This is a genomic window from Ascidiaceihabitans donghaensis, assembly GCF_900302465.1.
GTDB classification, from domain to species: domain Bacteria; phylum Pseudomonadota; class Alphaproteobacteria; order Rhodobacterales; family Rhodobacteraceae; genus Ascidiaceihabitans; species Ascidiaceihabitans donghaensis.
In genome coordinates this window covers 1-230686 of record NZ_OMOR01000001.1, presented here as the reverse complement: position 1 = coordinate 230686, position 230686 = coordinate 1, and the positions used below count along the sequence as shown (strand labels likewise).

Sequence of the window (230686 nt, the reverse complement as noted above, 5' to 3'; positions counted from 1 at the left end):
GCATTTCCTTGGGACAAACCTGCACGAAATGCGCTTGTTCAAGATCCCAATGTTGCAAGATGTCAGCGGCCTTGCGGCTGCCTGTTTCTTCCAGATGGCGTTCCAAAAGCGTCTCTAATTGCACTTTCCAATGATCAACTGTCACCGGGCACGTCACCAAGGTCTCCATGTTCATCATCTCGGCGACCTTCCCGTCCGGATCATACAGATAGGCCATGCCGCCCGTCATCCCGGCCCCGAAGTTCGCGCCAATCTCGCCCAGAATCACAGCAACGCCACCGGTCATGTATTCGCAACCGTTGCTGCCGCAGCCTTCAATGACGACCTTCGCGCCCGAATTGCGCACCGCAAACCGTTCACCAGCACGGCCCGCCGCAAACAGATACCCGTCCGTGGCCCCGTACAAGACCGTGTTGCCGATGATGGTGTTGTCAGATGCGACCACAGGCGAGGCCATCGGCGGGCGCATCACAATCGTGCCCCCGGACAGACCCTTGCCCACATAGTCATTGGCATCACCAGACACTTCCAGTTTCAACCCGGGTGCCGCAAAAGCCCCCAGCGATTGTCCCGCCGATCCTTGCAGCTTCACCGTCAAATGGTCAGGCTGTAGCGTGTTGCGCATCCCGAAATTCTTGACGATGTGGCTGGATGTACGCGTGCCCACGGTGCGGTGCGTGTTCTGCACCGCGTATGACAGCTGCATTTTTTCACCGTCCTCAAGGAAGCGGGCCGCGTCGCGCACAATCTCTGCATCCAGCGTATCCGGCACCGGATTACGTGGCTTTTTCAGATCGTATTTGATCGCAGCCGCCCCATCGACGGTGATCAAAAGCGGGTTCAAATCCAGATCGTCCAAATGGGCAGAGCCACGCGACACCTGCGCCAGCAAATCGGCACGCCCGATCACATCATCCATGCTGCGCGCGCCCAAAGACGCCAGCAATTCACGCACTTCTTGTGCGTAGAATGTGATCAGATTCACGACCTTGTCGGCGTTGCCTGTGAACTTTTCACGCAGGGATTCATCCTGTGTACAGACGCCCACAGGGCAAGTGTTCGACTGGCACTGGCGCACCATGATGCAGCCCATGGCGATCAGGGCTGCGGTGCCGATGCCGTATTCCTCGGCCCCCAGCATCGCCGCCATCACAATGTCACGCCCTGTGCGCAAACCACCATCGGTGCGCAGCGTCACACGTTCGCGTAGGTTGTTCATGGAAAGCACCTGATGCGCTTCGGTCAGACCCATTTCCCACGGCAGACCCGCATATTTGATCGAGGTCGCGGGGGAGGCACCCGTGCCCCCATTGTGGCCCGAAATCAGGATCACATCGGCCTTCGCCTTGGCCACACCCGCCGCAATCGTGCCAACACCAGAAGATGCCACCAGCTTCACAGTCACCTTGCAGCGCGGATTGATCTGTTTCAGGTCATAGATCAGCTGCGCAAGATCCTCGATGGAATAGATGTCGTGGTGCGGCGGCGGTGAAATCAGCGTCACACCTTTGGTCGAATGGCGTAGCCGCGCGATCAGGTCGGTGACCTTCATCCCCGGCAACTGCCCGCCTTCACCCGGCTTTGCCCCTTGGGCGACCTTGATCTCAAGCTCTTCACATTGGTTCAGGTATTCCGCCGTCACACCAAAGCGGCCCGACGCCACCTGCTTGATCTTCGCAGACGGGTTGTCGCCGTTGGGCTCAGGGTGGAAATGCGCCGGATCTTCGCCGCCCTCGCCACTGTCGGACTTCGCGCCAATGCGGTTCATAGCGACGTTCAAGGTCTTGTGGGCCTCGGGGCTCAGCGCACCCAAGGACATGCCCGGCGTCACGAAACGCTTACGGATCGAGGTGATGCTTTCGACCTCTTCCAAGGGGATCGCATCACCCAAAGGTTTGAAATCCAGCAAGTCGCGCAAATGGATCGGCGGGTTGCTTTGCATCTTCGCGGAATACTGCTGCCACATGGCATATGAGGCTCTATTACAGGCCATTTGCATCATATGCATGCTTGTCGCTTCCCACGCGTGGGTCTCGCCGGACTTGCGGGATTTGTAGAAACCACCGATGGGCAACACGTTGGTGCCTTGCCAGCCCTGCGCGTGAACCTCTTCGGTTTTGCGTTGGATGCCGCTGACACCGATGCCGGAAATCCGGCTGGTCATGCCGGGGAAAAATTCAGCGCACATGGCGCGGGACAGGCCCACCGCCTCAAAATTCAAACCGCCGCGATAGCTGGAAATCACGGAAATCCCCATCTTCGCCATGATCTTCAAAAGCCCTTGGTCAATCGCATCGCGATAGCGCTGCACGGCCACGGTTAGGCTGCAATCAAGCAAGTTGCGATCGATCCGGTCCGCCAGTGAATCCTCTGCCAGATAGGCGTTCACAACTGTCGCACCGCAACCGATCAAGACAGCGAAATAGTGCGGATCGACACATTCAGCAGAGCGCACGTTGAGCGAACAGAATGTGCGCAGGCCCTTACGCGTCAGATGCGAATGCACCGCACTGGTCGCCAGGATCATCGGCATCGCCACACGGCCTTCACTGCTGCCTTGATCGGTCAGCACAATATGTCCGGCTCCAGAACGCACAGCGTCTTCCGCTTCGGCTCTAATACGGGCCAAACCTGCGTTCAGGGTGCCGTTGCCTGCTTCAAATGTGCAGTCGATGGTCGCGAGGTCCGCGTTGAATTCCTCAACCAATTGATCCCACTGCGCGTTGCCAACAAAGGGGCTATCAAGCGTCAAAATCTCGGTTTGCGAACTGTCTTCGTCCAACACGTTCTTGAGGTTCCCAAAACGCGTCTTCAACGACATCACCCGGAATTCGCGCAAGCTGTCGATGGGTGGGTTCGTGACCTGACTGAAATTTTGACGGAAAAAGTGGCTCAGCGGGCGGTACTTTTTCGACAAGACCGCAGACGGGGTATCATCGCCCATCGACGCCAAGGTCTCTTTGCCATCCTCAGCCATCGGGGCCAAAATCTGCTCAAGTTCCTCGATGGTGTAGCCCGCCGCAATCTGACGGCGGCGCAGTTCGGCGCCTTCAAACAGGGGTTTTTCCGTCACCGACGCCAGCGGCGCATCAAGGTCCTTGATCTTGCCAGCCCACTCGCCAAAGGGTTGTGATGCGGCCAGTTCATCCTTGATTTCAGTGTCGTGGTACAGCTTGCCCTCTTTCATATCGACGGCCAGAATTTGCCCCGGCCCAAGCGCGCCTTTTTCCTGCACGCGGGCCTCGTCCAAAGGCACCATGCCTGTTTCAGAACCGGCAATCACAAGACCATCGTTGGTCACAACATAGCGCATGGGGCGCAGGCCGTTCCGGTCCAGACCCGCGCAGACCCAGCGACCATCGGTCATCGCCAAAGCGGCAGGACCATCCCATGGCTCCATCACAGAATTACAGTAGGAATACATGTCGCGCCACGCCTGTGGCAGCTCAACCGCCTGCTTGGACCAGCTTTCTGGCACCAACATGGTTTTCGCCATGGGCGCATTGCGACCAGCGCGCACAAGAACCTCAAAAACAGAGTCTAATGCAGCGGAATCCGACGATCCTGATGCCACAATCGGTTTGATATCTTCGGCCATATCACCAAAGGCACCGGACGCCATGCGGATCTCGTGGGACTTCATCCAGTTCAGGTTGCCTCTTAGCGTGTTGATCTCGCCGTTGTGCGCCAACATGCGGAATGGCTGCGCCAACCACCACTGCGGGAATGTGTTTGTGGAATAGCGCTGGTGATAAATCGCGAAGGCCGATTTGAAACGCTCGTCCATCAAATCAGGGTAAAATTCTGCAACCTGTTCGGCCAGCATCATACCTTTGTAGATGATAGACCGGCAGGACAAAGAAGCGATGTAAAGCGCGCCGACACCCGCCGCTAAAGCCGCCTTTTCGATGCGGCGACGGATCACATACAACTCGCGCTCAAAGGTCTCTTCATCGACACCCTTGGAGTTGGAAATCAAGATCTGTTCGATCTCGGGGCGGGTCGCGTTGGCTTTTTCGCCCAGACAAGCGATCTCAACCGGCACGTGGCGCCAGCCGTAAATATAGTAGCCCATACGCAGCACTTCGGTTTCCACGATGGTCCGGCAGGTTTCTTGGGCGCCAAAGTCGGTGCGTGGCAAGAACACCTGACCCACGGCGATCAATTCGTCCATGTTGGGGGTGTGGCCTGTGCGCTCGATCTGGTCGTAGAAAAATTTGACAGGGATTTGCACATGAATGCCCGCGCCGTCGCCAGTCTTGCCGTCCGCGTCCACAGCGCCGCGATGCCAGATGGCTTTCAACGCCTGAATACCATTCTCCACAACGGAGCGTGTGGGGGTGCCGTCGATGGACACCACAAGACCAACGCCGCAGGAAGAATGTTCTTCTTCCTCGGAATAGAGACCGTTTTCGGCCATAAACGTGCGTTTCGCTTCTTCGGCTTTCACCCAGTTTTCATCGTATTTGGTCATGGCTTTGGCCCTTTCAGTGCAGCGGACAGCGACGCCATTTCTAGCGAACATCCGTAAAGTGGCGTTGAGGCGAAAAACCCGTTTTCGCCTGGATAGATAAATTCAATCGGAGAACTGTCGACGACTGACTGACGGTCGCCCATTTCGCGCGTGCGTGGGCCACCAAAAAAGCGGCGATGTTTGGCCGACACATATTCACGGCCAGACACTTTCAACAGCGCGGTGTTCGATCCCGGGTTCACAAACCGTGCGCTGAATTCAGTGCGGTGCAGTGGTTCGCCGTCAACGGTTACGTTGTATTCCACGATACGATCATATCCCACAACGCGTGTGCGTTGCTGTGTTTTGGCATCGACGATAATGAAATCGTAACTGTCGACGCCCGTCGCCAAAAGCTCGGTCAAATTGGCCGGATCGGTTGCGGGTTGCTGTAGGTTTGTCTGGCGAGACGGTGAAAAATCGTAGCTTTCAAGCCATTGCGCTTCAGCGTCGATCTTGCCCAGATACGTCACGGAGGTTTGACCGATGTCAGCGCGCCATTGAATGCCATCTGGATCTTTTTCGCAGGTCCAATATTGCGCAACTTTGCAGTTGGCCTGCTGTACGGTCAGAAAGCCGGTGCAGCCGGCGGGCGGCGTGAACACAGGATCACCCGCCAAAGCCGGTGACGCGCATACAGCGAATATGACGACGCACCCCTTCACGCGTCGTCCTCCGGCGCAAACAGTGCAAGCGTTTCAACGGTAGTCATTTTGCGATGATCGCCCGCCAATGCGTAGCCCTTGGGGGCGGCATCTGCAAAAAATTCAAGCTTGAGCGGCGCACCCGCGGCGTCGTCAAACAACCCCGCAGACAGGTTCCGTACGCCATCATGTGTCGTGCCATACCAAAGCGTTGACCCACATTGGCTACAAAAACCACGTTCTGCCCATTCAGACGATTGAAAGGTTTGAAACGGACCCTGCACGTCAATTTCACCATCCGTCGCCAGCGACATGAACATCGAACTGGTATGACGGCGACACATATCACAGTGACACGCGCGTACGATAGGGTTGGTTACGGTTGCTTTAACCGTGACCGCACCGCACAGGCAGCGTCCTTCGATGTGTCGTTGAGATGTCACTTTTGCTTGTCCTTCATCGCATCGGGTGATCGTGGCGCATTTTTAGCTGCGCCAAACGTGAACAGCTATTCGGCGGCTATGACCGCATTCGCGTTCATCTTTTCCAAAATGGCTTCTGCACAATCGCGTCCATCTTTGATTGCCCAAACCACCAAAGACGCACCGCGCACAATATCTCCGACGGCATACACGCCGTCCATTTGCGTGGCACCGCTGGTGTATTCCGTCAGAATCGTGCCCCAGCGGCTGACCGGCAATTCCGGTTCGTTCCACAATGTTGGCAACGCTTCAGGTTCAAAGCCCAGCGCCATGATGACAATGTCTGCATCTTCTACATAATCCGCGCCATCGATCACTTCAGGGGCTTGTCGACCGGTTGCATCGGGCGCACCCAGACGCATCTTTTGCACCATCACGCCGCTGACCGCATCGCCTTCGACGACGAAGCCTTTAGGGGCAGACAGCCATTCAAATACGACACCTTCTTCCTCGGCGTTTTGAACTTCGCGTTGCGATCCCGGCATATTCGCACGGTCACGCCGATAAAGACATTTCACCGATGTCGCGCCTTGGCGGATCGACGTTCGCACACAATCCATTGCCGTGTCGCCGCCGCCAATGACCACGACCTTCTTGCCCTCGGCGTTCAAAGCGCCGCTGTCAAATTCAGGCACTGCATCCCCAAAGCTTTTGCGGTTGCTGGCTGTCAGGAAATCAATCGCACGCAAAACGCCGCCCGCTTCCGACCCTTCGGCCTGCAAATCGCGGCTTTTGTAGACACCTGTCGCAATGATGATCGCGTCGTGTTTTGCCCGCAAATCAGCAAAGGAAACATCGGTCCCGACATCTGTGTTCAGCTCAAACTTGACGCCGCCCTGCGCCAGTTGATCGTTGCGGCGCACGACCACGTCTTTTTCCAATTTGAAACCGGGAATTCCGTATGTCAGCAAACCCCCTGCGCGGTCGTAGCGGTCATAAACGGTGACTTGAATGCCTGCGCGACGCAGCACGTCCGCTGCTGCCAAACCGCCGGGACCCGCGCCAATAATGCCGACAGTTTCCGCGCGTTCCACGCTGGGGGAAATGGGCAGGACCCAACCTTGGTCCCACGCGGTGTCTGTGATGTATTTTTCGACCGAACCGATGGTGACTGTGCCGTGACCTGATCCTTCGATCACGCAGTTACCTTCACACAAGCGGTCTTGTGGGCAGATGCGGCCGCAAATCTCGGGGAAAGTATTTGTCGCTTGGGATAATTCGTAAGCTTCTTGCAAACGGCCCTCTGCAGTCAGACGCAACCAGTCGGGGATGTTGTTGTGCAGCGGGCAATGTTGCTGGCAATATGGCACGCCGCATTGGCTGCATCGGCTGGACTGCTCTTTGGCTTTCGCGTCTGCATATTCCGCATAGATTTCATTGAAATCCTCGCGACGCTCGCCCGCCTCACGCTTCTGAGGCATGTCCCGTTCAATATTAACGAACTTCAACATAGGTTGTTTGGCCATGATACCCTCAGATTCTGCGTGTGATACGCGGTCTTTAGGGCAGTATTGTCAGGTTTGGAAGGGAAAATTGCAATATAGGTAACTTTTGCGACCTATTTTTTGATGCTTTCTTACAAAATTACACTTGCAGAGCCGATAATCGCCAATATTAATACCGAATCGGACCTAAATGCCGGTTTTACATTGTTTTGCATTGCGAATAGTCAGTTCGGGCTGCACCGATAGCCTTTAGGACCACAATGTCACTCTTTCACCTTTTCATCCTGGCTGTGATCCAAGGCGTCACCGAATTTCTTCCCATCAGCTCATCTGGACACTTGATTTTACTACCCAGCCTGACCGGCGCCGCTGATCAAGGCCATGTTCTGGATGTGGCGGTACATGTGGGCACATTGTTTGCGGTGATCTTGTATTTCCGTTCAGATGTCGTGACTGCCACCATTGGCTTCGGGCGATTGCTGCGCGGAAAAGTGGATACACAGGGCGCGTTTTTGGCTTTGTGCCTTGTGATCGGAACAATTCCCGTCATTGTTGTTGGCTTTGTTTTGGAAATGACCGGGCTTGCCTATGTCATGCGGTCTGTAGCCATGATTGGCTGGGCCATCTTGGGGTTCGGCATTTTGCTGTATTGGGCCGACATGACCGGCGCCTCTGAAAAAACCGACGGCGATTGGTCTTTGAAAGACGCTTGGATCATGGGATTGGCGCAGGCGTTGGCATTGATCCCCGGCACGTCGCGCTCTGGCATTACCATCACCGCTGCGCGTCGCCTTGGTTACGGGCGCGAAGGTGCTGCGAAACTATCTATGCTGATGTCTATTCCAACAATCATCGCGTCCGGAGTGCTGTTGGGTCTGCACTCCATCGGCAACATCGATCTGCCCCAAGCGCGCGACGCTGCGATCGGGGCTTTCTTTGCCTTTGTTGCGGCTTTGATTGCATTGGCTTTGATGATGCGTTTGTTGCGCAGCGTTAGCTTTACGCCTTACGTCATCTATCGCATCATCTTTGGCACAGGCCTGTTGATCTGGGCCTACAGCTAAGGGTCACGTGCGCAGGTTCTTTGCGCTTTCCTTGATCGCCGCATACTGACCAGATGGACGGAAGCGCCACAGATACTCTGGCAAAACCGCTTCCAAAGCGACGGGTTCAATTCCGAAATCTGCCAGCCCTTTTGCGCCGTCAGACACAACATTGTCGTTGGCCAGGTTTTTGACCTGATCGCTTGTGATCATCGCAGGAATAATACCCAACGACAGTTTGCTGGCCAAACCAAAGCCAAAGGCCATGATGCGGGCCACAAAAAACGGGATATTCACAATCATGCGACGGCGACGGATCACACCCAGCATAGTTTCCATCAAGGACCGGAATGTTGCAACATCAGGGCCGCCCAACTCATAGACGCCCGGCGCGGCGCTGCTTGTCAAAGACAGTTCCGCCGCCTGCGCCACATCATCGACAAAGACAGGCTGGAATTTTGTGTCAGCGCCAACCACAGGCAAAATCGGACCCATGCGCGTCATGCCGGCAAATCGGTTAAAGAAGTCATCTTCGGGACCAAAGACAATGGAAGGACGCAAGATCACAGCGTTTGGCATGTGCTTCAAAACGCCTGCCTCGCCTTCACCTTTGGTGCGCGCATAATCGCTGTCTGCTGTCACATCCGCACCAATGGCCGAGATATGAACCATTTTGCCCACACCTTGCTGCGCCGCAATCCGCGCGACACGTTCCGCACCTTCGGCTTGCACGGCGTCAAAACGGTTCTTGCCCGCTTCCGCCAAAATACCCACGCAGTTCACAACCGCGTCCGCACCTTGCATTACCTGCGCCACTGACGCGTCATCGCGGATGTTGCACAAAACCGGTTCAACCTGACCGACAACACCGTAAGGCTTTACAAAGATCGCTTCGTTCGGCCTGCGCACCGCCACGCGCACACGCCATCCCGCTTTCGCCATGCGGCGGGCGATGTACCGCCCGATAAAACCGGATCCGCCGTAGATTGTAACCAGCTTGGACATTGTGTGCTCCTGACTGTGCGCATTGTTATATAGGGATGTACCCAAGGCAGTGCCCCCAAACAAGGCGCTAAATCGTCGCTTTGCCTGTGTTTCGAACCTGTTTGGCGGTACATGGTATTGTTTGCCATCATCTGATGCGAGAATCCTTAAGATTCCATTTGACACCTAACGCCGGCGCCCTTAATTGCTGCACCACACCTGTGCCCAGGTGGCGGAATGGTAGACGCGCTAGCTTCAGGTGCTAGTGTCTGTATGGACGTGGAGGTTCGAGTCCTCTTCTGGGCACCAGTTTTCTAAAAATAATGAATATTTTTCAATAGCTTAATAGAATAAGCTGTCCGACGGTCCACCTTCTGATCCACCTTTGCAGCTTTTCTTGTACCAATTTCCTAGCGTCCAAATGAATGCGCAGGAAAGCGACCGATATCAGCGGCCCCTTTCCTACTATTCTACAGCTTTGTGTCTACCCTCAAGGAAAACGGCTAGAAATTTCGGCTGCATTACATGCAAATTAAAGGCTACCAACAAAATCACTAGGCAAGATGGCAGCAACTAAGCCTGTTACGCACCTGAGGCAGTCAATCAGTGCTTCAATTCACTCGCTCGCTCAATGTTGGCAGCGGCGGCAGCGCAAGGCCAGACTCTGAAGTATGATGACTGAAAAGCGCCCTAAAGTAGGGGTACGTAGCAAACCTTCCTACCTTGTCAAAATAATGCCTTACATTGGCTTCATCAAAATTTGCCAAATCAGAGTATCCGATAAGGTAGTTCGCGACGAGCCTCAGAGCTTTCTTTCGCCCATACTTAATCTCTGCGGTCCATCGATAGTGGCCCATTGCAAGTCCCTGTTTAGCGTCAAAGGTAAAGTGATCGCTATCACCAGAGAAGCCATGAGTCATCTTTGAAAGATCTTCGATGGCAAAGGAGATTTCTGGTTTGATCAAATACTTGCTGTCAATGAGCTTGATTTCGAAAAGCCGAGCGGCCTTTGAAACTTCGGCATACCCGTCGTAGTCAAAAGCGACTTCTGGAAGCTCAGCGCTAGCTTCATATGTTCCAAGGTTTTTATTGCTTTGAGCCATCATGCGGCCATCTTTTTCCTAGGAGCCGCGTCATTTGCTGGCTGCTCTTTCCAAATAGACGGATTTCCACTCACAATCATTGGCTTAAACTTAGCAACCCTCTCACTAACCCGGGCACTACGAATGTCCTGCTTGGGAACGAACTCAAATTCGTCACCAAGCGCGTGGACAATCTTAGCAATGGTTTTCACCGTCAGATTAGGTCCATTAGACGAAAAAATCTGAGAAACTCTTGCTGGTGTCATACCAAGCCGTTCAGCCAAATCTTTATTGTTAACGCCCCTTTTGTTCATGATTTTCTGCAACGAAACCTGAACCGAAAAAACCAACGATTCGATAGCGAACGCTTCTTTGTCTTCTGGACCTACGGGACCCATCAGTTCCTTATTGATACCCATGTCTATTCTCCCACACTTTTGGCCGCTCTTTTGAGCTGAGCTCTGTCTGCTTTATTGTCTTTTTTAATCGCGGCTTCAGACGCAACAAAACGAAGCCGTGGCCCGCTTTCCCAGCATCCATAAACGCGAAGTTGGTATGATTTTGTGGCATAAACCATGACTTCTGTTCCTTCAGCATTTGGAAAGCGTGCCTCGGATTTGAATTTCTGTTCATTCAAATCATTCGGTCCGTTATCACTCAGATGCCCTAGTATGTCATTTGTTCGACCGCGATCTTTTGGAGGGGCGGATTTGACAATCTTGAATGCCTTTTTTGAGAGCCAGACTTCGCAATAGTCGCCTTCTGCAATCTTTAAAAATCCTGCTTTCAACACACTCTGCCCACTACAAGTTAAGATATAACTAAACATCGCGTGCGCACTGTCAACCGAAATGGAAGATTTTCTCGGCTACGCCCCTCTGCCAATGCAACGGTCATGAGAGGTTCCCGAAAACCGCCTCCCGTCCCTCTACGCTGAGGAGATGCTTAAATTGTTCTACGAATAGGTGGTCCGCTTGGCCCTCGCACCACTCAATCTCAAACCGTTTGCGCTGGTACGTCCGTTGCCACATTCCTTTGGGTTTGGGTGCAATCCAATGCGCAGTACCGGGTTCGCCGCCCAGTTCCATCCGCAGCTTGTTTGCGCGGCGCAACATGCGGTCATAGCGTGGTTCCGATTGGCTGGTGTAAGCTAGCCTGTAGCAGTGGCGGCATAGAAAGTATTTGCCGCCAGCGTACAGCTTTGCAACCCGTCGATTGCAAGCCTGCCCATTCACAACGCCGGGGCAACGGAAATAGGGGCGCTGGCTTCCATAATGACAGGAAGCGTAGGTCAAGGGCACAGGTTGCTCCACGTGCTCCCAGTCGCCGCCATATTCCCTGACACGGTAGTTTAGGACAAGTCGCCCCTCTTGCGCGCGATAGTTTATCCGGCCAAATTCTTCCCCGTCGCGTGACCAGATCCAGCTACCGCTCCAACCGGGTCTCAAAGTGCCTTCGCGGTGCAAACGATTAACGTCCAACCGCTTACAGCTCTCTACCTTGTTCTTTTGGCGTGGTCTGCCTGATCCATATCCGCCCATATTCTGCACCTCTCATTTTTTACGAAATCGTTTGGCAAGTTTAGGGTAGTCGGCTGGTGAAACCCAAAATCCCTGAACTGTGTATACGCATATTTGCCTTCCCGCTCCGGTCCCTTGTCGTATTGGTCTAGACTTTGAACCGCCCCCCGTAGCCCTTCGCGTCATGCCCAGCGCCACGTCTCTCAAGCCTCTGCCTAGCCTTCTGTCGTGTTTGCCCCGAACTGCCAATGTCGCCCGCTACCTATACCGCCCATGTCTCACCTCAGGGTTTTGCCGAAATCATTTGGAAAGTTAGCCTCTCCAAAACCGCCTCTGACGCGCTGCACGCTTGCGGCATCCTTCACAGCAATACCTGGCATCAGCTCTGCGCCATGTTTGCAGATCCTCAAAACACCAATCACAGCGCCATGTATTGCGCTGTAGCCGCCTGAGAATTGTCACTGCACGCTTGAAACGGTTTTGGCTGCTGTTGCTCCACAAATAGCCCTCATGGGTGACTGTAATCCGGCCCTCGCCACGCTCTGAGATGTAAACCCCGTCCAGGTCAGGTGCTGGCATAGAAAGCCCTCCAACTTGATTTAATCGCAACGCAGAGGGGGGTTATCTATCTGATCTTTTGACAACCCACGTTTTTAACCCCTCAGGGGCCATATATGGGTTTCAGGGCGTTCTCCGCGTGCTGAGAGAGGGATCCACGCTATACGGGCCTCTAGCTGCGCCCTAGCGGCCTCTCTAGCCTTCTTTCCTATCGGCTCAGATACACCATATGGCTAGATGTATATATGTCCTGTTTTTTGTGACGCCTGACCACGCGTTATCCCCCTGATCTGTCACATATTTTGTGCACGCTTGGCGTTTTCTGCGTTGCAATGCACAGATTTTGTGACGGGGCTGCACGGTTTTTGTGCGGGGCTTTTGTATTTTTTGAAATCCATGGTCGCGCGTTTACCGTCCATTGTCGCAAGTTCTGTCAAAGCCCAAGATGCAGCGCTACCGACGCCAGAGGGGCCAAGGAATGACCCGCGCGTCATTTTGATAAACCCGCGTTCTTCAAGGATACGAAACCAAGGGCCAACCGTATTGCGATGCACCGCCAGTGCCTTTGCAGCGTCCCTATGGCTCAAAAATATCGCGCCGTTGTTGTGGCTGTTGTACTGGCGCTTTAGTTCAACATAGAGCGCCCGTGGTCCCGGCGGCATGGTTGCCCACGCCTCCGAGTTCAGGAACCAATAGTAAAGCTGGACAAACTTGGCTTTGCTTCGCCCTTTCTTGTTCACGCCACTAGCCATGCAGCCCGGCCTCCCCATAGGCTAGGAACGCATAGGACCATGCGGCGGGTTCTGACAGCCCGTGTTTGCGCATGATACGGCGCACGGCGCTGGGCGGGGTTGTGGTGCGCTTGCGGTTCATTGCGCGCCCTCCACCGCGCCCAGCGCTTTGGCAGATGGTGGATAGCGAAGTGCCTTGCGGTCCACGTCCGCATTGAGACTATAGAACGCCACATTGTCGGGCTTGCGATAGCTGGTCTGGATCGGCCAAGCATATTCCGATTTCAGGCGGTGAATGATTGCACCCAAACGCCAGCCACGTACTTCGCGGATTTCGGTTTGATGGGAAATTGCGCGCCCATCCAAAAGCGCTTTGCAGGTCCAGAAAACTTGGGTTTTGCCCGAGTAGAATTGATCGTCAATCATTAGGGTCGTCCTTATGGTTGATGCCACAAGGCGCTGGGCGTAGAGTGCAGACATTCCTACCACGGAAAACGCTCCACCCGCCGCCCATGCGCACTGCATGGCGGGGGGTGAAGTTATGCGTTTGAACGTTGTTGGAGAGTGGCGTCGATGTCCGCTTCGTTCCAGTACAGACGGGAACCAATTTTTACGGGTTTGGGCAAGCGGCCCAGATCAACGTCACGGTAGATCGTAGTGCGTCCACGGCCTCCAAGTTTGGCTTGTAGGTCGCGGAAAGAAAGATAGCGCATTGTGGTGCTCCATGTTGTTGCATGGAACCTTCATTCACCACCTATTCGTTTGGACGAACTAAATTACGCGACGAATTATTAAATGGATTAGATTGCTTTTCGTGGCCCCGGTTTTGAAAGCTCAGGCCTAATTTTGACAGCCATTTCCCATGTAGCCAGAAATTCCGCTTGCTTCATGTCCGTAGCAAATCGCTTTCTAGCTTCCCGTTTAGTCATCCTATTGTCGTCGTCAAATGCATCAACAATAGCTTGCGCGGTTTGTCGATGGTTTGGTGCGCTAGGGGAACCTTCCCACTTTCCGAGTAAGTTGAAAAAATTGTGAGCGACTTTGTCTGTGTAGATGACGGGCAGGTTCATAAATGGACCAACAAATCTCTCTAAGACATCTGTGTCCACCGCTTCATCCGCCTCCGCAAAGGATTTCCAATCGTAGTGCCCAGACCCAGAACCAAGCGTACCAACTGTGACATCAACAAAGGTTCCGATGGGATCAACGCCCCAATTCCTCAGCAAATGGTGAGAAATTCTCACAACAGTGCCATTCGTCAACATCGTAAAAGGTAGAGCCTCATCTTGATCACAAAACCCCCAAGCCGTTTGGACTCCCTCAGAATAGCTTGCGTGGTCTATCCAATTTACCCATTCTCTGTGGCTTGAGCTGGGAACACTACTATCAAACGGTGCTTGTACTTCATGCATCTTCCTGTTGTCAGCTATGCACTGATCTGCAATTTCAGAAAGCGGGGTATATCCGACAGGGAAAATCACTTTGACGCTCCGAACATTGCAACAGCGGCAATGTCCTGAAGTGTTAAGCAGCGTGCCCACCATTCCATCAAGGCCCGCCGTTGCTCCAGATAGTCCGTGCGACGATAAGCTAACTCCACCGCCCCGCCTGACACATGACCCAGACAGGTTTCTGCAACGTCACGCGGCGTGTTTGTGGCCTCTGCCACCCAATCGCGGAAAGAGGACCGGAACCCATGGGGCCGTTCCGCCATGTCGCGCCGATCCATGTATTTCGACATCGTGGCATCCGAAATGACTCCGCGCCGCACCCCTGCGAACAGGAACCCGTCACGCGCAAAGGGTTTGGCTTGTTCGATCACCGCCAAAGCCTCCGACGACAATGGCACCCTGAAATCACTGGTCGCGTCCTTACGGCCTTTCATGGCCTCCGCAGGGATGGTCCAGACGTCACCTTCGATTTGATCCAAATGCAGAAATCGCAACGGGGCAGACCGCACCGCCGTAACGATAAGCAAGCGCAACGCCAGTTCGGTCACGGTCCCTTCATTCATCGATTGATAGAAGGCAGGAACATCGCGCCAGTTCAGCGCAGGGACGTGAACTGCTTTGTGACGTTGCTTGCCTAGAAGCGCCTTGGCCTTCTCTGTCGCTTGGATATCCACATCAAGGCCCAGCGCCGCCGCGTGTTTGATACATATGCCCAGACGATTCATCGCCTTGCGTGCAGTCTCTGCTTTGTCGTGCCAGATTGGGGCCAGCGTATCGCGGATGTCGCGTTGATCAATCTCGGACACTGGCAGCTTGCCCAGCTTTGGCAAGATGTGCAGTTCCAAAGGGGAAAACCACCGCCCCGCCTTACCATCGCCTTTCAATTCAGCTTTCCGGCTTTCAAAGGCATCATGGGCGATATCGGACAACAGGTGCATGTTGCGCTCTGCATCGCGCTGGGCGGCTTGACGTTGCTTGATCGGGTCTTTGCCCTGTTGGGATACCCTGCGCCACTTTTCCGCCTCCATCCGCGCCTCTCTAAGCGATACGCGGGGATAAGCGCCCAGCCCCATTTCGCGCCGCCGCCCATGCACATGCACCCGCAACACCCACTTGCCGCCGCCGCCATCATTCTTGAATATCCAAAGTCCGCCGCCATCCGAGTGTTTGCCAGCCTCCAAAGACTTCACCCCTTGCGCCGATAGCTTGTTCAATGCCCTAGTCATACAGTCCACCCTCTGGTCCACCCTCAACATATAGTATGGTGTGATGCCCCATGGAACACCCTAGGACAAGAAAACTATATAAAACATGCGATTGACTGATTCAGTGGTGTACCGTGAAACCCCTAAATATAGGACTTCAATGCCTCTTCTGGGCACCAATTTCCCAAAATTCCCCGAAAAGTGATGATCGCTGGCTTGGCATCGCGGAGAAATCCGTCGAGCCGCAAATCCCAGACAGTGCCTGTTCAAAGTTGAAAACCCCGCCACAGTGTATGTGCGGCGGGGTATGTTGTTTTTAGTGGTGGAATTTCTTGATTTCACCGCTGTCCAAACGGGACGCATAAGACGCCAGTTCGGTCTTCACCAGCTTCATCAAGAAGTAGAGGCAGAAGATGTTGACCACAGCCATCGCAAAGATCGCCGCATCCGAGAAGTCGATGACAGGGCCAAGGGATGCTGCTGCACCAATAACGATGAAGACGCAGAAGATAACCTTGAACACCAGTTCTGATGTTTTGCCTTCGCCAAACAAATATGTCCAAGCCTTGAGACCATAGTAGCTCCAGGAAATCATCGTCGAGAACGCAAACAACACAACGGCGACAGCCAGAACATATGGGAACCAGCTGATGCCCGACGCGAATGCCGCTGATGTCAACGATACGCCAGAATTGCCATCGATTGTTGCAATGGCTGTGCCTGCTTCATTCAGCATGTAGTTGCCTGTTGCCGGGTCAATAATCAGCTGCTGCGAGATCACGATAACCAAAGCGGTCATGGTGCAGATCACAACGGTGTCGATCAATGGCTCAAGCAAAGACACAAAGCCTTCGGTGATGGGTTCTTTGGTTTTCACCGCTGAGTGCGCAATCGCCGCTGACCCAACGCCTGCCTCGTTCGAAAACGCAGCCCGCTTAAAGCCTTGGATCAAAGCGCCAACCATACCACCTGCAACACCAAGCCCTGTGAAGGCACCCGCGAAGATCTGCCCAAAGGCCCACCCGATCATGTCGTAGTTCACAATCAGGATAATCGCCGCAGCACCGACATATAGAATACCCATCAACGGCACGACTTTCTCAGTAACATTAGCGATGGATTTGATACCGCCCACGATCACTGCAAACACGACGCCCGCAAAGATAATGCCTGTGATCCATCCTGGATAGTCACCTACAATACCCGAAATCTGCGCATGCGCCTGATTGGCTTGGAACATATTGCCACCGCCAAGAGCGCCAAGGATACAGAACACCGAAAACAGCACGGCAAGGATTTTGCCACCCGGCAGACCCAGCTCTGTGAAGCCCTTGGAGATGTAGTACATTGGCCCCCCCGAAACGGAACCGTCTGCATATTCGTTGCGATATTTAACACCCAACGTACATTCCGTGAACTTCGATGCCATGCCCAATAGGCCCGCAAGGATCATCCAGAATGTGGCACCCGGACCACCGATACCGACCGCTACAGCAACACCTGCGATGTTACCCAAACCAACGGTGCCTGACAGCGCCGTTGCCAGTGCTTGAAAGTGGCTAACTTCGCCTGCGTCATTGGGATCAGAATAATCCCCTTTGACCAATTGGATCGCGTGCTTGAAGAAACGAAACTGAACAAAACCGAAATACAAAGTAAAAATAGATGCGGCGACGACAAGCCACATAACGATCCACGGGAAATTCGTGCCCGGCAACGCCATAAAGATGAAATTCACAAACCAGCCGGTGGATGCAGCAAAGATGTCGTTCACTTTTTGATCAAGCGATACGGCCTCTTGCGCCAATGAAGACGTGGCCAATGCAGAAAAGGTCCCTGTAAGACCCATAAACTTCGCAGAATTTTTCATGATGTCCCCCTATCCGACAACTGTGACAGGCACGTCGGCGTGCATTACAAGGTTCTGGGTTGAGCTGCCGAAGATACGCTTGGCAAAACCGTCAGATGACGCGCGACCCACGATGATTTGCGATCCGCCATGTTCGACGGTCAGCCGGTTCAACGTTTCTGCAACGTCGCCATGACGCACAAGACCCGTCGCGACAAAACCCGCATCCGAAAGAGCCGTAACAGCAGGGTCCACGATACGGGATGTCGCCATTGCGACCTCTTCTTCGCGGCGCTGGTGGCGTTTTTCGTTTTCTTCGGCTGTTTGGAATGTGAATGGGGACCATTCGATGACGTAAACGGCAATCAGTTCACATTTGTCGATCTTTGACGCCAGGTCTTTCGCAAACGCAAGCGCACGTTCTCCGGTGTCTGTCCCGTCAAGTCCAATGACTATTTTGACTGTCATTTTATCCTCCGTGTTGGTTGAATTTACAAAGTGGAAAGCACGTCCTTCCCCCTTGCGGACCCATGAGAATCAACTTGACGTTGTCTCTAAGTCCTGCCTTCAATATTAGTGATTATCACTAGCCATTGGCGCTTTTTTTGGGAATATGGCGGGTGTTATTGTCAAAAGAGACGCTATTTGCAGGGAATTTTGCTATTGAGTAGGGAAATAGATGCGATCGATCATCGGATTCTGAAAGAGCTTGAAAAGGATGGGCGGCTGTCCATTGTCGAGCTTTCCACACGTGTAAACCTGACCAACACACCGTGTTCGGAACGGGTCAAACGGCTGGAACGGTCCGGCTACATCAACGGCTACCGCGCGTCCCTGAACATGGAGAAACTGGGGCTTGGACATCTGACCGTCGTTCAGGTGTCGCTGACCGCCACCGGGGGTGACAATTCGCTTGATGCGTTCAACGCGGCTGTCGGATTGGTTCCGGAGATCGAAAGCTGTCTGATGTTGGCCGGATCTTTTGATTACCTGCTGACTGTACGCACGCGTGACATCGTGCACTTTCGGGAAGTTTTGGGCGACAAAATCAACAAGCTGCCCGGAATTTTACAGACCAATTCCTTTGCGGTGATGGAAGTCGTGCGATGATGGTTTGGGACGATCACACAAAGAATGCTTTAATCTTAAAGTAAATTATGCCTAAGTTTGTGAACAATTATGAATCGCTGCACAAAAAGGCGACACCAACCCGCTGCATGAACACGTCATGACAGCGGGATCCAACAAGGAGAAACACCATGAAACTGAAATCCCTCGTATTGGCTGCGTGCATGGCAGCGACCGCGTCTGTGGGCTTGGCCGATGGTCACGCAAAACTGAAGGTCGGCATGATCACGACCTTGTCAGGCGGCGGCGCCGGTCTGGGCATCGATGTCCGTGACGGCTTTATGCTCGCAATGAAACAAGCAGGTGACACAGGCATCGAAGTTGTCATCGAAGACGACCAACGCAAGCCCGACATTGCTGTCCAACTGGCTGACAAAATGATCCAGTCTGAAAAAGTTGATGTTATGACAGGCATCATCTGGTCAAACCTTGCTATGGCTGTTGTGCCATCAGCCACCGCACAAGGAAAATTCTACCTGTCACCAAATGCCGGCCCATCCGCACTGGCGGGCAAAGGGTGCCATCCGAACTATTTCAACGTCGCATGGCAAAACGACAACCTGCACGAAGCTGCGGGTGCCTATGCCAACACGGCGGGCTACAAGAAATCCTTTATTCTTGCGCCAAACTATCCTGCGGGCAAAGACGCGCTGACCGGCTACAAACGCCAGTATGGTGGGGAACTGGCGGGCGAGTTGTTTACCAAACTGGGTCAAACAGATTACGCCGCTGAAATTGCACAAATCCGTGCCTCCGGGGCTGATTCTGTGTTTTTCTTCCTGCCCGGCGGCATGGGTATTTCTTTCCTGAAGCAATACGCAGACAGCGGCATCGACTTGCCTGTTGTTGGCCCCGCCTTCAGCTTTGACCAAGGAATCTTGCAAGCCGTAGGCGCCGCCGCTTTGGGTGTTGTGAACACATCCCAGTGGAACAAAGACATCGACAACGCTGCCAACAAGGCCTTCGTAGAGACGTTTTCCGCAGAATACGGTCGTCTTCCATCGCTTTATGCCAGCCAAGGGTTTGACACGGCAAACCTGCTGATTTCTGCCGCCGCCAAAGCCGATGTGAGAGACGCCGACGCGTTTCGCGCAGCGCTGAAGGCCGCCGACTTTGCCAGCACACGCGGGGATTTTGCATTTGGGAACAACAACCACCCAATCCAAAACATCTACGTCCGTGAAGTGATCCAGGAAGGTGACGTGTTTACCAACAAGATCATCGGCACCGCACTGGAAAGCCACCAAGACGTTTACGCATCTGACTGCGCAAACTAATGGCATCCCCCGGGCACACTCATAGCGCCCGGGGACCACTTTAGGACCTGTTCCACATGTCTTTTATCCTTTTCGCCGAACAGGTGCTGAACGGCTTGCAGCTGGGTGTGATGCTGTTTGTTATGGCCGCTGGTTTGACGCTGGTTTTTGGTGTCATGGGGCTGATCAATCTGGCACACGGGTCGCTATACATGGTCGGCGCGTTCGCGGCGGCAGCGGTTGCCGGATTGACCGGGTCTTTTGTGCTTGCGCTGGTCGCGGCCCTTGCGGCTGCTGCCGCGGCTGGGGCTTTGGTGGAAATGCTGGTGATCCGCCGCCTGTATGATCGTGACCACCTTGATCAGGTCCTTGCCACCTTCGCGCTGATCCTGATCTTTTCCGAAGGCACACGCTGGATTTTTGGCTCCTTCCCTCTGTTCCTGAACATCCCCGACTACCTTGCAGGCCCCGTCACCCTGCCCGGCGGCATCCAGTATCCGCTATACCGCCTGACATTGATTGCCATTGGCTTGGCTATTGCGGGCGGTCTGTTTTTGTTGATCTCGCGCACACGGCTTGGCATCCAAATTCGTGCCGGCGAAAATGACCGCGAGATGATTGCCGCGCTGGGCGTCGATATCTCAAAGCTTTACACCATCGTTTTTGCCTTAGGCGCAGCCCTTGCCGGACTTGCAGGTGCGCTTGTTGGAGCAATTCAATCGGTTCAAGTTGGCATGGGCGAACCGGTTCTGATTCTTGCTTTTGTGGTTATTGTCATCGGCGGCATCGGGTCGATCAAAGGGGCGCTTGTCGGTGCAATTCTGGTTGGGCTCACCGATACATTGGGTGGCGTCTTGCTGCCTGAACTGTTCAAAACCTTTATGGACAATGCCGCCGCCTCATCCATCGGATCGGCGCTGGCATCAATGCTGATCTACATTCTCATGGCTTGCGTTTTAATCGCAAAACCAACCGGTCTGTTCGGGGCGCGCACATGAAGCGTGAAACCATATTAAACGCAGTCATGGTGCTGGGACTGTTTCTTGTGCCGCTTTGGGCGTGGGTCGCAGACGAACCCTTCATAATCACCCTCACCACCAAAGCTGCCATTCTTGCTTTGGCGGGTGTCGGGCTAAACATCGCGCTAGGCATCGGCGGACTGGTCAGCTTCGGACACGCTGCATTCTTTGGATTAGGCGGTTATGCCATGGGCATCCTCGCCAGCCATGCCCAAAGCTATGCGCCGATCATGGAAAGCCCGTTCCTGATCGAAGGCACCAAATCCATGCCCGTGATCTGGCTGGTTGCCATCATCACGTCCGGTTTGGCGGCTCTTGCCATAGGGGCTTTGAGCCTGCGCACCACAGGCGTTTATTTCATCATGATCACACTGGCCTTCGGACAAATGCTGTATTTCTTTACCATCAGTTGGCCCGCTTATGGCGGCGAAGACGGTTTACCCATCTACGTGCGCAACGGCTTTCCCGGGGTGAACACACTGGATCCCATCCAATTCTACGGTGTGGTGTTCGTCATCCTTATGGCGGCCCTGTTTTTTACCGCGCGCTTGATCAAATCGCCCTTCGGCCTTGCCCTGAACGCCGCCCGTCAATCATCCGAACGCGTCGAAACCGTTGGCATCAATCCCTACAGATTGCGTCTGATGGCCTTTGTCATTTCAGGCATGATCACCGGACTGGCCGGGGCACTGTTTGCCGACCTCAACCGCTTTGTCAGCCCTACGATGTTCAGCTGGCAAATCAGCGGTGAAATTATGGTATTTATCATCATTGGTGGTGTCGGCCGGTTGTTTGGTCCGGTCGTGGGCGCCGTGCTATTTATTTTGCTAGAACACATCTTGGGCGGGTTGTCCGACTACTGGCATATCTACCTTGGGGTGCTTCTGCTTTTGATCGTGCTGTTTGCACGCGGTGGCGTTATTGGCACACTGGCAGGTCGGGAGGCATCCCATGACTGACCCTGTTTTGGAAGTGCGCGGCATCACCAAGTCCTTTGGCGCCGTGCATGCCAGCAAGAACATCACGCTGGACCTGCGACCCGGTGAAATACATGCGCTTATCGGTCCAAACGGCGCGGGAAAATCGACCCTAATCAAGCAAATCTCAGGGAGTTTGCGGCCCGACGCAGGCAGCGTGCGCCTAAACGGCGAAGACGTCACAGCCTTATCCACGCCGCTGCGGGCCCGCAAAGGGTTGGGGCGCACGTTCCAGATCTCGGCCCTGGCGATGGAGGACTCGGTGTTGCAAAACGCCGTGCTTGGGGCTTTGGGCGCACATGCATCACCGTTTCGGTTTTTCACAAAAGCACTGTCGCAAAAAGACCTGCGCGACCGCGCGGAACAAGCGCTGGACCGCGTGGGTCTTAGCGCGCACGCCGACACGCGCACATCCGAATTGTCCCATGGGCAACGTCGCCAATTGGAAGTTGCCGTTGCATTGACGTTGTCACCGACAGCCTTTGTGATGGATGAACCAATGGCGGGGTTGGGTGCCGAAGGGTCACAGACCTTGACCGCTTTCCTTGATACCCTGCGCCATGAGGCCCCGATCCTATTGGTTGAACACGACATGGATGCGGTGTTTGCACTGGCCGACCGCATCAGCGTTCTGGTCTACGGCGAAATCATTGCCACAGGTACAGTCGACGACATCCGGCAAAACCCGAAAGTGCGCGAAGCTTATCTGGGGGAAGAGGCATGACCCTACTGAGCGTCCAAAGCATTGCGACCTTTTATGGCGCATCCCAAGCCTTGTTCGATGTTTCGCTGGATATCGCAGAAGGCGAAGTAATGGCCTTGATGGGGCGCAATGGTATGGGCAAATCAACAACCGTCAAAACGATATGCCGAATGCTGGCCGCACGATCAGGGCGCGTGGTTTTCGACGGGCATGATCTTGGGGCAGTGCCGTCCCATAAGGCGGCGCGATTGGGCATTGGCCTTGTGCCGGAAGGACGCAGATGCTTCACCAACTTAAGCGTTGAAGAAAACCTGATAGCGGCCGCACGCAAAGGGGCTTGGGACACGACAAAAGTCGGGCAATTGTTTCCCCGCCTGACCGAACGGCGCATGCAGTTGGCCGGATCGCTTTCGGGGGGCGAACAACAGATGCTGGCAATCGGGCGCGCCCTGATGACGAACCCGCGCCTTTTGGTTCTGGACGAGGCCACTGAAGGGCTGGCCCCATTGGTCCGCCAGGAAATCTGGGACGCCATTGCGACCTTGAAACGCGACACCGGCATGGCCCTGCTGGTTGTTGATAAATCCATAAAAGAATTGGCCCAGATCGCAGATCACGCCACCATTCTGGAACGCGGCACTTCCGTATGGACCGGACGCATGGATGAGGTCACAAACGCCATCACCCAAAAATTCCTTGGCATTTGAACCCGGCATTTGAAAATACCTGTTCTTGCTTACAATTGAAGCGGTGCCTTTTCCCTTCGGCAAAGCCACGCTATAGCGGGGCATGACAAATTTTCTTCATATCTCCGACTTGCCCGATGATTTGGACTTGGGTCCAATGGTTGCCATCGATTGTGAAACTATGGGCTTGCATCCACACCGTGACCGACTGTGCGTGGTGCAGCTGTCGTCTGGCGACGGGAACGCACATATCGTTCAAATCATGAAAGGCCAGACCGAGGCCCCGAACCTGTGCAAAATGCTGACAGACCCCGACGTGCTGAAGCTGTTTCATTTCGGACGGTTTGACATTGCTGCGATGCAAAACGCCTTTGGTGCGGTCACGGCGCCTGTGTACTGCACAAAAATCGCCAGCCGTCTGATCCGCACCTACACAGACCGTCACGGGTTGAAGAACCTGCTGCATGAACTGTTGGGCGTTGACGTGTCCAAGCAGCAGCAATCCAGCGACTGGGGCGCGGACACTTTGACCACTGCGCAAATGGATTACGCGGCCTCCGATGTATTGTACCTGCACCGCTTGCGCGAGGAACTGAACAAAAGACTGGTACGCGAGGACCGTATGGAGGTGGCACAAGCCTGTTTCGATTTCTTGCCAATGCGGGCCAATCTGGACCTGATCGGCTGGCCAGATACAGACATCTTTGCCCACTCATGAGCGAACAGACCCCTTTCCGTGACACCGCCCGCCGCGTGATCGAAGCCGAAGCTGACGCGCTGCGCGTGATGGCAGATGGCCTGGATGAACGCTTTGCGCAGGCCGTGGTCAAACTGCTGGACACCAAGGGGCGCGTGATCGTCACGGGCATTGGCAAATCGGGGCACATCGCCCGCAAGATTGCAGCAACACTGGCTAGCACTGGCACACCTGCGCAATTCGTACATCCCGCCGAAGCCAGCCACGGCGATTTGGGCATGATCACGCGCAGCGATACGGTGATTGCCATTTCCAATTCCGGCGAAGCACCCGAGCTGGCAAATCTTGTGGCCTTCACGCGCCGCTTTGATATTCCGCTGATCGGGATCACCAGCCGCCCCGACAGCAGCTTGGGCAAACAATCCGACATCGTTCTGCAATTGCCTGCCTTGGGCGAGGCGTGCGGCACCGGCGTTGTGCCCACGACTTCGACCACGTTGACGCTGGCAATGGGCGATGCGGTGGCTGTGGCCATGATGGAACACCGCGCATTCACACCCGAACATTTTCGCGATTTCCACCCCGGCGGTAAGCTTGGCGCACAGTTAAGTCTGGTCAAAGATCTGATGCATTCGGGCGATGCGATTCCTTTTGTGGGAATGGACGCGAATATGTCTCAGGTTCTGGGGCAGATCGGACAAAAGGGTTTTGGGGTGACCTGTGTCACCGACACGTCCGGCGCATTGAAAGGCATCATCACGAACGGCGACATAAGCCGCCACATGGACGGGTTGGCAACGCTGACAGCACAGGACGTGATGACGCACGATCCTGCAACGATTCCACCCGATGCGCTGGCCGAGAAGGCGGTGGGCATTATGCAAGATCGCAAAATCACCTGCCTACTGGTCGTTGATCCCGCCCAGCCAGCGCAACCCGCCGGGCTTTTGCATATCCATGACTGCCTGCGCGTCGGACTGGGATAACGGCACATGGACTGGTATTCGCGCATGGTGGCATGGCTAAAAGTGCTGTTGCCGCTTATGGCGCTGGGGCTTTTGTCGACGCTGTTTCTATTATCGCGCAACATCGACCCAACGGCCTCTATTCCTTTTGCTGAAAAAGATGTGCAGGACCGTTTGCGTGACCAGCAAATCACAGGACCGTTCTTTTCCGGTGCAACCAGCAGCGGTGATCTTATTTCGTTTTCCGCCGACAAAGTCGGGCGAGGCGCAGGCAAAACCACGGCCGAAAATGTCGTGGCAAAACTGGATCTTGCGGGTGGCACCAAGGTGAACATCACCGCAAATCAAGCAGACCTAAGCATGTCGGAACAAACTGTGACATTGACGGGCGACGTCAAGATCACCACATCCACCTTATACAAAGTGACCACGAACCGCCTCACGTCATCACTGGGCCAGTTGGACATCAAATCGCCCGACGAGGTGCAGGGGTCAGGACCGATTGGACAGATCACGGCGGGATCGCTACAAATTTCTGCAGTGAAAGACGGCGGCCCCGCCCAATTGATTTTCACAAACGCGGTAAAACTGATATACGACCCGCAAAAGAAACGAGAATGATTGCTGTGACCTTATTGCGTGCCTTTGCCTTTACAATCGCCCTGACCGCGATTGCCCCCAACGTTCAGCCTGCATTTGCGCAAGGCACCAACGTCGCCTTTGGAACAATCCGGCAAGACACCAGCCAGCCCGTCGAAGTGACCGCTGACAACTTGTCGGTGGATCAGGCCTCTGGAACAGCTGTTTTTGTGGGTAACGTGCTTATTGGACAAGGCGAAATGCGCTTGTCTGCCGCGCGTGTGAAAGTGGTCTACAAAGCCCAGAATGAAGGCATTGCATCGCTGGAAGCCACGGGCGGCGTCACTCTGGTTTCAGGGCAGGATGCAGCCGAAGCAGAACGCGCCGACTACAATATTGATTCGGGTACAATCGTCATGACAGGCAGCGTGTTGATGACCCAGGGCGCAAGTGCACTGACGGCCGAGCGGATGTCTGTTGATTTGAAAGACGGAACTGCAAAAATGTCAGGCCGCGTCAAAACGATCTTGAACACCGGTAACAACTGATGGCGAAACCAAAGCTGACAGTTGCAGGTGGTGCCACGGGCCTGCAAATTGAAAACCTGCGCAAATCCTATCGCAAAAAACTAGTGATCCGCGACTTTTCAATGCAATTGAACCGCGGAGAAGTCGTGGCGCTTTTGGGTCCGAACGGTTCTGGGAAAACAACAACCTTTTATTCGGTGGCCGGGCTGGTCACGCCCGAAGGCGGGTCTGTGAAGGTTGACGGGCACGACGTGACCACTTTGCCGATGTACCGCCGCGCCCAGCTTGGGATCGGATACCTGCCACAGGAAATGAGCATTTTTCGTGGGCTGTCTGTCCAAGACAACATCAGCGCGATTTTGGATATAACCGAAACAGACCGTACAAAACGGCGTGCGCGCCTGGAAGATTTGTTGTCCGAATTTTCAATCGAACACCTGCGTCGTGCACCTGCGTTGGCGTTGTCAGGCGGTGAAAGACGCCGCGTGGAAATAGCACGGTGTTTGGCCGCAAATCCCAAGTATCTGTTGCTGGATGAGCCCTTTGCAGGTGTCGATCCGATTTCGGTAGGCGACATTCGCCAGCTTGTTGCCGATTTGAAAACACGCGGCATTGGCGTGTTGATCACAGACCACAACGTACGGGAAACATTAGAAATTGTAGACCGCGCGTATATTTTGCATGACGGTAAAGTTTTGATGTCAGGCACGCCGGAACAGGTCGTGGACAACGAAAATGTACGCCGCGTTTATCTTGGTGAAAATTTCCGCATTTCCTGATCCATTCAAGAAAATGCGAGATAATTTTACCCGTCAAGCGGGCAGTTTTGATTGACAGAACCACGTTTGATCTGGCTCAATACAGATATGGCAAAACGCATGTTACTGTCTGACTACAAAACTTTCTTGGTCCAACGGCCAACGTTCAGACACATGCGAAGACAGCCTTTCCCGCGAAACTGATCTTTGGCCCGCACCTTTATACGGTGCGATCCCAGACCTGTTTCAACCACTTTGAAGGAGATAGAATGCGGTACCAAATCAGCGGAAAACAAATCGACATTGGAAATGCACTGCAAACGCATGTGAAAACCGAACTGGGCGAAGTGGTCCAGAAGTACGCTGAACGACCGACCGACGCGAACGTCATATTCTCAAAATCTGCCCACGAATATGCCTGTGAAGCGACCGTGCACCTATCGACGGGGCTGACCGCCTCGGCCAAAGCCAAAGAAACAGAAATCTACGCGGCCTTTGACAGTTGCTGCGCCAAAATGGAAAAACAATTGCGGCGCTACAAGCGTCGATTGAAAGATCACCACAAGGATCGTGTGGAACCGGTTGAACTTTTCGGTGCTTCCTCCTATATCCTCGCTTCAGCGGAAGGGGCACAGGACCCTGAACCGGAATCACTACAGCCAATTATCGTGGCCGAGATGGAAACCAACATCCCATCATTGTCCGTTGGCGAAGCTGTGATGCAAATGGAATTGGCCGGTGCCCCTGTCTTGGTGTTCCGGAACGAAGGCAAAGATGGGGTGAACGTCGTGTACCGTCGTGAGGACGGAAACATCGGCTGGATCGACCCGTAAACTAAACACGACGGGCAATGCGTCAATAGGTGCGAGCGACATGGATTTTGCAAAACTTCTAAAGCCGGAGGCCGTCAAAGTATTGACGTCGGCTTCTAGCAAAAAGCGCTTACTGGCGGACGTCGGTGATTTGGCGGCTTTTGCTTATGATCTGAACCCGGGCATTGTTTTGGAATGCCTCTTGGCGCGTGAAGCGTTGGGACCAACCGGTGTCGGTCACGGCGTCGCATTGCCTCATGCCCGTATTGAGGGTCTTGACGAAGTTGTCGGGGTGTTTGTGCTTTTGGACAAGCCAATCGATTTCGGGGCGGTCGATCGCCAACCTGTGGATATCGCATTCGCGTTGTTCGCGCCTGAAAATGCAGGTGTAGAGCACCTGAAAGCCTTGGCTTTGGTGTCGCGAACACTGCGCGAACCTTCGATTTGCGCAAAATTGCGGGCCAATCCCGATGCCTCTACATTGTTCGCAATTTTGTCTGAAAGCCGTCAGCAACAGGCGGCTTAAGCCCAACTTTCAAAACCAAACATCATGTAGTCGCGTTGGTACACGTTCTGAACCAACGCCTCTATTTCTGCATCGTAAATGTCTGCCAAGGCAAAAGGTGTTTCAGCTGGGGCATCTTGTATTTGGGGCGTATGGACCCCGACATGCGCCGCCAACTGCGCTAACTCTTCTTGCATATCAGCTTCACGGATGACCCTGTCGGGTAGTGCAAATTCACCAAAACCTTGCAAAGCCAAAGCTTGGGTACACCAAGACTGGTCTACACGAATCGCTGTTTGTCCTGCCAAGTTGCCTTTCAGAAAACCCAGAAACGCCGCAAAAGCTTTCCGGTGTGCGACTTTGTCATAGGACACGTCCGGCATGTTTTCCGGAATAGGCAAAGCGTAACGCCGGCGCAAAGTCTGACGCAAGGCATCGTAACACTGCGGCCCGGTGTTCAAAATTCTAGTGCAGAACGCATGGTGCGCCCGCGCAACGGGATGACGCAGCACAGTAAAACTGCGGTGTTTGCCATGTTTGCGTTTCCATTGGCGCAGATCTTTTTGACTAAGCTTTGTGTTCAGCTGATCGCCAGACACCCCGTCAACGGCTGCCATCCAGTCCAAAATCTGATCCTCGGGGCCGGACCGCATTGGCAAGTACAAAAGCGGCGCATGCGCGGCAGTAACATATGTTGGGATCGCCGGACCGCGGCGTGGCTCAAAGTTTGGTGTGCGCGTCAGGTTGAATCGGTCGAGCCCCGCTAAAGCTTGTTCCATTTTATCGAAATTTTTAACTTTCTCGGAAATGGGGGACGGGTTTTGTTTTTTCAGGTTTTTGTCCAAACCATCAAGCGCTTCTTGTACGCCTAGAAACTTGGCCAAACCGTTCATAACTTCTACGCTTTGCAGGTCTTCATAAGCGACATAAAATGCAGTCTGACCGCTGGTTTGAAGCCGTCCAAGCAACATAACCTGAAATTCTTGCAACGCGGTCAGGTGGGCATCAAATTCATCAGCGTCAAATTCGGCCTTGCCATCTTTGCGAGACTTGGCATCCGTCAGCTTCCACTGTCCGGTTTCTTGCGCGATTTTCCACGACACGTAGCTGTCCAAAGGATTACGTGTCAGCACAATTTTTGCGCATTTTTCGTCGTTCAAGATCGTATCCAGAACCCTCGGATCGTGATCATGGAAATAGCGAAACCCATTCAGCGCAGACTTGTCTTTGCGCACCTCACGCAACAGCACCTTTGGGTCTGCATCCCGTGTGTCCTGCGTAACCCCCAGAATTTCTTGTGTCTTCGGGTATCCCAAAAAATGCGGGTTGAACGCTTCGCCATGACAGGCAATCCCGTCAAACGCGTTCAGGTTTGCCTCCAGAAAATTAGACCCGGTGCGCATCTCAGCAAAAACAACAAAATAATCGAAATTCTTAGGCATATTTATTGCACCAGATAGGGTTTGCGAGGTGGTTTACTGGCCCCTTCAGGGCCGCGATCCACAGGAAAATCACCCATCAAATACGGATGCATGCCTTGGTTCTTCAAGTTTTGCAGGAATTGACCAAAGCCGCTTAAATCAACCATCTTTGGCACTTCCGAAAGACGTCTGGCCTGCTGCGGTCCAATTTCGTCCAAAATGCCCTGAAGCGGCTCCATCGGGGCTTCGATAAACTCGGCCATGCTCCAAATCCGCACGCGCGCTTTGGAAAATGGCGACCGCAGAACATCCAGGTGTTCGCTTTCGATCTTTTGCAGCAAAGCCGCTTGCTTACGTATATCAATAAAATTCAAATTTGATTTGAACAAAGGCACAGACCAGGCGCCGCTTATCACGGAGATCTGCGCATTATGGTCTTTGGCCATCCGCCAATTGATTATTTGCGTATCCGCCGGTCCAAATTGAAAACACTGCCGTTCTCCGCGTGTGTTCCAAATCAGGTTTGTCAGAAATCCGCTTGGATTGTTATCACGCACCAAAGCGCTATCGCTTAGCGCACCGTGAATGGTTTCCCGACCATCGGCAAAATACACACGATCGGGGGCAAATAGATGGCCGTGAACCCGCGCCCCTGTGGCTTTCGCCAACCACGGTTCAAAATTCTCGAAAAGCTCCGTAAACCCCTGAAACACAGAATACGGGGCTGCCGTCACTCCATTTTCCCAATCTTCATTCGGAAACCGGCTTTGCATATACAGGCCTGGACGGCCGCGCGTCCGTCGCTCGACCGCTTTGGCAAAAATACGGTCAATCTTACCAGGATTAGGTTCTGTCCGCTTCATCGCACCTGCAGTATCAGTCAAAAACGCCTCGTAAAGACGATCTGCATGTGGCCAGATTTTGCGGGCCACAAAGCAGTCGGACCGGCGCAAAAGCTGCAAATGGTCATCATAGAAAATATGCGGTTTGCCTTGGAAATCGAACTTGCTTAGCGTCAGAGACCGGCTTTCGATGTTGGTGGAATACTGCCGCGACAGGGTTTGGAAATAGCTTTCGTCGGGGATCCACACCTGCTTGAAATACGTATCATATTCCGCACGATCAGGGTCTTGCAGGATGGCTGACAAGGTTTGCCGTGTCAGACACCACCATTGACTGCCCATATGGGGCACCAACCCGTTCGGCACACGTCGCTTCAACTTCAACTTGCGTTGAATTTGAACGTAGCGGTCAAACAGCAAACGGTGGCGTTTCCAGGAAAACGGGAACCGTAAAGTGAATCGCTCTTCATCGAGACCGCCAACCGTCCAAGGCACATCCGACGTCGTTGCACTTTCAATAAAATCCGTACGCGGACGGGCCTCAAGGTACTCGACCAGCTCATCCACAGGCCGCAAAGGCAAACATGACCCCGACGCCAGATAGACATGCCGCACGAATGAGAACTTGGATAACATCAGTTCAGATGCGGCTTGGGACGCCGCGACGATGCCCCACGTGCCCCATTCGCATTTGAACCGTGTCGAAAATTCAACATTCGGAACGCCTGACAGGGCATTTGCGAAGGCATCATATGTTTTGCGATCCACCATCTTGTCGACATGGATCACAACAGGGCACCCCCCCGCAGCCCAATGCCGCGCAGCCTGTTCCGCACGGTTCAATGCCGTGTGAACCAGCATGACGATGCCGACGCTCATGCCCAGTTTCCTTTGGACATCAGCCCCAAAATTTCAAGCTGACGCCAATTTATGTACTTTTCTGACCACTTGCACCACAGCTCTGGATCGTCTTTCAGGCTATCTGCATAAGCCTTGTATTCTACCGAAGCCGCATAGTGCTGCTTGCGGGTCAGTTCTTCGGCGGCTTTGGAGGTGAAGGTGTCCAAGAACTTGGCATGCAACAGCACGCCGCTGGCTTTTTCGCCGCCCCATTCGTCATAAACCTGGTTCAATCCCCGCGGCAAAAGCATGTGGGTCGAGCTGACGTAAGTGTAACGGCGGTCCCATTTCACCAACGGAATCTTGTTTAGCGCAGGGGCCTTTTCAGGGGCATCGTGAAAAAATACCCGTGCACGCGGCCCGCCTTGTATCCACAAATTACCAAAGCGCTTGTTGCGTGACATCGTATAGTTGCCGCTGTCAAACCAGCTGGCAATTTCCATCGGATCCTGACCTTCGGAGTAAGGTTGCGCGTCCAGACGCCCTTTTGGATACATATCAAGCAGCATGGCACTGAATGATTTGATGCTGGACGCATCCAGCCAATCCGTCAGCGCCCGCAACGGGCGTGTGTCACAGAAGGGGTACACCAGAAATTCATCAGGATCGACCACCAGCGCCCAATGCCCATGGGCATACTTCAACTGCAACCAATTTAGCCAATCGACACCAAACCGCGCGCGCTTGTAACTGGATGTTGTGTGCCAAACAGAAACATCAGGCTGCTGCGCCAAATAGTCTGTGCTGCCATCATTGCTGTCATTGTCCACGATCAGGAAATGGTTGATGCCCTGTTCACGATAGTAATCAAGGAAATACGGCAATCGCACACGTTCATTCCGCAAGGTCGAGAACAACAGTAAATCGTCAGATTTGATGTGGGTCGTCCGGTCCGCCACACGCGACAACTCACGGCGCTTGCGAAACGCACGGATGCGCCACCGCTTTCGCTGAAGCCTATTGCGATATGACTGCCAAGCGCCCAAACTTTTGCCCTTTACCTGCCAGAATTCTTCCGGCCCCGTTGCGCTATCAGATCAAACTTAACACGGTGTTGAAATGTGCCGTCCAATCTGGGGGAGAAAATCGATCAAATTTTCTACGTTTGGGGTCGTCTCCAGCCATCTGTTTTATTGTCGTTAACCACAGATAACGGTCTGAAACGCTTGCGTAAACTGGAATATCACCAAGGATTTCCCGGATCACACCTAATTCATTGGATAAAATGGGAACGCCCAACATTGCCGCCTCAACTGGCGGTAGGCCGAACCCCTCGGCAAAAGACGGAAACAAAAACCCTGATGCGCCTTGCAAAAGGGCCAACATGTCGGCGTCGCAAAGCCCGTTTCGTTCCCGCACACGGCCGTGTTCATTCAAAGCATCCAAACGGGAAAACACCGCATCGTTGTTCCAACCACGCGATCCGACGATATGCAATTCAGGCGCTGCGGGTCCTAGTTCTTCCCACAAATCCAGCAAAAAAGCGTGATTTTTACGGGGCTCGATTGTCCCGATTGTCACAAAGTAGGGGGTCTTCGGGCAGATAAAATCCGGATTGGGATCGGGTTGTTCTGTCCCCAAATGGGAAACAATGCTGCGTGGCACATCCCCCCAAATTGCCATTTGCGCTTCGGTACGGGTTTGGGTGTCCGCTGAGTTATAAATCACGATATCCGCGAACTGGCGCACACGCATCAGCTTTTCGCGAAATACCTCGACTGTTCCAACCCTTTGATATTGTGGAAAATCTAGCGGGATAACATCATGAACCATTACAGCCGTCACACCGCCTAAACCACGTACGGCTTGCAAAACGCGATCGGTCAAGTTGCTATGACCAACGTTAAAATAGTGTGTCCCCTGCGGCAGATGTTTCGCCAACATCTGATCCAGTTTTTGAGGAAGGGCGCGGGCAAAAGCGTTGCGGCGCACTTCGGTTTGCGCCTTGCGTTCCGTTCGGGTCAAGCCGCGCGATAGCAATGAAAGGACATCCGGAGAGGCCATCTTTGAAGGATGGCTCAACCGCCCACACATCGCCCGCAACCCCATGTCATCCAGCAACACATATCCAAATGGCGTCCGCACCAGGCCAAAGGCGGGCACATCGTCCGCCAGAAACGCTTTCAAATACGCCATCTCGACACGGTCCACGCCGGTCAAAACACGCCCTGCGCGGCGCACCAAACGGGTTATGTCTAAAAGCCGGGCGGGCGGCGGATTATTTGGAATAGTGGCCAGTTTGATGCCATCTCCACGCGTCTGCGATCATCTGTTGCAGGGTAGACCGCGTTGGCGACCACCCCAATTCAGACACAGCGCGCGACGAACCAGACACCAGTTTTGTACAATCCCCCGCGCGACGGTCCCCTTCGTTATAGGGCACTTCGCGGTTTGTGACACTGCGCGAATGATCAATGACCTCACGCACCGAAAATCCGGAGCCCGTGCCAAGGTTGAACACGCGGCTCGCTTTGTCGTCTTGTAGCCATTTCAGACCCAGAACATGGGCATCCACAAGATCACACACATGCACGTAATCGCGGATACAGGTGCCGTCCGGCGTATCGTAGTCGGTGCCAAAAATGGTCAGCGCATCGCGTTTGCCGTCGATGGCATCCAACATAAGCGGAATCAAATGCGTCTCGGGTTGGTGGAATTCGCCCACTTCACCATCGGGGTCAGCACCCGCAACGTTGAAATACCGAAAGATCACATGACGCAGTCCGTTCGACGTTTCGAAGTCGCGCAGAATATCCTCAATTGCGCGTTTGGACGCGCCGTATGCATTGATCGGGTATTGAGCACTGTTTTCATCAAGAACCACGTTGTCCTGATCACCATAGGTGGCGCAGGTGCTTGAAAATACAAAGTTCATGCAGCCCGAATCAACGGCTGCTTCGATCAGGTTCAAAGACCCCGACACATTGTTGCGCCAGTATTTTCCGGGCTCTGACATGCTTTCGCCAACCTGCGAAAGCGCGGCAAAGTGCATAACGGCTATCGGCTGGTATTCGGCGAATACGGCGTCCAGGCGGGCGCGATCCAACAGATCACCTTGGGCGAACGGCCCGAACTTTACGGCCTCTTCCCAGCCCGTAACCAAATTGTCGAAGGTCACTGGAATGACGCCAGCTGCCGCCAGTGCTTTGCAGGCATGCGAACCGATGTAACCCGCGCCGCCTGTAACAAGTACATGATCCGCCAAAGACGTTACTCCGCCGCTTTGTCCATTGCGACGATATCGTGGATGTACCCACGCAGATCATCACGCAGTTCTTCACGCGCCAGACCAAAGGATACAGTCGCCTGCAAGAAGCCGGACTTTGATCCACAATCAAAACGCTGGCCCTTGAAGCGGTAGCCATAGACTGGATTGTCTTGTTCAATCTCGGCCGCAATCGCGTCTGTCAGCTGAATTTCACCACCGGCACCGGATTTGATCTTGTTCAAATTGCCAAGCACGTTGGGCGACAGAATGTAGCGGCCTATTACGGCCAGATTGGATGGCGCTTCATCGGCCGGGGGCTTTTCAACCATACCTTTGACGCGCACCATGGATCCCATGTCTTCCGACACATCCAGCACACCGTATGAGGATGCCTTTTCCGGAGCCACCTCCATGGCCGCAACCATGTTGCCGCCTGTTTCTTCATAAGCTTCTACCATTTGCTGCAAACATGGCTTTTCGGCCGCGATCACATCATCAGGCAAAATTACCGCAAAGGGTTCGTTTGCAATCAAGCGCCGTGCGCACCAAACAGCGTGACCCAAACCAAGCGCCTTGTGCTGGCGGATGTAGGCAATGGCGCCGCTGTCCATGTTGGTATCTTTAAGGGCTTCAAGCGCCTCGGTTTTACCTTTTTTGCGCAGCTCTTGTTCAAGGTTCGGGGCATGGTCGAAGTAATCTTCCAATGCGCCTTTGCCGCGGGACGTCACAAAGATAAATTCCTTGATGCCGGCAGCACGGGCTTCATCAATGGCGTATTGGATCAAAGGGCGATCCACCAAAGTCATGATTTCTTTCGGGACTGATTTTGTCGCTGGCAAAAACCGCGTTCCAAGTCCGGCCACCGGAAAGATAGCCTTGGTCACCTTTTTACGCATTCCTGATCCTCATTTCGTGCGCTCTGTTTTAGAGCATTTTTGGTTATCTAAACGTAATTTTCCGAACAAAATACACGCAAACGTCTCAAAACGTTGGAATTGCCTGCAAATGTTGCATCATCACGCCAATTTTTTACTCACACCTGACGCACGATAGCGACACGTTCCATTTCTTTCTTTTTACGTGCTTTGGCCCTTGCCCACTGAAAAATCCTTTCGTTGCGCAAAGACTTGCCGAACTGCCCACCTTTTTGTTCCCAGAATCCGGCGGGATTGAACTGCACGTGGTGGTACATCGCCGTGCGCGAGAGAATGATCAAGGTGACTATCTGTGCGTTTTTCACCCTGACTTTCGCAGCCTCCCTTGCGGCTGCGGCACCGCGCAGGGTCGATAGCTCAAAATGTGTATGCCGCGCCACCACTGGGAATCGCTTGAACCCATCACTGGCATGTCGGGTCACTTGATTTGCCCCGACAGGACGCACGCCCCCTTCGGCATGCCCAGCCCGAAGGCGTTTCATCAGATAGCGCACCTGCCGCGGTTCAAGCCGACCCGTCACCATATGCGACAAAAGCCGTTTGCGTTCACTGGTTTGCACGTCCTTCCAATGCGCGTCTTGCGCGGTGTCCACGATGAACTTTCGCGCGAACACCGCCCAGCTTGCGCCGATATCGAACAAATCCGATGGCGCCCTGTCCGGGCGGCGCCTCACGCTGGCCGCAAACCCGTGGTGTACCTGCGCACGCGGGCAAATCGCCGTCGCATGCCCTGCCCGCGCCAGCCGCATGTTCAGGTCCGTTTCGTCTAGGTAAAAATGGTAGGCCGGATCAAATCCACCCAGCTCGACCAAAATATCACGGCGTACCGCCATGTTAGTGCCTTCGGTTTTCACAGCATACCCTGTCGGGGCCCGCAACACTGTGGCTTTGTCCTCGGCCACTTCGATCGGCTCGCTATGCCCCAAAGCGTTGATCAGCCGCGCCTTCCATTGAAAGCTGATGCCGTTGCGCCCAATCACAAACCCGCCGGACGCTGCCACATCCGATTGCTCAAACGGTGCAATCAAATAGTGCAGCCACGTAGGCTCTGGCACAGCATCATCATCAATGAAAGCCACCACATCACCAGCTGCCGCAACAACACCGGCGTTGCGCGCCGCTGAGATATTCGCCTGATCAAACGCAACCACCTTCACGTCGTCAGAACACGCCATTTTCTTGACCGCTTCGATCCCGGCCGGATCAGCCACAACCACAATTTCAAACGGATCATACTGGACCTGCGACAGCCCCGTAATGCAACGCGTCAACGCGTCCGGCCGGTCGCGGCTTACCACCACAACGCTGACCGAAGGGCGTGTCATGCCAGCCCCATCTGCGCCATCATCGCTTCGATCTTTGGCACATCTTCGGGGTTGTTCAGCTCCCAGAACTGACGTCCTTTTGCTTCGACCTCGACACACAAAACGGAACGGCCATTTTCCATGAAGCGCAATTGCTCCAGCCCTTCAAGCTGCTCCAACGGACCAACAGGCCACGACGGATACGCCGCCAAAGCATCGGGACGATAAGCGTAGACGCCTACGTGATGGAACACGGGTGTTTCGTCTTCATCCGCATAGGTTTCGGATGTAAATGGCACCACTTCCTTGGAAAAGTACATCGCGTGGCGTTGCGCGTCGAAAACGCTTGTTGTGCCGCCAACACGGCCTGCCTTTCGGTCGCTCAGAAAGCTGTTCAGTGTCGCCCCATCGCACCGCAACACAGGCGTTGCGATTTCCGCATCCGGCGCAGCGCGCAAACCCGTCACAAGATCCTCCACAAACCAATGCGGTGTCAGCGGTGCATCGCCTTGCAGGTTCACCACGATCTCATAGCTACCGCCCAGCGCAGCATGCGCTTCTGCGCAACGCTCTGTGCCATTGGCGCAGCTTTCGGATGTCATGACTACCTCCGCTCCAAAGGCCTCAGCGGCGTCCTGGATGCGGGCGTCATCTGTGGCCACAACAACGCGGTCCGCGCCTTGCACCTCACACGCGGCCCGCCAACTGCGTTCGATCAATGACCGTTGATCGCCTTGCGCACCGGTCAGCATCGCCAAGGGTTTCGCAGGATAGCGCGTGGACGCATAGCGGGCGGGTATGACGATCAAAACAGACATTACGCAGGCTTCAAATCGACCGACGGCGCATAAGCGATGAAAAACGGGTTTGCAAAATCCGCCTTGCCGTATTTCAAAGCTGTTTGGTCATCAAACCGCACCACATCGCCTCCTGCACCCAACAAAACCGCGTGTCCTGCGGCTGTGTCCCATTCCATTGTGCGGCCAAGGCGCGGGTAAACATCCGCTTCGCCCGTCGCGATCAGGCAGAACTTCAACGATGACCCTGCGCTTTTCATATCTTTGACGGCGTATTTATTGATGTAGTCATCCGTCGCCTGATCGCGGTGCGATTTCGATGCAACCACCATAAGAGCGGAATTGTCAGCGTTAGAGACAGAAATAGGTGTAACCGCGCCAATTTTATCCTTGGCGAAATCGCCGGTTTCCTCGACCGTCTGACCATCGGCTTGCGTAAAGAACATGCGCCCTTTGGCTGGGGCATAAACGACACCACGCGTGGGTGTGCCGCCTTCGACAAGCGCGATGTTGACAGTGAAATCGCCGCGACGGTGAATGAATTCTTTAGTGCCATCCAGCGGATCAACGATCAAAAACGTATCGCCTGATGCGGTGTGCGTGGCGGATTGCTCTTCCGTGACAAGCATCACGTCGGGAAACGCGGCACGCAGTCCAGCCGAAATAATAGCATCCGCAGCTTCGTCAGCAGCGGTGACAGGGCTGTCGTCCGACTTCGTTTTCACATCAAAGTCGTCAGCACCGTAGATTTCCATAATCTTGTCGCCAGCTTCCAACGCAAGGGTGCGAATGACCGGCACCAAATCTTCATAATTCACGTCTAGTCTCCTGCCCCGTGGGGTTTTGTTGAATTCAAAACTCGGATCACTTATGGTGCGACAACAACGGAACGGCAAGAATTCCATGCGACTTTCGCAACAACCCTGAGGCAACGACACATGTTTCAACCGACGCGGAAACCGCAAAGCGGGGTAGGCATCGCCCTATCGATGGCCGAACTGGTCTATCATTCGATTGTACGAAGCGTACGCAAAACCCATAACAATGCGTTTTTGGCAATTTTGATGAACATGCTTCAAGTTATTGTTTTTGTTCTTGCTTTTTACGTGATGTTTTCGATTTTGGGGTTGCGCGGTGCGGCCATTCGCGGCGATTTTCTACTGTATATCATGACGGGAATTTTCCTGTATCTGACGCACTCCAAGTCCCTTGGTGCTGTGGTTGGATCAGAAGGGCCCGCAAGCCCGATGATGCAACACGCCCCCATGAACACCATCATCGCCATTCTGTCTGCCGCCCTTGGTGCGCTTTACGTGCAAGTGCTTTCGCTGTTTTGCATTTTGTTTGTGTACCATGTGGCCTTCACACCAGTGGTTATTGAAGACCCGGCTGGCGCCTTCGGGATGCTGTTGCTGGCATGGTTTACAGGGGTGGCTTTGGGGCTGGTCTTGCTTGCTATCAAGCCATGGTTTCCCACGGCCGTTTCCATTTTTTCAACCATTTACCAAAGGGCGAACATGATTGCGTCTGGCAAGATGTTTGTTGCAAACACGCTTCCGGGCTTCATGCTGGCGATGTTTGACTGGAACCCGCTGTTTCATGCCATCGATCAATCGCGCGGCTTTACGTTCATCAACTACAATCCGCGATACAGCACGTGGGAATATGGGTTTTGGGTCGGAGTCGTTCTGGTTATGCTCGGCCTCATGGGCGAATTTTACACACGTCGCCACGCGTCTATCAGTTGGGGATCACGCCGATGAAATTTATATCTGTTTTGCTGCTTGGCTTTTGGGCAACCGTCGCAAGTGCCTATGATTTTCCCGCGCGGTATTCTGTGATCGGGATACCGGATGGTGATTTGCTGCCAATCTTTGCAGCACAAGACGACACTTCGGATGTCTTGGCAGGGTATGTGTTTGATGCGAAATCCATCGAAGTTGTCTCCGTCAGTGCAGATGGCATTTGGGGTCAGGTCAATGTGCGCGACACGACAGGCTGGGTCACCATGAGCAGTATGATTAAAGTAGAAGACGACATGCCCCTAACGCTGGCCTGCTTCGGCGCAGAGCCAAGCTGGAACCTTGATCTAAGCGACGACAAGTCAAGCGCATGGAACACACCCGAAACCCGTGGTGATGTACAATTTACCAAAAGCGACGACAAACTTGGGTATGAGGGCAAGATCACAATGTCGGAAACCTCGGCGCGTCCGGGACTGCAAGTCGACTTCGACGCCAAGCTGACGCCTGCTGCATGTACCTACCCCAATACAGAAAACGCGTTTGGGTTGAAAATCGAAATATTGCTGAAAGGCTATACAGGTTTCGCAAGCCCTGAAGGGGATGAAACTGTTTCAGGCTGTTGTTCATTAAGACCCTAAGCGGCAAAGACCATGAACCACCGTACCGCCACCAAATCGGGCGATACGGGGTTTTTTATAAAACGGCTTAGCGCTTTTTCTCTTTCACGACCCCACGCACCAGCTTGCCGAAGGCTTTATCGCGGGCGCGGCGCTGGATCAGTGTGGCCGAGTTGTAGGCGTCTTCAGCCACAAGCTTTTTCCACCGTCGCATCCGCGCCTCATCGATGTCGCCTGCGTCCATGGCCGCACGCACGGCGCATCCCGGTTCCGTTTCATGTGCACAATCGCGAAACTTGCACTGCGTGGACAGCTCTTGCAGATCAGAAAACAGATCTTCGATCCCTGCCGTAACATCCGTCATCTGCAATTCGCGCATGCCCGGCGTATCAAGAACCGCAAAACCCCCCGGCACCAGATGCAATTGGCGGGACGTTGTTGTGTGGCGTCCTTTATCATCAGCCGCACGGATCCCTTGCGTGGCAATGATATCGCGATCCGCCATCGTATTCGCCAAGGTCGACTTTCCTACCCCGGATGATCCCAAAAAGGCAACGGTCCGCCGCGGTTTACACCACTCCGCAAGCTTTGCTTTTGGTTCATCGGATCGGGCATCAATTGCAATGACAGGTACCAGATCGGAAATGGACCGTGCTTGGGCTTCAAAATCGGTGGTGTCCGCAACCAGATCACGCTTTGTCAGAACAATCACGGGATCAATCTCGGCCTCGAACGCAACCGCGATGTAGCGTTCCAATCGCGCGACATTGAAGTCTTGATTGCAAGACGTCACGATAAAGGCGGTATCGATGTTGGCCGCAATGTATTGCACAGCACGATCTGATCCCGGCGCACGCCGTTTCATCAGGCTTTTGCGATTTAAAACAGTGTCGGAATACGTGCCATCCGCACTTAAAAGCAGCCAATCCCCCACAGTTGCGTCGGCCACGGACGGAATCGTCTTGTCGATCCCCTGCCCGATCACACGCATCACTGTGCGGTGCACCTCGGTTACGCGCACAGGCGGGGTGTTGGTCATATCGTCAATGGACAATTGCTGCGAAAAGAACGGCTGCCACCCAAGGGTGTCCAGTGTGGAAAGTGTTACCTCTGTTTGTTTGGCTTGAGGCATGAATTGGGAATAGTCCCGTGTCATCGGTTTGATCTTTCAGTGGTGTCTGGAATGGTCGAACGCACACAACAAAGGCCGCACCAATCGAGGTACGCAAATCGCTTTGAAGGTGTGCATCGGAAAGCGCAAAGGCTTTCCCACTTTACCGGGACATAAAATCTCCATGTTCTGGAAAAAGAATAAAGGACAACGGTCTCTCAATCAACCACACGCAGTGTCAGATTGATGCGCCCCCCTTTGGGAAGTAACGTGGATGTGCCAAATCTGATCCGGTCCACGCCGTGATAGGTCAATCGCGCAGCGCCGCCCATGACCACCACGTCCCCCGATTGCAACCATACCGATTCCGTCTTGCCACCCCGTGTTGTGTTGCCAATCCGGAACAATCCGTCATCGCCCAACGACACAGACACAACCGGCCAGCTAAAATCGGCTTCGTCCCGGTCCTGGTGCAAACCCATCCGCGCATCTTCGCCGTAGAAATTGACCAAACAACAGTCGGGCAATCGGTCCACACCCGATACTGCGCGCCAAATGTCCAAAATCGGAGACGGAATGTCCGGCCAAGCCGTACCCGAAGGATGTGTTCGAACGTAGCGATACCCGGACGCATCCGAAAACCAGCCGTATTTGCCTGCCGACGTCATGCGCACAGTCATAGGCTTTCCATAAGGGGTCATGGGCGAGAAAACAGGTGCCGTTTCGGCAACAGCCCGCACGGCCTGCAAGACCTCATTTTGCGCCTGTGTGTTAAGGTACTGTTTACGGATGTCAAAGCCGCGCAGCCTAAGAACCGTCATATCCGCCTCAAATTGCAAAATTCCCCAGATTCACCTGTCCGCAACGCTTGCAGGGCTAGTGTACGCTCCTTATATACGCTCCGAACCGCATGAGACGACCTGTTTCATGCTTATCATTCGGGACAAGGGTGCCGTAACGGGCCTGCGTCTCGTGTCATCGCCTTGAACGCTAAATAAGGGATCGAAAAACATGGCCAAAGTTATTGGTATTGACCTCGGAACAACTAACTCCTGTATCGCCATCATGGACGGCAGCCAGCCTCGCGTTGTTGAAAACGCAGAAGGCGCGCGCACAACACCATCCATCGTGGCTTTCACCGACAACGAACGTCTTGTGGGCCAGCCCGCGAAACGCCAAGCGGTGACAAACCCAGACAACACAATCTTCGGCGTCAAACGCCTGATCGGTCGCCGCAACGACGACGCGCATCTGGCAAAAGACAAAAAAAACTTGCCCTTCAATGTGATTGATGGCGGCAACGGCGACGCATGGGTCGAAGCCAAGGGTGAAAAGTATTCGCCGTCGCAAATCTCTGCCTTCATCTTGGGAAAGATGAAAGAGACAGCGGAAAGCTACCTTGGCGAAGACGTGACACAAGCCGTGATCACGGTTCCTGCCTACTTCAACGACGCGCAGCGCCAAGCAACCAAAGACGCCGGCAAGATCGCTGGCCTCGAAGTGCTGCGGATCATCAACGAACCAACAGCAGCGGCGCTGGCTTACGGCCTCGACAAAGAAAACACGCAAACCATCGCGGTCTATGACCTTGGCGGCGGTACATTCGACGTCACGATTCTGGAAATCGACGATGGCCTGTTCGAAGTGAAATCGACCAACGGCGACACGTTCCTGGGCGGTGAAGACTTTGACATGCGCATCGTCAACTACCTCGCGGACGAATTCAAAAAAGAACACTCCGTTGACCTGACACAAGACAAGATGGCGTTGCAGCGTCTGAAAGAAGCGGCTGAAAAGGCGAAGATCGAATTGTCTTCCGCCAACCAGACCGAAATCAACCAGCCGTTTATCTCCATGGGCTCCACGGGCCAACCGCTGCACATGGTCATGAAACTGACCCGTGCGAAGCTGGAAAGCCTCGTGAACGACCTGATCAAGGCCTCCATGAAACCATGCGCCGCGGCTTTGAAAGATGCCGGTCTGTCTGCATCCGACATCGACGAAGTGGTCCTGGTTGGCGGCATGACACGTATGCCTAAAGTGATCGAAGAAGTGACAAAATTCTTCGGCAAAGAGCCCCACAAAGGCGTGAACCCCGACGAAGTTGTGGCCATGGGTGCCGCGATCCAAGCCGGTGTTCTGCAAGGCGACGTAAAAGACGTGGTTCTTCTGGACGTGACGCCTCTGTCCTTGGGCATCGAAACCTTGGGCGGCGTGTTCACACGTTTGATCGACCGCAACACCACGATCCCAACGAAGAAATCGCAAATCTTCTCGACCGCTGAAGACAACCAGAACGCTGTGACGATCCGAGTGTTCCAAGGTGAACGCGAAATGGCGTCCGACAACAAGATCCTCGGTGCCTTCAACCTTGAATCGATCCCACCAGCACCACGCGGCATGCCACAGATCGAAGTGACGTTTGACATCGACGCAAACGGCATCGTGTCCGTGGGCGCGATGGACAAAGGCACGATGAAAGAACAAAAGATCACGATCCAGGCCTCTGGTGGTTTGTCCGACGAGGACATCGAAGCCATGGTCAAAGACGCGGAAGAGAACGCGGATGCGGATAAAGAGCGTAAGGAACTGATCGAGGCGAAAAACCAAGCCGAAAGCCTGATCCACTCCACGGAGAAATCCATGGAAGAGCACAAAGACAAGGTGGACCCAACAACGATCGAAGCGATCGAATTGGCCATCGCCGCGCTTAACGACGATCTGGAAACGGAAAATGCCGACAAGATCAAATCCGGCATCCAGAACGTGACCGAATCGGCCATGAAACTGGGCGAAGCGATCTACAAAGCTTCTGCAGCGGAAGCTGGCGAAGAAGAGCCGGCAGCCGCCGACGAACCACGCGACGGAGACGACGACATCCTCGACGCGGAATTCGAAGATCTGGACGACGACAAACGCGCGTAAGCGCCCCGTCGTGACCCCAATTTCAAGCCGGTCCGTTCACCGGGCCGGCTTGTTCGTTCCAGAGAGGAACCAGATCCATGGCAAAACGTGACTATTATGAAGTGCTTGGCGTCGCCAAAGGCGCCTCAGCCGACGAAATCAAAAAAGGCTATCGCAAGAAAGCCAAAGAACTGCACCCCGACCGCAACGCGGACAATCCCAAAGCGGAAGACCAGTTCAAAGAAGCAAATGAAGCTTACGAAGTTCTGAAAGACGGCGACAAAAAAGCCGCCTACGACCGCTATGGCCACGCCGCCTTTGAAGGTGGAATGGGCGGTGGCGGACGACCCGGCGGCGGCTTTGGCGGCGGTCAGGGGCAAGGCGACTTTGGCAGCGCGTTCTCGGATATTTTCGACGACTTGTTTGGCGATTTCGCAGGCGGACGTGGCGGGCAAGGCGGCGGACGTCGCGCGGCACGCGGCTCTGACTTGCGCTACAACCTGACCATCTCGCTTGAAGACGCCTTTGCGGGCATGCAGAAAACGCTGAACGTGCCCACATCCGTGGCCTGCGAACCCTGCAACGGGTCCGGCGCAGAAGGCGGCGCAGAACCTTCCACCTGCCCCACATGCTCCGGCATGGGCAAAGTCCGTGCGCAACAGGGGTTTTTCACCGTTGAACGCACCTGCCCGACCTGTTCGGGTTTGGGTCAGATCATCAACAACCCCTGCAAAAGCTGTTCTGGCGCAGGACGCGTCGAAAAAGACCGTTCCTTGTCTGTGAACATCCCTGCAGGCGTCGAAACCGGTACACGTATTCGTCTTGCGGGCGAAGGCGAAGCTGGTATGCGCGGCGGACCATCGGGTGATCTTTACATCTTCATCGACGTCAAAACGCACGAGCTGTTTGAACGCGACGGCAACAGTCTGTTCTGTCGTGTGCCCGTCTCCATGAGCACAGCCGCCTTAGGCGGCAGCATCGAAGTGCCCACCATCGACGGTGGCCGTGGACGTGTGCAAATCCCTGCAGGATCGCAATCCGGGCGCCAGATGCGCCTGCGGTCGAAAGGCATGCCCGCCCTACGCGGCGGCGCAGCAGGCGACATGTTCATCGAACTGGCCGTTGAAACGCCTGTGAACCTGACGGCAAAACAGAAAGAACTGCTGAAAGAATTCGATGAGCTATCGTCGGAAAATAACCCCGAAAGCAGCAGCTTCTTTTCGTCGGTCAAAAGCTTCTGGGACAGCATGAAGGGCTGATCTGGAAACCAGCAGCAGTATCAAAAGGCGGGCTTTGTCCCGCCTTTTTTGTTGCCGTTAACAGTCCGGTAAGGGCAATTTGCAACGCTATATCCATGACAGAATCAACTCATGCCTTTCACGAGGCCAGCAATATTTTTGACCTTGATGAAGCCACACCAGTGCAATGGCCCTGTATGCGGCCTGCGGTTTTGGTATCTGAAGAACGCAAAGCACTGCGCGACCGGTTTGCTTCAGCGGGAAATAAAGCAGTGCAAGACCATGAAATGCTGGAACTGGTGCTGTTTCGCGCGATACCGCGCGCCGATGTCAAACCACTGACCAAAGAGCTGATGAAAACCTTTGGCGACTTCAACCGCGTGATCACCGCCCCGCCAGAACGCCTGCTGCGGATCGCAGGCGTCACGGACACCGTGGTCACAGAACTTAAAATCATAGAAGCCGCTGCACAACGTATGGCCCGCGCAAAAATCATGAACCGGCCGGTGTTGTCCTCTTGGGATGCTTTGTTGGACTATTGTCATACGGCTATGGCGCACCGAGAGACGGAACAGTTTCGGGTGCTTTATCTGGACCGCAAAAACACTTTGATCGCCGATGAAGCCCAAGCAAAAGGCACCGTCGATCATGTGCCCGTCTACCCTCGGGAGATTGCCAAACGCGCGTTAGAGGTTAACGCGAGTGCACTCATCCTGGTCCACAATCATCCCTCAGGGGACCCAACGCCGTCAGATTCAGATTTGATTATGACGGAAATGATTCAAACAGCGTGCACCGCCTTAAGCATAACCTTGCACGACCATCTGATCATCGGGAAATCGGCAGAACTCAGCTTCAAATCAGAAGGCTACCTTTAAGCGTCTTTTTCCAAAGTAACCCCGGGGGAGGCGCACAGCGCCCCCTGAAAGTCAGTATCTCGCAGCATCAACTTAACGCACCCAGACCTCAACACGTCTGTTGGCCTGACGGCCCCACGCGCTGTCATCGCACGCCATGGGCAATGCTTCGCCAAATGCATCCACATCCAGTACCACCCGGTCAAAGTTGGCCGTTTCCGCAGCCTGCTTCACAGCTCTGCGCACCGCATCGGCCCGCTTCAACGCAATATCGCGATTGGCGGACGCAGGGCCATCCCCGTCACTGAAACCGACAAATGTCACCTGCCGCGCATCATAGCGCCCAACTTCCAATGCACGGGCCAATTGTTGCACATTGGACCTTGATTGCGCATCCAAACGGATCGACCCGGATTCAAAGCGGAAAGACGTGGTGAGACGCGCCATCCCATCCAAAGTGCGCGTCATGCGTTGAAGTTCTTCCAATGACGTCTCCGGTCCTGCCACAGAAATCGCATTGGCAAAACGGCTACCTTGGTCATTGATCGCAATCTCTTCAGGGGCCTGATCTACAAAACCTGCGCGGCGGATCACAATCTGAGCGGATGGACCACGCGTGAAAGCCAAAAAATCACGACCAATTTTGGGCAACCGACGCGCCGGCAGATACAAAAACATCGGGGCGGTCAAAGGGTAATCTTCCGTCTTTATCGTGCGACGCGCCGCACGCAACGCGAAACCACACGCACCTGTCAAAGTCACTGGTTGCGTATTTCCGACCTCTGCATAGCTGGCAACGCCTATGGCAAATGGACCGTTCTGCACAGCCAACGCCAGATCGACACCACGGTCATGGCGCACGATATTTTCGGCAAATTCAAGCTTTGCTGGCCCCATGATTTCGTCTTCGATGGCCTGCCCCAAACCGGTTTCAAAAGCAGGCAAGTGCAAATCAATCGGCGCGTCCGGACCGCCCAGATCTTTCCAATTGTCGATACGCCCTGCCAATATTCGCGCCAAATCCAGCGGGGAAACACTGCGCACCGGATTGCTGGGCGACACAACAGGCACCATGGCATCCAAAGCCAAGACACGGCTTCGATTGGCCCGTGTCATGTCACCCATACCGGCCTCGCGGGCCAACTTGCGTTCTTCGGGACGGATTTCGCGCAATGCCATGACGATGTCCGCTTCGTTGCCCAACAGGTCAAAGAAACCGTCATCCGTTGTTGTCAGGCGAAAATGAAACTCTGCGACAAGCTTGTCGCTGTCTTCGGATATCAAGCGGTACACGTATTGTTCGGAGTTCAACGTCTCGCGCTGGGTTACATAGCCTCCACGCAAAGCGAACCCTTCCAGCAGCGCAGGCATCAGAACAGATCCCATAGTCGCTGATCCAGAAATCGAAACCTGTGCGACGAAATCTTGCAAGTTCGGGCACGCGGGGCCGTCACATAACACCCCAGATCCGTCGACCGTCAATTCGCCATAGACGGAATCGACGCGATAAAATTCCCCGTCAAAACCAAGCAAAGTACCGCTGATTTCAACGCTTCCATCAGGCGATGTCAGGGTCACATCTTGGGCAAAGGCGATCGTCTGACCCAGCAAAAAGAAAAGCGCGGCGAAGATCGCCGCACGTTTCAAGGCCATTTCGGCTCCTAGAGTTGCACAGCTTTAGTTGCTGGCGACTTTCAGGTCTTGGACCAGATTATTCAACACCAGAAAGTCACCTAAGGCGTCACAATCTGGCACTGCAAGGGTCAAATCCTGAGTTTTGATCCCGGTCGACGAAACTTCCAGCGACTGCGCTTCGATTTCTAATCCGCAATTGGCGCGTGTCACTTCCGCTTCAACGCTAAGGTCAACTGTCCCTTCAGACGTGCTGGACATGCGCGGGAAACTATAAATCTCTGCCATGAAAGGTTCCGCAACCGTGGCATCGCCCAATCGCATCAAATCCCCCTGTGCGGCGGGCGCGCCGACCCAAACATGGCCGTCTTCGCCATAAGCCGCCCCGAATTCGCGGGCATGGATTTGGAAGCCAGCATCGCCGCGCCACTGCAACGCCGTGCGATTGTACATATCCAGATCATCTACCGATGCCGATGTCACGGCACCGTCCCCGTCTGAAAACGCAAAAATAACTGTGGCGTCTTGGGCCAACGCAGGCAGACTAAGGGTCAAACTGCCATCGTTTCTGGTTGTTTGTGTAAACACCAAGCCCTGATGGTGAACGTTCACACGTTCATTTGGCAAACACGGCGCGCTTAAAGAGAGTTCAATCATGGCCCCGGGTGCCGCTTGGGCGGATGCAACAATATCGCAGCTGGGCAAAGGCACCACATCGGGTTGCACAGGGGTTTCCAATGCATCGTTTGCTGCAGCCAGTTGAACACCTGTATCAGCCCCAATGGACGTCACATCGCTGGTTTCTGGCAAGGGCGCCGTTTGGGCAGACGTCAGCGTGATATCTTGCACTTCCAAGACGAGATCCGCATTCACGACGGCAGAAATAACATCTGCTTGAACCGTTTCTGCGTCCAAAACGGGCGTTTGCGCACCGTAGCGTTCTTTCGCGGTGTCACCATTTTGCATGATAAAGCCAATGCCAACAGCGCAGGCCAGTGTACCGGCGGCAGTCGCAATTTCTCTTGCTTTTAACATTGTTCTGTCCCTTCTGGCAGATTGGGTCAGAAGCAACATCACATCAAACTTGGACCGGGTTATGACCGATCCAAGGACTCATTTAGGCAAGATAAAGGCAGGCCGGATTTAGGTCAGACGGCCGTGGCAGTGTTTGAATTTCAGGCCCGACCCACAGGGGCATGGTTCATTACGACCCGGGTTGCCCCAAGTGGTTGGGTCATTCTCATCAAACCCAGCCGCAACAGCTTCGGCTGTCGGTGTTGGCAGCACGTCTGCATTTGGCGTGGCCAAAGCCGCAGAAGCGGCTTGTTGGGCCGCCATTTCTTCCGCCATCGCACGCTGTTCATCTTCCGTCATCAAACGAATTTTCGAAAGCTTCTGTGTCACGTCAGACCGCAACCCATCCAGCATCGTTTCAAACAATTGGAACGATTCGTTTTTGTATTCGTTCAAAGGGTCGCGCTGCGCGTAGCTGCGGAACCCGACAACGGATCGCAAATGTTCCAACGTCAACAAGTGTTCACGCCACTTGCCGTCGATAGATTGGAGCAACAATTGCTTCTCGATGGACCGCATATTGTCTTCGCCGAACTGTGCAACTTTTTCGGCCATCAATGCGTCCGCGGCTTCGATCAGGCGTTCGCGGATTTGTTCGTCGTCTACGCCTTCTTCTTCCATCCATTCGATCAGCGGCACATCAAGACCCAGCTGCTCCAAGGCGTCTGCATAAAAGCCCTGTGCGTTCCATTGGTCAGCGTAAGAACCTGCTGGCATGTGAATGTCGATCAGATCATCGATGACCTGCTCGCGCATATCGCCTGTGATTTCGGACAAATCTTGTGATTCCATGATGTCGCGACGTTGCGCAAAGACGACTTTACGCTGGTCGTTCATCACATCGTCAAACTTCAAAAGTTGTTTACGGATGTCAAAGTTACGGCCTTCAACCTTGGCTTGCGCACGTTCCAGCGACTTGTTGACCCACGGGTGCACAATCGCTTCGCCCTCTTCCAGACCAAGGGTTTTGAGAACCTTGTCCAAACGCTCGGACCCGAAGATGCGCATCAGATCGTCTTCCAAAGACAGATAGAAGGACGTGCGGCCCGGATCACCCTGACGACCGGCACGACCCCGCAGCTGGTTGTCGATGCGGCGGCTTTCGTGACGTTCTGAGGCCAGAACGAACAAACCACCCGCAGCCAGAACGGCCTTCTTTTCATCTTCATGTTCGGCTTCGATTTTGGCACGTAGCGCTTCGGGATCACCTTCAGGATCCGCCGCCAGCGCTTCCATCACTTTCATCTCGACGTTGCCGCCAAGTTGAATGTCTGTGCCGCGGCCCGCCATGTTCGTGGCGATCGTTACGGCACCCAACTTGCCTGCATCACCGATAATTTGCGCTTCTTGTTCGTGTTGGCGCGCGTTCAAGACGTTATGTGCAATGCCTTCGGCCGTCAGCGCCTGGCTGAACATTTCCGACTTTTCGATGGATGTTGTCCCGACCAGAACGGGCTGTTTGTTTTCATGGGCTTTCTTGATCTCTTTGACCATTGCCTCATATTTTTCCGCGCCTGTACGAAAGACTTGATCGTCTTCGTCAACACGTGCGATTTCGCGGTTTGTGGGCACTTCGACAACGCCAAGGCCGTAGATTTCCGCGAATTCAGCGGCTTCGGTCGCCGCCGTACCCGTCATGCCAGACAGGGTATTGTACAGGCGGAAGTAGTTTTGGAATGTCACGGACGCCAGCGTCACGTTTTCGGGCTTGATGGCCAAATCTTCTTTGGCTTCGATCGCCTGATGCAAACCGTCAGACAAACGGCGCCCCGCCATCATACGGCCTGTAAATTCATCAATCAAAACCACGTCGCCATCGCGCACGATGTAATCCTTGTCGCGCGTGAACAAAACATGGGCCCTCAAGCCCTGATTGACGTGGTGCACGATTGTGGTGCTTTCAGGGTCATACAAGGTCGCCCCTTCTTCCAACAAACCGCGCACACGCAATTGTTCTTCAAGGAACTCGTTGCCTTCGTCTGTAAAGGTCACATTGCGGGTTTTTTCATCAAGGGTGTAATGCTCTTCGGTCAACGAAGGGATCACTGCATCAATGGTTTTGTAAAGTTCGGACCGATCGTCCGCAGGACCGGAAATAATCAGCGGCGTTCGCGCTTCATCGATCAAAATGCTGTCAACTTCATCGACGATGGCAAAGTTGTGCTGCTTTTGGAAAATCTGATCCAGCTCGGACTTCATGTTGTCGCGCAGGTAATCAAAGCCCAACTCGTTGTTGGTCGCATAGGTTACATCGCAGGCATAGGCGGCCCGTTTTTCTTCGTCCGGCTGGTCGGAGTACACAAAACCACAGGTCAGACCCAAGGCGTTGTAGACTTTGGCCATCCATTCCGCGTCACGTTTCACCAGATAATCGTTCACGGTAACAACGTGCACGCCCTTGCCGGTCAACGCATTCAAATAGGCCGGGAAGGTTGCCACAAGGGTCTTGCCTTCACCCGTCTTCATTTCGGCGACGTTGCCTTGGTGCAAAAAGATGCCGCCCATCAACTGCACATCAAAGGCCCGCAGACCCAATGCGCGACGCGCGCCCTCACGACAGTTCGCAAATGCTTCGGGCAACAAGTCGTCCAGGCTTTCACCGCCCATGGCGCGTTTTGCCAGGCTTTCGGTTTTATCCTTCAGCCCTTCGTCGCTTAGTTTTTCGTATTCAGGCTCAAGGGCGTTGATCTTTTCGACCAAGGGACGCACAGCTTTGACTTTGCGATCATTGGGCGTGCCAAAGACCTTTTTCGTGAGTGTTCCGAAACCCAGCATGCGTTCTCCAGCGACCAGTTTGTTACGTTTGCCTGCAACGGCTTGCCCGACCCGCACGCAACCCATAGATACTAGTTGAGAGAAACGTCCCGGACAAAGCCCATATGGCGATGTAAGGGCCGTATTATACAGTGTCAATGTTGCGCAACGCCGCGACAAAAGCCCAAGGACTGAAACATGCAGAACCGTCTCAAATTTGTCGCCGCTTTGGGGGTCGCTTGGACCCTAGCTTTGCCTGCTCAGGCCCAGGACGCCGACACCGTTGTTGCAACCGTAAATGGCACCGACATCACCGTTGGGCACATGATCGTTGCCCGTAATTCCCTGCCCGAGCAATACCAGCAATTGCCGGACGCGGTTTTGTTTCAGGGCATTCTGGACCAGCTTGTGCAGCAAACCGTATTGAAGGATTCATTTGACGGCACATTGCCCGCCCGCGTCACCAAATCTATCGAAAACGAAACCCGTTCACTGATCGCAGGTGAGAAGGTTGAGCAGATTTTGGCGGAAGATATTCCTGTCGAAGACATTCAGGCTTTGTACGACAGCACTTACAGCTCTGATGCGCCGGAAACCGAATACAATGCCTCACATATTCTGGTCGAAACCAAAGAAGAAGCAGACACTATCAAGGCTGATCTTGAAGGCGGCGCTGATTTCGCATCAACGGCCCGCGAAAAATCCACAGGCCCGTCAGGACCGAACGGCGGATCTTTGGGCTGGTTTGGAAAAGGCGCTATGGTGCCATCCTTTGAAGCAGCCGTAGTCGAATTGGAATCCGGCGCGATTTCGGATCCCGTCGAAACACAGTTTGGCTGGCACGTCATTCAGCTGAACGAAACCCGAACCAAAGATGCGCCTAAATTCGAGGACGTGCGCGAAGAGCTGCTGGCCGAAGTGCGCCGCACCAAGTTGGAAAACGTCATTGCCGAAATGGAAAAAGCCGCTGACGTTGACCGCTCTGGCGCGGACGGCATTGACCCCACAATCCTGAAAGACCTAGAGCTGCTTAACCCGTAAACATGGCAAACATCACCAAAATCTCCCCGCTGGCACCTGCATCCTTTCCCGACCTGCCCGCCATCAAAGGCGCACGCTTTGCGACTGTTGAAGCAGGCGTGCGATACGCAGGCCGCACAGATGTGATGCTTGCTGTGCTTGATCCCGGCACCACGATTGCCGGGGTCTTCACACGGTCCTCCACCCGCGCAGCACCTGTGCTGGATTGCCAGACCAAGCTGGGCGGCGCACCGGATCAAAGCGCTGCGATTTTGGTGAACTCCGGCAATGCAAATGCGTTCACGGGCAAACACGGGGTCGCGTCGGTAAAAGCAATCACACAGGCCGTTGCACAAGCCACAGGCACCCCCGAAGGCCGCGTGTTCACATCTTCTACAGGCGTGATCGGCGAAGCGTTGCCGCATGACCGCGTTGTCGCCAAGCTGGACGCGCTGAATTCATCGCTGAGTGAAACGGCTATCGAAGCCGCGGCGCAGGCGATCATGACGACCGATACGTTTGCCAAAGGGGCAAAGGCCTCTGTTACGATTGACGGGCAAACAGTGAATATCGCCGGCATCGCCAAAGGCTCTGGTATGATTGCACCCGATATGGCGACGATGCTGGTCTACGTCTTCACCGATGCCGTTTATGATCAGGGAAAGCTGCAAACGCTGGTGGCTGGCCTGTCGGACAAGACCTTCAACTGCATCACTGTAGACAGCGACACCTCGACCTCAGACAGCCTGCTGATGGCCGCGACTGGCGCGTCAAGGGTGGACGCCACGGGGAACGGCGACTTTGCCGACGCCCTGCACGCCGTGATGCAAGACCTTGCGCATCAAGTCGTGAAAGACGGCGAAGGGGCAACCAAGTTTGTCGAGATCGCAGTCACAGGGGCAACTTCTGACAAAGACGCACACACACATGCCATGGCCATCGCCAATTCGCCATTGGTGAAAACTGCAATTGCAGGCGAAGATCCCAATTGGGGCCGTGTTGTAATGGCCGTTGGCAAATCAGGTGCGCCAGCGGATCGCGATACCCTGTCAATCTGGTTCGGCGATGTTTTGGTGGCTGACAAAGGGTGGGTCAGCCCTGACTACGTCGAAGCAGATGCTGCGGCTTTGATGAAAGAACAGGACATCAAGGTAACAGTGGACATCGGCATGGGCGATGGATCGGCAACGGTCTGGACCTGTGACCTGACGCATGGGTACATCGAAATCAACGCGGACTATCGGTCATGAGCATCAAAACAGTTTTGGTATCTGCTGTCGCTTTGATCGACGTCGATGGGCGCGTTTTGCTGGCGCAACGGCCCGAGGGAAAATCAATGGCAGGGCTGTGGGAGTTCCCCGGCGGAAAGGTCGAAGCAGGCGAAACACCCGAAGTTGCTTTGATACGAGAGCTGGAAGAGGAATTGGGCATAAACACTTGGGAAAGTTGTTTGGCGCCATTAACTTTTGCCAGCCACGCTTACGATAATTTTCATCTTTTGATGCCTCTGTTTGCCTGCCGAAAATGGGAAGGCACACCACAAAGCCGCGAAAATCAGGCTCTAAAATGGGTCCGTGCAAAGGATTTGCGGGATTATCCGATGCCAGCAGCCGACATTCCGCTCATTCCAATTTTACGCGATTGGTTATGATAACCGTACGGAAGCTTTAACACTTGTTAACGAATTACCGTCCAAAGTGGTGGCATAAAGACTTAACAAGGGATGATGACATGCTACGGACAATCACAATGGGCAGCTGCGTTTCGGTACAAGGCACTTTCGTGCGCACCTTGGAAAATGGCCGTGTTTTGGTACGGGTTGGTCAGCAGGTTTTCGCAGGGCGGCCTGTTGGATCAGGAACCTGATCGAACCCCTCTTCGCATTGCTGACCGCAGGTGTTGGTTCATCTGACCCATGGGTCACTTAAGCATCCATCGAAGCATTGAATGGACAAAATAGGCTATGATTGCGACCAAAGGTGCCCAAACGATGTAACCACCGGATCCCATCGCGCTTGAAGTGCCGCCTGCCCACAACAAATAGACAGCTGTGACAACAAGCGTTGGCTTCAGAGACGTTTTGTTTCTCGCACTCACACCCAAACTCCCAGTTTTTACTATTCCACAACGAAAAAGTGGAAGGTGCAACACCCTCCCCTTTTTCGATTTCACCTACGTTCTAATCAAATGCTGTCGGGTAGCCTATCTGTTCAAGTTCCGTTGACAGATCATGAAATTGCCCATCGAACTCTAGGCTATCCAAAATTGGAGTAGTCAAGTTGCCAAACTTCAAGACTTGAGAGACAGCGCCTAAAGGTAGTGTTTTGTCAAAATAGTCTTTCGCAAAAATTAGATAGGTTTCAGCGTCGCCATCCACCAAAGAGAGCAATTCACCTAGGTTTGAGTCACTGGTTTCAATACTCTCGCTCATAGACCAACGATCAGATGCTTTGGTTTTCCAATAACAATTGGTAACTCTATCTGGCGAAAACGCTGTCTCGTTAGTAGCTTCTAGAAACTCAACAGGTACGGTTTCATAGGCATTACTCATTATTGACTTAGCGCGACAATATTCCTTGATAAAACACCCGTGTATAGAAAAAAGTGCGAAAACTTCGTCTCCCGAACCATTCCTAATTGAACCCATTTCTTCTCCCTGCGCCCAGTTGGAGTCATAGGAGAAATATCTAAATTCCCAATCTGGGCATACGATCGCATCTAGGCTCGCAAGTGATTGCAGGCGTCGCTTGAAGCTTTCGATTTCAGGAAGCTCTAACAGTGATTTCATTCAGATATACTCTCATACAGTTAATAGCACACACCTTAGCAACGTTCGATTTATCTAAGCTCCTGAAAACGAAAAAGGGGAAGGTGTAACACCTTCCCCTTTCTCAATTCTTTGTGTTGGACTGTTAGTCCAATGTGCGCGTGATCTCTTCGCGTTCGAAGATTTCGATGACATCGTCAGGGCGAATATCTTCGTATTTCTCAAACGCCATACCGCATTCCTGACCCGATGGCACATCGGCCACTTCGTCTTTGAAGCGCTTGAGCGTTTTCAGCGTACCTTCGTGGATAACCACGTTGTCGCGCAGCAAACGCACACCTGCGGAACGGCGGGCCGTACCTTCGGTGACCAAGCAGCCCGCGACCTTGCCAACACCCGTGACCTTGAAGACTTCTTTGATGGTTGCGTAACCAATGAAGTTTTCTTTGATCTCGTTGCTCAGCAAGCCAGATGCGGCCGCTTTGACGTCGTCCACAAGGTCATAAATGACCGAATAGTAACGAATTTCGACGCCTTTTTGGTTCGCCGTGTTGCGCGCAGAGGTGTTCGCACGCACGTTGAAGCCCATGATCGGCGCGCCAGAGGCTTCCGCCAAACCAACGTCGGTTTCGGTGATCGCGCCAACGCCTGAGTGCAAGACGCGCACCCGGACTTCGTCGTTGCCGATTTTTTCCATGGCTTGCACGATCGCTTCTGCAGAACCCTGAACATCCGCTTTCAACAGGATTGGCAATTCACTGACGTTCTCGTCGGCTTTGGCGTTTGCCATAAGCTGTTCAAGGGTCGTTGCCGCACCCGCTGCCGCGCGTTTGTCCTTGGCCGCTTTTTCGCGGTATTCGGCAATTTCACGCGCTTGCGCATCCGTGTCGGTTACGTTCAAAACATCACCCGCTTCGGGTGTACCGTTCAGGCCAAGCACCTCAACAGGCATGGACGGGCCAGCCTCTTTGATGCGTTCGCCTTTGTCGTTGATCAGCGCACGAACCTTACCGTATTGCTCACCCACAACGAAGATGTCGCCCTGACGCAATGTACCGGTCTGGATCAAAACAGTGGCAACAGGGCCACGGCCCACGTCCAGCTTCGCCTCGATCACAGCGCCTTGTGCGGCACGATCAGGGTTGGCCTTCAGTTCCAGCAATTCAGACTGCAGCGCGATGGCTTCCAACAACTCGTCCAAGCCTTGGCCCGTCGCCGCCGAAACTTCGACGTCTTGGACTTCGCCAGACATTTTTTCGACGATCACTTCATGCTGCAACAAATCCGTGCGGACTTTGTTTGGATTAGCTTCGTGTTTGTCGATTTTGTTGATGGCCACGATCATCGGCACGTTGGCCGCTTTGGCGTGGTTAATCGCCTCAATCGTTTGCGGCATCACAGCGTCATCGGCGGCCACAACCAAGATCACGATATCCGTGACCTGAGCACCGCGCGAACGCATGGACGTGAAGGCCGCGTGACCCGGCGTGTCGAGGAACGACAGCACTTGGCCGCCATCGGTTTTGACCTGATAGGCGCCGATGTGCTGCGTGATACCACCTGCTTCGCCGGAAACAACTTTGGCTTTGCGGATAGCATCCAACAGGGACGTCTTGCCGTGGTCAACGTGACCCATGATCGTCACGACCGGAGGACGCGCTTTCAGATCTTCGTCTTTGTCTTCGATGACGTTGATCACATCTTCCACGTCCGCGTCAGAAACGCGGTTCACGGTGTGACCAAATTCTTCAATGATCAGCTCGGCTGTATCGGCATCAATGGTTTCGTTTTGCGTCACCATCATGCCCATTTGCATAAGAGATTTCACAACGTCACCAACACGTTCCGTCATACGGGCGGCCAGTTCGGACACCACGATGGCTTCGGGCAGATCAACTTTGCGCAAGACCTTTTCACGCTCGACCGAACCACCCATCGCTTTTTGACGGGCACGTTCTTGCTTGCGCTTCATCGCCGCCATGGAACGGTGACGGTTGTCGCCGCCGCCTGTCGCTTGGGACAATGTCAGCTTGCCAGAGCGACGGTTGTCGTCGCCGCGGCCTTTGGGGCGCTGCTGTTGTTCGCGTTCGTTTTTGCGCGGGGTGGCCGCAGGAGCAGGACCGCCACGGTTGGGCGCTGCGCGTTGCGGTTGGGCTTCGGAAGGCGCAGGGGCGGCAGCCGCTTGGGCCGCAGCCTCGGCTTCGCGCTTTTTACGCTCTTCTTCTTCGGCTTTCGCCTTCAGGCTTTCTTCGCGTTCTTTTTCTTCACGCTCTTTGGCCTCGATTTCCGCGCGGCGACGTTCACGGTCTTCCGCACGCGCCTTTTCTTCGGCTTCACGGGCCGCGGCTTCTTCGACTTCGCGAGCCTTGGCAGCCTGAACCGCCTTCAGGCGGCGATCCATTTCAGCATCCGAAATGCCTGCAGGGCGGCGGGAGGGATCACCGACAGGACCGGCACCCGGACCCGTTGGCTTTTGACCACCCGGTTTGGGGACGACAACGCGCTTGCGTTTCGTCTCGACAACGACGTTCTTGGTCCGCCCGTGGCTGAAACTTTGTTTCACGTTGCCAGGACGCCCGGCGCCAGCGCCGCGTAGACCCAATGTTTTCTTACCGTCAGTATCGCTCATCTAGCTCGTCTATCCTTCCGAATGGCCCTTGCCATCCTCTTTTGCGCGTACGCCTCGCAATCTCTGGGCTTCCTCTACTACACGTTTCGTGAGTCCACCAGAGGCGAGCGCCCCATGTATCACAGTTTGACGTCCAAACGCCAAACCCAACTCGTCCGCCGTCAGCCATCCGATGTAGCTGCCATAGTGTGGCGTACTTAACTTCGTCTTCCCCCGACCCGATCCGTCAGAGGCTTGGATCAACACTTCGGCCTCTTCCGATTGAAGCCAGGCTTTCACCTTTTCGTATCCCGCAACAGCCGATCCGGCCTTGCGCGACATCGCGATCAAATCAACAACGCGCCGTGCAAGCTGCTTTTCAACTTCGGCCACCAAATCATCCGGCAGCTTCACCTGCTGTTTGGCACCACGGGCGAACAGCTTTTTCTTCACTGCCGCTTCAAGGGCATCACAATCCGCAGCGACATAAATGCCGCGCCCCGGCAATTTACCCGACACATCCGGATAAATCATATCTTCAGGCCCCACGACAAAGCGGACCAGCCCGTACTTGGGCTGCACTTCGCCTGTGGCAATGCACTTGCGATCTGGACCGTCCGACCGATCCTTGGAGGCGCCACCGCGACTCATGTGTGAACCCTGAGGCCTGAAATCAGGCCTCAGTTTCCTCAGAAGTTGCTTCGCCGTCTTCGTCGTCTTCTGCCATTGCTTCCAATTCAGCCGGATCAACCCAACCCAGAGACACACGTGCAATCATAATCATCGCTTGCGCTTCTTCCAGATCAACGCCGAAGGGCTCCAGAACGCCATCGTCTTTGACGCGTTCGCCTTTTTCGGTGGTCCAGCCACCGGCCAATTCCCAGTCCGCGCATGTCGCGAAATCTTCCAGTGTTTTCACGTCATCTTTCGCAAGCGCTTCAATCATCTGGGGTGTCAGGCCATCAAATTCAACCAAGCTGTCTTCGACGCCCAGCGCACGGGCCGCATCAAGTGCCGCTTTGTTTTGCGCTTCGATCACGTCACGCGCACGGGCTTGCAATTCGCCAGCCGTACCCTCGTCGACGCCATCAATGACCAGAAGTTCGTCCACTTCGACGTATGCGACTTCTTCAAGGTTGGTAAACCCTTCCGCCACCAGCAGTTGTGCGAAGAATTCGTCCAGATCCAAGTTATCCATGAACAGCTTGGTGCGCAGTTCGAATTCCTTCTGACGGCGCGCTGATTCTTCGGCTTCTGTCATGATGTCGATATCAAGACCCGTCAACTGAGACGCCAACCGCACGTTCTGACCACGACGACCAATGGCGAGGGACAATTGTTCTTCAGGAACCACAACTTCGATCTTGCCGGCTTCTTCGTCCAGAACAACCTTGGAGACCTCAGCAGGCTGCAGCGCGTTCACAAGGAAAGTCGGCTGATCATCGTTCCAAGGAATGATGTCGATTTTTTCGCCCTGCAATTCGTTCACAACGGCCTGCACGCGGCTGCCGCGCATACCAACGCAAGCGCCCACTGGGTCGATGGACCCGTCATAGGAAATCACAGCGATCTTCGCGCGTGAACCGGGGTCACGGGCAACCGCCTTGATGTCGATAATGCCGTCGTAGATTTCAGGCACTTCCATCTTGAACAGTTCGGCCATGAACTCGGGCGCGGTACGGCTCAGGAAGATTTGCGGCCCGCGCTGTTCGCGGCGCACGTCTTTGATGAACACGCGAATACGGTCGTTCGGGCGGTACGATTCGCGGCCGATTTTCTCGTTGCGACGCAGAATGCCTTCGCCGGGGTTCATATCAACGATGACGTTGCCATATTCTTCGCGTTTGACCACGCAGTTGATGATGGTGCCGATGCGGTCTTTGAATTCTTCGAACTGTTTGTCGCGCTCGGCTTCGCGGACCTTTTGCAAGATCACCTGCTTGGCAGATTGCGCGGCGATGCGGCCCATTTCAACGGGGGGCACTTCTTCGATGAATTCTTGGCCCACTTCAGGATCGGCCATGTATTGCTTGGCTTGCTCAACGGTGAATTCGGACTGGTAGTTTTCCAGTTCCTCGTCTTCCACCACGGTGCGTACGCGCGTGAATGTGGCACGACCCGTTTTGCGGTCGATGGCGACACGAATGTCCATTTCCGCGCCGTAGCGGGATTTCGCAGCACGGGCGAGCGATTCTTCCATCGCCTCGATCACCAACACAGGGTCAATCATCTTTTCGCGGGCGACTGCCTCGGCGGTTTGCAACAGCTCAAGCTGGTTTGCAGAAGTAATGGCCATCAGTTTTCTCCTCCATCGGACGGGTCTTCCGTCTCGATCTCATCAAACTCGTCTTCATTGATAGTTCCAGCAGCTTTGCGCTGGCGTAGCATTTCTTTGATCAACTCGTCGGTCAAAACCAGCTTGGCGTCTGACAACCAGTCAAACTGCAAACCAACAGTGCCTTCTTCGATGTTGATCAGCACTTCGTTGCCCTCAACGCCTGCCAGCTCGCCCTTAAAGCGGCGGCGACCGTCGATCAGCTCGTCTGTTTCGATCTTTGCCTCGTACCCTTCGAAGTTTTCAAAGTCCTTCAGACGCGTCAAAGGGCGGTCGATGCCGGGGCTGGACACTTCCAGCGCATATTCATCCAGGATCGGATCTTCGACGTCCAGCGTCGCGCCAATGGCTTGGGAAATCTTCGCGCAATCATCGACCTCAATGCCGCCTTCGGGCTTGTCGGCCATGACCTGCAATGTGGTTGCTTTGCCAGACATCAAACGAATGCGCACCAATTCGTACCCCATGTCTTCAATGACTGGGGTCACGATTTCAGCCAAACGGCGATCAATGGCAGCTTTGGCAATCAGGGTATTTGGGGGCAGGTCGTTCAAGGTATCTCCAGGTTTTGTTCAGGCACAAAAAAACGGGCGCACGGCCCGTTGATATATCCGGTGGGCGTTGGGTTTGGACCCCGACGCGCCGCTGTTGAAAGCGATATAGCCAGTTGGACCCGAGTCTGCAAGCCTCACTTGTAATTCTCACGCCGGTCAGAGAATTTACGCACCCTTTTGCGCCATGCGCGGTAGCTGCCCGCCCGTAGGTTTTCACGCATCAGGGCTTTTACCTCGGCCTCGGACAGCCCGTATTCCAGTTTGATGTCTGCAAAGCTGACGTGATCGGACAGGGCCATTTCAATGATGGCACTGACGTGTTCATCAGGTAATTCCGTTAAAGACATTTTCATATGAGGCCAGATAAGGCGGCCCAGCCCTGCGTCAACTTACGCTTTCCACCACCGCCGCGCCATCGCAAGGTTGTCCAATGGCCAAGACGTGCCAACAGACGCAGGCACGACAACAGAGCGGTGCGCGATTTGTTGCGTTTGATGCTCTGACGGTAAGAACTGGAATGCTGCCGGGTCGGCGTAGGCATCCAAAGTCGTGACGTCGGCCACATCCACAAGGCCATCCCGCAACGCTTCGCCACGCACGGTATGGGACGGAATCGACACGATTTCGACTTCATCGAGCCAGCCTTCGGTGCCGTCTTTGCGGTGCACGGCGACACGCGATCCGATAAACTGCCGGCCCGCATCGAATTTGCGCACAGCATAAAGCCCCGTGCCAATCCCTGCCGCTTGGCGGTCGGCTTCGGCGGGCAGGATCGCAAATTGCGGGTCCGCCAGTTGGAATGGCAAGTTGGGGTTCGGATCACTGAGGGCTATCTGAAACGCGCCTGCCCCCAGATCAACGACATCCCCCCTTAGGGACGCGGCAATATCAGAGGGACGTAAAGGGACGCCGTCATGAAACATCACATCCTGCGCCAATTCAAAGCGCCACGTCGTGCCACCATCGTCAGACGCCCACGCCTGCGCAATATTGCCACGCAACGTACCGTCTGCTGCAATCTCGGTCAGGGTTTCAAACACAGCGCCACGCGCGGCTTGCATGAAAAGGCCCGATGTCGTTGTCCAATCATCCGCACGGTCAGCACCGGACAACGCAGCCATCATACGACCCCCACGTTTCGGGGATGGCCCCGCAAAAACACCGGTCGCCGCCAGCAAAGCGGCAGCTGCACCTGATGTAAATAATACGCGGCGGTCCAAACGGGTCAATGTCCTGCAATCCTGTCCATGGTGCGCACCAGTTCAGCGCTGATGCCCGGCTCTGACAAGGCGTGACCTGCATTGCGCACCATCACCAGATCACTTGCAGGCCAGACCTGCGAAATGGCGTAGGCGCTGTCGGGTGGACAGATCATATCGTAGCGGCCCTGTACGATGGTGCCGGGAATATGCGCAATCTTGTGCATGTTGGCCAGAATTTGACCGTCCTCTTCAAGGAAAGCCGCATTGGTGAAATAGTGATTCTCGAGACGGGCAAAGGCACGGGCATATTCGCCTGGGGCCTCGCCACCATTGCCGTTGGAATGGATGGACGCCAGCGCGTTTTCCCATGAAGACCACGCACGGGCGTATCGCGTCTCAATCGGCAGATCACCCGAAAACAGGCGCTTGTGATACGCCCCGATCAAGTCATCACGTTCATCTGCGGGGATCAGTTTCACGAACTTTTCCCAGACCTCGGGCCAGAATTTCCCGGCACCGCCACCATAGAACCAATCCAGTTCGGCTTGCGTGGCAAGGAACACACCGCGCAACACGATCTGCAAGGTGCGGTCGGGATGCGTTTGGGCGTAGACCAGCGACAAGGTCGCGCCCCAAGAGCCGCCGAAGACAATCCACGCCTCAATGTCCAAGGCCTCGCGGATGGCTTCAATATCCGCCACCAAATGCCATGTAGTGTTATTTTTCACCGACGCATGGGGGCGCGAACGGCCACACCCACGCTGATCAAAAAGAATCACACGGTACACGGCAGGATCGAAATACCGCCGCATCGCGGGGCTGCATCCGCCACCGGGACCACCATGCAACACCACCACAGGGATGCCCTGAGGGTTGCCGCATTGCTCAACGTAAATGCGGTGGCTGTCGCCCACATCCATCATTCGCTGATCAAACGGATCAATCGGCGGGTACAGATATTGCACTGCGCGTTTTTGGTCGGTGTGCTTGTCCATTAAGGGCCCTATATAGGTCGATAAGTTACATGAGCACATGGAGATCAGAATGCAAGCGCATCAAAGCACCGTGGACCCCTCTGAAATCGCCAAATTTGAAGCGATGGCAGCTGAATGGTGGGATCCGAATGGAAAATTCAAACCGTTGCACATGCTCAACCCGTGCCGGTTGGACTATATCACAGGCCAGATCGCAGGGGAATTCGACCGTGATCTGACACAAGAACGCCCGTTCGCAGGCCTACGCGTTCTGGACATCGGCTGCGGAGGCGGGCTTTTGTCGGAACCCATGGCGCGGTTGGGTGCCGAAATAGTGGGGGTGGATGCCGCAGAACGCAACATTCCCGTGGCGCAAGCCCATGCCGCGCAATCGGGGCTGGACATTGATTACCGCTTTACCACAGCCGAAGATATGGCCGCAGCCGGCGAACAGTTCGACGTGGTGATGAACATGGAAGTGGTCGAACACGTGGCCGATCCGCTGGCCTATCTCACGGCGTGTCAGCAGCTTTTGAAACCGGGCGGGCTACAAATCTGTTCGACGCTGAACCGCAACCCTAAATCCTACGTCTTTGCGATCATCGGGGCAGAGCATGTGATGCGCTGGCTGCCGAAAGGCACACATGAATGGAACAAGTTCATCACACCGGACGAGCTGTTTGATCTGTTGTCACAGTCGGGAATGGAACCCGTGGACCGTCAGGGGTTTGTCTTTAATCCGCTGACATGGGGCTGGCGTTTGTCCGATCGGGATTTAAGCGTGAACTACGTCACGGCCAGTGTGAAATCCAAAGCGGCATGACAAGGGGCGGCCGTCACTGGCAAAGCGCAGTGGCGGCTTCCGCAATAGGCAGGGCATTGCCATCGTGGCTGACGTATCCATAACGACCATTGGCAACACAGCTGTCGTGCGTTTTACGCCATCGCATAATCGTAAATCCTGACATTCGGTCTTGGCCTTGGGCATCTATGGCATTCAAACAGATGTGTACGGGGCGCACAGTGCCCGGAATATCAACCGCGGTGGTGTCTTCGGCATTTATGAAAAGTTGTGTGTCTTGATACAAAACCGTGCCTCGTTCGGTAAAGGCGGTCAGGGTCAATTGCGGGATCACTTGCCTGCCTTCGTTGTTTAACCACAGGGAAAACCCATCAGTAACGCTGTTAGATCCGGGACAGTTCTGGTTCTGAACGAGGCCAGACATTGAAATCCCGCTGGGCAATGCAGCCACCAATGCGGCAGTGTCATCTTTTATTCCGTCTGTCTGACGCAAAAGCGCGTTTGTGTTGTCTTCCACTTGCGCGATGGATTGCTCTACCCCTGAAAACCGCGCCTCATAGCTTTCCAGAACAGACACGGCCTTTCCCGGAAACACCAACGCCCAGATCCAGATCAAGGCCGACAAAAAGCCGAAAATATTCGCGCCTTTTTCGATAACTTTATAGCTGCGCGACCAAAAACTTCTTTCGGACATAAACGGTGCCCCTGTTCATACCATTTCACATTACGTCAGATGCTTACGAATTTCGCGCAAAATGGGAAGGGCTTCGCGCACCCTGTCTTCGCCCAGCGATTCCACGGCCTTGCTAACCATTGGCCCCATATCGCTTAAGGCTTGATCGCGGGCATTGCGTCCTGCAGGGCTGATCGCCACCATCTTGCGGCGCGCATCGTCCCAATCGGGGCGAACGTGGATGTATCCAGCCCATTCAAGTTTTGCCAAAGTGTTGGTCATGGCACCGCGTGTGACATTGAACGTTTGCGCCAATTGCGCAGGCGAGCGTTCACCATCATGCCATGTCAGATGGTTGAGCACCGAGAAATGCGAGATTTCCATGCCCTTGGGCAACACCCGTCCCAAGGCATTGCGAACGGTTTGATCCGCCGCCAGAACTTCGCTGAACAGCGAAATTGCCAGTGCATTTGTGTCTGCGCTCATAGGCCACACTTGGTTAGGGGCCGTTGAAACTCCGCTCATTTTGTAAGGCAGGAACCTTAGCGCGTGCATCGACCACATTGTTCATATCGAACTCAAATACATAAACACCGGGATCGGTGCCAGCATCAAGGATAACCTCACCCCAAGGCGAGACGACCAGTGAATGGCCATATGTGCTGCGTGTCTTGTCGGAGGTGCTTGGGTGCAACCCTGTCTGGGCGGGCGCCATCACATAGCACCCTGTTTCGATCGCACGCGCCCGCAACAGACTGTGCCAATGCGCCGCACCCGTGGCGGGGGTAAAGGCAGAGGGATAGGTCAGGATTTGGGCGCCACCCTGCGCCAAAGCGTTGGCCAATAGCGGAAAGCGCATGTCATAGCAGATGGCCATGCCAATACCGCCAAACGGGGTTTGCACCACCACAGCCTGTGTGCCGGGACGGTATCCTTCGCTTTCGCGCCACGTCTCGGTCGGGGATACATCCACATCGAACATGTGGATCTTGTCGTAATGCGCAACGATCGCGCCGTTTGGCGAAATCAGGAATGACCGGTTGGCAAAGCGACCATCCGGATCATCCGTCTTGATGCCAAGCGATCCAATCAGCACCCAAATGCCATGCGTCTTTGCAGCGTCCCGCACAGTAGCCAACGTTAGATCATCGTCTTGGTGGGACAAAACAGCGCTTTGGCGGGCGCGGGACACAGACAGACAATTGCTGACCTCAGGGGTCAAAACAAAATCAGCACCTTGCTTGGCGGCTGACGCGATGTATCCCTGCAGCACGGCCAGATTGTGCCCCGGATCATCCGAGGCATTCATCTGCACCAAAGCGCCTGTTGTCATGTTGCCAACAACGCGTCGAGTTTGCCTGCCCGCTCTAACGCATAAAGGTCGTCACATCCGCCAACATGCATATCGCCCACAAAAATCTGCGGCACTGTGCGTCCACCGTCGGCACGCTTGATCATCTCGGGCTTGCGATCGGGGTTGGCCAAAACATCAACTTCAGAGAACGCGACACCCTTTTGGGTCAAAAGGCGCTTTGCTGCGTGACAAAAGCCGCACAGCGGCGACGTATAAATTTCTACAGGCTTCATAGGTCGTGTCCTTGATCGTATTGCATTTGACCCAGACTTAGGCATCTTTGACGACCCGCGCCAGTGCGACCACGCAAACGTCACTTGCACCGGCATCGTAACACGCCTGTGTGGACGCGGCCAAAGTCGCCCCCGTCGTCATCACATCGTCCACCAACAAAACCGGACGGCCCGCCATGCGGTGTCTGCGTTTGGGGTGCGGGGCGATGGCGTCTTGCAGGTGGCGGAACCGCGCATCGCGGGTCATGCCGTCAAGGCTGCGGGTCCGCTTGAAGCGTTGCAAAAGGTCGGGACAGCACGGCACATCAAGGCGTTGGGCCATTGCATTGGCCAGCGCCGCAGATTGGTTAAAGCGCCGCTTCAAAAGCCGCGTCCAATGCAAAGGTACCGGCGCGATCAGGGTGCGGGGTTCAAGAATATCGCGCACGGCATTCGCCATCCAAAGACTGGTGGGATGCACGACCTCTTGGCGGTCACCGTGCTTTAGGGCAAGGATCATTTTGCGGCCTGTTTCTTTGTAGATCAACGCCGCACGACCCTTACGCCAAGGTCTTGCAATCGTTAAACAATCGTCACACCTTAGGGCCTCTCCCTGTGCGATATCTTCACCGTCCAGAATGGGTGCGCCGCATCCGTCACAGGCGTTTGATCCGATAAATGCCACATCGCGCCAACACGTTCCGCACAAACCGAAATCGCTGTCCACACGATCGCCGCATGTCAAACAGCGTGGCGGATAGACCAGCGCCAAGGTGGTTTGTAATGCGGGGTGTGCCATTCTATGTGTGCCTTATGTCGGGACCAAAACCACTTACTGATTCTATCGCGCTGACGCGGCGCCGGGCGCGAACCCAAGCGGACGCCATGTTCTTGCACGCAACCGTGGCCGATGACCTGCAGGATCGCGCGGATATGGTTAACAGGACGTTTAATTCCGCGGCAGTGGTCAGCGGTTTCCCCGATCTGTGGCGCAAACTGATGCCAAACGCCCACAGCGTCGCGGACAAAGACGTGTTGGAATTGGGCATGGGCGCACACGACCTTGTGATCCACACACTTGCTTTGCACTGGGCAAATGACCCCGTGGGCCAGATCATTCAATGCAAACGAAGCCTGCAAAAAGACGGCCTGTTTCTGGCGGCCACCTTCGGGGGGCAAACCCTACACGAATTACGCGCCTGTCTGGGGCAGGCAGAGATCGAGACCAGCGGCGGATTGTCACCCCGCATCGCCCCAATGGGGGAACTGCGCGATCTGGGTGGCCTGCTACAAAGGGCTGGCTTTGCCTTACCTGTGGCAGACGTTTTGCCGTTAACGGTGAACTACCGCGATTTGTGGCATCTGATGCAAGATTTGCGCCATATGGGCGAAGCCAACGCCTTGCAAGAACGTCTGCGTTTTCCGACACATCGTCGCGTTTTTGAACGTGCTGCCGAACTTTATGCACAGACCTACCCAACCCCTGAAGGTGGCATTGCCGCGACCTTTGAAATCGTGATGTTGACGGGCTGGGCCCCCGACGAAAGCCAACCCAAACCGCTGCGTCCCGGATCAGCTGAAGCACGGTTAGCAGACGCGTTGGGGACCGACGAAAACAGGCTGCCAGATTGACCTGAGAGCAAAAGCGTTTATTTGAGCCATAACACCCATTGATCGGACCCATAATGCTCGACGCGACCCCTACCGCCACACGCCCAGCGCACGCCGAAACCGACCACCCCAAAGTGGCAGCCCCCCGTGTCGGCATTTTGCTGTCGAATCTTGGAACGCCAGACAACTATGACTATTGGTCAATGCGGCGCTATCTGAACGAATTTTTGTCCGATAAACGGGTCATCGACTATTCGGCCTGGATCTGGCAGCCATTGTTGCAGTTGGTCATTCTGACAAAACGGCCTTTTTCATCGGGTGCGGCCTACAAATCGATCTGGAACGAAGAAGACGGCGAAAGCCCGTTGATGACGATCACAAAAGCACAGACCAAAAAGATCAAAGCTGAAATGCAAGAGCGCTACGGCGATCAGGTTATGGTCGATTTTTGCATGCGCTACGGTAACCCGTCGACCAAATCCAAAGTTCGGGCCATGACAGAGGCCGGATGCCAAAAGATCCTGTTCTTCCCGTTGTACCCACATTACGCGGGCGCCACGTCAGCCACAGCCAACGATGAATTCTTTCGTGCCTTGATGAAAGAAAAATGGCAGCCGACGTCACGCACAGTCGAACCTTATTTTGCTGATGAAACCTACATTGACGCATTGGCACAATCCATCGAACGCGCCTACGCAAACCTTGAAACGCGCCCCGATATTCTGGTGTGTTCCTACCACGGCGTGCCGATCCGCTACCTGATGGAAGGCGATCCGTACCATTGCCAATGCCAGAAAACGACGCGCCTGCTGAAGGAACGTCTGGGTTGGGAAGACACCGAAATCAAAACCACCTTCCAGTCGAAGTTCGGCCCTGAAGAATGGCTGCAACCCTACACCGTCGAAGAAGTCGCCCGTTTGGCCGAAGCTGGTAAAAAGAACATCGCGGTTTGCGCCCCTGCGTTTTCCGCCGATTGCATCGAAACGCTGGAAGAGATCAACGAAGAGATCAAAGAAAGCTTTGAAGAGGCTGGCGGCGAACACTTCACCTATATCCCGTGCCTGAACGATGATGACGCGCATATCAAAGCGCTGTCTGGCGTGATCGATAAAAACCTCAAAGGGTGGCTGTAACGCCAAACGCAAAAGGGCGGCACTCTGCGGTACCGCCCAACGCAAAACTTGCGCAGAATCTGTAAGGGTCGCTTTAGTCGGCCAGTGCCGCTGCAACAACTGCCAGCAAGATCAGCGGCAGAACGATGCCACCGGAAGAAGAACCAGCTTCTTCGATGATGACAGGCGGTTCGATGATTGGATCAGCCGGCGCGCCAGCGAAAGCTGTGGATGCTGCGAATGTGACTGCGGTTGCAAGTGCGATTTTCTTCATTAGTCCCTCCAGATGGCAGAACCGGCAACAGCGCCGGACCGCTTATTTGTGTGTACAACAGTCTAAACGGCAAATGGTTCCTATTACAATTGGATAAAATTCGATCAAACGCGCAACATTGAACACAAAAAAGGCGGCGCATTGCTGCACCGCCTCTTAATAGTCGAAATCGACTGTAGCTTAGTCTGCCAAAGCTGCTGCAACAACGGCAAGCAGGATCAATGGAAGAACGATGCCACCGGAAGAAGAACCAGCTTCTTCGATGATGACAGGTGCTTCGATGATCGGATCAGCAGGCTGACCAGCAAAAGCTGTGGACGCTGCGGCTGTCAGAGCAGCTGCGAGTACGAATTTTTTCATTTTGACCTCCAGAAATAGCACATCAGCAACAGCGCCGATGCACACCCAAGACTTAACTTCGTGTCTGTTTCTAAACAGCAATTTGCGGCGATTGCAAATGCAGTTTAGGCGGCAGACCATCAGTCAAGCCCCAATGTCGTCAAATAAGCAACACTTGTGTGCCCACTTTGGCCATCTCGTACAGCTCTTCCACGTGTTCGTTGTAAAGGCCGATGCACCCGTTTGATGACTTGCGCCCGATCTTGCGCGTGTCATGCGTGCCGTGAATACGGTAGTACGTCCAGCTCAGGTGCATAGACCGTGTGCCAAGCGGATTGTCCGGGCCGGGCCCAATGTAGTCTGGCCATTCAGGGTTGCGCTTTTTCATCGACGGCGTCGGGCGCCAATCGGGTTTCGGGTCTTTCAGAACAACCTGTGTGCGGCCACGGCGCGTAAGATCGTCTGTCAACGGGACACTGGAAGGGTACAGCTTGTAGATCGTTTGATCTTCGTTCCAGTAGTGCACGGCGCGGCTGTCGATATCGACCAGAATGGCCCCTTTGCGCAGGTTTGTGAAATACGGCTGCCAGTCTAGCGTGCGAAAGCTGGAAATGTTGCGACGCACGGACAACGCCGGATCACGCTCTGCTTGACCAGCTGGAACGTTGCTTTGGGCCAGCGCAGGCGCACCGATCAGGGCGGCGGACCCCGCCAAAAAGGCGCGACGGGTCGGTGTTTCGAATAGCTTTTTGGACATTGAAGCCTCTCCATAGCTGATAAATACTGCTTTACCGACGCTTTTATTGCGCCAAAGACGCAGTCGCAAATCAAACAAGCGTCATTTCGCAGGCTCACGCCGATGTGCGTTTGAAATGCAACGCGGGCCACGCTATGCGGATATAACATGTTTTTTCAGTGGAGCCAAAAATGGTCAGATTAACCGCACTTATGACAGCCGCTGTGGTTGCACTTGCCGCTTGCCAGCCCGCAACACCGACGGCCGGTACAGATGGTAAGCCATTGTCAAAAGTATACAAAATTGGCCGCAACGATGCAGGAAAACTGCAATTCCGTATGCTTGATTCGGTCAATGCATTGCGTCAGGCCCAAGGCGTGGCCCCGGTCACGCTTAATCCCAAGCTGAACGCGGCGGCTGCTACACATTCCCGTGATATGGCTGCACAAAACCGTCCGTGGCACTTCGGATCAGACGGTTCATCCCCCATCGACCGTGTTCAACGCGTAGGATATACAGGCCAGCTTGTGGGTGAAAACATCTCTGAAAGCTACGAAACAGAGCTTGAAACACTAGGGGCTTGGATCGAACAGCCCGACACACGTCGCACCATCATGTCTGCAAACGCGCAAGACATGGGGTTTTCATGGCATCAGGAATCAAACGGCAAAATCTGGTGGACCATGATTATGGGCAACCCATCCAGCACACCGCTGATTCCGTCCGCGAACCCATCCGCATCACGTCTGGTGCCAGATCGGGTCGACAATCCCGAAGACACCGCAACGGACGAGCAAGCGGAAACGATAGTCGGCACAACAGGATAAGGATCTAACGCCGGCAATCAGGCGTTGATCTGTATCGGCGTTCCGTTCTTCACCATGGCGTAGATTTTTTCCATCTCTTCGTTTGGAACGGCGATACACCCCCACGTCCAATCGTTTTTGCCAAGTTTCCAAGGCTTGGATTCGCCGTGGATAAAGATGTCGCCGCCCGGCTGCTTGCCCAACGCGCGGGCTTGGGCAATATCATGGGCGTTCGGATACGAGATGCCCAAAGACAGATGGAATTTGCTGTTCGGGTTGCGGCGGTCAATCAGATAGGTGCCTTCAGGCGTTTTGCCGTCACCTTCATAGAATTTGTCGCCAATCGGGGCAAACCCCAAGTCGATCCTGTATTGCTTCAGTATCTTTTGATTGTGCAACAAGAACATCTCGCGGGCGCCCTTGTTGACGATGACATATGTCACCTCAGGCCCGTTGTAGCGCTGGAACTTCGATTTGGTCGCACAACCAGCCAGCGCCAAAGCGGCTGTTCCGGTTGTAAGCAAATGCCTGCGTTTCATGTAAATCGTACTCTGCCCATACTCATTTTCCGCGTGTTTATCATCGAACCGCCATTTTTGGATAGAAAAAACACAGCGCGTCACCAATGTGTGATGGCTTAGGTCTTCACAAATCTGGACGCCAATTCAACATGCGACGACCAACGGAACTGGTCGACGGGTTGCACCCATTCCAAAACGTAGCCCGCGCCTGCCAATTGTGCGGCGTCACGCGCAAAGGTGACAGGGTTGCAAGATACATAGGTCAGAACCGGAACGTCGGCTTTCAATATCTCGGCCACTTGATCCGCGGCACCAGCCCGGGGGGGATCAAGAACCACCGCATCAAAGCGCTTCAATTCATCAGGCAGCAACGGGCGCCGAAACAGATCGCGCACTTCATGCGTGATCGGCTTTAGGCCCGTCGCAAACCGCCATCCGTGATCAAGGGCGGCGATCATGCCTTTGTCACCCTCGACGGCGTGCACCTCGGAGTGTTCTGCCAGCGGCAACGAAAATGTTCCGCACCCTGCAAAAAGATCCGCGACACGTTTCGCAGACCCCACCGCTTCGCGCACCAACGCTTGCAGGGCATGTGCCCCGTGCGCGGTGGCTTGCAAGAACGTGCCTGCAGGTGGTGCAACAAACGCCGAACCGAACGCGTGGCGCGGCGGCGTGCGCATCGCGACCACCTCATCGCCCCAAGTCAGACGCGTCAAACCCGTGGCATCACACAGCTGCGCCAAACCCGCGCGCAGCGGCCCGTCTAACGGTTTACCGCCCTGAACCGACACATCCAAACCATCCAAAGAAACCGTGACCATCGCAGCCAATGGCGCCTTGCGGCTGGCCCCGATAATGGCCAATTCCTTGAGAATACCAAAAGACGTTTTGATCTTTGGGTCGATCAGCTGACATTCTGGCACTTCGACAAGTGTATCGCTGGCACGGCCATGAAAACCCACCATCGCACCACTTTTGGTGCGCTTGACTGCCAAAGTTGCGCGCTGTCGCGACTGGGCAGGCGATGTAATCGTCTCGCGGATATCAGGCGACAAATCATGTGCAGACAACGCATGGCGCACCACGTCTGCTTTCCATTGCGCCACGAAGTCATCATTCGCATGCTGCAACTGGCATCCGCCGCATGCCTTGAAATGGCGACATGGTGCAGCGACACGATCCGAGGATGGCGTGACAATCCGCACATCCTTTAATGCCGTTCCGTCAACGGTGCCACTGACCAGTTCACCGGGCAATGTCATGGGCGCAAAAACGGGGCCTTCGGCAATTCCATCACCGTGATGGCCAAGACGTATAATTTTATGTTCACTCATGAACTGCGATTACAGCGCTATGCCCCAAGAAAAAAGGCCTATTGTGCAGCTTGTGTCCGAATGAAGCCGCCGGACTGACGCTGCCAATAGCTAGCGTACAGCCCGTCTTTGGCCAGCAGTTCATCATGAGACCCCGCTTCGATGATGCGCCCTTGATCCATAACGATGATGCGATCCATTTCCGTAAGCGTCGACAAACGGTGTGCAATGGCCAGAACCGTTTTGCCTTCCATCACCCGTTCAAGCGCAGTTTGAATGGACGCTTCGACTTCGCTGTCCAGCGCACTTGTCGCTTCATCCAGCACCAAAATCGGCGCGTCTTTGACAATGGCACGGGCCAAAGCAATACGCTGGCGCTGGCCCCCCGACAATTTGACACCCCGTTCTCCCAGATGCGCCTGGTATCCCTGCCGCCCCTTGTGGTCTTGCAAATCTTGAATGAATCCATGCGCCTCGGCCTTTTCCGCCGCCTTGATCAGGGCCGCTTCATCCGCGTCGGGACGTCCATAAAGGATGTTTTCACGTGCCGAACGGTTAAACATCGCCGTTTCCTGCGTGACCATGGCAATCGCGCGGCGCAGGCTTTCTTGCGTCACTTGCCGTGTATCGGATCCGTCAATTTCAATATGCCCTTCCTCGGGATCATAAAGCCGCAGCAAAAGCGATACCAACGTGGACTTGCCCGCGCCTGACGCACCCACGATGCCAAGCTTTTCGCCCGGTTTGATTGTCAGATTGATATCGGAAATGCCGCCTTTCTCACGCCCATACGCAAAGCTCAGGTTTTTCAACGCAATTTCACCCCGCGGCACTTGCAGGGGCTGGGCCCCATCAACATCATCAACACGCACGCGGGGGGTCAGGGTGCGCATGCCGTCCTCGATCTCGCCTATGTTGGCGTAGATTTGCATCAGCGTGAAGCTGACCCAACCCGTCATTTGCGCGATGCGAATGGACACGGCACCCGCCGCCACAATATCGCCCGGCGTGGCCTGACCAGCCTGCCAGATCAAAACCGTGCCGCCCAACATGATCACCGGCAACAATCCCGCCAAGGTCATCAAGGCAAAGCGGAACGCCGCCGACAATCGCCCGAAACTAAGCGAGGTTTCACGAAACGTCTGCATCGCGCCCAGCGCTGCGCGGTCTTCATGATCGGCATGGGCAAAAAGCTTGACCGTTTTGATGTTGGTGATCGTATCAACCACCTGCCCCGACACCATCGCCCGCGCCCCTGCCCGTTTTGCAGACCGCACACGCACACGCGGCAGATACCAATTGATCAGGGCGAAATACAGGATCAGCCAAACGCCAAATCCCAAGGCCACCCGCCAATCAATTGCCAGCAGCAAGATCACCGACCCCGCAAGCGACGCCAAGGCAAAAGCGACAACATTGATCACTTCGGACGCGACATCCGTAACGGCGCGCGCGCATTGCATCTGCTTTTGCGCGATGCGTCCTGCAAAGTCGTCATCGAAAAATGTGACGTTCTGGCCCAGCGTCCAACGGTGCAAACGCGACAGCACCAAAGGGTTCACATTGGGTTGCACGATGATAGAATTCGAGGCCGCTGACAGCCCGAAAGCTACGGGGCGGATCAGCAAAAAGAACGCAACCGCGGCAATGACAATCCACAGGTTTGCGCCTTCAAAGAAGCCGCTTGGCCCCAAGGCTGTAGCATCAATGACCTTGCCGAGGATCAACGCGGTAACCGTTTCCATCGACCCCGCCAACGCAGACAAGAACGCGGCCAACCACAGTGCGGGCCACGATCCTGCCAAGCACCAGCGCATGAATGCACCCAGTTCTTGTGGGGGCGGGCCATCGGCGGGCTGGAAGGAATTGATCCAATTGCCAATATCGGGAAAACGCATCACTCGGCAGCCTCTGTTTTCAGGAACCCGCCGGATTGGCGCGCCCAGAATTCAGCATATAGGCCATCTTGCGCCAAAAGCGCGTCATGATCGCCATCTTCGACAATCTGTCCGCCATCCAGCACAAGAATGCGGTCCATCTGGGCGATGGTGGACAAACGGTGGGCAATCGCGATCACGGTTTTTCCCTGCATCATACCATAAAGCGTATCCTGAATGGCGGCCTCAACTTCGCTGTCCAAAGCACTGGTGGCTTCGTCCAGCAGCAGAATTGGCGCATTTTTCAAAACAACACGCGCCAGCGTCACACGCTGCCGTTGACCACCCGACAACTTCACACCGCGTTCGCCGACTTGCGCGTCATAGCCCTGACGCCCTTCGGGGTCTTCCAGCCCAAGGATAAATTCATGCGCTTCGGCCTGTTTGGCCGCGGCAATGATATCTTCCTCAGTCGCGTCGGGTTTGCCGTACAAAAGATTGTCGCGCACCGACCGATGCAACAAAGAGCTTTCCTGCTGCACCATACCGATATTCAAACGCAGACTGTCTTGGGTGACTTTTGAAATGTCCTGCCCGTCGATCAAGATTTGTCCGGCATCGGGATCATAAAAGCGCAGCAACAGCTTCACCAATGTGGATTTGCCTGCGCCGGAACGGCCAATCAACCCTATCTTCTGACCCGACTCAATCACAAGATCCATGCCTTCGATGCCACCCGTTTCGCGGCCGTAGTGGTGGGTCAGGCCGCGCATTTCGATGCGGCCTTTGTCCAGCGTCAGGGGCTTGGCGTCCGGCACATCAACCAAGGTGATCGGCTGCGCGATGGTTTCCATACCTTCCGCAACCACACCCAACTGGCGAAAGAACGAGGTCAACGCCCACATGATCCACCCCGTCATGGCGTTCAAGCGTAAGGTCAGCGCCGTGGCGGCGGCGACAACACCCACGCTGGTCGATCCTTGAACCCAAAGCGCGATGGCCCAGCCGACGACGCCCACGATCAGCAAACCATTCAGCGTCACCAACATCACATCCATCACGGTGAAGATGCGCATTTCCTTTTGAAAGGTCTGTCGCGTTTTCTCAATCGCGTCTTTTGCATAATCGATTTCACGATTGTGGTGGGCAAACATTTTGACGGAGTGGATGTTGGAATAGGCGTCTACCACACGGCCCGTCACGGTAGACCGCGCATCAGACGCCGCCTGCGACGCGGGGCCCACACGTTTGACCGTCCACTTGATCAAAAGCGCGTACAGCACAAACCATCCAAGCAATGGCAGCAACAATCGCGGGTCCGAGGTGCTTAGTAAAATCGCGGCACCAATCATGTAGGCCAGCGAAAAGGAAATTGCGTCAAAAACTTGAAATACGACTTCACCTGCCGCCGGGGGCGTTTGCATAATGCGGTTGGCAATGCGCCCCGCAAAGTCGTTTTCAAACCAACCCACGGATTGCCGCAACACATGTTTATGCGCACGCCACCGGATCAGGGTGCCAAAGTTCGGCAAAATCGCGTTGTTCAAAAGCGCAACGTCCAGCACCTGCAGCACGGGGCGCAGCACCAAAATAAACACCGCTATCACGATGAATTCCGTGCCGTAATCTGCCCAGACCTGATCGGGTTCACCGCCCAAAACATCGACAACGCGGCCCATGTAATAGATCAGGCCAACCTCAACCGCGGCCACAACAATCGACATGATCGCAGTTAGGATGAAAACAGTTTTGAACGGCTTTGAATATTCGCGCAAAAACGGCCACAGCTTTGTGGGCGGAGTGTCCGTTTCAGCATAGGACACGTAAGGGTCGACAAGATTTTCGAAGAATTTAAACATCGGAAGAACGCCAGTATTTTAGGTAGAACATGTGTTGGATGATGATGTGATCAAGCCATCCAAAAGGGTTTGGTGCCGATCAAATACGGTGTAGCCAAATCCCACGATACATGTTGCAAACCTCCGGTGTTGTGCTTTTGTCATACGCCAGCCGTGCGCAAAAGTCACCCTAAAAGGTCATCCTTCGATTTGGTGAAGCCAGACATGATCCAGTCATGCTTTAGGGCTTTCAAACGATCACCCAAAGCTTTGCCTTGAAAATCAGGTGTCAAATCGGCGGAAACGATCGGAAAAACCGCATCCACACCCACCTGAACCTGCGTCGCGGCGTCCAATGCAGGTAGCGTTTCAAACAACGCTGAACGCAAGGCCGCGATGCCCAGCGCGATTTCTGCACCATGTAAATACCCAAGTGCCGCAGGCGACTGGGTGCCGGACATGCCGTCTATCAAGACCGCCAAAGCGTTGGCTTGGGCTTTGGACAATCGCAAACGTCGCGGCATGTCCTCTCCGCCCAGAACCGCCAAGCGGCGAATGGGGTCTGGCGGCACCTCCAGCAGGGTTTCCATGTGAACCAAAGGCGCCAGCCAACGATCATCTGCACCAGGCAATATCTGAAGCAAAACACCCGTTTGACGCATGGCCGCTACGGCCGGTGCTGGGTTTGGGGCGGACAGCAGTTTTAGAATTTCTGCGCCGACCCGTTCTGCTGACAACCGTTCCAACCCGTCAAGATTGGAGGCAATTGCGTCCAAAGCGTCCGTATCAAACCCCGCATCGGCAGCAGCATACCATGCAACAAACCTAAAGTAGCGCAGAGTGCGCAGATAATCTTCACGGATGCGAAGACTGGCATTTTCAATAAAGCGAACCCGACGGTGGGTCGCATCCAAAGCGCCCCCCAACGGATCAACGACGGTTCCATCGGGACGCGCATAAAGCGCATTCATCGTAAAGTCGCGCCGCCTGGCATCATCTTCTATACTGTCAGAAAATGTCACCACAGCACGCCTACCATCGGTTTCAACATCGCGACGAAAGGTCGTTATTTCATAAGGCTCACCGTCTGCCACAACCGTGACGGTGCCATGATCGATACCCGTCGGAATGGCTTTCAGCCCTGCGTCACGGGCCAGCTGCATAACCTTTTCGGGCCGTGCGTTGGTCGAAAGATCAATGTCGCTGATATCCTCCCCCATGACGGCGTTGCGTACACAGCCCCCGACAAAGAAAATGTCGAAGCCTGCGCTCTCGATGGTCTCACAGACGCTCTGTGTGACGGGATCGGCCAACCATTGCGTGTCCGGCGCCAGTTTCATGGCATGCGATCCGCCCAAGCCCGCAACATCCGCGCGGTGGCGCCCCAAATGTAATACGGGCCAAACGGCACTGCGAAATAAGCACGGCGGTGACCACGCCAGCGTCGCGATTGCACCGCGAAATTGTTCACATTCAAAACGTGAGACAGCGGGACAAAAAATACTTCTTCGACTTCGCCGGGTTCGGCAACGATATCAAACTCGGCGGTGACCAATCCGATCACCGGCGTAACCTTGAACCCCGTTACTGTTTCATGGGGCGGCAAAACGCCAAGGATCTCGACCAGATCAGAGGGCAGGCCGATTTCCTCACGCGCCTCACGAAGAGCCGTCGCAATCAGGTCTGCGTCCGTGTCATCCTGTTTGCCGCCCGGAAACGCAATCTGGCCCGGATGATGCTTCAGGGCCGACGACCGCTTGGTCAGGATCAGATAATAGGCGCCACCCCGCACAATGATTGGGGCAAGAACACTTGCAGGACGCAAAACACGGCCATCGGGCTGCGTAAATTCAGGGTTAAGATCAAAATCGGATGATCCATCACCCCCATCCACAAGCGCCGCGCGTATCTGAGCAATCAGATCAGTCACGCGCGTCCTGTTCCGCCTCAAATCCTACGGTCGCGGGATCAAGATCGTAATGCGCCCCACAGAACTGGCAGTCTGCTGTGACGCGACCTTCTTCTGTTGTCATCGTCGCTATGTCACCCGCTGAATAGATGGACAGGCTTTGGCGCACGCGATCCTCGGAACATGTGCATCCAAAACGGATCGGTTGCGTGTCGTAGACGCGTGGCTGTTCTTCGTGGAACAGGCGCACCAACAAATCGTTGGGTGGCACGGTCGGGCCGATCAGCTCCATTTCTTCTACGGTGTCCATCAAGACATTCACGCGGTTCCAGTTTTCTTCCGCATCATGTTCCAGCAGGTCAGACGCTTGCAAGACGTCGCCAGACCCTTCCCCTTTCGCCATCAAAGGCGATGCTTTGGGCATATGTTGAACCATAATGCCGCCGGCGCGCCAATGTTCAGACACACCCGGCTGCGTGGATTTGCCATAGCTTAGCGCGAAACGTGTCGGCAGCTGTTCGGACTGCGCAAAATAGGCCGCAGCACAAGCCGCAAGTGATCCACCATCCAGCGGAGTAATGCCTTGGTACGGTTGCATTCCTTTGCCTTGGTCAATCATGATTGCGAAGTATCCTTCCCCGATCTGGTCGAAGGGGGCAGCATCGGTCAGCAGGTCTTCGTCGTAGGTGGCATAGGCGCGGATGCGCGCAGGTTCGCCCTCTTTTTCGGGGCCGTAATAATCGGTGGCAATCATACGCACCGCACCCTTGGCTTGCACTTGCAACGACAACTTCCAACGCAACTTGACGGTCTGGCCGATCAACGCAGTCAGCAACGCCATTTCCGCCACAAGCGCTTCAATGGCAGGTGGGTAGTTGTGTTGCTTTAATACGCCGTCCAGCACGCCGTCCAAACGGGCAACGCGGCCACGAACGTCGGATGTATCAAGCTGAAATGGCAGGACGGTGTCGTCCCACGCGATCTGGTGTCCAAGGGTCATTGGGGTTTCCTTATGCGCCTCTGATTGGCATATCGGAGCTATATAGCATCGAAGTTCAAAACAAAAAGAGGGGCAACTACAATGATCCGACGTGTGGGTGAACCACCTTTGAAGTCCCAAAGCTACAGGTTGCGACCCGGCGTCTATGCAATTTTGCCTTTGAAGCGACGTGTTTTGCTGACGGCACAAACCAACGGCGCATTAGAGTTTCAACTGCCCGGTGGCGGGGTTGATCCTGGCGAAACCTCTTTGCAGGCGCTGTACCGGGAAGTCCGCGAAGAAATCGGCTGGTCCATTGCGCGCCCAAGACGTCTGGGTGCATTTCGTCGATTTGTGCATATGCCCGAATACGATATGTGGGCCGAAAAATTATGCCACGTGTACGTTGCGACACCTGTCCGCCAAATTTGCGACCCTATCGAACCTGATCATATCACTATGGTTATGCATCCCGATGAAGCCGCCCAAATGCTGGGCAATGTTGGCGATCAGATGTTTGTCAAACAACACTACGGGATTTTATGACCAGAATATTCAAACAGGATGCCCGAAATATCGTCAGGAAATTCATCCAGCCCTGAAAAAGCGCCCAAATTCCACATCATGGCATCAAAGAACTTTTGACCCGACATGTCTTTCATATTGTTCATCATTTTCTCTAAACCGGATTCTTCCAGCATATCACCTTCCTGATTTGGACACTCCGTAACGCCATCGGACAACATCAAAACGCGATCACCGGGCTTTAGCTGTATCTCGAAATCTTCAAAAGTGATGCCAGACATAAGACCCACAGGAAAACCGCCCGTCCCGTTCTGTTCAACGGTGCCGTCCCGGCGCTGAACAGCTGGATGGGGATGCCCAGCCTGACTGACAAGCATATGCCCTGTTTCCAGATTTACGTCTGCAAGCATAAGCGTGAAATAGTGTTCCGTGTCCATTTCATCCAGAACAAGGTTGTTCAGATCCTCGATCACGCAGCTTGGTTTTCGAAACTTAAAGCTTCCATCACTTTGCCGGCGCAGCGCTACGTTTTGGTCAGGTGCGGTCGCGGATAAGTAGCCAGCCAATCGGGCAGTCATCAAGGCAGAGCTGATGCCGTGGCCAGAAACATCGATTGCATAAAGTCCCAAATGCCCCGGTTGCCCAGGAAAAAACCCGACAAGGTCACCGCCCACGTGTCCGCTTGAACGCAACATCAACGACAACTCAGCCGTATCAAAAGTTTTTTGGCGTTCGCGCACCAAAGATTGCTGCAATTTCTTTGCTTCAAGCAAATCGCTATCCAGCGAATCATACACACGTTGTAATTCTGCTAGCGTGTCTGAAATCAGTCTATTCTTCTCTGTCAGCTCATGCTGCATATCCAAAATTCGTTCACCTGCTGAAATGCGCGCACGCAGTTCATGTGCGTTGACAGGTTTTGTCAGAAAATCATCAGCCCCGGCTTGCAAACCCTGTGCCACTTCGCCCTTTTCGCTTTTTGACGTTAGCAGAATAAAATAGCCGTAACTCTCACCTGGCAGCCTGCGAAATGCGTCACAAAATTCCAAGCCGTTCATGCCCGGCATCATCCAGTCGCTTAAAATAATATCCGGCGTAGATTCACGACACAATTCCAAGGCCTTGTCGCCACTATCGGCTTCGGTAACACGAAACCCCCAGCGCTTCACTGAACTGGATAATATCTTTCGCTGCAGACGGCTATCGTCCACAATCAGAACATGGCGACTGGTGCTATGTTCGTTTTGCGGCTTTTCAGGTTCGATTTTCGATGCTGGAACCGGCATCAGACTCACTTTCACAAACTCGGATGTCCACTGGCTAATCGACCGACCTTAACGACCCATGAAAGCTAAAATTGCGTCTATCCAGTTGAGTTGAGCTTACGGTTGATTAAGCAACCCTGTGGCATTGCTTTGCCAAACCCAAAGCGGAGACTGCAAATGATTGACTGGAGCCAGGTGAAATCTCTTCGTGCTGACGTCGGGCCCGAGGATTTTGACGAAGTCGTGGAACTTTTTCTGGAAGAAGTAGAAGAAGTCGTTACGCGCTTAAAGCAGGACGCGGACGTGAATGAACTGGAAAATGACCTGCATTTTTTAAAGGGCAGCGCCATGAACCTCGGTTTTTCAGAATTTTCTGCCCTGTGCCAAGACGGAGAACTGCGTGCAGCTGAAGGACGGGGGGATGAGATAAACTTAAGCAAGGTTGTCGAATGTTATGCGGTGTCCAAGAAAGCCTTTGTCACCGATCTGCCCCAGGTTTTGCATTGATCAAATCACAAATTGCGCTAGCGTTTCGTTGTTTGTGATGTCTGTGTAGGTCAAACCAGCACGATCCAGATTTTCGAAAAACTGCACGAAGTTTTCTGGATCATCCGTTTCGATTCCAATTAGAACAGATCCAAAGTTTCTGGCGGACTTCTTCAGATATTCGAACCGTGTGATGTTGTCGGATGGCCCAAGATAATCAAGGAAATCTTTCAGCGCACCGGGGCGTTGTGGCAATCGCAGAATGAAGTATTTCTTTAGGCTTGCGTAGCGTTGGGCCCGTTCTTTCACCTCTGGCAGGCGTTCAAAATCGAAGTTCCCGCCTGATGCAACACAGACAACGGTCTTGCCCGCAATGTCATCTTCCAAATCGCCCAGCGCCTCGATGGACAAGGCGCCGGCAGGTTCCAAAACGATACCCTCGACATTCAGCATCTCGACGATTGTCATGCAAATGCGATCCTCTGGCAAATGCATCACGCTATCACGCGGTGCGGATTTCAAGCGCTCGAATGTCCGTGCGCCTATCTTCGCAACGGCAGCACCATCTACAAAGCTATCGATCGGCGACACATCTGTTGGCGCACCTGTTTCCAACGCACGCGCCAAACTGGGTGCGCCAGTGGGTTCGACAAACGTATAATCACACGCATCTGCATAGTAACTAAAGCATGCAGAAGATAATCCACCACCACCTACAGGTAAAACCAGATGCTCCGGAACACGCCCCAATTGTCGTTCTATCTCAACCGCCACGGACGCCTGCCCTTCGATCACATCTTCATCGTCAAAGGGCGACAAAAAATGTGCGCTATGGTCCGTGCAGTAGGCCTGCGCTGACGCCAAGGTGTCGTCAAAATAATCGCCGATCAGTTTTATCTCGACAAACGATCCCCCGAATATTGCAGTTTTCTGAACCTTTTGGGCCGGCGTTGTAACAGGCATAAAAACCACACCACGTACGCCGAAATGGCGGCACATAAACGCGACGCCCTGGGCATGATTTCCAGCACTTGCGCAAACAAAAGTATCGTGGCGATCAATCACCTTGCGCATCGCATTAAAGGCACCGCGCAATTTGTAAGATCGCACCGGGCTTAAATCTTCGCGCTTCAACCAGATATCGGCACCATACTTTTTTGACAGATGATCATTGCGCATCAAAGGCGTTTCAGGAAACACATTGCGCATCGCACGTTCAGCAGCCTGCGCGGCAGAAACAAATTGATCATTGGTCATGGAAGCACCCTTCAAGCAGATACAACCGAGGTAGAGGTTGCCCTTCATGCCGTCAACGCGGGGCTGCATCTTGCCCCACATAGAAAAACGCGGTATCGCCCGCCACGAACCACACAGAGGGAAACTGCAGATGTCCGCGCCTAAAAAAGTCGTTCTTGCCTACTCCGGCGGCCTAGATACGTCCATCATTCTGAAATGGCTGCAAACTGAATACGGTTGCGAGGTTGTGACCTTCACCGCAGATTTGGGTCAGGGCGAAGAACTTGAGCCAGCGCGCGCAAAAGCCGAATTGATGGGTGCTTCAGCGATCTACATCGAAGATCTGCGTGAAGAATTCGTACGCGATTTCGTGTTCCCGATGTTCCGCGCCAACGCACTTTACGAAGGGTTGTACCTGTTGGGCACTTCCATCGCGCGACCTTTGATTTCCAAACGGTTGGTCGAAATTGCTGAGGCCGAAGGCGCAGACGCAGTGTCCCACGGCGCGACCGGCAAGGGCAACGATCAGGTCCGCTTCGAATTGGCAGCCTATGCGTTGAACCCCGACATCAAAGTCATCGCACCATGGCGTGAATGGGATTTGTCCAGCCGCACCAAGCTGCTTGATTTCGCAGAGAAAAACCAAATCCCGATCGCCAAAGACAAACGCGGTGAAGCACCCTTCAGCGTGGATGCGAACCTGTTGCACACTTCGTCCGAAGGCAAAGTTCTGGAAGACCCGGCCGTTGACGCGCCCGATTACGTTTACCAGCGTACTGTGAACCCCGAAGACGCGCCAGATCAGCCTGAATTCATCGAAATCGGTTTCGAAAAAGGCGACGCAGTTTCCATCAACGGCGAAGCCATGTCGCCTGCAACCATCCTGACCAAGCTAAACGAATTGGGTGGCAAACACGGTATTGGCCGCCTTGATCTGGTCGAAGGCCGCTTTGTCGGTATGAAATCACGCGGCATCTACGAAACCCCCGGCGGCACAGTGCTTTTGGAAGCGCACCGCGGCATCGAATCCATCACTCTGGATCGGGGCGCGGCCCACCTTAAAGATGAGCTGATGCCAAAATACGCCGAACTGATCTATAATGGTTTCTGGTTCTCACCAGAGCGTGAAATGCTGCAAGCTATGATCGACAAAAGTCAGGAACACGTCACCGGCACCGTCCGCTTGAAGTTGTACAAAGGCTTGGCGCGCACAGTAGGGCGTTGGTCTGATTATTCGCTTTATTCCGAAGCGCATGTCACCTTTGAAGACGACGCAGGCGCGTATGACCAAAAAGATGCAGCCGGGTTTATCCAGCTGAATGCCCTGCGTCTGAAACTTTTGGCCGCACGCAAACGGCGTACATCCTGATCAAATCTTAACGGCAGCAAGCCGGTCGTAATACGGCAAGGCTTGCGCCACGATCTCTTGATACTCTGGGCTGAGATCGGGCAATGGGCCTTCCGCACCCGCAAACCCGGTTGATCCATGCACCGCCCCATACCAGTGAGATGCCCAAACACCGTCTGCGGCATGACCACCCTTAGGCCAGTTCAGCATTTTCGGATCCCAAGGCAGGCCAATCTCCGCGCACAATTGTTTCATCTTTGTCGCGGGATCACGGCGAATATCTGCTGAATCAATCACAATCGGGTTTTGCCCCAAAGACTGCGCGTGGTCGTACAATTCAGCCTGCTGAACAAAACCGATATCGTTCAATACCGGCCCTTCGCGTTTGGCTGCATAACTTGCCACAACACGCGCAGGGTGGCGGATCAAAAATACGTTGACCACATCGCGCATCCATGTGCGTGGCATGTCTGGGATCATATGTTGTGTCATGTGTTTCTGGTACGAAAACGGTACTGATACAGGCTCTAACAAGGACGTTTCGACTGTTTTAGGATCAACGGGTTGCGACTTTAGTATGGCGTCGCGCATTGGATGGCTCAGGCCAGTCGCCGCCAGATAGGCTGCGTAAAAGGGTTCGTCCATAACATGACAATCTGCACGCGCCCCAAAGCTGTACATCATCGCTGTCGATAAATTGCGCGGCCCGGACCACATGGCAATGCGAATGGTTTTTGGCATCATATCCCCCCGTTTTGCGCACCATAAAACGAAGTACGGATTTGTAACAGCTTTCACTGAGCTGTGACCTCGCAATGCTGTGTATTGAGCAACGCAACAGAGTGCGTGATCCTGACGTCAAAAGGAGAACCCTATGACCCTCGTTCAAACTGCTAAACCATTCGCATTGGCTTTGATGATCGCGCTGGGCGTTTTTGCACAATCCAAAACGTCACATGCCGCGGAAACGGAAACCCTGACGGTCGCGGGGGGATGTTTTTGGTGTGTTGAATCAGACTTTGAAAGCGTCAAAGGCGTGAAAGAAGCGATTTCCGGATTTACCGGCGGCAAGACAGCAAATCCCACCTACAAACAGGTCACAGGTGGCAAAACAGGCCACTACGAAGCGGTGCAAATCATCTTTGACCCAAGCGTTGTGTCCCGCGATGTCCTTCTGGCAAAGTTCTTCCGTTCCGTTGACCCAACAGACGCCGGCGGGCAGTTTTGTGATCGAGGCGCCAGCTACCGCACTGCCATTTTCGCAAATGGGCCTGCGCAAAAGTCTGCCGCCGAGAAAGCCAAAGCCGATGCAGCCGCAGCATTAGGTCAAAGCGTCGTGACGCCAGTTGTTGGCGCGTCAAAGTTCTATCCAGCTGACGCGTCCCATCAAGATTACTACAAAGGATCAAAAATTGTGCTGACGCGGTTTGGTCCGAAGAAACAATCCAAAGCGTACAAAGCCTACCGCAACGCATGTGGTCGTGACCAACGCGTCAAACAACTTTGGGGGTCGGCGGCACCTTTTGTCGGCGGTTAACCCAGCTTCATATCCTGAATGTCTTTAAGGTCAGGAATAACATCTGCCGCCCCAAGTCGCGTGACCATCAAGGCCGCCGCTTGGGTCGCCAGCCCGATCGCCTGCGCCATAGGCATACCGCGATCAAGTCCCGCTATGACATATCCGGTAAACGTGTCACCGGCACCCGTGGTGTCCACAGGATCAACATCAATTGCGCCAAAAGCAGTCTCTAACTTGGTAGAATTCTGATACCAACGGCATCCGTTTGCCCCAAGTGTCACAATCACATCATCCACGTTTAGGTCCGGAATTTTAACGCCTAAGGCACCTTCAAGCTGCGCCGCTTCGACTTCGTTCATCACCAGCATATCAACAAAGGGTAGAACGGCCTGCACCGCATCCACGTCAAAAGGTGCTGCGGCATAGACCACACGTACCCCTAAATCCTGTGCCATCCGTGCGGCCAAGACCTGACCGGACGTTTCATTCTGCATCATCAGAATGTCACCGGGGCTTGCCTCGGACAGTGCTGTGCCTATCTGGTTTTCGTCGATAATGCCGTTGGCACCCGGCCACAGAACAATCACGTTTTCAGCCGCATCATCAACGTAGATCACCGCATGGCCCGTCGCCTCAACGCTGGTGGCAATGTGGGTCGTATCAATCCCATATTCCAAAAGCCGATCCGCCGCCCAGCGCCCGTCAGGCCCAACGGCACCGATATGCCGGACATGGGCCGCACCGCGCGCAGCAGCGACGGACATATTCGCCCCCTTGCCACCCAAACCTTGACTGAAACCTTCAGCCGCCAGTGTTTCGCCGGGTTTGGGAAGGTGCGGCACCCGGTAGACCATATCAATATTGATCGAACCCAGATTATAGACTGTCATCAGCCCACCTTGCAGGCCGCCAAAACAGCCATGTTCAGGATGTCATTTGCCGTGGAACTGGTTGAACAGATCTGAATGGATCCATCAACACCCGACAGAATGGGGCCGATCACCGTAGCGCCCCCCATTTCCTGCATCAGTTTCACAGAAATGCTGGCAGAATGTCGCGCCGGAACGACAAGGATGTTCGCGGGGCCTGTCAAACGGGAAAACGGGTACTGCGCCTGGGTCACTTCGTTCAAAGCCACATCAACGGTCATTTCGCCTTCGTATTCGAAATCGACGCCCCGCTGATCCAGAACCTTTGGCGCCAAATGCATTTTTTCGGCGCGCTCGGAAATGGGGTATCCAAACGTCGAGAAGCTTACAAAAGCAACGCGCGGCTCTAGCCCCATGTCTTTTGCAACCACGGCAGCGCGTTCCGCAATGTTCGCCAAATCGTTTTCATCCGGCCATTCATGCACAAGCGTGTCCGCCATAAACACAATGCGACCCTTGTGCAAAAGCGCCGTAATACCTGCGGCCCCGTTTTCTGTGTCAGCGTCAAAAACATGGTTGATACGTTCCAGCACATGGGCGGACTTTCGCGTCACACCCGTGACAAGCGCATCACCATGACCGTGGGCCAACATCAGCGCGGAAAACACATGTCGGTCACGGGCGGCAAGGCGGTGAATGTCGGCCCCGTCAAATCCTTTGCGCTGCAACCGATTGTACAAGAAGGTCTTGTACATCTCGAGGTGCGGGGTGTTCGCCGCGTTCACCACTTCGATTTCGCGCACAGCGTCCCCGAGACCCGCTTCTTCAAGCTTGGCCTTGACGTCTTCTTTACGGCCCACAACCAGCGCTTTGCCCAAACCGGAGCGCTGATACATGACAGCGGCACGTAGCACTTTGGGATCATCGCCTTCTGCGAAAATCATGCGCGCTTGTGCGGCACGGGCCCGGGCGTTCAAGCCCCGTAAAATACTCGCTGTTGGATCCATGCGCGATTTCAGGGACAGTTCATACGCATCCATGTCGATGATAGGACGACGTGCAGCACCTGTGTTCATGCCCGCCCGCGCCACAGCTGGCGGAATGCGATGGATCAGACGTGGATCAAAAGGCGTCGGAATGATGTAGTCACGCCCGAATGCCAGATTTTTACCGTATGCCAACGCCACTTCATCCGGCACATCTTCACGCGCCAATTGCGCCAAAGCGTGGGCGCATGCGATCTTCATTTCATCGTTGATGGCTCGGGCATTGATGTCCAAAGCGCCACGGAAGAGGTAAGGGAAACCCAAAACGTTGTTCACTTGGTTCGGGTAGTCGCTGCGGCCAGTGGCCACAATCGCATCCATGCGAACTTCATGCGCTTCTTCGGGGGTGATTTCCGGATCGGGGTTCGCCATTGCGAAAATGACGGGATTGTCCGCCATGCTGGCCACCATCGCCGGGGTTACGGCGCCTTTGGCCGACACGCCAAGGAACACGTCGCAATCCTTCATGGCATCTTCCAAAGTCCGCGCTTCGGTTTTCACCGCATGCGCTGATTTCCATTGGTTCATGCCTTCGGTGCGGCCTTGATAAATCACACCTTTGGTGTCGCACATGATGCAATTGTCGTAGCGTGCACCCATTGATTTCAACAACTCGAGACACGCGATACCAGCCGCACCCGCGCCATTGAGAACAATTTTGACGTCTTCGATCTTTTTTCCCGACAAATGCAGCGCGTTGATCAAACCCGCTGCGCAAATCACAGCGGTGCCGTGTTGATCGTCATGAAAGACCGGAATGTCCATTTCCTCTTTCAGACGTTGTTCGATGATGAAGCATTCAGGCGCTTTGATGTCTTCCAGGTTAATGCCGCCAAATGTCGGCCCCATCAGCTTGACTGCTTTGCAAAATTCGTCCGGATCTTCGGTGTCCAACTCGATGTCGATGCTGTTCACATCCGCAAAGCGTTTGAACAAAACTGCTTTGCCTTCCATCACAGGTTTTGACCCTAATGCGCCCAAATTCCCCAATCCAAGGACGGCTGTGCCATTGGAAATAACAGCAACCAAATTGCCTTTGTTGGTATAGTCGTAAGCCAGCTCCGGATTTTCCGCGATGGCCACACACGGCACCGCAACGCCGGGTGAGTACGCCAAAGATAAATCGCGTTGCGTCGTCATCGGAACGGTGGCCGAAATTTCGAACTTGCCTGGCGTCGGTTCAAGGTGGAAGGCCAAGGCCTCTTCATCGGTAACTTTGGTCTTGGACATTGCGCAACTTTCCTCCCTGTGCCTCAGCGTCTTATCGCAGCAATGAAACGCGCTCAACCGCTATGCGCTTTTGGGTTTCGTCTGGAGGTATGGCTTTGTAAGGTCTGGCAACATTTGCTGAGGGACAATCCATGACCGTCACGCCTATGATGGCGCAATATCTTGAGATCAAAGCAGCACATCCCGATGCGTTGCTATTCTACAGGATGGGCGACTTTTACGAAATGTTCTTTGAAGACGCCGTAAACGCCGCCGAAGCGCTGGATATCGCCTTGACCAAGCGCGGCAAGCACGACGGCGCAGATATACCGATGTGTGGCGTACCCGTCCACGCAGCCGAAGGGTACTTGCTGACGCTGATCCGCAAGGGCTTTCGAGTCGGGGTTTGTGAACAACTTGAAAGTCCGGCAGAAGCTAAGAAAAGAGGCTCTAAATCGGTCGTAAAGCGTGATGTTGTCCGGCTGGTCACACCGGGAACATTAACGGAAGACAGCCTTCTGGAAGCACGTCGGCACAATTTCCTCGCAGCTTTCGTAGAGGTCCGCGATCAAGCTGCTTTGGCCTGGGTTGATATTTCAACAGGCGCTTTCCACGTCATGCAGACAACGCAAACGCGCTTGGGTCCCGAACTTGCGCGATTGTCCCCGTCCGAACTGATCGTGTCCGAAGGGCAAATAGAGGATTTGCGCGAATTAGTCTCTGATTTCGGCATTCCGATGACGGATTTATCCCGCGCCAGCTTTGACAGCATGTCAGGCGAAAAGCGAATTTGTGATTTGTTTTCTGTAAGCGCACTGGACGCCTACGGTAACTTTGACCGCGCAGAAATTGCGGCCATGGGCGCCGTCATCGAGTACCTAAATATCACGCAAAAGGGAAAATTGCCGCTGCTGCAGACCCCACGGCAGGAAACCCATCGCGGAAGCGTACAAATCGATGCTGCAACACGCCGCAATCTTGAGCTAACCCAAGCTTTGTCTGGCGGACGCGCCGGATCACTGATTTCGGTTATCGATCACACTGTGACCGCGGGCGGCGGGCGCCTTCTTGAGCGTCGGCTTTCGGGCCCATCCCGCCAGTTAGAGACGATTCAGAACAGATTGGACGCTGTGTCCTACGCGTTCGATGCCAAGCAGACCGCAGACACAATTCGGGACCAATTGCGCAAAGTGCCTGATCTTGATCGCGCTTTGTCACGATTGTCTCTGGATCGCGGTGGTCCACGTGATCTGGCCGCAATTCGCAACGGGCTGACAGAAGCAGAACACATTGGCACTGCCGGTTTGAATGATGCACCAAAACTGTTGATTGCCGCACTAAAAGACCTTCAAGGTCACACCGCATTGATGGATTTGCTGGACGAGGCCCTCATCGCCGAGCCCCCACTGTTGACGCGCGACGGAGGTTTCATAGCAAACGGCTATGATGCAGAGCTGGACGAAGCAAGAAAGCTGCGTGATGAGGGGCGCAGCGTCATAGCTACGATGCAACAAGATTTCGTCTCTAAAACGGGCATTTCGACTCTTAAAATCAAGCACAACAATGTCCTTGGGTATTTCATCGAAACCACATCAACCCATGCGGAAAAAATGCTGTCCGCACCGCTGAACGAAACATTCATTCACCGTCAGACCACCGCAAATCAGGTGCGGTTCACCACGGTCGAATTGTCCGAAATGGAAACTAAAATCCTCAATGCCGGCAACCGTGCGCTGGAAATCGAAAAACGGATTTACGAAACTCTTAGGCAAGGGATCCTAGCCCAAGCCCCCCTTATCAACCAAACCGCCCGCGCTTTGGCAGAACTTGATCTGGCAATCGCCATGGCGCATCTGGCGCGGGTGGAAAACTGGTGTAAGCCGATTGTAGACGACAGTCGTGCATTCGCGATCGAAGGCGGCAGGCACCCCGTGGTGGAAAAATCCTTGCGGGACAAAGGGCAAACCTTCATCGCCAACGACTGTGATCTTAGCGCTGAAGACACCGCCAATATCTGGTTGCTGACGGGCCCGAACATGGCGGGTAAATCGACCTTTTTACGGCAAAATGCCTTGATCGCCTTGTTGGCGCAGATGGGCAGTTTTGTACCAGCGACGTCTGCCCACATTGGTATTGTCAGCCAGCTGTTCAGTCGCGTTGGCGCATCAGACGATCTGGCGCGCGGGCGGTCGACCTTTATGGTTGAAATGGTGGAAACGGCAGCGATCCTGAACCAAGCAGATGATCATGCGTTGGTTATTCTTGATGAAATCGGACGAGGCACCGCAACCTATGATGGCCTGTCCATCGCCTGGGCGACGCTGGAACATCTGCACGACGTCAACAAATCACGCGCCCTTTTTGCAACGCACTACCATGAAATGACATCCCTTTCAGGAAAGCTGGACGGCGTCGATAATGCAACGGTCGCCGTGAAGGAATGGGAGGGTGAAGTTGTCTTTTTGCACGAAGTGCACAAGGGTGCGGCGGATCGGTCCTATGGCGTTCAAGTGGCCCAGCTTGCGGGATTGCCCGAAACCGTAATCGCAAGGGCGCGCGTTGTACTTGAAGCGCTTGAACAGGGAGAACGCGAAGGAGGTGCCGCGCAAAAAACGCTGATCGACGATCTGCCGCTTTTCTCGGCAACGCCCCCCCCTGCCCCGATTCAAACCAAAACATCACCCGCCGTGGATCTTTTGGACACCATTCACCCCGACGAACTTAGCCCACGTGAGGCGCTGAACCTCATTTACAAACTAAAAGAGGCGGCCAAAAACTGACCGCCTCCATCCTGCGCTATGCAGTGTCTTTTTCCTAAAAATCCCCGCCGGAGACATCCTAGCTTGCGGGCATGGAAGACACGCCAACTTGGGCAGGGCGCAACAATCGATCGTGTAACATAAACCCTTCCGCAGCAACTTGGATGATGTCGCCTGCTTTCGTGCCGGGCACAGGCGCCTCAAACATCGCTTGGTGATGCTGGGGATCAAACGCGTCTCCGACTTCCGGTGCTATCACTTCGATGCCATGCTTTTTGAACACATTCAAAAGCTCTCGCATTGTCAGCTCAACGCCTTCCAAAAGCGGGCCTGCGACAGCGCGCTGTTCGTCAGACGTTGTTTCAAGCGCACGCTTCATGTTGTCGTAGACAGGCAACATGTCGCGGGCCAGTTTCGATCCGCCATAGTTTTCAGCTTCGCGGCGATCCTTGTCGGACCGTTTGCGGGCGTTTTCCGCATCGGCCAAAGCCCGCATGAACCGGTCGCGAAATTCATCGCGTTCCGCGGTGACCGTTTCTAGGTCAAGCGCCTCGTCATCGATCTCTTCCATTTCATCCGCAAATTCTTCAGCCTCGGCATTTGCGAGGTCATCCAAAAAGTCGTTGTTCTCTGGGTCAGCCATTTTTCTACCTCTAACTCCGGTCGGACAACATTTTGCCCACCAGTTGCGCCGTGTAATCTACAATCGGCACGATCCGTCCATAATTCAGTCGCGTAGGGCCAATGACACCGACGGCGCCAATGATCTTACGGTCTGCGTTCATATATGGGGAAACGACCAAAGAGGAACCCGAAAGTGAGAAAAGTTTGTTCTCAGAACCAATAAAAATGCGCACACCGTCGCCGCCCTCGGTCAATTCCAGAAATTCCGAGATATCGCGCTTGCGTTCAAGGTCATCAAACAAGGTACGGATGCGGTCCAGATCGTCGGGTTGACCGGCGCTTTCCAGCAAATTGGACCGGCCGCGCACAATCAATCGCTCATTCCGGTCCCCTGCGTCTTGCCAAACAGCCAAGCCGCTGTCGACAAGATCGCGTGCCAGCACATCAATCTCTTGGCGGCGCAGTGAAATTTCGGATTGGATCGCACCACGAACATCTGTCAGCGTTTTGCCTTCGATCAGCGCATTCAGAAAATTGGCGGCCTCGCGCATTGAACTTGGCGTTTGCCCCGGGGGCGGCGTGAACAGGCGATTTTCCACGTGGCCATCCGCAAACACCAAAACGACCAAGGCGCGGTCTGCAGCCAGTGACACAAATTCGATGTGTTTGATCGGGGCTTCGTGCTTGGGGGTCAACACCAGCGACGCTCCATGGGTGACACCGGACAAGGCCGACCCCACACGATCCAACAGCCCGCCCACATCACTTTCGTTGCGCCCCATCGTGGCATCGATTTTTTCGCGGTCGCCGTCGTCAGGAACGCTGACTTCCATCAAACCGTCCACAAACATGCGCAACCCCATCTGCGTCGGGATGCGCCCCGCACTGATATGAGGGCTGTCCAAAAGCCCCATATACTCAAGATCCTGCATCACATTGCGGATCGTGGCCGCGCTGACCTTTTCACTAAAATCCCGCGTCAGGGTGCGCGACCCCACGGGATCACCATTTTCAAGATACCCTTCGACCACGCGCCGAAACACTTCGCGCGAGCGGTCGTTCATCTCTTCGATCATCTTTGGCGCGTCAGACATTATGGTTCTCTTACCATTGGGGTTGCATCCCTTATGCCACGGGCGGTATCCCCGCGGACATAGCAAAAAGGATATATCATGCGACCTTCCGGACGTGAACTAGACCAAATGCGCGATGTTTCGATCGAAACCGGCTTCACGAAACATGCGGAAGGGTCTGCATTGATCAAAATGGGTGACACCCATGTGTTGTGCACCGCCACCATCGAGGACCGCGTGCCGCCGTTTATCAAAGGGTCCGGCCTGGGTTGGGTCACTGCGGAATACGGCATGTTGCCCCGTGCCACCAACACACGGATGCGGCGCGAGGCCGCTTCTGGCAAACAAGGCGGGCGCACCGTGGAAATTCAGCGCCTGATCGGGCGTGCTTTGCGTGCTGGTGTGGATCGTTCTGCATTGGGCGAACGTCAGATCACCGTCGATTGTGATGTGCTGCAAGCCGATGGTGGTACACGTTGCGCGTCCATCACGGGCGGTTGGGTCGCTTTGCGTTTGGCTGTGAACAAACTGATGAAAGCAGGCGACGTTGTGTCTGATCCGTTGGTTGATCCTGTCGCTGCCATTTCTTGTGGGATTTACGCAGGCCAGCCTGTGCTGGACCTCGATTATCCAGAGGATTCTGAAGCCGGCGTTGATGGCAATTTCATCATGTTAGGCTCTGGTTCTTTGATCGAAGTCCAGATGAGCGCCGAAGGCTCTGTCTTTTCACGCGATCAGATGAACCAACTGATGGACCTTGCAGAAAAGGGCGTGGGCGAACTGGCTGCCAAACAACTGGCCGCAACAAAATGAGCCGTCCGTTCACAGACAAAAAGCTGCTGTTTGCCACCCATAACGCGGGCAAGCTGGAAGAAATGCAGGAGCTTTTTGCCCCCTACGGCGTCACGGTCGTGGGGGCTGCTGAACTAAAGTTGGCTGAACCGGAGGAAACCGAAGATACCTTTATCGGCAATGCCCGAATAAAAGCTGTCGCAGCCGTAAAAGCGACGGGGCTGCCCGCCCTCTCGGATGATTCAGGTATTGTCGTGGATGGGTTGGACGGCGCCCCGGGCGTCTATACTGCGGATTGGGCGGAAACGCCAAATGGCCGTGACTTCACCATGGCGATGAACAAAACCAACGACCTTTTGGAAGAACGCGACGCGCCCCATCCCAGAACGGCACGGTTTTGCGCCACAATGGTCTTGGCCTGGCCCGATGGGCATGAAGAAATCTTTGAAGGCGTTGCAGAAGGTACACTCGTTTGGCCCATGCGCGGCGCTTTGGGGCATGGATATGATCCCATGTTTCAACCTGTCGGGCATTCTCGGACCTTTGCCGAGATGTCCCATGACGAAAAGAACGAAATCAGCCACCGCGCAGATGCGTTCAACAAACTGATCGCAGGCTGTTTTGGCTGAAGATTGGGAAAACGGGGGCTTCGGCCTTTATATCCATTGGCCCTATTGCGAGGCCAAATGCCCCTACTGCGACTTTAACAGTCACGTTGTCCGGTCCATAGATCATAATGCGTGGCGGATTGCCTACCTATCGGAACTTGAACGCACCGCATCCGAAACAAAAGGGCGGGTTCTGCACAGCGTCTTCTTTGGTGGTGGCACGCCCAGCTTGATGGAACCCGATGTGGTTGGCGACATCATGGAAGCGATCAAACGGTTTTGGCCCACTGCCAATGATCTTGAAGTAACACTTGAAGCCAACCCAAGCTCGGTCGAGGCTGGCAGGTTCAAGGCTTTCCGTGATGCGGGGATAAATCGTGTGTCAATGGGCGTTCAAGCTTTGAACGATGCAGACTTAAAGCGTTTGGGGCGCATACACACTGCGCAAGACGCCATGAACGCCTTTGAAATTGCGCGAACGGTCTTTGAACGTGTTAGCTTTGACTTGATTTATGGCCGACAAGATCAAACCTTGGACCAGTGGGAAACAGAGCTTCATCAGGCTCTAAACCTATCGATAGACCATATATCTTTGTATCAGCTCACCATCGAACAAGGCACGGCCTTTGGGGATCGCTACAACATTGGTAAACTGCGGGGCCTTCCAAGCGAAGACCTTGGCGCCGATATGTATGAACGCACGCAGGCCATTTGTTCGGCTCACGACATGCCGGCCTATGAGGTGTCCAATCATGCCCGCGACGGCGCACAATCTCGGCACAATATGATCTATTGGCGCTACGGGGATTACATCGGGATCGGGCCGGGTGCGCATGGACGCGTCACAGTCAATGGACAACGCTTTGCAACCGAAGCTTACAGCAATCCACAACGATGGCTCGACAGCGTCGCATCCGGCACGTCGGAAAAATCACGCACAGCGCTTAGCACTGCGGACCAAGCCAGCGAATTGCTGTTGATGGGGTTGCGGGTGAAAAACGGTGTGTCCCGCAAACGATACGAGGCGTTGTCAGGGCACCCCGTTAATCGCAAAGCGGAAGAAACCCTGTTGGAACACGGATTATTAACACCCTCTGAGGCGGATATTGTTGTTTCAAATCAAGGTTTTATCGTTCTCAATGGTGTCTTGGAAGCCCTACTTTCCGACTAAGAACCGCTTAACTTGCGGCACAATTCATCCAAGTCATCCAGTGACCCGTATTGAATGGACATTTGGCCTTCCTCGCCGCCATTCTTATGTGTGATCTGGACCTTCATGCCCAAAGCGGCTGATAGATCAGCTTCCAAAGCCCGCGTATCAGCGTCCTTTTCGGTGCCTGCTTTTTTGGAAGTACTATCTTTGAAGATGTTACTGCCTTGATTTGTTTCCGCCTTTACCAACGCCTCGGTTGCCCTGACGCTTAGGCCTCCCTTCACCACAGCTTTGGCCAAACCCGACGGATCTTGCGCCGTGATCAGCGCACGTGCATGTCCAGCTGTTAATTCACCCTGCTGAACCAGTTCCACCACATCGTCGGGCAGCTGCAGCAGGCGGAGTAGGTTTGCAATATGGCTTCGGCTTTTGCCCAAAGCTTCTGCCATCTTTTCCTGAGTGTGCCCGAAACGATCCATCAACTGCCGATAGCCTGCGGCTTCTTCGATTGGATTGAGGTCCGCTCTTTGAATGTTTTCAATAATAGCGATTTCAAGCACTTCAGTGTCTGAAAACGTACGAACTATAACCGGTAGTTGATGTAGTTGCGCCATTTGGGCGGCACGCCAGCGCCGTTCCCCGGCAACGATTTCAAAGTTATTGGCGCCCATCTCCCGGACGATCAAAGGTTGAATGACACCTTTTTCCTTGATTGACGCAGCTAAGTCATCCAGATCACTTTGATTGAAACGCTTCCGCGGCTGATCAGGGTTGGGAGCAATCTGTTCAATGGGCAAAAACCGCTCTGCCGGTGCTGAAGAAAGCGCTGCGTCAGGCTCCGAGACGTCTGCCATCAACGCTGACAATCCACGACCCAATCCGCGTTTGCGGTCTTTTCCATTTGCCATGTTCATTGCCCTCTCAGAGTTGTTTGTTGTTTTGCATCATCTCAGCGGCCAGGGCGCGGTACGCAACAGCCCCTTTTGAAGCCGTATCGTAGCTCAGCACCGGCATCGCAAAAGATGGCGCTTCGCTTACACGAACATTTCGGGGGATAACTGTTTTAAAAACCAGATCACCCAGATTGTCTCGTGCATCTTGCTCAACCTGCAAGGACAAGTTGTTCCGTGCATCGTACATGGTTAACACAATCCCCTCAATTCGAAGCGATTTATTACCCGTTTCGCGCACTTCGCGTATCGTCAACATCAGCTGAGACAACCCTTCCAGCGCAAAGAACTCACTTTGCAGGGGCACCAGTACAGAGTCCGACGCAATCAAAGCGTTTACAGTCAACAGGTTCAGTGACGGCGGACAATCAATCAACACATAGTCAAAACCAAAGCCTTCCATTTGAACCTGTCGCAAAGCATCGCGAAGAAGAAAACTGCGTTTTTCATTTGAAATCAGCTCAATGTCAGCAGAACTCAGGTCAACAGTTGCAGGAACGATGGACAGGTTTTCTACGTTTGTGGATTGTACGACGTCGTTAAGGTCGATATCTTCAAGCAAAAGTTCATATGTGGTGTATTCACGATCTTGCGCCGCAACACCTAGTCCTGTGGACGCATTTCCCTGTGGGTCGAGATCAACAACCAGGACCTTCTGACCAGCCTCAGCCAAAGCCGCTGCTAAATTAATAGATGTCGTGGTTTTCCCGACGCCACCTTTCTGATTAACCACAGAAACAATTTTTGGAAGCGTTTGCGTGATATAATCAGGCACGTCGAATGTCCTTAATTGTCAAGATTGCAGCATCTGGGTTGGTTTCGCTTTTATGCGCCTCGTATGTGAAAGACCAGTTTTCTTGCGCTGATGTAATCTCTTTTACCCAAGTCTGCCCCTTGGGGAAAACACATAGTCCTGTGGGCAATAAATGATACTGGGCAAATTGCAGCAAAGCACTCAGATCTGCCAACGCTCTGGCGGACATAACATTCGATTTCTGCGGCGTTGCAGCCTCAATTCGCTCAGAGATAATGTTAACGTTTAGGCCCAATTCCCTTACAGCGGTGCGTAGGAATGCACATTTTCTCTGATCGCTTTCAATCAACGTGAAAACTGTCTTTGGCGACAGCTGTTTTGCCACGATAGACAGAACGATGCCCGGAAAACCGCCGCCGCTTCCAATGTCTAACCATTTTTCTTCAAACTTTACGATGTCAGCAATCTGCACCGCATCCCATATGTGACGATCCCATATGTCAGCAACACTCATCTTGGAGACCAAGTTTATTCTTGGATTCCATTTTTCTACCAACGAAACGAACGATGTCAAATCGTTCATTGTTTCACGTGAAACATCGAGGTTAAGCCAAGCTGGAGGTACACTCATGCCGACTTCCGCGAACGTTGTTTAAGAATTGCAAGGATCAAAGCGAGCGCCGCAGGCGTCATCCCATCAATTCGCCCAGCCTGTGCCAAAGTGGATGGTCGCGTTTTTTCAAGCTTTGTTTTCAACTCGTTCGATAGGCCCTCAATCGTAGAGTACTCAAATGCAACGGGTATCTTATGGGCCTCATCCTTGGCCAATCGGGCTATGTCTTTTTCTTGCCTTACAATATAATTTGCATACAAGGCCTCCCTAGACAGCTGCTTTTTAGTCTCATCATCCAAAGTACCGATATCACTATCTAGTGCTTCAAGATCATCGAACACTACATCTGGAAACGCCAATAGCTGAAAGGCGTTTCGCTTTGTCCCATCTTGATTTATCCGAATTCCAGCTTCTGCAATTTGCTTAGGCGTAAAGAATTGATCAGACACGACAGATCTGCCTTGTTCCAAGCGTTCCATCTTGTCTTCAAACACACGTACCCTTTTCTGGGAAACGCCGCCCAACCCTATTGCAGTGGGTGTAAGCCGCTGATCCGCATTGTCCGCTCTAAGGGACAATCTGAACTCTGCTCTTGATGTGAACATCCGATACGGTTCACTTACGCCGCGGGTGGTCAAATCGTCGATCATGACCCCGATATAACTTGTCCCGCGACCAAAATGAACGGGTTCTAGACCTTTAGCGGTAAGTCCAGCGTTAAGGCCTGCAACCAAACCTTGCGCAGCCGCTTCTTCATAGCCCGTTGTTCCATTTATCTGACCGGCTAAATACAGGTTTGGAACATCTTGCAGTGCTAGATTACCGTCCAAGGCTCTGGGGTCGATGTAATCGTATTCGATTGCGTATCCAGGTTGCAAAATCTTTGCGTTTTCCAAGCCTGCAATTGAGGAAACATATTCTTCCTGAGTGCTTTCCGGCAGCGATGTTGAAATGCCATTTGGGTAGATTGTATGATCATCCAGCCCTTCAGGTTCCAAGAAAACTTGATGAGAGGTTTTATCGGCAAAGCGAACGACCTTGTCTTCGATCGAAGGACAGTACCTAGGCCCAATTCCGTCTATATGTCCGCCATACATCGCAGACTTTTCGAGATTCTTGGCAATAATTTCGTGTGTTCGTTCATTAGTGTGCGTAATCCCGCAGGAAATCTGTGGAATATCTGTACCATTCGACATGAAAGAGAACATCGAAGGGTCGGAATCTCCTTCCTGCATCTCCAGTCCGTCCCAGTTTATTGAACGACTATCCAATCGCGGCGGTGTACCCGTCTTTAACCGACCCAGAGGCAGATCAAAGCTGTCGATCCGCGTTGCAAGGCGTTCCGACGCTTTATCACCAATTCGGCCGCCCGATCTAGACACATCTCCTATGTGGATCACGCCCCTTAGAAAGGTGCCGGTGGTAAGAATTGTTTTTGCAGCGCGAACTTCAGAACCATCGGCCAAGATAAGACCAACAACTGCGCCGGACTCCATAAGGAAGTCTACAACTTCGCCCTCCAGGACATCAAGATTTGGTCGGTTAAGCGTTTCGTTAAGCATCGCTTTACGATAGAGTTTTCGATCGGCTTGCGTCCGTGGTCCTTGAACCGCAGGGCCCTTGCGCCGGTTCAGAAGGCGAAACTGGATACCAGATGCGTCGGCAACACGCCCCATCACACCATCCATCGCATCAATTTCCCGGACGAGATGGCCCTTGCCCAAGCCACCAATCGCCGGATTGCATGACATCACGCCAATTCCAGCTTGTGACATCGTTACCAAAACAGTTCTAGCGCCAATACGGGCGGACGCATGGGCGGCCTCTGCCCCTGCGTGGCCACCACCAATAACTGCAACATCAAAATGTTTCACGTGAAACACTCCATCATTTTCCAAGACAAAAACTTGCGAATATCTCGTCTAGCAGGTTTTCAACGTCTATGCGACCAATCAATGCTTCCAGCGATCTAACCGCAGTTCGCAACTCTTCCGCGGCAATATCATAGTGTTCAGGTCCACGATCAATAAGAGGCAGAACTGTACGTAGTACAGAGTGGGTTTCAGTCATCGCAACTCTATGACGTTCATGTGTCGCTAAACCAGCAGTGGACGAGCGCTTGGACAATGTTGTCTGAACGCTCTTCAACAACCCTTCGACACCAACGCCGGTCAAGCCAGAGATACCTTGACCCGTTAAATCGGCCTTAGGTGCAACCACAATATCATCATCTGTTAAATCTAGACCAAAATCTCGACCATCCTCAGCCAGAACAACGCGTAAATCCGCTTGCTTGGCACGATCCAAAGCACGATCAATTCCAATCTGTTCAACAGTATCTTGGCCTTCACGAAGGCCCGCTGTATCTAAGAAAGTCACAGGCAGTCCGTTCAAATCCATTCGAACTTCGATCACATCCCGTGTCGTTCCCGCTATATCTGACGTAATAGCAACATCGCGGCCGGCCAATGCGTTCAGAAGTGTAGACTTACCCGCATTTGGGGGGCCTATGATTGCAACCTCAAAACCCAGACGAATACGTTCCGCAACATGGCTTCCGTCAATTTCACGGACAAGTTCATCCCGAACGCTTTGTAGAATACCGCGGACCTCAGGAGAAACGTCAACTGGTACGTCTTCATCTGCAAAATCTATTGTCGCCTCGATTAATGACGCGGACCTGATTAACGAAGACCGCCAGCCTTCTACCAAATCACCCAGATGTCCTGAAACTGTTTTTAGCGCTTGAACACGTTGCGCTTCTGTCTCGCTTTCAATCAAATCGGCGAGGCCTTCGACTTGTGCCAAATCCATTCGACCGTTTTCTAGAGCGCGACGCGTAAATTCACCTGGTTCAGCCAAGCGAACCGAAGATCCGTTTGAAAGTTCTTTCATAACTGCCTGCACAACCGCAATGCTGCCATGCAAATGAAATTCTACGACGTCTTCACCCGTAAAACTGTGTGGACCTGCAAAACAAAGAACCAGTGCCTTATCCAAAAGCGCTCCAGACCCATCGAACAAGGACCGCAGCCCAGCGACCCTGTCATTCGGTAAACTGTGCGTTAGGGTTTTAGCAGCATACAAAGCGTCTGGACCGGAAATACGGATCACCGCAACCCCTGCCCGGCCCTGTGCGCTTGCTAAGGCAAAAATCGTTTCCATTCATTCAACCCATTGTTATTAAACAATAAGTTATGTGTTCATTGAATCGAAGAAGTCGGAATTCGTCTTTGTTTGCTTCAACTTCGAAATCAAGAACTCGATCGCATCTGTGGTGCCCATTGGATTCAAAATCCGGCGCAATACGAATGTTTTTTGCAAATCGATTTTGTCGACAAGCAGATCTTCCTTACGGGTACCCGACTTAAGAATATCAATGGCCGGGAAGACACGTTTGTCCGCAATCTTACGATCCAGAACGATCTCAGAGTTACCCGTACCTTTGAATTCCTCAAAGATAACTTCGTCCATGCGGCTGCCTGTGTCGATCAAAGCCGTCGCGATAATTGTCAGCGATCCACCTTCTTCGATGTTCCGCGCTGCACCAAAGAAGCGTTTTGGACGCTGCAAGGCATTCGCATCTACACCACCGGTCAAAACCTTACCGGATGACGGCACGACGGTGTTGAATGCACGACCCAAGCGCGTGATCGAATCCAACAAAATAACAACATCGCGCTTATGCTCGACCAGACGTTTCGCTTTTTCGATAACCATTTCAGACACGGCGACGTGACGCGTTGCAGGTTCATCGAAAGTGGATGAAACCACCTCCCCCTTCACAGAACGCTGCATGTCCGTGACTTCTTCGGGACGTTCATCAATCAACAGAACAATCAAGTAGCACTCTGGGTGGTTCTTTTCGATACTGTTGGCAATGTTCTGAAGGAGCACAGTTTTACCGGTACGCGGCGGCGCCACGATCAAAGAACGTTGGCCTTTCCCGATCGGCGACACCAAATCAATGATGCGTGCGGAACGATCTTTGACAGTCGGATCTTCGACTTCCATATTCAAACGTTCATCCGGATACAGCGGCGTCAGGTTGTCGAAAGCGATTTTGTGTTTGGCTTTCTCAGGCTCTTCAAAGTTGATCTTCACCGTTTCAATCAACGCAAAATAGCGTTCATTTTCATCAGGTGCTTTGATCACGCCCTCGATTGTGTCCCCTGTACGCAATGAGTGTTTGCGGATCATTTCGGGGGAAACATAGATATCGTCAGGACCGGACAAATAGTTTGCTTCCGGAGAGCGCAAAAACCCGAACCCGTCCTGCAACACTTCCAAGACACCATCGCCAGAGATTTCCCAACCTTCATCCGCGCGTTCGCGCAGAATTTGGAACATCATCTCGCCTTTACGCATTGTGGATGCGTTTTCGATCTCAAGCTCTTCCGCCATAGATAGAAGGTCTTTTGGACTTTTTGCTTTCAAGTCCGCAAGGTTCAAGCGTTCAGAGATGTCGATAGCGTCATTCGTCATAGTATATCACCACGTCAGCACAGAAGATGACTGCGCCAATCTAAATTGTCATGTGAGTATCAAACGTTCCCCGGACGGGGCGTTGCAGGTCAAATATGGGTTTCGGGGGTTTAAGTCAATCAGTTCGATCCAAACGCTCAGGGCGGCTCTATCTTAATAAATATAAGAGAAAAGAAAGGATGATGATTAAGTAGGTCACTGAATTTCTGTGGATTAGTGTTTTATGGACAGGTTATCCAGATGTGGGCTGTTTTGTTCACGATCTCATGCTGGATCGTATGCTACGGAACTTATTTATATATTACATGATGTTAAGTGATACATATTGGTCGCTGTTTGGTAATATATCTGGGGATAAATCGTGCATAACTCAGTTATCTACTGGATGGTGTTTATCCTTATCACCGGTGCATGCTTTGGGGCAAAAATGAATGGAATCCTGATTTATCCCAACAGTGCAGGATCAGTCTGTGATTTTCACAGATCACACGATATGAGATACAAGACTTTGACACAGGTTTATCCACATGACCCAACAGATCATTCTCGCGTCAGGTTCTGACATTCGTGCACAAATGCTGCGTCAAGCAGGACTACGATTCGATGTTAAGCCAGCATTGGTTGATGAAGAGTTAATCAAGCAAGCCCTCCATGCAGAAGACGCGCCACCCCGCGATATTGCAGATGCCCTTGCGGAAGCAAAAGCGCGTAAAGTCAGCCAAAAATGTCCCGATGCGCTGGTCCTTGGATGTGATCAGGTGTTGGATTTGAACGGTCAGATGCTGTCCAAACCCAAAAGCGCAGAAGAGGCGTTGGTTCAGCTTAAATCGTTGCGTGGTGAACGGCATATGTTGCTGTCAGCCTGCATGATTTACGAAGACGGCAAGCCGATCTGGCGGCACGTTGGTCAGGTTCGATTGCGGATGCGGCAGGCGTCAGACACTTATTTGCAAGGCTATGTGAACCGGAACTGGGACAGCATCCGCCACGCAGTCGGTGCATATAAATTGGAAGAAGAAGGTGTGCGCTTGTTTCACAGCATTGATGGTGATTACTTCAACGTGCTGGGTTTGCCGCTTTTGGAACTGCTGGCATATTTGGGACTTAAGGGAGTAATCGAAACATGAGCGCCAACAAAATTCCTTTGGCAGGCGTTATTGGATCGCCCATCGGACATTCAAAATCCCCGCAAATCCATCAGCACTGGCTAAAGATGCTTGGGCTAGACGGCTTCTATATCCCGATGGACGTCGCCCCCGAAAACCTTCGTGATGCGCTGTTGATGCTTCCAAAGATGGGCTTTGTGGGCGTGAATATCACCGTTCCACATAAAGAAGCTGTGATGGATATAGCTGACCTTATCACTGATCGAGCGACGCTTATTGGCGCAGCAAACACGTTGATCTTCCGCAAAGACGGGAAAATTCACGCTGATAACACAGATGGTTACGGGTTTATCGAGAACCTGAAATCGGGGGCACCGCATTGGGATCCGAAATCAGGCCCCGCGGCTGTATTTGGGGCAGGCGGTGCGTCCCGCGCTGTATTGGCGTCATTGTTGGACGCAGGTGTGCCTGAGATTTTGCTTACAAATCGTACGCGGGTTCGTGCAGAAAAGCTGGCGGATGATTTTGGAAAACGCATCCGGGTTGTCGATTGGGTTCAGGCCGGCAACATTCTTGAAGACGCCACGTTGACGGTGAACACCACTTTGCTGGGCATGATTGGAAAACAGGAATTGCGCGTGCCTTTGGATGGTTTGCGCAAGGGATCAATCGTGACTGATCTTGTCTACGCACCGTTGCAAACCAAACTTTTGTCCACCGCCCAAGAAATGGGATGCACAACCGTTGACGGATTGGGAATGCTTTTACATCAAGCAGTCCCGGCTTTTGAACGCTGGTTTGGAAAGCGTCCGGTCGTAGACAGCGCCACCCGCGCTGCGGCATTACGCTGATGTTCAAGCTGGGCTTGACTGGATCAATCGGTATGGGCAAATCGACGACAGCCCAGATGTTTCAAGACGAAGGGTGTGCCGTTTGGGATGCTGACGCGGCTGTGCACCGATTGTACCGGACAGGGGGCGCCGCAGTGGCACCCATGGCGTTGAAGTTTCCAGAAGTTGTTGAAAATAATACGGTTTCCAGAGACAAATTGCGTCAACTTGTCGGTCAAAACCCAAGTGTTCTGAAAGATATCGAACAGATCGTGCACCCTTTGCTTGGACAGGACCGGTCCGGATTTTTGGCAAAAACCACAGCTGATATTGTGGTTTTTGACATACCGCTTTTGTACGAAACAAACGGAGATAAGAACATGGACGCCGTAGCTTGTGTTTTTGTCGATGATGCAGAACAGGAACGCCGCGTTCTAGCGCGTGGAATCATGTCCCGCGAACAATTTTTGACGATAAAAGCCAAACAGATGCCTGCCACTGAGAAAGTGTCGCGTGCGGATTACGTTATTCACACCGACACGCTTGAAGGCGCAAAGACTGACGTTAAAAAGGTGGTAGATACTATCAGAAAGCAACTGACCCATGCGTGAGATCGTACTCGACACTGAAACCACTGGATTTGACCCCCAAAGCGGCGACCGTATCGTCGAAATTGGCGCGGTGGAATTGATGGGGCACGTGGCCACGGGCAAAACCTTTCACGAATACATCGACCCAGAACGGTCCATGCCGCAAGAGGCCTTTGAGGTGCATGGTCTTGGGGATGACTTCCTGCGTGGAAAGCCGAAGTTTGCAGAAGTTGGGCAGAAGTTTCTGGATTTCATCGGTGATGCAAAGCTGGTGATCCACAATGCAGCCTTCGACATGAAGTTTCTGAATGCAGAACTGAAATGGATGAACCTGCCGCAAATTCCGTGGGAACAGGCCGTCGATACCCTGATGATTGCCCGCAAAAAGTTTCCCGGATCGCCCGCGTCGCTTGATGCGCTGTGTCGCAGGTTCGGGATCACCACAGAACGGGACCTGCACGGTGCCCTGTTGGACAGTGAAATTCTGGCAGAGGTATATCTTGAGCTTATCGGTGGGCGGCAACCGGATTTTGGATTGGCCACCGTTGGTGGGTCGCAGACAAATCAGAACGAAGCCGCTTGGACACCCAAACCGCGCCCGACTGCGTTGCCGCCGCGTATTTCCGAGGCCGAAGCCGAAGCACATGCGGCGTTTGTCGCCAAAGAGCTTGGTGAAGAAGCCCTTTGGCGTAAGTCTTAGGCGTCTGCTGGCGACGCTGTGCCTTCGGCAGCCTGACGGCGTTCGATTTCGGCACGGTACAGCGCAATAAAGTCGATGTTTTCTAGGTTCAGCGGCGGGAAACCACCGTCGCGTGTCACATCGCTAACGATGCGGCGCAAGAACGGGAAAATCATGCGCGGGCATTCAATCAACAGAAACGGGTGCAGCTGGTCTTCTGGCACGTTTTCGATGTGGAAAATGCCCACATAGTCGATTTCGCACACAAACAACGTGGTGTCTGTGCCTTTTTCTTTGGATGTGATGTTCAGCTTGATGGAAGATTCAAACTGGTTGTCGCCGCCGCGTTTCTTCGCATCCAGGTTCACCTGAACCTGCACGTCTGGCTGCGCCTCTGGTGACGCGCCTTTTTGGGCCATGATGTTTTCGAATGACATGTCGCGGACAAATTGTCCCAACACGCGCATGTTCGGCTGCTGCGGTTGTGCTTCGTTTTCGGCCATAAAATTTTGCTCCTGAAGGATATCTGGTTGTGCCAAGTTTAATTTGCGATGTCTGTAGCAGCTTGGGAAAGCAGCCTCAATGCTTGGTCCACCCTGACGGCCCTTTGGGCGCGTCGCTTGTGTCTTTCACTTCTTCGAAATCACCATCTATGACGTCGCCGTCAACAACATCACCGCGATTGTAGTGTGATCCAGGGTTGGTGGTTTGAAAGGTAGAAAAACTGCTGACCTTAACGCGTTTGCGCAAAGCCTCGAACATAAAGGTGCGAAATTGCGGCACCATCAGCGAAAACCCGACCGCATCAGTGAAAAACCCCGGGGTCAAAAGCAAAGCGCCCGCAAACAGGATCATGGCGCCATGCACCAAAGGTTCTGTCGGATCGCGCATTTCGTGAAAAGATCCCTGAAGCCGCGCCAATGTAGCCAACCCCTGAGACCGCACAAAATATGTGCCCAAAATGGCCGTCACAATCACGATCAAAAGCGTCCAAGGCGTGCCAATGGCCCCGCCAACTTGGATAAACAGAAAAATCTCGATCACCGGAACGGCAATAAAAGCGATTAACAGCCACATATGCGACACTCCTTCTTTGCCCGCACAGTGGACTTGCACGGGGTCAGCCCCTACATAAGACCGATCAACGCGTGTTTCCATGCTGTTCACTGACAAGAGGTTTTTATGAATCAGCCCCTGATCCAACTTTTGGTTTTGGCCGGCATTGCCGTGTTCCTTATCCTGCGCCTGCGCAATGTGCTTGGCACACGCGAAGGACATGAACATCCCCCCGCCGCTGCCCCCGCGTCCGAACGGACGTCGCGCCCTGAATTCGAGGTGATCGAAGGCGGTCCGGATTTGGACATCACCGACCATGTCGAAGAAGACAGCGATGCGGCCAAAGCCCTTGCTGAAATGAAGCGGCTTGAGCCATCCTTCTTTGTAGGCGATTTCATCGGAGGTGCCCGTGGCGCATACGAGATGATCGTTATGGGGTATGAAAACGGCGATCTCGCTGAAATCCAGCCGTTCTTGTCCGAGGAAATCTACGAAAGCTTTGTGGAAGGCGTCGCCGCGCGTGAAGACCAAGGTTTGACAATCGAGGCCAACTTTATCGGCGTGCGCGAAATGAAGCTGGTGAACGCCACGTTGGACAAAGATACCAACGAAGGCGAAATCACGATCCGGTTTGTGTCTGAAATGACGTCTGCCGTGCGTGACCGTGGTGGCGACATCGTGGAAGGCAGCCTGACGGACGTCAAAAAACAGAAAGACACATGGTCCTTTGCGCGGATCATGGGTGCGGATGATCCAAATTGGTTGCTCGTTTCTACAGACGCTTAAACTATGTGCTGGCCTCGGTCTGCGTTGCGGTGGTCGCTATGACCCAACCCGCATCCGCCGAGGTCACATATTCTGTTTTATCTTATGATGATCTGGACGGTTGGGAGGTCGATGACCACGCAGCTGCCCTTACCGTTTTCCAAAACACGTGTATGGACATGGACGATCCGGATTGGACTGCCCTATGCGCCTATGCCACGCAACAACCTGATGCCAAGGCGTTCTTTGAACTGTTCTTTCGCCCCGTTCAAATTGATGACGGTCAGGATGCGCTGTTTACCGGTTATTTTGAACCTGAACTTGACGGCAATCGTACCCGCACCAGCAGATACCGTTACCCCGTCTATGCCATGCCGCCTGAGGCCCGTCGCATTCGCCCTTGGTTGACGCGCCGCGACATCTTGGGCACCGACGTTATGCGGGGCCGTGGGTTGGAAATAGCGTGGGTTGATGACCCTGTTGAGCTGTTCTTTCTGCAAATCCAGGGGTCTGGCCGTATCCGGTTGCCCAGCGGGGAATTCATTCGCGTGGGGTATTCCGGCGCAAATGGACATTTGTACCGGTCTATCGGGCAGGAACTTGTGCGCCGCAAAGTCTACGCCGCACATCAGGTCAGTGCGCAAGTCATCAAAAACTGGGTGCGTCGCAATCCGGTAGACGGGCGTGAATTGCTGTATCACAACCCTTCTTACGTGTTCTTCCGCGAGGTCAGTGAAGTGCCCGCGCACAAAGGGCCGTTGGGGGCGATGAACCGGTCCATCACAACGATGCGGTCTGTGGCGGTTGATCCTGCTTTTGTGTCTTTGGGGTCTCCTGTGTGGATCGAAAAAGACGGGAAAAACCCGTTGCGCCGTTTAATGATCGCGCAAGACACCGGATCGGCGATCAAAGGTGCGCAACGCGCCGATGTGTTCTTTGGAACCGGCGACAAAGCGGGTCGTGCGGCGGGACGATTGCGTGATCCGGGTCGTTTGATTGTGCTGATGCCTATTCAACGGGCCTATGCGTTGCTGCCCGAGGACGCATCATGAGCCGCAAGCTACGTCCCGATGAGCTTGATCTGTGGCGCAAAGTGGCAGAACGCACTGAACGGCTTGATCTGGGGTTTAGACCCGAATCTGTCGGATTAGAGCCACAAGTAATCACGGCCCCCAAGCGGAAAAAGTTGATTGAAACGCTGGTGCAGCAGGACCGCCGCAAATCACAACCTTCAACGCGCGTGATCCGGCAGCCATCGGTGTCTGATGATTTGCGCAGCGCCCCATTGCAGATGGACCGCAAAGCGTTCGACCAGATGAAGCGTGGCAAAATTCGCCCAGAGGGTCGCATTGATTTGCATGGAATGACGCTGGACCGTGCGCATCCTGCGTTGACGCGGTTCATTCTTTCTGCCCACTCATCCGGCAAGCGCTTGGTCTTGGTGATCACTGGCAAAGGGAAATCACGCGATGACGGTGGGCCTATTCCTGTCCGTTTTGGCGTGTTGCGACATCAGGTTCCGCAATGGCTGGGCATGCAGCCGTTGTCTTCTGCGGTGATGCAAATCACCCAAGCCCATGACAGACATGGCGGTGGCGGTGCATATTACGTTTATCTTCGAAAGCCGCGTTAAGTCAGGGCTGGGCTATAGCGCTTGATCCCGATCCAGATCAGGATGGACGCCGCCACAAAATACAGTGCGATTGCGACAAATTGTGTTTCCAAGCCAATGCCAATGTCGATCAAAACTCCAGTGATCCCCGGCCCGATGGCAGATCCTAAAACCATAACGGCTGCAGCCAGCGCTTTGATGCTGCCAATGTGTTTGGTTCCGTAGAATTCTGCCCAGAACGCCGCAGGCAACGTGGCCCCTGCCCCCGCGGTCAGGGCCAAAAAGACGAACCCCAACATCAACAACATCAAGCTTTGACTAAAGGCAAAGCATAAAAAGGCCGCGACCATCGGGATTTGAAAAAATGGCATTAAGCGCGCGGTGCCCCATTTGTCCAAGCCCCAGCCCGACGCCCCCATCGCGATGATGGAAACGATAGTGTAGATCGGGAATAACTTGACCAGCGACAAGTGACTTAGGCCTTTGATCTCTGCAAAATGAACCTGCAAGAAAAAGAACGCGGTGTTGAACGCAGAGGGCCCTAAAAGCGCAGGAATCATCAGCCAAAACAACGGGTGAACCAAAGTTTCCTTCCGCGTCCAATTCAAACCCCCCATGCCAAGTTTTGGGTTTTCCTGTGCCATGGATTGAGGGGTCCGTTCCTTTGTGAGCAACATCAAAAGAACAGGAATACCCGCAAGGCTGATGGCTGCAGCGACACCCCAAAGCACACGCCAATCCACAATGGCCAAAAGGGCAACAAAGGCGATGGGCAGAACTGCTTCGCCAAATTTGAACCCAAGCCCCGCGATAGACAACGCGCGTCCCCGCGTCGCAACAAACCAGCGCGCCATGGCGACCACGGCGATATGGCTAAGCATGCCTTGCCCTGTAAATCGCAGTGCGAATATCACAATCGGCAGCGCCCAAACGTACGGGTTCAGCGCCATCATCATACATGCCAACGACAATGCCCCCAACACGCAAGCGCCCAAGCTTCGGACTCGAAAATGGTCCACCAAACCGCCGGCCCAAATCATGACGATTGCTGATACGGTTGTGCCAAGAGAATACAATCCGCCCCATTCGCCGTGGCTTAGGTCAAACGCAAGGCGGATGTCAGCGGCGAACAGCGATATGAAAAACGTCTGTCCGAAAGACGAAAGCAACGTCAGCAAAGCCCCGGCAGATAGCCAAGGTGCATTAAGCTTTAGAAACCCGGATGTGGTTGTCACCTATCGTTCGCCTGCGGGCAAGATCACGACTTGCGTGGCGTTTCGCAAGACGCGTCTGTAGCCGGGCAAGCCACCCACAGATCCTGCGTGCCCCTGAAGAAACTCTTGATCGAACCTTTGAGGCGATTTCAATAAAGCGATCAAAGCAGGTGAATTGCCTGCAACAAAATGATTGCCTGAACTGCGATCTTCAAAGGCGCTGACGTCCACGAAGTTGATGGGGTAATCCGCAAAGACGTCAATATCCTCTATGTTGCCAAGGCGTTGGTCTTCCCATCGCAAGCCTGCGGACAGACGCAGCAAGACGTCGCGCGTTGACGTGAAAACAATAAATGGCTGAGGTAGCGATTTGAACGATTTGATCTGGGACAAGAACACGTCGGCGTTGATATCCGGTGAAATCAACATCACACCGGACAGGTTTCGCTTGCTCCAGCCCGGTGTTTTGATTTCGATCTGACGCAGGGTTTCCATCACCAAACGACCACCCATTGAATGGGCCACAAGGAAGATCTTTTTGGCACCGCTTGCCTGAATGTTGTCGATCAGCTCTAGTAAACCGTCCCGAGCAAACAAGGTGCTGTCGGCGTCATATTCATACCCCAGCGGATGGCCGCGACTGGGCCACGCATAGGTTGCCATAGGTCCCGGCAAATCGAGGTCATGTGACAACTGGGCGATGCGAAACGCCGTATCTGCAAAGCTGTTGTTGAACCCGTGCACATAGATTGTCACCTCGTCCTGAGGCAGGCCGTCGGCCTGAATGTCTTTGCGAAGGGTACTTCTGAAAGCGGTTGGCGTGGCAAACAATTTCTGGTCGGCGATTGTGAAATCTCGCATCGGGTTCGGTTTGTCCAAGCCATCTGAAATTGTGCCGGGGGTGCGTTGCGGGGGAATTGATACTTGCAGCTGCAAAAGGCTTAGGCTTGATCGTTCGATCCCGAATAGCCCTTCAGACCCTTGTTTACGGGTTGTTCCGACAAACACCGTCTTGTTTGTGCCCACCGACAATGCGGATGGCACAATGGGGGCGGCTGTTCTGTTCGAACATCCAGCTACAACAAAAACCAAGCACAAAACGATCCAACGCATCACAGTCATCCAAAACCCTGTCGTCTATGGGTAACGGACAACTGCATTTTTAGCTAGGCGCAAAACTGCCCCTGGATGTGTGCCTAAAGAACGTAACGGCTAAGGTCCGTTGATTGCGCCAGCGTGCCAAGGTTCTTGTCTACGAATTCCGCGTTTACGATCACGCTTTCACCGCTGCGATCCGGGGCTGCGAAGGAAAGTTCTTCAAAGACCCGCTCCATCACAGTGTACAGGCGCCGCGCACCGATGTTTTCAACAGATTGGTTCACCTCTGCGGCGATCTTGGCCAATGCCGCGATTCCGTCTTCTTCAAAGGTGACGGTGACGTCTTCGGTGCCCATCAATGCGGTGTATTGCAGGGTCAGTGCGTTGTCAGTTTCTGTCAGGATACGCACAAAGTCATCTTCGGTTAGTGCGCGCAATTCGACGCGAATAGGCAGACGGCCTTGCAGTTCGGGAAGTAAATCGGAGGGCTTGGCGATGTGAAATGCACCTGAGGCGATGAACAAAATGTGGTCGGTTTTGACGGGCCCGTGTTTCGTGCTGACCACGGTGCCTTCGATCAAAGGCAGCAAGTCGCGCTGCACACCTTCGCGGCTGACATCACCGCCGCGCGCATCAGAGCGGGCGCAGACCTTGTCGATTTCGTCCAGAAAGACGATGCCGTTCTGCTCGACCGCTTCAAGTGCTGCACGGTTCACCGTTTCTTCATCCAGAAGCTTGTCAGCTTCTTCACCGATCAACACCTCATAGCTTTCGGCGACGGTCATCTTCTTGCGCGTTGTGCGGTTGCCCATCGCTTTTCCAAAGATGTCGCCCAGATTCATCATACCCATGTTGGCGCCGGGTTGGCCCGGAATTTCCATAGTTGGAAACGGGCTGGATGTGTCTGCCACATCCAGTTCGATCATTGTGTCATCCAATTCGCCAGATTTCAGTTTCTTACGGAACATATCACGTGTGCCCTCACGAGCTTCTGAACCGGCGATGGCATCGATCACGCGTTCTTCGGCTGCATGGCGGGCGTTGGTTTTTACGTCTTCGCGCATTTGGTCGCGGACCATTGCGATAGCGCCGTCAACCAGATCACGAACGATCTGTTCCACGTCACGGCCTACATAACCCACTTCGGTGAATTTTGTGGCTTCGACTTTCAGAAACGGTGCCTTGGCTAGTTTGGCAAGGCGGCGGCTGATTTCGGTCTTACCAACGCCGGTTGGCCCGATCATAAGGATATTTTTTGGATAGACTTCATCGCGTAGATCGTCAGGCAATTGCTTGCGACGCCAACGGTTGCGAAGGGCCACAGCCACAGCGCGTTTCGCGTCGTTTTGACCGATGATGAAACGATCCAGTTCGGAAACGATTTCGCGGGGGGTCAGGTCGGTCATATGCTTTCCACTGTCAGGTTGCCGTTTGTGTAAACGCAGATGTCTGCCGCGATGGCCATGGCGCCACGGGCCACTTGTTCTGCCGATTTGTCGCTGTCCATCATGCCGCGGGCTGCCGCGAGCGCAAAGTTGCCCCCCGATCCGATGGCGGCCACGTTGTGTTCGGGTTCCAGAACATCGCCAGCGCCGGTGATGACCAACAGTTCTTTGCCGTCTGTTACGATCAACATGGCTTCCAGCTTTTGTAGATATTTGTCAGTGCGCCAGTCCTTGGCCAGTTCCACGGAAGCGCGGGCAAGCTGACCCGGTGTCGCTTCCAGCTTTGTTTCCAGACGTTCCAACAGCGTAAATGCGTCAGCGGTTGACCCCGCAAAGCCTGCCACGACATCAAATCCACCCGGTGACAGGCGGCGCACCTTTCGTGCTGTGCCTTTGATAACTGTTTGCCCCAAGGACACTTGCCCGTCGCCCGCGATGACCACTTTACCATCTTTCTTGACGCCGATGATGGTCGTGCCGTGCCAGCCCGGGAATGTATCGTCTGCCATATCCGTCTCCGTCTTGATTGAAACCTATATGGCGGCCCTGATCAGATCAGACAAGCGGCGTGCGCCAAAAGAAAAGCGCCCCGAATTGGGACGCTTTGATACTTTGAAACAGATGTGAATCCGTTTAGATCGAATCTTCGATCCATTTTTGCAGGGACGCTTTCGGTTTTGCGCCTGCCATGTTGGACACAACCTGACCGTCTTTGAAGACAAACAACGCAGGAATGCCGCGCACACCCAGTTGGGCGGGTGAATTCGGGTTTTCATCCACGTTCACTTTAACGATCTTCACTTTGCCCGCCATCTCGTCGGACAGCTCTTCAAGCGCTGGGCCAATAGATTTGCACGGGCCGCACCATTCTGCCCAGAAATCGACAACGACGGGGATGTCAGAGTTTTTGACTTCGGCGTCAAATTGGTCGTCTGATACGGAAACTGTAGCCATTGGTTTTCTCCTGGCGGGATAAATTCTGAGTGCTGAACCTAAGAAGCCAAGGTGCTTTCGTCAAGATATCCTGCAGATTTGGCGGCTTGAAACACAAGATCGTGTGGAAGTGACATATAGCTGGCTGTCTTTGTCCAAACGATGGCTGTCTCAATCTTGCGGTCGGGATAGATCACCGCCAAGGCTGCCGCATAAGCCCACATTTGACACAAAATGCCGGACGGGCACATCTGGGGCGTTGCCGGCACCGTTCCGTTGGATTTGAAATCGATTGCCGTGACTGTGTCGTCTGTCACAATCAACCGGTCGATCGCACCATGAATGCGGCCTGCGGAAACGGGGGCTGTAACGGTGACTTCAGCCAAAGTGTTGTCAAAGACAAAGCGAAGGGCAGGGGTGTTCAAAACGTTTTCAGCTTCCGATTTAGCCTGATCCATCAAATCATCTGGCAGAAGGTGCATGTCTGACGGAGGGTCCCCTTCGTGGTTCTCAAGGTGCCAGTGTATTAAACTGCCATAAGCCATGGCCTGATCTTCGGGCAAGCTATCAGCGCCGGGTAAGGCTTTTGGACCAACCAACCCAGATGGCGAAAGCGTTTCGGCTGTTGCAATGGGCAGTGGGGCTGTGTGTTCAAAAAGCGGGTCTAAAGTTGCGGTTTGGCTCTGTTTTAGTGGCAATGACACAAGTGTACCCTGCGTCCAGTCCCCATGTTCAATGCGCTTGATTTGTCCAAGGTCTGCGACATCCACATCGCCAGCACCACTGTGCATCATGGCGCCTTCAACAGTTTCATACCAGCTGTTGCCGTCTTTGCCCAAGTCGCCAGCCGCTGCAACGATCAACCACTTTTCAGCACGGGTTAAGGCCACATAAAGCAGACGCAATTGTTCGTTGCGTTGCGCATCTTTGATACCCTCAAGGGCCGTGCGCATCGCTGTGGGCGCGTCTTTCTCAGATGCTTTCCAAACTGGCGTGCCTTGGATTTTGATAATTTCGTCGCGCACGGTTTCGTTGCGTTTTGCGGTGTCTGGCAAAATAACAATCGGGGCTTCCAAGCCCTTGGCGCCATGTACAGTCATGACCCTGATCTGGTCAGAGGCGCTGTCGATCTGGCGTTTGATGTCCAAATCGTCGGTTTTCATCCAGACCAAAAAACCGGTCAGGCTTGGGATTGCGTTGCGTTCAAAGGCCAGTGCTTGCGACAAAAGCGCATTGATGCCGTCCTCTGCTTCGACCCCCAGACGGGACAACAAAAGGCCACGGCCCGAGTGGCGCGTCAGGATGCGTTCGATCAGATCATAGGGGCGCAAAAAGTCAGCATTGTTGCGCAAATCTTCCAAGATAGAGACTGTTTTCGGATGATCCGCAGCCCGTTCCCGCAAACGTTGCCAAAGCGGTTTGGATGTCCGCCCGTGCGCCAAGGTGAACAATTCCTGTTCGGTCCACCCAAATAAGGGGGATCGTAGCGCAGTTGCCAGCGCCAGGCTATCGTCTTGCGTGGCAAGAAAAGACAACAACGCACCCAAATCACGCACCGCCAATTCCGCACCAACCTTTAGGCGATCCGCGCCGGCAATTGGCAAATCATAGGCCTTACAAGCGCGAATGATTTCCGCAAACAAAGCGGACCGCCGCCGTACAAGAATTAAAAAATCCCCCGCCTTGATGCGACGACGGACAAAACGGCCTGAAGTGTCGCCATCATCAGGAATGGTTTGGTCGCTTTCAATCATGGTCTTGATTTGATGCGCAATTTGATCCGCCAGCAAAACAGAATGGTGGGTCTGTGCGCGCCTGTCCACAGGGTCAAACCATTCGCGGTCATCGGCTTCTTTGATGGTTTCGACCACTGGCCACAAATCGACACGCCCGGGCAAAGCATCTTTGAACGCGATATGTTGGCTGTCTTTGTCAAATCCAGCTTGCAGACGTTGGTCAAAAGTTTGATCGACCAGACGCAATATCGCGCTGGAGGATCGGAAGGAATAATCCAGGGTGGTTTCTTGAAACGGGGCCGAGGCGTCACGGAACTTTTGTTTGAATTCGGCCTGCATTCTGTCAAATTCGCGCGGGTCGGCGCCTTGAAATGAATAAATCGACTGTTTTTTGTCACCGACCACAAAAAGCGTCCGCGCCACATCGGTGCGCGCCCCTTCGCCGGACGAAAATTCTTCTGCAAGTTTGCGGATCACGTCCCATTGGTCGGGGCTGGTGTCTTGGGCTTCGTCTACCAGAATATGGTCAATGCCACCATCGATACGAAACAACACCCAAGCCGCAACTTTTTCGTCATTCAGCAACCCGCGGGCTTTCAAAATCAGGTCGTCGAAATCAAGCCATCCACGCAGCAGTTTGGCGTGTTCGTACCGCGCGATGAAGGCCTTTGCGAAGGCATGTAACGCCTCGGCGCGATCGACAGCCAAAAGGCTAAGCCGCATGTCGCGCGCACTTTCAACGCGCATCATCAAATCTTCTACGGCAGGCATTAAATGTGCGGCGGTGGCTTGAACGGCTTTGGTCGGGAATTTGCCAATCTTTGCTGTGAAGGGTTCAGCAGCGCCTGACCCTGTCAAAAATATAGTCTCTAATAATGGCAAATCGGCGATATTCCATTTCGAAACAGATTGTAGTTTTTGTGCGGCTGTACCGTCGTTTTTACCCCCGGTCGCCAGCAAAAGGGGGATGAACTCTGCAATCAATTGCGGCTCACTGCCCAGAAAAGTCTGACCCTCCAAAGCAGACGCATCAAGCGCTGGATCTTGACCCATCAACGCCAAAAGATCACCACGCGTGACAGGCGCATCAAACGCAGATCGGTTGCGCACGATCTCTTGGGACAACCGTAGAAAATCTTCGCCCGTGTAATACCGCGCGATGTCGCGCACCAGTTGGGCGTCGCGGCCACCCGCCATGTCGTCGACGATTTCCGCCCGCAACATGTCCGCTGCACGGTCTTCGATTTCGGTAAACTGCGGGCTGACGTCTGCCTCTAGCGGGAAGCGGCGCAAAAGCGATGCGCAGAACGAATGGATGGTCTGGATTTTCAAGCCACCAGGGCTTTCGATGGCGCGGGCAAACAGGGTGCGTGCATCTCGTAAGGCTGTTTCGTCGGCGTTGGAATTTGCCCCCAGTTCGTCCAGCGCCTTTCGTAGTGCTGCGTCAGGCAACATGGCCCAATCGCCAAGGCGGCGAAACAGACGGTTTTGCATTTCTGAAGCGGCGGCTTTTGTGTAGGTCAGACACAAAATATGCTGTGGTTGAACCCCTTCCAACAACAACCGCGCCACGCGGTCAGTCAGAACACGGGTTTTACCGGATCCGGCATTTGCCGCAAGCCACGTCGAGGTTGTGGGCGCCGCCGCGTCCAGTTGGCGTTGTGTTGCGTCGTCGCGGGCCATCATGTCAAATCCTCCGGTTCGGGCGCATCGGTGCTGTCCCATTCCCCGAAGCGGGCCAGTTGGTCGTAATCACCGACCTCGCGGTCTGACATTTCCATGCGTTTTGATGTAAAACCTTGATCTGGTGACAGGTAGGCAGTGATCAAGTCGCGCAATTCGGCAATGACCTTTGGGGCAGGTTCCTTGGTTAAGGGTGCGCGGACTTCTGCGGGCGAGCTGCCCAACCCGATAAATACCGCGTCGTGAACAGGACGGGGGCCGATGTGTTTGAATGCCCCCTCTTCCAGCATGGCGGCTTCCAACAGCAGTTGTTTTTCAAACTTGGCTTGCTGCGGGGCTGTGGGAGGCTTTCCGGTTTTGTAGTCATAGACCACCACGGACCCGTCGGGGCGCGCGTCGATGCGGTCGGCAAACCCGATCAAACTAAATCCGATGTTTGCCAATTCCAGAACGCCGCGCGCTTCTTTTTCGAAAGCGATAGGGGTGCCTGCCAGTTGGCGTATGTGTTCTTGCGTGACGAACCAGTCGGCAACCCGCCCCAGCCGCGCCAACCAAAGGGTGCGCGCAGCAGGCCACGGCACGTTTTCAGATAAAATGCGTCCTGCGGTTTGCATAAGGTGCGTGGCAGTCAGTAAATTAGGGTCTTTGCCGATATCCTCGACGAAATGTTCCATCACTTCATGGATCAGAATGCCACGCAACGGGGCGTCGGGGGATTGAACAATCGGATTCAGAGGACGCAGTTCAAGTGTGTGCTTTGCGTAGACCGCGTAGGGGTCGCGGATCAGCCGTTTGATTTCTGTAACGGACAGCCTGTGCGGTCGCGCGGCTTTTGGCGGTCGCGGTGACGGGCGGTCAGCTTTGGGGGACGGCACAACCGTTTCAAGCGCTTTGACCTTTGCAAGCCAAGTGTCACCACGGGCCATCATTGATTTCAGCGCGTCGGGACCATTTTGTTCAGGCAGTCCGCCCAGCAGGTTTTGAATACGGTTCAGCCAGCGGGACGGCACAGTTTCCGCGTCATCCGATCGCACGGCGCGCGTGATCCAGACCTCTTTTGCGGCGATGGCTTGTTGGAAATCGTGGGCTGACAGACCAATGCGCCGTTCGGGCAGCAAAAGCCCCGCGTCAAAGCGCATGGCCCGGTTGAGCCAAGGGTCCGGTTTCGGGGCTTCAGGCCATGTGCCTTCGTTCAGGCCGCTTAGAATAACCAGATCTGCGCCCTGCACGCGTGCTTCCAATGTGCCCCAGATCATGATGCCGGGGTGGGGGGCATCCCTGTCGCGGACTTCTTCGGCTGCCAGTAAGGCGCCCAACAAATCAGCAAAGTCAGAGGCGGACATCTCACTGCCGTATTCTGCATTTTCTGCCAGCACATCCAGAACGCTGCGGGCCAGTTGTCCGGCTTTCTTTTTCCACAGCTCATGATCGTGTCGCTGTGGCCCGCCCGCAATTTTTTCGGCTAAGGTTTCGATTTGTGTAACCCAATCCACAAGCGATTGATCCACGCCAACGTGAACGCCGCAAATCGTGTTCGCAACCCAAGCCGCCCAATCCATAAATGCCTCGGCGTCATCGCGTTTCTCTGCGACTTTGGCTGCCAAAGCGATCAGCGTTTCCGGAGTTGGATAAGGCAGGCCATCGCGGCGAATACGAAGTTCTAACCGTTGGGTGTTTAGCTGGTGTTGGCCGCGCGTGTCAGTGCTGTGGCACAGGGGATGTTTCAGAATGGTTAGTAGGGCTTCTGCATCCAAAGGCCGTACAAACAGACCCGCAACATGGCGTAAAAACCGGCCTGGCGCAGACAGGTGCAAGGGGGCACCAGCACTGTCGTCTGGTAGAATGTTCCAGCGGTCCAGCGCTGCGGCAACCTGCCGTGTCAGCAAGCGATCTGGCGTGATCAAAGCGGCGGTCTGGTTGGTTTCTGCCGCCTCGCGCAATCGCATGGCAATGGCCAGCGCCTCGTCGCGGGGTGTTTCGGTTTGGACCAAAGTTATGTCAGCGGTCGCCCCCATCAAATCCTGTAAGCCCGGCCCTTCGTCCAGCCATGCGTCGGTCACAGGGGCAGGGCGCAACGCCAATGACACCAGCGCATTTCGATGTGGGGCGTAGGGTGTTTCTGTTGTCCAGTTTTTGACGTCTCCGCGCCCCATGTCCAAGGCTGCCAGAAGTTTATGAAACCGAAACTGCGGGTGATCTTCTGCTGTCATTGCGTCTGACAAAGCAGACCACACAGGGGTTGGCATATCAAAGTCGAACCCCGGCAAGATCACAGCCCCTTGGGGCAAAGCAGCAATGGCTTTCATCAGCATCAATGTTGTGCCGCGTGATCCGGTAGAGCCTGCCAGTATTACGGGATGCGCAGGCGGTGTTGCGTTCCAGTGGGTCTGTAAGCCTTCAACAATCATGCGTTGGCGTGCTTCGGGGTCGGGTTCGGATCGGGAAAACGATACATAGGTTTGCGCGATATTGATAAATGATTGCGCTCGCGCCCAATGTCCTGATTGATCCGTGACATCCAAGGCTGCGATGGTTTCTGCACTGACGCCTTCACCCTGCATTTCATCAAGCAAAGCCGCAAGACTGTCGGCCAACCCGTAAAGTGACGCACGTGGTGCCAGCTCAGGCTGTCTGTCCAAAAGTTCTGAAATCAGCCGGATCAGTTCCAGCCGGCGGCGCAAAGGGGGCATAGAGGGGGGTATTTTTATGTCAGGGGCAAAGCCTGCAAGATCCGTCAACAACCGAATGCGGGGCAGCAACAACGCGGGGCCCTGATCAAACAAATCACGCATCCGCCGCGCCATGCGCCTTGTGTTCACGATCACATCGACACGCGCCATGTCTTCGGGTGGCCGGCCTTTCATGCGCTCTGTCAGGCCGTCGACCAAGGCCTTCGGAAAATCCAGACCGGGGGCGGCGCCAAAGACGCGGGGGGTTGGGCTTGGGTCAAACATTGGTTGTCTCTAACAGGTGTTCGGCGTCTGAGATTCCGCTTGGGCGGCCAACGTCGCACCATTGCCCCGGGTAGATCAGGCCAAAGACCGATTTGGATTTAAGCATTTCATCCCACACCACGTTGAGTGAAAATGCAGTATCTTCGACGTCGTACAGCATGTCCGTTTTGATGATTTGAACCCCTCCAAATACGTAACCTGCACCACGCGTTAATCGGCCATCCGGCCCGATCTGGAAGTCGCCCTCGCCTTGATACCCAACAGCCTTTGCTGTGGGCACACAAACCAACAATGCGTCCATATTGTCGGCGTCCCATGCTTGTCTAGCCAATTCCAACGGGTTTGGTCCGGCCCAGATCGCGTCTGTGTTCATGGTGAAAACAGGGTCGCTGCCCAAGATTGGCAAGGCATTTCGCAAACCGCCTCCGGTTTCCAGAATGTCAGGTTCTTCACGCACTGTGACCACACCTGTGCCGTCCAGATGTGTTTCAAGCACGTCGGGAAGGTAATGCAGGTTTGTAACAATGACGTCCGGTGTGATGGCCTTTGCCAAGTCCAATGCGTGATCTATCAAAGGTCTCCCTGCCACCTGCACCATTGGTTTGGGCTGGTTTTGCGTCAAATGCTTCATGCGCGTGCCGAAGCCCGCGGCAAACATCATTACGGCATTGGGTGCGTGGCGCATTGTAACTTCAACTTTTTTAACAGGGCAGGGGTCGGGTACGGCAAATCCGCGTGAACCATTGCGGATATTTCTGACAAGGCGGGGTGCCTTAAGTTGGTTTCGATGTGATCCCAAACGCGTGGGATCAAATCCACGTAGTGCGCTTTGCCATGCGCCATGCAAAGTCGTGCAAACACACCCAAAATCCTCAAATTGCGCTGGGCGCCAAGCAGTGCATACGCAGTTTCAAATTCGGCCGGGTCTGCCTTTGTTGCCGCGACATAGCGCGCCACCATGGCGACTTCGATGGCTTGGGGTACATCGCGGCGGGCGTCTTGCAGGACCGACACCAGATCGTAGGCCGCATGACCCGCCATCGCATCTTGAAAATCCAACAAACCAACGCGATGCAGCCCATTCTGATCAGGCAGCCACAACAGGTTTTCCGCATGATAATCACGCTGGATCAAAACTGACGGCGCGGAATCCAGCGGCAAGATTGCCTTGTGAAATGCAGCTTTGAACAAGGCCGTTTTTGTGCTGTCTTTTTGACCGGTCACCCCGAACAAATACCAATCATAGGCAAGTCCAGCCATGTCCGTCATAACCTGCGCATCATAAGTGGCCAGTTCCGGCATCGGTGCTGCATGCAGATGAACCAGCACATCTACAGCGGCTTCATATAGCCTTGTTTCTTTGGAAGGGTCGTTTTCAAGAACACGTGCAAACAGAGCATCCCCAAGATCTTCCAACAGCAAGAACCCGGTCTTTGCGTTGGCGTATAAGATCGAAGGAGGGTTAAGCCCTACGTCTGACAGATGTTTTGCGATGCGCATGAAAGGGCGTATATCTTCGCCTTTTTCAGCCGGTGCATCCATCAAGATTGCGGTTGTTCCATTGCCCCGCGTCAGCCGGTCATACCGCCTGTTGGATGCGTCGCCTGCAACAGTCATGCGCTGGGCGTCATCCCATCCAGCATCATGGATAAATGAGCGTAGTAGGTTTTCGCGATCAGTCATGTGCCAAGCCTTTAAATACCGCGTCCCATGTCGCCCCTGACCACGTCGCGGTCAAGCTGCGTTTGTTTTCGTCATAGGGGTCAGGTGTGAACGCCAGAACGGCGGCCTCCGCGGGCATTAAACTTCCCAAACGGTCAGGCCATTCGATCAAACAAATGGCGTCTTCCATGGCATCCATCAACCCCAATTCTTCCACTTCATAGTCTGACGTCAGGCGGTACAAATCAGCATGCCAAATAGGCCCGGCTGTGCTGTCATAGGTTTGCACAAGCGTGAAAGTGGGGGATGGAACATCTTCATCATCCAGAAGAAGTGATTTGATCGCGCTGCGGGCAAAATGGGTTTTACCTGCGCCGACGGGACCCTCCAATAGCAAAGTATGACCAGAAGACAGGCGGGCGGCGACCCTACGCGCGAACGCAGCGGATTGTGTTTCAGAATTCAAAGTGCGGGTGAACGTAGAATTTGCCATTGCTCCACGTTACCTGCGCCACATGCCGCTGCAAGGGAAATGGGCGTCAGTCCTGGATCAGGCTCAGTTTACCGGGATGTAATTGTACGGCGTCTTCCAAGATTTCAAACCGCACAAGGGTCGCGCCTGATGTGATTGGAGAGACGCTGCAAATCAAACGATCCTCTTCGTCGCGTTCAATGACACTGTCCCAAGGGGCGCGTTCACCGACTTTGAACACAAAGTCACGGATGTCGCCCCATGTGGGGTTTGGCCTGCTTTGACGTTGCCAATCGCGTATAGAATCCAGAATTGTGACGTCAGCAAATGTGCTGTCTGGATCAAGCTTCCATAGATCGCGGTATGCAGCGTTGCAAAACTGGAGAACGCCACCAGCTGAAAACACAACCAAGGCTTCACCAAGGCTATCGATCAAGGATTGGCTCATTTCAAGTTCGGCGCGGTAGTTACGTGTCAGGGACACTTCCGCACTGATGTCTTCAATTAAAAATGCGATGGCCCCGTCTGGATGAGGGCGGCCCGACACGCGATAGGTTTGGCCAGTGTCCAGTGTCCATGTTTCCTGATACCGCCCGTCTGTTGCGGCCGCGATTACTTCTGAAATTTCTTGGCGCCACGAATGATAATTCTTGGGTTCCGGCATCACACGATTGTCACGCAAGCGGTCAAAGAAGGACAACAAATCGGGGCGTGCGGACAGGAATTCGGCAGGCAACGCCGTAAGATCAACAAGCGCGGGATTGAACAGCGCAAGCTGACCATTCCGATCGAAGATCGACAAGCCAATGGACAGCTGCGCAAAGGTTTTTGCCAGCGTTTGTACAAAGTTGCGTTGCGCGACTTCTGCTTGAATGACGGCGTTAATGTCGATGGCATGAAACATCGTCAGGTTTTTTGCCTGCATCGTGGTTACATCAAACCAAAGCACTTCTTTGCCCCTGTTGGATTTTAGGGACGCTCGTGTGCTGCCACTGGGTTGCCGTGCCATGGCGAAGGTTTCAAACAGGGGTTGTTGCGGGTTGGGGGTTTCTTCAAGAATGCGGTGATACAGTGACGCGTAAGCTTCATTGTGCCATTGTACGACACCTGCATCATCCACTTGCCAAACGGGATGGGGTGCGGTCGAACTTGCCATACGAAGTGTTGCTAATTCCGCTTCAAGCGATTTGATGTGATGCTGTTCGGACGGATTTTCCAAACACGTGTCGATGACTTCGACATGGGTGCAGTCGTCCATGGCTGTCAGACGCAAAAGGCCCGCATCATTCGATCCGCTGGCTTTTATGATCATCGGATTTTGCGATTGGCTGTCCGGCGTTTCCGGAATGGTCGGGAATCTGGGGGACAAGCTTCGGTACAAAGCGGTCCAATCACTGTCATCCTCGTTTAAGTCCACAATGGCGTGTGCCTGCTCAGACGCATGCTGAATAGTGTCCTTTTTGAAAAGAAAGGAGATTTCGGATCCGGGGGGCTTGATCGCAGAGGGTGATTTTCGGGGTGTGCGGCTTACAAAGAAGACAGCCGCAAGCGCACTGAAAACAGCGGCTGAGACGATAAATATCAGATCCATAAGAGGCATTGCGACAAAGCCCTTTCGCAGAGCATTTCGCTCAATGTCTGCCCAATTGGTTAATCGAACGTTAATCTTGCGCTCGATTTCCCGATTTTATTAAATTTTTAGCTGATTGGCTCATGGGGCAAATTGTTGATTTTCCCCGATTGGCACGAAATTTTTCTCTGCTTTGGCGTCAATGGCGTCTCGTGGCCAAATAACTTCAACAATGGCCCCTGTCAGCGTAAGTTCGTTGGCCTCTGTTTCATTCGGGTCTGAGCCGTTCGCAAACCGAAGTTGCGCGCCGCTGCGTTCCAAAAGGGTTTTCGCGATGAAAAGTCCCAATCCCATGCCTTCATACTCGGGGCGTTGTTTCTTGTCAGATGCGCCGCGCCTGCTGCTCATGAACGGATCACCAATCCGGCCGATAATGGACGACGGAAACCCGCGCCCATCGTCGATGATCCGCACCGAAATAGTTGCATCTGTCCAGTGGGCTTCAACCCAGACACTGGAATAGGCAAAATCTACCGCGTTCTGGACCAAGTTACGCAGCCCATGCACGATTTCCGGTTTCCGCAGCACTGACGGCTGGTCAATGTCGAAACCGTCTTCGGGGTCATAGACAAAATTGATGTCTTTTCCGCGGTTCAGGTGGGGTTCGGCGGCTTCCCCGATCAAGGCGCTTAAAGGGGCCTGACGCATATGCAGATCGTCTTTCCCGGCCCGCCCCATGTCGTGCAAAATATCGCGGCACCTGTCCGCTTGCTCACGGATCAACGCGGCATCTTCATGTAGCTCGGGATGATCTTCAAGTTCTTCCATCAACTCGGCGCTGGTCAGTTTGATTGTCGCCAAAGGCGTGCCCAACTCATGTGCTGCAGCCGCGACGACACCGCCAAGATCAGTCAACTTTTGTTCACGCGCCAAAGCCATTTGCGTGGCTGACAAAGCATCGGACATAGAATGCATTTCGGATGTGACGCGTTGGGAATAGGCCGCAAAGAAAACGATAGCGATGACCAAAGCGATCCAATTGCCAAACACAAATACATCCGGGATGCGCAAGATGAAGCCTTCGTAGGTGCGCAGCGGCAGATGGTACTCGGCCATTAGGGTCACCAGTATAATTGCCGTGCTGCCGACGATCATTGTCGACCGTGTGGTCAGGACCGCGGCTGAAATACTAACTGGCCCCAAAAGTAAAAGTACAAATGGATTGTGTAGACCTCCGGTGAGAACCAGCAAAAACCCAAGCTGCAAAAGATCGAACATCACCATCAGCAGGTTTTCGACTTCTGTCAGGCGCTTGTTTTCGGGAAAAACGAATATCGCCACCAAGTTGCCGATGACAGAAACGCCAACAGCCAGATAGCACAGCCCTAATTCCAACTGCAGACCGTACATGCGTTGGGCCACGGTGATTGCGGTAATTTGTCCCACAATGGCGACCCATCGCAGCAAAATCATCGTCCGCAGCCTTATCCAGTTGGATCTGCGCTGTCCTGAAAAGTCACCGAGGCTTTGGGCGGGCATAAGTTCACCAAATCGTAGATTGCAGTTTGCGGTTGGACGGGTAGGGTCCGGCCAAACACACCACAACCGTATCGCTTTTCGAAAGGGAAACAAATGCTACGCATCATCGCGCCCGTTGCCGCAGTATCAGCTGCCGTTGCCATTGCCGCGGTCTGGTATGTCAGCCAGCCCAACAACGACGACCAGTTTGCACAATGTCGCGCGAGTTCGGTGGCTGGGGCCGGCGCGATTGGCGGTCCGTTCGAATTGGTCAATGGCGCAGGTGCAACGGTGACCGAAAAAGACGTGATTACAGAACCGTCTCTGATTTATTTCGGGTACACGTTCTGTCCGGACATTTGCCCTTTTGACGTGGCACGCAACGCAGAGGCCATTGATCTTGTGCAGGAAAACGGGATGTCTGCGACACCGGTTTTCATCACCATTGATCCCGAACGTGACACGCCCGAAGTGGTCGCCGACTATGCAGAAAACATGCATGAAAAGATGATCGCCCTGACCGGATCAGCGGCGCAGATCAAAGCAGCCAGCCAAGCGTATCGCACCTACTACAAAGCGCAGCCAGCAGATGATGAATTTTATCTCGTTGATCATTCGACCTTTAGCTATCTCGTTTTGCCAGAACACGGCTTTGTCGAATTCTTTCGTCGGGAGGTCACCGCGGAACAGATGGCAGATCAAATAGGGTGTTTCATAGAGAACAGCTAACCCGCCCTATTCGTTGACGAATTGCCTTTCGGACTACATAGTTAACAGACGGCGCACGCGTCGCCGGACTTTGGCGCATAGCAGGGGGACACCATGGCAGAGCAACCAAAATACGAGATCGAGGAAGACCCGTCTTTGCTGCTTGTTGATGATGACGAACCGTTTTTGCGCAGGTTGGCTAAAGCCATGGAAAAACGTGGTTTTGCCGTAGAAACCGCGGACTCTGTGGCGGGTGGTAAGGCCATCGCCACAGCGCGCCCCCCGGCCTACGCAGTCGTGGATTTGCGCCTTGAAGACGGCAACGGATTGGATATCGTTGAGGTTCTTCGTGAAAAGCGCCCAGAGGCACGGATCGTGGTTTTGACAGGTTACGGTGCCATTGCAACGGCGGTGGCCGCGGTGAAAATCGGGGCAACAGATTATTTGTCTAAACCTGCGGATGCGACAGACGTGACCAACGCGCTTTTGGCGACTGGCGATGACCTACCGCCGCCACCGGAAAACCCCATGAGCGCGGACAGAGTACGTTGGGAACACATCCAGCGTGTCTATGAGTTGTGTGATCGCAACGTGTCAGAAACGGCGCGCCGCCTGAACATGCACCGTCGTACATTGCAGCGCATATTGGCCAAGCGGTCGCCCAGGTAGAGACCAAACAGCAGATATCAGACGTCGTAGCGTTTGCTGATTTTGTCCACGATCAGCCCGCTTTCCAATTTGATACCTTCGTCTATCGTCCATGTTTTAAAGCCACGAGACTGGTAATACGTCAGGCCACCTTCGTTGTCGGCGCGAATGGTGGCGTTGATCCAGACGTAGCCTAGGTTTTTTGCGGCCTTGGCTGTAGCGTTGAACAAAGACGACCCGATCCCCAAACCGGTGCGTCCGATTTGTACAAACGAAGCGATGTCGCAGGCCTCGGCGGGCAGGTTTTCGTGGGGTGCAATCCATTGAAACCCAACAACTTGCTCTGATCCATCCAAAGCGACATGCCATGCTGAACGGTCCGGATTGCTGTCCATGCGTTTATTGATGTCTGTTCCGGTCATTGGTCGCGTTAGCGCAGTTGTGCCGCCTTGTTCGATGATAGCATTCAGCAAGTTGGCCATCGAATTTGCATCCAAGGGCATGGCGGGGCGAACAGTGATCATGGCAGTGCTTTCAATAAGGTATGATGGCGGGCGGTGAACGCATTTCGCGTCTCAGTCGGGGTGCGCAATACGATTGTAAGATCGGTCATAATGTTCGGATCAGGTTTTCCGAAGAACTTGTCCGCCTCTGCTGCACTGAACCCCGCAATTTGGGTGGCTTCCATCCAGGCGCTGATTTTATCGGCCTTTTTGATTTGCTTTTTGATGGGTGCAGGGATTTTTGCAGGCAATCCGAAACGAATGTGAATAGCAGCTTCGAGCCGTTCATCCAGTGCCCCGTACCCCGGGCCAACAGCGGCTTTGACAGGGGAAATCATGTCGCCAATCACATACTCGGGTGCGTCATGTAGCAACGCTGCCAGCTGCCATTTCACCGGCGCACCCGGCGCAATGCGGCTAAAAAGGGTTTCGACCAACAACGAATGTTCGGCCACGGAATAGGCGAAGTCCCCTTGGGTTTGCCCGTTCCAGCGCGCCACAAATGCAAGGCCATGTGCGATGTCTTCGATTTCTATGTCGACGGGTGTCGGGTCCAACAGGTCCAGTCTGCGGCCGGACAGCATGCGCTGCCACGCGCGGGGTTGTTGCGCCATTTTTCGGACCTCCAGCTTTTAACTTACCCAGTTGGTGGAACCAAACTGCTGCCTTCATTGTTTTTGACATGAAGGAGAACGTCATGAAACCCGCATTTTTGTCCAAATCACTCACCGCCGCTTTGGCATTGTCCGCTTTGGCAACCACCGCCGGGGCCCAAACCGTTTGCATGGACACACGGGAAATGGAAGCGGCCTTGAAGGACTGGTACGGCGAAGCACCCGTTGAAAACTATGCGGGCCAAAAGCAACAAGTTTGGGCATCTGCTGCGACGGGATCGTGGACGGTGGTCAAGTATTTGACGGACGGCAACAGCTGTGTTGTTGAACAAGGCGAGAACTGGCCAGATGTAGCGAAAAAAAACGAAACATTGGCCGCGTTGGAGCAATAAACGCAGTGTTTCATCAGCGCGCTGCCGCTGTGACCTAATCGCACGTTGCCGTAAGACGATGTCAATGCTATTTGCGCCGCAAACGGTTGCAAAGGAAACGCACGAAATGGCGAACGACTATATCGTAAAAGACATCGCTCTGGCAGAGTTCGGCCGCAAAGAGCTGAACATCGCAGAAACTGAAATGCCGGGCCTGATGGCATTGCGCGACGAATATGGCGAAGCGAAGCCTTTGAAGGGGTCGCGCATCGTCGGTTCGTTGCACATGACCATTCAGACGGCTGTTCTGATCGAAACACTGGTAGCACTTGGCGCCGACGTGCGCTGGGCGTCTTGCAACATCTTCTCTACGCAAGACCATGCCGCTGCCGCGATTGCAGAATCCGGCGTGCCTGTGTTCGCAATCAAAGGTCAGTCGCTGGAAGAGCATTGGGACTACCTTGATAAATCCTTCATGTTTGATGAAGGTCCGAATTTGATCCTTGACGATGGCGGTGATGCAACGTTGTACATCTTGCTTGGTGCCCGTGCCGAAGCGGGTGAAGATGTGATTGCTGTTCCGACTTCCGAGGAAGAAGTTGCGATCAAAGCGCAGATTAAGAAGCGTATGGAAGCGTCCCCCGGCTGGTTCACCAAAATGCGTGACCAAATTCAGGGCGTGTCCGAGGAAACGACAACAGGCGTGCACCGCTTGTACGATCTGGTCAAACAAGGCCAGCTGCCGTTCCCTGCGATCAACGTGAACGACTCTGTAACCAAGTCAAAGTTCGACAACAAATACGGCTGTAAAGAATCCCTCGTGGACGGCATCCGCCGCGCCACAGACACCATGATGGCAGGCAAGGTTGCTGTTGTTATGGGCTACGGCGATGTCGGCAAAGGCTCTGCTGCGTCCCTGTCTGGTGCTGGTGCGCGCGTGAAAGTGACCGAAGTCGATCCGATCTGTGCATTGCAGGCGGCGATGGACGGCTATGAAGTTGTGATCCTCGAGGAAAACCTCGACGCGGACATCTTCATCACGACCACAGGCAACAAAGACGTCATTCGCATCGAGCACATGCGCGAGATGAAAGACATGGCGATCGTTGGCAACATCGGCCACTTCGATAACGAAATCCAAGTGGCGGCGTTGAAGAACCATAAATGGACCAACATCAAAGAACAGGTCGACATGATCGAGATGCCGAACGGCAACCGCTTGATCCTGTTGTCCGAGGGCCGTTTGTTGAACCTTGGTAACGCGACGGGCCACCCGTCTTTCGTGATGTCCGCATCCTTCACCAACCAGGTGTTGGCGCAGATGGAACTGTGGAACAACGGCGACAACTACAAGAACGAAGTCTACATCTTGCCCAAGCACTTGGACGAGAAAGTGGCGCGTTTGCACCTTGATCGTATCGGTGTGAAGCTGTCCAAGCTGGACGCAGAACAAGCGGCTTATATTGGTGTTGCGCCAGAAGGCCCGTTCAAGCCGGAACATTACCGCTACTAAGCGACGACATTCGCTGACTTAGAACGCCCCCGTGTGAAAGCGGGGGCGTTTTGCGTTTCAGGATTTGGGTGCAATGTCGTGGGTTTTTTCCAGCGCTTTGCGATCAATTGTACTTATCAAATTTTCCAAATCCCGAACCGTTGCATTGCCCCGCAGATATAGGATCGCGCGGGACGACAGGGGAACAACGACGTCAAGATTGGTGGCTGAACGACCACTTGTTCGCAAGGATGGTGCGCCGTTCTTGTTGACGCGATTGAGCGACTTAATGCCAGACAATCTGATGCGCTCAAAAGAAGACCCTTTTTTGGCTTCCAGCTTTTCCAACTGGTCAATCCACGAGGCTTTTTCAGAAAGCGGGCCCAAACGGTTTTCACCCAGAACAGTCTGTTCGTGCAAAAATCTCATTTTGACGTGTAGATATTTTCCTGAGGGGTGGATGAAGACAGCTGTCGCGCCGTAAGGGGCACCTGCACGGCTTTGCAATGAAGGCTCTTTGTTGCCCAGCAAAAAGAATTCCACGCTGTTCCAATGCGGGTGGTCCTTTAAAGCGGAAACGGATTTTCTAGTTTGCTGTGTCCAGCGCGTTTCCAAAGTCTTCAATGCGTTTGGCTGTCTTGCGTCGCGTGTGTAGACCCCAACCCAATCCCGTTTGCCCTTTGGCAAAAACACGGCGGGCATCGGTCCGTCCCCGGCTTGCTTTCTGAAGGCGGCTTCCAGGAAAAACCCGTTCAGACTGTTGGGCGTTTCACCTCTTGCCAACCGACGAAAGGTTTCTGCTGAATCGTCGCGCATTCTTTCAAGGTATTCTGGTGACGGTTGAACCATTGATGTCGGGGCGCCAGATATGGATTGAAATACAAAAACACCTGAACCGACGATGACCACCATAACCATCCCTAGGACGCACATAATGGCGTGTTTTATCCCAAAACCATTGCTGGATGATCTGATTTCATTCTTGGGCGGCACAGGGTCAAACGACGGTGGCTCTTTAAACCCACCGTGTTTGGTTTCCAGCCGTTTGAGGCGTTCTTGAAAGCTGTTTTGATCTGACATGGCTGACTCTATCTGTACACGCAACAGTAGAGTGACCGCCTATTTAGGCATCAATGGGGCCGAAAAGCAGAGTTTTCGAGAACGCGAAACGATAGATACTACTTCGCTTCGGTTTTGTCCTCGATGATTTCGGCATCTTCGATCACCACAACCTCAGAACCCTCATCTGTCTTTGGTCCCATAATCAACGGCAACATTTCGATACCGCCGGGCATAGCGACTTCGGACTGAGGCGGAGTTTTCCACGAAAGGGTATCGAAGCTTTCGCAGTTTTCACAGGTTGGCTTCCATTCAGTGTGGATGTGCTGACAGTTTTCGCAGATCCACTGAGGTCCGCGTGGCAATGACAGGGCCCGTGCCAGCCAGCCTTTAACAACCGTATCGTCAGCACCTTCGCCGCGCTCGATCGCGGCCATCAAAGTGGCAGTGCGTGCGGTTGGATTTGTTTCGTTCAGGTCTGCCAGCGTGCGCCGCGCTTCGGGGAAATCTTCGTTTGCCAGATGCAATTCGGTCATCAGCATTTGGCTTTCAGGATGGGTGATTGTGGCCTTAACCAGCGGCCTGAAACGTTTGAGACGCGCAGCGGGCGCTTCGTCCGGTTCGATGGCGGCAAATGTCGCAGCCAGATCAGGATGCGGGGCCACATCCCATGCTTTTTTCAGCACGCGCGTTGCGTATTTCTTGTTGCCTTGTTCGATGTAGCCATGAGCCGCCATAACTGCGGCCGGAATGAGATCAGGGGACAATCGATTGGCCTCAATCGCCGCTTCGCGCGCCTCTATTGTAAGATCGTCGTCGTAGACTGCGCGCGCCTCTGACAAAGCCAACACGGCATCGCGGCGTTTGTGAACATCACGAGGCAATGCGCCATATTTCAGTTTGGCGCTTAGGGTCTCGCGGGCCCCTTTCCAGTCTTCCTTTTTCGCCTGAAGCTTCAGAAGAACGTCTTGGGTGTCCTCATGCTTGGGCTTCAGCGCAAAAGCTTTTTCGGCCAAAGCCAAAGCTGTTTCGGTATCACCATCGGCCAATCGCTGTTTCATGATACCGCTCACGCCCACAAATCGGGTTGCGTCATTCTCGATCAAAGCGCGGTATGTTTGTTCTGCTTTTCGTCGGTCGCCCGCCAACTCAGCGGCTTGAGCGGTGAGTAAATTCGTTAGTTCGGGCTTGTTCAAATACTTTTCGGCTTTTTCGGCTTTTGACATGGCCAAGCGGCCTTCGCCGGATGCAAGTGCCATCATGCCCTGAGACAACGCATCGTAGCCCTTGGCTTGACGATTGCGTTCAAAGTAACGCGAAATTGCTGTTTCATCACCGTTCAGGAACTTCCATGTCGCGATGATCAAGCCCAGGACTTTAATAAATACCCAGACCGTAACAACCAGTAAAACAAGGGCGATCACCGATTGGAGCGGGCCGAAATTGTATTCGCTGCCAGCGACTTCGATGCGGACGCCGCCTTGCGCTTCCAGCAAAAAGCTTGCTCCGAAAGCTACAGCGACCAAAGCGCAGAAAAAGAGGATAATTTTAACGAGTGACCAAAGCATGATAATTCCTCAGTTCGCGGCAAGGCGCTGCATCAGCGCTTCGGTTGCGGTTGTAACATCAAGGCGGGTGCGGGCTTGTTCCAGCCAGTCGGCCATTGCGGCCTGACCTTCCGGGGGCAGTGTTTCGGCTTCGGCCAGAGCGTCATTCAAACGACCCTCACGTACAGCTGCTTCGACGCGTGATAAAACGGCATCGGGATCGGACCCTTCTTTGGGCGTGACAGATCGGGCGCCGAGTTGTCGTTGGAAAAAACCGCCAAGCCCGCCAGACGTGTCTGCACTACGCGATGCAGCCAAAGCGGTGCGGGCAGCCTGCGGAATGGTGCTTTGCAGTTCTGCCAGTTGGGTAACGCCATTTGACGCGGCGTCGGACAATTCTGCCGGTATCTCGACGCCGGTTGAGGCAAGATCATCAAGTGCCACATCAAAAGGCGCACCGCTTTCAACAGCAGCGACAATGCGCGTGGCTGCAGCGCGTGCAAGGGCCGCTTTGGCCGCTGCCTCGCTGGATTCTTCAACCAGACGTGCGTCTGTCAGAAGGCGATCAATTTCTTCCTGTTGTTTGCGCGCCATGTCTTGCAGTTCGGCAAAATCGGCATCGTAGTTCGGGGCGGATCCATCTGCAGTGGCGACGGGACGCTTTTCCAATGACTGGATGCGTTCGCCCAAGGCAGCGACAGAGCTTTCCAATTCTGATGCATCAAACACTTCAATCGTTGCGGCGGCAGTGATTTGATCCTCAAGTGCGTCAATCTTTGCGTTTGCCGCGTTCAAAGCGCCTTGTAGGTTGTCTATTTTTTCATTTGCAACAACGGCATCCGCGCCCAGTCGCATGGACGGCGGTAAGACGTTATCAAGCAGATCGGTGCGCGCGGCCAAAAACCCAAGAAGCGCTGCGATCACGCCGCCAATGACCAAGGGAACAGGGCTTTGCTGTTTTGGTTCAGGCTGAACCGGCGCGGGGGCTGGTTCGATTGATGTTGGTTCTGATTGTGATGTCTCAGCGTCGTTTGCGGTATCTTCATCTGGCATATCTGGCGTTTCGTCAGATGGATCGTCGGTCAAAGTAGGTTCTGAAGACGCATCAACATCGTCTGCTTTTTCAGATGGTGCGTTTTGATCTGGGGATTCCAACGGAACGGGGGCGTCATCGTGCGAAGCAACATCTTTGTTGCTGCCCATGTCTTTATCGCTGATTGTATCGTCTTTTTTCTCAGCCACTTTCACACCTTCCAGATTCTTCAACACGCGCACTTTTTTGCAGTCTACGCACCGCCCACTCTAGGCTCAACCCAAGGTCATCGAAAGCACTCGCTTTTTGACCTGTTTGACCATGTCCTGACGTGTGGGAAGCGCACAAACGCTTATGGATGTACAGATAGTATGGTTTAGCGCTTCTGCCACTGCCGCACTTAAAGCGATAATGTGCAAAGGTGCTTTGCCATGATTCTGTGCGTCAAAATGCCGTGCTGTGCGGGGTGAGAACAGGGGAACTACAACAGGCGTTTCCCGGTCAAGGACGATGCGGGCCTGAATGTTCAAGTCGTGTAGAGTTTGATCATAAAGCGCGATGTGTCGCGTGGGTATTCCAGCTGCTGTCAAACGTTGCGCCACATCTCCGCGTGTATGAACGCCGGCGAAATGAACCAAAGGGTTCTGCGGGGTATGTGTTTTCAGAAATGCGACCAAGTCATCGGCTGTGTGCGCAGTGTAGATGACACGCCATCCACGCGCTTGCGCAGCGCTTGCTGTTTTCTGACCAACGCAAAAAGCACTGCGTTCGTCGCCGCGTGATGTAAAACCAACAGCTTGGGCAGATGTGAACACGGCGCATTTTGCCACAGGTTCCTTTGGGTGCAACGGTTTGATGGACATCAGGGGCGACAAGATTGGCACAACACGTGTTGTGATTTCGACCGGTAAATCGGACAGAAATGCACGTGCAGCGTCGGAAGGACGCGTTAAAAGCAGAGAAACCTGCGGGTGCTTTGCATTGTTAGCCACGACGCACGATGTTAATGGCTGTTTAGACAGCGTGCAATGGACCCAATTTGGCACATGACATCAACATTTTAGGCATCGAAAGCAGTTGCGATGATACTGCTGCGGCCGTTGTGCGTGGTGTTCCAGGCGGGGCTGCGACGGTCGTATCGTCTGTTGTGGTTGGACAAACAGAACTGCACGCTGCCTTTGGGGGTGTTGTGCCGGAAATCGCTGCGCGGGCCCATGTTGAGAAGCTTGATGTAAGCGTGAAGCAGGCTTTGACCGATGCAAACCTTGAATTGTCGCAGATTGATGCAATTGGCGTCACGGCCGGGCCGGGTCTGATTGGTGGCGTTGTGTCTGGGGTTATGCTGGCCAAGGGGCTAAGTGCCGCGACGGGTTTACCCCTTTACGGGGTCAATCACCTTGCAGGTCATGCCCTGACGCCAAGACTGACTGATAATGTCGCGTTTCCCTATGTGATGCTTTTGGTGTCAGGAGGGCACTGTCAGTTTTTGATCGTTGAGGATGCAAGCACGTTTCGCCGTCTGGGGGGCACGATTGACGATGCGCCCGGGGAAGCTTTTGACAAAGTGGCCCGATTGATCGGTTTGCCGCAACCTGGCGGACCTGCCATCGAAACATGCGCAAAAGCGGGTAACCCCCGACGTTTTGCGCTGCCGCGTCCATTGTTGGATCGGCCCGGATGCGATTTGTCGTTTTCAGGCTTGAAGACAGCGACCCTTCGGGCGCGTGATGGCGTTATTGCACAGCAAGGTGGCCTAACCGGGACGGATCAATCTGATCTTGCGGCCAGCTTTCAGGTCGCTGTTGCAGATGTACTGGCGGAAAAATCCAGACGCGCTTTGATCTCGTATCTGGAGCTAAACCCTGCGCGGCCCACGTTATGTGTTGCAGGTGGTGTTGCAGCAAACGCATCTATTCGGTCCGCTTTAGAGACTGTTTGTACGCAGTTGAGTGTTCAATTTGTGGCACCGCCGTTGCGTCTTTGCACGGACAACGCTGCGATGATTGCTTACGCGGCACTGGCGCAAATGCCGGATCGGGACGCGGATGGCTTTGATTTGTCTGCGCGTCCGCGGTGGCCTTTGGATAAATCCAGCCCTGCGATGTTGGGAAGCGGTAAAAAGGGGGCCAAGGCGTGAGCATTCTGGTGGTTGGCGCGGGTGCATTTGGAACAAGCTTGGCAATTTCTCTTGGGCGAAAAGGTCCTGTGTCGCTTTGGGCGCGTGACCCGCAGCACATTGCCGAAATGCAGGCCACGCGTCGCAACACAAGGCGCTTGCCCGGGGCAAATTTCCCCGACCCTTTGACTGTCACCGCGACGTTGCAAGATGCGCAAACGGTTTTGCTGGCGGTTCCAGCTCAGAAACTGTCTGGCGTGTTAACGGCAAACCGAGACTTGTTCGCCGGCAAATACCTTGTGGCCTGCTGTAAGGGAATTGATAGAGAAACAGGGTTGGGCGCTTGCGACACCATTGCGGCTTCTGTTTCTACTGCAATCCCCGCCGTCCTAACGGGCCCAAGTTTTGCAGCCGATCTTGCAGTCGGTTTGCCGACCGCTTTAACGCTTGCCTGTGCTGACAAAGGTGTTGGCAGAACATTGCAAAAACAGCTGTCTACACCTGTTTTACGCTTGTACCGAACGACGGATACCAAGGGTGCTGAATTGGGTGGGGCATTGAAGAATGTGATGGCGATCGCTTGCGGTGTCGCTATTGGTGCAGGCCTTGGACACAGCGCCCGTGCGGCGCTTATGACGCGCGGATTTGCAGAAATGACACGTTTTGCTGTTCAACACGGTGCGGATTCTGCAACACTTTCTGGCTTGTCAGGCTTTGGCGATTTGGCTTTGACCTGCACGTCGGAAGGGTCACGGAATTATCAGTTTGGTGTTGCGCTTGGGTCCGGGCAGTCGTTTGATCCAAACACGACGGTTGAAGGTGCAAGCACTGCGCTTGCGATGAAGAAAATTGCTTTGCACCAAAATCTGGACATGCCGATCACACAGACTGTGGCACGTTTGGTAGAGAAAAAAGCAGATGTGCAATCCGCAATTGAGCATCTGCTATCACGTCCCTTAAAGGAGGAATAATATGCTGGTTGCTTTGATGGCTTACGACAAAAAGGGTGCGCTTGATGTGCGAAAAGCCAATCGGGATGCGCATGTTGCATATCTGAAAAGTTCTGATGCGGTGGTTCAGGCCGGCCCATTCTTGGACGAGGCGGGCGACATGTGTGGATCGCTGATCGTGCTGGATGTTCCGGATATGGACGCGGCCAACCAATGGGTTGCGGGCGATCCTTACGGTCAGGCGGGTTTGTTCCGTGAAGTCACCCTTATGCCGTGGAACAAGGTGATTGGGTGATGGCCTACTGGTTGTTCAAATCTGAACCGTCAACCTGGAGCTGGGATCAACAGGTTGCCAAGGGAAGTGCGGGTGAAGAATGGGACGGAGTCAGAAATTATCAGGCCCGAAACTTCATGCGCGATATGAAGATCGGTGATCTTGGGTTCTTTTACCATTCCCAAAAAGAGAAGGCGATTGTCGGGATCATCGAAGTTTGCGCCACGGCCCACCCAGACAGCACAACGGATGACGAACGCTGGGACTGCGTGGACATCAGGGCGGTCAAGCCCGTTGTGCATTCAGTATCATTAGACATGATCAAAGCGGACAGACGGTTGGACGGCATGATTTTGGTAAAAAATTCGCGCTTGTCTGTGCAGCCTGTTCAAGAATCTGAATGGAAAATTGTATGCGAGCTGGCGGGAATTTCGCCCTGATTTCAGGTTAGAAAAGCGCATCAACGCCTTTGACATTGATATTGCTGACGGGCTGTAGATTAAATTTGAAAATGAAAAAGGGTTCTGGCGCTACGCCAGAACCCTTGATCACCCCGCGTGCTCCCATAGCCACCACACACGTTACAAAATTCGGTTCTAGCCATACTGGCCGGATAAATATGCTTACCACCCCACTTGGAAAAATGCAATTTTTGAGTGCATCAAAGCGTATTCAATAAAAAAAGATCCGCTTAACCAAGCGGATCTTTAATAAGCGTAATCAGATGATTAGCCGTAAACGGATTCTTTGCCGAAGTGCTTCGTCAGCATGTAGTAGACGACAGCCCGATATTTGTTGCGTTCGGATTTGCCGTAGATTTCAATCACTTTGTTGATCGCATCCATCAGTTCCGGACCATCGGCGAGGCCAAGCTTTTTCTTTAAGAAGTTCTCTTTGACTGTTTCAAGCTCTGAGGCTTGGCTGCCCGCAACGGTTGATGCGTCGGCATTGTAGATGGCCGGCCCACAACCAATTGTAACCTTCGTTAGCAGATCCATATCAGGTGCCATGCCACATTTGTTTTTCAGATCGTCGGCGTACTGCGCGATCAAGTCATCTCTCTTGCCCATTGAATTCTCCCACCTTGGACTTGGCCCTTACTTTGGGCTCGTGAATTAGATTAGTGAGCAATCCTGCCAAAACAAAGGGAAATTTTCAGATCGCTTTCCCCCTGCGGGATGGCGCCCTTTGTGGTCTCGACGCATCCGGGTATCAGAACGCCAAGCACCTTCTTTTCAATGAGGATTTCGCAACGTGAACCAGTGATAGCTAACTATTGCAGGTGGGTCCTGTTGGTTTTAGGTAGAATGGAAACACAAAGGGCGCACCGATGAAAAAAGCACTGATTACCGGCATCACAGGTCAAGATGGGTCCTATCTGGCCGAGTTTCTTCTGGCCAAAGGGTACGAAGTGCATGGGATCAAGCGTCGGTCATCTTCGTTTAACACACAGCGCATAGACCACATTTTTGAAGATCCCCACGTACCGGATGCGCGGCTGAAGTTGCACTATGGGGATCTAACAGATTCCTCAAATCTGACGCGTATTATTGAACAGGTACAACCTGATGAAGTTTACAATCTTGGGGCGCAAAGCCACGTCGCCGTTAGTTTTGAAAGCCCGGAATACACGGCGGATGTCAGCGGCTTGGGCACATTACGGATTTTGGAAGCGATCAGGTTGTTGGGCTTAGAAAAGACGACACGGTTTTATCAGGCGTCGACTTCTGAATTGTACGGCCTCGTTCAGGAGACGCCTCAACGTGAAACGACACCGTTCTATCCGCGAAGCCCCTACGCAGTAGCGAAATTGTACAGCTATTGGATGACGGTAAACTATCGTGAAGCCTATGGCATGTATGCGTGCAACGGAATTCTGTTCAACCATGAAAGCCCGCGCCGTGGTGAGACTTTTGTAACCCGTAAAATCACGCGATCACTGTGCAATATCGCACTTGGGTTAGAACCTTGTTTATACATGGGAAACATTGATGCATTGCGTGATTGGGGGCATGCTAAAGACTATGTCCGGATGCAATGGATGATGCTGCAGCAAGACGAACCGGACGATTTTGTAATTGCAACCGGCAAGCAATACTCTGTGCGTCAGTTCATTGAATGGTCCGCTGCCGAACTTGGTATTACATTGCGATACGAAGGGAGTGGCGTTGACGAAATTGGTATTGTTGAAAAAATCGAAGGTGATCAGGCACCCAAGCTTAGCGTGGGTGATGTGATTTTGCGGATTGATCCACGATATTTCCGGCCGGCAGAGGTCGAAACCCTCTTGGGCGATCCGTCAAAGGCGAAAGAAAAACTGGGATGGGTGCCCGAAATATCGACACATGAGATGTGTGTGGAAATGGTTTCGGAAGATCTGCGTATCGCGAAGCAAAGCGCGTTATTGCGTGCACATGGGTATAATGCGGCGTTGAGTACTGAAAAATAGTCCCGCTAGAAGTAACTTCGAACAAGACTGCCTGCAATCAAGCTCCACCCGTCGGCAACTACAAAAAAAGCCAACTTAAAGGGTAGTGAAACGATTGCGGGTGGGACCATCATCATGCCCATCGACATCAGTACTGCTGCCGCGACCAAATCGATAATCAAGAACGGCAAGAAAATCAAAAAACCGATTTGGAATGCCCGTGATATTTCCGATAACAGAAAACTTGGGATAAGCACAGATATCGGCGCTTCCGGGGATAGTTCTTGGCCTTGGGTATCGGGCCGAAGGTCCGCCATTGCCATAAAGGTATCAGGATCTAAACGCGCCGCCATGAACACGCGGAATGGTTCCAAAGTGCGCACGAATGCCGTTTCAGCGTCGATTTGTTCGTTTGTAAGAGGTTGTAGACCATTAACCCACGCTTCGTTGAAAACCGGTTCCATTATGAAATAGGTTAGAAACAGTGCAAGACTTACGATCATCATATTTGGCGGTGATGCCTGAAGGCCGATCGCTTGCCGTAAGATAGACAGTACGGTTACTAAAAACGGGAAACACGTAACCATTATTGCCAACCCGGGTGCCAGGCTTAAAACGGTTATCAAGGCAAAGAGCTGTAGTGTTCTAGCGCTTATCGACCCATCATCTCCCAAAGACACCGAAAGGTCTTGCGCCAGCGAGACGCTCGGCCAAATCATGGTTAATGCGATGATCAGAAAGAGACGATGCATCTGATTTTTAGGAGTCAGATTGTAAGTTTATGATTTCGGTCAAGCGCACGACAAGCTGTCCAGAGTCCGACTTGTCATCCTCTTCCAGCATTCCACGGGCGATCAGCTTGTCTCCGACAAACAAATCGACCGGGTCATCTATTCGTTTGTCCAATGTTAAAACAGCATTCGTCCCAAGCATCACCAAATCCCGGACCAACGGGCGTGCCTTCCCAACTGAAACGGTGATCTCGATGGGAACCGAAGTGAAAGGGTTGTTGGTGTCAGAAGCGAGAGTTTTGGGTTCAGGAATATCATTCATATCAAGAGTCCTGCCCTGTTGCAGTGAAGAAATTGTTAAAGGCAGCGCCAACAGTCTCAATTACGTGGTCAAGATCAATTTCTCGCTCCTCCACCCCAATTCGCAAAAAAACCTGTCCTTCACTCAAATTGGGGTCCGGGACCATGACGAATGGCGATTCCAGTTCGTTTTCGATCAACGTTTCGATGGTTTCCAGGTTTACTGGTGAAACAGTAATTTCGATCACTTGATCAGTTTGTACGCGGACCATGTCGGTAAGTTGGGCGACCACATGGGGTCCAAGCGAATGACGTGCAACTTCGGGCAGCAAAGTAGCAACGACGTCTGAAAATAGAGGCTCCAGAGACTTGGTTAATGTGCTTCTTGCTTCGTGATAGGAAAAAGAAACTTCTTGCAAATTTTTGGCAAGATCAGAACTTATCCGTGTCTTTGTTGCGACTTGCGCATTCACTGCATCGTCCCAACCGGCTTGATAGCCTTTCTCAAAAGAATCGAGCTTCTGATCTTCAATTTCAACATCGTTCAATGAAATGTTGGCGTCTCGGCCAAGAGTTTTTGGTCCAAAATCCTGATAAAGATGTGCAATCGACATTAAACACTCTCCTCTTTCTCATCGAGCCAACTGCGAAGTATTTCGACGGTTTCTTCTTGGCGCTCGCCTATCATTGCGCGCAGCCTGTCTACTGGATCACCGGTTGCGCCACCTGACATAGAGATGTCGGGTAAGCTGCCGATGTCGGAATCCATTGAGAAATCAGGTAGATCTAAGTCACCTATGGACTCTATTTCACCGGATAAAACAGGTCCGCTTTGTTCTACGTTTCCATCTACATCCGATGTTAGTGCCGGGGCCGGAGGACTTAAGGATTGTGGCGGCCGTGTTAAGACAGGGCGTACCACGAATAGACCTAAAATCAGCGTCACAATTGCTAGAACTGCCATTTGAATTGCTGACATTACATCCAATGCAAAGTGGTCCATGATTGATGTGGTGGCAACTGTTCCGCTAGGAGCGATAGACTGTAGGGACATAGATTTGATGGTAATAATGTCGCCTCTGCTCTCATCAAAGCCTACAGCGGAGGATACAAGCTCCTCCAAGGCGCCTAGCTCTTCTTCGGATCGAGGCTCTTGGATGGGTTGCCCATCTTCCGAAATATTCGTGATGTCGTTGACCAGCACGGCAACAGTTAGCCGCTTTACTGCACCTGGCGACCGGATGATTTCACGTTCCGTTTCGGAAACCTCATAGTTTATCCGTTCACGACTCTCCGTGTTTTGCGAAGAAGAACTGTCGTTGCCTGCTGCAGCGTCACCATCTGGCAAGTTGGATGCGACTGTTACACCCGCGCCACCTGCATCGTTCGAGGTATTGTTTCGCTGTTCTGTATCCGTGCTGATAGCTACTCTGTTTTCCGGATCAAAGCGGCGCTCTCTAATAGCTTCGCTTTCAGTCACAGTGTCCACGCTGACTTCGACGATTGCGTTGCCGAACCCAACCCGCGCCTCAAGCAGTCGTTCTACCCGATCTTTCAGCACCTGAGCCTTATCTTCTGCGCCAGCGGCCGGTACGGCGTCGTCGCTGGCACCAATAAGTGTTCCTTTTGAATCGATGACTGCAACGTCTTCTGCCGCCAAACCGGCAACAGCAGACGCGACAAGATACCGAATCGCTTTTGCTTGTTGGGCAGACACATCCCCACCATTGGATGTTACTGAAACAGATGCCTTTGGTGTCACACCTCGCTGGAATGGGTTGGACCCAGTTGTTGCGATGTGAACGCGTGCCATAGAAAACTGAGAACTTGCAATAATTGTTCGAGCCAACTCCCCTTCCTTTGCCCGCCAGTAAGCCGCGTCAAACATCTGGGAAGTTGTTCCAAATCCCGACAAAGAATCCAACAATTCATAGCCGCCGCTGCTGTTTGCCGGCAGCCCTTCGCTGGCCAATGTCATTCTCAATTGATCGCGCTGTTTCGAGTCGACAAAAATTGACCCGCCTCTGATTTCGAAGGCTGCGCCGCGTTGCTCCAAAGCGGTCACTACGTCACCGGCGGCTCCGTTTTCTAGCCCTGCATAAAGTAGTGTCATACTTGGGGCTGTCACCATTCGCGACATAGCCAATATAGCAAAAAACATAGCGATTGATGCCGCTACCACTATGATTTGGCGCCTTAAGTCCAGTCCAGTCCAGGCATTTATAAGTTGCTGCACGTTCGCCTCCGTCATACCGGGCGTTCTGCCCAGCGATAAACATCAATAGAACGATCAGGCTTAATAATCGGTTAGTGGATCACAGGTTATACAGATTTAGACCTAAGCGATTGGACAGCGAATGGCAGAGATTGATGAAGAAGCAGAAGCAGAGCCCAAGAAGGCATCAAAAATGCCTATGATACTTGGCCTTCTGGCCGCCATGCTTGGAGGCGGCGGGGGCTTTTACGCAGCTTGGAGCGGCATGATTCTCGGATCTGAACCTGCGGGACACGTTGAGGCGCAGGTTGATGATGTAGATGCACTTCCTGACATAGCGTTTGTTCCGATTGACCCGATGGTTATATCCCTAAGCCCCCCTTCTAACAGTAGGCACTTGAGTTTTCGTGCTCAACTCGAAGTCCCGAGTCAGTACCAAGCGGATGTTGAACATCTTTTGCCCCGCGTAACAGATGTGCTGAACGGATATTTACGCGCAGTAAGAACAGAAGACCTCGAAAGTCCGTCCGCCCTGATCCGACTAAGGGCGCAAATGTTGCGTCGGGTTCAGATGGTCGCTGGAAGTGGACGCGTTAATGACCTGTTGGTCATGGAATTTGTACTGAACTGAGGACCCAAAATGGAAATGATCGCTGATATTTTGCTTGCAGCTGGTGCAATAGGTGCTGGCTTTTACTGCTTCATTTTGGGGCGACGCCTTAAACGATTTAATAGTCTTGAAAAAGGTGTTGGTGGTGCCGTCGCAGTGCTCTCGGCGCAGGTTGATGATCTAAACAAATCTCTTACAAGCGCACGTCAGACAGCTGCGGAATCGGCCGACACACTCACCAAACTGACTGAACGTGCTGAACAAATGTCCAACCGTCTTGAGCTGCAAATGGCCGCATTGCACGACGTACCGACAGTTGAAGAACCTCCTGCGCAAGAAGCAATCGTTCCCAACTCAGAGCCAAGCCAACCAATGTTTATGCGTCATTCGGAAAGTGGGAGACGTCAATGACTAAGCCAGTAAAAAACAAAATTCGCACAGGGCGCGGATCCGTTGCATTGATCGCGCTAATGTTTCTAGGATCAGCGGGAATGCGAATTGCTCTCAGCACTGACGCAGCCTTTGCCAAAACAGCCAATACGGAAAATGAATCTACACAGCCAAAAACACAAAGCACTACAAATTCACCCCAATCGGAATCGCGAACAGTTCCTGCGCTCCTGGATGCTTTGATAAAAAGGGAAGAAAAAGTAAAGGAAACGGAAGAACGTCAAGCGCTTAGAGCGGAATCGCTAGAGAAAGCAAAAAAAGAGATTGAAAGTAAGCTTGTGCAATTGGAGGCCTTGGAGGAGCGGCTAAGCAAAACCTTAGCCCAAGCGAGAGGCGCAGAGGAAAAAGATCTTGCGCGACTAACCACGGTCTATGAGAGCATGAAGCCTGCCGAGGCCGCTGCCCTATTCGAGGCAATGGAAGCTTCGTTTGCAGCCGGTTTTCTAGGTCGCATGCGTCCAGATTCCGCGGCAGCTATCATGGCGGGATTAGATCCACAAAAAGCATACACAATTAGTGTTTTGCTTGCTGGCAGAAATGGGAAAGTTCCAAAAAACTAGTGTGGAAATAGAAATTATTAACTCGATTTGGATAGGCTGACTTCAACGAAGTTGGAGAGGAAGCGAAATGATTGGAATTATCGGGATAATAACAATTTTCGTAATGGTGTTTGGTGGTTACTTGGCTGCCGGCGGAAAAATGGGAATTATTCTAAAGTCACTTCCTTTCGAAATGACAATGATTGGCGGCGCAGCTGTGGGGGCATTCCTTATCAGCAACAGTGGTGCTGAAGTAAAACACACACTAAAAGATCTGGGGAAGGTTTTCAAAGGTCCAAAATGGAAGCACGAGGATTATCGAGATCTCTTGTGTCTACTTTTTGAGCTTATCCGATTGGCGCGTCAAAATCCTGTAGCCATAGAGGAACATATTGAAGCGCCATCAGAATCGAGCATATTTTCCAAGTACCCCAAAATTATTTCAGACACCGAGGCAACAGCACTAATTTGTGACACAATGCGTTCCGCGTCCATGAACTATGATGACCCGCATCAAGTTGAGGAAGTGTTGGAGAAGCGTATGGATGCGAACATGCATCATGCTCTACACTCGAGTCACGCGCTTCAAACAATTGCTGACGGCTTGCCAGCCTTAGGGATTGTGGCTGCCGTTTTGGGGGTAATTAAGACTATGGCCTCAATCGATCAACCACCCGAAGTACTTGGGAAGTTAATTGGTGGGGCGCTGGTTGGTACATTTTTGGGTGTTTTCTTAGCATATGGACTGGTCGGTCCATTTGCTGAAAAGGTTAAAGCGGTAACAGAGGAAGACAGCCATTTCTATCAACTTATTCGAGAAGTTCTGGTCGCAAACTTGCACAATCACGCAACCAATATCTGTATCGAAGTAGGGCGGCAGAATACTCCTTCTCATTGTCGACCATCGTACGCAGATTTGGAAGAGGCTTTAAAAACAGTAAAGCAAAGTGCCGCATGAAAAGTACTCTTCATATAGTGATTTTTGCGTTTTTCCCGCATTTTTTATTTGCCAACCCAATTCCTGTTAGAACTGGTGACCATGATAACTTTACAAGAGTAGTATTAAGCGTTCCCTCTTCGAAAAATTGGATTGAAGAAGTTTCTGGAAGAGTCATTATAATAAAAATTCCTGACCACAAGGTAGGTTTTGATACGTCGAAGGCTTTCGATCGAATAGGAAGGGATCGAATTTCGAGTTTCAAAGCAAACTCGTCAAATCTTGAAATACAAATGGAGTGCGACTGTACAGTTGAAAGCTACCGTACAGTCAAAAATCTAATTGTTTTGGACATTTTCGATCAAAATGATGTTGTCAATGCGAATTTGCAAGTTGACCAGGTTGATTTTGCGCACTTAGGAGCCAGGAATCTTCAACTTCCCAAAGCGCCAAAAGAAGAATTTGAAGTCAACGCGCCAAGGGCGCAGAAAGAACCACCGGTCGACGTAGGTCAGGTACGAAATATGAACGAGAATGCTACAGAGACAAGTTTAAAAATGGAAAATGGAGGATCCTTAAAGGGAGTTCGTGAAATCCTGCTACAAGAGTTTGGATCTTCAGCTACACGTGGTATTTTGAGCGTTTCCTCTGCTTTACCTGCGGGGGAAGAGCGCTCACCTCAAATCGATTTATCCATATTCGATGAAAATCTTGAAGACTCCTTAGAAAGGAGTGAAGTGGGCAGTCCAAACATTGAAGTTTCTTCGAGCAGTGACTTACTTAATACATCTGCAGCACAGCAGATTATACAAAGCTCAGGCTTTTGTGCTGACGCAGATCTACTTCAAATTTCGCAGTGGGGAGAAAAATATTTCCCTATTTCTGAAGTCGGAAAGTTGAGATCTGCAATTTTTGACGAGTTACAGCAAGTAGAACCTCAGGAAGTGTTAAAATTGGCTAAGTTGTACCTACATCTTGGTTTTGGTGCAGAGGCCGCAGCTACTTTGAATCTTGTACCGTCGTTAAAGAAAAATCATCCTGAATTGTATGCGATAGCGGAAATAATGGAATTTTCCAAATCATCAAATGGGAAATTTTTTAAGGATATGGAATCCTGCAACTCGGCTGCCGCAATGTGGGCTTTGTTCTCCAACAATATATCTGAAATCCGATCAGCTGAAGTAAACACGGATGCGGTGATTTTTGCTCTAAATGATTTACCCATTTCCTTGAGGGAGAATCTTGCACCCACTATCAGTAATCAACTGTTGGCGCTGGATTTGAGTGCAGCTGCTGATTTGGCATTGCGAACTTTAGAACGCTCCAGTGAATTCTCTACGGTAGACGTCGTGCTTGCGAGGTCCAACTTGGATACTGTCGATAACTCTCCACAGGAGTCCAAGAAAAACTTGAGATACGTAATTGATTCTAATACACTTCAGTCAGCTGAAGCGTTGATAAAATTGATTGATCTAGAATTTGAGAATGACGGTCAAATAAGTGAGCAGCAACTAATTCTCGCCAGCGCATACACTATGGAGCTACGTCGTCATGACTTGAGTCATGAAATACAAAGAGCTTTCATTTTAGCTTTGACGATGAATGGAGAATTTTCGAGATCCCTAAGAATATTGGAAGATTATGTTAAAGAAAGAACAAAGTTTCAAACTGATGGTCTTCAAAATCGTGTCGTTCAATATTTGACCAAGCACTCCACTGTTGAAGAATTTCTGCTCTTTGCCTTCGGTACGCTAGATAAAAGAACACTCAACTTGAATGCTTCAACAATGAAAAAAATTTCCGAAAGACTGGAGGAGCTAGGTTTTCTGGAGCAAGCAGTATCTTTTTCAAACATGGCGACTTTGAGCACTAGTGTGGTTGGGGTTGCGGGCGAAGCCAACGTCAATACGATTGGTGGCAGTGCTCGCAATGGAGAAACTAGAAAAATTGATAACGATCCAAACTCGATTCCAAACTCAAGTGAAGAATTGGAGCCAGTACTGGCTGCACCTCAGGAAAAACCGATTCGACCTGAACTCCCAAGTCAGGAGGCAGCAATCCAGAAAAACACGTCGCCTGGAGTTGACCCTAATGGATTTTTGAAAAAAGCAGATGAAGCTTTGATTAGAAGTATCGAGTCGCGTGTTTTGATAACGAAATTTCTGGAAGATTAAGACCTTAAGAATCGAGCGCTATTAAGAGAATTTTATTCAGTTTGTAGTCTGTTGGGTGAAAGATATTGCGCTTAACCGGAGACAAAAAAGTTGAAAAGTTCTGTGAGAGCATATTTCAATCCAACCGTTCTATTGGCTATGGCGTTGATGGCGGTTATCGTAATGATGGTTCTTCCGATGCCATCGTGGGTTTTAGATGTTGGTTTGGCTTCGTCCTTCGCGCTGGCGATACTGATTTTCACGGTGACTTTATTTATTCAAAGGCCGCTAGATTTCTCCGCCTTTCCCACAATTCTATTAACTACGTTAATGCTCCGCCTTTCCCTTAATGTTTCGTCGACCAAATTAATCATTGGTCAAGGGCATACTGGCACCGACGCTGCCGGCGGGGTAATTGAAGGTTTCGCTCAGTTTGTCATGGGTGGCAGTGTCTTCTTGGGTTTGGTTGTGTTTTGTGTCCTGTTGATTGTTAATTTCATGGTTATCACCAAGGGCGCGGCGCGCATGGCGGAAGTGGGCGCTCGATTTGCACTAGATGGAATGCCGGGCAAGCAACTGGCGATTGACAGTGATATGTCAGCCGGCGCGATTGATCACGCTGAAGCAAAGGAGCGACGTGAAAGGGAACAACAAGAAACTACGTTTTTTGGCTCTCTCGATGGTGCGTCAAAATTTGTTAAGGGGGACGCAGTCGCCGGCTTACTAATTACTTTGTTAAACTTGGTCGCTGGCTTGATAATGGGCATAGCCGTGCATGGCATGGCCGTTGGTGACGCGTTCGTTACCTATGCAATTCTTACGGTCGGCGACGGTCTGGTCACGCAAATCCCTGCTGTCATTATTTCGATAGCTTCTGCTCTTTTGCTTGCGCGGGGTGGTGCACAAGGATCGACGGATCTGGCAATTTTTGACCAACTTGGAAAGCACCCAGCAGCAATTGCAACCGTTTCTGTAGTAATGGGAGGTTTTGCATTTCTTCCTGGTCTACCGTTTGTACCGTTCATCCTGGGAGCAATTGGGCTGGCGGCTTTCGCGTACTTTGTAAGTGAACGAAACAAGAAACAGGCGTCTCACGCGACAGATAGTATTGTGGTCGATGAGCCCTTGCCAGAAAAATCGTTGGGTGACATTTTGGAATTGGATGACATACACGTAGAGTTTTCTCCAGATTTAGTAAATATGGTGTTGGACCCTGGGACCGGGTTGGACTCTCGAATAGCAAATATGCGGACTCATGTAGCGTCAGTGTTCGGCTTGCTTCTCCCAGAAGTGCGTTTGACGGATCATCCTGGATTAATTTCTGGTACCTACGTCATTCGAATTCATGGGGTTGAGCAGGTAAGAGCAGTGCTTCAATCCGATCAAGTGTTGGCATTGCTTCCTGATGATCCGTCAACGGTTCCAAGCGGCGTGGATGCAAAGGAACCAGTATATGGTGCCCCAGCGCGTTGGATAACAACCTCCGATCAAGAAACTGCCGCACTGGCTGGAGTAACAATCGTAACGCCAACCGAGGTTTTGGCCACTCATTTGCTAGAAGTGGTCAAGCGCAATTTCGGGCGATTGCTATCGTTGAAGTCCCTCAGACGGCTTTTGTCAGAAATGGTTAATGTATCTGATCCATCCCGCGCGGAAGCGAACAGAAAGTTTTTGGATGAACTAATTCCTGATCGTGTCCCCATCGATTTGTTACACGCAGTACTGCGGCTTCTTTTGGAAGAACAGGTCTCGATAAGAAACCTACCTCTCATATTGGAAGCTATAGCTGAGGCCAGAGGGCAGAATGCGACACCAGAGGCAATCTGTGAACATGTACGTCAAAGGTTGGGATTTCAGCTGGTAGCAGAGATGCGCCGGGCTGATGGTACTCTGCCTTTATTGCAGCTTGCACCGGAATGGGAGGATGCATTTGCAAACTATCAAGTCGAAGCTGATCGCGGATTGGATATCGCTTTGCCCCCGGATCTCTTTAACACACTGGCCGATAACGTTTCCCAAAAAGTGCGCGACGCCAATGACGAAGGAATTTTCCCTGCGGTCGTTACAAACACTCGCCGTCGCCGGTTTTTGCGTACTTTGATGCATGCCAAAGGGATCAATACACCCGTCTTATCATTCGAAGAGATTGGTGTAGATGCCCGTCCTTCTCTGATTGGTGTTGTTGCGGCTTAATGGACGGGTTGGCCGAGTTTTTAGAGATCTCGAATGAGTATCTTTGGCATGGATTGATTGTATTTTTACGAACTGGAGCAGTAGTTGCACTTATGCCCGCGTTTGGTGAGCAGTCTGTACCAGCACGTATCAAACTAATTTTGGCGCTCTCATTTACTATGATTGTCGCGCCCGCAGTTGAATTTAGTACGTTTTCCAACACACCATCAGATTTAGCATTTCTGGCAATGACAGAAGTCGCATCTGGTTTGATAATTGGATTAGGCATCCGTCTTTTTATCTTGGCTCTTCAAACAGCGGGGGCAATCGCCGCGCAATCGACATCTTTGTCACAATTGCTTGGTGGTGCTGCTGTAGAGCCGTTGGCGGCCATCGGGTACGTGTTGATGTTTGGTGGTATGGCTTTGGCGGTGATAGCGGGATTGCATATCAAAGCGGCTGAATTACTAATCTTGTCCTTCGAGTTCTTGCCGATTGGTCGCTTTGCCGGAGGAGGTGATGTCGGTGAATGGGGCACTAAGCAAGTTAGCAAAGCATTTGCGCTGGCTTTTACCTTGTCTGCGCCGTTCATTTTGGTCTCAGTTTTGTACAACTTGATGCTTGGCGTCATAAACAAGGCTATGCCTCAGTTGATGGTGGCGTTTGTCGGGGCGCCGTTGATCACGGCTGGCGGTCTTTTTATACTTTGTTTGGCCGCGCCAGTTATGTTGGCTGTTTGGCTACAAGCCTTTGATCAATTTTTGTTCAATCCATTTGGAAACCTGCCATGAGTGGTTCGGATGACGACACAGACAAGTCGTTTGATCCATCTGCAAAGAAGCTCGCGGATCAAAGAAAGAAGGGTGAAATTGCCCGATCCGCCGATTTGTTGACAGCATCTGCTTACTTTGGGTTAATTTTGGCATTTTTGATCTCCGGGTCCTTCGTGGTTACCAAATTGGGGACTGTATTGTCTGTGCTGTTAGATCAGTCTTCAAATCTTTCGCAGTCTGTCTTTGCCGGGGCGTTTTCCCCTACGCTTGGTGGCGTCTTTTTCACTGTGTCGCTTGCCTTGGTGCCGGTGTTCGGGTTCCCTTTCATTTCCGTATTGGCGGCGATTATTGCGCAAAACGGACTGGTTTTTGCACCCACAAAGCTTGAGCCAAAACTTTCGAAGATTTCGCCGATCTCAAACGCAAAAAATAAATTTGGCCGTAACGGACTGTTCGAGTTTGGGAAGAGTTTTACCAAGCTTGTTATTTACTCAACCTGCTTGGCCGTGTTTCTAAAATCGCGGATCTTAGAGATTGTATCCTCTGCACAAAGTGAACCGAACGTTGTTGTAAGCCTTCTTGGTGAATTGTGCATAACCTTTCTGATTCTGGTTGTTCTCATCTCTGCAGCGATCGGTGGGGTAGACGCTTTGTGGCAGCACGCTGAACACATCAGGAAAAACCGAATGTCACACAAAGAATTGATGGATGAAGCAAAGGAATCCGAAGGAGACCCGCATTTGAAAGCGGAGCGAAGACAACGTGCGCAATCGGCTGCGATGTCTCAGATGATGGGCGATGTGCCCGACGCTGATGTGATCATTGTGAACCCTACACACTATGCGGTTGCCCTTAAGTGGTCTCGCGCAGCAGGAAGTGCCCCAAATTGTGTTGCAAAAGGTATCGATGATGTAGCCTTGCGCATAAGGGAAGTGGCGGCAGAAGCCGGCGTTCCCATCCACAGCGATCCGCCGACGGCACGGGCGTTGCATGCGGTTACGGAGATCGGTGAAGAAATTTCTCCTGAACACTATCAGGCAGTTGCAGCGGCTGTTCGGTTTGCGGAAGAAACAAGAAAACGGGCGCAGCGGAATAATTGGTCATGAAAAACTTAGAAGATCTGAACGCATTGACTCAAATGAAGTACCAAAAGGAACAGCAGGTTTTGCAAGTGTTCTTGAAAAGGGAAGAAAAACTACGAGATGATCTTGCTGAGTTGAGGCAACAGGAAGAAGATGGGCGTTCATTAGGTTTTGATGATGCTAATGCCTCAAAGGCATTGGGGTCAGATGTTCTTTGGGCGAAGTGGCTTTCGAAAGCGCGAAACGCACTAAATTATGAGCTCGCGCAAGTTATGGTGCAAAAAGAAGCCCACCTTCAACGTGTACGTCAGGCTTATGGAAAGGTTCTCGTGAGCGATACGCTTTCAGCAAGCCACAAAGCGCAAATATCCTCCAAACGACAAAAACGCAATTTGGAGAACGTACTAGAACATTTCAAATTTCGTCAGATCTAGTAATCTTGACGGGCAATCTCTTGAATCAATACGTCTGTCACGGTGTCGCCCATGTCTTTACGTGCGATCTCTACCAATGCCTGCCGAAGTATGGCTAGATTGCGTGCGCTGGTGAATTCACCATCAAATCCACCAATGTTCGCATGATCGAACAGAACTTGCAGAAATGAGTCACGCAGCTTTGGCTCTCTCAAAAACACGGCGTCTCTTTGTCCTGCTTCGACTTCGATACTCAGGGACATGACAACCATTGCGTTAACCCGTTCGTCATTGACGATAGGGACAACAAACTGGTTGCTTAGTTTTACGTATTCACTGGTTGGTGGTTCTTCGCTTTCGCTTTCAAGTTCCTTTTGCTTTTCGGCGTGAATCTGCGCTTCTTCCTCAGTCATTTCCGGAGGTGGCGGACGCATAAAAACACCGGCGCCGACACCAGCGCCTGATCCAACAAGTAGCAAAATGAGAGGGAGTAGTTTTTTCATGATGTCACTTCCTTAAAATGGGAGAATTCGGTCGAGAATTTGCTGACCAATTCGTGGTTGTTGAACATCTGTAATCTGACCGCGCCCACCGTATGAGACTCTTGCAGAAGCGATTTTATCATAGGTGATTTCATTTTGCCGTGAGATGTCTTCCGGACGCACGTAACCTGTCACCAGAAGCTCACGAAGTTCAAAGTTGACGCGCAATTCTTGTGAGCCCGAGATGGCCAATACACCGTTGGGCAATACGTCTACGATGGTTGCTGCGACACGAAGCGTAAGTTTCTCTTTACGTTTTACGGACCCGTCTCCGGAAGATGTACTGCTTGAGTTAACTGAGACCAATTCGGAGGAAGATGCCCCGTCGGGCAGTTTTTCGTCCAATCGCTGAGGCAGCCCGCCCAATTGTGGGATTCCCAACGTTTCACCGCCGGATCGGGATCTAGCCGTGGCGTTTGATATCTCGGCCTTTTCGTCAATCTCTATCACGACCGTCATAATGTCGCCCCGCTGTACGGCACGTCTGTCACCCAAAAGAGATTGCCTTGTTCCGCTCCAAAGAGATGCTTGATCTTGTGGTCGCTGCGCTTCAAGGCGCACTGGCAAACCTTGTGAGATCATTGCGGAATGTTCCGCGCTGTCCGTTGGTTTGGAAAACGACGGAGCTTTGCCCAGATGATCGCTACCGCCACATGCGCTGATGAGAAAGCCTAGACCGATAAAGCCGATTGTGTGTTTTTGCATTTTAATACCTTCCTAGCGGGATACTTTTATCGTTCCATCAGGTTGAACGTATCCAAAAATGGTTGCACGGGATGAAAGGTTCATAATCCGCACCCTGTCTCCCACTCCACCTCGGTCCAAGGACCGGCCCTCAGTAGAGATTGCCAATTTTGCACCAACATATCGAAGCGAAACGATCTGGTTTCGCTCAACCAGGGCAGGTGGTCCGACGTGGTCGAAGTGAATTGGACGGTTCGGGTAAAGAGCCACACGAGCTTCTTGCCCGACAACGTCAGCGGCATACGAAAAGCTGTCTGCACGATCTCCGGGCAAAACGCCTAAATCCGACGCCACGATCACCGTTCCGGGCCGAATTGTGCGAGTGGTCACTAGGATGTCGGCCATGGCCTGATACCCTGAGAAAATTAGTGCTGTTGCGCAAACCCATTTCATCATCGGATTTGCGTCGTTGCGCCCATCATCTGATCCGCTGCTGAAATGACTTTAGCATTCATTTCATATCCCCTTTGGGCTTCGATCAGTTCGGTGACTTCGCGAACAGCATCTACCGAGCTGTCTTCAAGAAACCCTTGACGCAAGGTCCCCAAGCCGTCGGTTCCCGGGGTCGAGTTGACCGGTGCTCCGGAAGCTTCTGTTTCAGAAAACAGGTTTCCACCTAAAGCTTCCAATCCCTTTGGATTCGAAAACCCGGTTAAGGTAAATTGCCCCAAAAGCTGCGCGGCAGTTGCGTCTGCAAAGTATGCGTAAACTTCACCGTCAGCGTTAATCGAAATGCTGCGTGCGTCTTCAGGAATGACAATATCCGGGGTGACGGGAAAGCCGTCAGATGTCACAATTAGACCGTCACCGGTTCGCTTTAAGCCACCATCACGGGTGTAGGCCGAAGCGCCGGATGGAAGTGTTACTTCCAAATATCCGTTTCCTTCAATCGCAACATCCAAGTCACCGCCGGTAGCAGACAAAGATCCTTGGGCAAGCTGCATTGAAACCGCAGCGGGCCGCACACCTAGACCCAACTGCACGCCGGTTGGAAGAACGGTTCCATCTGACGCGTTTACGGCCCCTGCGCGCGCCATCTGTTCATAGTGCAGGTCAGCAAACTCTGCGCGACGGGCATTGTAGCCGGTCGTGCTCATGTTCGCGAGGTTGTTGGAAATGGTTTCCACACGCATTTGCTGAGCGGCCATTCCGGTTGCGGCAATTTGTAAAGCGCGCATGATTTCTCCTTAAGATTTTGTCAGTGATTCAATGGCTTGACGCACTCGTTCGTCTTCGCTTTCCAAGAAGTTTTGACCCATTTCATATGCCCGCTGGACTTCGATCATCCGGGCCAACTGCGTCAGGGGTTGAACGTTGGATCCTTCCACAAACCCTTGCAGGACGCGGGCGTCTACGGCAGGCTCGAACCCTGCATCGGCCCGAAACATTACGCCGTCCTCGCGCACCATGTCGTTTGGTGCATTGGGTGACACGACACCCAATTGGCCAATCAGCGTGCCGTCTGCACTTAGGGTTCCGTCATTTGATACAGAAATGGATCGCGCGCCAGGGGGTACGAAGACAGGTGCCCCCCCTGCGTCCAAAACTCGAAATCCATCGTATGTAACAAGATCGCCAGCAGCGTTTGGCGAAAACGCACCTGACCGTGTTAGCCGTTCGCCCAAGGGAGTTTCGATCAGGAAATATCCATCCCCCTCAATTGCGAAATCAAAAGTACCGCCACTTGGCGTCAGCGCACCTTGCAGAAAAGACGTTTCCCGAACATTGCCTTGTCCCATCGACAATGATGGGCCGTTCTCAACACCTTGCACGTATTCAGAGAAAATAATGCCTTCCTGCCGAAAACCGGTCGTTGCAGAATTGGCGATATTGTTTGCTATGACTTGCATTTCGCGGGACAGGCCGGACTGTCGAGTTATGATCGTATACCCTGTATTGTCCACTCTAACCTCCTATAATTAAGGGAATTATTCTATCTTGAAAGAAGGCGACCAAAGTTTCGGTCATAAAGCCCATGGACATCCAAAAAACGATGATAATCGCTGCAAGTTTAGGAACGAAAGTTAAGGTCATTTCCTGAATGGAAGTAAGCGCTTGAACCAGGCCGATGGATACACCGGCCAGCAGAGCGACAGTGAGGATTGGAATTGAAACAAGAACTGCAATCCACAACCCTGCTCTCATCGTGTCGTAAAAGATGACTTCGGTAATCATCAGACAGGCATTCTCAAAATTTCTTGATACGCCTCGACGACTTTGTTGCGGACGGTCACTGCTGTTTCTACAGCAAGCTCTGTTTGCGCCAAAGCTTGCACCAGCGCATGCGGGTCGGCGTCACCGATCATTGCTTGCTTAGCGGCTGCTTCGCTGTTTGCGAGTGTTTGTGCAAAATCTATTGCGACCTTGCCTAAACTTGTTTCTGAAACGCCTTTGGGATCGGGTTGAGTAGCAGGTTTCGACGCGGCGTACTTTTGCACAGCTGAAATTAGGTTCATATCCATTCTGGATCTCCTTGATTTAGATAATTATCGACGTAGCAAGTCCATCAAGCCTGAAGACATCTTTCGTGTTTGCTCGAACATTTTCAGATTAGCTTCGTAGCTGCGTTGGGCTTCGCGGGCATCAGCCAGCTCAATAAGCAGATTGACGTTTGATCCGTCAAAATGTCCGGTTTCGTCAGCCAATGGGTGAGATGGATCGTAAATGCGTTCCAGCTCGGTACGATCCAAGTTAACTTTGCCCGTTGAAACGCTTGCGACATCGCTTCGTGTCCCAAATTCTGATTCAAATTGTACGGTTTTGCGCCGATATCCCGGAGTGTCAGCATTTGAAATGTTTTCAGACAAATGGCGTAAACGCATAGCTTGGGCTTTTAGCCCACTGGTTGCCACGGTGAGTGATTTTGAAAAATCGGTCATTTATCGACGTCCCAATGATTTGTGCAGAATGTCCAAGGACGATTTGTATATGGCCAACGCCCTATTGTGTTGGCGCGAAACCTCTGTGGCCTTCAGCATTTCTGTTTCAATGGACACACTATTGCCATCAGGAGAAGCTATAGATTTTTCTTCAAAGGCGTTCAGTGCAATCCCGGAGTGAGTCCCATGCAGGTGTTTGTCGCGAGTCGCTTTTTGCAAGCCAGTCTGGTTTTCACCCGTATATGAGCTTTTAAAGTCGGGCAGATCCATGGACTTAAACCCGGGCGTGTCTGCGTTTGCGACATTCTGTGAAATGATGGCTTGTCTTTGACCAGCATGGCTTGCCATTGCATGCGCAATTTTAAAAACATCCAGATTTTCAAACATCAGGGCTTCTCCCTCGTGAAATTTCAACCAAGGCTTAACCCTGATTCCTTTAGAAACAGTGAGCGAAGTCCGGAGGATTTTCATGAACAACGAAAAAAACGTAAGCGCCCTTCGTGGGCAACTGGCGAAAATCAGCGCTATTAGAACTGTGGGTCGAGTTGACGCAGTCGAAGGGGGCGTAGTTGTCGTCTCGGGATTAGAGGGCGACGCGCGCATCGGCGATCGCGTTACAATCATTCGTCATGACGAAGCCTCTTTGTCAGGAGAGGTCGTTCAGCTGTCTTCGAATCTCGTTACCGTTTTGCCTGACGGGCCTGTGGAAGGCGTGGCGCTTGGCAATAAAGCTATGGTTCACGGCGCCGCCACCATTTCACCTTGCAATGACTGGATTGGCCGCATTATTGACCCGGACGGACGTCCGCTTGATAATTTGCCTTTACCAGAAGGTGGAGTACCGTCGCCACTGAAAGCGTCTCCGCCAGCCGCCGGACAACGGCGTGCTATGGGTGAAAGGCTGGCCACTGGTTTGGCTGTGTTTGATACAATGCTGCCGATCGTCCGTGGTCAGCGCATTGGTCTTTTTGCTGGATCGGGTGTCGGGAAGTCTAGTTTGTTGGGCAGTTTGGCGCAGAACATGGAAGCCGATGTTGTCGTAGTGGCTATGATTGGGGAACGCGGCCGTGAAGTGCGCCATTTTGTCGAGACAGTTTTGGGCTCGGAGGGTTTAGGTCGCTCGGTCATCGTCGCCGCCACGTCAGATCAGTCTCCTTTGTTGAGGCGGCGTTGCGCTTGGTCAGCGATGGCCGTTGCAGAATATTTCCGTGATCAAGGTAAGTCAGTTTTGTTCTTGGCAGATTCAATTACTCGTTTTGCTGAAGCACATAGAGAAGTCGCTGTCGCGGCTGGCGAGGCCCCGGTTTTGCGGGGTTATCCGCCTTCAACAGCACATATGATTATGTCTCTTTGTGAAAGATCTGGAACAGGAGGGCCGGCGCAAGGCGACATTACGGCGGTGTTTAGCGTCTTGGTGGCTGGATCAGACATGGATGAGCCAATCGCAGACATACTACGCGGAGTGTTGGACGGGCACGTGGTTTTAGACAGAGCGATTGCGGAACGAGGGCGGTACCCAGCTGTGGATGTCCTCCGATCTGTGTCTAGGAGCTTACCCGCAGCTGCGACTGATCAAGAAAACAACCTACTAGGACGAACCCGCCGAATTTTGGGAACTTATGCAAAAAATGAAATGATGATAAGTTCCGGCTTGTATGCTCATGGAGCGGATCCGGAGATTGATGCAGCGATACAAGCATGGCCAGATTTGGACGAATTTTTAGCTTCAAGTACTCCAAAAGGGGTAAGGAACGGCTTCGATCAGCTCGGTCTGATTTTGCGTAGAGTCAAGACAATACCTCGGCAGACAACACATGCATGAGTGCACTCGCATTCAATTCATTTGAAAGTAGACTTTCAGTTAGCCGCAGATCATCAATTTCTCGTCGCTAAAAGCCTGTCTTCTCTTGGAATGAGAGTGCGCAGTGCTTTAAGGCATTTGTAGTGATCGCCTTGGACCAAAGCATCAGATGCCATATCCAAGTGCTTCCTGCTGTCTGTGTCCACAAACACTTGGCTTAGTTCTTCGATATGACGCAGCAAAGGTAGGTGAGCGTCATCAGTAGTCGTATCGCCAGTCAAAACCAGTTGTACGGCATAACAAACTCTTCTCACTGGCGTTTTTGCATCTTCTGGATGAATTGCATCCCTAAGCCGAAGTATGTTCGCATCTGGAGTCATAATTGCCAACCGGCTACGGCGATCACCATTCTCAATTACAGCGCCATTTATGAGAATACGCTCTTTTGGGCTCAGTTTTAGAATTAATCCACTCATGTTGAAGTGCCCCCATTTTTAAGCCCTCTGATTACGGCCATGTTTATTTCCAACAACGGCATAACAGACGCTTTTTCTCGCAGAATTTTGGTCGTATGCTGTGCCGTAAACTCTGATAGATAAAAGACGCGAGCCCGTAATTCTTGAGGTAAGCTATTGTCAGCATCGGACACATCGATGGCCAGAGTATTCCAAAGCCGCCGATTGTCATGCAATGCTTCTGCATATTTTGAAAAATCAGTTTTGGCCTTTTGTGCAGTTGCACGTAATCTATGGGTTACTTTTACAATAACATCGTATTCTGCCCTGCGGTCAGTCTGCGTGGTAGCCGCATGTTGGGCATAGCCATTTTTTGCTTTTGAGAATGCGTTCACATTACAGCTTTCAGATTAAGTTGAAGTCATGAGTATAGAAAGCCCGGGGCGCATTTCCGCGCCCCGGATCGTTAACTTAACGGAAGAGAGACAACAAAGTCTGAGGTGCTTGGTTTGCAATCGACAAGGATTGAACACCCAGCTGCTGTTGTGTTTGCAGAGCTTGCAAACGAGCAGACACTTCTTCCATGTCCGCATCTACCATCGCGCCGATGCCTGATTTCAAAGAATCAGACAAGTTCGAGATAAACTCGGATTGGGTAGAGATACGACCTTCCACGGAACCAAATGCGGCTGACGCATCAATTGCTGTATCGATCAAGGTTTCAATTGAGCCCAAAGCAGCGGCTGCCCCACCGCTAGAGGACACGTCAATTGCAGCCAATGCACCCAAACCACCCGCGCCTGCGTTTGTAACCTGTGCGGATACGGAAACAGAATTGGCTTGGTTGTTTGTGATTACGATGTCATTTGCAGCTGTACCAGGATCGTAGTCCACCGCAATGTCTTCTGTACCTGCTTCGATAGCAGACTTCAGGCCAACTGCGACCACAGCTGCAGTATCAGAGGATGCAACGTCTTCAGCTGTCACAGTGTACGAAATTTCACTTTCGCCAAAGCGCATTGAAATTTTGTCACCTGCAACCAATGCTGTGTCATCAATGGATACTGTATCAGACCCGCCTGATGCGTCCAGCGAAACACCAAAACTATCGCCGCCGGCTGCTGCTGTACCAGTCGTTAGAGTAAAGACATCTCGTGCAACGTAAGCACCACTGGATAAATCCTGACCAGTAACGGTGATGGACGAAGATGAGACTGCACCAGATGAATCACGATCAAGTGATGACAAAATGTTTGCTGATGCCGTGTTCCCGTCAACCAGGTTCAATCCGTTGAACTGTGCCGCGGATACAACTGAAGCGATCTGCTCTTTCAGGGCTGTGACGTCATCGTTGATTTTGCCACGGTCAACATTGTCTTCTTGAGCAGCAACAATTTTGCCTTTCATTTCCGTCAGCAAATCAGTGATTGATTCCGATGCGTTCCGCGCAACGGAAACAGACGCTTCGCCTAGTGACAGACTATCAGAAATGGCTTTGAATCCTTTTACATCGGACTCCATCACCTTCGAAATGGCCCACACCGCAGAGTTGTCTTTGGCAGTAGCAACAGATTTACCAGTTGAGATTTCGTTGGAGGTCATTGCCAGGTTTTTGTTGATCCCTTTGAGGGTTTGCAACGCAACCATGGCACTGTTGTTTGTAAGAATGCTCGACATTTGCACTTTCCTTCTTGTGACGCTTTACGTCTGTTTGATTCCGACCTGTATGGTTCGGACAGGATGTCATTCTGACAGCTGCATTATCCATTTTTGGAAATGCGCCACTCGTCATGAGTGCAATCCAAACATGCGCCAAAAAGTGCTAACGGTTTGCTAAGTTCTCCGGCTCCAATTCATCACATTTTATTCAATCGCTTCAGGCTCGTTTTTCGACAGATCTGCTTGTTTGCAAATCAATTGTATTTTTTCTGCCCTGCGCATCGTAGGTGTCCAGCGATCCGCGTATGCGTCGCATCGTTGCCAAACGGCGCGCAACTGTTCGAATTCCTTCAAGTGCCGAATTTAACAAGTCTTGGTTACGCTTGACCTTATCATTCAACTTTTCCAGTTCGGCGCGATCAATTTCCTCTTGTGCATTAAGTGTTTCAATTAAAACTTCTTTCTCTTTCAGTAGAGAAGATATTAATTCAAGGTCTCCATCCAATAACGCTCTACGCTCGTCGTCCAGAATACTATCCAGTGCGCTAATTGTGTTTTGTAAAAGATCATCCATTCGCGTGGCGCTCCTTTAATGAGTTGTAAATTGATTCAGCCAAGCCAATCCCACCAGAACTAACCATTGCTTTGGCATGTTGTTGGACTAGAAAAGAAGAAAACTGATCTTCGCCAGCACCGCCACCGAAGCTTTCTCGTGATTCGCCAAGACCGGCTGCCTTTAACATCTCGCCTAAAAAAGTTGCTTCTAAATTCTCCGCCGCTTGACGTAACGCTTTGTCATCCTTTGGCGTTAGAGCTTTCGTTGCTTGGGCACTCTGTGTGATTTCTATCATGTGCATGTCTCTTCAATTGAAAATACTTTTCAGACAATGCAGGCAAACCAGTAAAGAACTAGTAACTATACATGTACATAGTAAGCGTATCGAAGAAGAATTCTTGGAGCGTTCGGGTGCACCCATTACAATCTACAATTTTAAATACTGTCACCGCTGGTGTAAAATCTACAACTGAAAACAGTATCGAGACTGAAGGTGAAAATAGGTTTGAAGATGTGCTGCTAGCCGCGGAACGTGAGCCGGAAGCTGATGTATCTGATAGAATGGACGAAGACCCTGACGAGGTGTCAGTGCATGCTACAGATATTGCGCGGGACGCTGATACCAAACTGGAAAAACCTTCGACTGCGACCGAAAATACCCTTCAGGGCTCAGGTGAGGTTCAAGGCAAAACGGTGCTTCTGGAAGACACCACAAAAGATGTGCCAAAAGTGGTTGTGACTGTTCGGGGTTCAGAGAAACCTGAAGAGCAAGTCATCCCTTTTAGCCCAAAGAACTTGAAAAATTCGATTCAACAAAGCGTACCTGAAGAACATACCGTAGTTGAACTCACTGATGCTGATTCTGCCTCTTTGGGGTTTGAGAAAAGAATAGTCAGCTCCTCTGTCCGGACGCCTCTGGAGCAAATGATGGTGTTGCCTCCTGTAAGGCAACCGTCGGATATGGCCGCAGAGTCTGTGACGGATACAGCCACCGAAATTATTAAAAAAGGTGAAGCGGAGATTGGGGTTAAAGGATCTTTGTTTGATACGGCAAACGCTCAAAGACTTGAGCATGATCTGTTGAAAAGTGGGCGTGGATCCGCGACGCTGGTGGTGACCAAGAGTGATATTGCAACTGAAGAAAACCAACATGACGCCACTGATTTTGACGTTCGGATCACCAAACAAAATCAACCTGAGACCATGACACCAAAGGTCTTGTCCCATCCAGTTCAGTCCATATTGCACGCTCAAATGCCGGAAAACTTGCGAAACGCGAACTCCGCAACAGCACAAATTGCTGACGTTCTGGAGGTGGGTTTAGCGTCAATTGACGCCTCCGCGGAAACCAAATCAACACCAGCACCAATTTTGCCAGCTGCGCCGCGACTGGATCATCAGGTTGCTGTAGCAAAGCAATTGATTGAAGCGGTAAAAAGCGCACAAGCTGCGGACAAAGTTATAGAAGTTGCTTTGAACCCTGCGGAATTGGGTAAAGTTCGTATGATGTTAACCCCCGCTGAAGCCGGAATTTCGGTAAATATCTTAGCTGATCGTTCTGAAACTCTTGATTTGCTGCGCAAGCACATCAGTGATCTGGAACAGTCTTTCATGGACATGGGGTATGACGACATCAACTTCTCATTTGGGCAAAAATCATCAGAACAATCACATTCTGGCTCAATTTTTGATGGTGACCCAGAAAGCGTGACCGCCCAGGTAGCCCAGTCAACTATTGTAAATAGTGCTTCTGAAAACACGTTGGCCTATGCGTCCAACGGTATTGATATTCGTGTGTAAGGACAAAAAATGACCCCGATTTCCCAGACCAGTACGTTTGCAAATAGTATTGCAATGCAAACAGGACAGCAGCAAGCACCCGCAGAGGCAGGGTCTGTTCTGTCCTCTGATTTCGAAACATTTTTACAGATGTTAACGGCGCAGGCAAAGTATCAGGACCCTTTGGAGCCAATTGATTCATCTGAATACGCGGCTCAATTGGCTCAATTTTCGATGGTTGAACAGCAAGTGAAGGCAAATGAACTGTTGTCTGCGCTGGGAACCCAAATTGGGGCGGGGAATATGGCCGAGATGGGAGGCTGGATCGGTATGGAAGTCCGTAGCGCGGCGCCTGCTCAATTCAGCGGGTCTCCGATTACATTGGCGCCAAATCCACCTGCGGCAGCTGATGAGGTTTTTCTTGTTGTGAAGGATTCAAACGGCGCTGAAGTGCAGCGAATGACTGTACCAAATAGCGCAGATCCGATTGAATGGGCTGGCGTGGGCGATAATCAAACACCGTTTGATGACGGCGTTTACAGCTTCGAGCTTGAAGCATATGCGAATGATTCACTGATCGGTTCCACTGCCGTTGAAAGCTATGCAAGAATCACTGAAGTGCGCAGCGAAGGCGGCGCGACTATGCTTGTACTGCAGGGGGGTGTTTTGGTGTTCCCTGGCGAAGTAACCGCAATTCGGGAAGATGCTTAACTTGAGATGCCGTAGTCTGCCCGCCCGATAGACGTGTATGCAACGAAGCCGGCGCGCTTGGCGTCCTTTTCCGAATAGATGTTTCGCAAATCGGCTAAAGCTGGTCGCGCCATACGGTTTGCGACGCGTTTCAAGTTTAGGGCGCGAAATTCATTCCATTCGGTCATAATGACTGTCGCGTCGGCGTTTTGTACGGCTTTGTACGCATCGTCCAGCCAGTTGACACCAGGCAGTAGGTCTTCGCCTTCCCGTTGTCCCTGTGGGTCCACAACCCTAACTTTGGCACCGGCACCTACAAGGGCTGGAACAATTGTTAAGGCCGGAGCATCCCGCATGTCATCAGTGTTGGGTTTAAACGTCACGCCAAGGATCGCGATCGTTTTTCCATTAACAGAACCTTCGCAAATATCGACGATCTTGTCGATCATACGCCGTTTGACCTCATCGTTTACCTTAATGACGGCTTCGGTAATTTGCATAGGCATGGAATGGTCCTGCCCCATGCGTGCCAAAGCCTGAGTATCTTTTGGAAAGCAACTGCCGCCATAGCCGGGACCTGCGTGCAAAAATTTATTCCCGATACGCCCGTCTAGCCCCATGCCTTTAGACACCATTTTCACGTCTGCCCCTGTGCGTTCACACAGGGCGGCAATTTCGTTGATAAAGGTGATTTTGGTAGCCAAAAATGCGTTGGCGGCGTATTTTATCATCTCTGCGCTTTCCAGATCGGTGGTCATGATTGGAAAATCTCGCAGGTAGAGCGGTCTGTAGACTTCCGCCATGACGTCAGCCGCGCGGTCGTTTTGAACCCCAACGACAACCCTGTCTGGGCGCATGAAATCATCGATGGCAGCACCTTCGCGTAAGAACTCAGGGTTTGATGCGACGTCATATTCGGCATCTGGATTGGCTTTGCTGACGACATGTTTTACTTGCCGGTTTGTTCCAACCGGAACAGTCGATTTGGTTACGATGACGGCGTATCCTGTCAACGCCGTGGCAATTTCTTCGGCAGCAGCCATGACATACGTTAAGTCCGCGTGCCCGTCGCCGCGTCGGGTTGGCGTGCCAACAGCGATAAAAATTGCCTCGGCCCCGTCAACGGCCTTTGCCAGGTCCCCCGAAAACGACAGCCGTCCCGCCGCAACATTTTTTGCCATCAATGCATCGAGACCGGGTTCATAAATTGGAACTTTGCCAGCTTCTAGCATCTCGATCTTTGCGGGATCCTTGTCGACACATACGACATCATGCCCAAAGTCTGAAAAACATACACCGGATACCAATCCGACATACCCGGTGCCAATCATTGCGATCTTCATCTGCTCACCTCTTTACGCGGTTTGGGTGCTGGAATGGGCCACGGCACCGCATGTGTCAATATTGGAGGGCCCGTTCGTCAGTTTTGAACGTGCGAAGGGTCCATTCAGGCACAGCCTCAAAAATCGAGTATGGCCAACCCGGCATAAACAGCGGGCATTATCACGCGCCTTGCTGCGCCAAACGGGAACTGTGCGGGGGGATCTGACATTGCCAAAGGACGTGATACTGCGTCATCGTTCATGACCAATTGACTTAGTAGTTTGCCCACATAGCTGCCCATGGCCACGCCGTTCCCGTGAAAACTAAGGCCTGCGAACATGTTCTCCGCATCTGGAACTTGTCCAACAAACGGCAACTGACTGCGGGCAACCGAGACCATGCCTGACCAATTGTGGGTTATGTCGACCTGCGACCAAGCTGGGAACATTTTCCGAAAATCTCGAAGTGCGGCTTGCATTGAACGCAAGTCGGATCGCGCAGAAGCTGTTAATCCGCCGCGCATTCCAAACAAAAACCGTCCATCCGGCAATAGCCTGAAATAATGCAGTAAATTGCGCGTATCGAAGGCCATCTGAGCGCTTGTCCAGCCCTGTTCGGCTTGTTCCTGGTCGGAAATTGGGCGCGTGACGATCACGTTTGACTGCGTGGGCATGTATCTTCCCGCAAGCCAGTCCGGCACTGTTTCGCTTGAATATCCGTTGGTCGCGACAATGACTTTATCGGCTTTCAGTTGGAAATTCCCAACATCCAATACCCACATATTGGCTGTGCGTTCTACTTTGACGACATCAGCATTTTCAAAAATGCGGGCGCCTGCGTCACGCGCAACTGTAGCGAGCCCCAAAAGATATTTCCGAGGGTTCAAAGCAAAGCCGATTGGCGTTGTCATTGCGCCGAAGAATGGACCGGATAGGCCTTGGGCAGCCATGTCATCTTGCGAAGTATACTGCGGTACAACGCCATAGTTTTCTTCGATCTGCTCTGCAGATGCCAGCAGGTGGTTCATGTCTTTTGCGCGGTGTGCGAGCGCTGTTTCCCCGTTTGAATGGCGATCAACATCCAAACCCAAAGTTTGGATCAAATCATCGACATATGATACGGCCCGTTTTTCGGTTGCCCGATAATGCAGGCGATCTTGCTTGCCGAACCGTAAATCCAAGAGCGCATCGCTTGCGGTTCCACCGCCCAAGCAGCAGAAACCGCCATTGCGCCCCGATGCGCCCCAACCGATTTCGTTCGCATCCAGCACAACAACGTCCTTGCCCGCTTTTGCCAGATGGTAGGCTGCGTTCAATCCGGTAAATCCACCGCCGATGATTGCGATACTCGCGGTATCATCTGCAGCCAACGATGAAAATTGCGGTATGAGGCAGGTTTCATCCCACCAGCAGTGTGCCTTGGGTTCAGGGCCGTATGCGTAGCTTGGAAAAATGTGCCTCATGTGATGCGGGCTGCGGACTGTTCTTCTTGCTGCATGCGAATGGTTTGGCGCTTTGATGCCAGCGATGCGGTGATCACTCCGACCGATACCAACGCAATCAGGATTGAACTAAGCGCATTGATTTCCGGACTGACGCCCAATCTAACAGATGACCAAATTTTCATGGGCAATGTGGTCGCAGATGGGCCTGAAACGAATTGCGCAATAACCAAATCGTCCAGCGATAAGGTAAAGGCCAACAACCAACCTGCGACCACTGCGGGCGCAATGATGGGCAAAGTTACCAGCCGAAACGCAGCGAAGGGTGTGGCTCCAAGATCTAGGGCGGCTTCTTCCAAAGAACGGTCAAATGACATCAGGCGTGATGAGACAACAACTGACACAAAACACATCGAAAATGTGGTATGCGCCAAAACGATTGTCATCGTGCCGCGATCCAGACCGATGCTGATAAACAACAAAAGCAGCGACAAACCTGTGATCACCTCGGGCATGACCAAGGGCGCATAGATCATGCCGGAAAACAGTGTTCGCCCGAAAAACCGACCGCCGCGCACTAAGGTGTAGGCGGCCATTGTGCCAAGGATTGTGGCGCAAGTCGACGACACGACGGCCACCTTCAAGGTGACCCAAGCTGCGTCCAGAAAGGCCTCGTTTTGAAACAGTTCGCCGTACCATTTTGTGGAAAACCCGGCCCAAACCGTCACAAGCTTTGACTTGTTGAAGCTGTAGATCACAAGGATCAGCATCGGCAGGTATAAAAACGCAAAACCCAGGGTGAGGGAAACGACATTGAATGGGCTCAGACGGTTCATTGATCCGCCTCCGCTTGGCGTTGCTCATTGCGTTGAAAAAGCACGATGGGAATGATCAAAATCAGCAACAAGATTACGGCTACAGCTGATGCGACAGGCCAATCGCGGTTCGAGAAGAACTCTTCAAACAGCACCTTCCCGATCATCAAAGTACCTGAACCGCCCAGCAACGATGGAATAACAAATTCGCCCAACGCCGGAATAAAGACCAGAAAACACCCTGCGATGATCCCGTTTTTCGACAATGGAATTGTGACCAACCAAAAGGCCTGCAGGCGTGAGCAGCCTAAATCTTCGGCCGCTTCAATCAAGGAACCATCCAGCCGTTCCAAAGCCGCGTAGATGGGAAGGATCATGAAGGGGACATAGGTGTAAACGATGCCGATGTAGACGGCGGTGTTGGTGTTCAAGACCACCAAGGGTTCCGAAATTATGCCAATTCCCATCAAGAATTGGTTCAGGAACCCTTCTGTGCTTAGAATGCCGATCCACGCATAGACCCGTATTAAAAAGCTCGTCCAGAAGGGTAAAATCACCAACATCATCAAAGTTGCCCGCCATTCCTGCGGAGCGCGCGCCATGGCGTAAGCGATTGGATAACCCACGATCAGCGTTAGAAACGTAGAGATTAACGCAATGCGGGCGGAGCTTAGGTAGGCTTTCCAGTACAGATCATCCGTGGTCAAGAAGGTGAAGTTTTCGATGTCCAGCTGCGACAGCAAACCCCATAAACCGTCTTTTATCGTGGGGGAGTACGGTGGAATAGCCAGCACAGAATCCGACAGCGAGATTTTGAACACCATTACAAATGGCACCAAAAACAACGCCAAAAGCCAAACATAAGGCACTGTTATTAAAAACGTGCGCCTCATTTGTCCAAAAGCACTCCGGCTGTTGCTGTCCACGACACCCAAACCGGATCTTCCCATGTGAAACTGCGGCGCGACACGCGTCGTGTGTTTGCAGTTTGCGCTTTGATCGTTTGGCCGGTGGCAAGTTCGACGTAATACGTCGACAGGTTCCCGAGATAAGCGATATCCAGCACTTTGCCTTGAACCGCATTGTCCGCCTCGGGTTTGTCTGCAGTGATTGAAATCTTTTCCGGGCGGATCGCAAGATGGCACGTTTGGCCATCGGAAAAGGGCATGGCGCTGGTGGCAGTTGCGGGTGTGCTGCCCCCCCAATCAACGCGGTACATTTCGCGGCCATAGGCAGATGCTGTGCCACTTAGAATGTTCACGTCCCCGATGAAATCGGCAACATAGACAGAATTCGGCCCCTCGTAGATGCGTTCGGGTGTGGCCACTTGAATGATGCGCCCTTCGTCCATGACCGCGACGCGCGACGCGACTGTCATGGCCTCTTCCTGATCGTGGGTCACGATGACAAACGTCGTGCCGGTCTTTTCCTGAATGTCCATCAATTCAAACTGCGTGTCCTGACGCAGTTTTTTGTCCAAAGCGCCAAGTGGCTCGTCCAGCAACAGCAGCTTTGGGGCTTTTGCCAAAGATCGTGCCAGCGCCACCCGTTGACGTTGACCGCCAGAAATCTGATGGGGTTTGCGCCGTGCAAACTTTTCCAGACGTGTCAGTTTCAGCATTTCATCCACACGGGTGGCGATTGCATCTTTGCCCAGATTGTCGCGCTTCAATCCAAAAGCGATATTGTCCCAGATCGATAGGTGCGGAAACAACGCATAGCTTTGAAACATCATGTTCACGGCGCGTTTGTTTGGCGGCACGCCGGCGATGTCCTTGCCGGCAAGCCCTATGACGCCGCTTGTTGGGTTCTCGAACCCGGCCAGCATCCGCATCATTGTGGTTTTGCCACAACCCGACGGGCCAAGCAGTGCAAAGAATTCTTTTTCGAAAATATCTAGCGTCAGATCGTCGATGGCGGTGAAATCGCCAAAGCGTTTTGTGACGTTGCTGAAGGTGATCAACGGCTTTTCGCTCGGATCATCCCAAGGGGCAAAAACGGTCTCGGCCAAAGGTATCCCCTATGTCATGGTTTAGGGCGCGACCTGTGCCGCGCCCATAGGATCAGGAAGTTAGGTGCCTGATTTGATTTTCGTCCACAAACGCGTCACGACGCGCTGCACTTTCTGCGGATAAGGTGTTGTAGTGTATAGGTTTTCCAGCGTGGCTTCATCCGGGTAGATCGCTGTATCACCAATCACATCTTCTACAAGAAATTCCTGCGACGCTTTGTTGCCGTTGGCGTAGTAAACGTAATTCGACGCCGCCGCCATATTTTGCGCATCCATGATAAAGTTCAGGAATTTATGGGCTGCATCCGGGTTTGGTGCATCGGCCGGGATTGCCATTTGGTCAAACCACATCAATGCGCCCTCAGACGGGGCGTTATAGGCGATTTCGACGCCGTTCTCGGCTTCTGCGGCACGGTCACGGGCTTGCAAGATATCGCCAGACCAACCGAACGCTACGCAAATGTCACCATTGGCCAGCGCGTTGATGTATTCGGAGCTGTGGAATTTGGTAATATGGGGGCGCACGCCCATCAAAACCGCTTCGGCTTTTGCAATGACCTCCGGATCATGGCTGTCGGGGTCTTCGCCCAAGAATTGCAAAGCTGCTGGGATCATTTCGGCAGGAGCATCCAGAAAATGCACACCGCATTCAGCCAGTTTTTCCATATTGGCCGGGTTGAACACCAGTTCCAAAGACCCCATCGGAGCGTCTGCGCCCAATACCTCTGTGACTTTGCCGACATTCACGCCAAGACCTGTAGTGCCCCACATATAGTTGATAGAATGGGCGTTTCCGGAATCATATTGGTCTGTCCGCGCTTCAATCACGTCCCACATGTTGCCTGCGTTGCTCAGCTTTGATCTATCCAAAGGCTGAAACGCGCCTGCGGAAATCTGGCGCTGCAAAAAGGTGCCGGATGGCACAACCACGTCGTAGCCAGAAGAACCTGTAAGCATCTTTGTTTCCAGCACTTCATTGCTGTCGAAGACGTCGTAGATCAACTTGATGCCTGTTTCTTCTTCGAATTTGGTCAACAACTCTTCGTCGATGTAATCGGACCAGTTGTAAACGCGGACCTCTTCGGCAAAGGCTGAGGTGGCGGTCAACGCAGCTACAGCAACTGTAGCAAGCAATGTTCGTGTCATAAGGTATCTCCCGTGCGGTGCGCCGGGTTGATCCCGGTCAGCCTGTATAGAACCAAGTTTTGTATCACGCGGCAAGAAGATGTTGGTCCAGCCCCACTGAAAGGGTGATTGACTGCCTGAACGAAGCCCATATTGTCGGCACGTTGCACGTTTTGAAAGGATGCCCCATGTCTGCCATCACCAATCATTTGCCCACGGCTGAGCTACAAGCATTGGATGCAGCGCATCATATGCATCCGTTTACAACCGGAAACGAGCTTGCAGAGCGTGGGGCAAGGGTCATCACACGGGCGGAAGGTGTGTATCTTACCGATAGCGAGGGCAATGAAATCCTTGATGGTATGGCCGGTCTTTGGTGTGTGAATATCGGTTACGGGCGGCATGAACTGGCGGATGTGGCAGCCCGCCAAATGCGCGAACTTCCGTATTACAATACTTTCTTTATGACGACACACGCGCCGGTCATTGCCTTGGCCAAAGAAATTGCGTCGCTTGCGCCTTCACATTTGAACCAAGTGTTCTTTGCGGGTTCAGGGTCCGAAGCCAATGACACCAACATTCGAATGGTGCGAACCTATTGGGCCATGAAAGGCAAACCAAGCAAGTCGATCATCATCAGCCGGAAAAATGCGTATCACGGATCGTCGGTGGGATCGGGATCGTTGGGCGGCATGACGCCTATGCATGAGCAAGGCGGTCTACCAATTCCTGACATTCATCATATTGATCAGCCCTACTGGTGGGCGGAAGGTGGCGACGCGACACCGGAAGACTTCGGATTGGCGCGGGCGCAGGACCTTGAAAAAGCAATTCTTGCAATGGGCGAAGATCGTGTGGCGGCCTTTATCGCAGAACCCATTCAGGGCGCAGGCGGTGTCATCATTCCACCCGCAACGTATTGGCCTGAAATCCAGCGCATCTGCGACAAATACGAGATTTTGCTGATTGCTGACGAGGTTATTTGTGGCTTCGGGCGCACAGGCAACTGGTTTGGCTCTGAAACGGTAGGGATCAAACCGGACATCATGACAATCGCCAAAGGCCTGTCTTCCGGGTATCAACCGATCGGTGGTTCCATTGTCTCGGATGAGGTTGCCGATGTTATCAATTCGGGGGAATTCAACCATGGCTATACCTATTCTGGCCACCCTGTGGCATCCGCAGTCGCGTTGGAAAACCTGCGTATTTTGCAAGAAGAAAACGTCCTTGGCCACGTGCGCGATGTGGCTATGCCGGCACTTCATGAGGTGTGGCATGGGTTAAATGATCACCCTCTTGTGGGGGAAACCACGATTGTTGGAATGATGGGATCCTTGGCGCTTACGCCTGATAAAGACAGCCGGGCCAAATTCGCTATGGATGCGGGTACAGCGGGCTATATGACGCGGGAACGTTGCTTTGCCAATAACCTGATCATGCGGCATGTTTATGACCGCATGGTGATTTCGCCACCGTTGGTGATCACGCCAGAAGAGATTACGACTTTGGGCAAACGTGCAAGGCAGGCTTTGGACGAAGCCTATACACAAATGAAAGATCAAGGCCTGTTGAAACCAGCGTCCTGAGGGGCCAGCCCCTCAGACACCCCGGGATATTTTTGGCGAAAAGAAAATGGGGGATGATTCAGGTAGAACATCCCCCATTGATAAAGAAGCTTTGCTTCTCCTTGCACAGTCATCGGCGTCCCCGCCTGTACTGCCCGACCATCATGAATTTTGATCGTTAATAAACTGTGCATCTTCTTGCTAAAAATATCCCGGGGGAGGCCAAAGGCCGGGGGCAGAGCCCCAATTCAAGGTTTCGCAAACAGTTGACGTGGCATGTTGCTGAAGGTTTCGGCCGGCCCAGTTTCGCAAATGCGAATACTTTCTGTGATCTCCAGTCCCCAATCCTTCGTCCAAAGCCCCGGCATAAGGTGGAATGTCATGTTCGGTTCCAGAACGGTTTCATCTTCGGCGCGTAAGGAAATGGTACGTTCGCCCCAATCTGGTGGATAGCTTAGGCCGATGGGATACCCACATCGCGCCGCGCGTTCGATTCCGGCCTTTTGCAGGCAGGCATCCAAGGCATTGGCCACATCACAGGCACGATTTCCCGCGCGGGCGGCATCAATGCCAGCATCCAAACCTTCGATTACTGCTGCTTCGGCGTGCTTCATGTCTTCGGGCGGGGTGCCCAAGAACAAGGTTCTACACAAAGGTGCATGATACCGTCGATAGCATCCCGATATCTCGAAAAAAGTAGCTTCGCCTGATACAAATGGTGTGCCGTCCCACGTCAGATGAGGGGCGGCCGCATTTGCGCCGGAAGGCAACAAAGGCACAATGGCAGGATAATCACCCCAAACGCCTTCAACGCCGCGAATGGCGTCGCGGTAGATTTCTGCAACGATTTCGTTTTTCGGAACGCCGGGTTCGACCCGGTCCAACAGCCCATTGACTATTTTCTCAGAAATCAGGGCAGCTTTACGCATGTAAGTGAGTTCTGCTTCGGATTTAACGGTGCGCTGCCAGTTCACCATGCCGGTCGCGTCGGCGAACCCGATGTTTGGCAGGGCTTGAAGCAGAACAGAAAAGGCCTTGGCCGAAAAGTAGTAGTTGTCCATTTCCACGCCCAGATTGCGAAGGCCGAGACCATCGAGATGCCGTGCGAGATCCTCCATCGGGTGTTTTACATCAGATTGAACATGGTCATCCGAATAGCCAATGACGCAATCATCTTGCATCCAAACTGTGCGAAGGGCGCCATTAGTGTCTTGGCTTCGGCCCCACCAAATAGGGTCTGCATCTTGTGTCACAATCACACCTTGATGCACGTAAAAAGACCAACCGTCGTATCCGGTCAACCAGGCTTGATTGGAAGGGTCTGTTACCAGCAAAGCATCCAACCCTGCCATAGCCATAGCAGTTCGCACCATCAAAAGACGATCGTCATATTCACTTTGCTTAAATGGTAGATTCGGTTTTTCCACTGTTGGTTCCTTTGCAGCACAGGCCTGTGCCCTAAGGTTCAACCAAGCCGCGCACAAATGCCAGTCGATGCGACCAATTTCGTCTCTTTTACGGCAAATTGACCTTTCATGCGCAGATTTGTGACATAGTTGGTTGCAAAGTTGATGTGCCCTCGTTTTAGTTGTCTTCAACAAAAGCGGAAAAATCCGCTGGTACAACTGGGGAGCCTCTCTTGGCCAAAACCAAACACGACACGGCGTTTGTCGAATTTGAGCGCGTGCAAAAAAGCTATGACGGCGTGAATCTTGTCGTCAAAGATTTGAACCTTTCCATGCCGCAAGGCGAGTTTTTGACAATGCTTGGCCCGTCAGGCTCAGGCAAAACGACTTGCCTGATGATGTTGGCTGGCTTTGAAACAGCGACGCATGGCGACATTCGCCTTGACGGGGTGTCGATCAACAACATTCCACCGCACAAACGCGGTATCGGTATGGTGTTTCAGAACTATGCATTGTTCCCGCATATGACTGTCGCCGAGAACCTTGCCTTCCCTTTGGAGGTCCGCAAGATCGGTAAATCCGAGCGTGAAGAAAAAGTGATGCGGGCGCTGGGCATGGTCCAGATGCAAGACTTTGCCGGACGACGTCCTGCGCAACTGTCCGGTGGTCAGCAACAGCGTATCGCTTTGTCGCGCGCCTTGGTGTTTGAACCCGAACTGGTTTTGATGGACGAGCCGCTTGGCGCGTTGGACAAACAGCTGCGTGAAACTTTGCAGTTTGAAATTACCAATCTGGCGCATGAGTTGGGCATCACGACCGTTTATGTGACGCACGACCAAACCGAAGCGTTGACGATGTCAGACCGTGTTGCGGTGTTTGACGACGGGCGCATTCAGCAATTGGCCCCGCCAGACAAGCTGTATGAAGAGCCAGAAAACAGTTTTGTTGCGCAGTTCATCGGTGAAAACAACACGCTGGAAGGCGTGGTGAAAGAGATCAACAACGGTGTGGCGCTTGTTCAGTTGGATGGGGGCGACATCATTGATGCCAAGCCGGTCAACGTGACCAAGCCGGGTGAACGCACGCGGGTTTCCATCCGCCCAGAGCGGGTCGAAATGGATCCGACGCGCTTGCAAGAAGGTGCGCATACACTGAAAGCCGAAGTGCTGGAATTTGTGTATATGGGTGACATCTTCCGTACGCGCTTGCGCGTGGCAGGCACAGATGAATTCATCATCAAAACACGCAATGCGCCAGATCAGGTGCGTTTGAAGCCGGGCGAGCAGATTGAGATCGGCTGGATGGCAGAGGATTGCCGCGCGCTGGACGCGTAGCGGTAAATGGAATCGCGCGGGTGATCCCCTGCGCGATAAATTAGAGGCGGGGTAACAAGCCCGTACCCCCCAGCCTCAATACCAAACCGGGCAAAACTTGGGAGACTACACATGAAACTCACCAAAACATTGATGGCCACAACGGCCCTTACTGTTGCGGCTGGCATGGTATCGGCCGACGGCCACATGGCATCCGAAATGACAATCGTATCTTGGGGCGGCGCTTACTCTGCTTCCCAAAAAGGCGCGTATCACGACCCCTATGCCGAAGCGAATGGCGTAACGATCATCAACGACGACAGCTCTGCTGAAGCTGTTGCAAAATTGCGCGCGATGAACGAAGCGGGCAACGTCACATGGGACGTGGTTGACGTTGTTGCAGCAGACGCGATCCGTTTGTGCGACGAAGGTCTGGCGATGGAAATCGACGCAGACACACAATTGGCTGACGCGCCTGACGGCACAAAAGCATCCGAAGACTTTGGCGATCTGTTGGTTTCCGACTGCTTCATCCCGCAAATCGTGTACTCTACGACATTCGGCTACCGCACGGACCTGGTTGGCGACACAGCCCCAACTTCCGTTTGCGCCGTGTTCGACACAGAAGCCTACCCAGGCAAGCGTTCTTTGGAAAAGCGTCCAATCAACAACATGGAATGGGCGTTGATCTGTGACGGCGTTGCAAACGAAGACGTTTATGACGTTTTGGCGACCGAAGAAGGCCAGCAGCAGGCGCTCGACAAACTGGCAACCATCAAAGACGACGTGATCTGGTGGTCTGCGGGTGCGGACACGCCACAACTGTTGGCTGACGGCGAAGTCGTCATGGGTTCCACATACAACGGTCGTCTGTTCGCAGCGATCGAAGAGCAAAAGCAGCCAATCGGCATGCTGTGGGACGCGCAAGTATTTGACCTTGACGGTTGGATCATCCCAACGGGCCTGAGCCCAGAGCGTCAAGCACGTGCGTTGGACTACATCATGTTCGCGACAGACACACAGCGTCTGGCAGACCAAGCGCAGTACATTTCCTACGGTCCTGCGCGTAAGTCTTCTGCACCATTGGTCGGCAAGCACAAAACACTGGGCATCGACATGGCGCCACACATGCCAACAGACCCAGAGAACGCCAAGAACACGTTCCTCTACAACTACGAGTTCTGGGCTGACTACCGCGACGACATCGACGCGAAATTCCAAGCTTGGTTGGCGAAATAAGCCACGTAGGGTGGGTTTAAACCCACCTTACCCCAAAACCAAATGCAGTGGCCCTCGGGCCCCTGCGACCCTTTAATTGAGAGACCAAACATGAGCGATAGCACAGCAAACGGCGTGATGTTGGCCGCAGACGGCACGCCCCTGAAACGCAGTCTGGCGCGCGCCTTACGCCGCCAGAAGCTGCGTGCATTGATGCTGATTGCGCCATTGCTTTTGTTTGTTCTTTTGACCTTCATTATCCCAATCGGATCTATGTTGTTCCGGTCCGTTGAGAACGACATCGTCGTGAATACCTTGCCCGAAACTGTGGCCGCTTTGTCCAGTTGGGACGCCACCACCGGAGAGCTGCCAGACGAAGCCGTTTATGCGGCTTTCACACGCGACATGGTCGTCGCCATCGCGGAAAAGAAACACACCAAACTTGGCACACGCCTGAACTACGAAAAAACTGGGATGTCGTCCATGTTCCGGCAGTCGGGCCGAAAAATGAAACGGCTCGACCCAACGGAAGACGCGCCCTTTAAGGAAAAGTTGATCAAGATCCACAAAGGCTGGGGTGACGTTGAAACGTGGAAGACGCTCCAAACGCATTCCGGCATCTACACCTCGGGCTACTTCCTAAACGCGGTCGATGCGCAAAAGACGCCTGAAGGCATCGCATGGCAATCCGAAGACAAGCAAATTTTGCTTAAGTTGTTCGGGCGAACGTTGATCATGTCGCTGATCATCACAGGTTCATGCATTGCGTTGGGCTATCCTGTTGCCTGGCTGTTGGCGAATGCGAGCTCTCGGACAGCGAATATGCTGCTTATTCTGGTTCTACTGCCGTTTTGGACATCGCTGCTTGTGCGGACTTCTGCATGGAAAGTCATGTTGCAGCAAAACGGGGTGATCAACGAAGTTCTTGTTTGGATCGGGCTTGTGCCGGATGCGGACCGTTTGATCCTGATCAACAATCAGTTTGGCACGATCGTGGCGATGACGCACATTCTGTTGCCCTTCATGATCCTGCCAATGTACTCTGTGATGCAGACAATTCAGCCAAGCTACTTGCGTGCGGCCAAATCGTTGGGGGCCACCAATTGGACGGCCTTCTGGCGCGTATATTTCCCGCAGTCCATTCCGGGCATTGGCGCGGGGTCTATCCTCGTCTTCATCCTGTCAATTGGCTACTATATCACCCCCGAAATCGTCGGCGGCACCAAAGGTGTCTTCATCTCCAACCGGATTGCCTATCACATCTCTTCCTCGCTCAATTGGGGCTTGGCAGCGGCGCTTGGAACAATCCTGCTGATTGTGGTTCTGGCGCTGTATTGGGCCTATGACCGCATCGTCGGCATCGACAACGTTAAACTGGGATAAAGACAATGGGATTGCCTCCATACGCCACGCTGCCTCAGCGGGTTTGGTACTACGGATTTCGCGTGATTTGTGCGCTGATCTTCATTTTTCTGATCACGCCTATTCTGGTGATTATCCCGCTTAGCTTTAATGCGCAGGATTTCTTCACTTACACGCCGGGTATGCTGCGTTTGGACCCTGACGCCTATTCTTTGAAGCACTATCAGGATTTTTTCACCAACAACGAATGGCAGCGTAGCTTGAAAAACTCGCTGATTATCGCGCCGATTGCGACGATCATTTCGGTGTCCTTGGGCACTTTGGCCGCCATCGGTTTGTCGCAATCCCATGTGCCCTTCAAAGGCACAATCATGGCGATTTTGATTTCACCGATGATTGTACCGCTGATTATTTCCGCGACGGGCATGTTCTTTTTCTATTCTGATCTTGGGAATTTCATGGAAAATTCACTGGGTCTTGGAAAGAACTTTGTGGGCTATGTGAAGGTTGTTTTGGCGCATGCCGTGTTGGGTATTCCATTTGTGATCATCACGGTTACCGCAACGCTTGTGGGGTTTGACAATTCCCTGACCCGCGCCGCTGCAAATATGGGTGCTGATCCTGTCACAACATTTTTCCGGATCCAGATGCCTTTGATTTTGCCAGGTGTGATTTCAGGCGGCTTGTTTGCCTTTATCACCTCCTTCGATGAGGTGGTCGTAGTGTTGTTTGTGGGGTCTGCGGGCCAGAAAACTCTGCCTTGGCAAATGTTCACAGGTCTGCGCGAGCAAATCAGCCCGACTATTCTGGCGGTTGCCACGATTCTTGTCGCGATTTCCATTGCGCTGCTTACGGTGGTTGAACTGCTGCGCCGCCGTTCAGAGCGGTTGCGTGGCATGTCGCCGTCCTAAGCCTGTGACTTGACCACCGGGGATTTGGGGGCTCTGCCCCCGGGGCATTGCCCCTCCCCCGGGATACTTTTGGCGAAAAGAAGTTGCCGCTTCAACGTAGGGATTTGAGCAGCCTCAAAGACGCATATCCGTCGGGAATCATACCTGTTCTGATTTGGTAAGCGCGTACAGCGTTGATCGTCAAAGGGCCGATTTTTCCATCGATTTTCTGCGTATCAAAACCTTTGGCCGTTAGGTTTGTTTGCAGCTCAATACGTTCGCTTTTTGTCAAAGCCCGATCGTTGCGCGGCCAATCTGCTTGGATCGCTGGATGCCCTTTGAGCCTATCACTCAGGTGTCCGATCCCGATCACATAAGCGTCCGCTGTATTGTAGTGTTCGATGACTTCAAAGTTGGGTGTAATCAGAAATGCCGCGCCCTTTGCACCCGCAGGCAACAGCAATGATGTAGGCCCAATTTTGGAGGTTGAGCCAGTCACGGCCGTGACACCCAGCTTTTGCCATTCTGTGGAAGACTTCGTGATGTCACGGTTTGCGAGGGTGTAGTCGAAGCCTTCCGGCACGCGGACTTCAATCCCCCATGGCACGTTCCTTTGCCATCCAAACGATGCCAAATAAGCCGCTGTCGAGGCCAGAGCATCCGTAGGATCGTCCGACCAAATGTCGCGCTTTCCATCACCGGTAAAGTCGACAGCGTGTTCCAAGAAAGATGTTGGCATGAATTGGGTGTGCCCCATTGCGCCGGCCCAACTGCCTTTCATGTTTGAAGCAGTTGTGTCCCCGTTTTGCAAAATACGTAATGCTGCGATCAATTGCCTTTCAAAGAAAGCACCGCGTCGGCCATCATAGGCGAGCGTTGCCAGAGAATTCAAAGTGTTGTTGCTGCCGCGAAAGCTTCCATAAGCGCTTTCCAAGCCCCAAACGGCCACCACAACTTCTTTGTCTACTCCGAATTGCTTTTCGATGGCGTGCAGTGTTTTTTCGTGTACACGCAGTGCAGTCCGGCCATTGGATACCCGCACGTCCGAAACGGCGGTATCCAGATAGTCCCAGATTGTTTTGGTGAATTCCGACTGGTTTCGATCACGCTGTATGACCTTCTCATCATAGATGGCATCTTTGAAAACGCTGGCGACCAACTCTAGTTCGATGCCTTCCGATTCAGCGCGGGATTGGAATTCTTTTGCCCATTTACGTAAACCAGCTGTTGAAGCAACCGGTTCGGTTTGCGGTGCCGTTTTGAAAGAGACGGGTGTTGGGCGTTCCACTGGCCTCAAAGATTTTTCTGCGGGGTTCGCGTCTGCTGCCTGGGCCAACCACACCAGCCCAATTGCCCAAAGCCCTGATCGGTTGCCGCGCATTTCAATATCCCCAATCCGACTATTGTTTCCAAATTAGCAACAAATGACATGCGTCAACAATGGTCATTCAGAATTTTTGCGACCTTTCGCCGATGCGGAAACTTCGGCTTTGATCAACGCCATATGTTCGCGCAGAAGTGCAACGCGATGCGGGCGAAAGCTGTTCATTGTCACTTGCAATGCCTGCATCCTGTCCAGACGAAAAACGCGGAAGTCTTGGCGCAAGATACACCATGCGAGCAAAGAATTGCTAAGGTCCATGTAAACGATGCCCAAAGGTTTAACAGTGCGCTGTGTGGCCGAACCTTTGCCATCGACGTAGTCAAAAGACACGCAAAGTTCGTCCCAAGTGGCTTGGCGCAAACGTGCAACGTCAATAGTGGTCGGTTCCGGGCGATGAAACCTGCGTGCGTCCAGAACGGCATGTTCTAACCGGTGCGCTTGACGCGGTGGGACACGCGCGTGAATTTTGCCAAGAGCCGATGTTGCGGCTTTGGCCAAGGCTGGATCACCGATAATCTTCACGTTGCGCAGCCCCAGCACCAAAGCTTCCAATTCATCGTTATCAAATCCAAGGGGTGGCAGTGCAGCATCTTCGATCAAGGTAAAACCGAAACCGGCCTCTCCGTCGATGACAGCCCCAAGACCGCGCAACGCGTCAATGTCGCGGTAGACAGTCCGCAGGGAAACTGCGACGTCATCTGCCAATTGCTGGGCAGTCACCGGGGCAGGCATTCTACGCAAGCTTTGCATCATTTGGAAAAGACGGTGCGTTCGGTTCATAATCACAACATAAAATCACATACTGACAATAAATGACAGGATGGATTGTTAAAGGTGAGATCAACCAGAATAGGAGCCGTTCCAATGATCACTTTGACTGTCTTTCCACCCATGTTCGGGGAAACAAGCGCAAGTTCGTTTTCCACAAAGGCAATTTATTTGATGACTATGGCAGGCGTTCCATGGACGCGTGAAAACTCAAGCGATCCTCGTAAGTGGCCTAAGGGAAAATTACCCGCCATCACAGTGGACGGGAAGGTGATTGGCGATAGCGATGGTATTCGTGCCTATCTGGAAGCTCAGGGCGCAGATTTTGACAAAGGGCTTTCGGATTTGGAAAAGTCCACATCGCGCGGCCTTATTCGTATGGCGGAAGACCATCTGTACTATCACGTCATGTTGGACCGCTGGGCTGATGACGCAGTTTGGCCCACAATCAGAGATGCATATTTTGCCGACATCCCGAAACCGTTGCGTGGCCTGATTACAGGTGGGCTACGTCGAAATGTCATGAAGGGCATGCACGTTCAGGGACTGGGTCGGTTAAGTCCGGAAGAGCGGCTTGCGCGGGCCAACCAAGACCTTGAAGCGATCACAACCCGGTTGTGGGAAGGACCGTTTTTGTTCGGGGAACAGCCAACATTGGCGGATGCCTGTGTGGCGCCTGTTCTGGGTGGGCTGCGGTCGACGCCAGTCGCCACGTTGCTGTCCAAGCGTGTATCGGAGGACGCGGTTCTAGGTGCGTATATTGACCGTGTTGACGAGGCGCTTGGACAGAAAAGCTAAGGTCGGGTGCGCTTGACCTTGCGCTTGATCTTATCTGATTTGCGCTTGTGGTTGGTTGCTTTTCGACGTGGTGATCGGCCTGCAGGGGACATGCGGTTGCCGCGTGGAACTTCGGCGCCTTCAACGGTCAAAAGCTCAAGTGCGACACCGCCTGTAACGGGTGCTGCTTCGGTCAGTTTCGCGGTAACGGTTTGCCCGATCTGATAGGTGATGCCTGTGTCAGCACCCATCAAAGTGCCTGCGTCGCGGTCAAAGTGGAAAAATTCATTCCCCAATGAGCGGATGGGCACCAAGCCATCTGCACCAGACTCGTCCAGTTTCACAAACATGCCGAATTTTGCGATGCCATTGATGCGGCCTGTAAATTCCTCGCCGACGCGTTCGGACAGATAGGCGGCCAGATAACGGTCTGTGGTGTCGCGTTCGGCAACCATGGATCGCCGTTCTGTGTCTGAGATATGTGTGCCGGTCTTTTCCAGATTATCAATGTCAGCAGGTGAAAGGCCGTCATCACCCCAACCGTGTGCCGTGACCAAAGCGCGATGCACGATCAGGTCGGCATACCGCCGAATGGGTGACGTGAAATGTGCGTAGCTGCGCAGGGCCAGACCGAAGTGCCCAAAGTTTTGCGGGCTGTAATAGGCCTGAGTCATGCTGCGCAACGTGGTGATGTTGATCAGCTCTTCATCGTCGGTGTTTGCAGCTTGCGCCAACAGCCGGTTCAAGTGCGCGGTTTGCAGCACCTGACCCTTAGCCAACGTCAAACCTGCCGCCATGACGGTTTCGCGCAAGGCGTTCAGCTTGTCTTGCGAGGGCTCCTCGTGGACACGGAACAACAGTGGCGACTTTTTCGCGATCAGCGTTTCTGCAGCCGCGACATTGGCCAGCACCATAAACTCTTCAATCAGTTTATGCGCATCAAGGCGGTCTTTGAAGTTCACCGACTGTACTGCGCCGTCATCGCCTAGAACGATCTGGCGTTCGGGCAGGTTCAGCTCAAGTGGTTGGCGCAGATGGCGGGCTTCTACCAATGCAGCGTAGGCGGCGTAAAGGGGCTGCAAAACAGGCTCTAACAAGGGCTCTGTGCGCTCATTCGGTGAACCGTCAATGGCGGCTTGCACCTCTTCATAGTGCAAGGACGCAGGGGATCGCATAAGGCCGCGGACAAATTCATGCGCGATTTTCTGACCCTGCGCGTCCAGTGTCATCTTCACGGCAATACAGGCGCGAGGCACGCCTTCGTGCAACGAACAAAGATCACCGGACAGACGATCAGGCAACATGGGGACAACACGGTCGGGAAAATACGTCGAATTTCCCCGATTGCGCGCTTCACGGTCCAACGCGGACCCCGGCGTGACGTAGGCTGCAACATCCGCGATGGCGACCCAAACGATGTGACCACCTTTATTGTCGGGATTGTCATCGGCTTGTGCAAAACACGCATCATCGTGATCGCGGGCGTCTGACGGATCAATAGTGACCAGTGGCATATCGCGCAAATCGACGCGGTTGCCCAATTCCTTAGGGGAATGTGCGTCAGCTTCTGCAACAACATCGTCCGGGAAGGCGTCCGGAATGGCGTGTTGATGGATGGCGATCAAGGATACCGCTTTGGGTGCAGAAGGATCACCCAACCGGTCAACGATACGGGCAAGTGGCAATCCCATGCGCCCCTTTGGTCCGGCCAGTTCGGCTTCAACCAGTTCGCCGTCTTTGGCCCCGCCTGTGGCACCGGCGCCCACGATCCATTCTTTGTCGCCGCCTTTGTCGATTGGCAGAATGCGGCCCCCTTCGGAACGCGCCCGATACACACCCAAGATACGCTTGGGGTTGGTGCCGATACGTCGGATCAGACGCCCTTCGTAGTGATGGTCATCCGCTTTGACCTGAGTGAGGCGGGCCAAGATGCGGTCGCCTTCCCCAAGCGCTGGATCTGAGGCGCGGGTGATCAGCAGAACAACGGGCTCAACACCCGTTCCTTGCCATTCCATCGGTTTGGCAAACAAATCACCGTTGTTATCGGGTGCCGTGACCAACAAAACACTTACAGGTGGAAGCCGATCGGGATCGGAATAGGTCTTTTTCCGCTTCTCCAGATGCCCTTCTGCTTCAAGCTCTTTCAGCAACCGCTTCAGATCAATGCGTGCGGCACCTTTGATGCCGAAAGCTTTGGAAATGTCGCGCTTGGATGTCAGCGTGGGATTGGCGGTGATCCAATCAAGGATCTCGGGCTTTGTGGGGATACGGGTCATACCATTTCAGCTATCACGCCCGCTTCGCGCCGTCATGGGCAAATCGTCGACAGTGTCCACGTCGCGCAATGTGTCGCAATGCGCGATGCGAAGGCCCGGCATAGACGCTTCGGTATCTGTCAGCGCATGTTGCGTAGACCAACGCACGTTTTGAAACAAACGCGAAGGCAACGGGGCCGTGTGCTTCAGTCCAACAAGCCAGTAACCGCCATCGGGGGCGGGTCCAAACACTGCGTCGTTTGACCCAAGATATGCAAAGGCGCGTGCAATGCGTTTGGATGTTATCCTTGGAATATCCGCGCCAATCACACACACCGGTCCCGGCCCACACAGCGCCAAGGCGCGTCCCATTCGGTCACCCAAGTCGCCATGCCCTTGGGGCACACGGGCAAAATGCGCTGGCCAAACACGAGACAGCAGACCTTCGCGGTCAGGGGATACCGCCAAAACAATATCCCAACGCGGATCTTCGATGCGCCTAAGAAGAGCGTTCACTTGATGGCGGAACCACCATGCCGACGCGGTCATTCCAATGCTGCGCCCCAACCGGGTTTTGACACGCCCCGCGTGCGGCTCCTTCAGCATAACAACCAAGGTTTGACGGATCACAGCAGGCGTTCCATATCGCGGTGATCAATCCCTGCGTCGTCATAAACGGGACCAAATGCGGTAAACCCAAGACCTTCGTAAAACGCAATGGCGTGTACCTGTGCGCCCAAAACAGCGCGATCAATGCCAGCGTTTTGCGATGCCAATTCCAATGCCTTTTGCACCAGTTTTGCCCCAAGGCCGGTGCCACGTTGTTCCTTCAAAACGCAGACACGTCCAATTTTGGCAGTTACACCTTTTTGTAAAATGCGTGCGCAGCCGATGGGTAAGCCCCCCACCGTCGCCAAAACATGGAGGGCCTCACTGTCCAGACCGTCAACTTCTTCCTGTTCAGACACACCCTGTTCTTCGATGAACACCACGCGGCGCAACGCAAGACATGTGTCGATGTCGGAGGTCTGAAAAACAGAGACTATCATGCAAAATAGTCTCTTAAAATGCGCCCATAGATCGATTTCAGCTGATGAATATGCGCGACTTGAACATGTTCATCGACTTGGTGCATCGATTGCCCGACGAGGCCAAATTCGACAACCGGGCAATGGGCCTTCACAAAGCGCGCATCAGAGGTTCCCCCCGTGGTGGACAGTTGCGGAACGATGTTGGTTTCCGCTTGCACCGCAGCACTGACCAAGTTCGATAGGGCGCCGGGTGGCGTAATGAAGCTTTCGCCCGAGATCTTTACACGCATGTCTATTTGCACCCGGAATGCGGCTGCCACGGCGTCTGCTTCGCGTTGCAGCCAATCGGTCAAAGATGCGCCTGAATGATCATCGTTGAAGCGGATGTTGACCGTTGCGGAACATTCTGCCGGGATGACGTTTGTGGCAGGGTTACCGGTGTCGATTGTGACAACAGCCAAAGTTGACGCGTCGAAGTGTTCGGTGCCTTGGTCCAGCTCGTAAGAGGCCAGTTGATCCATAAGGCGTGCCACCGCAGGCAACGGATTGTTTGCGCGGTGCGGATAAGCCGAATGGCCCTGCTTTCCGGTCACTGTGAAGAACGCCGTCAAAGACCCGCGACGTCCGATTTTGATCATCTCGCCCATAGTGTTCGGGCAGGTGGGTTCGCCGACCAGACAGACGTCCATTTTTTCGCCTGTGTGCTCCATGTGTTCCAGCAATGCAGTTGTGCCATCAATCGCATCGCCTTCTTCGTCGCCTGTAATGGCGATGATGATGGCGCCATCGGGTGGGGTATTGCGCACAAAATCCACTGCAGCCGCAACGAAAGCGGCGACGCCGGATTTCATGTCTGTTGTGCCGCGCCCGTACATTATGCCGTCTTTGACCTCGGCGCCGAACGGGGGCATGGTCCATGCGCCTTCGTCTCCGATGGGCACGACATCCGTATGTCCGTTAAATCCAAATGTGGTCGCGTGCCCTTTTTCCCCCCACCGCGCAAAAAGATTACGGATACCGCCGCGATCGGCCCAGGCAATGTGAAAACCCGCATCGGTCAAAAGCGTCGCCAAAATGTCCAAAGCCCCGGCATCCGCCGGAGTGACAGAGGGACAACGCACAAGGTCTGCGGTCAGTGCGGCGGGATCTATAGCGGTCATCGGTATCTCCTGTCGGTGTCTTTTTATAGCAATGTGGCGAAAAGGACGCGATGCCAAGAGGTTGTTTGCGCAAATAATTCCCAAAGTCTCACCATACGTGTTAACGTTTACGTAATAATATGACCCGAGGCAGGGCATCTAGCAGTTAGACCGTCAAAGAACGGCTTTGCGCACCAATGATGTGCGATTGAATTCATGCAGGGGAAACCTGTGTGCGCTGTGATGTGTGCTGCCTTGAAAATTGGGTGAGGCAGACATGGTTACAGCATCGGAACTTCCGATCAATACAGGCGCAAATGCGACGCAGATGGCGGAAACTATCTTCGGGGATGGGGTTACCGTAACGGGGGCCACCTACTACGGTGATAACGATTCTTCCGGCATCTATACCAATGGTGACAGTGTTTCACCGGGTGTCACACCGGGCGACACCGGTGTTATTATGTCCACCGGTGATGCGGACGACTTCACCAATTCAAACGGGCAAGCGAACCAAGACAACAACACCTCGACAAATACATCCGGGATCAACAATTTCGGGCAGTTCAACACAGCCGCGGGTGCGCGCACCTATGATGCGTCGGTTCTGGATGTGGATTTCATTCCAACGGGTGATTTAATGACGATGCAATTCGTCTTTTCGTCAGAAGAATATCCCGAATATCAAGATTCGCTTTATCAGGATTTCGTGGGTGTTTGGATCAACGGATCTTTGGTGCCCATGTCCGTGGGCAACGGTGACACCGACCCGGGCAACATCAACTCTGGTGAAAACCAAAACCTGTATGTCGACAATGCCAACAGTGACTACAACACGGAAATGGACGGTTTCACCGTTACGATGACGCTGACAATCCCTGTCAATTCCGGTGTGGTCAATTCCATTCGGATTGCTATCGCGGATGTGACAGACAACCAATATGATTCTAATCTGCTGATCGCCGGGGATTCCGTTCAAACCGAAGTTGTGGCGCTGACGGATTCAACCAATCTTTACCCCAACGGCGACACTGACCTGGATGTGTTGGCCAACGACGTGAATGGTGGCGGTGGCACATTAACGATCACCCACCTGAACGGGCAACCTGTAACAGTTGGTGTGCCAGTGACACTGAGCACCGGCCAGACCATCATGTTGAATGCCGATGGCACAATCAACATCGTGGGGGATGGTGACACCGAAGAGTTCAACTTTACCTACACCGTCGACAACGGCGACAACACGGACATTGGCATCGTAAACGTCAATTCCATTCCGTGTTTTGTGGCGGGCACGATGATTGCCACGCCAACCGGGCAACGTGAAGTGCAAGACTTGGTGCCGGGTGATCTGGTGCTGACCCAAGACGAAAAGGCGCAGCCTTTGCGTTGGATCGGGACACGCACCGTTGCGGCGCAGGATCATTTTGCGCCCATTCATATCCGTGCCAACACCTTTGGCACCCACAACGATCTGCTGGTCTCGCCCGAGCACCGCATCTTGATTCAGGACAACGTCGCCGAATTGCTGTTCGGCGAAAGCGAGGTTCTGGTGGCCGCCAAAGAGCTGATCAATGATCAGTCTGTGACACGGCGTGTGGGTGGTGAAGTGACATATGTTCACTTGATGTTTGACCGTCATCAGGTGGTCTATTCCGAAGGCCTGGCTACAGAAAGCTTTCTGCCGGGACCACAAACCACCAGCAGTTTCGACCGCGCTGTGGTTGAGGAAATATGCACACTTTTTCCTGAAATAGACCCTGATACAGGGCTTGGATATAGCCCTGCGGCCCGCCGTGTTCTGAAGCACTTTGAAGCAAAATTGCTGCGTGACGCGCAGAAAGTGGCCTAACGCAAGATGTCCTGGATCGCGACAACAGATCACAATGAGGGCCGGTTCGCGCCGTCCGGGCTTGGGTCCGATCGTGGCGAGACGCGCTTGGTGGATTTGGATCCCGAAGTTGTAATGCCGCGCGGTACACTGGTTCTGGAAACCCGTATGTCACCCAATGGACGGCCGCAGGTTTTGCTGGGCTTTGAGAGGCGACACCCGTTCAACAGGTCTTTCAGTATTCAGGCCATTCCCGGCGGTGGGGTGGCATTGGTTCACGCGCATGACAACGAAGTCACGCATGCGACACTGCGGTGGCGTGGATCAGGGCGTACAGACGTCGTGCGTTTGACCTATGCATGGGATGTTGCAGCCAAGTGGGGTCGCCTGTCGCTTGAACGACCCGAAGAGGCAACGTCAGAATCGGTTTTTGTGCAAAACGCAAAACCGCTAAGCGCCCACGACATCCGTGATTTCATGTTGGCCAAAGGCCATCGTGACATGTCCACCGATGCAGTTTTTGCCGCCGTTTCCACACAGATCGAACCGATCGGCCCATCGCCGACCCTTAGCTTGTCTGCGCCGATTGCCACGCCGTGGGGCTATCGGGCTGCAGGGCAATTGCAGCGTGGGGATTTGGTGCAAACGGAACGATCGGGGTCTGTGCCTGTGTTGAACCGCGTGCAACGTACTGTACCTGCCTTGGGCAGTTACCGGCCGATACGACTGCGCGCACCTTATTTCGGATTGCGTCAGGACATGATTGCAGCACCGGACCAACGCCTGATTATTCGTGGATCAGAGGTAGAGTATCTGTTCGGCCAAGAAGCTGTTTTGGTGCCAGCCCGTCATCTGGTGAACGGTTATGCAGCCCACTATGAAGATTTCGGGCCCCTGATCACTTACACACATCTATTGTTGCCCGGGCATGAAGAAATCATGGCGGCAGGGACGTCTGTCGAAAGCTTGTATATTGGACGGTTGCGGCGCAAAGCCGAAGATCTGAATGCAAGCGTTCTGGCCGGCAGCGACAGAAGCAAATTGCCGGAACATGGCAAGCCTGTGTTTCCGGTTTTACGCGCCTTTGAAGCGATTACATTGGTCGATCAACGGGCCGCTTAAGGTTTGGATCAGTCGAAGAATGGCGTCATCTGGGCGATAATCACAGAGTTTTCATCCAAAGCCCGTTGCATCAGTTCGCGTTCATCATCACCGATGTCATGCCCTTCGGCTTCACGTTCTGCCAAGGTGCCATAGCCCGTCACGTCCAAAGGAGCTGTATCCGCCTGCTTTAGAATAGCCACGGTTTCGCGCACGGCTTCTGCTTCGTCGATGCCGCTGGAAAAGCACATAAGTGCTGCGCCAGTGGCCTTTTCAGGCAGACCGTCACCGTCTTTCCGGCCGATTTGCACCAGCAAGGTAAAGACCTGCTGGCGCGACGGTTTCTTTGGTTTTTTGGGGGCGTCAGTCACGCAAAAGCTCGTTGATGGAAGTCTTTGACCGTGTTTGGGCATCGACTTTCTTTACGATAACCGCGCAATACAGGCTGACACCGTTTTTGGAGGGCATAGAGCCCGCCACGACAACAGACCCTGCAGGGACTTCTCCATAGGTGAATTCGCCAGTTTCGCGGTCCACGATTTTGGTAGATTGCCCGATGTAGACACCCATGCCCAAAACGGATCCTTCGCGCACGATGCAGCCTTCGACCACTTCAGAACGCGCACCGATAAAGCAGTTGTCTTCGATGATTGTGGGGCCAGCCTGCATGGGTTCCAAGACGCCACCAATACCGACGCCACCTGACAAGTGCACGTTTTTGCCGATTTGGGCGCATGACCCGACTGTGGCCCATGTGTCGACCATTGTACCCTCATCGACGTAGGCGCCCAAGTTCACAAAGGATGGCATCAGCACGACACCAGGTGCGATGTATGCAGATTTGCGCACGATGCAATTTGGCACGGCGCGAAACCCTGCGTCTTTCCAGTCGGCTTCGCCCCAGCCCATGAACTTGCTATCGACCTTGTCCCACCAGCCGCCGCCTTGCGGACCACCGGATTGCATTTCCATGTCTTTGATGCGGAATCCCAAAAGCACGGCCTTTTTGGCCCATTGGTTCACATGCCAATTGCCGGAAGCCTGTTTTTCAGCAACGCGCAAAGAACCGCTGTCCAGCGCATGCAATGTGGCTTCGATCGCGTCGCGTTGTTCGCCTTTGGTGGCTGGGGTGATTGTGTCACGGGCCTCCCAGGCGGCTTCGATGGCAGTTTCGAGTTGTGCGTTAGACATGGATTCTCTCCCAAAATGCGTTGCGGCGCTTAGACAGCAAACGGGGGCTTCGTGCAATAATATCTGCAATCAAATCTGTAATCTCGTCTGGGCAAGGTGTGCATGGCGCGTTACCTTTTAATCAACAGCCAAAGGATTGCTTTAGATGAAAGATCACCGCGAAAGCCCGTTTCGGGACGCGCACACCGACCGTGAAGCCGCCAAAGGTGCGCCCGACACGCCTCAAACAAGGTCACCGGCTTACGCTTTGGCGTTTGCTGATGATGAATTTATGTGCCGCGATGAACTGCGGCCGGTGCGTTTGCAGCTTGAGTTGCTCAAGCCTGAGATGCTGTTGGACGAACAGGGCATTGAAAGCACAATTGTCATGTTTGGGGGTGCGCGCATTCCCGAGCCTGCAAAGAAGGACACGGCACGTACCAAAACTTTGGCGGATTTGTCGGTGTTTTACGACGAAGCCCGCGAATTTGCGCGGCTGATGACGTTGAAGTCGATGGAAAGTAACGGACGGGAAAACGTCATCGTCACAGGCGGTGGCCCGGGTGTGATGGAAGCAGGCAACCGGGGCGCAGTCGATGCGGGTGGCGCGTCAATTGGATTGAATATTGTGTTGCCGTTTGAACAAGCGCCAAACGCGTATGTCACGCCCGATCTGTGTTTCAATTTCCACTATTTTGCGATCCGCAAGATGCACTTTTTGATGCGGGCGCGGGCAATTACGGTGTTTCCGGGTGGTTTTGGTACGTTGGATGAACTGTTCGAGGCGCTGACGCTGATCCAGACGGGCCGCATGCAGCGTGTGCCGTTCTTGCTGTTTGGCAAGGCGTTCTGGGACGGGATCATCAATTGGGATGTGCTTGCGGATGCGGGCACGATTTCAGCCGAAGATCTTGATCTGTTCCGATTTGTCGACACCGCCGCAGAAGCGATGGATTTGATCGACAACTGGGAGCCGGGCGCACGACGGGACGCGATTCCGGGACGTTAAGGCTGGGTATTGAGGCAAGGAGTATGTCTTTCGCCGGTCCTGCGCCCCATTTTGGCGGCGCGTCAAAGTCAGACCGGCGAAGGCCTCTGGCGCGTCAAGCAGCCAGCTCTGGGGGCAGTGCGCAAACAGGCACGTGGTGGGGGAGCGTTTCGATGATGTCGCCTTCAGCTGTTTCACGGATGCTATAGCCGTAACCAGCGATGCGGTGTTTCCATTCACGCTTGGACAATGCCAAAGCCCGCTCTTTCGCGATCAGATCGACTACTTGCGCCGCCACAAAGGCGTCTTGATTTACAATGAGTGTCATTTTCTAAATTCCATTTCCTTGGTTTCCCTGCGGACTGTTGTCGCGGTTAAGAAAGGCTTCAAAAGCGCCAAATTTGGGCGATTACAGGGCATTTTGTAAACAATGAGGCAGGTATAGGCGGGATTGTACTCATACCGGCTGATAGTTAACGTTATGAAATTGTTTACTTTTGCGAATTCGATTGTTTCCTGAAACGCAGTGAATGAAACCTAACTTGGCCACATTCTTAAGTCAGGTTACGCTGCAAGCGAGTTTGAAATGGGAATGGTAAAAATGGCTGCGACAATCGAGCAAGATGGTTCAGACGGACATGTATGTGACGAGAACTGTGGAGCTGACTGCGACCACGGCCACGACCATTCGCATACACATGAAAACATCGATGCAATCGGTGGTGACGGTACTTCGGATGCGGCACCTGTCTTTGTCGATGATTACACTGCGATTCTGTACTACACGCAAAACGACAACTTGCGTTGGAACGGTGGCGTAGCCGTTGGCACGCAAACGGTGGTGACATACAGCTTTACGGACACAGCTGATCTTCCTGCACTGGCCGATTACGACCCATACGAAGCGGACGCCTATTGGTCCTACACCGAAGCCCAGCGCACATTGATGCGTCAGGTCATGGACAAATACGAAGCGGTGTCCGGCTTGAAGTTTGTCGAGGTCCAAGGCGAAGGCATGATCAACATCATGGGCGCGGAAGTGTCCGGTGTTGGCGGGTGGGCCAATGTGGCGCAAGCCTACAATAACGAAGCAGGCACAGGCTACTTTGTGAATGCGTACCAAAATCAAGCTGAAGGCGCCTATGGCTACCAAGTCAACCTACACGAGCTTGGGCACGCTTTGGGTCTGCAACACCCGTTTGAGGGCAACGTTCAATTGAACGCCGGGTCCGACAACCAAGACAATACCGTCATGACCTATAACATCGACAACCCCTATACGACCGAACTGGGCACCTTTGATGTTCAGGCGATGCAAGAAATTTACGGCGCAGCCGGGTCGTTTGACAATTGGACAGTGACAGTCAGTGCCAGCGATGTGGTTACGATCAAAACCACCTTCGCGGATCAGGCGGATGTGGTTGTGGCGACCAACGTGGACACAGTGATCAAAACCTATAGCGGTGACGACACGCTGGTGGGCCGGCAAGGCAATGACACGCTAAATGGTGGTAAAGGCGATGACACAATTACCGGAGCGGAAGGTCGCGATTTCATCTTGGGCAATCAAGGTAATGACCTGATCTATGGTGACATCAACGATGTGGATTATTCCGGGTCAGCAAACGATATCGACCGTATCTACGGAAACACCGGCAACGACACCATTCACGGCGGACGGTCCGTTGATGTGTTGAACGGTGGCGTCGGCGACGATGTTCTGTACGGCGGTTATGGCAATGACCGTTTGCGTGGCAGCGATGGCAACGACACCATCTATAGCGGCGACGGCGATGATCGTATCACCGGAGGCGCCGGAAATGACGTGTTTATCTTCCAGGCTGCGGATCAAAACGAACTGAACAAAATCACCGACTTCACGTCTGGCGAAGATCTTGTGGACATGTCGTTCTGGGGGTTCACAAGCCTGAGCCAGTTCACCCTGACGCAAGTGGGCAATCACGTATTGATGGAATACAGCACGTGGATCGACATCGGGTTTTTGAACACGCAAATTGCGGATCTGTCGAACTCTGACTTTATCTTTGCCTGAGTGATCAAAAGCCGGAGCAAGGGATTACATGCCTGCTTCGGCTTCGATCTGTTTGCGCGATTTGCGGGCACGTTCTGTGGCAGATTTCAACTGACCACAGGCCGCCAAAATATCTTCACCCCGCGGTTTGCGGATCGGGCTTGCGTATCCGGCATCGTGAATAATATCTGCAAAGGCGTGGATGCGGTTGCCGGATGACCGCTTGTAGGGTGCGCCAGGCCATTCGTTGAACGGGATCAGATTGATCTTGGCGGGGATGCCTTCGATCAGTTTCACCAAGCGGTGCGCGTCTTCTTTGCTGTCGTTCACGCCGTCCAGCATCACATATTCAAACGTGATGCGTTCCGAATTGCTGACGCGGGGGTAAGCACGCAGTGCTTCCAGCAGGGCCTCAATGTTCCAGCGCTTGTTGATTGGCACCAATGTGTCGCGGACATCGTCCGTGGTTGCGTGAAACGAAACCGCCAGCAAACAGCCGATTTCCTCGGCCGTGCGCGCGATCTCTGGCACAACGCCTGATGTGGACAACGTGATGCGGCGGCGCGACAGCTGAATGCCTTCGGGGTCCATTGCAATCTTCATCGCATCGCGGACGTTTTCAAAATTATAAAGCGGCTCACCCATGCCCATCAAAACGATGTTGGACAACAAACGGGTGCGATCATCGGGGCGGGTGCCTTGAGTGGGCCATTCATCCAGATCGTCACGGGCCAGCATCACCTGACCGATAATTTCACCTGCCGTCAGATTGCGGACCAGCTTTTGGGTGCCTGTGTGGCAGAACGAACAGGTCAATGTGCAGCCCACCTGCGAAGACACACAAAGCGTGCCGCGCCCTTCTTCGGGGATGTACACGACCTCAACCTCATGGCCACCCGCGATCCGCACCAGATACTTGCGTGTGCCGTCTTCTGACACTTGCTTGCTGACAACTTCGGGCACCTCGATCACAAAATGCTCTGCCAGTTCGGCGCGAAAGGTTTTGGACAAGTTCGTCATCGCCTCAAAGTCGCGTACGCCCCATTGATAGATCCACTGCCAAATCTGGCCAACACGCATCTTGGCTTGCTTTTCGGGCGCACCCATCGCGATCAAAGCTTCACGCATTGCGGGGCGCGTCATGCCAACCAAATTGACCGGACCCTCCGGCAATTTGCGCGGAATGGTCATAACGTCTTGCGTGATAGGCGCATTGGCCATGGGAAGAATCCTTAAATGCGGGTTTCAGGCCCTATATCGGATCATGGGCGCAAATTAAAAGGGCCAAGCCCTTAAAACGGCTTTGTGACAACAACCCACAGGATACCGATGACGCCAAATACACTGACCTCATTAAAAATCCGCAAATAGCGATCCGATTCAAGGAACACGCCTTTGCGCGCTCGCAGCACCATGCGGCCAGTCATTGTGTAATGTACGGCGAGAGCCGCGACCAAAGCCAGCTTGACCCAAACCCAAGTTTGGAAATCCCAATGCCAGCCCAGCACCAATCCGGTGCCAATCGCGATAAAGCCCAGCCCGGAGGAAAAGCGATATAGCCGAAAGGTCAAATCCCCGGTTGGCCCATCTTCATTGAGACGGGCAAATTCACGCTTCCAATAGATCAGGGCGCGGGGGACGGCAAAAATGCTCGTCATCCAGCCCATCACACAAAGAATGTGTATGATCTTGACCCAATCCAAAAGGCTGCGTTACCCGCCGCAGCGCTTTTCGGCGTCTTCCACAGCGGCTGTAAAGCCCAGCAGCGAAAACGTGTCCTTGGTAACTGTGCCACGGGTAGAACGACCTGTGACAATCGCAGAGGCACCGCGCTTCATCGCCGTTACGATCTTGGCATCATCCGCCGCACTTGCAGGCCACGCCCACTCACCTTCCGTGAACAATTCAAACTCGTTGCCGGAAATGTTCATGTTGACCGTGCTGCCGCTTGCAAACGGATAGCCACCCGTGAACGCAACCTGCCCTTTGGCTTGCGCACTTGGACGATAGAACACCATCAGCAAAATCTGGCTACGCTCAGCGGCAACAACCCGCCCATCGCGCGAATTGACGATTTCCTTGGGCGTTGACACGCTCCAGCATTCGGTTGGATTGTCTTCAACAAAGACGCTCCAGTCGGTTTTGGCCGCAACGCGGTTTGAACTTTGATCTTGCGCCGCTGCACTGGTTGCGATCATCGCCGCACCTGCCACAAACCCGGCAAAAATTGTTTTAATTCCCATCTGTCCAGCCTCCAGACTGTACCTAATCCTCAATTTTCCGACACAAGCCCGGAGATCATTTGCGATCCCTCTCTTGCCAGTGCCGCTATTCTTCTCGACAAGTGGCACATTAGCGCGAAATTGGCGACGTGCGAAAGCCTGATTGGCAGGAATTCGCCAAGTTGTGAGGGGAAAAATGACGCAATCTGTGCCAATGGCGGAAATTTGGCGGGGTCCGTTCCTTGAATCTGTGCATTCCGGTCATGCCGTGGTCTGCGATGAAGCGGGGCAAATCACCCATGCATGGGGTGATCCAGAGGCGGTCGTGCTGCCCAGATCGTCGTCCAAAATGATTCAGGCATTGCCATTGATCCAGTCTGGCGCAGCAGATGCCTATAACTTGACGTCAGAGCAGTTGGCGCTGGCATGTGCCTCGCATCAAGGGGCTGCAATCCACACAGACCGCGTTGGAAAATGGCTGGATGCGCTGGGCCTTGTTGACGACGCATTCCGCTGCGGGCCTCAAATTCCTGCTGATGTGCCAGCGCGTGATGATCTGATAAAAACAGACCAAAGTCCCTGCCGTATCCACAACAATTGCTCAGGTAAACACGCAGGGTTTCTGACGCTCACACAACACCTCAAAGCGGGTCCCGACTACGTTGATCCCGACCACCCGGTGCAAAAAGCATGCCTCGATATTTACGAAACCCTGACGCAAGTCACGTCACCGGGGTACGGAATTGATGGATGCTCTGCGCCCAACTACGCCACAACGCTACACGGTATGGCAAGGGCCATGGCGCATTTCGCAGCAGCGCCGACCGGTAGCCCCGAAGAACGTCTGCGCAGCGCCATGATGGCCCACCCCGAATTGGTTGCAGGGGAAGGTCGCGCTTGCACAAACCTGATGCGGGCTATGCAAGGAAAAGTTGCGATAAAAACAGGGGCCGAAGCCTTCTTCATCGCGATCATTCCCGAAAAGAAACTCGGCGTTGCCCTCAAAATCATCGACGGTGCCACCCGCGCCAGCGAATGTGCCATCGCGGCGATCCTTGTGAAGTTAGGTGTGCTTGACCCTGAACATCCGGAAACGATGAAATACCTCAACGCCCCGATCACCAATTTTGCAGGACTAAAAACCGGAACGCTCAGAGCAGCTCCAAAACTGCTCTAGGGATCTCTTCGCAACAAATATTTTCGGGGTCTGGGGGCAAAGCCCCCAGCCTACCCTAACTCAACAATCTCGGCGGACTTCACAAGACCCGGACCCGTCCACAACCATCGGGCAACCTTTGGCTACAGACAAAGCGCTTGCCATGTCGTCGGCTTGAATGATCGAATAGCCTGACACAGGGTTGGCGCCCCCATCATTGGCCACACCACTTGCGCTGACAGTCTTGGACAGGCCTACAGGGTTTCCCCCGTCAACAAAGGCCGGTCCATCCTTTTCAAACCACGCTTGCCAAAGGGCCATGGCTTTGGCCCCTTCTTCCTCGGTTTCCGGCATTCCACCGCCATGGTAAGCAAGCAGGAATTTTGGCATTTCGTGTTCCCTTCTTCGGCTCTTGAACCGAGGATATCATAAAATGCACTATTTTGCAGCACCTGCAAAATCAGAGCGGGCAAAACCTTGCAAAAACAACAAAGCAGTCAGGTCGCCAAAGTTGATACGCACGTCACATTCTGCCGCAACAGCTGGCTTGGCATGTAAGGCCACCCCTGTGCCCGCACGGTGCAACATGCCCAAATCATTGGCCCCGTCCCCGACCGCAAGCACGTCAGCTTCAGCCAATCCCAAACGTGCGGTTATCTGCTCAAGGGCATCGACTTTTGCTTGTTTCCCAAGGATTGGCAGGCCGACGTCTCCCGTCAGGAAACCGTCTTCAACCACAAGCGTGTTGGCGCGATTCTCATCAAACCCCAGTTGCGCTGCGACGGATGATGTAAACGCCGTAAACCCACCTGACACCAAAGCCGCATAGCCGCCGGCTGCCTTCATCGTGGCCAGCAACGTATCCCCGCCCGGCATCAAGGTAATGCGCTGGGCCAAGACGGTCTCAATCACGCTTTCCGGTAAACCTTTCAGCAAACCAACGCGTTCGCGCAAGGCCCCGTCAAAGTCCAACTCACCGTTCATCGCCCGTGCCGTAATGTCTTTGACACGGGCGCCAACGCCTGCCTCATCCGCCAGCTCGTCAATGCATTCTTGCTGGATCATCGTGCTGTCCATGTCGGCCAACAGCATGCTTTTGCGACGTCCCTCCAAAGGTTGAACGATTAAGTCAACGCCAAGGCCCTGAACATCCGCCCACACATCCCATTGGTTGTCGGGCACGACAGGCAAAGTGAACTCCGCCGCCTCATCCGGGGACAACCAAACCGCATCGCCACCGCCCCAAGCATTGCGCAGGCTTTCGATCAAAGCCGGGTCCAAGGTGGGCGAAACAGGTGAGGTCAGAAGTGTGGCAACAAACATGGGATCTCCGATGCGCAAAGTCGCAGCCGACGTAGCGCATCAAAGTACACTTTACCAGTTAGGGCGCCAGATTAAGGCACCAGACATATGGCGAGGTCGCCAATTTCTAAAGAATAGATGCGCCACCAAAACAATGGATTTGAAACGATACTCACAGTGACCGGCGTTTCCGATTGACTCCATTTTACGTCGTGACGAAAGCGTTAAGTGTCGGATTTGTTACATTTTGCTGTTGCTCCTCCGAAAGCACAGGCGTATCCCCACACGTGGGACACCCTTCCCCAACGAAGGGCATTTATCTGTAAGGGTAGCATCAATGGCTATTGAACAACCGGCAGCGCGGCCGGCTAATCCGCGTTTTTCTTCTGGCCCCTGCGCCAAACCCCCCACACATGATCTGGCAAAACTGTCCGACGCGCCGCTTGGCCGTTCGCACCGCGCCGCAGTTGGCAAAGCCAAACTGCTGGCCGCGATCGAAGAGACACGCGAGATTCTCGGCGTGCCTGCGGACTATAAAATCGGCATCGTACCAGCCTCTGACACGGGCGCCTATGAAATGGCCATGTGGTCGCTGCTGGGCGAACGCCCTGCGCAAATGGTGGCTTGGGAAAGCTTCGGCGCGGGGTGGGTCACAGACGTGGTCAAACAGCTGAAGATCGAGGCGACAACACACACCGCCGATTACGGCGAAATCGTCGATATGGGCGCGCTGAACTACGACAACGATGTCTGCTTTACATGGAACGGCACCACATCCGGCGTGCGTATGCCAAACGGGGATGCAATCCCGGCAGACCGCAAAGGTTTGACATTGTGCGACGCCACGTCGGCGGCCTTCGCGATGGACCTGCCGTGGGACAAGCTCGACGTTACCACGTTCTCTTGGCAAAAAGTGCTGGGCGGCGAAGCGGCGCACGGCATGCTGATCCTAAGCCCTCGCGCCGTGGAGCGCCTCGAAAACTACACACCCGCATGGCCTTTGCCAAAAATCTTCCGCCTGACCAAAGGCGGCAAGCTGATCGAGGGCATCTTCAAAGGCGAAACCATCAATACGCCCTCTATGCTGGCGGTCGAGGATTACCTGTTTGCGCTGGATTGGGCGCGGTCTGTGGGCGGGCTCAAAGGGCTGATCGCACGCGCAGACGCCAACACGGCAGCGATCACGCAGTTTGTTGAAAACAACGATTGGATCGATTTCCTCGCCAATGATCCCGCGACACGGTCCAACACATCCGTATGCTTGAAGTTCACGGATGACCGGATCACAGACGGACCAGCCTTCGCCAAAGCTATTGCAAAACGGCTTGCAGACGAAAACGTAGCGCTTGACGTCGGCGCCTACCGCGATGCGCCAGCAGGTCTGCGGATTTGGTGCGGGGCCACGGTGGAAACAGCAGACATCGAAGCGATGCTGCCATGGCTCGCCTACGCCTTCGACCAAGAAATCAACGGTTAATTCTCTGCCCCCGATCCGCTTCATCTCGCAGGTTAAACCTCGGGGGAGGCCGCAGGCCGGGGGCAGAGCCCCAAACACATCTGACACAAGGACCAAACCCATGGCCCCCAAAGTACTCATTTCCGACAAACTCAGCGAAGCGGCTGTGCAAATCTTCAAAGACCGCGGCATCGACGTCGATTTCCAACCCGACGTGGGCAAGGACAAAGACAAACTGGCCGAAATCATCGGCAACTACGACGGCCTCGCCATCCGCTCCGCCACCAAAGTGACCGAGAAAATTATCGCGGCGGCGGACAACCTCAAAGTCATCGGGCGCGCAGGTATCGGCACCGACAATATCGACAAAGAGGCCGCGTCGAAAAAGGGCATCATCGTGATGAACACGCCCTTCGGCAACATGATCACAACGGCAGAACACGCCATCGCGATGATGTTCGCCGTGGCGCGTCAAATCCCCGAAGCCTCCGAATCCACACACGCAGGCAAATGGGAGAAATCCAAATTCATGGGGGTCGAGCTGACCGGTAAAACCCTTGGCGTGATCGGCGCAGGCAACATCGGCGGCATCGTGTGTGACCGCGCACGTGGTCTGAAGATGAAAGTCATGGCCTATGATCCCTTCCTTGGCGAAGAAAAGGCCAAGAAAATGGGCGTCGAAAAAGTCGAATTGGACGAATTGCTGGCTAAGGCAGATTTCATCACCCTGCACGTGCCGTTTACCGACCAAACCGCCAACATCCTCAGCAAGGAAAATATTGCCAAAACCAAAAAAGGTGTGCGCATCGTCAACTGTGCGCGTGGCGGCCTTGTGGATGAAGAAGCATTGGCCGAGGCGCTCAAATCAGGCCACGTCGCCGGTGCCGCCTTTGACGTCTTTGCCAGAGAACCTGCCAACGAAAACCCGCTGTTCCACTTGCCCAACGTCGTCTGCACCCCGCATTTGGGCGCGGCAACGACCGAAGCGCAGGAAAACGTCGCCCTGCAAGTCGCGGACCAAATGGCCAACTACCTGCTGACAGGGGCCGTTGAAAACGCTCTGAACATGCCGTCCGTGACCGCCGAAGAAGCCAAAGTCATGGGGCCATGGGTGTCTCTCGCAGGCCACCTTGGATCGTTCATCGGGCAAATGACGGACGAGCCGATCAAGGCGATCAACATTCTCTATGATGGTGTTGTGTCCGAAATGAACCTCGCCGCGCTGAACTGCGGTGTGGTCGCAGGGATCATGAAACGCGCGAACCCAGACGTGAATATGGTCAGCGCACCCGTGATCGCCAAAGAACGCGGCATTCAGGTCAGCACCACAAATCAGGACAAATCCGGCGTGTTTGACGGCTACATCAAAGTGACGGTGGTGACAGACAAACGCGAACGCTCCGTCGCAGGCACGGTGTTCTCGGATGGCAAACCACGCTTCATCCAGATCAAAGGCATCAACATAGACGCCGAGATCGGGGCGAACATGCTTTACACCACAAACGAAGACGTGCCGGGTATCATCGGTGTCCTTGGGAACACCATGGGCAAAAATGGCGTAAACATCGCAAACTTTACGCTGGGTCGGAACGACGTGGGCGGTGAGGCAATTGCGCTTCTCTACATTGATCACGCGATTGAACCAAAAGTGGTGGATGCGTTGGAAACCACAGGCATGTTTACCCAAGTCAAACGACTTGCCTTCGACGTGGCCTAAATCCAACATGGGCGCGTTCATTTGAAGATCGCGCCCATGCCTGACTATGACAGCTACATTATGTGCACCACGCCACGCAGCGGCAGCACAATGCTTTGTGCGTTGCTTGAGCAGTCCAAAGTGGCGGGTGCACCTCAAAGCTATTTCCACCAACCTTCCCTTAAGAAGTGGTGCGCCGGTCTAGGCCTTCCCAGCGATACACATCCAAGAAAAATCATGGCTTGCGCACGTAACCTCGGAATGGCTGGATCGAACATTTCGGGGATCAGGATGCAACGCCACAGTTTCGGATTTTGGGCTGAGCAGCTAAAAACGCTCTTCCCAACAAAAGCCACAGACGCCGAACGGATCGCAAGTGCATTTGGGCGCACAAGATTTCTGTTTCTTACAAGGTTTGACAAAGTGGCGCAGGCCGTATCCTTGGCACGGGCCGATCAAAGCGGTCTGTGGCATCGCAATGCCGACGGATCGGAAAGGGAAAGGCTGGCCGCAGCGAAACCACCACAATACGATGAAACAAAGATCGCGACAGAACTGTCCAATCTTGTCGCCCAAGATGTGGCCTGGAAGACATGGTTCGCGGCAGAAAACATAGATCCTTTGTACATTGGCTATGATGCACTGTCGGAAAATCCATGCGCTGTGGTTGGTGAAATTCTGGGTGACTTGGGGTTGGACATGAAGGCCGCGTTAAACCTTACGCCCGCAACCCAGCAGCTGTCGGATGATACGAACAAGGAATGGATCGCCAGGTTCTCAGCCAGTGGCGTGTGAATCCACTCGCAACGGGTTCTTAGGCACAGTATGTGCATCACTATTAAACGTATGATTCCCAGTCAGGTTGCTATGACAAATCCCATCTACGCCATTGGCGATATCCACGGTCAATTGGCCGAACTGCATCGTGCTATTGCGCTTATCGAGGCAGATGGCGGACAGGATGCCAAAATCGTTTTTCTGGGGGATTACACGGACCGTGGCCCCGACAGCCGCAGCGTGATTGAGTTTCTGATGGAAGGCCAAGCGCAAGGGCGCAATTGGACCCTGCTGAAGGGCAACCACGACGATATGTTCTGGAAGTTCATGCAAATCCCGCCGCAACATGAACCCTTTCTGCCTGCGGAATTGCATTGGCTGCATCCTCGTCTGGGTGGGGATACAACATTGGGGTCCTACGGGGTGGATGCCGATGGTAAGCGGCGCATGACCCACATTCACGCAGAAGCTTTGGAGGCTGTGCCGCAATCACATGTCGATTTCCTGAACAATCTCCAAATGAGTTACGAAACAGAAAACCTGTTCTTCGCACATGCTGGGATCATCCCCGGGGTTGCACTGAACGAACAAAGTGAATTCGACCTGATGTGGGTGCGCCAAGAATTTCACAACCACCAAGACCCGCACCCCAAAATCATCGTGCATGGGCACACACCGGTGTCCCAGGCCACACATTACGGCAATCGTGTGAACCTCGACAGCGGGGCAGGCTATGGCAAACCGCTGACAGCCGCGGTCTTCGAAAATGACGCGGTATACCGTCTAGCATCCACTGGACGTGACGCTTTGATCCCTCTTCATCTCGCCAAATAAACCTCGGGGGAGGTGCGAAGCACCGGGGGCAGCGCCCCCATGCGCAACGCGTGCCATGCTAACACTGCCCTAATGATTCAAGTCCAGTCCAAGACTACTTTGCCACATGTTCCCGATTTCATCGCTGCAAAGCCTTCGGTAAACTGGGACACAGGCAAGCGATGCGTGATGACACGCGAGACATCCAAACCATTCTGCAACATGGCGATCATCTTGTACCATGTCTCAAAAATTTCACGGCCGTATACGCCTTTTACGGTGATTGCCTTGAATACGATGCGAGACCAATCCACAGGGGATTTACCTGGTGGAATCCCAAGCAACGCAATTTTGCCGCCCATGACCATGGCTTCAACCATTTGATCCATAGCAATCTGATTGCCTGACATCTCGAGCCCGACATCGAAGCCTTCGCGCAGGCCCAATCCAGTCATGACATCATTCAAATCCTCGCGGGTGACATCGACGGGGACAACGTCAGCCACTTTGGCTGCAAGGCCAAGGCGCTGGGGGTTAACATCCGTGATGACGACGTGCCGCGCGCCTGCGTGACGGGCCACAGCTGCAGCCATTATACCGATGGGCCCAGCCCCTGTGATTAAAACGTCCTCGCCTAGAATATCAAAACTAAGAGCCGTGTGAACGGCATTGCCCAAAGGGTCCAGAATGGCGCCAGTCTCGTCTGGGATGTCATCGGGCAAAGGAACGACATTGAAGGCGGGCAGGCGCAAATATTCGGCAAAGGCACCGTTTTCCTGTACCCCTATTCCACGCGTTTCTGGGTCGAGGTGGAATTTTCCAGCGCGGCTTTGACGGGACTGTGTCCCAATCAGATGCCCCTCTCCAGAGCACCGCTGCCCAAGCGCCAAACCCTCAACATTGCGACCCATGTCAACAATTTCCCCGGCGAACTCATGGCCTGTTATCAGCGGAACCGGCACTGTTTTTGCAGCCCAAGTGTCCCAATTCCAGATGTGCATGTCAGTGCCGCAAATGCCCGTGGTTTTGATGCGGATCAGCACATCATCAGGGCCGATTTCCGGAACAGGAACCTGACATTTCCAAAGACCTTCACGGGGATGGGATTTGACCAAAGCGTGCATGTGATTGTGGGAACGGGAGGGCATCAAATCACACCGCAATCTCGGCCGGCGATCTCGAATGCAGTCAATGCGCGGTCCAGTTGATCACGGGTCAGTGCTGCATTCATTTGTGTGCGAATACGGGCTTGGCCGCGTGGTACAACCGGAAAGAAAAATCCGGATACATAAACACCTTGTTCGAAAAGTGCGGCAGCCATGTCTTGTGCCAATTGGGCCTCTCCCAGCATTACAGGTACAATGGGATGCGTGCCGGGCAGCAGGTCAAAGCCAAGCTGTTCCAGACCTTGCCGCCAGTACGCCGTATTTTCAGAAAGGCGGTTGCGTAAGTCACCACTTTTTTGAACCAGATCAAGGGCTTCAATGGCGGCGGAAACGATGGCAGGGGGCAGAGAATTTGAAAACAGATATGGCCGCGCACGTTGACGCAGCAGGTCGATGACCGGTTGTGATCCTGCAATGTATCCGCCTATCGCGCCACCCAAAGCTTTGCCCAAAGTGCCGGTTAGTATGTCGACATCAACGCTAAAGTGGTCCGGCGTTCCTGCGCCGTTGGGGCCGATAAAGCCCGTGGCATGGCAATCATCAACCATAACCAAAGCGTCATACTTGTGTGCCAGCGCGGTGATCTCCGGAAGATTGGCAAATGTGCCATCCATGCTAAAGACGCCATCTGTGGCGATCATTATGAAACGGGCCCCGTCATCGCGGGCAAGTTTCAATTGGCCTTCCAGATCAGTCATGTCGTTGTTTGCATATCGGTAGCGCTTGGCTTTGCACAAGCGGATGCCGTCAATGATAGACGCATGGTTTAAGCTGTCGGACACGACAGCATCTTCAGGGCCTAGAAGGGGCTCAAACAATCCGCCGTTAGCGTCAAAACAAGCGGCAAACAGGATCGAATCGTCTTTGTTGAGAAATTTGGCGAGCTTTTGTTCCAAGGTGCGGTGGATGTCTTGGGTGCCGCAAATGAAGCGGACAGACGCCATTCCGAAACCCCGAGGATCCATTGCAACTTTGGCGGCATCAATCAGATCAGGGTGGTCGGCCAGTCCTAGATAGTTGTTGGCGCACAGGTTGATGACATCGCTATCACCAACAACAATTTCAGCGCCTTGCGGCGACGCAATAAGACGCTCCGACTTCATCATGCCATCGGCTGCAATCTGTTCGAGTGTTCGGGTGATATGCGTCAGGTAAGATGTGGACATTAAGAGACTCCTTTGCAGGAGTATCTATCATATAAGAAAATTATCCGAAATAGCAGATTTCCGCTAAAGCAGAAAAATTCTGCAATTACAGATTTGCGCTTCCGCTGGCACTGACGATCAAAAAGGCGGATGCCGGACCCGAAGCCTCTATTCGGTGCGCCACATCAGCGGAATAGCGCGCTGTATCGCCTGCTTGCAGGTGTTTTGTGTGTTCACCCGAAGTGACGTAAAGCGATCCGCTTATCACGGTCAGATGTTCTTTTGTGCCACTCGTGTGTGGTTGGCTGTCCAATACACCCGCGTCTGTAAACCGAAGTTCATAAATCTCTGTTTTGCCAGCATCTTCCGGAGGCGATAGAATCAGAATGTTCAATCCAGATGCCCCCGCGCGGATGTTCGGAACGTCATCGGCACGCAAAACTTCGATGTCTTTGTTGATGATGCCTTCATCTAAAAGGCCCGCAAAATCCACTTGCAATGCGCGTGTCAGATTCCACAAAGTCGCGATTGTCGGGCTGCTTTCGCTGCGTTCGATTTGGCTGACCATGGATCGGCTAACACCGGACAATTTGGCCACAGCATCCAAAGACAGCCCTTGTGCTTGTCGCGCAGCTTTCAGCCGTGCTGGCAGTTTTGTCAAAATAGTGTCATTTGATTCCGTCATACTGGATAAGTGCCGTGAGACTTGCGCGAAGTCAATTGTCATGACGGTAGGTCGGGGCTGACAAAAAACAGTGAACACAGTACTCCTGTGGAAAATGGAGGACTTTTTATGACAGATATCGTCATTCTTGACGGCGCGCGAACGGCTATCGGCACTTTTGGCGGGTCTTTGGCGGCAACCACACCTATTGATCTTGGCACCACAGCGGCAAAAGCCGCAATGGAACGCTCTGGCGTTGAAGGTGGCCAAATTGGTCATGTGGCTTTTGGCCATGTCATCAATACCGAACCGCGCGATATGTATCTGAGCCGCGTGGCTTCCATGGATGCCGGCGTGCCTGATGTCGTGCCTGCCATGAACGTGAACCGCTTGTGTGGCTCTGGCGTGCAAGCGATTGTGTCCGTCGTGCAATCTTTGATGCTGGGCGATGCAGAGTTCGGTTTGGCCGGTGGCGCCGAGAATATGTCGCGCAGTCCGTTCATTAACCCCATGCAACGCTGGGGCGCAAAAATGGGTGATATCAAAACCCAAGACATGATGTTGGGCGCTTTGAACTGTCCGTTTGGCACCGGTCACATGGGTGTCACGGCCGAAAATGTTGCAGCTGAACACGACGTGACCCGCGCACAACAGGACGCCTTCGCCATGCAAAGCCAGGAACGCGCCGCTGCCGCAATTGAGGCAGGCTATTTCGCCGGCCAAATTACCCCAGTCGAGGTCCGTGTAAAACGTGACATGGTGCCGTTTGAAGTGGACGAGCACCCCAAAGCAACGTCACTTGAAGCGTTGGGTGGTTTACGGGCTGTCTTCCAGAAAGACGGATCGGTAACCGCAGGCAATGCGTCAGGGATCAACGATGGCGCGGCTGCTGTGGTTTTGGCGACGGCTGATGCAGCTGAGAAGGCCGGCCTGAAACCCAAGGCCCGTATTTTGGGTTATGCCCATGCAGGCGTGCGCCCAGAGGTTATGGGCATTGGTCCTGTGCCTGCTGTACAGAACCTATTGGCCAAAACGGGCTTGAGCGTTGCGGATTTTGACGTCATCGAAAGCAATGAAGCGTTCGCCTCACAAGCCTTGGCTGTGTCCAAAGAATTGGGCTTTGATCCAGCCCGCGTTAATCCAAATGGTGGCGCTATTGCGTTGGGTCATCCTGTGGGTGCGACGGGTGCGATTATTACGGTGAAGGCGCTGTATGAGCTGGAGCGCATTGGTGGATCAAAGGCGTTGATCACCATGTGTATTGGTGGCGGACAGGGTATTGCTTTGGCAATCGAGCGTATTGTTTAGTTGTGAAGTCGGACCGGGGCGCTGCCCCGGACCCCGGGATATTTTTGGCGAAAAGAAACCCTGTTTTAAAGCAGCTTTTCTGCCAGTTTGATCGCGCCGGCCCCTGTGATTGCCGATCCCAAGGCAGTCAGAATAATCCAGCGCCAGAATGTCGGGCGCTTTGGTGTTTCTGGATTGCCTTGTTTGATCAGGGCGGCCTCTACCAAAGCAGGCAGACGTGGGCCGAACCGCCCCAAGACCCTTGCCGTTTGCATCAGGTCTGTCAGCGCCGCCCGTGGGCCAATGGATTTTGAGATGTAGCTGGTCACCACGGGGCTTGCGACCTGCCAGATGTTCATTTGTGGATCGAGGCTGCGTGCAACACCTTCGACCACGACCATGGTGCGTTGCAGCAAGATCAATTCGGTGCGCGTTTCCATGCCGAACCGTTCGGTCACCTGAAAAAGATAGTTCAGAAGCCGCCCCATTGAGATTTTGGTGGCGTCCATGCCGAAGATGGGTTCGCCTACGGCCCTGAGCGCGCGTGCAAATTCGTCCACATCTTTGTCGGCGGGCACGTAGCCTGCTTCAAAATGCACCTCAGCCACACGCTTGTAGTCTTTGCGGATGAACCCATAGAGAATTTCTGCGTAGACGCGCCGTGTGTATTCGTCGATGTGACCCATGATCCCGAAATCATAGGCGATGATGTCGCCGTTTGTGGCCACCTTCAGGTTGCCTTGGTGCATATCCGCGTGAAAATACCCATCGCGCAGGGCGTGGTTCAGGAACAGTTGCAGCACCCGCTCGGCCAGCTTGGTGCGGTCTACGCCGATTGCGTCAATCGCGGCATTGTCGCCCATCGGCACGCCGTCCGCCCAGCCAAGTGTCATGACCCTTTGAGCGGAATATTCCCACTTCATTTCAGGCAGTTGGAAACCTTCGTCTTTGGCGGTGTTGGCGGAGAACTCCGATGCGGCAGAGCTTTCCAACCGCAAATCGAGTTCGCCTTGCACTACACCGTCGAAGTGTTCGATGACTTCGATGGGCCGCAGGCGTCGTGCGCCCGGGGCGCAGATTTCGATGATGCGGGCGGCGAGATAGAAGGCGTCCACGTCTTTGGTGAATGCTCGTTCGATCCCCGGACGCAGCACTTTGACGGCGACCTCTTCTCCTGTGGATTGCAGCCGTGCTTTGTGCACCTGCGCGATTGAGGCGGCAGCCACGGGTTCGCTAAATTCAGAGAAAATCTGATCGACAGGCAACCCCAGTTCGCTTTCGACTTCCTGCTTGGCGCGTTCAATCGAAAACGGTGGCAGTTTGTCTTGCAAGACACGCAATTGTACCGCCAGTTCGTCGCCAACGACATCCGGGCGTGTCGACAATACCTGCCCGAATTTGATGTAGGCGGGACCAAGCGCCGTCAAGGCGCGTGTGGCGGGGGGCATAGTCGGGTCGCCTTTATACCCCAACCACATAAAAGGTTTGCCCAGCGCCTTTGCCACAAACCGCAGCGCGGGCGGCGCGTCAAAGGCGTCGAGCACCACGTTCATGGCGCCCGTGCGTTCCAGCGTCGCGCCTGTGCGGATCAGCCGCCAGATGTTGTGGGGGCCACGCATCTCAGATTTTCCAACCGGAATGAAGCGCAGCCACGCCCATCGTCATGTTGCGGTATTTGGCGTTTTCAAACCCTGCCGCCCGCACCATTCCAAGAAAAGTGTCTTGGTCGGGGAAATTGCGGATCGATTCGACCAGATATTGATAGCTGTCGCGGTCGTTTGCGATCATTTTGCCCATCTGGGGAATCACGTTGAAGGAATACAGATCGTATGCTTTTTGCATCATATCGTTGGGCAGCTGGCTGAATTCCAGCACCATCAAGCGCCCGCCGGGGCGCAGCACGCGGAAGGCTTCGTTCAGGGCCTCTTGCGGGCGGGTCACGTTCCGGATGCCGAAGGAAATAGTGTAGACGTCGAAGGTATTGTCCTCGAAGGGCAGGGCCATGGCGTCACCAACCACCCAGTCCAGACTATCGTGCATTGATGTCGCTTCGGCACGTTTGCGTCCTTCAATCAGCATGGGCTCTGTCAGGTCCAGAACCGTGGCGTGGCCGTGGCCTGCGCGTTTCAGGAACTTGAAGGAAATATCGCCAGTGCCCCCTGCCACATCCAATAGCTTCTGACCGGGGCGGGGGGCCAGCCAATCCATCATCGCCTCTTTCCAGATGCGGTGAATGCCGACACTCATGACGTCATTCATAATGTCGTATTTGCTGGCGACCGAGTTGAACACACCCTGCACGCGCCCTGCCTTTTCGTCTTCGGGAACAGTTTCAAAGCCGAAGTGGGTGGTGTTGTCGGTCATAGTCTTACGCCTTCTGTCTTGATAGTTGTGAGATATAGCGCCAGTTGAAGAGTTACAAACCACCAATTGCCGCAGGCGCATCAGCAGGAAAGCAAAACATGCCCGAACTTCCCGAGGTCGAAACCGTGCGCCGTGGCCTGACCCCCGCAATGGAGGGGCAGGTGATTGCCCGAGCGGACGTGAACCGTCCTGACCTGCGCTGGCCGTTTCCCGATAGGATGGCGGAGCGGCTTACGGGTCAGACAGTGCTTCGGCTGCGCAGGCGGTCCAAATATGTGCTGGCGGATTTGTCTTCGGGTGAAACACTTTTGATCCATCTTGGAATGTCCGGGCGTATGACGGTGTCGGGCGATCCGCTTGGACAATTTGCCCACACCCACCCTGCCGCCGAAAAGCACGACCATGTGGTGTTTCACATGGGCAACGGGGCGCGGGTGACGTTCAATGATCCGCGCCGGTTCGGGGCGATGGACTTGATGGAAACGGCACAGGAAGGGACACACAAGCTGCTGAAAGTTTTGGGGCCTGAGCCATTGGGCAACGACTTCAACGATTCGCATCTGATAAAAGCGTTCGAGACTAAGAACTCTCCTGTAAAGTCGGCCCTTCTGGATCAACGGATCGTTTCTGGATTAGGAAATATCTATGTCTGCGAGGCGCTTTTTCGCGCAAAAATATCGCCTGTGCGGAAGGCAAAGAACATCAGCAAAGCGCGTGTTGCATCGCTGGTGCCGATCGTTCGCAATGTTCTAACGGACGCGATTGAGGCAGGGGGATCTTCTTTGAAGGATTTCCGCCAAGCCGATGGAGAGCTTGGATATTTCCAGCATTCCTTCGATGTCTACGGGCGCGAAAACGCCCCTTGTAAGACGCCCAATTGCACGCATACCGTGCAGCGCATTGTGCAGTCAGGACGATCGTCGTTCTATTGTGCCTCTTGTCAGACGTAAGCGCAAACTTAGCTTGAAACGCATCGTGGGCATGGTAATCATCGGCCCTTAACGCAACAACGAAAGCTTACTCATGGCCTATGAGACCATCATCGTCGCTGTCGAAAACCACGTCGCAACGATGACTTTGAATCGCCCCGACGCGATGAATGCCCTGAACGATCAATTGCTGACCGAATTGGCCGACGCACTGTCTGCGGCGCAAGCCAATGAAAAAGTGCGCTGCATCATCATCGCAGGCAGCGAAAAAGCTTTTGCGGCGGGCGCGGACATTTCCATGATGCGCGACAAGACGTTTGTGGATGCTTTTGCCGGCGATTTGTTCACACCCGAAACCGAACAGATCATGCGGGTGCGCAAACCTATCATCGCGGCTGTGTCTGGCTATGCGCTGGGCGGCGGTTGTGAATTGGCAATGATGTGCGATTTTATCATTTGTTCGGACACTGCAAAATTCGGTCAGCCCGAAATTAATCTTGGTGTTGTTGCAGGCATCGGCGGCACGCAACGCCTGACGCGCGCCATCGGCAAAGCCAAAGCCATGGATATGAACCTGACGGGCCGTTTCATGGACGCAGAAGAAGCAGAGCGCGCAGGCTTGGTCAGCCGAGTTGTGCCGGCCAAAAAGCTGATGGATGAAGTGAATGGCGCCGCACAGAAGATCGCTGAAAAGTCGATGGTGTCGGTGATGGTCGTCAAAGAAGCCGTGAACCGCGCCTTTGAGACGACACTGCGCGAAGGGCTGTTGTTTGAGCGCCGCGTTTTCCATTCATTGTTTGCGACGGAAGATCAATCTGAGGGCATGTCGGCCTTTTTGGAAAAACGTGAACCACAGTTCCGGGATAAGTAACTGCGAGCGACCGAAACTAATCGGCCAGAATCGCGATTTGGTAGTTGGAAAAGGCCTGGGCACGTATTTCCCTGAGCAGCCCGTATTCGGCACTTTGAAACACTGAGTTGACGGCATCCATGTCAGGATATTCAACGATTGTGATTGTGTTGGGGACCGTTGCACCGATCATTGTGGATGCGATTGTATAGGTCTGGACCACGCGCGCCTTTGCCTGTTCGAGCAACGGTGATGTGGTCGCCATGTATGTGCTTAGGGCTTCGGTTTGGTTTGGGTTCAGAGTTGTTAATGCGAAGACGCGTACTGTCATAAATATTCCACGACAAAATTTTAGTGTTCTTTCGGTGTAAGTTAAAAAATGCTGATGCCAATAGCGAAAAGTGATTTTATACGTTCTTCACGCTAAGGTTGACAAAGGATCGATCCACGACGGGGTTGGGGATTTTAGCGCGGGCGCTTAGCCTGAACGGAAATAAGGTTGACTCATCCACTAAGCGGGCCTAAAGACGCGACTTCATCGCAGCCCATGGCTGCACATACCTACCGCACCGATCAAAATCACGGGACGAGATAATCATGGCAAATACGCCTCAAGCGAAGAAACGCGCACGTCAAAACGAAGCACGTTTTCAAGTCAACAAAGCGCGTCGCTCGCGCATCCGTACATTCCTGCGCACTGTTGAAGAAGCAATCGCTTCCGGCGACAAAGAAGCCGCAAACAAAGCCCTGCAAGCTGCTCAGCCTGAGTTGATGCGCGGCGTGACCAAGGGCGTGTACCACAAAAACACAGCTTCACGTAAAATGTCGCGCCTAAGCGCACGTGTCAAAGCAATCGGCTAAAATACGCTAAATCTGTCGTATCCTTTAGACAGGTTCACGCTAAACATCTGATAGAAAAGGCGTCGCATACAGCGGCGCCTTTTTCGTTGCTGTGACCAAAAAACACGGGCTCTAGATTCGGAGAATATGAATCTCTGAGTCAACACCAAAGGTCTGTTGCCGGGCCGCTTGGGTTGTTGCTACCAAAGGGCCAAGCGATTCACTTCGCTGAACTTCTGGGGGGACGGTTCGCATCCAAATGCAGACTTTTCGAAGTCGTGGATGGTGCGAAACCGGGACGGGGCTGGGACGCTCTTTCCGGTGTCTGCAATGGCTGTGCTAGCGGCTATGACCTGTCTGCAATACTGTGCACAAAGCACGCGATAGTAATGTGAACCGTCAATGGATTCACGTATCGTTTGTGCTCTGTCTATAAAATTGTCCGGGACGGATTTGGCCTGTTTCTTCGGGAACGGGGCGATGCGTTATTGTTCGTGAGGTGCGCGTGAATTTGGAAGTGCCGACCGCGCAACGACGGGGTTGGGGCAGGTAAAATAAGATGGACGGTAGGAATACTATGACACGGGATGAATGGGCGGTTCTGCGCACACAGCTTGAGAAGACATTAGGTCAAAACAACTTCTCTACATGGATCAAACCCATGACGCTGGATTGCATAAACGACGATATCGCCACATTTCACGTTCCTACCAATTTTATCGGCAACTATGTCAGCCAGAATTTTTCAGATGCGATTTTGCATATTTTGAAATCTGAAGAACCATCGGTGCGCCGCCTCAGTTTTAGCGTTCCAGCCAACGTCAAAGATCGTCCTGCACCGTCTACAGCCGCCGTCACGTCATCGGCGCCGGCAACTGCAGCCAAGCCTGAGGCTTCTAGCTTTGTGCAAACAGCATCGTTGGACAAGCGTTTTACCTTTGAACGCTTCGTTGTCGGCAAGCCTAACGAACTGGCCCACGCCGCGGCCAAACGTGTTGGTGAAGGTGGTCCTGTCACCTTCAACCCCCTGTTTCTGTATGGCGGTGTCGGGTTGGGCAAAACGCACCTGATGCACGCCATCGCGTGGGACCTGCAAACAAATCGCCCCGACCTGAACGTGATGTATCTGTCGGCCGAACAATTTATGTATCGCTTCGTGCAATCCCTGCGTGAACGCAAAATGATGGACTTCAAGGAAATCTTCCGGTCCGTCGATGTCTTGATGGTCGATGATGTGCAATTCATTGCAGGCAAAGACAGCACGCAAGAAGAATTCTTCCACACCTTCAACGCGCTTGTGGATCAGAACAAACAAATCATCATTTCTGCGGATCGGGCCCCTGGTGAAATCACCGGCCTTGAGGAACGCGTAAAGTCGCGTTTGCAGTGCGGTTTGGTTGTGGACCTGCACCCCACAGACTACGAGCTGCGCCTTGGTATTCTGCAAAGCAAAGTTGAAATGCAGCAGCTGAACTACCCCGACCTAGAAGTCGCATCAGGCGTACTGGAATTTCTGGCGCACCGCATTTCAACCAATGTTCGTGTTCTGGAAGGTGCGCTGACACGGCTGTTTGCGTTCGCGTCATTGGTCGGGCGGGAAATCAACATGGAGCTGACGCAAGACTGTCTGGCTGATGTGTTGCGTGCCTCGGAACGCAAAATCACGGTCGAGGAAATCCAACGCCGTGTGTCTGAACATTACAACATTCGAATGTCCGACATGATTGGCCCCAAGCGTTTGCGCAGCTACGCGCGGCCGCGACAAGTGGCGATGTATCTGTCCAAGCATCTCACAAGCCGGTCTTTGCCAGAAATTGGCCGTCGTTTTGGAGGGCGGGACCACACAACCGTTATGCATGGCGTGAAGCGTATCGAAGAATTGAAAGTGGCAGATGGTCAGATTGCTGAAGATCTGGAATTGCTGCGTCGCGCCTTGGAGGCATAACGACACGGTGTTGACCGTTTGGTTATGACGCGGTGCGCTGTGTGTCGCGTCAGCGTGGTTTTAACCTATTTCATTGGTAGGCGCTGTTCATAGACAATTCAGATAAACCATGTAACGATTGCCCCATGTTTTGTGATTGTGGCATCGGTTTGATTGGATTGGCAGTATGACGCCGCCCCTTCACCTGTTGTTGGCGCATGGACTGGTCAGGATGGCTGCCACTGTTTTTGTAGCCCTTGGGGTGATGGTGTTTTCGATCAAGGCAGCACAAGCTGAAACTGTGCGTGTTTGGGTATACCACAATTTTCCGCCCTTTGTTATCGATGTGGATACCCAGTCAGGTCTTAGCTACGATTTCGCACGGGAACTGACAGTTAGATCAGACGGTCAACATGACTTTGTCGTCGAGGTCCTGCCACGAGCACGTTTGAACCGGCAAATGGCCGATGGCGCAGAGGGCATTGTGTTCTGGGCCAATCCGGTTTGGTTTGGGGACAAAGAGGAAACCAAATATCTGTGGTCGTCCAAGATTACATCCGATTCCAGCGTCGTGATGTCCCGTGTTGATGATCCAATTGAATACACTGGCCCGCAATCCTTATTGGGAATGGAGCTTGTAGGAATTGAAGGGCATCGCTACATCGGCGTCGATGAATTGGTGCAAGAGGGATTGATGACGCGCAAAGATCTGCATGCCGAAAGCAGTGCAGTACAATTTATTTCGACGGGTCGGGGGCGTGTGGCGATCCTTGCGCGGTCCGCTGCGGACTATTTTACCCGAAAGCTTGCGCTAACGGATATGATCCATTTTGCATCCACGCCGCACTCGTCCTACACGCGGCATGTACTGGTACCCAAAGCAGACTTTGCGTTGCGTGGCTACATCGACCAGGTCCTAGATGAATTGAACAAAAGCCCGATTTGGCGCGCCGTTTAGCGAACCAGCAGATTCAAAATTAAGGGCCCGGTTCAGATGTTTGGAGCCGGGGAATTGTGAATGCCGGTGACGTGCCCCTTGACCCTTTCCTGAAAGCGCCGCACAAGCAAATAACGCTTGAGAATATGGTGGAACAGGGTACCTTGCCTGTCCCGGCACTTCGGATGGGAGAGAGCATATGAAAATCAGTATCGAACGCGCAGACCTGCTGAAAGCAGTATCACAGGCACAATCTGTGGTCGAACGGCGCAACACGATTCCGATTTTGGCAAATGTGCTGATTGAAGCGGAAGGCAACGATGTCTCCTTTCGCGCCACGGACCTTGATATCGAAGTGGTGGACAAAGCACCTGCCATGGTGGAACGCGCGGGCGCTACGACTGTAGCCGCGACAACGTTGCACGAAATCGTGCGCAAGCTTCCGGACGGGGCACAAGTGACTTTGACCGCAGACGCCGCATCCGGGCGTTTGACCGTCGAAGCTGGCCGGTCCAACTTTTCGCTGGCGACATTGCCGCGCGAAGATTTCCCGGTCATGGCATCGTCTGAATATGCATCGAACTTTTCTATCGAAGCTCCAAAGCTGCGACGCTTGTTCGACAAGTCGAAATTTGCGATCTCAACCGAAGAAACACGGTACTACCTAAACGGTGTTTACATGCATGTGTCCGAGGCCGATGGCGGCAAGGTGTTGCGATGTGTCGCAACAGATGGTCACCGTCTTGCCCGAATTGACAGTGACTTGCCTGAAGGCGCCATGGACATGCCCGGTGTGATTGTTCCGCGCAAAACTGTTGGCGAGTTGCGCAAACTATTAGACGACGACGATATGAAAATCGCCGTATCTGTGTCCGAGACCAAAGTGCGCTTTGCCACGCCGAACATTACGCTGACCTCCAAGGTCATTGACGGCACTTTCCCTGATTACACGCGCGTTATTCCGCAAGGCAACACGCGGAAACTGGAAGTGGACGCTGCTGACTTTGCGAAGGCTGTTGATCGCGTTGCCACTGTTTCGTCTGAACGGTCCCGTGCCGTTAAGCTGCAGTTGGACGAAGACCGTTTGATCTTGTCGGTAAATGCACCCGACAGTGGCGCCGCCGAAGAAGAGCTGGCCGTCGCATACGGTGATGAGCGTTTGGAAATTGGATTTAATGCCAAATACTTGCTGGAAATTGCCAGCCAAGTTGATCGTGAAAACGCGGTGTTTATGTTCAATTCCTCGGGTGATCCGACTTTGATGCGGGAAGGCAACGACACAAGTGCCGTCTATGTTGTCATGCCGATGCGTGTTTAAGAGTTTTCTTGCCTCCGGCGGGGATATTTAGAGCGAAAAGAAGGGGGGCGGTATGTCACTGTTTCTGTCTTCTTTAAAAGTTTCGCATTTCCGATCCCACAAAATCGCGCACGTCGAACCGGACGCCCGTCCTGTTGCCATCTACGGCCCGAACGGTGCAGGTAAAACAAACATCCTTGAAGCCGTTTCCCTGTTGTCGCCTGGTCGTGGTTTACGCCGTGCCTCAGCTGAGGACATGGCACGCAGACCCGAAGCGCTGGGTTGGAAAATCAGCGGCGTTTTGCAATCTTTGCAACAAATCCATGAAATCGAAATCACATCCCAGTCTGGTGCAGCACGTCAGGTGAAAATCGACGAAAAGCCCGCACCGCAAACCGCCTTGGGCCGCATTGCTCGGGTATTGTGGTTGATACCGTCTATGGACCGTTTGTGGATTGAGGGTGCAGAGGGACGGCGGCGGTTTTTGGACCGTATGACCCTAAGTTTTGAGCCAAAACATGCAGAGCTGTCGTTGGCCTATGACAAAGCCATGCGCGAACGGAACCGTTTGCTGAAAGATATGGTGCGCGACCCTTCCTGGTATGCTGCTTTAGAGGCGAAGATGGCCGACGCCGGAGCTGCGATACATGCCAACCGGGTCGCGGCATTGGAAAAGCTTGAGGCAGCTCAATGTGATGCCGAAACGTCTTTCCCGCATGCATCGCTGGAGCTGACGCACCCCGACATTCGTTTGCCCACGTCTGAAACGGATTTGCGTACGGCATTTGCCGAAAACCGTATGCGTGATCTTTCTGCCGGGCGCACGTTGATTGGCCCCCACCGTGCCGATTTAATCGGGACCTATGCGTCTAAGGGTGTTGCCGCAAAAGACTGCTCAACAGGTGAACAAAAGGCACTGCTTGTGTCTTTGATATTGTCTAATGCCCGTGCCTTGGCACAAGATTTTGGGGCCCCGCCGTTGCTTTTGCTGGATGAGGTCGCGGCCCATCTGGATGCAAACCGGCGTGCTGCGCTTTACGATGAAATTGTCGCCTTGGGTGCGCAAGCCTGGATGACAGGCACCGATCTGGAGCTGTTTGACGCCATGGGGGATCGCGCCCAATACCTATTTGTGTCCGAAGACAACGGCACGTCATCAGTTGCCCAGACATGACGTTAAACCCTGCTGACCTGCTGTTGTATTGTGGCGCATTGGTGATCTTGTTTTTGACGCCCGGTCCTGTGTGGCTGGCGTTGATCGCACGCGGTCTATCAGGGGGCTTTCATGCCGCTTGGCCGCTCGCGTTCGGGGTGGCCGTTGGGGACATCATTTGGCCGTTGATCGCGGTGCTTGGGATTGCGTGGATATTATCCGTGTTCGACAGCTTTATGCTGATACTGCGGTGGGTGGCGTGTGGCGTTTTTCTGATTATGGGCTACGCATTGATCCGCCATGCAGGGGCATCGATTTCAACCAACTCAAAGTTAACGCGTCCCGGAATGTGGTCCGGTTTTCTGGCCGGTGTGGTTACGATTTTGGGCAACCCAAAGGCGGTTTTGTTTTACATGGGCGTGCTTCCCGGGTTCTTCGATCTGCGCACAGTGACGTGGGTGGATGTGGTGGTGATCATCGCTGTTTCAGTTGCTGTGCCATTTGCCGGCAATGTGTTGATGGCAGCGTTTGTGGGTCACATGCGTGGCTTTATCACGCGGCCCGAAACCCTGAAGACAATCAATCTGACGTCTGGTCTTGCACTGATTTTTGTCGGTTTGATCATTGCAGTGTTCTGACACAAAATCTTGTGTCAAAGCCGTGACATACCCCCGAAAACGGCGTATAAAACAGGGAAATAACAAAGGTGTTCAGGCATGTCTGAAAACGAGCAAAGCTCCGAAGAATATGGTGCCGATTCCATTAAAGTTCTCAAGGGGTTAGAGGCTGTTAGGAAGCGTCCTGGTATGTACATCGGCGACACCGATGACGGGTCCGGTTTGCACCATATGGTCTATGAGGTCGTGGACAATGGCATCGACGAAGCTTTGGCGGGTCACGCGGATATTGTAACCGTCACCATCAATGCGGATTCGAGCGTGTCTGTCAGTGATAACGGGCGGGGAATTCCGGTCGGTATTCACGAAGAAGAAGGCGTGTCTGCCGCCGAGGTTATCATGACCCAGTTGCACGCTGGCGGTAAGTTCGACAGCAATTCCTACAAAGTGTCCGGCGGTTTGCACGGTGTGGGTGTGTCCGTTGTGAATGCCTTGTCCGTTGAATTGGATCTGCGCATCTGGCGTGACGGTAAAGAGCACGTGGCGCGTTTTGCCCATGGCGACACGGTTGAGCATTTGAACGTCGTCGGTGAATGTGGTGACCGAACCGGCACGGAAGTGCGCTTTTTGGCGTCCACCGAAACGTTTTCGAACCTCGAATTCTCGTTTGAAACACTTGAAAAGCGTCTGCGGGAATTGGCTTTCCTGAATTCTGGCGTGCGGATTTTGTTGCGCGATGAGCGCCCTGTGGAACCCCTTGAATCAGAGCTGTTCTACGAAGGCGGTGTGAAGGAATTTGTGAAGTATCTCGACCGCTCCAAAGCGTCTGTGATGCCGGAACCGATCTTTATCACAGGCGAACGCGACGAGATTGGTGTTGAAGTCGCGATGTGGTGGAATGACAGCTACCACGAAAACGTCCTGCCCTTTACCAACAACATTCCGCAGCGCGATGGCGGTACCCATATGGCAGGCTTTCGCGGGGCGCTGACGCGGACCATCAATAACTACGCTCAGGCCACTGGGATTGCGAAAAAAGAAAAGGTCAGCTTCACAGGCGACGATGCGCGCGAAGGTTTAACCTGTGTGTTGTCGGTGAAAGTGCCGGATCCCAAGTTCTCTTCCCAGACCAAGGACAAGCTGGTCAGCTCCGAAGTGCGGCCTGCGGTTGAGGGGCTTGTGAACGAAAAACTGGCCGAATGGTTCGAGGAAAATCCAAACGAGGCCAAGATCATTGTCGGCAAAATCATCGAGGCCGCATTGGCCCGCGAGGCTGCGCGCAAAGCCCGTGATCTGACACGGCGCAAGAACCCGATGGACATGAATTTTCTGTCTTCTAAGCTGAAGGACTGTTCTGACAAAGACCCTGTGAACACTGAAATCTTCTTGGTCGAGGGTGATAGTGCCGGTGGTTCTGCCCAAACGGGCCGTGACCGGAAAACACAGGCGATTTTGCCGCTTAAAGGTAAGATTTTGAACGTTGAACGGGCACGTTTTGACCGGATGCTGGGATCACAAGAGATCGGCAATATGGTGATGGCGCTTGGCACTGGTATAGGCCGGGACGAGTTTAACATCGACAAATTGCGCTACCATAAGATCGTTATCATGACCGATGCTGACGTGGATGGCGCGCATATTCGCACGCTTTTGCTGACGTTCTTCTATCGCCAAATGCCTGAATTGATCGAGCGCGGGCATCTCTATATCGCGCAGCCGCCTTTGTACAAAGTGGCACGTGGGAGGTCCGAAGTGTACTTGAAAGATCAGGCCGAAATGGATGATTATCTGGTACAGCAAGGCATTGACGGTGCCGTTCTGCGTCAAGGCAACGGTGATGAGATCATGGGCCAAGATTTGGTTCGTGTTGTCGAGGAAGCGCGCCAGATGCGGCGCATTTTGCAAGCCTTTCCAACACATTATCCGCGTCATATCCTTGAGCAGGCTGCAATCGCAGGGGCTTTCGTTCCCGGGGTTGTAGATGCAGATTTGCAGGGCACTGCAGATAAGGTTGCGGCGCGTTTGAACCTGATTGCCCTTGAATATGAAAAAGGCTGGCAAGGCCGGATCACGCAAGACAAAGGCATGCGATTGGCGCGTATCTTGCGTGGTGTTGAAGAAGTCCGCACGCTTGATGGTCCGATGTTAAGGTCGGGCGAAGCGCGCAAAACCGGCAGCTTTACGCAAAGCCTTCAAGAAGTTTACGACCAACCCGCACAGCTGTTGCGCAAAGAGCGGTCGCAACCGATTTACGGTCCAATGGATCTTCTGAACGCGATTTTGGAAGAGGGCGAAAAAGGCCTGTCTTTGCAGCGCTATAAAGGTTTGGGTGAAATGAACCCGGATCAGCTTTGGGAAACCACTTTGGATCCCGATGCCCGTACGCTTTTGCAGGTTCAAGTCGAAGACATGGCCGAAGCGGATGACTTGTTCACCAAGTTGATGGGTGATGTTGTTGAACCACGCCGTGAATTTATTCAGCAGAACGCATTAAGTGTGGAAAATCTGGACTTTTAATCAGGGGTCCGGTGGGGGCCAGCCCCCACACCCCCGGGATATTTTTAGCGAAAAGAAGATCGGGCTAGATGGCGAGGTAGCCGATGCCTGTGAATGTCAGGGCAACGCCGATCCATTGTCCGCCTGTCATGCGTTCTTTCAAAAAAGTCCAAGCCAAGATGATGGTGAGCGCGCCAAATGTTGATGCAGCCACAGCTGCAAATTCGGGCCGGTCCAATGTACCTGCAGACATAATCATCGACAATGCAATGGCGTCGAGAACACCCATTACCCCAAGCAGCGGCCAGTTGCGTCGTGCAGGGATTTTTGGGCCAGTCTGACGCAGTAAAATCATAGTTAGCAGCACAACGGCGATCAGCCGCGAGACAAGAGTGACTGGCAATTCGTCCCCCACAAGAGTTGCCGCTTGCCCCGTGGCGAAGGTTGCGAAAAAACCGAATGCTGCCACCAGACTCCAGATGATGGCTTTGAGTTGAGAACCGTTGCTTTCATCTTCATCGCTGAGCACGCTCACCAGGCCAACCCCCCCAACGACAAGCGCAATAGCGGCCCACTGGTCGCCTGCAATGGCTTGACCGTTCCAGGCAGCCCAACCCACTGATAGCACGGGGAAAGACCCGATGATTGGCGCTACCAGCCGCACCGGCCCGATCCCGAATGCGTTGTAAAGTCCCACGCTGGCCACGGTAAAAAACACTCCGCTGACTGCGCTCAGGCCGTAAGCCGTGCGCGTCATAGTATCCCAGTGGCCAAGCCAAAGTGTCAGTGGAAGCATGGCGACGGTACCTGATAACACGACCGCCACAAGCGCTGGATAAATCGCGCCTGACTGGCTGACAAACCGGACACATATGTCATGCACGGCCCAGCAAAGGGCTGCAATCATTCCCAGCCCAAGCGCCAGCATCAATCGTCCTTTCGGAAAAACGGTATCATGAAGACCAAACACGCAACGAGAAAGAAAACCGACCCGAACATTGCCCAGAAATGGCCAACGCTGGCGATGATGAACCCGATTGCCGACAGAACGAACAGAATCCAACCGATAAAGTTGATTTGGTTGTTGGTCATCAATGTGCCTCTGCCCAGTTGTTGCCTTGCCCCGCATCGACCGTCAGTTTCACGTCAAGCTTAACAATTGGTTCGTTGGCGTTTTCCATCACGTCTTTCGCGGCCCCGATTAGATCGTCAACAGCGCTGTCTTCGACTTCGAACAGCAGTTCATCGTGAACCTGTAGCAGCATTTGCGCTGGTATGTTTTTAATGGCCGAAGGCATGCGGATCATGGCGCGGCGGATCACGTCGGCGGCAGTCCCTTGGATGGGGGCATTTATGGCCGCGCGTGATGCAAACCCCGCCTGCGGACCTTTTGCTCCGATATTTGGTGTGTGGATTTTCCGCCCGAACAGCGTTTGGACGTAACCATGTTCTTTGGCGAAGGTCTTTGTGTCATCCATGTAAGTCCGGATGCCGGGGAACCGTTCGAAATAGCGGTCGATAAAGCCTTGCGCCTCTGATCGCGGAATACGCAAGTTGCGTGCCAGACCAAAGCCGGAGATGCCGTAGATCACCCCAAAGTTGATGGCTTTGGCTTGGCGACGGATGTCTGGTGTCATCTCATCCAAAGGGACATCGAACATCTCGGATGCAGTCATCGCATGAATGTCATGACCATCCGCAAAGGCTTGTTTCAAAGCGGGAATATTCGCGATATGCGCCAAAATCCGCAGCTCAATCTGTGAATAATCCAATGCAACCAGTGTTTTACCTTGTTCTGCCACAAAGGCTTCGCGGATGCGTCGCCCTTCTTCGGACCGGATCGGAATGTTTTGCAAATTGGGATCGTTGGACGACAAACGCCCTGTAGATGCGCCTGTGATTGAATACGACGTATGAACGCGGCCCGTTTCAGCGTTAATATGGGTCTGCAGGGCATCCGTGTACGTCGATTTCAGTTTTGACAAAGACCGCCAGTCCAAAACGCGTCGCGGCAATTCGTGTTCTGTGGCGAGATCTTCAAGCACATCTGCGCCGGTTGAATATTTGCCGGTCTTGCCTTTTTTGCCGCCCTCCAGGCCCATTTCGTCAAACAGTATTTCGCCCAACTGGGCAGGGGACCCTACATTGAATTTACGACCGACGATCTCGTAAATCTCGTCTTCCAGACCTGCCATTTTCTGTGAAAACGCATTGGACATGCGTGACAGGGTATCGCGGTCAACTTTGATCCCAGAGCGTTCCATTCCCGTCAACACAGGCACCAAAGGCCGTTCCATGGTCTCGTAAACACGGGTGACTTGGGACTGGTGCAGCAACGGTTTGAACACCTGCCACAAACGCAATGTGATGTCGGCGTCTTCCGCGGCGTATGGCACGGCTTCAGCCACGGGCACCGCATCAAATGTGCGTGCCGACTTTCCGGACCCAAGCAAAGGTTTGATGGGGATCGGTGTGTGTCCAAGATAGCGTTCTGACAACGTATCCATTCCGTGCCCATGCAGACCTGCGTGCATGGCGTATGACATCAGCATGGTGTCGTCTATCGGGGCCACATCAATGTTCAGGCGCGCCAATATCTTGGCGTCATATTTCATGTTCTGGCCGATTTTCAAAATCGACGGATCTTCCAACATGGGCTTCAACATCTTCAAGCATTGATCGAACGGCATTTGCCCGTCAGCCAACGTATCGTCTGAAAACAGATCATCCCCGCCAGCGGCTTTGTGACTTAGAGGGATGTAGCACGCATGACCGGCTTCAACGCATAAGGATACGCCAACCAAATCAGCGGTCATATCATTTAAGCCTGTTGTTTCGGTGTCCACAGCGACGTACCCGCGTGTGTAAATCAGGTCGATCCATGTTTGCAGTGCGGCGGCATCGCTGACGTGTTCGTATGTCGCTTGATCAAATGGAACAGCTTCAAGGGCAGGCACGTCCGACGCGGGGGCCTTGTCTTCGATCACGGGTTCTTCAACATTCAATTGCGCGGCGATGCGCTTTGTCAGGGTTCGAAATTCCATTTCCGCAAGGAAAGGCATCAGCACTTCTGGATCGGGATCAAGGACTTCGAGGTCTTCCAAGCGGAAGGGCAAGTCCATCGCATCATCCAGCTTGACCAGATCGCGCGACAGACGGATTTGGTCGGCGTGATTGATCAGGGTTTCACGGCGTTTTGGCTGTTTGATTTCGCCTGCGCGTTCCAGAAGCGCGTCCAGATCGCCATATTCGTTGATAAGCAATGCCGCGGTCTTGATGCCGATGCCGGGGGCGCCGGGCACGTTGTCGACGCTGTCCCCTGCAAGGGCCTGCACATCCACAACGCGTTCCGGATAGACGCCGAACTTTTCAAACACGCCTTCGCGGTCGATGTGTTTGTTTTTCATAGCATCATGCATCACCACGCCATCGCCGACCAATTGCATCAGGTCTTTGTCGGACGAAATGATTGTGCATTTGCCGCCTGCCTTGCGGGCCTGCACGGCGAGGGTTGCGATGATATCGTCGGCTTCAAACCCTTCGATTTCTTCGCACGCGATGTTGAAGGCTTTGGTCGCTTCGCGTGTCAGGGGCATTTGCGGGCGCAGGTCTTCGGGCATCGCTTCGCGGTTGGCTTTGTATTGGTCATACATATCGTTGCGGAAGGTGTGGCTGCCTTTGTCGAAAATCACGGCGACATGTGTCGGTGCATCGGGGCCTGTGTTTCCTTCAACGTAGCGGTGCAACATGTTGCAAAACCCTGCAACAGCCCCAATCGGCAGACCATCGGATTTGCGTGTCAGCGGCGGTAACGCATGGTAGGCGCGGAAGATAAAGGCAGAGCCATCAATCAGATGCAGATGGCATCCGGTGCCGAATTGTGTTTCGCTCATATCCATCCCGCCCGTTTGTTAGAGAGTATTATGCCTGTATCCCGCATCCTGATCATCGCTGCAATCACCGCTTTGCCCTTTGCCACATCTGCAACGGCACAAACGACGGATTGTCGGTTTGATGAAGGGTTTTGCGTCCCCTTTGTGGGCTGCTCTGAAACGACAGGCGCCTATTACGTTGGCCGCAGTTATGGCCAACGCAGCGGCCCTGTTGCGGCGATTTCAAACACTGGCCGGGTATGTCAGGGGCGGTGGTGGCGCAACGCGCTTGGGATAGGCCGCGCCAGATTTACCTGTGATGACGGTGCCAAGGGCGAAGCGCGTTACACCTATTTCGATTCCCGATCCGGCACAGCCACGGGCAAAGGATGGACAAACCGCAATGAAAAGCTGCGGTTTTGGGCAGGCCATCAGGTGTTGTCGTATGTTTTGGCCAATGAAGGCGAAACAAAGGACCTTACGGCCTGTGTTCAGGATGCATTAAAAGCAGCGCGTCCCTAGGTTTTTCGCCAGGGCCGATCGCTGTCAAAAACGCTAAAGCCCTCAGACTTTGCCTTCAAAATCCGAATGAATGTATTTGCAGTCGCAGTACGGGCATTCAACCCAACCTTGCGTTTCTGGAATTTGCAACCAGACGCGCGGATGGCCTAATGCGCCTTCACCGCCATCGCAAGCAATGCGCATCTTGTCGACAATCTTGGTCTCAGGGGCGTGCAGGGTCATTGGTGCATCCTTGGCTGAACTGGTCCGTTTTGCTCGTTATGTGGCAAGCTGACTGTTGTTTGCAAGTGTTATGGCGTTTCTTGGCTTGCACTGGTGCGGATGGGTGGAAGGAAAACGGGGCTCTGCCCCCGGCATTACATGCCTCCCCCGGGATATTTTCAGCGAAAGGAAGACATGAGCTATGCCGTTGACGGCCAATTTAAATGAGAACAAAATAAGAACAAATGGAATCAATTAAGTGATCGTATGTTTTCAGAACTGTCAATTACATCCAATTTCACCTTCCTGACCGGGGCGTCTCATCCTGAAGAATACATGGATCGTGCCGCGGTTCTGGGTATGGAAGGCATTGCCATTGCCGATGACAATTCGGTTGCTGGTATCGTGCGCGCCCATACGCAGGCACGTGTCATTCGACGTAAGGTGCAGGAACGTCTGGATTGGGATGCGGTTTATGGTTTGATTGGCCCCCCACGCCCCCCACACCTGCCTGCTGCGCCGCTTGCGTTTATTTACAATGCCCCCCGTTTGATCCCGGCGGCGCGTCTGTTGTTCACCGATGGACCTGCGGTGACGGTTTTGCCCCAAACCCGAAACGGGTGGCGTAACCTGTGCCGCATCATTTCCAAAGGGCGTCTTGCGGCAAAGAAAGGGTCGTGCACCCTGACCCTGTCTGATCTTGAGGCGTTCCCTGAAGATTTGCAGTTGCTGATCTGGCCCCATGCACATCACTGGCACACCGGCGCGGGTGATTGGGTCGAGGCTGTGCACCGGCTGACGCGCCGCTTTGCAGGGAAAATACATCTGTTGTTGCGTCCCCACTATGACGGTCAAGATATGGGGCGCATGCAGCGTCTTAACGATCAAGCTGCAAAGTTGGGCATTCCCACGATTGCGAGTGCCGCCCCTATCATGCACAACGGCAACCGACGAAAACTGGCGGATGTTTTGACCGCTGTTCGGACCGGAACCCGCGTTGACAATCTGGGTCGTGCGGCCCTTTTGAATGCAGAAAACCGCCTGCGCAGCGCCACGGAACTGGCCAAGCATTTCCCCCATGACCCCGAAGCCTTGGTGCGCACGCAAGCCCTTGCAAGAACGCTTACTTTTTCATTGGATGCGCTGCGTTATGAATACCCGTCGGAGGTCACGCAGGCTGAAACGCCCGCTGATCGTCTACGCCGCCTTGCCTACGAAGGTTTGAATTGGCGCTATCCGTCAGGGGCATCTGACAAAGTGAAAGGGCTGCTTGAACATGAGTTGACGCTGATCTCAAAACTTAAATATGAACCATATTTTCTGACCGTCCGCGATATCGTCGCTTTTGCACGCTCACGTGACATTTTGTGCCAGGGGCGCGGCTCGGCGGCCAATTCCGTGGTATGTTATTGCCTTGGTATCACATCTGTTTCCCCTGAAATCGGCACAATGGTGTTTGAGCGCTTCGTTTCAGAGGCCCGCGACGAGCCCCCCGACATTGATGTGGATTTTGAACATGAACGGCGCGAGGAGGTGATTCAGCATATTTACAAACGCTACGGCCGACATCGGGCCGGGCTATGTGCAACGGTGATCCACTACAGGGGCAAGCGTGCAATCCGTGAAGTGGGACGGGCCATGGGGCTTAGCGAAGATACAATTTCCGCGATGTCTTCGCAGCTTTGGGGCTTTTTCTCAACGAAGGGAATCGAAGCAGAACGCATGGCCGAAATCGGGCTGGACGCCAATGATCGCCGTTTGAAGCAAACGCTGGAACTGGTGGAAGAAGTGCAAGGCTTTCCGCGGCACCTTAGCCAACATGTGGGTGGGTTCATCGTGACCGAGGGGCGTCTGGATGAACTTGTGCCGGTGGAAAACGCCACCATGGAAGACCGGACAGTCATCTGCTGGGACAAAGATGACATTGATACGCTGGGCATTCTGAAGGTGGATGTTTTAAGTTTGGGCATGCTGACGTGCATCCGCAAAGCGTTTGATTTGATGAATATGCACCACAGGCTCAGTTACACATTGGCCACATTGCCGCCTGAAGATCCGCAAACCTACGATATGCTGTGTCGTGCAGACAGTGTTGGTGTGTTTCAGGTGGAAAGTCGGGCGCAAATGAACTTTTTGCCCCGCATGAAGCCGCGTTGTTTTTATGATCTGGTGATTGAAGTGGCGATCATACGGCCAGGACCTATTCAGGGCGATATGGTACATCCTTTCATTCGGCGTAGAAACGGGGAAGAGCAGATCAGCTTTCCATCAGATGCGCTGGGCGACGTGTTGGGTAAAACGCTGGGCGTGCCACTGTTTCAGGAACAGGCGATGCAGATTGCCATCGTGGGGGCGGGGTTCACACCCGATCAAGCGGACAGGTTGCGGCGGTCTCTGGCCACATTCAAAAAACACGGAAACGTCAGTGAATTCCGGACGTTGTTTTTGCGGGGAATGCTGAAAAACGGGTATGAAGCAGATTTTGCGGAACGTTGCTTTTCACAGATTGAGGGGTTTGGCAGCTACGGGTTTCCCGAAAGCCACGCAGCCAGCTTTGCGTTGCTGGTCTATGCAAGTGCCTGGATCAAATGTCACCACCCGGGCATATTTGCTTGTGCGCTTTTGAACAGCCAGCCCATGGGGTTTTATGCGCCGGCCCAGATCGTGCGAGATGCGCGAGAGCACGGAGTGCAGGTGCGGCCGGTGTGCATCAATGCCAGCTTCTGGGACAACGTGATGGAGCCTGACGAGGCAGGCGGATTGGCGTTGCGTCTGGGATTTCGACAGATCAAAGGGCTGTCTGAGGAAGACGCCACTTGGATGACTGCCGCCCGCGGCAACGGGTATACGACTGTGCGTGACGTGTGGCGAAAAGCAGGGCTACACCCCTTAATGATTGCCAAGTTGGCAGAGGCAGACGCCTTTGCCAGTCTCGACATTAAACGCCGCGAGGCCTTGTGGGAAGCCAAGGCGTTGGCGCCGGGTCCGACCCTGCCATTGTTCGATGGTGATATCGACGGTGAGGCGATTTTTGAACCAAGCGCACATTTGCCCGATATGACATTGGGCGAGGACGTCGTTGAAGATTATGTTGCTATGCGTTTGACCCTTAAAGCCCATCCTGTGGCGCTGCTGCGCGAAATACTAACCCCTGAAATTCATGAAAATCATTAGATTCAGGATCAAATTTCCTTACCCTCTGGGGGGGGATTTTTCAGAAAAGACAAAGAAGGAATACAAGATCATTGCTGCCTTTTTCCTATAAATATCCTGCAGAGACTGCAGGCCGTGGCAAAGCCCCCGAAACGCCCTTCACCCCAAGTAAAACAGCCGTTAAAACAATGCAAAATCAGACCAGAGGACTGCCGATGAACATTCCAAAGCCTGTCGTTCTTTGTATTCTCGATGGATGGGGTTTGTCCGACACCCCAGAAGGCAACGCCCCCGCGCAAGCCAAAACGCCAGTTATGGATCACATAATGGCAACATGTCCTAATGCGACCCTGGTTACACATGGGCCGGACGTGGGTTTGCCAAGTGGCCAAATGGGAAATTCGGAAGTGGGTCACACCAACATCGGAGCTGGCCGTGTCGTTGCGATGGATTTGGGTCAGATTGATCTGGCCATCGAAGATGGTAGCTTTTTCAGCAACGTGGCCATTTTGGACTTTGCACGCAAACTTCAATCCAGTGCGGGCACAGCGCATCTTATCGGCCTCACCTCGAAAGGCGGGGTTCATGCGCATCAAAACCATATGTTGGCTGCCGCAAAGCTACTAACCGACAACAGCGTGCCCGTTGCAGTCCACGTCATTACAGATGGCCGCGATGTCGCCCCGACCCAAGCGTTTCACGACATTCTAGAAGTTGAAAAATCTTTGCCAAAAGGGGCCTATATCGCCACGGTTTCAGGCCGTTACTTTGCACTGGACCGTGACAACCGCTGGGCGCGTGTGGAAAAAGCATGGCGCACGATGGTTCTGGCGGATGGAGACATTTTGCAAGACGCACAAGACGGCGTTGCCACATGCTATGATCTTGATCAGACCGATGAATTTATCGAACCGTTTGTCGTTGAAGGTTACACAGGTATGAAAGATGGCGATGGGGTCTTTTTCCTGAACTTTCGCGCCGACCGCGCCCGTGAAATCCTGTCAGCTATTGGTGATCCCGCCTTTGATGCTTTTGACGTGACAAGCCGCCCAAAGTTATCAGCATTGCTTGGAATGGTGGATTATTCAGAGGCGCATGATGCCTTCATGACAACGGCATTCCCAAAACAGGACATCGCAAACACGCTCGGGGCGTGGGTGGCAGAGCACGGCAAGACGCAATTTCGTTTGGCGGAAACGGAAAAATACCCCCATGTGACGTTCTTTTTGAATGGGGGTGCCGAGGCGCCTGCCAAGGGCGAAGATCGCCACATGCCCAAATCCCCCAATGTGGCGACGTATGACAAGCAGCCTGAAATGTCTGCGCCAGATGTAACTGACCGGTTTGTGCAAGCCATCGAAGAAAAGTACGATCTGATTGTCACAAACTACGCGAACCCCGATATGGTGGGACACACAGGGGATCTGCAGGCAGCTATCAAAGCGTGTGAAGCCGTGGATGAAGGGCTGGGACGCGTCATGAAAGCGCTGACAGCAGTGGGCGGAGCGATGATCATTTGTGCCGACCATGGCAATTGTGAAACGATGATTGATCCCGATACAGGTGGTCCGCACACAGCGCATACCCTAAATCCGGTGCCAGTGGCAGTGGTGGGTATGGGCGATGTGACGCTGACGTCGGGCAAGTTGGGTGACCTTGCGCCCACATTGCTGCATATGATGGGCATGAAGATACCGTCTGAAATGACCGGGAATTGCCTGATCTCATGAAATTTGCTGCCATATTGTGTGTGATGTTGGGTTTGCCTGTGCATGGGTTTGCGCAAGCGGATGCAGGGGCTCAGGCCCGCGAAGCAGCCGTCATGCTGAGTGCGGCAGCGACCCAGTTGGACAAAGCGGACAAAGCCCGCGACCGTGTCAAAGCCTTGACGCAAACGATCCGCGCCTATGAATTAGGTTTGGGTGCGATGCGATCGGGGCTGCGACAAGCCACAGTGCGCGAAGACCAGCTTTCACGCCAGTTGAGATCCCGAGATGGTGAAGTGGCGCAATTGCTGGGCGTGTTGCAATCCATGGGCGGAAACACAGAACCCACGGTATTTTTCCACCCTCAAGGGCCAACGGGCACAGCGCGTGCAGGTATGCTGCTTGCTGAATTGACGCCAACGTTGAACGCACGCGCGGCTCAGTTGCGTACAGATTTGGAAGATGTGCAGGCATTGCGGATGCTTCAACAGGATGCAGCGGATCAGCTACAATTGGGGTTGTCCGAGGTTCAAAAGGCGCGTGTACGTTTGAACCGTGCAATGGCGGAGCGTACGGATTTGCCGACACGTTTCACCGCCGATCCGGTGCGCACCGCAATCCTGATTTCGACCACAGAAACCTTGGATGCGTTTGCCGGTGGGTTGTCGCAGATCACGGAAGGGGAAGAGCCACTGACGCTGCCTCCGCTTGATGACCGGATTGGCGGGTTGCCCCTGCCCGTGCAGGGCATTGTTTTGCGGGGGGCAAATGAACCAGATGCCGCGGGCATTATCCGTCCAGGGATTATCGTGGCGACACGGCCCGGGGCGCTAGTGACAGCGCCCACTGCAGCGACATTGCGATATGTGGGGCCGTTGCTGGACTTTGGAAACGTAGTGATCCTGGAGCCGCGCACCGACACGCTTTTTGTAGTGGCCGGGCTTGCCACGGTGTACGGCGCGGCGGGGCAGGTGATTGGCGAAGGTACGCCTTTGGGACTTATGGGCGGCATCTCTGCCACGCAAACTGACACATCCGCGTCAACAGATGGTGATGGGGCTGGCAATGCGGCGTCAGAAACGCTCTATATAGAAGTAAGACAAGATAACATTCCACAGGATCCCAAAAACTGGTTCCGCACCGATAAGGATGGATAAATCGTGAAGAAGTTTGTGATGGCCGCGCTGGGCGGCACTTTGGCCGGGGTTGTGGCAACGACCCAAGTGGCGGGCCCATTGTTGGCACAAGAAAGCGAAAGCAAAGCAAATGTATACGAGCAGCTGGATCTGTTTGGGGACATTTTTGAACGCATCCGCGCCCAATATGTGGAAGAGGTCGATTCAGAAGAGCTGATTGAAGCTGCCATCGATGGCATGCTGAAATCGCTTGATCCGCATTCCAGCTATTTGTCGCCTAAAGATGCGGCTGCCATGCGCGTACAGACGCGGGGCGAATTCGGCGGCCTTGGCATCGAAGTGACACAAGAAGAGGGCTTTGTAAAAGTCGTCTCGCCGATGGATGGAACCCCTGCGGATGAAGCTGGCATGGAAGCGGGTGATTTCATCACACATGTCGATGGCGAATCCCTTTTGGGACTGACGCTGGATGAAGCGGTTGGCAAAATGCGTGGGCCAAAGGGTTCCGAAATCATCATCACTGTGGTGCGTGAGGGCGAAACAGAACCTTTCGATGTGTCCATTATTCGCGACACCATCGAATTGCAGCCTGTGCGTGCGCGGACCCAAGGCGATACCGTTGTTTTGCGGGTCACAACATTCAACGACAAAACGACACCGCAGTTGGAGCTGAAATTGGCCAAAGAGGTCGAAGCGCTGGGCGGCATGGACAATGTGAACGGCTTCGTTATCGATTTGCGCAACAATCCGGGCGGTTTGCTGACGCAGGCGATCCGTGTGTCGGATTCCTTCCTGGATGAAGGCGAAATCGTATCGACACGGGGCCGCGTTGCTGAAGAAGGTGACCGATTTAACGCCACTTTGGGTGATCTTGCCGAAGGCAAACCGATCGTTGTCTTGATCAATGGCGGTTCTGCGTCAGCCTCGGAAATTGTAGCTGGTGCGTTGCAAGACCACCGACGCGCTATCGTTGTGGGGACCAAAAGCTTCGGCAAAGGGTCCGTGCAAACAGTAATGCCGCTGCGCAGTGACGGTGCCATGCGTTTGACAACAGCCCGTTACTATACCCCGTCGGGACGTTCTATTCAGGCATTGGGCGTATCGCCAGACATCGTGGTTGAACAGCCACGCCGTGATCCGAATGCCACCGAAGAAGAAGAGACAAACCGCAACAGCCGTTCAGAAGCGGACCTGCGCGGCAGCCTGACAGAAGACGAGATCCGCCAGATTGAAGCGGATCGTGAAAAGGCAGAAGCTGCGGCGGCGTTGCGTGAAGACGATTATCAACTGGCCTATGCCATTGATATTCTTAAAGGTCTCAGCGCT

Annotated in this window: 227 protein-coding genes, 1 tRNA gene and 2 pseudogenes (1 of these 230 cut by a window edge); 94 read left to right on the top strand and 136 right to left on the bottom strand. The window is 53.3% G+C overall.

Going from position 1 to position 230686, the window contains the following annotated elements; all coding sequences use genetic code 11:
- From gltB to ASD8599_RS01130, 4 genes are all read right to left on the bottom strand, one after another.
- Positions 1 to 4474, bottom strand: partial view of a glutamate synthase large subunit gene (gene gltB / locus ASD8599_RS01145; RefSeq protein ID WP_108826838.1) — the 5' portion only. 56 nt of this gene lie to the left of the window's left edge; only the first 4474 of its 4530 coding nucleotides appear in the window; it begins with the start codon at positions 4472 to 4474; its stop codon lies beyond the left edge, outside the window.
- On the bottom strand, positions 4471 to 5178 hold the full coding sequence (locus ASD8599_RS01140; protein WP_108826837.1) for a hypothetical protein: 708 nt from the start codon (positions 5176 to 5178) through the stop codon (positions 4471 to 4473). The genes gltB and ASD8599_RS01140 overlap by 4 nt, the downstream gene beginning before the upstream one ends.
- On the bottom strand, positions 5175 to 5600 hold the full coding sequence (locus ASD8599_RS01135; RefSeq protein WP_108826836.1) for a GFA family protein: 426 nt from the start codon (positions 5598 to 5600) through the stop codon (positions 5175 to 5177). Before ASD8599_RS01135 ends, ASD8599_RS01140 begins: the two co-directional genes overlap by 4 nt.
- Before the next feature lie 65 nt (positions 5601 to 5665).
- Positions 5666 to 7105 (bottom strand): NAD(P)-dependent oxidoreductase, encoded by a 1440-nt coding sequence (locus tag ASD8599_RS01130; RefSeq protein ID WP_108826835.1) that lies wholly within the window; start codon positions 7103 to 7105, stop codon positions 5666 to 5668.
- A gap of 239 nt (positions 7106 to 7344) precedes the next feature.
- On the opposite strand from ASD8599_RS01130, the gene ASD8599_RS01125 reads away from it, so the two are divergent.
- Positions 7345 to 8148, top strand: a complete 804-nt coding sequence (locus ASD8599_RS01125) for an undecaprenyl-diphosphate phosphatase (protein WP_108826834.1) — start codon at positions 7345 to 7347, stop codon at positions 8146 to 8148.
- A 3-nt stretch (positions 8149 to 8151) separates the two neighbouring features.
- On the opposite strand, the gene ASD8599_RS01120 is transcribed toward ASD8599_RS01125, so the two are convergent.
- Complete coding sequence (locus tag ASD8599_RS01120) at positions 8152 to 9132, bottom strand: complex I NDUFA9 subunit family protein (RefSeq protein WP_108826833.1); 981 nt, start codon at positions 9130 to 9132, stop codon at positions 8152 to 8154.
- 202 nt (positions 9133 to 9334) lie between these two features.
- Here ASD8599_RS01120 and ASD8599_RS01115 point away from each other — a divergent pair.
- Positions 9335 to 9420, top strand: a tRNA-Leu gene (locus ASD8599_RS01115).
- 302 nt (positions 9421 to 9722) lie between these two features.
- On the opposite strand, the gene ASD8599_RS01110 is transcribed toward ASD8599_RS01115, so the two are convergent.
- The 11 genes from ASD8599_RS01110 to ASD8599_RS01060 form a co-directional block, all read right to left on the bottom strand.
- Complete coding sequence (locus ASD8599_RS01110) at positions 9723 to 10217, bottom strand: hypothetical protein (RefSeq protein ID WP_108826832.1); 495 nt, start codon at positions 10215 to 10217, stop codon at positions 9723 to 9725.
- Positions 10214 to 10612 carry a helix-turn-helix domain-containing protein gene (locus ASD8599_RS01105; RefSeq protein ID WP_108826831.1) on the bottom strand — a complete coding sequence of 133 codons (399 nt, stop codon included), beginning with the start codon at positions 10610 to 10612 and terminating at the stop codon, positions 10214 to 10216. The genes ASD8599_RS01110 and ASD8599_RS01105 overlap by 4 nt, the downstream gene beginning before the upstream one ends.
- Before the next feature lie 2 nt (positions 10613 to 10614).
- Positions 10615 to 10986 carry a hypothetical protein gene (locus tag ASD8599_RS01100; RefSeq protein ID WP_108826830.1) on the bottom strand — a complete coding sequence of 124 codons (372 nt, stop codon included), beginning with the start codon at positions 10984 to 10986 and terminating at the stop codon, positions 10615 to 10617.
- 1578 nt (positions 10987 to 12564) lie between these two features.
- A complete protein-coding gene (locus ASD8599_RS01090; protein ID WP_181364373.1) occupies positions 12565 to 13011 on the bottom strand; it encodes a GntR family transcriptional regulator in 447 nt (148 codons plus the stop codon).
- 4 nt (positions 13012 to 13015) lie between these two features.
- Positions 13016 to 13144 carry a hypothetical protein gene (locus ASD8599_RS20475; RefSeq protein ID WP_281261549.1) on the bottom strand — a complete coding sequence of 43 codons (129 nt, stop codon included), beginning with the start codon at positions 13142 to 13144 and terminating at the stop codon, positions 13016 to 13018.
- Positions 13141 to 13428 (bottom strand): hypothetical protein, encoded by a 288-nt coding sequence (locus ASD8599_RS01085; RefSeq protein ID WP_108826828.1) that lies wholly within the window; start codon positions 13426 to 13428, stop codon positions 13141 to 13143. Before ASD8599_RS01085 ends, ASD8599_RS20475 begins: the two co-directional genes overlap by 4 nt.
- 113 nt (positions 13429 to 13541) lie before the next feature.
- Complete coding sequence (locus tag ASD8599_RS01080; protein ID WP_108826827.1) at positions 13542 to 13715, bottom strand: helix-turn-helix transcriptional regulator; 174 nt, start codon at positions 13713 to 13715, stop codon at positions 13542 to 13544.
- A gap of 87 nt (positions 13716 to 13802) precedes the next feature.
- The gene (locus tag ASD8599_RS01075) at positions 13803 to 14483 is read right to left on the bottom strand and encodes a hypothetical protein (protein ID WP_108826826.1); all 681 of its coding nucleotides are present in this window, start codon (positions 14481 to 14483) and stop codon (positions 13803 to 13805) included.
- The gene (locus ASD8599_RS01070; RefSeq protein WP_108826825.1) at positions 14480 to 15679 is read right to left on the bottom strand and encodes a tyrosine-type recombinase/integrase; all 1200 of its coding nucleotides are present in this window, start codon (positions 15677 to 15679) and stop codon (positions 14480 to 14482) included. The genes ASD8599_RS01075 and ASD8599_RS01070 overlap by 4 nt, the downstream gene beginning before the upstream one ends.
- A 295-nt stretch (positions 15680 to 15974) precedes the next feature.
- A complete protein-coding gene (locus ASD8599_RS01065; protein WP_108826824.1) occupies positions 15975 to 17528 on the bottom strand; it encodes an alanine/glycine:cation symporter family protein in 1554 nt (517 codons plus the stop codon).
- Positions 17529 to 17537: 9 nt separating this feature from the next.
- The gene (locus ASD8599_RS01060; protein ID WP_108826823.1) at positions 17538 to 17975 is read right to left on the bottom strand and encodes a universal stress protein; all 438 of its coding nucleotides are present in this window, start codon (positions 17973 to 17975) and stop codon (positions 17538 to 17540) included.
- Between the two features lie 195 nt (positions 17976 to 18170).
- Here ASD8599_RS01060 and ASD8599_RS01055 point away from each other — a divergent pair, with 195 nt between their 5' ends.
- The 13 genes from ASD8599_RS01055 (at position 18171) to ASD8599_RS00995 (ending at position 28140) form a co-directional block, all read left to right on the top strand.
- Positions 18171 to 18617, top strand: coding sequence for a winged helix-turn-helix transcriptional regulator (locus ASD8599_RS01055; RefSeq protein ID WP_108829943.1), 447 nt, complete (start codon positions 18171 to 18173; stop codon positions 18615 to 18617).
- A 149-nt stretch (positions 18618 to 18766) separates the two neighbouring features.
- Complete coding sequence (locus ASD8599_RS01050) at positions 18767 to 19912, top strand: ABC transporter substrate-binding protein (RefSeq protein ID WP_108826822.1); 1146 nt, start codon at positions 18767 to 18769, stop codon at positions 19910 to 19912.
- A 56-nt stretch (positions 19913 to 19968) separates the two neighbouring features.
- Positions 19969 to 20889 carry a branched-chain amino acid ABC transporter permease gene (locus ASD8599_RS01045; RefSeq protein WP_108826821.1) on the top strand — a complete coding sequence of 307 codons (921 nt, stop codon included), beginning with the start codon at positions 19969 to 19971 and terminating at the stop codon, positions 20887 to 20889.
- Positions 20886 to 21869: a branched-chain amino acid ABC transporter permease gene (locus tag ASD8599_RS01040; RefSeq protein ID WP_108826820.1), complete on the top strand. Its 984-nt coding sequence runs from the start codon at positions 20886 to 20888 to the stop codon at positions 21867 to 21869. Before ASD8599_RS01045 ends, ASD8599_RS01040 begins: the two co-directional genes overlap by 4 nt.
- A complete protein-coding gene (locus ASD8599_RS01035; RefSeq protein ID WP_108826819.1) occupies positions 21862 to 22611 on the top strand; it encodes an ABC transporter ATP-binding protein in 750 nt (249 codons plus the stop codon). The genes ASD8599_RS01040 and ASD8599_RS01035 overlap by 8 nt, the downstream gene beginning before the upstream one ends.
- Complete coding sequence (locus tag ASD8599_RS01030; protein ID WP_108826818.1) at positions 22608 to 23297, top strand: ABC transporter ATP-binding protein; 690 nt, start codon at positions 22608 to 22610, stop codon at positions 23295 to 23297. Before ASD8599_RS01035 ends, ASD8599_RS01030 begins: the two co-directional genes overlap by 4 nt.
- A gap of 82 nt (positions 23298 to 23379) precedes the next feature.
- Complete coding sequence (locus ASD8599_RS01025; protein ID WP_108826817.1) at positions 23380 to 23994, top strand: ribonuclease D; 615 nt, start codon at positions 23380 to 23382, stop codon at positions 23992 to 23994.
- Positions 23991 to 24959 carry a KpsF/GutQ family sugar-phosphate isomerase gene (locus tag ASD8599_RS01020; protein ID WP_108826816.1) on the top strand — a complete coding sequence of 323 codons (969 nt, stop codon included), beginning with the start codon at positions 23991 to 23993 and terminating at the stop codon, positions 24957 to 24959. Before ASD8599_RS01025 ends, ASD8599_RS01020 begins: the two co-directional genes overlap by 4 nt.
- Positions 24960 to 24965: 6 nt before the next feature.
- A complete protein-coding gene (lptC, locus tag ASD8599_RS01015) occupies positions 24966 to 25559 on the top strand; it encodes an LPS export ABC transporter periplasmic protein LptC (RefSeq protein ID WP_108826815.1) in 594 nt (197 codons plus the stop codon).
- Positions 25556 to 26065: a lipopolysaccharide transport periplasmic protein LptA gene (gene lptA, locus ASD8599_RS01010; RefSeq protein ID WP_108826814.1), complete on the top strand. Its 510-nt coding sequence runs from the start codon at positions 25556 to 25558 to the stop codon at positions 26063 to 26065. The genes lptC and lptA overlap by 4 nt, the downstream gene beginning before the upstream one ends.
- Complete coding sequence (gene lptB, locus ASD8599_RS01005) at positions 26065 to 26823, top strand: LPS export ABC transporter ATP-binding protein (RefSeq protein ID WP_108826813.1); 759 nt, start codon at positions 26065 to 26067, stop codon at positions 26821 to 26823. The genes lptA and lptB overlap by 1 nt, the downstream gene beginning before the upstream one ends.
- Before the next feature lie 248 nt (positions 26824 to 27071).
- The gene (gene hpf, locus ASD8599_RS01000) at positions 27072 to 27635 is read left to right on the top strand and encodes a ribosome hibernation-promoting factor, HPF/YfiA family (RefSeq protein ID WP_108826812.1); all 564 of its coding nucleotides are present in this window, start codon (positions 27072 to 27074) and stop codon (positions 27633 to 27635) included.
- Positions 27636 to 27675: 40 nt separating this feature from the next.
- Positions 27676 to 28140 (top strand): PTS sugar transporter subunit IIA, encoded by a 465-nt coding sequence (locus tag ASD8599_RS00995; protein ID WP_108826811.1) that lies wholly within the window; start codon positions 27676 to 27678, stop codon positions 28138 to 28140.
- On the opposite strand, the gene ASD8599_RS00990 is transcribed toward ASD8599_RS00995, so the two are convergent.
- The 9 genes from ASD8599_RS00990 to cysQ all read right to left on the bottom strand — a co-directional run bounded on the left by ASD8599_RS00990 (position 28137) and on the right by cysQ (position 38344).
- The gene (locus ASD8599_RS00990; protein ID WP_108826810.1) at positions 28137 to 29561 is read right to left on the bottom strand and encodes a sulfotransferase domain-containing protein; all 1425 of its coding nucleotides are present in this window, start codon (positions 29559 to 29561) and stop codon (positions 28137 to 28139) included. The genes ASD8599_RS00995 and ASD8599_RS00990 overlap by 4 nt on opposite strands.
- A gap of 2 nt (positions 29562 to 29563) precedes the next feature.
- Positions 29564 to 31261 (bottom strand): DUF5927 domain-containing protein, encoded by a 1698-nt coding sequence (locus ASD8599_RS00985; protein WP_108826809.1) that lies wholly within the window; start codon positions 31259 to 31261, stop codon positions 29564 to 29566.
- The gene (locus ASD8599_RS00980) at positions 31258 to 32268 is read right to left on the bottom strand and encodes a glycosyltransferase family 2 protein (protein ID WP_108826808.1); all 1011 of its coding nucleotides are present in this window, start codon (positions 32266 to 32268) and stop codon (positions 31258 to 31260) included. Before ASD8599_RS00980 ends, ASD8599_RS00985 begins: the two co-directional genes overlap by 4 nt.
- 46 nt (positions 32269 to 32314) lie before the next feature.
- On the bottom strand, positions 32315 to 33433 hold the full coding sequence (locus ASD8599_RS00975; protein ID WP_245926107.1) for a glycosyltransferase: 1119 nt from the start codon (positions 33431 to 33433) through the stop codon (positions 32315 to 32317).
- A 67-nt stretch (positions 33434 to 33500) separates the two neighbouring features.
- Entirely contained in the window at positions 33501 to 34487 is a 987-nt protein-coding gene (gene galE, locus ASD8599_RS00970; RefSeq protein ID WP_108826807.1) for a UDP-glucose 4-epimerase GalE, read from the bottom strand.
- Between the two features lie 5 nt (positions 34488 to 34492).
- Positions 34493 to 35386, bottom strand: coding sequence for a UTP--glucose-1-phosphate uridylyltransferase GalU (gene galU / locus ASD8599_RS00965; protein ID WP_108826806.1), 894 nt, complete (start codon positions 35384 to 35386; stop codon positions 34493 to 34495).
- 137 nt (positions 35387 to 35523) lie between these two features.
- Positions 35524 to 36750 carry a glycosyltransferase family 2 protein gene (locus tag ASD8599_RS00960; RefSeq protein WP_108826805.1) on the bottom strand — a complete coding sequence of 409 codons (1227 nt, stop codon included), beginning with the start codon at positions 36748 to 36750 and terminating at the stop codon, positions 35524 to 35526.
- The gene (locus tag ASD8599_RS00955; protein WP_108826804.1) at positions 36747 to 37547 is read right to left on the bottom strand and encodes a 3-deoxy-manno-octulosonate cytidylyltransferase; all 801 of its coding nucleotides are present in this window, start codon (positions 37545 to 37547) and stop codon (positions 36747 to 36749) included. The genes ASD8599_RS00960 and ASD8599_RS00955 overlap by 4 nt, the downstream gene beginning before the upstream one ends.
- Positions 37547 to 38344 carry a 3'(2'),5'-bisphosphate nucleotidase CysQ gene (cysQ, locus tag ASD8599_RS00950; RefSeq protein ID WP_108826803.1) on the bottom strand — a complete coding sequence of 266 codons (798 nt, stop codon included), beginning with the start codon at positions 38342 to 38344 and terminating at the stop codon, positions 37547 to 37549. The genes ASD8599_RS00955 and cysQ overlap by 1 nt, the downstream gene beginning before the upstream one ends.
- 120 nt (positions 38345 to 38464) lie before the next feature.
- On the opposite strand from cysQ, the gene ASD8599_RS00945 reads away from it, so the two are divergent.
- Together ASD8599_RS00945 and ASD8599_RS00940 are read left to right on the top strand one after the other, a co-directional pair.
- Positions 38465 to 39289, top strand: a complete 825-nt coding sequence (locus tag ASD8599_RS00945; protein ID WP_108826802.1) for an ABC transporter permease — start codon at positions 38465 to 38467, stop codon at positions 39287 to 39289.
- Positions 39286 to 39909: a hypothetical protein gene (locus tag ASD8599_RS00940; protein ID WP_108826801.1), complete on the top strand. Its 624-nt coding sequence runs from the start codon at positions 39286 to 39288 to the stop codon at positions 39907 to 39909. Before ASD8599_RS00945 ends, ASD8599_RS00940 begins: the two co-directional genes overlap by 4 nt.
- Before the next feature lie 67 nt (positions 39910 to 39976).
- Here the strand turns inward: ASD8599_RS00940 and rsgA are convergent, their stop codons facing one another.
- Both rsgA and ASD8599_RS00930 read right to left on the bottom strand, forming a co-directional pair.
- A complete protein-coding gene (gene rsgA, locus ASD8599_RS00935) occupies positions 39977 to 41044 on the bottom strand; it encodes a ribosome small subunit-dependent GTPase A (RefSeq protein WP_108826800.1) in 1068 nt (355 codons plus the stop codon).
- Between the two features lie 173 nt (positions 41045 to 41217).
- Positions 41218 to 41820 carry an alpha-ketoglutarate-dependent dioxygenase AlkB family protein gene (locus ASD8599_RS00930; protein WP_108826799.1) on the bottom strand — a complete coding sequence of 201 codons (603 nt, stop codon included), beginning with the start codon at positions 41818 to 41820 and terminating at the stop codon, positions 41218 to 41220.
- 190 nt (positions 41821 to 42010) lie between these two features.
- Between ASD8599_RS00930 and dnaK the strand changes: the two genes are divergently transcribed.
- The 3 genes from dnaK to radC all read left to right on the top strand — a co-directional run bounded on the left by dnaK (position 42011) and on the right by radC (position 46019).
- Positions 42011 to 43924, top strand: a complete 1914-nt coding sequence (gene dnaK, locus ASD8599_RS00925; RefSeq protein WP_108826798.1) for a molecular chaperone DnaK — start codon at positions 42011 to 42013, stop codon at positions 43922 to 43924.
- Between the two features lie 77 nt (positions 43925 to 44001).
- Entirely contained in the window at positions 44002 to 45162 is a 1161-nt protein-coding gene (gene dnaJ / locus ASD8599_RS00920; RefSeq protein WP_108826797.1) for a molecular chaperone DnaJ, read from the top strand.
- Between the two features lie 95 nt (positions 45163 to 45257).
- Positions 45258 to 46019 (top strand): RadC family protein, encoded by a 762-nt coding sequence (gene radC, locus ASD8599_RS00915; protein WP_108826796.1) that lies wholly within the window; start codon positions 45258 to 45260, stop codon positions 46017 to 46019.
- Positions 46020 to 46091: 72 nt separating this feature from the next.
- Here the strand turns inward: radC and ASD8599_RS00910 are convergent, their stop codons facing one another.
- From ASD8599_RS00910 to secA, 3 genes are all read right to left on the bottom strand, one after another.
- Positions 46092 to 47651 (bottom strand): substrate-binding domain-containing protein, encoded by a 1560-nt coding sequence (locus ASD8599_RS00910; RefSeq protein ID WP_108826795.1) that lies wholly within the window; start codon positions 47649 to 47651, stop codon positions 46092 to 46094.
- 24 nt (positions 47652 to 47675) lie between these two features.
- Positions 47676 to 48665, bottom strand: coding sequence for a hypothetical protein (locus ASD8599_RS00905; protein WP_108826794.1), 990 nt, complete (start codon positions 48663 to 48665; stop codon positions 47676 to 47678).
- 108 nt (positions 48666 to 48773) lie between these two features.
- Positions 48774 to 51479: a preprotein translocase subunit SecA gene (secA, locus tag ASD8599_RS00900; RefSeq protein WP_108829941.1), complete on the bottom strand. Its 2706-nt coding sequence runs from the start codon at positions 51477 to 51479 to the stop codon at positions 48774 to 48776.
- Between the two features lie 177 nt (positions 51480 to 51656).
- Between secA and ASD8599_RS00895 the strand changes: the two genes are divergently transcribed.
- The 4 genes from ASD8599_RS00895 (at position 51657) to ASD8599_RS20470 (ending at position 54344) form a co-directional block, all read left to right on the top strand.
- Complete coding sequence (locus ASD8599_RS00895) at positions 51657 to 52499, top strand: peptidylprolyl isomerase (protein ID WP_108826793.1); 843 nt, start codon at positions 51657 to 51659, stop codon at positions 52497 to 52499.
- A gap of 2 nt (positions 52500 to 52501) precedes the next feature.
- Positions 52502 to 53728, top strand: coding sequence for a bifunctional glutamate N-acetyltransferase/amino-acid acetyltransferase ArgJ (argJ, locus tag ASD8599_RS00890; protein ID WP_108826792.1), 1227 nt, complete (start codon positions 52502 to 52504; stop codon positions 53726 to 53728).
- 2 nt (positions 53729 to 53730) lie between these two features.
- Positions 53731 to 54129, top strand: coding sequence for a (deoxy)nucleoside triphosphate pyrophosphohydrolase (locus ASD8599_RS00885; protein WP_108829940.1), 399 nt, complete (start codon positions 53731 to 53733; stop codon positions 54127 to 54129).
- 80 nt (positions 54130 to 54209) lie between these two features.
- On the top strand, positions 54210 to 54344 hold the full coding sequence (locus tag ASD8599_RS20470; RefSeq protein ID WP_281261548.1) for a hypothetical protein: 135 nt from the start codon (positions 54210 to 54212) through the stop codon (positions 54342 to 54344).
- 313 nt (positions 54345 to 54657) lie between these two features.
- Here the strand turns inward: ASD8599_RS20470 and ASD8599_RS00880 are convergent, their stop codons facing one another.
- The 8 genes from ASD8599_RS00880 to pip form a co-directional block, all read right to left on the bottom strand.
- Positions 54658 to 55266 carry a hypothetical protein gene (locus ASD8599_RS00880; RefSeq protein ID WP_108826791.1) on the bottom strand — a complete coding sequence of 203 codons (609 nt, stop codon included), beginning with the start codon at positions 55264 to 55266 and terminating at the stop codon, positions 54658 to 54660.
- A gap of 124 nt (positions 55267 to 55390) precedes the next feature.
- Positions 55391 to 57874: a translation initiation factor IF-2 gene (gene infB, locus ASD8599_RS00875; protein ID WP_108826790.1), complete on the bottom strand. Its 2484-nt coding sequence runs from the start codon at positions 57872 to 57874 to the stop codon at positions 55391 to 55393.
- A 9-nt stretch (positions 57875 to 57883) separates the two neighbouring features.
- Positions 57884 to 58504, bottom strand: coding sequence for an RNA-binding protein (locus ASD8599_RS00870; protein ID WP_108826789.1), 621 nt, complete (start codon positions 58502 to 58504; stop codon positions 57884 to 57886).
- 22 nt (positions 58505 to 58526) lie between these two features.
- On the bottom strand, positions 58527 to 60149 hold the full coding sequence (gene nusA / locus ASD8599_RS00865) for a transcription termination factor NusA (protein ID WP_108826788.1): 1623 nt from the start codon (positions 60147 to 60149) through the stop codon (positions 58527 to 58529).
- Positions 60149 to 60733 (bottom strand): ribosome maturation factor RimP, encoded by a 585-nt coding sequence (rimP, locus tag ASD8599_RS00860; RefSeq protein ID WP_245926105.1) that lies wholly within the window; start codon positions 60731 to 60733, stop codon positions 60149 to 60151. The genes nusA and rimP overlap by 1 nt, the downstream gene beginning before the upstream one ends.
- A gap of 143 nt (positions 60734 to 60876) precedes the next feature.
- Positions 60877 to 61095: a DUF2805 domain-containing protein gene (locus tag ASD8599_RS00855; RefSeq protein WP_422664737.1), complete on the bottom strand. Its 219-nt coding sequence runs from the start codon at positions 61093 to 61095 to the stop codon at positions 60877 to 60879.
- 36 nt (positions 61096 to 61131) lie between these two features.
- Entirely contained in the window at positions 61132 to 61971 is an 840-nt protein-coding gene (locus tag ASD8599_RS00850; protein WP_245925897.1) for a periplasmic substrate-binding domain-containing protein, read from the bottom strand.
- Positions 61968 to 62939 (bottom strand): prolyl aminopeptidase, encoded by a 972-nt coding sequence (gene pip, locus ASD8599_RS00845; RefSeq protein ID WP_108826787.1) that lies wholly within the window; start codon positions 62937 to 62939, stop codon positions 61968 to 61970. Before pip ends, ASD8599_RS00850 begins: the two co-directional genes overlap by 4 nt.
- 49 nt (positions 62940 to 62988) lie before the next feature.
- Between pip and ubiG the strand changes: the two genes are divergently transcribed.
- On the top strand, positions 62989 to 63741 hold the full coding sequence (gene ubiG / locus ASD8599_RS00840; RefSeq protein ID WP_108826786.1) for a bifunctional 2-polyprenyl-6-hydroxyphenol methylase/3-demethylubiquinol 3-O-methyltransferase UbiG: 753 nt from the start codon (positions 62989 to 62991) through the stop codon (positions 63739 to 63741).
- Positions 63742 to 63754: 13 nt separating this feature from the next.
- Here the strand turns inward: ubiG and ASD8599_RS00835 are convergent, their stop codons facing one another.
- The 5 genes from ASD8599_RS00835 to ASD8599_RS00815 are packed head-to-tail and all read right to left on the bottom strand — an operon-like array spanning position 63755 to position 66758.
- Positions 63755 to 64414, bottom strand: coding sequence for a hypothetical protein (locus tag ASD8599_RS00835; RefSeq protein WP_108826785.1), 660 nt, complete (start codon positions 64412 to 64414; stop codon positions 63755 to 63757).
- Positions 64415 to 64444: 30 nt separating this feature from the next.
- Positions 64445 to 64879 (bottom strand): MarR family winged helix-turn-helix transcriptional regulator, encoded by a 435-nt coding sequence (locus tag ASD8599_RS00830; protein WP_108826784.1) that lies wholly within the window; start codon positions 64877 to 64879, stop codon positions 64445 to 64447.
- A 13-nt stretch (positions 64880 to 64892) separates the two neighbouring features.
- A complete protein-coding gene (locus ASD8599_RS00825; protein ID WP_108826783.1) occupies positions 64893 to 65726 on the bottom strand; it encodes a carbon-nitrogen hydrolase family protein in 834 nt (277 codons plus the stop codon).
- Positions 65723 to 65980, bottom strand: coding sequence for a glutaredoxin 3 (gene grxC, locus ASD8599_RS00820; protein ID WP_108826782.1), 258 nt, complete (start codon positions 65978 to 65980; stop codon positions 65723 to 65725). Before grxC ends, ASD8599_RS00825 begins: the two co-directional genes overlap by 4 nt.
- 37 nt (positions 65981 to 66017) lie before the next feature.
- Entirely contained in the window at positions 66018 to 66758 is a 741-nt protein-coding gene (locus ASD8599_RS00815; protein ID WP_108826781.1) for a ComF family protein, read from the bottom strand.
- Positions 66759 to 66772: 14 nt separating this feature from the next.
- Here ASD8599_RS00815 and ASD8599_RS00810 point away from each other — a divergent pair, with 14 nt between their 5' ends.
- Complete coding sequence (locus ASD8599_RS00810; protein WP_108826780.1) at positions 66773 to 67591, top strand: methyltransferase domain-containing protein; 819 nt, start codon at positions 66773 to 66775, stop codon at positions 67589 to 67591.
- Positions 67592 to 67644: 53 nt separating this feature from the next.
- The gene (gene hemH, locus ASD8599_RS00805; protein ID WP_108826779.1) at positions 67645 to 68703 is read left to right on the top strand and encodes a ferrochelatase; all 1059 of its coding nucleotides are present in this window, start codon (positions 67645 to 67647) and stop codon (positions 68701 to 68703) included.
- A gap of 73 nt (positions 68704 to 68776) precedes the next feature.
- Here hemH and ASD8599_RS00800 read toward each other — a convergent pair whose 3' ends face one another.
- The 3 genes from ASD8599_RS00800 to ASD8599_RS00790 form a co-directional block, all read right to left on the bottom strand.
- On the bottom strand, positions 68777 to 68956 hold the full coding sequence (locus ASD8599_RS00800; protein WP_108826778.1) for a hypothetical protein: 180 nt from the start codon (positions 68954 to 68956) through the stop codon (positions 68777 to 68779).
- Between the two features lie 180 nt (positions 68957 to 69136).
- Entirely contained in the window at positions 69137 to 69316 is a 180-nt protein-coding gene (locus ASD8599_RS00795) for a hypothetical protein (RefSeq protein WP_108829936.1), read from the bottom strand.
- A gap of 139 nt (positions 69317 to 69455) precedes the next feature.
- Positions 69456 to 70052: a L,D-transpeptidase gene (locus ASD8599_RS00790; protein WP_108826777.1), complete on the bottom strand. Its 597-nt coding sequence runs from the start codon at positions 70050 to 70052 to the stop codon at positions 69456 to 69458.
- Between the two features lie 170 nt (positions 70053 to 70222).
- Here ASD8599_RS00790 and dalA point away from each other — a divergent pair.
- A pseudogene (gene dalA / locus ASD8599_RS00785) lies at positions 70223 to 70729 on the top strand (divisome-associated lipoprotein DalA); the annotation flags it as partial.
- Between the two features lie 146 nt (positions 70730 to 70875).
- Here the strand turns inward: dalA and ASD8599_RS00780 are convergent.
- The 7 genes from ASD8599_RS00780 to hslO all read right to left on the bottom strand — a co-directional run bounded on the left by ASD8599_RS00780 (position 70876) and on the right by hslO (position 79295).
- Positions 70876 to 71376, bottom strand: coding sequence for a L,D-transpeptidase family protein (locus tag ASD8599_RS00780; RefSeq protein ID WP_108826775.1), 501 nt, complete (start codon positions 71374 to 71376; stop codon positions 70876 to 70878).
- Between the two features lie 98 nt (positions 71377 to 71474).
- Complete coding sequence (locus tag ASD8599_RS00775; protein WP_108826774.1) at positions 71475 to 72692, bottom strand: class I SAM-dependent RNA methyltransferase; 1218 nt, start codon at positions 72690 to 72692, stop codon at positions 71475 to 71477.
- A 38-nt stretch (positions 72693 to 72730) separates the two neighbouring features.
- Positions 72731 to 74569 carry an ABC transporter ATP-binding protein gene (locus tag ASD8599_RS00770; RefSeq protein ID WP_245925895.1) on the bottom strand — a complete coding sequence of 613 codons (1839 nt, stop codon included), beginning with the start codon at positions 74567 to 74569 and terminating at the stop codon, positions 72731 to 72733.
- On the bottom strand, positions 74569 to 76407 hold the full coding sequence (locus ASD8599_RS00765; protein WP_108826773.1) for an ABC transporter ATP-binding protein: 1839 nt from the start codon (positions 76405 to 76407) through the stop codon (positions 74569 to 74571). The genes ASD8599_RS00770 and ASD8599_RS00765 overlap by 1 nt, the downstream gene beginning before the upstream one ends.
- Before the next feature lie 164 nt (positions 76408 to 76571).
- On the bottom strand, positions 76572 to 77726 hold the full coding sequence (locus ASD8599_RS00760) for a CCA tRNA nucleotidyltransferase (RefSeq protein ID WP_108826772.1): 1155 nt from the start codon (positions 77724 to 77726) through the stop codon (positions 76572 to 76574).
- Positions 77723 to 78316 (bottom strand): CoA pyrophosphatase, encoded by a 594-nt coding sequence (locus tag ASD8599_RS00755; RefSeq protein WP_108826771.1) that lies wholly within the window; start codon positions 78314 to 78316, stop codon positions 77723 to 77725. The genes ASD8599_RS00760 and ASD8599_RS00755 overlap by 4 nt, the downstream gene beginning before the upstream one ends.
- Positions 78309 to 79295, bottom strand: coding sequence for an Hsp33 family molecular chaperone HslO (gene hslO, locus ASD8599_RS00750; RefSeq protein WP_108826770.1), 987 nt, complete (start codon positions 79293 to 79295; stop codon positions 78309 to 78311). The genes ASD8599_RS00755 and hslO overlap by 8 nt, the downstream gene beginning before the upstream one ends.
- 81 nt (positions 79296 to 79376) lie before the next feature.
- Here hslO and ASD8599_RS00745 point away from each other — a divergent pair, with 81 nt between their 5' ends.
- Positions 79377 to 79820, top strand: a complete 444-nt coding sequence (locus ASD8599_RS00745; protein ID WP_108826769.1) for an NUDIX domain-containing protein — start codon at positions 79377 to 79379, stop codon at positions 79818 to 79820.
- Here the strand turns inward: ASD8599_RS00745 and ASD8599_RS00740 are convergent.
- Complete coding sequence (locus ASD8599_RS00740) at positions 79805 to 81085, bottom strand: SpoIIE family protein phosphatase (protein WP_108826768.1); 1281 nt, start codon at positions 81083 to 81085, stop codon at positions 79805 to 79807. The two genes, ASD8599_RS00745 and ASD8599_RS00740, sit on opposite strands and share 16 nt — an antisense overlap.
- 156 nt (positions 81086 to 81241) lie before the next feature.
- Between ASD8599_RS00740 and ASD8599_RS00735 the strand changes: the two genes are divergently transcribed.
- On the top strand, positions 81242 to 81571 hold the full coding sequence (locus tag ASD8599_RS00735; RefSeq protein WP_108826767.1) for an Hpt domain-containing protein: 330 nt from the start codon (positions 81242 to 81244) through the stop codon (positions 81569 to 81571).
- Here ASD8599_RS00735 and ilvA read toward each other — a convergent pair whose 3' ends face one another.
- Positions 81572 to 82807 (bottom strand): threonine ammonia-lyase IlvA, encoded by a 1236-nt coding sequence (ilvA, locus tag ASD8599_RS00730; protein ID WP_108826766.1) that lies wholly within the window; start codon positions 82805 to 82807, stop codon positions 81572 to 81574.
- A 130-nt stretch (positions 82808 to 82937) separates the two neighbouring features.
- Here ilvA and ASD8599_RS00725 point away from each other — a divergent pair, with 130 nt between their 5' ends.
- Entirely contained in the window at positions 82938 to 84155 is a 1218-nt protein-coding gene (locus ASD8599_RS00725) for an argininosuccinate synthase (RefSeq protein WP_108826765.1), read from the top strand.
- On the opposite strand, the gene ASD8599_RS00720 is transcribed toward ASD8599_RS00725, so the two are convergent.
- Positions 84156 to 84863, bottom strand: coding sequence for a sulfotransferase-like domain-containing protein (locus ASD8599_RS00720; protein ID WP_108829934.1), 708 nt, complete (start codon positions 84861 to 84863; stop codon positions 84156 to 84158).
- A gap of 145 nt (positions 84864 to 85008) precedes the next feature.
- On the opposite strand from ASD8599_RS00720, the gene msrA reads away from it, so the two are divergent.
- Positions 85009 to 85671 carry a peptide-methionine (S)-S-oxide reductase MsrA gene (gene msrA / locus ASD8599_RS00715; protein ID WP_108826764.1) on the top strand — a complete coding sequence of 221 codons (663 nt, stop codon included), beginning with the start codon at positions 85009 to 85011 and terminating at the stop codon, positions 85669 to 85671.
- Here msrA and ASD8599_RS00710 read toward each other — a convergent pair.
- Positions 85668 to 86543, bottom strand: coding sequence for a ribokinase (locus ASD8599_RS00710; protein WP_108826763.1), 876 nt, complete (start codon positions 86541 to 86543; stop codon positions 85668 to 85670). The two genes, msrA and ASD8599_RS00710, sit on opposite strands and share 4 nt — an antisense overlap.
- On the bottom strand, positions 86543 to 88798 hold the full coding sequence (locus ASD8599_RS00705; protein ID WP_108826762.1) for an NADP-dependent malic enzyme: 2256 nt from the start codon (positions 88796 to 88798) through the stop codon (positions 86543 to 86545). The genes ASD8599_RS00710 and ASD8599_RS00705 overlap by 1 nt, the downstream gene beginning before the upstream one ends.
- Before the next feature lie 131 nt (positions 88799 to 88929).
- On the opposite strand from ASD8599_RS00705, the gene mutS reads away from it, so the two are divergent.
- The gene (mutS, locus tag ASD8599_RS00700; RefSeq protein ID WP_108826761.1) at positions 88930 to 91557 is read left to right on the top strand and encodes a DNA mismatch repair protein MutS; all 2628 of its coding nucleotides are present in this window, start codon (positions 88930 to 88932) and stop codon (positions 91555 to 91557) included.
- A gap of 58 nt (positions 91558 to 91615) precedes the next feature.
- Here the strand turns inward: mutS and ASD8599_RS00695 are convergent, their stop codons facing one another.
- Positions 91616 to 92179 carry a nucleotide exchange factor GrpE gene (locus tag ASD8599_RS00695; RefSeq protein WP_108826760.1) on the bottom strand — a complete coding sequence of 188 codons (564 nt, stop codon included), beginning with the start codon at positions 92177 to 92179 and terminating at the stop codon, positions 91616 to 91618.
- Between the two features lie 10 nt (positions 92180 to 92189).
- Positions 92190 to 93254, bottom strand: coding sequence for a heat-inducible transcriptional repressor HrcA (gene hrcA / locus ASD8599_RS00690; protein WP_108826759.1), 1065 nt, complete (start codon positions 93252 to 93254; stop codon positions 92190 to 92192).
- Positions 93255 to 93332: 78 nt separating this feature from the next.
- Here hrcA and rph point away from each other — a divergent pair, with 78 nt between their 5' ends.
- Genes rph through hemW form a run of 3 tightly spaced genes read left to right on the top strand, consistent with a single transcriptional unit; the run spans position 93333 to position 95804 of the window.
- Positions 93333 to 94046, top strand: a complete 714-nt coding sequence (rph, locus tag ASD8599_RS00685) for a ribonuclease PH (protein ID WP_108826758.1) — start codon at positions 93333 to 93335, stop codon at positions 94044 to 94046.
- On the top strand, positions 94043 to 94654 hold the full coding sequence (gene rdgB, locus ASD8599_RS00680) for an RdgB/HAM1 family non-canonical purine NTP pyrophosphatase (RefSeq protein ID WP_108826757.1): 612 nt from the start codon (positions 94043 to 94045) through the stop codon (positions 94652 to 94654). Before rph ends, rdgB begins: the two co-directional genes overlap by 4 nt.
- Positions 94647 to 95804, top strand: a complete 1158-nt coding sequence (gene hemW, locus ASD8599_RS00675) for a radical SAM family heme chaperone HemW (protein WP_108826756.1) — start codon at positions 94647 to 94649, stop codon at positions 95802 to 95804. Before rdgB ends, hemW begins: the two co-directional genes overlap by 8 nt.
- Here the strand turns inward: hemW and ASD8599_RS00670 are convergent.
- The 6 genes from ASD8599_RS00670 to rho are packed head-to-tail and all read right to left on the bottom strand — an operon-like array spanning position 95801 to position 102588.
- A complete protein-coding gene (locus ASD8599_RS00670; protein ID WP_181364372.1) occupies positions 95801 to 96694 on the bottom strand; it encodes a ParB/RepB/Spo0J family partition protein in 894 nt (297 codons plus the stop codon). The genes hemW and ASD8599_RS00670 overlap by 4 nt on opposite strands.
- 13 nt (positions 96695 to 96707) lie before the next feature.
- Complete coding sequence (locus ASD8599_RS00665; protein ID WP_108826754.1) at positions 96708 to 97511, bottom strand: ParA family protein; 804 nt, start codon at positions 97509 to 97511, stop codon at positions 96708 to 96710.
- On the bottom strand, positions 97504 to 98121 hold the full coding sequence (gene rsmG / locus ASD8599_RS00660) for a 16S rRNA (guanine(527)-N(7))-methyltransferase RsmG (RefSeq protein ID WP_108826753.1): 618 nt from the start codon (positions 98119 to 98121) through the stop codon (positions 97504 to 97506). Before rsmG ends, ASD8599_RS00665 begins: the two co-directional genes overlap by 8 nt.
- Positions 98118 to 99986 carry a tRNA uridine-5-carboxymethylaminomethyl(34) synthesis enzyme MnmG gene (gene mnmG, locus ASD8599_RS00655; protein ID WP_181364538.1) on the bottom strand — a complete coding sequence of 623 codons (1869 nt, stop codon included), beginning with the start codon at positions 99984 to 99986 and terminating at the stop codon, positions 98118 to 98120. The genes rsmG and mnmG overlap by 4 nt, the downstream gene beginning before the upstream one ends.
- Before the next feature lie 4 nt (positions 99987 to 99990).
- Positions 99991 to 101268 carry a tRNA uridine-5-carboxymethylaminomethyl(34) synthesis GTPase MnmE gene (gene mnmE / locus ASD8599_RS00650; RefSeq protein ID WP_108826752.1) on the bottom strand — a complete coding sequence of 426 codons (1278 nt, stop codon included), beginning with the start codon at positions 101266 to 101268 and terminating at the stop codon, positions 99991 to 99993.
- 30 nt (positions 101269 to 101298) lie between these two features.
- Positions 101299 to 102588 carry a transcription termination factor Rho gene (gene rho, locus ASD8599_RS00645; protein WP_108826751.1) on the bottom strand — a complete coding sequence of 430 codons (1290 nt, stop codon included), beginning with the start codon at positions 102586 to 102588 and terminating at the stop codon, positions 101299 to 101301.
- A gap of 527 nt (positions 102589 to 103115) precedes the next feature.
- On the opposite strand from rho, the gene ASD8599_RS00640 reads away from it, so the two are divergent.
- The 4 genes from ASD8599_RS00640 to dnaQ are packed head-to-tail and all read left to right on the top strand — an operon-like array spanning position 103116 to position 105814.
- Positions 103116 to 103715, top strand: coding sequence for a Maf family protein (locus ASD8599_RS00640; RefSeq protein ID WP_108826750.1), 600 nt, complete (start codon positions 103116 to 103118; stop codon positions 103713 to 103715).
- Positions 103712 to 104545, top strand: coding sequence for a shikimate dehydrogenase (locus ASD8599_RS00635; RefSeq protein ID WP_108826749.1), 834 nt, complete (start codon positions 103712 to 103714; stop codon positions 104543 to 104545). The genes ASD8599_RS00640 and ASD8599_RS00635 overlap by 4 nt, the downstream gene beginning before the upstream one ends.
- Entirely contained in the window at positions 104545 to 105135 is a 591-nt protein-coding gene (gene coaE / locus ASD8599_RS00630) for a dephospho-CoA kinase (RefSeq protein WP_108826748.1), read from the top strand. The genes ASD8599_RS00635 and coaE overlap by 1 nt, the downstream gene beginning before the upstream one ends.
- The gene (gene dnaQ / locus ASD8599_RS00625) at positions 105128 to 105814 is read left to right on the top strand and encodes a DNA polymerase III subunit epsilon (RefSeq protein ID WP_108826747.1); all 687 of its coding nucleotides are present in this window, start codon (positions 105128 to 105130) and stop codon (positions 105812 to 105814) included. The genes coaE and dnaQ overlap by 8 nt, the downstream gene beginning before the upstream one ends.
- Here the strand turns inward: dnaQ and secB are convergent.
- Together secB and ASD8599_RS00615 are read right to left on the bottom strand one after the other, a co-directional pair.
- On the bottom strand, positions 105811 to 106296 hold the full coding sequence (gene secB, locus ASD8599_RS00620) for a protein-export chaperone SecB (RefSeq protein ID WP_108826746.1): 486 nt from the start codon (positions 106294 to 106296) through the stop codon (positions 105811 to 105813). The genes dnaQ and secB overlap by 4 nt on opposite strands.
- Before the next feature lie 76 nt (positions 106297 to 106372).
- Positions 106373 to 106870 (bottom strand): FxsA family protein, encoded by a 498-nt coding sequence (locus tag ASD8599_RS00615; RefSeq protein WP_108826745.1) that lies wholly within the window; start codon positions 106868 to 106870, stop codon positions 106373 to 106375.
- A 105-nt stretch (positions 106871 to 106975) separates the two neighbouring features.
- On the opposite strand from ASD8599_RS00615, the gene ASD8599_RS00610 reads away from it, so the two are divergent.
- The 3 genes from ASD8599_RS00610 to ASD8599_RS00600 are packed head-to-tail and all read left to right on the top strand — an operon-like array spanning position 106976 to position 109247.
- Positions 106976 to 107635, top strand: a complete 660-nt coding sequence (locus ASD8599_RS00610; protein ID WP_108826744.1) for a Tim44/TimA family putative adaptor protein — start codon at positions 106976 to 106978, stop codon at positions 107633 to 107635.
- 38 nt (positions 107636 to 107673) lie between these two features.
- Positions 107674 to 108666, top strand: a complete 993-nt coding sequence (mltA, locus tag ASD8599_RS00605; protein WP_108829932.1) for a murein transglycosylase A — start codon at positions 107674 to 107676, stop codon at positions 108664 to 108666.
- Complete coding sequence (locus tag ASD8599_RS00600; protein ID WP_245926103.1) at positions 108660 to 109247, top strand: Smr/MutS family protein; 588 nt, start codon at positions 108660 to 108662, stop codon at positions 109245 to 109247. The genes mltA and ASD8599_RS00600 overlap by 7 nt, the downstream gene beginning before the upstream one ends.
- Here ASD8599_RS00600 and ASD8599_RS00595 read toward each other — a convergent pair.
- From ASD8599_RS00595 to regB, 12 genes are all read right to left on the bottom strand, one after another.
- Complete coding sequence (locus ASD8599_RS00595) at positions 109244 to 110461, bottom strand: MFS transporter (RefSeq protein ID WP_108826742.1); 1218 nt, start codon at positions 110459 to 110461, stop codon at positions 109244 to 109246. The two genes, ASD8599_RS00600 and ASD8599_RS00595, sit on opposite strands and share 4 nt — an antisense overlap.
- A complete protein-coding gene (locus ASD8599_RS00590; protein ID WP_108826741.1) occupies positions 110462 to 111562 on the bottom strand; it encodes an alpha/beta hydrolase in 1101 nt (366 codons plus the stop codon). It lies immediately after the preceding gene.
- A gap of 74 nt (positions 111563 to 111636) precedes the next feature.
- Positions 111637 to 112944 carry an ATP-dependent protease ATPase subunit HslU gene (hslU, locus tag ASD8599_RS00585; protein WP_108826740.1) on the bottom strand — a complete coding sequence of 436 codons (1308 nt, stop codon included), beginning with the start codon at positions 112942 to 112944 and terminating at the stop codon, positions 111637 to 111639.
- Positions 112941 to 113492, bottom strand: a complete 552-nt coding sequence (hslV, locus tag ASD8599_RS00580) for an ATP-dependent protease subunit HslV (protein WP_108826739.1) — start codon at positions 113490 to 113492, stop codon at positions 112941 to 112943. The genes hslU and hslV overlap by 4 nt, the downstream gene beginning before the upstream one ends.
- Before the next feature lie 124 nt (positions 113493 to 113616).
- Complete coding sequence (gene trxA, locus ASD8599_RS00575) at positions 113617 to 113937, bottom strand: thioredoxin (protein WP_108826738.1); 321 nt, start codon at positions 113935 to 113937, stop codon at positions 113617 to 113619.
- Positions 113938 to 113975: 38 nt separating this feature from the next.
- Positions 113976 to 117338, bottom strand: coding sequence for a double-strand break repair helicase AddA (gene addA / locus ASD8599_RS00570; RefSeq protein WP_108826737.1), 3363 nt, complete (start codon positions 117336 to 117338; stop codon positions 113976 to 113978).
- Positions 117335 to 120289: a double-strand break repair protein AddB gene (gene addB / locus ASD8599_RS00565; RefSeq protein ID WP_108826736.1), complete on the bottom strand. Its 2955-nt coding sequence runs from the start codon at positions 120287 to 120289 to the stop codon at positions 117335 to 117337. The genes addA and addB overlap by 4 nt, the downstream gene beginning before the upstream one ends.
- Complete coding sequence (locus ASD8599_RS00560; RefSeq protein WP_108826735.1) at positions 120282 to 120974, bottom strand: nucleotidyltransferase family protein; 693 nt, start codon at positions 120972 to 120974, stop codon at positions 120282 to 120284. The genes addB and ASD8599_RS00560 overlap by 8 nt, the downstream gene beginning before the upstream one ends.
- Positions 120950 to 121972: an aminoglycoside phosphotransferase family protein gene (locus ASD8599_RS00555; RefSeq protein WP_108826734.1), complete on the bottom strand. Its 1023-nt coding sequence runs from the start codon at positions 121970 to 121972 to the stop codon at positions 120950 to 120952. The genes ASD8599_RS00560 and ASD8599_RS00555 overlap by 25 nt, the downstream gene beginning before the upstream one ends.
- Positions 121965 to 122444 (bottom strand): tRNA (adenosine(37)-N6)-threonylcarbamoyltransferase complex ATPase subunit type 1 TsaE, encoded by a 480-nt coding sequence (tsaE, locus tag ASD8599_RS00550; protein ID WP_108826733.1) that lies wholly within the window; start codon positions 122442 to 122444, stop codon positions 121965 to 121967. Before tsaE ends, ASD8599_RS00555 begins: the two co-directional genes overlap by 8 nt.
- A 46-nt stretch (positions 122445 to 122490) precedes the next feature.
- Positions 122491 to 124023, bottom strand: a complete 1533-nt coding sequence (locus ASD8599_RS00545; RefSeq protein WP_108826732.1) for a PAS-domain containing protein — start codon at positions 124021 to 124023, stop codon at positions 122491 to 122493.
- A gap of 111 nt (positions 124024 to 124134) precedes the next feature.
- Positions 124135 to 125532, bottom strand: coding sequence for a sensor histidine kinase RegB (gene regB, locus ASD8599_RS00540; RefSeq protein ID WP_108826731.1), 1398 nt, complete (start codon positions 125530 to 125532; stop codon positions 124135 to 124137).
- Positions 125533 to 125625: 93 nt separating this feature from the next.
- Here regB and ASD8599_RS00535 point away from each other — a divergent pair, with 93 nt between their 5' ends.
- Together ASD8599_RS00535 and ASD8599_RS00530 are read left to right on the top strand one after the other, a co-directional pair.
- The gene (locus tag ASD8599_RS00535) at positions 125626 to 126240 is read left to right on the top strand and encodes an SCO family protein (RefSeq protein WP_108826730.1); all 615 of its coding nucleotides are present in this window, start codon (positions 125626 to 125628) and stop codon (positions 126238 to 126240) included.
- Positions 126241 to 126333: 93 nt separating this feature from the next.
- On the top strand, positions 126334 to 126888 hold the full coding sequence (locus ASD8599_RS00530; protein ID WP_108826729.1) for an ActR/PrrA/RegA family redox response regulator transcription factor: 555 nt from the start codon (positions 126334 to 126336) through the stop codon (positions 126886 to 126888).
- A 17-nt stretch (positions 126889 to 126905) separates the two neighbouring features.
- Here the strand turns inward: ASD8599_RS00530 and ASD8599_RS00525 are convergent, their stop codons facing one another.
- Both ASD8599_RS00525 and ASD8599_RS00520 read right to left on the bottom strand, forming a co-directional pair.
- On the bottom strand, positions 126906 to 127391 hold the full coding sequence (locus ASD8599_RS00525) for a GNAT family N-acetyltransferase (RefSeq protein WP_108826728.1): 486 nt from the start codon (positions 127389 to 127391) through the stop codon (positions 126906 to 126908).
- Positions 127388 to 127984, bottom strand: a complete 597-nt coding sequence (locus ASD8599_RS00520) for an HD domain-containing protein (protein WP_108826727.1) — start codon at positions 127982 to 127984, stop codon at positions 127388 to 127390. Before ASD8599_RS00520 ends, ASD8599_RS00525 begins: the two co-directional genes overlap by 4 nt.
- Before the next feature lie 83 nt (positions 127985 to 128067).
- On the opposite strand from ASD8599_RS00520, the gene ASD8599_RS00515 reads away from it, so the two are divergent.
- Together ASD8599_RS00515 and ahcY are read left to right on the top strand one after the other, a co-directional pair.
- Positions 128068 to 128376 (top strand): S-adenosyl-L-homocysteine hydrolase, encoded by a 309-nt coding sequence (locus ASD8599_RS00515; protein WP_181364371.1) that lies wholly within the window; start codon positions 128068 to 128070, stop codon positions 128374 to 128376.
- 106 nt (positions 128377 to 128482) lie between these two features.
- On the top strand, positions 128483 to 129868 hold the full coding sequence (gene ahcY / locus ASD8599_RS00510; protein ID WP_108829930.1) for an adenosylhomocysteinase: 1386 nt from the start codon (positions 128483 to 128485) through the stop codon (positions 129866 to 129868).
- Between the two features lie 57 nt (positions 129869 to 129925).
- Here ahcY and ASD8599_RS00505 read toward each other — a convergent pair whose 3' ends face one another.
- From ASD8599_RS00505 to ASD8599_RS00490, 4 genes are all read right to left on the bottom strand, one after another.
- Positions 129926 to 130927, bottom strand: coding sequence for a hypothetical protein (locus ASD8599_RS00505; RefSeq protein WP_108826726.1), 1002 nt, complete (start codon positions 130925 to 130927; stop codon positions 129926 to 129928).
- Between the two features lie 98 nt (positions 130928 to 131025).
- A complete protein-coding gene (locus ASD8599_RS00500) occupies positions 131026 to 132474 on the bottom strand; it encodes a heme biosynthesis protein HemY (RefSeq protein WP_108826725.1) in 1449 nt (482 codons plus the stop codon).
- A 9-nt stretch (positions 132475 to 132483) separates the two neighbouring features.
- On the bottom strand, positions 132484 to 133695 hold the full coding sequence (locus ASD8599_RS00495; protein WP_146188171.1) for a COG4223 family protein: 1212 nt from the start codon (positions 133693 to 133695) through the stop codon (positions 132484 to 132486).
- 66 nt (positions 133696 to 133761) lie between these two features.
- Positions 133762 to 134478 (bottom strand): uroporphyrinogen-III synthase, encoded by a 717-nt coding sequence (locus ASD8599_RS00490; RefSeq protein WP_108826723.1) that lies wholly within the window; start codon positions 134476 to 134478, stop codon positions 133762 to 133764.
- A gap of 47 nt (positions 134479 to 134525) precedes the next feature.
- On the opposite strand from ASD8599_RS00490, the gene tsaD reads away from it, so the two are divergent.
- The 4 genes from tsaD to ASD8599_RS00470 are packed head-to-tail and all read left to right on the top strand — an operon-like array spanning position 134526 to position 137266.
- Complete coding sequence (tsaD, locus tag ASD8599_RS00485; RefSeq protein WP_108826722.1) at positions 134526 to 135623, top strand: tRNA (adenosine(37)-N6)-threonylcarbamoyltransferase complex transferase subunit TsaD; 1098 nt, start codon at positions 134526 to 134528, stop codon at positions 135621 to 135623.
- Entirely contained in the window at positions 135620 to 136573 is a 954-nt protein-coding gene (locus ASD8599_RS00480; RefSeq protein ID WP_108826721.1) for an NAD(P)H-dependent glycerol-3-phosphate dehydrogenase, read from the top strand. Before tsaD ends, ASD8599_RS00480 begins: the two co-directional genes overlap by 4 nt.
- A gap of 1 nt (position 136574) precedes the next feature.
- Positions 136575 to 136847, top strand: a complete 273-nt coding sequence (locus tag ASD8599_RS00475; RefSeq protein WP_108826720.1) for a YciI family protein — start codon at positions 136575 to 136577, stop codon at positions 136845 to 136847.
- Positions 136847 to 137266 carry an EVE domain-containing protein gene (locus ASD8599_RS00470; RefSeq protein WP_108826719.1) on the top strand — a complete coding sequence of 140 codons (420 nt, stop codon included), beginning with the start codon at positions 136847 to 136849 and terminating at the stop codon, positions 137264 to 137266. Before ASD8599_RS00475 ends, ASD8599_RS00470 begins: the two co-directional genes overlap by 1 nt.
- 288 nt (positions 137267 to 137554) lie before the next feature.
- Here ASD8599_RS00470 and ASD8599_RS00465 read toward each other — a convergent pair whose 3' ends face one another.
- Positions 137555 to 137896, bottom strand: a complete 342-nt coding sequence (locus ASD8599_RS00465) for a DUF2853 family protein (RefSeq protein WP_108826718.1) — start codon at positions 137894 to 137896, stop codon at positions 137555 to 137557.
- Between the two features lie 260 nt (positions 137897 to 138156).
- Here ASD8599_RS00465 and gmd point away from each other — a divergent pair, with 260 nt between their 5' ends.
- Positions 138157 to 139275: a GDP-mannose 4,6-dehydratase gene (gene gmd, locus ASD8599_RS00460; protein ID WP_108826717.1), complete on the top strand. Its 1119-nt coding sequence runs from the start codon at positions 138157 to 138159 to the stop codon at positions 139273 to 139275.
- Between the two features lie 5 nt (positions 139276 to 139280).
- On the opposite strand, the gene fliP is transcribed toward gmd, so the two are convergent.
- Genes fliP through fliF form a run of 4 tightly spaced genes read right to left on the bottom strand, consistent with a single transcriptional unit; the run spans position 139281 to position 142521 of the window.
- Positions 139281 to 140006 (bottom strand): flagellar type III secretion system pore protein FliP, encoded by a 726-nt coding sequence (gene fliP, locus ASD8599_RS00455; RefSeq protein ID WP_108826716.1) that lies wholly within the window; start codon positions 140004 to 140006, stop codon positions 139281 to 139283.
- Positions 140007 to 140013: 7 nt separating this feature from the next.
- Positions 140014 to 140307: a FliM/FliN family flagellar motor switch protein gene (locus tag ASD8599_RS00450; RefSeq protein WP_108826715.1), complete on the bottom strand. Its 294-nt coding sequence runs from the start codon at positions 140305 to 140307 to the stop codon at positions 140014 to 140016.
- 1 nt (position 140308) lies between these two features.
- Entirely contained in the window at positions 140309 to 140899 is a 591-nt protein-coding gene (locus tag ASD8599_RS00445) for a FliH/SctL family protein (RefSeq protein ID WP_108826714.1), read from the bottom strand.
- Positions 140899 to 142521 carry a flagellar basal-body MS-ring/collar protein FliF gene (gene fliF / locus ASD8599_RS00440; RefSeq protein ID WP_108829929.1) on the bottom strand — a complete coding sequence of 541 codons (1623 nt, stop codon included), beginning with the start codon at positions 142519 to 142521 and terminating at the stop codon, positions 140899 to 140901. Before fliF ends, ASD8599_RS00445 begins: the two co-directional genes overlap by 1 nt.
- 121 nt (positions 142522 to 142642) lie before the next feature.
- Here fliF and ASD8599_RS00435 point away from each other — a divergent pair, with 121 nt between their 5' ends.
- The 9 genes from ASD8599_RS00435 to ASD8599_RS00395 all read left to right on the top strand — a co-directional run bounded on the left by ASD8599_RS00435 (position 142643) and on the right by ASD8599_RS00395 (position 151650).
- Positions 142643 to 143131: a flagellar basal body-associated FliL family protein gene (locus ASD8599_RS00435; RefSeq protein WP_108826713.1), complete on the top strand. Its 489-nt coding sequence runs from the start codon at positions 142643 to 142645 to the stop codon at positions 143129 to 143131.
- Positions 143132 to 143140: 9 nt separating this feature from the next.
- Entirely contained in the window at positions 143141 to 143521 is a 381-nt protein-coding gene (locus tag ASD8599_RS00430) for a DUF6468 domain-containing protein (protein ID WP_108826712.1), read from the top strand.
- The gene (locus ASD8599_RS00425) at positions 143518 to 144120 is read left to right on the top strand and encodes a MotE family protein (RefSeq protein WP_108826711.1); all 603 of its coding nucleotides are present in this window, start codon (positions 143518 to 143520) and stop codon (positions 144118 to 144120) included. Before ASD8599_RS00430 ends, ASD8599_RS00425 begins: the two co-directional genes overlap by 4 nt.
- Before the next feature lie 67 nt (positions 144121 to 144187).
- The gene (gene motA / locus ASD8599_RS00420) at positions 144188 to 145057 is read left to right on the top strand and encodes a flagellar motor stator protein MotA (RefSeq protein ID WP_108826710.1); all 870 of its coding nucleotides are present in this window, start codon (positions 144188 to 144190) and stop codon (positions 145055 to 145057) included.
- A complete protein-coding gene (locus ASD8599_RS00415) occupies positions 145054 to 147210 on the top strand; it encodes a hypothetical protein (protein WP_108826709.1) in 2157 nt (718 codons plus the stop codon). The genes motA and ASD8599_RS00415 overlap by 4 nt, the downstream gene beginning before the upstream one ends.
- Positions 147211 to 147348: 138 nt before the next feature.
- A complete protein-coding gene (gene flhA / locus ASD8599_RS00410) occupies positions 147349 to 149382 on the top strand; it encodes a flagellar biosynthesis protein FlhA (RefSeq protein WP_245926102.1) in 2034 nt (677 codons plus the stop codon).
- Complete coding sequence (locus ASD8599_RS00405; protein ID WP_108826708.1) at positions 149382 to 150152, top strand: flagellar biosynthetic protein FliR; 771 nt, start codon at positions 149382 to 149384, stop codon at positions 150150 to 150152. Before flhA ends, ASD8599_RS00405 begins: the two co-directional genes overlap by 1 nt.
- Positions 150149 to 151240, top strand: a complete 1092-nt coding sequence (locus ASD8599_RS00400) for an EscU/YscU/HrcU family type III secretion system export apparatus switch protein (protein WP_108826707.1) — start codon at positions 150149 to 150151, stop codon at positions 151238 to 151240. Before ASD8599_RS00405 ends, ASD8599_RS00400 begins: the two co-directional genes overlap by 4 nt.
- Complete coding sequence (locus tag ASD8599_RS00395) at positions 151237 to 151650, top strand: hypothetical protein (protein ID WP_108826706.1); 414 nt, start codon at positions 151237 to 151239, stop codon at positions 151648 to 151650. The genes ASD8599_RS00400 and ASD8599_RS00395 overlap by 4 nt, the downstream gene beginning before the upstream one ends.
- Here ASD8599_RS00395 and ASD8599_RS00390 read toward each other — a convergent pair.
- From ASD8599_RS00390 to ASD8599_RS00350, 9 genes are read right to left on the bottom strand one after another with little or no spacing between them, the layout of a single operon-like run.
- Entirely contained in the window at positions 151647 to 152132 is a 486-nt protein-coding gene (locus ASD8599_RS00390; RefSeq protein WP_108826705.1) for a flagellar basal body-associated FliL family protein, read from the bottom strand. The genes ASD8599_RS00395 and ASD8599_RS00390 overlap by 4 nt on opposite strands.
- A 12-nt stretch (positions 152133 to 152144) precedes the next feature.
- A complete protein-coding gene (gene flgH / locus ASD8599_RS00385) occupies positions 152145 to 152876 on the bottom strand; it encodes a flagellar basal body L-ring protein FlgH (protein WP_108826704.1) in 732 nt (243 codons plus the stop codon).
- A 12-nt stretch (positions 152877 to 152888) separates the two neighbouring features.
- Positions 152889 to 153260, bottom strand: a complete 372-nt coding sequence (flgA, locus tag ASD8599_RS00380) for a flagellar basal body P-ring formation chaperone FlgA (protein ID WP_245925891.1) — start codon at positions 153258 to 153260, stop codon at positions 152889 to 152891.
- Between the two features lie 47 nt (positions 153261 to 153307).
- Entirely contained in the window at positions 153308 to 154093 is a 786-nt protein-coding gene (gene flgG / locus ASD8599_RS00375; protein ID WP_108826702.1) for a flagellar basal-body rod protein FlgG, read from the bottom strand.
- 9 nt (positions 154094 to 154102) lie between these two features.
- Complete coding sequence (locus tag ASD8599_RS00370) at positions 154103 to 154819, bottom strand: flagellar hook-basal body complex protein (RefSeq protein ID WP_108826701.1); 717 nt, start codon at positions 154817 to 154819, stop codon at positions 154103 to 154105.
- Between the two features lies 1 nt (position 154820).
- Complete coding sequence (locus ASD8599_RS00365) at positions 154821 to 155090, bottom strand: flagellar biosynthetic protein FliQ (RefSeq protein ID WP_108826700.1); 270 nt, start codon at positions 155088 to 155090, stop codon at positions 154821 to 154823.
- A complete protein-coding gene (gene fliE / locus ASD8599_RS00360) occupies positions 155090 to 155377 on the bottom strand; it encodes a flagellar hook-basal body complex protein FliE (RefSeq protein WP_108826699.1) in 288 nt (95 codons plus the stop codon). The genes ASD8599_RS00365 and fliE overlap by 1 nt, the downstream gene beginning before the upstream one ends.
- Before the next feature lie 24 nt (positions 155378 to 155401).
- Positions 155402 to 155794 carry a flagellar basal body rod protein FlgC gene (gene flgC, locus ASD8599_RS00355; protein ID WP_108826698.1) on the bottom strand — a complete coding sequence of 131 codons (393 nt, stop codon included), beginning with the start codon at positions 155792 to 155794 and terminating at the stop codon, positions 155402 to 155404.
- A complete protein-coding gene (locus ASD8599_RS00350; RefSeq protein WP_108829927.1) occupies positions 155795 to 156181 on the bottom strand; it encodes a FlgB family protein in 387 nt (128 codons plus the stop codon).
- Between the two features lie 82 nt (positions 156182 to 156263).
- Here ASD8599_RS00350 and ASD8599_RS00345 point away from each other — a divergent pair, with 82 nt between their 5' ends.
- A complete protein-coding gene (locus ASD8599_RS00345; RefSeq protein ID WP_108826697.1) occupies positions 156264 to 157616 on the top strand; it encodes a FliI/YscN family ATPase in 1353 nt (450 codons plus the stop codon).
- Positions 157617 to 157669: 53 nt separating this feature from the next.
- On the opposite strand, the gene flbT is transcribed toward ASD8599_RS00345, so the two are convergent.
- From flbT to ASD8599_RS00320, 5 genes are all read right to left on the bottom strand, one after another.
- Positions 157670 to 158071, bottom strand: a complete 402-nt coding sequence (gene flbT / locus ASD8599_RS00340) for a flagellar biosynthesis repressor FlbT (protein WP_108826696.1) — start codon at positions 158069 to 158071, stop codon at positions 157670 to 157672.
- The gene (gene flaF, locus ASD8599_RS00335) at positions 158068 to 158445 is read right to left on the bottom strand and encodes a flagellar biosynthesis regulator FlaF (RefSeq protein WP_108826695.1); all 378 of its coding nucleotides are present in this window, start codon (positions 158443 to 158445) and stop codon (positions 158068 to 158070) included. Before flaF ends, flbT begins: the two co-directional genes overlap by 4 nt.
- Before the next feature lie 76 nt (positions 158446 to 158521).
- Positions 158522 to 159727 carry a flagellin N-terminal helical domain-containing protein gene (locus ASD8599_RS00330; RefSeq protein ID WP_108826694.1) on the bottom strand — a complete coding sequence of 402 codons (1206 nt, stop codon included), beginning with the start codon at positions 159725 to 159727 and terminating at the stop codon, positions 158522 to 158524.
- Between the two features lie 199 nt (positions 159728 to 159926).
- On the bottom strand, positions 159927 to 160283 hold the full coding sequence (locus tag ASD8599_RS00325) for a flagellar biosynthesis protein FlgN (RefSeq protein ID WP_108826693.1): 357 nt from the start codon (positions 160281 to 160283) through the stop codon (positions 159927 to 159929).
- On the bottom strand, positions 160276 to 160560 hold the full coding sequence (locus ASD8599_RS00320; protein WP_245925889.1) for a rod-binding protein: 285 nt from the start codon (positions 160558 to 160560) through the stop codon (positions 160276 to 160278). Before ASD8599_RS00320 ends, ASD8599_RS00325 begins: the two co-directional genes overlap by 8 nt.
- A 116-nt stretch (positions 160561 to 160676) precedes the next feature.
- Between ASD8599_RS00320 and ASD8599_RS00315 the strand changes: the two genes are divergently transcribed.
- Together ASD8599_RS00315 and ASD8599_RS00310 are read left to right on the top strand one after the other, a co-directional pair.
- On the top strand, positions 160677 to 162065 hold the full coding sequence (locus ASD8599_RS00315; protein WP_181364370.1) for a flagellar hook-length control protein FliK: 1389 nt from the start codon (positions 160677 to 160679) through the stop codon (positions 162063 to 162065).
- Between the two features lie 9 nt (positions 162066 to 162074).
- Positions 162075 to 162755 carry a flagellar hook capping FlgD N-terminal domain-containing protein gene (locus ASD8599_RS00310; protein ID WP_108826690.1) on the top strand — a complete coding sequence of 227 codons (681 nt, stop codon included), beginning with the start codon at positions 162075 to 162077 and terminating at the stop codon, positions 162753 to 162755.
- Here ASD8599_RS00310 and ASD8599_RS00305 read toward each other — a convergent pair.
- The 6 genes from ASD8599_RS00305 to ASD8599_RS00280 form a co-directional block, all read right to left on the bottom strand.
- The gene (locus ASD8599_RS00305; protein WP_108826689.1) at positions 162752 to 164077 is read right to left on the bottom strand and encodes a UDP-glucose dehydrogenase family protein; all 1326 of its coding nucleotides are present in this window, start codon (positions 164075 to 164077) and stop codon (positions 162752 to 162754) included. The genes ASD8599_RS00310 and ASD8599_RS00305 overlap by 4 nt on opposite strands.
- Before the next feature lie 116 nt (positions 164078 to 164193).
- On the bottom strand, positions 164194 to 165519 hold the full coding sequence (locus ASD8599_RS00300; protein WP_108826688.1) for an NAD(P)/FAD-dependent oxidoreductase: 1326 nt from the start codon (positions 165517 to 165519) through the stop codon (positions 164194 to 164196).
- On the bottom strand, positions 165516 to 166334 hold the full coding sequence (locus ASD8599_RS00295; RefSeq protein WP_108826687.1) for an ABC transporter permease: 819 nt from the start codon (positions 166332 to 166334) through the stop codon (positions 165516 to 165518). The genes ASD8599_RS00300 and ASD8599_RS00295 overlap by 4 nt, the downstream gene beginning before the upstream one ends.
- Positions 166331 to 167206, bottom strand: coding sequence for an ABC transporter permease subunit (locus ASD8599_RS00290; protein WP_108826686.1), 876 nt, complete (start codon positions 167204 to 167206; stop codon positions 166331 to 166333). The genes ASD8599_RS00295 and ASD8599_RS00290 overlap by 4 nt, the downstream gene beginning before the upstream one ends.
- Positions 167203 to 168324, bottom strand: coding sequence for an ABC transporter ATP-binding protein (locus ASD8599_RS00285; RefSeq protein ID WP_108826685.1), 1122 nt, complete (start codon positions 168322 to 168324; stop codon positions 167203 to 167205). The genes ASD8599_RS00290 and ASD8599_RS00285 overlap by 4 nt, the downstream gene beginning before the upstream one ends.
- A gap of 60 nt (positions 168325 to 168384) precedes the next feature.
- Positions 168385 to 169470: a polyamine ABC transporter substrate-binding protein gene (locus ASD8599_RS00280; RefSeq protein ID WP_108826684.1), complete on the bottom strand. Its 1086-nt coding sequence runs from the start codon at positions 169468 to 169470 to the stop codon at positions 168385 to 168387.
- Positions 169471 to 169637: 167 nt separating this feature from the next.
- On the opposite strand from ASD8599_RS00280, the gene ASD8599_RS00275 reads away from it, so the two are divergent.
- Entirely contained in the window at positions 169638 to 171035 is a 1398-nt protein-coding gene (locus ASD8599_RS00275; RefSeq protein WP_108826683.1) for an aspartate aminotransferase family protein, read from the top strand.
- A 227-nt stretch (positions 171036 to 171262) separates the two neighbouring features.
- On the opposite strand, the gene ASD8599_RS00270 is transcribed toward ASD8599_RS00275, so the two are convergent.
- The gene (locus tag ASD8599_RS00270; RefSeq protein ID WP_108829926.1) at positions 171263 to 172387 is read right to left on the bottom strand and encodes a M24 family metallopeptidase; all 1125 of its coding nucleotides are present in this window, start codon (positions 172385 to 172387) and stop codon (positions 171263 to 171265) included.
- A gap of 266 nt (positions 172388 to 172653) precedes the next feature.
- On the opposite strand from ASD8599_RS00270, the gene ASD8599_RS00265 reads away from it, so the two are divergent.
- The 4 genes and pseudogenes from ASD8599_RS00265 to ASD8599_RS00250 all read left to right on the top strand — a co-directional run.
- On the top strand, positions 172654 to 173754 hold the full coding sequence (locus ASD8599_RS00265; RefSeq protein WP_108826682.1) for an ABC transporter ATP-binding protein: 1101 nt from the start codon (positions 172654 to 172656) through the stop codon (positions 173752 to 173754).
- 111 nt (positions 173755 to 173865) lie between these two features.
- Positions 173866 to 174972 (top strand): extracellular solute-binding protein, encoded by a 1107-nt coding sequence (locus ASD8599_RS00260; RefSeq protein ID WP_108826681.1) that lies wholly within the window; start codon positions 173866 to 173868, stop codon positions 174970 to 174972.
- Positions 174973 to 175062: 90 nt separating this feature from the next.
- Complete coding sequence (locus tag ASD8599_RS00255; protein WP_108826680.1) at positions 175063 to 176334, top strand: ABC transporter permease; 1272 nt, start codon at positions 175063 to 175065, stop codon at positions 176332 to 176334.
- A gap of 11 nt (positions 176335 to 176345) precedes the next feature.
- Positions 176346 to 177224 (top strand): annotated as a pseudogene (locus tag ASD8599_RS00250) (ABC transporter permease); the annotation flags it as partial.
- 91 nt (positions 177225 to 177315) lie between these two features.
- Here ASD8599_RS00250 and ASD8599_RS00245 read toward each other — a convergent pair.
- Both ASD8599_RS00245 and ASD8599_RS00240 read right to left on the bottom strand, forming a co-directional pair.
- Complete coding sequence (locus tag ASD8599_RS00245; RefSeq protein ID WP_108826678.1) at positions 177316 to 178584, bottom strand: lytic murein transglycosylase; 1269 nt, start codon at positions 178582 to 178584, stop codon at positions 177316 to 177318.
- Positions 178585 to 178647: 63 nt separating this feature from the next.
- Positions 178648 to 179367, bottom strand: a complete 720-nt coding sequence (locus ASD8599_RS00240) for a helix-turn-helix transcriptional regulator (RefSeq protein ID WP_108826677.1) — start codon at positions 179365 to 179367, stop codon at positions 178648 to 178650.
- Positions 179368 to 179451: 84 nt separating this feature from the next.
- Between ASD8599_RS00240 and ASD8599_RS00235 the strand changes: the two genes are divergently transcribed.
- The gene (locus tag ASD8599_RS00235; protein ID WP_108826676.1) at positions 179452 to 180153 is read left to right on the top strand and encodes a glutathione S-transferase family protein; all 702 of its coding nucleotides are present in this window, start codon (positions 179452 to 179454) and stop codon (positions 180151 to 180153) included.
- Here the strand turns inward: ASD8599_RS00235 and rnr are convergent.
- The 4 genes from rnr to dapE are packed head-to-tail and all read right to left on the bottom strand — an operon-like array spanning position 180150 to position 184578.
- Entirely contained in the window at positions 180150 to 182408 is a 2259-nt protein-coding gene (gene rnr, locus ASD8599_RS00230) for a ribonuclease R (protein WP_108826675.1), read from the bottom strand. The two genes, ASD8599_RS00235 and rnr, sit on opposite strands and share 4 nt — an antisense overlap.
- 6 nt (positions 182409 to 182414) lie before the next feature.
- A complete protein-coding gene (locus ASD8599_RS00225) occupies positions 182415 to 183014 on the bottom strand; it encodes a TIGR04282 family arsenosugar biosynthesis glycosyltransferase (RefSeq protein WP_108829925.1) in 600 nt (199 codons plus the stop codon).
- Positions 183014 to 183436, bottom strand: coding sequence for a GNAT family N-acetyltransferase (locus ASD8599_RS00220; RefSeq protein WP_108826674.1), 423 nt, complete (start codon positions 183434 to 183436; stop codon positions 183014 to 183016). The genes ASD8599_RS00225 and ASD8599_RS00220 overlap by 1 nt, the downstream gene beginning before the upstream one ends.
- Positions 183433 to 184578, bottom strand: coding sequence for a succinyl-diaminopimelate desuccinylase (dapE, locus tag ASD8599_RS00215; protein ID WP_108826673.1), 1146 nt, complete (start codon positions 184576 to 184578; stop codon positions 183433 to 183435). The genes ASD8599_RS00220 and dapE overlap by 4 nt, the downstream gene beginning before the upstream one ends.
- 256 nt (positions 184579 to 184834) lie before the next feature.
- Between dapE and ASD8599_RS00210 the strand changes: the two genes are divergently transcribed.
- The gene (locus tag ASD8599_RS00210; RefSeq protein ID WP_108826672.1) at positions 184835 to 186409 is read left to right on the top strand and encodes a Hint domain-containing protein; all 1575 of its coding nucleotides are present in this window, start codon (positions 184835 to 184837) and stop codon (positions 186407 to 186409) included.
- 6 nt (positions 186410 to 186415) lie between these two features.
- Entirely contained in the window at positions 186416 to 187510 is a 1095-nt protein-coding gene (locus ASD8599_RS00205) for a Hint domain-containing protein (RefSeq protein ID WP_108826671.1), read from the top strand.
- An 8-nt stretch (positions 187511 to 187518) separates the two neighbouring features.
- Here the strand turns inward: ASD8599_RS00205 and ASD8599_RS00200 are convergent, their stop codons facing one another.
- Both ASD8599_RS00200 and dapD read right to left on the bottom strand, forming a co-directional pair.
- Complete coding sequence (locus tag ASD8599_RS00200) at positions 187519 to 187860, bottom strand: hypothetical protein (protein WP_108826670.1); 342 nt, start codon at positions 187858 to 187860, stop codon at positions 187519 to 187521.
- Positions 187853 to 188680 (bottom strand): 2,3,4,5-tetrahydropyridine-2,6-dicarboxylate N-succinyltransferase, encoded by an 828-nt coding sequence (dapD, locus tag ASD8599_RS00195; protein WP_108826669.1) that lies wholly within the window; start codon positions 188678 to 188680, stop codon positions 187853 to 187855. The genes ASD8599_RS00200 and dapD overlap by 8 nt, the downstream gene beginning before the upstream one ends.
- A gap of 145 nt (positions 188681 to 188825) precedes the next feature.
- On the opposite strand from dapD, the gene ASD8599_RS00190 reads away from it, so the two are divergent.
- Complete coding sequence (locus tag ASD8599_RS00190) at positions 188826 to 189668, top strand: LOG family protein (RefSeq protein WP_108826668.1); 843 nt, start codon at positions 188826 to 188828, stop codon at positions 189666 to 189668.
- A gap of 94 nt (positions 189669 to 189762) precedes the next feature.
- Here the strand turns inward: ASD8599_RS00190 and ASD8599_RS00185 are convergent, their stop codons facing one another.
- A complete protein-coding gene (locus ASD8599_RS00185; protein WP_108826667.1) occupies positions 189763 to 189975 on the bottom strand; it encodes a hypothetical protein in 213 nt (70 codons plus the stop codon).
- Positions 189976 to 190248: 273 nt separating this feature from the next.
- On the opposite strand from ASD8599_RS00185, the gene ASD8599_RS00180 reads away from it, so the two are divergent.
- On the top strand, positions 190249 to 191700 hold the full coding sequence (locus ASD8599_RS00180) for a zinc-dependent metalloprotease family protein (RefSeq protein ID WP_181364369.1): 1452 nt from the start codon (positions 190249 to 190251) through the stop codon (positions 191698 to 191700).
- 24 nt (positions 191701 to 191724) lie between these two features.
- On the opposite strand, the gene rlmN is transcribed toward ASD8599_RS00180, so the two are convergent.
- The 3 genes from rlmN to ASD8599_RS00165 all read right to left on the bottom strand — a co-directional run bounded on the left by rlmN (position 191725) and on the right by ASD8599_RS00165 (position 193922).
- Positions 191725 to 192900, bottom strand: coding sequence for a dual-specificity RNA methyltransferase RlmN (rlmN, locus tag ASD8599_RS00175; protein WP_108826665.1), 1176 nt, complete (start codon positions 192898 to 192900; stop codon positions 191725 to 191727).
- 71 nt (positions 192901 to 192971) lie between these two features.
- Positions 192972 to 193382: a CopD family protein gene (locus ASD8599_RS00170; protein ID WP_108826664.1), complete on the bottom strand. Its 411-nt coding sequence runs from the start codon at positions 193380 to 193382 to the stop codon at positions 192972 to 192974.
- A gap of 9 nt (positions 193383 to 193391) precedes the next feature.
- Positions 193392 to 193922, bottom strand: coding sequence for an invasion associated locus B family protein (locus tag ASD8599_RS00165; RefSeq protein WP_108826663.1), 531 nt, complete (start codon positions 193920 to 193922; stop codon positions 193392 to 193394).
- A gap of 175 nt (positions 193923 to 194097) precedes the next feature.
- On the opposite strand from ASD8599_RS00165, the gene ASD8599_RS00160 reads away from it, so the two are divergent.
- Positions 194098 to 195078 (top strand): asparaginase, encoded by a 981-nt coding sequence (locus tag ASD8599_RS00160; RefSeq protein WP_108826662.1) that lies wholly within the window; start codon positions 194098 to 194100, stop codon positions 195076 to 195078.
- A 60-nt stretch (positions 195079 to 195138) separates the two neighbouring features.
- Here ASD8599_RS00160 and ASD8599_RS00155 read toward each other — a convergent pair whose 3' ends face one another.
- Positions 195139 to 195447: a hypothetical protein gene (locus ASD8599_RS00155; RefSeq protein WP_108826661.1), complete on the bottom strand. Its 309-nt coding sequence runs from the start codon at positions 195445 to 195447 to the stop codon at positions 195139 to 195141.
- A 48-nt stretch (positions 195448 to 195495) separates the two neighbouring features.
- The gene (gene serB, locus ASD8599_RS00150; protein ID WP_108826660.1) at positions 195496 to 196380 is read right to left on the bottom strand and encodes a phosphoserine phosphatase SerB; all 885 of its coding nucleotides are present in this window, start codon (positions 196378 to 196380) and stop codon (positions 195496 to 195498) included.
- A gap of 316 nt (positions 196381 to 196696) precedes the next feature.
- On the opposite strand from serB, the gene ASD8599_RS00145 reads away from it, so the two are divergent.
- The 4 genes from ASD8599_RS00145 to ASD8599_RS00130 all read left to right on the top strand — a co-directional run bounded on the left by ASD8599_RS00145 (position 196697) and on the right by ASD8599_RS00130 (position 201122).
- Complete coding sequence (locus ASD8599_RS00145; protein ID WP_108826659.1) at positions 196697 to 197836, top strand: phosphoserine transaminase; 1140 nt, start codon at positions 196697 to 196699, stop codon at positions 197834 to 197836.
- Between the two features lie 100 nt (positions 197837 to 197936).
- Positions 197937 to 199532: a phosphoglycerate dehydrogenase gene (serA, locus tag ASD8599_RS00140; RefSeq protein WP_108826658.1), complete on the top strand. Its 1596-nt coding sequence runs from the start codon at positions 197937 to 197939 to the stop codon at positions 199530 to 199532.
- 36 nt (positions 199533 to 199568) lie between these two features.
- Positions 199569 to 200306, top strand: a complete 738-nt coding sequence (locus ASD8599_RS00135; RefSeq protein ID WP_108826657.1) for a Stf0 family sulfotransferase — start codon at positions 199569 to 199571, stop codon at positions 200304 to 200306.
- Positions 200307 to 200378: 72 nt separating this feature from the next.
- Positions 200379 to 201122 carry a metallophosphoesterase family protein gene (locus ASD8599_RS00130; RefSeq protein ID WP_108829924.1) on the top strand — a complete coding sequence of 248 codons (744 nt, stop codon included), beginning with the start codon at positions 200379 to 200381 and terminating at the stop codon, positions 201120 to 201122.
- 77 nt (positions 201123 to 201199) lie between these two features.
- On the opposite strand, the gene tdh is transcribed toward ASD8599_RS00130, so the two are convergent.
- The 3 genes from tdh to ASD8599_RS00115 form a co-directional block, all read right to left on the bottom strand.
- Positions 201200 to 202249, bottom strand: coding sequence for an L-threonine 3-dehydrogenase (tdh, locus tag ASD8599_RS00125; RefSeq protein WP_108826656.1), 1050 nt, complete (start codon positions 202247 to 202249; stop codon positions 201200 to 201202).
- Positions 202249 to 203433, bottom strand: a complete 1185-nt coding sequence (locus ASD8599_RS00120; protein ID WP_108826655.1) for a glycine C-acetyltransferase — start codon at positions 203431 to 203433, stop codon at positions 202249 to 202251. The genes tdh and ASD8599_RS00120 overlap by 1 nt, the downstream gene beginning before the upstream one ends.
- An 85-nt stretch (positions 203434 to 203518) precedes the next feature.
- Positions 203519 to 204097, bottom strand: a complete 579-nt coding sequence (locus ASD8599_RS00115) for a helix-turn-helix domain-containing protein (RefSeq protein ID WP_108826654.1) — start codon at positions 204095 to 204097, stop codon at positions 203519 to 203521.
- Positions 204098 to 204205: 108 nt separating this feature from the next.
- Here ASD8599_RS00115 and ASD8599_RS00110 point away from each other — a divergent pair, with 108 nt between their 5' ends.
- On the top strand, positions 204206 to 205384 hold the full coding sequence (locus tag ASD8599_RS00110) for an acetyl-CoA C-acyltransferase family protein (RefSeq protein ID WP_108826653.1): 1179 nt from the start codon (positions 204206 to 204208) through the stop codon (positions 205382 to 205384).
- Positions 205385 to 205449: 65 nt separating this feature from the next.
- Here ASD8599_RS00110 and ubiB read toward each other — a convergent pair whose 3' ends face one another.
- A complete protein-coding gene (gene ubiB / locus ASD8599_RS00105) occupies positions 205450 to 206982 on the bottom strand; it encodes a 2-polyprenylphenol 6-hydroxylase (protein WP_108826652.1) in 1533 nt (510 codons plus the stop codon).
- A gap of 1 nt (position 206983) precedes the next feature.
- Positions 206984 to 207808 carry a bifunctional demethylmenaquinone methyltransferase/2-methoxy-6-polyprenyl-1,4-benzoquinol methylase UbiE gene (ubiE, locus tag ASD8599_RS00100; RefSeq protein ID WP_281261547.1) on the bottom strand — a complete coding sequence of 275 codons (825 nt, stop codon included), beginning with the start codon at positions 207806 to 207808 and terminating at the stop codon, positions 206984 to 206986.
- Positions 207809 to 207825: 17 nt separating this feature from the next.
- On the opposite strand from ubiE, the gene mutM reads away from it, so the two are divergent.
- Positions 207826 to 208677, top strand: coding sequence for a bifunctional DNA-formamidopyrimidine glycosylase/DNA-(apurinic or apyrimidinic site) lyase (mutM, locus tag ASD8599_RS00095; protein ID WP_108826650.1), 852 nt, complete (start codon positions 207826 to 207828; stop codon positions 208675 to 208677).
- 73 nt (positions 208678 to 208750) lie between these two features.
- A complete protein-coding gene (locus ASD8599_RS00090) occupies positions 208751 to 209527 on the top strand; it encodes an enoyl-CoA hydratase (protein ID WP_108826649.1) in 777 nt (258 codons plus the stop codon).
- Positions 209528 to 209543: 16 nt separating this feature from the next.
- On the opposite strand, the gene ASD8599_RS00085 is transcribed toward ASD8599_RS00090, so the two are convergent.
- Complete coding sequence (locus ASD8599_RS00085; RefSeq protein WP_108826648.1) at positions 209544 to 209837, bottom strand: DUF1330 domain-containing protein; 294 nt, start codon at positions 209835 to 209837, stop codon at positions 209544 to 209546.
- A gap of 266 nt (positions 209838 to 210103) precedes the next feature.
- Here ASD8599_RS00085 and rpsT point away from each other — a divergent pair, with 266 nt between their 5' ends.
- The 7 genes from rpsT to gyrB all read left to right on the top strand — a co-directional run bounded on the left by rpsT (position 210104) and on the right by gyrB (position 218791).
- A complete protein-coding gene (gene rpsT, locus ASD8599_RS00080) occupies positions 210104 to 210367 on the top strand; it encodes a 30S ribosomal protein S20 (RefSeq protein WP_108826647.1) in 264 nt (87 codons plus the stop codon).
- Positions 210368 to 210923: 556 nt separating this feature from the next.
- Positions 210924 to 212291: a chromosomal replication initiator protein DnaA gene (gene dnaA / locus ASD8599_RS00075; protein ID WP_108826646.1), complete on the top strand. Its 1368-nt coding sequence runs from the start codon at positions 210924 to 210926 to the stop codon at positions 212289 to 212291.
- A gap of 211 nt (positions 212292 to 212502) precedes the next feature.
- Positions 212503 to 213228 (top strand): type 2 periplasmic-binding domain-containing protein, encoded by a 726-nt coding sequence (locus ASD8599_RS00070; RefSeq protein WP_146188170.1) that lies wholly within the window; start codon positions 212503 to 212505, stop codon positions 213226 to 213228.
- A 178-nt stretch (positions 213229 to 213406) separates the two neighbouring features.
- Entirely contained in the window at positions 213407 to 214525 is a 1119-nt protein-coding gene (gene dnaN / locus ASD8599_RS00065; protein ID WP_108826644.1) for a DNA polymerase III subunit beta, read from the top strand.
- Between the two features lie 52 nt (positions 214526 to 214577).
- Positions 214578 to 215678 carry a DNA replication/repair protein RecF gene (recF, locus tag ASD8599_RS00060; RefSeq protein WP_108826643.1) on the top strand — a complete coding sequence of 367 codons (1101 nt, stop codon included), beginning with the start codon at positions 214578 to 214580 and terminating at the stop codon, positions 215676 to 215678.
- Positions 215675 to 216295 carry a LysE family translocator gene (locus ASD8599_RS00055; RefSeq protein WP_108826642.1) on the top strand — a complete coding sequence of 207 codons (621 nt, stop codon included), beginning with the start codon at positions 215675 to 215677 and terminating at the stop codon, positions 216293 to 216295. The genes recF and ASD8599_RS00055 overlap by 4 nt, the downstream gene beginning before the upstream one ends.
- Positions 216296 to 216373: 78 nt before the next feature.
- Complete coding sequence (gyrB, locus tag ASD8599_RS00050) at positions 216374 to 218791, top strand: DNA topoisomerase (ATP-hydrolyzing) subunit B (RefSeq protein WP_108826641.1); 2418 nt, start codon at positions 216374 to 216376, stop codon at positions 218789 to 218791.
- Positions 218792 to 218855: 64 nt separating this feature from the next.
- On the opposite strand, the gene ASD8599_RS00045 is transcribed toward gyrB, so the two are convergent.
- The 3 genes from ASD8599_RS00045 to polA are packed head-to-tail and all read right to left on the bottom strand — an operon-like array spanning position 218856 to position 222663.
- Complete coding sequence (locus ASD8599_RS00045; RefSeq protein WP_108826640.1) at positions 218856 to 219698, bottom strand: DMT family transporter; 843 nt, start codon at positions 219696 to 219698, stop codon at positions 218856 to 218858.
- On the bottom strand, positions 219698 to 219862 hold the full coding sequence (locus ASD8599_RS00040) for a cytochrome oxidase subunit III (protein WP_108826639.1): 165 nt from the start codon (positions 219860 to 219862) through the stop codon (positions 219698 to 219700). The genes ASD8599_RS00045 and ASD8599_RS00040 overlap by 1 nt, the downstream gene beginning before the upstream one ends.
- Positions 219862 to 222663 (bottom strand): DNA polymerase I, encoded by a 2802-nt coding sequence (polA, locus tag ASD8599_RS00035; RefSeq protein WP_108826638.1) that lies wholly within the window; start codon positions 222661 to 222663, stop codon positions 219862 to 219864. Before polA ends, ASD8599_RS00040 begins: the two co-directional genes overlap by 1 nt.
- A 30-nt stretch (positions 222664 to 222693) precedes the next feature.
- On the opposite strand from polA, the gene ASD8599_RS00030 reads away from it, so the two are divergent.
- Positions 222694 to 223164 carry a hypothetical protein gene (locus ASD8599_RS00030; RefSeq protein WP_108826637.1) on the top strand — a complete coding sequence of 157 codons (471 nt, stop codon included), beginning with the start codon at positions 222694 to 222696 and terminating at the stop codon, positions 223162 to 223164.
- Between the two features lie 42 nt (positions 223165 to 223206).
- Here ASD8599_RS00030 and ASD8599_RS00025 read toward each other — a convergent pair whose 3' ends face one another.
- Positions 223207 to 223386 (bottom strand): zinc-finger domain-containing protein, encoded by a 180-nt coding sequence (locus ASD8599_RS00025; protein ID WP_108826636.1) that lies wholly within the window; start codon positions 223384 to 223386, stop codon positions 223207 to 223209.
- Between the two features lie 246 nt (positions 223387 to 223632).
- On the opposite strand from ASD8599_RS00025, the gene ASD8599_RS00020 reads away from it, so the two are divergent.
- From ASD8599_RS00020 to ASD8599_RS00005, 4 genes are all read left to right on the top strand, one after another.
- Positions 223633 to 226539 carry an error-prone DNA polymerase gene (locus tag ASD8599_RS00020; RefSeq protein ID WP_108826635.1) on the top strand — a complete coding sequence of 969 codons (2907 nt, stop codon included), beginning with the start codon at positions 223633 to 223635 and terminating at the stop codon, positions 226537 to 226539.
- A gap of 194 nt (positions 226540 to 226733) precedes the next feature.
- Complete coding sequence (gene gpmI, locus ASD8599_RS00015; protein WP_108829923.1) at positions 226734 to 228248, top strand: 2,3-bisphosphoglycerate-independent phosphoglycerate mutase; 1515 nt, start codon at positions 226734 to 226736, stop codon at positions 228246 to 228248.
- Positions 228245 to 229381, top strand: coding sequence for a murein hydrolase activator EnvC family protein (locus ASD8599_RS00010; RefSeq protein ID WP_108826634.1), 1137 nt, complete (start codon positions 228245 to 228247; stop codon positions 229379 to 229381). The genes gpmI and ASD8599_RS00010 overlap by 4 nt, the downstream gene beginning before the upstream one ends.
- Before the next feature lie 3 nt (positions 229382 to 229384).
- Positions 229385 to 230686: S41 family peptidase (locus ASD8599_RS00005; protein WP_108826633.1), on the top strand; the 1302-nt coding region annotated here is incomplete at its 3' end.

Coding starts and splice junctions, on each gene's coding strand:
- ASD8599_RS00525 (WP_108826728.1), bottom strand. CDS start 127,391: ATGATCACTGTTCGCCCCGCCATGCCCTTGGATGCAAATTCGATGGCC.
- rsmG (WP_108826753.1), bottom strand. CDS start 98,121: ATGAGTGTACCTCCAGCTTGGCTTAACCTCGATGTTTCACGTGAAACA.
- ASD8599_RS00395 (WP_108826706.1), top strand. CDS start 151,237: ATGAAAAACTTAGAAGATCTGAACGCATTGACTCAAATGAAGTACCAA.
- ASD8599_RS00760 (WP_108826772.1), bottom strand. CDS start 77,726: ATGAAACTGGCGCCGGACACGCAATGGTTGGCCGATCCCGTCACACAG.
- coaE (WP_108826748.1), top strand. CDS start 104,545: ATGTTCAAGCTGGGCTTGACTGGATCAATCGGTATGGGCAAATCGACG.
- infB (WP_108826790.1), bottom strand. CDS start 57,874: ATGAGCGATACTGACGGTAAGAAAACATTGGGTCTACGCGGCGCTGGC.
- secB (WP_108826746.1), bottom strand. CDS start 106,296: ATGGCCGAAAACGAAGCACAACCGCAGCAGCCGAACATGCGCGTGTTG.
- hslU (WP_108826740.1), bottom strand. CDS start 112,944: ATGACCGACCTGACCCCCCGCGAAATCGTTTCCGAACTGGATCGTTTC.
- ASD8599_RS01120 (WP_108826833.1), bottom strand. CDS start 9,132: ATGTCCAAGCTGGTTACAATCTACGGCGGATCCGGTTTTATCGGGCGG.
- ASD8599_RS00745 (WP_108826769.1), top strand. CDS start 79,377: ATGATCCGACGTGTGGGTGAACCACCTTTGAAGTCCCAAAGCTACAGG.
- ASD8599_RS00800 (WP_108826778.1), bottom strand. CDS start 68,956: ATGAAGAAAATCGCACTTGCAACCGCAGTCACATTCGCAGCATCCACA.
- ASD8599_RS00740 (WP_108826768.1), bottom strand. CDS start 81,085: ATGCCGGTTCCAGCATCGAAAATCGAACCTGAAAAGCCGCAAAACGAA.
- ASD8599_RS00835 (WP_108826785.1), bottom strand. CDS start 64,414: ATGTCCGAAAGAAGTTTTTGGTCGCGCAGCTATAAAGTTATCGAAAAA.
- ASD8599_RS00815 (WP_108826781.1), bottom strand. CDS start 66,758: ATGGCACACCCCGCATTACAAACCACCTTGGCGCTGGTCTATCCGCCA.
- ASD8599_RS00555 (WP_108826734.1), bottom strand. CDS start 121,972: ATGACTGATCGCGAAAACCTACTACGCTCATTTATCCATGATGCTGGA.
- ASD8599_RS00275 (WP_108826683.1), top strand. CDS start 169,638: ATGTCTGCCATCACCAATCATTTGCCCACGGCTGAGCTACAAGCATTG.
- ASD8599_RS00870 (WP_108826789.1), bottom strand. CDS start 58,504: ATGAGTCGCGGTGGCGCCTCCAAGGATCGGTCGGACGGTCCAGATCGC.
- nusA (WP_108826788.1), bottom strand. CDS start 60,149: ATGGCCATTACTTCTGCAAACCAGCTTGAGCTGTTGCAAACCGCCGAG.
- ASD8599_RS00245 (WP_108826678.1), bottom strand. CDS start 178,584: ATGCGCGGCAACCGATCAGGGCTTTGGGCAATTGGGCTGGTGTGGTTG.
- ASD8599_RS00930 (WP_108826799.1), bottom strand. CDS start 41,820: ATGACGGTTCTTAGGCTGCGCGGCTTTGACATCCGTAAACAGTACCTT.
- gpmI (WP_108829923.1), top strand. CDS start 226,734: ATGAACATTCCAAAGCCTGTCGTTCTTTGTATTCTCGATGGATGGGGT.
- ASD8599_RS00350 (WP_108829927.1), bottom strand. CDS start 156,181: ATGTTTGAAAATCTGGATGTTTTTAAAATTGCGCATGCAATGGCAAGC.
- ASD8599_RS00445 (WP_108826714.1), bottom strand. CDS start 140,899: ATGTCGATTGCACATCTTTATCAGGATTTTGGACCAAAAACTCTTGGC.
- flhA (WP_245926102.1), top strand. CDS start 147,349: ATGGCGTTGATGGCGGTTATCGTAATGATGGTTCTTCCGATGCCATCG.
- ASD8599_RS00640 (WP_108826750.1), top strand. CDS start 103,116: ATGACCCAACAGATCATTCTCGCGTCAGGTTCTGACATTCGTGCACAA.
- hpf (WP_108826812.1), top strand. CDS start 27,072: ATGCGGTACCAAATCAGCGGAAAACAAATCGACATTGGAAATGCACTG.
- lptA (WP_108826814.1), top strand. CDS start 25,556: ATGATTGCTGTGACCTTATTGCGTGCCTTTGCCTTTACAATCGCCCTG.
- ASD8599_RS01105 (WP_108826831.1), bottom strand. CDS start 10,612: ATGGGTATCAATAAGGAACTGATGGGTCCCGTAGGTCCAGAAGACAAA.
- ASD8599_RS00190 (WP_108826668.1), top strand. CDS start 188,826: ATGAAAGATCACCGCGAAAGCCCGTTTCGGGACGCGCACACCGACCGT.
- ASD8599_RS00535 (WP_108826730.1), top strand. CDS start 125,626: ATGCTACGCATCATCGCGCCCGTTGCCGCAGTATCAGCTGCCGTTGCC.
- ASD8599_RS00725 (WP_108826765.1), top strand. CDS start 82,938: ATGTCCGCGCCTAAAAAAGTCGTTCTTGCCTACTCCGGCGGCCTAGAT.
- ASD8599_RS00945 (WP_108826802.1), top strand. CDS start 38,465: ATGTTTCAACCGACGCGGAAACCGCAAAGCGGGGTAGGCATCGCCCTA.
- ASD8599_RS00710 (WP_108826763.1), bottom strand. CDS start 86,543: ATGACAGTCTATAATCTGGGTTCGATCAATATTGATATGGTCTACCGG.
- ASD8599_RS00995 (WP_108826811.1), top strand. CDS start 27,676: ATGGATTTTGCAAAACTTCTAAAGCCGGAGGCCGTCAAAGTATTGACG.
- grxC (WP_108826782.1), bottom strand. CDS start 65,980: ATGAAGCCTGTAGAAATTTATACGTCGCCGCTGTGCGGCTTTTGTCAC.
- ASD8599_RS00085 (WP_108826648.1), bottom strand. CDS start 209,837: ATGACAGTACGCGTCTTCGCATTAACAACTCTGAACCCAAACCAAACC.
- ASD8599_RS00500 (WP_108826725.1), bottom strand. CDS start 132,474: ATGCTTTGGTCACTCGTTAAAATTATCCTCTTTTTCTGCGCTTTGGTC.
- mutM (WP_108826650.1), top strand. CDS start 207,826: ATGCCCGAACTTCCCGAGGTCGAAACCGTGCGCCGTGGCCTGACCCCC.
- ASD8599_RS01130 (WP_108826835.1), bottom strand. CDS start 7,105: ATGGCCAAACAACCTATGTTGAAGTTCGTTAATATTGAACGGGACATG.
- pip (WP_108826787.1), bottom strand. CDS start 62,939: ATGGACAAGCACACCGACCAAAAACGCGCAGTGCAATATCTGTACCCG.
- fliE (WP_108826699.1), bottom strand. CDS start 155,377: ATGGATATGAACCTAATTTCAGCTGTGCAAAAGTACGCCGCGTCGAAA.
- ASD8599_RS00135 (WP_108826657.1), top strand. CDS start 199,569: ATGCCTGACTATGACAGCTACATTATGTGCACCACGCCACGCAGCGGC.
- flbT (WP_108826696.1), bottom strand. CDS start 158,071: ATGAGTGGATTAATTCTAAAACTGAGCCCAAAAGAGCGTATTCTCATA.
- dnaK (WP_108826798.1), top strand. CDS start 42,011: ATGGCCAAAGTTATTGGTATTGACCTCGGAACAACTAACTCCTGTATC.
- ASD8599_RS00280 (WP_108826684.1), bottom strand. CDS start 169,470: ATGACACGAACATTGCTTGCTACAGTTGCTGTAGCTGCGTTGACCGCC.
- dnaN (WP_108826644.1), top strand. CDS start 213,407: ATGAAAATCAGTATCGAACGCGCAGACCTGCTGAAAGCAGTATCACAG.
- ASD8599_RS00210 (WP_108826672.1), top strand. CDS start 184,835: ATGGTTACAGCATCGGAACTTCCGATCAATACAGGCGCAAATGCGACG.
- msrA (WP_108826764.1), top strand. CDS start 85,009: ATGACCCTCGTTCAAACTGCTAAACCATTCGCATTGGCTTTGATGATC.
- ASD8599_RS00530 (WP_108826729.1), top strand. CDS start 126,334: ATGGCAGAGCAACCAAAATACGAGATCGAGGAAGACCCGTCTTTGCTG.
- ASD8599_RS00610 (WP_108826744.1), top strand. CDS start 106,976: ATGAATCAGCCCCTGATCCAACTTTTGGTTTTGGCCGGCATTGCCGTG.
- ASD8599_RS00615 (WP_108826745.1), bottom strand. CDS start 106,870: ATGTGGCTGTTAATCGCTTTTATTGCCGTTCCGGTGATCGAGATTTTT.
- ASD8599_RS00260 (WP_108826681.1), top strand. CDS start 173,866: ATGAAACTCACCAAAACATTGATGGCCACAACGGCCCTTACTGTTGCG.
- ASD8599_RS00635 (WP_108826749.1), top strand. CDS start 103,712: ATGAGCGCCAACAAAATTCCTTTGGCAGGCGTTATTGGATCGCCCATC.
- dnaJ (WP_108826797.1), top strand. CDS start 44,002: ATGGCAAAACGTGACTATTATGAAGTGCTTGGCGTCGCCAAAGGCGCC.
- polA (WP_108826638.1), bottom strand. CDS start 222,663: ATGAGCGAAACACAATTCGGCACCGGATGCCATCTGCATCTGATTGAT.
- ASD8599_RS00545 (WP_108826732.1), bottom strand. CDS start 124,023: ATGCCTCTTATGGATCTGATATTTATCGTCTCAGCCGCTGTTTTCAGT.
- ubiB (WP_108826652.1), bottom strand. CDS start 206,982: ATGCGTGGCCCCCACAACATCTGGCGGCTGATCCGCACAGGCGCGACG.
- ASD8599_RS00790 (WP_108826777.1), bottom strand. CDS start 70,052: ATGTCCAAAAAGCTATTCGAAACACCGACCCGTCGCGCCTTTTTGGCG.
- ASD8599_RS01065 (WP_108826824.1), bottom strand. CDS start 17,528: ATGAAAAATTCTGCGAAGTTTATGGGTCTTACAGGGACCTTTTCTGCA.
- ASD8599_RS00090 (WP_108826649.1), top strand. CDS start 208,751: ATGGCCTATGAGACCATCATCGTCGCTGTCGAAAACCACGTCGCAACG.
- ASD8599_RS00475 (WP_108826720.1), top strand. CDS start 136,575: ATGCTGGTTGCTTTGATGGCTTACGACAAAAAGGGTGCGCTTGATGTG.
- ASD8599_RS00470 (WP_108826719.1), top strand. CDS start 136,847: ATGGCCTACTGGTTGTTCAAATCTGAACCGTCAACCTGGAGCTGGGAT.
- rph (WP_108826758.1), top strand. CDS start 93,333: ATGCGACCTTCCGGACGTGAACTAGACCAAATGCGCGATGTTTCGATC.
- ASD8599_RS01025 (WP_108826817.1), top strand. CDS start 23,380: ATGACAAATTTTCTTCATATCTCCGACTTGCCCGATGATTTGGACTTG.
- ASD8599_RS00435 (WP_108826713.1), top strand. CDS start 142,643: ATGGCAGAGATTGATGAAGAAGCAGAAGCAGAGCCCAAGAAGGCATCA.
- ASD8599_RS00695 (WP_108826760.1), bottom strand. CDS start 92,179: ATGGCTGACCCAGAGAACAACGACTTTTTGGATGACCTCGCAAATGCC.
- gyrB (WP_108826641.1), top strand. CDS start 216,374: ATGTCTGAAAACGAGCAAAGCTCCGAAGAATATGGTGCCGATTCCATT.
- regB (WP_108826731.1), bottom strand. CDS start 125,532: ATGCCCGCCCAAAGCCTCGGTGACTTTTCAGGACAGCGCAGATCCAAC.
- ASD8599_RS00165 (WP_108826663.1), bottom strand. CDS start 193,922: ATGGGAATTAAAACAATTTTTGCCGGGTTTGTGGCAGGTGCGGCGATG.
- ASD8599_RS00185 (WP_108826667.1), bottom strand. CDS start 189,975: ATGACACTCATTGTAAATCAAGACGCCTTTGTGGCGGCGCAAGTAGTC.
- ASD8599_RS00055 (WP_108826642.1), top strand. CDS start 215,675: ATGACGTTAAACCCTGCTGACCTGCTGTTGTATTGTGGCGCATTGGTG.
- ASD8599_RS00415 (WP_108826709.1), top strand. CDS start 145,054: ATGAAAAGTACTCTTCATATAGTGATTTTTGCGTTTTTCCCGCATTTT.
- ASD8599_RS00010 (WP_108826634.1), top strand. CDS start 228,245: ATGAAATTTGCTGCCATATTGTGTGTGATGTTGGGTTTGCCTGTGCAT.
- flgC (WP_108826698.1), bottom strand. CDS start 155,794: ATGACCGATTTTTCAAAATCACTCACCGTGGCAACCAGTGGGCTAAAA.
- ASD8599_RS20470 (WP_281261548.1), top strand. CDS start 54,210: ATGCTACGGACAATCACAATGGGCAGCTGCGTTTCGGTACAAGGCACT.
- ASD8599_RS00405 (WP_108826708.1), top strand. CDS start 149,382: ATGGACGGGTTGGCCGAGTTTTTAGAGATCTCGAATGAGTATCTTTGG.
- ASD8599_RS00045 (WP_108826640.1), bottom strand. CDS start 219,698: ATGCTGGCGCTTGGGCTGGGAATGATTGCAGCCCTTTGCTGGGCCGTG.
- rho (WP_108826751.1), bottom strand. CDS start 102,588: ATGACGAATGACGCTATCGACATCTCTGAACGCTTGAACCTTGCGGAC.
- ASD8599_RS00775 (WP_108826774.1), bottom strand. CDS start 72,692: ATGAGTGAACATAAAATTATACGTCTTGGCCATCACGGTGATGGAATT.
- ASD8599_RS00160 (WP_108826662.1), top strand. CDS start 194,098: ATGACGCAATCTGTGCCAATGGCGGAAATTTGGCGGGGTCCGTTCCTT.
- mnmE (WP_108826752.1), bottom strand. CDS start 101,268: ATGGAAACGATTTTTGCCTTAGCAAGCGCACAGGGCCGGGCAGGGGTT.
- ASD8599_RS00830 (WP_108826784.1), bottom strand. CDS start 64,879: ATGAGCGCAGACACAAATGCACTGGCAATTTCGCTGTTCAGCGAAGTT.
- ASD8599_RS00670 (WP_181364372.1), bottom strand. CDS start 96,694: ATGGCAAATGGAAAAGACCGCAAACGCGGATTGGGTCGTGGATTGTCA.
- ASD8599_RS00345 (WP_108826697.1), top strand. CDS start 156,264: ATGAACAACGAAAAAAACGTAAGCGCCCTTCGTGGGCAACTGGCGAAA.
- flgG (WP_108826702.1), bottom strand. CDS start 154,093: ATGCGCGCTTTACAAATTGCCGCAACCGGAATGGCCGCTCAGCAAATG.
- hslV (WP_108826739.1), bottom strand. CDS start 113,492: ATGGCAGACGATACATTCCCGGGCTGGCACGGCACGACCATCATCGGC.
- ASD8599_RS00450 (WP_108826715.1), bottom strand. CDS start 140,307: ATGAATGATATTCCTGAACCCAAAACTCTCGCTTCTGACACCAACAAC.
- ASD8599_RS00235 (WP_108826676.1), top strand. CDS start 179,452: ATGATCACTTTGACTGTCTTTCCACCCATGTTCGGGGAAACAAGCGCA.
- ASD8599_RS00880 (WP_108826791.1), bottom strand. CDS start 55,266: ATGAAATCACTGTTAGAGCTTCCTGAAATCGAAAGCTTCAAGCGACGC.
- hrcA (WP_108826759.1), bottom strand. CDS start 93,254: ATGTCTGACGCGCCAAAGATGATCGAAGAGATGAACGACCGCTCGCGC.
- dnaQ (WP_108826747.1), top strand. CDS start 105,128: ATGCGTGAGATCGTACTCGACACTGAAACCACTGGATTTGACCCCCAA.
- ASD8599_RS01110 (WP_108826832.1), bottom strand. CDS start 10,217: ATGATGGCTCAAAGCAATAAAAACCTTGGAACATATGAAGCTAGCGCT.
- ASD8599_RS00810 (WP_108826780.1), top strand. CDS start 66,773: ATGTCGGGACCAAAACCACTTACTGATTCTATCGCGCTGACGCGGCGC.
- ASD8599_RS00120 (WP_108826655.1), bottom strand. CDS start 203,433: ATGTCCACATCTTACCTGACGCATATCACCCGAACACTCGAACAGATT.
- ASD8599_RS00505 (WP_108826726.1), bottom strand. CDS start 130,927: ATGTCAGATCAAAACAGCTTTCAAGAACGCCTCAAACGGCTGGAAACC.
- ASD8599_RS00130 (WP_108829924.1), top strand. CDS start 200,379: ATGACAAATCCCATCTACGCCATTGGCGATATCCACGGTCAATTGGCC.
- hslO (WP_108826770.1), bottom strand. CDS start 79,295: ATGACCCTTGGACACCAGATCGCGTGGGACGACACCGTCCTGCCATTT.
- ASD8599_RS00390 (WP_108826705.1), bottom strand. CDS start 152,132: ATGAAAAAACTACTCCCTCTCATTTTGCTACTTGTTGGATCAGGCGCT.
- galU (WP_108826806.1), bottom strand. CDS start 35,386: ATGCGTAAAAAGGTGACCAAGGCTATCTTTCCGGTGGCCGGACTTGGA.
- ASD8599_RS00110 (WP_108826653.1), top strand. CDS start 204,206: ATGACAGATATCGTCATTCTTGACGGCGCGCGAACGGCTATCGGCACT.
- ASD8599_RS00465 (WP_108826718.1), bottom strand. CDS start 137,896: ATGGGCAAGAGAGATGACTTGATCGCGCAGTACGCCGACGATCTGAAA.
- ASD8599_RS00240 (WP_108826677.1), bottom strand. CDS start 179,367: ATGAACCGAACGCACCGTCTTTTCCAAATGATGCAAAGCTTGCGTAGA.
- ASD8599_RS00735 (WP_108826767.1), top strand. CDS start 81,242: ATGATTGACTGGAGCCAGGTGAAATCTCTTCGTGCTGACGTCGGGCCC.
- hemH (WP_108826779.1), top strand. CDS start 67,645: ATGCTCGACGCGACCCCTACCGCCACACGCCCAGCGCACGCCGAAACC.
- ASD8599_RS00145 (WP_108826659.1), top strand. CDS start 196,697: ATGGCTATTGAACAACCGGCAGCGCGGCCGGCTAATCCGCGTTTTTCT.
- ASD8599_RS00295 (WP_108826687.1), bottom strand. CDS start 166,334: ATGAACCGTCTGAGCCCATTCAATGTCGTTTCCCTCACCCTGGGTTTT.
- ASD8599_RS01040 (WP_108826820.1), top strand. CDS start 20,886: ATGAAGCGTGAAACCATATTAAACGCAGTCATGGTGCTGGGACTGTTT.
- ASD8599_RS00325 (WP_108826693.1), bottom strand. CDS start 160,283: ATGGATGATCTTTTACAAAACACAATTAGCGCACTGGATAGTATTCTG.
- fliP (WP_108826716.1), bottom strand. CDS start 140,006: ATGCATCGTCTCTTTCTGATCATCGCATTAACCATGATTTGGCCGAGC.
- ASD8599_RS01085 (WP_108826828.1), bottom strand. CDS start 13,428: ATGATTGACGATCAATTCTACTCGGGCAAAACCCAAGTTTTCTGGACC.
- ilvA (WP_108826766.1), bottom strand. CDS start 82,807: ATGACCAATGATCAATTTGTTTCTGCCGCGCAGGCTGCTGAACGTGCG.
- ahcY (WP_108829930.1), top strand. CDS start 128,483: ATGGCGAACGACTATATCGTAAAAGACATCGCTCTGGCAGAGTTCGGC.
- rnr (WP_108826675.1), bottom strand. CDS start 182,408: ATGACCCGTATCCCCACAAAGCCCGAGATCCTTGATTGGATCACCGCC.
- ASD8599_RS01020 (WP_108826816.1), top strand. CDS start 23,991: ATGAGCGAACAGACCCCTTTCCGTGACACCGCCCGCCGCGTGATCGAA.
- ASD8599_RS00765 (WP_108826773.1), bottom strand. CDS start 76,407: ATGTTTAAATTCTTCGAAAATCTTGTCGACCCTTACGTGTCCTATGCT.
- ASD8599_RS00030 (WP_108826637.1), top strand. CDS start 222,694: ATGCCTGTATCCCGCATCCTGATCATCGCTGCAATCACCGCTTTGCCC.
- ASD8599_RS00430 (WP_108826712.1), top strand. CDS start 143,141: ATGGAAATGATCGCTGATATTTTGCTTGCAGCTGGTGCAATAGGTGCT.
- addB (WP_108826736.1), bottom strand. CDS start 120,289: ATGTTTGACCCAAGCCCAACCCCCCGCGTCTTTGGCGCCGCCCCCGGT.
- dapE (WP_108826673.1), bottom strand. CDS start 184,578: ATGACCGCTATAGATCCCGCCGCACTGACCGCAGACCTTGTGCGTTGT.
- gmd (WP_108826717.1), top strand. CDS start 138,157: ATGAAAAAAGCACTGATTACCGGCATCACAGGTCAAGATGGGTCCTAT.
- ASD8599_RS00220 (WP_108826674.1), bottom strand. CDS start 183,436: ATGATAGTCTCTGTTTTTCAGACCTCCGACATCGACACATGTCTTGCG.
- tsaE (WP_108826733.1), bottom strand. CDS start 122,444: ATGGCAAATTCTACGTTCACCCGCACTTTGAATTCTGAAACACAATCC.
- ASD8599_RS00400 (WP_108826707.1), top strand. CDS start 150,149: ATGAGTGGTTCGGATGACGACACAGACAAGTCGTTTGATCCATCTGCA.
- ASD8599_RS00960 (WP_108826805.1), bottom strand. CDS start 36,750: ATGACACGCCCTTCGGTCAGCGTTGTGGTGGTAAGCCGCGACCGGCCG.
- ASD8599_RS00770 (WP_245925895.1), bottom strand. CDS start 74,569: ATGCGTTTTCCCGATATTGGCAATTGGATCAATTCCTTCCAGCCCGCC.
- ASD8599_RS00515 (WP_181364371.1), top strand. CDS start 128,068: ATGAAACCCGCATTTTTGTCCAAATCACTCACCGCCGCTTTGGCATTG.
- mutS (WP_108826761.1), top strand. CDS start 88,930: ATGACCGTCACGCCTATGATGGCGCAATATCTTGAGATCAAAGCAGCA.
- ASD8599_RS00115 (WP_108826654.1), bottom strand. CDS start 204,097: ATGACGGAATCAAATGACACTATTTTGACAAAACTGCCAGCACGGCTG.
- ASD8599_RS00155 (WP_108826661.1), bottom strand. CDS start 195,447: ATGCCAAAATTCCTGCTTGCTTACCATGGCGGTGGAATGCCGGAAACC.
- ASD8599_RS00990 (WP_108826810.1), bottom strand. CDS start 29,561: ATGCCTAAGAATTTCGATTATTTTGTTGTTTTTGCTGAGATGCGCACC.
- radC (WP_108826796.1), top strand. CDS start 45,258: ATGACAGAATCAACTCATGCCTTTCACGAGGCCAGCAATATTTTTGAC.
- ASD8599_RS01030 (WP_108826818.1), top strand. CDS start 22,608: ATGACCCTACTGAGCGTCCAAAGCATTGCGACCTTTTATGGCGCATCC.
- ASD8599_RS00320 (WP_245925889.1), bottom strand. CDS start 160,560: ATGATAGAAATCACACAGAGTGCCCAAGCAACGAAAGCTCTAACGCCA.
- mltA (WP_108829932.1), top strand. CDS start 107,674: ATGACCCAACCCGCATCCGCCGAGGTCACATATTCTGTTTTATCTTAT.
- flgA (WP_245925891.1), bottom strand. CDS start 153,260: ATGGCCGACATCCTAGTGACCACTCGCACAATTCGGCCCGGAACGGTG.
- ASD8599_RS01050 (WP_108826822.1), top strand. CDS start 18,767: ATGAAACTGAAATCCCTCGTATTGGCTGCGTGCATGGCAGCGACCGCG.
- ASD8599_RS00365 (WP_108826700.1), bottom strand. CDS start 155,090: ATGATTACCGAAGTCATCTTTTACGACACGATGAGAGCAGGGTTGTGG.
- ASD8599_RS00305 (WP_108826689.1), bottom strand. CDS start 164,077: ATGAAGATCGCAATGATTGGCACCGGGTATGTCGGATTGGTATCCGGT.
- serA (WP_108826658.1), top strand. CDS start 197,937: ATGGCCCCCAAAGTACTCATTTCCGACAAACTCAGCGAAGCGGCTGTG.
- rlmN (WP_108826665.1), bottom strand. CDS start 192,900: ATGGCCAATGCGCCTATCACGCAAGACGTTATGACCATTCCGCGCAAA.
- ASD8599_RS00255 (WP_108826680.1), top strand. CDS start 175,063: ATGAGCGATAGCACAGCAAACGGCGTGATGTTGGCCGCAGACGGCACG.
- ASD8599_RS20475 (WP_281261549.1), bottom strand. CDS start 13,144: ATGAACCGCAAGCGCACCACAACCCCGCCCAGCGCCGTGCGCCGTATC.
- ASD8599_RS00330 (WP_108826694.1), bottom strand. CDS start 159,727: ATGTCGAGCATTCTTACAAACAACAGTGCCATGGTTGCGTTGCAAACC.
- secA (WP_108829941.1), bottom strand. CDS start 51,479: ATGCTGGGTTTCGGAACACTCACGAAAAAGGTCTTTGGCACGCCCAAT.
- ASD8599_RS00955 (WP_108826804.1), bottom strand. CDS start 37,547: ATGTCTGTTTTGATCGTCATACCCGCCCGCTATGCGTCCACGCGCTAT.
- ASD8599_RS00940 (WP_108826801.1), top strand. CDS start 39,286: ATGAAATTTATATCTGTTTTGCTGCTTGGCTTTTGGGCAACCGTCGCA.
- ASD8599_RS00040 (WP_108826639.1), bottom strand. CDS start 219,862: ATGACCAACAACCAAATCAACTTTATCGGTTGGATTCTGTTCGTTCTG.
- ASD8599_RS00290 (WP_108826686.1), bottom strand. CDS start 167,206: ATGAGGCGCACGTTTTTAATAACAGTGCCTTATGTTTGGCTTTTGGCG.
- ASD8599_RS00070 (WP_146188170.1), top strand. CDS start 212,503: ATGGCTGCCACTGTTTTTGTAGCCCTTGGGGTGATGGTGTTTTCGATC.
- ASD8599_RS00905 (WP_108826794.1), bottom strand. CDS start 48,665: ATGTTAAAAGCAAGAGAAATTGCGACTGCCGCCGGTACACTGGCCTGC.
- argJ (WP_108826792.1), top strand. CDS start 52,502: ATGGCAAACATCACCAAAATCTCCCCGCTGGCACCTGCATCCTTTCCC.
- addA (WP_108826737.1), bottom strand. CDS start 117,338: ATGATGGCCCGCGACGACGCAACACAACGCCAACTGGACGCGGCGGCG.
- rpsT (WP_108826647.1), top strand. CDS start 210,104: ATGGCAAATACGCCTCAAGCGAAGAAACGCGCACGTCAAAACGAAGCA.
- ASD8599_RS00025 (WP_108826636.1), bottom strand. CDS start 223,386: ATGACCCTGCACGCCCCTGAGACCAAGATTGTCGACAAGATGCGCATT.
- ASD8599_RS00425 (WP_108826711.1), top strand. CDS start 143,518: ATGACTAAGCCAGTAAAAAACAAAATTCGCACAGGGCGCGGATCCGTT.
- rdgB (WP_108826757.1), top strand. CDS start 94,043: ATGAGCCGTCCGTTCACAGACAAAAAGCTGCTGTTTGCCACCCATAAC.
- ASD8599_RS00985 (WP_108826809.1), bottom strand. CDS start 31,261: ATGAGCGTCGGCATCGTCATGCTGGTTCACACGGCATTGAACCGTGCG.
- ASD8599_RS01035 (WP_108826819.1), top strand. CDS start 21,862: ATGACTGACCCTGTTTTGGAAGTGCGCGGCATCACCAAGTCCTTTGGC.
- dnaA (WP_108826646.1), top strand. CDS start 210,924: ATGACACGGGATGAATGGGCGGTTCTGCGCACACAGCTTGAGAAGACA.
- ASD8599_RS00205 (WP_108826671.1), top strand. CDS start 186,416: ATGTCCTGGATCGCGACAACAGATCACAATGAGGGCCGGTTCGCGCCG.
- trxA (WP_108826738.1), bottom strand. CDS start 113,937: ATGGCTACAGTTTCCGTATCAGACGACCAATTTGACGCCGAAGTCAAA.
- ASD8599_RS00300 (WP_108826688.1), bottom strand. CDS start 165,519: ATGAGGCACATTTTTCCAAGCTACGCATACGGCCCTGAACCCAAGGCA.
- ASD8599_RS00795 (WP_108829936.1), bottom strand. CDS start 69,316: ATGAAAAAATTCGTACTCGCAGCTGCTCTGACAGCCGCAGCGTCCACA.
- ASD8599_RS00895 (WP_108826793.1), top strand. CDS start 51,657: ATGCAGAACCGTCTCAAATTTGTCGCCGCTTTGGGGGTCGCTTGGACC.
- recF (WP_108826643.1), top strand. CDS start 214,578: ATGTCACTGTTTCTGTCTTCTTTAAAAGTTTCGCATTTCCGATCCCAC.
- ASD8599_RS01080 (WP_108826827.1), bottom strand. CDS start 13,715: ATGCGCTATCTTTCTTTCCGCGACCTACAAGCCAAACTTGGAGGCCGT.
- ubiE (WP_281261547.1), bottom strand. CDS start 207,808: ATGCGCCTGCGGCAATTGGTGGTTTGTAACTCTTCAACTGGCGCTATA.
- ubiG (WP_108826786.1), top strand. CDS start 62,989: ATGCAAGCGCATCAAAGCACCGTGGACCCCTCTGAAATCGCCAAATTT.
- ASD8599_RS00590 (WP_108826741.1), bottom strand. CDS start 111,562: ATGACTGTGATGCGTTGGATCGTTTTGTGCTTGGTTTTTGTTGTAGCT.
- ASD8599_RS01060 (WP_108826823.1), bottom strand. CDS start 17,975: ATGACAGTCAAAATAGTCATTGGACTTGACGGGACAGACACCGGAGAA.
- motA (WP_108826710.1), top strand. CDS start 144,188: ATGATTGGAATTATCGGGATAATAACAATTTTCGTAATGGTGTTTGGT.
- ASD8599_RS01070 (WP_108826825.1), bottom strand. CDS start 15,679: ATGACTAGGGCATTGAACAAGCTATCGGCGCAAGGGGTGAAGTCTTTG.
- ASD8599_RS00180 (WP_181364369.1), top strand. CDS start 190,249: ATGGCTGCGACAATCGAGCAAGATGGTTCAGACGGACATGTATGTGAC.
- ASD8599_RS00855 (WP_422664737.1), bottom strand. CDS start 61,095: ATGAAAATGTCTTTAACGGAATTACCTGATGAACACGTCAGTGCCATC.
- dapD (WP_108826669.1), bottom strand. CDS start 188,680: ATGTCTAACGCACAACTCGAAACTGCCATCGAAGCCGCCTGGGAGGCC.
- ASD8599_RS01125 (WP_108826834.1), top strand. CDS start 7,345: ATGTCACTCTTTCACCTTTTCATCCTGGCTGTGATCCAAGGCGTCACC.
- ASD8599_RS00780 (WP_108826775.1), bottom strand. CDS start 71,376: ATGAAACGCAGGCATTTGCTTACAACCGGAACAGCCGCTTTGGCGCTG.
- ASD8599_RS00520 (WP_108826727.1), bottom strand. CDS start 127,984: ATGGCGCAACAACCCCGCGCGTGGCAGCGCATGCTGTCCGGCCGCAGA.
- ASD8599_RS00910 (WP_108826795.1), bottom strand. CDS start 47,651: ATGGCCTTGAAACGTGCGGCGATCTTCGCCGCGCTTTTCTTTTTGCTG.
- ASD8599_RS00705 (WP_108826762.1), bottom strand. CDS start 88,798: ATGTCCAAGACCAAAGTTACCGATGAAGAGGCCTTGGCCTTCCACCTT.
- tdh (WP_108826656.1), bottom strand. CDS start 202,249: ATGCCCTCCCGTTCCCACAATCACATGCACGCTTTGGTCAAATCCCAT.
- ASD8599_RS00020 (WP_108826635.1), top strand. CDS start 223,633: ATGTTTTCAGAACTGTCAATTACATCCAATTTCACCTTCCTGACCGGG.
- ASD8599_RS01045 (WP_108826821.1), top strand. CDS start 19,969: ATGTCTTTTATCCTTTTCGCCGAACAGGTGCTGAACGGCTTGCAGCTG.
- ASD8599_RS00560 (WP_108826735.1), bottom strand. CDS start 120,974: ATGCGCCACGCACCCAATGCCGTAATGATGTTTGCCGCGGGCTTCGGC.
- lptC (WP_108826815.1), top strand. CDS start 24,966: ATGGACTGGTATTCGCGCATGGTGGCATGGCTAAAAGTGCTGTTGCCG.
- ASD8599_RS00825 (WP_108826783.1), bottom strand. CDS start 65,726: ATGACAACAGGCGCTTTGGTGCAGATGAATGCCTCGGATGATCCGGGG.
- ASD8599_RS00310 (WP_108826690.1), top strand. CDS start 162,075: ATGACCCCGATTTCCCAGACCAGTACGTTTGCAAATAGTATTGCAATG.
- serB (WP_108826660.1), bottom strand. CDS start 196,380: ATGTTTGTTGCCACACTTCTGACCTCACCTGTTTCGCCCACCTTGGAC.
- rsgA (WP_108826800.1), bottom strand. CDS start 41,044: ATGACACGGGACTATTCCCAATTCATGCCTCAAGCCAAACAAACAGAG.
- flgH (WP_108826704.1), bottom strand. CDS start 152,876: ATGCAAAAACACACAATCGGCTTTATCGGTCTAGGCTTTCTCATCAGC.
- lptB (WP_108826813.1), top strand. CDS start 26,065: ATGGCGAAACCAAAGCTGACAGTTGCAGGTGGTGCCACGGGCCTGCAA.
- ASD8599_RS00270 (WP_108829926.1), bottom strand. CDS start 172,387: ATGGTGCGAACTGCTATGGCTATGGCAGGGTTGGATGCTTTGCTGGTA.